The organism is Longispora urticae (assembly GCF_053902585.1).
The window spans coordinates 1-228,394 of sequence record NZ_JAQZSH010000011.1; the positions used below are offsets into that span (position 1 = coordinate 1).

Consider the following 228,394-nt stretch of genomic DNA (forward strand, 5'->3'; position numbering starts at 1 on the left):
GGGCGCGCCTGGCGCCCCCCCCCCCCCGGCCGCACCTCACCGAGCACCCGGGCACGGGCTCCGGCCTAGATCGGCGCACCTCGGAGGGCCACAGCGGGCCCGGCCGCCCTCAGGACTGAACCGCGCCCCCATCCACATTCAACGCCTGCCCGGTAACGGCCCCGTTCCCCACGCAGTACAGCACCGCGGCCGCCACCTCCTCCACCGTGATCAACTTCCCGGTGGGCTGCTTGCGCGCCAGCACCTGCCGGGCCTCCTCGGTCGAGCGCCCCGTCTTCGCCACGATCGCGGCCACCGACTGGTCGGTCATCGGGGTGTCCACGTACCCGGGGCACACGGCGTTCACCGTCACCCCGGTCCGGGCCAGTTCGGCGGCTGCCGACCGGACGAGCCCGAGCACCCCGTGCTTCGCCGCCGTGTACGCCGCGATGTACGGCTCCCCGACCTTGCTCGCGACGGAGGCGATGACGACGATCCGGCCGTATCCCCCGTCGACCATGGCCGGGACGGCGCGCCGGACGCACCGGAACGGCGCGGTGAGGTTCAGGTCGAGCATCGCCTGCCAGTCGGCGTCGGTGATCTTCGCGAGCGGCGAGGTGTTGGCCCCGCCGGCGTTCGCGACCAGGATCTCGACCGGCCCGAACCCCTTCTCGACCTGCTCGAACACGTCCTCGATGTCGGTCGTGATGTCGGCCGGGACGACGAGGGTCGGCCCGGTGCAGAGCGCGGCTGTCTCGGTCAACTCGCCCATGTTGCGCGCCGTGAGCGCCACGCTGTGGCCAGCGGCGGACAACGCGACGGCGACGGCCCGTCCGATGCCACGCCCAGCCCCGGTAACCAGACAGGTCGACATGGCCTCACCCTAGTGCGCCATTCGCCACCATCGCACTGGAGCACTTAGCGAGACAGAGTTGAGTCGGGTACGCTCAACCTCATGAACGCTGAGCGCCTGACCACGAAGAGCCGTGAGGTCATCTCCGCCGCCGTCTCCGACGCCACGCAGCGGGGCCACGCGATCGTCGAGCCCTGGCACCTGCTGCTGGCCCTCCTCGACACCGGCGGCTCCACCGCGCCGGCCCTGCTCCGGGCGGTCGGCGCCAACGGTGCGGATGTCCGGCGGGCCGCCGCCCGAGCGCTGGAGCGGATGCCCTCCGCGCACGGCACGACGGTCGCCGAGCCCAGCCTGTCCCGCGAGGTCGTCAACGCGCTCAACGCGGCCGAGCACGTGGCCCAGCCCCTGGGCGATGAGTACATCTCGACGGAGCACCTGCTGGCCGGCCTGGCCCAGCTCGGCGGCGACGTGTCGGCCGCGCTCAAGGGCGCCGGGGCCAACGCCGAGCAGCTGATCGCCGCGTTCCCGCAGATCAGGGGCGGGGACCGGCGGGTGACGAGCAGTGACCCGGAGCAGACGTTCCAGGCCCTGGAGAAGTACGGGCTGGATCTGACCGCCAAGGCCCGCGACGGCAAGGTGGACCCGGTCATCGGGCGCGACGCCGAGATCAGGCGCGTGATCCAGGTGCTCTCGCGGCGTACCAAGAACAATCCGGTCCTGATCGGTGAGCCCGGGGTCGGCAAGACCGCGATCGTGGAGGGCCTGGCGCAGCGGATCGTGGCCGGGGACGTGCCCGACAGCCTCAAGGACAAGCGGCTCGTCTCGCTGGACCTGGGCGCGATGGTCGCCGGCGCCTCCTACCGGGGGCAGTTCGAGGAGCGGCTGAAGTCCGTGCTGGAGGAGATCAAGTCCAGCGACGGGCAGGTCATCACCTTCCTGGACGAGCTGCACACCGTCGTCGGCGCGGGCAAGGCCGAGGGCTCGATGGACGCGGGCAACATGCTCAAGCCGATGCTCGCCCGGGGTGAGCTGCGGATGGTCGGCGCGACCACCCTGGACGAGTACCGGGAGCACATTGAGAAGGACCCCGCCCTGGAGCGCCGGTTCCAGCCCGTCGTGGTCGGCGAGCCCAGCCCGGAGGACACGATCGGCATCCTGCGCGGCCTCAAGGAGCGCTACGAGGTGCACCACGGGGTGCGGATCACCGACGCGGCCCTGGTCGCGGCGGCCACCCTGTCGGACCGGTACATCGCGGACCGGTTCCTGCCCGACAAGGCCATCGACCTGGTGGACGAGGCGGCGTCCCGGCTCCGGATGGAGATCGACTCCCTGCCCGTCGAGGTCGACGAGATCGAGCGGATCGTCCGCCGGCTGGAGATCGAGGAGATGGCGCTGGCCAAGGAGCCCGACGTGGCCTCCGCCGAGCGCCTCGAACGGCTGCGCGGCGAGCTGGCCGACCGGCGCGAACAGCTCGCGGTGCTCAGCGACCGGTGGCGCAACGAGAAGGCGCACATCACGGCCATCTCCGAGGCCAAGCAGGAGCTGGAGGATCTGCGGGCCACCGCCGACCGGGCCGAGCGCGACGCCGACCTGGGCCGCGCCGCCGAGCTGCGGTACGGGCGGATCCCGGCCCTGGAGGCCGAGCTGGTCGAGGCGGAGCGCCAGCTGGCCACCCTCCAGAGCGACGGCGCGATGCTGAAGGAGGAGGTGTCCGCCGACGACATCGCCGAGGTGATCGAGGCGTGGACGGGCATCCCGGCCGGCCGGATGCTGGAGGGCGAGACCGCGAAGCTGCTTCGGATGGAGGAGTCCCTCACCGAACGGGTCGTCGGCCAGCCGGAGGCGATCCGCGCGGTCAGCGACGCGGTGCGCCGGGCGCGCGCCGGGATCGCCGACCCCGACCGGCCGACGGGCAGCTTCCTGTTCCTCGGCCCGACCGGTGTCGGCAAGACGGAGCTGGCCAAGGCACTCGCGGGCTTCCTGTTCGACGACGAGCGGGCGATGATCCGCATCGACATGAGCGAGTACGCGGAGAAGCACTCCGTCGCCCGCCTCGTCGGCGCGCCCCCCGGCTACGTCGGGTACGAGTCGGGTGGCCAGCTCACCGAGGCCGTCCGCCGCCGGCCGTACTCCGTGGTGCTCCTCGACGAGGTGGAGAAGGCGCACCCGGACGTGTTCGACGTGCTGCTCCAGGTGCTCGACGACGGCCGGCTCACCGACGGCCAGGGCCGCACCGTGGACTTCCGCAACACGATCCTGGTCCTGACCTCCAACCTGGGCTCGCACGCCATCGCCGACCCGCTGCTCACCGAGGACCAGCGGCGCGACGAGGTGATGGCCGCCGTCCGGACGAGCTTCAAGCCGGAGTTCGTCAACCGGCTCGACGACATCGTGGTGTTCCACGCGCTGAGCCTGGCCGAGCTGAAGTCGATCGTGGACATCCAGCTGGACGTGCTGGCCCGGCGACTCGCGGACCGCCGGCTCACCCTGGAGGTGTCGGAGGGGGCCAGGACCTGGCTGGCCGAGCACGGCTTCGACCCGCTGTACGGGGCGCGCCCGCTGCGCCGGCTCGTGCAGTCCTCGATCGGCGACCAGTTGGCCCGGGCGCTCCTGGGCGGCGAGCTGCGCGACGGCGACCGGGTGCTGGTCGACGCGACGGGTACGGGGCTGCGGGTCACCCGGGGCTGACCCGGCGGCGACCGGACCGGCGCCGTGGTCCACCCGACGACGCCGGTCCCGCCCGCGTGGCGCCACCGGCCCCGGCCTGGTCGGGCCTAGTGCTGGGGAAGGAGGAGCTCTCCTTCTCCAGCGTGACCCATCCGTCTCACACTTCCTTTACGGTTCACGTATGACTCAGTTTCCTTCGCCGCCGCCGGCTCAGCCCGCGCGTCAGCGGCCCAGCCTCGTCACGGCCGCGTCCGGACTGCTGGCGGTCGTGGCCGTCCTGATCCTGATCTACGCAGTGGTGGGTCTTCTCGGCCAGACCGACGAGGTGAAGGCCGCCACCGACGCGTACTACAAGACCATCCCCGGCGGGGGTGGCGGCATGGAGAACTTCAGCAAGCTCACCGGCGGTGTCGGCGTCGCGATCAACGCCGTCATCGCGCTCGGCTTCCTGGCCCTGGCGTTCTACACCGCCCAGGGCAAGCAGGTCGCACGCATCCTGACCTGGGTGTTCGCCGGTATCGCCTCGCTGTGCTGCATCTGTGGCGCCGGTTCGATCGGCCTGCAGAGCTCGCTGAAGAACTCGATCCCCGAGGGCGACCAGCGTGAGGCGTACACCAAGATGCTCGACGCCCAGCCCGGTTGGCTGGTCCCGGTGAGCGTCACCGTCCAGGCCCTGGTGGCGATCGCCCTGCTCGCCGCGATCATCATGCTGGCCCTGCCGGCCGCGAACGCGTACTTCCGCAAGCCGGTCGAGGAGTGGACCCCGCCGGCACAGTTCTAGGACACGACGCGGTGGGCACGCTACGTTGAGCAGCGTGCCCACTGCCCTCATCACCGGCGCGACCGCCGGCATCGGCGCGGAGTTCGCGCGCCAGCTCGCCCATGACGGCTACGACCTGGTGCTGGTGGCCCGGGACGCCGGCCGGCTGGAGTCGTTCGCCGACGAGCTCCGGAGCCGGCACGGGCGCACGGTCGAGGTGCTGCCCGCCGACCTGGCGGAGGAGGCCGGTTGCTCCACGGTGGCCGACCGGCTGGTCGAGGGCGTGGACCTGCTGGTCAACAATGCCGGCATCGGCCTGAACACGTCCTTCGTCAAGGTGGACTACGCCGACGAGCGCCGGATGCTCCGGCTGAACGTCGAGGCCGTGCTCCGCCTGACCCACGCGGCCCTGCCGCACATGGTCGCCCAGGGCTCGGGCGGCGTGATCAACGTGTCGTCGGTGGCGGGCTTCGGCGTGCTGGCCCCCGGCTCGACGTACTCGTCCTCGAAGGCCTGGGTCACCAACTTCAGCCAGTCGATCGCCCTGTCGGTCCGTAAGCGCGGGGTCACCGTGATGTCACTGTGTCCGGGGTTCACGCACACGGAATTCCATGACAGGGCGGGCATTTCGAAGAAGGGCCAGCCGTCGTGGTCGTGGCTCTCGGCGGAGCAGGTGGTCCGCGACGGGCTGCGCGACTTCCGGCGCGGCAAGCTGGTATCGATACCCAGCGTGAAGTACAAGGTGTCGGTGTTCCTGTTGCGCCACCTGCCGTCGACCCTCATGTATCGCCTGGCAGGGGACACCCGGGGAAAGTCGCGCGACGCAGGTACGTAAGCTCATCACTATGACCGACCGTGACGACCTGCTTCAGCTGATCAAGGAATTGGCCGTCGTGCACGGCAAGGTGGTGCTCTCCTCCGGGCTGGAGGCCGACTACTACCTGGACCTGCGCCGTATCTCCCTGCACCACGCCGCCGCCCCGCTCGTGGGCCGCGTGTTGCGCGAACTCACCTCCGACTGGAACTACGCCGCGGTCGGTGGACTCACCCTGGGCGCCGACCCGGTGGCCGGCGCGGTCATGCACGCGCCCGGCCGGCCGATCGACGCGTTCGTGGTGCGCAAGGCCGCCAAGGCGCACGGTATGCAGCAGCGGATCGAGGGCCCGAGCGTCGCCGGTAAGCGGGTGCTGGTGGTCGAGGATGTCTCGACGACCGGTGGCAGCCCGTTGACGGCGGTGGAGGGTGTCCGCGAGGCCGGTGGCGAGGTCGCAGGGGTGGCCTTGATTGTGGACCGAGGCGCCGGGGACACCATCCGGGCGGCCGGCCTGGACTGTCGCGCCGCGTACACCCTGAAAGATCTAGGCTTGTCCTGATCCGGCTGGGGTTGACCCAGATCGGTGGTTTACGATGTTTCCTGTGAGTAGGCCGTCAACCTATCGGCCGACAGTCGTTAGCTCTCTAGGTGAGCGTGAGGCGACACACAGGGTCGATGACCGCTCCGCGTGGCATTCTCTTACGAGAAGCCGCTGATCCGGATTTGTAAATATCTATTCGAATCGATAGTAGTGTTGGAAGGATGAAGCACGTGGGTGCCGCCGTGGCCGAGAAAATGATGCCCAACCTGTCGCCGCTCACTGGCGAGCCTCTGGAGCGTGCGGATGCCGAGCGCCTTGCTGGCGTGCTGAAGGCGCTCGCCGACCCGGCTCGGCTTCGCCTGCTGAGCCTGATCCAGTCGTCCCCGGACGGTGAGGCGTGCGTGTGCGACCTGACCGCGCCGCTGGGCCTGAGCCAGCCGACCGTCTCCCACCACCTGCGCATCCTCACGGAGGCCCAGCTCCTCGAGCGCGAGAAGCGCGGCGTGTGGGCCTTCTACCGCCTGGTGCCGTCGGCGATCGGCGCTGTCGCCGAGCTGCTGACCCCGCCGCGCAAGCGTGGTGGCCGCAAGACCCGCTAGTCCGAATACACGAATGAGGGCCACCCGATCGGGTGGCCCTCATTCGTTTGTTTGTTCAGCCGATATTCGTCTTGGCGCGCTTGCGCTCACGCAGGTTCCGGAAGATCTCGATAAAGATCGGCAGCATCGAGATCAGCACGATCAGCATGACGACCGGCAGGATGTACTTGTCGATGTTCTCGACACCGATGCTGTCGAGGATCTGCTTGGCCAGGAAGTGGCCCACGAGGATGATGCCGTCGGTCCACAGGATGCCGCCGATGATGTTCCACAGCAGGAACGTCTTCGCGGGCATGCCGAGCATCCCGGCGACCGGGTTCAGCACGGTGCGCACGATGGGGATGAACCGGGCCAGCACCACGGCCTTCGCCGGGCCGAACTTGGTGAAGTAGTGCTCGGCCTTGTCGATGTACTCCGGCTTGAACAGCTTCTGGAACAGCCGGGACTTCTGGTTCTCGAACAGCCGCTTGCCGTACTTCGCGCCGAGGTGGTGACCGAGCTGGGCGCCCACGATCGCGCAGATGGGCGCGCCGATCAGCAGCCCGACCAGCGAGATCTTGGTGCCGACGATCTCCATGGCGACCTCGGAGGAGGCCACGCCGGCGAGGAACAGCAGCGAGTCGCCGGGCAGGAAGAAGCCGACCAGAAGACCGGTTTCGGCGAACATGATGAACCAGACACCGATCATGGCGAATGGGCCCATGGCCTGCAGCCAGTCTTTCGCGTTGAGCGGGTTGAAGCCGAGGCCGTCGAGCGCGGCCTGAGTCTTGTCTGCGAGGTTCACGCCCCCGAGGTTACCCGGAGCGCTCCGGGCCTCCTCGGGGGCGTGCGACAGCCGTCACAGTGTGAGCCCGGCACGCCAGGGCCCGGGAAACCCTCCAAGGGCTTCGACGGGTACGCGAAAGGCGCCGGTCTACCGACCGGCGCCCGTTGCGATCAGGTGCTACTTCGAGGACGTCGTACCCGTCGAGCGCAGGTGCTCGCATGCCTCGACGACCCGGGCGGCCATGCCACCCTCGGCGGCCTTGCCCCAGGCCCGCGGGTCGTACTGCTTCTTGTTGCCGACCTCGCCGTCGACCTTCAGCACGCCGTCGTAGTTCTGGAACATGTGCGCGGCGACGGGCCGGCTGAACGCGTACTGGGTGTCGGTGTCGATGTTCATCTTCACCACACCGTGGTCCACCGCGTCCCGGATCTCCGAGAGCAGCGAGCCGGAGCCGCCGTGGAACACCAGGTCGAACGGCTTGTCCTTGCCGTACTTGGCGCCGACCGCGTCCTGGATCTCCTTCAGGATCTCCGGCCGCAGCACGACCCCGCCCGGCTTGTACACGCCGTGCACGTTGCCGAAGGTCAGCGCGGCCATGTAGCGGCCCTTCTCGCCGACCCCGAGCGCGGCGGCGGTGGCCAGGCCGTCCTCGATCGTGGTGTACAGCTTGTCGTCGATCGCGCCGACGACCCCGTCCTCCTCGCCGCCCACGACGCCGATCTCGACCTCGAGGATGATCTTCGCGGCGGCGGACAGGGCCAGCAGCTCCTGCGCGATCTCCAGGTTCTCGTCCAGCGGCACGGCCGAGCCGTCCCACATGTGCGACTGGAACAGCGGGTTCTCGCCCCGGGCCACGCGCTCGGCGGAGATCGCCAGCAGCGGGCGGACGAAGCCGGCCAGCTTGTCCTTCGGGCAGTGGTCGGTGTGCAGCGCGATGTTGACGCCGAAGTTCTTGGCGACCTCGTGCGCGTACGCGGCGAAGGCGACGCTGCCGGTGACCATGTCCTTGACCGTCGGGCCGGACAGGTACTCCGCGCCGCCCGTGGAGACCTGGATGATCCCGTCGGACTCGGCCTCGGCGAAGCCCCGGAGCGCGGCGTTGAGGGTCTGCGAGGAGCTCACGTTGATCGCGGGGTACGCGAACGCGCCGGCCTTGGCGCGGTCGAGCATGTCGGCGTACACCTCGGGAGAAGCGATGGGCATTACTGCTCCTTTTGTCTAGATCGAAACGCGAGACCGCGCTGTCCCTCCACCCGGAGTATTCCGCAGTGCCACCCCGCCGTCGCGGTCGGCCCGTACTGTGGGCATATGGCCCGTGACGAAATCCCGGAGCTCGAGGCACTGGAAGAGATCATCGAGGCGGAGACCCTGCCCGAGGAGGAACCGGTGATCGGGATCGAGACCCCGGAGGCCGACGCCATCGAACAGGCCCGGGTCGTCCCGGATGAGGACTACGACGGATAGGTCCGCATCCGTGCAATCACCGGCCTCCGCTCTTCGTGTACCAGGTGTTGACCGCGCCCGGAGGTGGCGTGGCGGGACACGAGGGGAGCGGCGGTGCCGGATCAGGCCGCGTCGGCCACGGGGGAGCACCAGCCCGACGGACCACCCGGACGCGACAGCTTCGCCGAGTTCTACACCTCCTGCTACGGGCGGCTGGCCGCCCAACTGAGCGCCTACCTGGGTGACGCCGCCGAGGCGGAGGACGTCGTCCAGGAGGCCCTGCTGCGCGCGTGGCAACGCTGGCGCACCGTCAGCGCCTACGAGGAACCCTTCGCATGGGTACGCCGGGTCGCCTGGAACCTCGCCACCAGCCGCTGGCGCCGGATCGTGCTGGAGAACAAGTTCCGCAGCCGGCAGCGCGCCGAGTCGACCGCCGCGCTCGGACCCGAGAACGTCGCCCTGGTCGCCGCGCTGCGCCAACTCCCCGACCGGCAACGCCGCGCCATCGTCCTGCACTACATCGCCGACCTGTCGGTGGCCGACATCTCGGCGGAACTGTCCGCGCCCCGGGGCACGGTGCTGTCCTGGCTGCACCGCGGCCGCGCCCAACTCTCCGGCCTGCTCGCCGAGAACGACACCGAGACCTCGAAGGGCGGGTACGACCGTGGCTGACCTGAACCCCCACGACGAGCTGGACATCCCGGCCCCGTCCGCGCTGCTCGGCTTCCGGGACACCGCGCCCGGTGCGTTCGTCGCGCCGCCGGTGGCCAGTGTCGTGGCGGCCGGGGCGCGTCGTCGCCAGCGCCGGACCGTGCTGGCGTCGGCGGCCCTGTCCCTGGTCGTACTCGGCGGGGTCGGCGGGGTGGTCAACGCGGCCCGGAGCGGCCCGGACCAGCTGCCGACGGGCGTGACGCCCAGCCCGGTGGCCCCGACGCCGTTCCCGACGCCGAGCCGTGGGCCCTCCGTCCCCCCGACGCTCACGCCGACGGTCACCCCGACGACGAAGCCCTCCTCCGTCTCGCCCAGCACGTCGACGAGGCCGCCCCTCACCGTGGTACCGCCGGCGGCGATGCTCACGCTCACCGACCTGGAGACCGGCTACCGGGTCGCTCCGGACGACGCCCCGGGCACCGGCGACTGGATGATGTCCTACTGGACGCAGTACTGCGCCGCTGCCTCGGCACTGCCGGCGACGGCGGGCATCAGCAGGAGGGACCGGTCCTTCCTCAAGGGCGAGGGCGAGACGGCCGACGCGGTCTACCAGCGGGTCGAGCTGGAGCCGCTCGCCAGCCAGCAGCTGGAGCACTGGCGGCAGTGGGCCACGCGGTGCGCCAAGCGCGGCACCCTGACCGTGACGATCCTCGACTCGGGGTTCGCCGGCGACGGATCACTGATGATCAAGGTCTCGAACCTGGACGGCGGCGTGGAGTACGGCGGGACGTACGTCCTGGTCAGGGTCGGGGATCTGATCACCGAGATCGCCGGCCGGCACTCCGGGGAGCGCGACGTCGCGGTCAAGGCCGCCCAGCGGTTGTGCGCGGCCGCCGGCAGCTGCTGAACGGGTCGGACGGGCGGGAATTCCCGCCCCGTCCGGCCCCTCCCGCCACGCGGAAGCTGTGCTCTCATTGTCCACATGGCCTACAGCCCCGATGAGATCGAGACCCTCGCCGAGCTCGCCCCGCACGTCCGGCGCGGGAGCCTCGCCGGCCTGACCCTGCAGGGCCTGGACCTGACCGGGGTCGACCTGTCCGCCGTGGCCCTGGCGGACACCCTGTTCGTCGGCTGCCATCTCGCGGACCGTCAGGTCGCCGCCGAGCTGGTGCTGCGCGGCGCGGCCGTCATCCCGCCGTTCCCGGACGCGCCGTTCACCACCCACCCCTCCCGGTTGTACTCGGCCGACGACCTCGCCGCCGGGTTCGCCCAGGACGGCTTCGAGGGGATGTACGACACGGTCGTCTACCGGCACTTCGTCAAGCAGGGCGGCGCGACCCCGGACGTGCGGACCGCGATCGCCCAGCGGCTGCACGACTCCGGCATCGACGACGCGCTGGAGGAGGAGATGGCCGAGTGGCGCGGGCTGCACCCCGGCGCGCCGGTGGTCGGCATCATGGGCGGACACGCCGAACCCCGCGGCTCCCACGGGTACCGGCAGGCGGCCGACATCAGCAACCGGCTCACCGGGAGCGGTGCGCTCGTCGTCACGGGTGGCGGCCCCGGGGTGATGGAGGCGGCGAACCTGGGCGCGTACCTGCCCGGGGACGCATTGACCGAGGCCGTGGACGAGTTGGCGACCGCCCCGGATTTCCGCGACCACGACCGGTACACCAGAAAAGCCCTGGATCTTCGCGCGAAATTTCCTTCCACCGGGGGCGGTCTCGCCATTCCCACGTGGTTGTACGGCCACGAACCGGCAAATCTCTTCGCGGCCAAGATCGCCAAGTATTTCAGCAACGCGTTGCGCGAGGACATCATTCTCCGGCTGGCCCGGGGCGGGATCGTGTTCGCCGAGGGCCGCGCGGGCACCGTGCAGGAGGTGTTCCAGGCCGCGACGAAGACCTTCTATGCGACCGACGGCCCCAGTGGCCCGTTCGTGTTCCTCGGCGCGCGGTACTGGACCGAGGACGTCCCGGCCCCCGCGCTGCTCCGCACCCTGCTCACGGGTGCTCCGGGCGGGGACGAGTCGCACCTGGTGCACGTCACCGACGACATCGACGAGGCTCTGGCCGTCCTGACCGGAGGCTGACCCGCCCGGGGCCCGGCCTGGCGTGATCCCGAGGTCACGGGGCCGGGACAGGCAACAGCCCGGCGTCACTGTCGGAACGCCGGGCTGCCTTACCGGTCCTGGGGAGGCTCCGGAGTTATATTTGTATCGCCTAGAGCCCGTTGGGCGTTACCGGCCGGACGCTCACCTTTTACTGGCCGTCCGCGTGATGCAGGTCTCAACCGTTCGGTTAAGAGTCCGAAGTTTCCTACCAGACAATGGTGCGATGAAGAATCTGATGCCCGGAGTGCCGGAGACCCTGCTCGACATCGAAACCGGTCCGGCCACAGCGCTGGCCAACGGCGAGGACCCGGCGACCGTCGCCGCGCAGTACCCGACGTCGAGTGCCGCGTGGGCCGCGCTCGCCGACCGGGCGTACCAGGCCGGCGAGGTCGTGACCTCCTACGCGTTCGCCCGCACCGGCTACCACCGCGGTCTGGACCAGCTCCGCCGCGCCGGCTGGAAGGGCCACGGCCCCGTGCCGTGGAACCACGAGCCCAACCAGGGCTTCCTGCGCGCCCTGCACGCCCTGGGCCGCGCGGCCGACGCGATCGGCGAGTCGGACGAGGCGGCCCGCTGCGCCCAGTTCCTCCGCGACTGCGACCCGGCCGCTGGGGACGCCCTTACGGGCTGACCTGCACGTACACGGCCCAGGCGTCGCGCTCGATCCACCAGTTGCGGCGCTTGGGCACCGTGCCCTCCACCCCGTCGTCCAGGTACGGCAGCGAGTCGACCTTCGGGGTGATGCCGACGGCACGGCCGCGCGCGCGGCGTACCTCGATCCGGGTCTTCGCCTTGAAGACCCCCTTGGTGACCACCGGCACCGCGACGGCCACGTCGACCAGCCCGTCGTCGGGGACCGCGCCCGGGGCGAGCGGCAGGCCGTCGAAGGTGGCGTAGCCCGAGCCGTTGGCGACCGCGATGGCCAGGATCGGCTCCTCGCCGTCGCTGAGCACGATGTCGTCCACCTCCACGCCCGCCTGCCACGTCTGGGCCCGGCCCGAGTCGTCGGTGGTGCCGAGCAGGGCCCCGTTGAGGGTGACCGAGCCGGCGTCGGTGCGCAGCAGGTCGAGCCGGCGGATCGTGCCCGCGATCACGGCCGCGGCGACCTCGGCCGGGTCCTTGGGCAACCCGAGGAGCGTCACCAGGGGTGAGGCGTCCAGCGGCAGGATCCCGATCGGGGGCAGGTCCGGGACCGTCCGGTCGGCGGGCAGGTCGTCGGTGCGCTTGCCCGGCGCGGGGGCGTAGCGCTTCACGAGCCGGCGGAGCACCGCCCGGAGTTCCCCGTCGGTGCTCGCGGCGACGACCAGCCGTTTGTTCGACTCGAGTACGGCGTCGATCTCCGCGTCGGAGTTCGCCGTGACAAGCGTCACCTCGGCACCCGCCGCGCGCAGCGCGTCACGGCAGTGCAGCACGGGAGTACGAGTCCCGCACCCGCCGTCATCGCAGCACCCACCGGCGCCGTCACCCAACGTGAGGATGATGACCTCGCTCACCGGGACCCCCTTCGTCAGTTCGTGGGTTAGCCTTTCATCCGCATCGGTTAGGCTGCGGCGCGGGTTAGGGGCGGACATATGTCAGCGATTGTTCTTATTGGCGCGCAGTGGGGCGATGAAGGCAAGGGAAAGATCACCGACATGCTCGGCGGTCAGACCGACTACGTCGTGCGCTACTCGGGCGGCAACAACGCCGGACACACCGTCGTGACCCCGGACGGCCAGAAGTACGCACTGCACCTCTTGCCCTCCGGCGCGCTGTCCCCCACCGCGATCATCGTCATCGGCAACGGCGTCGTCATCGACCCGAAGGTCCTCCTGGGTGAGATCGACGGCCTCGCCGAGCGCGGCATGGACGTCACCCCCCGGCTGCGGATCTCCGGCGACGCGCACCTCGTCATGCCCCACCACCGGGCGCTGGACCGGGTCGTCGAGCGCTACCTCGGCTCCGCGAAGATCGGCACCACCGGTCGGGGCATCGGCCCGTCCTACGGCGACAAGGTCGCCCGGATGGGCATCCGCGCCCAGGACCTGCTCGACCCGGGCATCCTGCGCAAGAAGCTCGAGCTGGCGCTGCGCGAGAAGAACCAGATCCTCACCAAGGTCTACAACCGCAAGGCGATCGACCTGGAGACCGTCCTCGAGGAGTACCTGGGGTACGCCGAGCGGATCTCCCCCTTCATCGTCGACACCCGCACCCTGATCTGGGACGCGCTCGACCGCGGCGAGGTCGTGCTGTTCGAGGGCGCGCAGGCCACCATGCTCGACATGGACCACGGCACCTACCCGTTCGTGACCTCCTCGAACCCGATCTCCGCCGGGGCCTGCGTCGGGGCCGGGGTGCCGCCGACCCGGATCACCCAGGTGATCGGCGTGACGAAGGCGTACACGACCCGGGTCGGTTCGGGGCCGTTCCCGACCGAGCTGCACGACGAGATGGGCGAGCACATCCGCAAGACCGGTGGCGAGTACGGCACGACGACCGGTCGCGAGCGGCGCACCGGCTGGTTCGACGCCGTCATCGGCCGGTACGCGACCCGGCTCAACGGGATCACCGACCTCGTCGTCACGAAGCTCGACATCCTCTCCGGCCTGGAGCAGGTCCCGATCTGCGTGGCGTACGACGTGGACGGGGTGCGCCACCACGACATCCCGATGACCCAGACGGACTTCCACCACGCGAAGCCGGTGTACGAGTACCTGCCCGGCTGGTGGGAGGACATCTCCAAGGCGCGGGTGTTCGAGGACCTGCCGGTCAACGCGCAGAACTACGTCAAGCGCATCGAGGAGCTGTGCGGGACGAAGGTCAGCATCGTGGGTGTGGGACCGGGGCGCGACGAGAACGTGGTCATCCACGAGCTGATCCCGCGCCGCTAGGCACACCGGACACGGGTCGGGGCCGCGAGCGCCTCGACCCGAGTCCTGAGGCCGCGCTCGGCAGGGCCGGTGCCGGCCCGGGGCTGGACCGGTGCCGCGGTTGGGCTGGTGCCAGGGCTGGGCTGTTGCCGGTGCCAGGGCTGGGCGGCCGGCCCGAGGCCCGACCGGGTCTCACTGCCGGACGAACGCCCCCAGCGCCGCCGCGATCTCCTCGACCTCGCCGACCCGCCCCGACGCCACATCCGTCACCAGCGCGTACGCCTCGTCGTCGGTCGGATCCAGCTCGACCCCGTTCTTGGCGCAGAACACGTACGTCGCGAGCCACGCCAGGCGCTTGTTGCCGTCGACCAGGGGATGGCTCGTCGTGATCGAGTGCAGCAGGGCCGCCGCCTTGCCCAACAGCGTCGGATAGGCGTCCTGCCCGAAGACCGTCGCCTGGGGCCGGTGCACGGCGGCGTCGAGCAGTCCCAGGTCACGCAGCCCCACCGGGCCGCCGACGGCCGCGCGGGCGATCCGCAGGGCCTGCTCCAGCGTCAGGTACCGGATCATTCGCCGAGGCGGCGGAGCAGCTCGGAGAACCGGTGCGCGCCCCTGGCGGCCAGCTCGTCGGTGGTGGCGTCGTCGGCGGCGCGGAGCAGATACTCCTCGATGGCGTCGAGCGCGACCTGTTGCATGCTGCGGCCCTCGATTTCGGCGCGCTGCCGGAGCGCGGCGCTCTGGGTCTCGCTGAGGCGGAGAGTCATGGCCATGCCCTCGATGGTATCGCCGTGATACCGCATAGGCTACCGAGTTGTGCGCGTACTTGTGATCGGCACCGGGGGGCGCGAGCACGCCCTGGTCACCGCCCTGTCCCTCGATCCCGCCGTCAGCCACGTCCTGGCCGCCCCCGGTAACCCCGGGATGGCAGCCGTGGCCGAGCTGCGTGCCGTCAACCCCATGGACCCGGCCGCCGTCGCGGCCCTGGCCGTGGAGACCGCCGCCGACCTCGTGATCGTCGGCCCCGAGGCACCCCTGGTCGCCGGCGTCGCCGACGCGGTCCGGTCCGCCGGGATCGCCTGCTTCGGCCCGTCGTTCGAGGCCGCCCGGCTGGAGGGGTCGAAGGACTTCTCCAAGGCCGTGATGGCCGCCGCCGGCATTCCGACCGCGAAGTCGTACACGTGTGACACGCCCGAGCAGGCCGCCGCCGCGCTGGACGAGTTCGGCGCGCCGTACGTGGTGAAGGACGACGCGCTGGCCGCCGGGAAGGGTGTCGCGGTCACCGACGACCGGGAGGTGGCCCTCGCGCACGCCGCCGCGTGTGGCCGGGTGGTGATCGAGGAGTACCTCGACGGGCCCGAGGTGTCGCTGTTCGTGGTGTGCGAGGGGCTGACCGGCGTGCCGCTGCTGCCCGCCCAGGACTTCAAGCGGATCGGGGACGGGGACACGGGGCTCAACACCGGTGGCATGGGTGCGTACGCGCCGCTGTCGTGGGCGCCCGCCGACCTCGTACCCGTCGTGATGTCCGAGGTCGTGGGGCCGCTGCTGGCGGAGATGGACTCCCGGGGTACCCCCTTCAGTGGTCTGTTGTTCGTGGGTCTGGCCCTGACGGCCAAGGGCCCGAAGGTGATCGAGTTCAACGTGCGGTTCGGCGACCCGGAGACCCAGGTCGTGCTGCCGCTGCTGGAGTCGGGGCTCGGGGAGCTGCTGCACGCCGCGGCGACCGGGAAGCTGGCCGGGCACCCGCCGCTGGAGTGGCGGGACGGCGCTGCGGTGGCCGTGGTCATGGCCTCCGCCGGCTACCCGGTCACGTCCCGGTCGGGCGATGTCATCACCGGCGCGGACGACCCGGGCGTGCTGCACGCCGGCACGGCGCTCGACGAGGCCGGCGAGCTCGTCACCGCCGGTGGTCGGGTGCTGTGCTGCACGGCGGTCGCGGACTCGGTGCCCGAGGCGCGGGCGGCGGCCTACCGGCTCGTGGAGAAGGTGCGGTTCGACGGCGCGCAGCACCGGACGGACATCGCCGCCGGGCGGTGACTCGGTCCGGGCGGTGACGTGGCAACACGGAATCGCCGCCGGGCGGTGACGGCACGCCGGATTCGTGGCGGGGAATGGCGCACTCGTGGGGCCAGGTTCTAGTTCCGAGACTCGAAGGACAGCACAAATCCGCCGTCGGGTACCGGCCGATAGGTGATCGCGCCGGTCGAGTGCGTGAGTACCTCGGCCCGGCAATGCGTCGGTACCGCGCCCGCGAGCCATTCGTGGTCCCGCTCGAACTGGTGCCACGCGTGTTCGTCGACGGCCTCGGCGTCCACGATGAGGCACGAGCAGTGGTAGATGGCCGTGCCGTCCAGCACGGCCGGGAACATCGGCTTGTGACAGACGGCCCCGCACCAGAGGAGTTCTCGGAGCAGGTGTCCGCCGACTGGCACTTTTGTGGTGCTGTCCATGTGGTTTCCTCTCTGCTCTCCATTCCACTCTGGTGCACGCCGCCCGGAATAGTGGTCGGTTGTTGAGTGAATGTTGGTCGCTAGACGCGTACCCCCGAGAAGAAGGTGTTTGTCGCACCATCTGAAATGGCCTCGCCAGGGCGGTTGTAGTAGTTGATGAGAGAGCCGCCCCACCGCATGTCCATGTAGTCCGCTGTGAGCTTCAGGGAGTCCACCAGTGGGGCCACCGCCTCGGGGGACTCGTTGCTCAGCGCGGTGACCGACCACATCGTCTTGCCCTGCATCCGGTCGCGGAAGCGCACGCCGGGGACGCGCAGCCAGGCGGACCAGTGGTCGAGGTACAACTTGGCGGGCGCGGCGATGCTGTACCAGTAGACCGGGGACGCGATGACGATGTCCGTGGCCTCCACTGTGGCCTCCAGCAACAGTTTCGCGTTCCCCTCGGGGGCGGGGTAGACGCCGTCGCCGGAGTGCCGGATGTCCTGGAACGGGTCCAGCGGCAGGTCGGACAGCCGCAGCCACTGCTGGGTGGCGCCTTCGGGCAGGTGTTCGGCCGCGAAGCGGGCCATGGCTTCCGTGTTGCCGCCGTGGCGTGCGCTGGCGAGCAGGAAGAGGAAGTGCCGCATGGCCAACTCCTATGCATGTGCATTATTTGTATGTGCAGAGGAATCTTGCCGGCGGCATTCTGGGGGGTCAATGTCGCCTGGGTCACAATGGCGGGCGCCGGATGGCCGGCGCCCGCCCCGGTTGTGGGTGGCGGCCTGGTCATGGGCCGCGTGCCGGGCCTCGGCCCCGGCTCGGGCCGTGCGGCCCTAGCGGACCACCGACACGTGCACGTGGTCGTAGTGGCACGCCGTGATCTTGCTGGAGCTGCAGTTCGGCTGCGAGTGGCCCTTCCAGTTGCCGTTGGGCGAGTAGATGACGCCCCGCCAGATGATGTGGTCGATCTTGTACTTGGTGTGGTTCTTCACCAGCCAGTTCTTCATCGCCGTACCGTCCGACAGGTTGTCCCCGGCGGCCTTCTTGCCGATCGAGCCGTACACGAGGTCACACGCCCGGCCCTCCGGGTGGTACGGCAGGCTGTCCTTCCGGTAACACCCGATGCTGTCCCACTTGTACTTACCGGCCGACGACGCGGTCAGCGCCGCCCGGTACAGGGTGCACATCTTCGCCGTGGTCCTCGACGGGCACGCCGCCGGCTTCTGCGCCGCCACCGCCTCCGTCGCGAGCCGGTCGGCCTCCGCGTCGGCGGTCAGCTCCGCGGCGCTCTCACTGTGGCTGGCGGCGACCCCGGCGGCGTCCCCCTGGGCGAACGACGTACCGGCGACCCCGGCGATCAGGCCGCCGACGAGCACGACCCCGAGGGCCAGCGGGAGGAATCTCCTGGTGAGGGTGGACATGCCAAACTCCGTTTCGGTGTGGGGACGACCCCTCGACGTGAGGTGGTCGACTCCCAGAGAACGGGGCCCGGCGACGTTCCGGAAGGCGGTCGGGCGTCCGGGACTGGCTCGGACGACTCCCGGAGTGGTTCAGGGACAGGTAACTCGCACATGGAAAACTGTCCCGCTGCTGTCCCACAATGGGATTGTCCGTACAGGACGGTCCGGTTCCGAATGGCTTTCGGAATAAGGCGTCCCGGGTAGTCCGGTGCTCCTGTCCGGGTTGGCGGAACGCCTTCAACGACTGTTTTCCGAGAGGATCCTCGCGGAAACGGAATTCCCATGACAGCGGAATGGTGAAGTGCCCGCAACCGGCTCCCCGGGGGCGCCCATCGACACGGTGGGCGCCCCTTCTTGGCTGGTGGGCAGGGTCACAGCCATAGGATGGGGGCGTGCAGATCCCGAATGTCCTCGCCGACCGCTACGCCTCCGCCGAGCTCACCGAGCTGTGGTCGCCGGCGTACAAGATCGTTCTGGAGCGTCAGCTCTGGCTGGCCGTCCTGCGGGCCCAGAAGGAGCTCGGGGTCGCGATCCCCGACGGTGTGATCGAGGCCTACGAGGCCGTCGTCGCGCATGTCGACCTGGAGTCGATCGCCGCCCGGGAGCGGATCACCCGCCACGACGTGAAGGCGCGGATCGAGGAGTTCTCGGCGCTCGCCGGGCACGAGCACATTCACAAGGGCATGACGTCGCGGGACCTCACCGAGAACGTCGAGCAGCTCCAGATCCTGTCCTCGCTGAAGCTGATCCAGGGCCGGATCGCGGCGACGCTGGCCCGGTTGGGCGAGCGGGCGGGGGAGTACACGGCGCTGACCATGGTCGGCCGGTCGCACAACGTGGCGGCGCAGGCGACGACGCTGGGCAAGCGGTTCGCGAGTGCCGCCGAGGAGCTCCTGATCGCGTACGAGCGGATCGAGGACCTGGTCAACCGGTACCCGTTGCGGGGCATCAAGGGTCCGGTCGGCACGGCCGCCGACCAGCTGGACCTGCTGGGCGATCCGGACAAGCTCGACCAGTTGGAGCAGAAGGTCGCCGAGCACCTCGGCTTCAAGCGGGTGCTGACCAGCGTCGGCCAGGTCTACCCGCGCTCGCTGGACTTCGACGTGCTCTCGGCGCTGGCCCAGTCCGCGGCCGCCCCGTCGAGCCTGGCGACCACGATCCGGCTGATGGCGGGCCAGGAGCTGGTGACCGAGGGCTTCAAGGCCGGTCAGGTCGGCTCCTCGGCGATGCCGCACAAGATGAACACCCGGTCCTGCGAGCGGGTCAACGGCCTGTCCGTGATCGTGCGCGGCTACCTGGGCATGGTCGGCGAGCTGGCCGGTGACCAGTGGAACGAGGGCGACGTGTCCTGTTCCGTGGTCCGCCGGGTCGCGTTGCCCGACGCGTTCTTCGCCCTGGACGGCCTGTTCCAGACGTTCCTGACGGTGCTCCAGGAGTTCGGCGCGTACCCGGCGGTCGTCGAGCGCGAGCTGGACCGGTACCTGCCGTTCCTGGCCACCACGAAGATCCTGGTCGCGGCCGTGCAGCGGGGCGTGGGCCGCGAGCAGGTGCACGAGGCGATCAAGGAGCACGCGGTGGCCGTCGCGCTGGGCATGCGCGAGAAGGGCGCGGCGGACAACGACCTGTACGACCGGCTCGCCGCCGACCCCCGGCTCAAGCTGACCCGCGCGGAGATCGACGCCCTGGTGGCCGACCCGGGCACGTTCACGGGCGCGGCCGGCGCGCAGGTGGCCCAGGTGCTCGCCCGGATCGAGAAGGTCCTCGCGGCGCACCCGGAGGCCACGTCCTACGCCCCGGGCGCGATCCTCTAAGCCCCGGCGACAACCCCGACAGAGTCCCGCAGACCGGGCCGGCCACCGCACAGGGGCCGGCCCGGTCCATGTGCGCAACCCGCCCGGCCAACGCACCTGGCCGGCCCCGCCCGCCCGCGCCCTCCCGACCGGCCGCCCACCCGCCGGTTGGGAACATGCGCGTTCACGAGCGTTCACGTACCGGAAAGTTGCTGCTAATCGAGCAGAAATAGCGGCAACTTTCCGAAAGAAGCCAGTGGTGGCCGTCACTGTGCTGGTCACGGGCGTGGTGGTTCAGGTCGACCGGTAAGCTCTGAGGCGCTAATGGCTGTGAATTAACGTCAGGAGTGACCCGTGGCGCGCGTCGTAGTCGACGTCATGCTCAAGCCCGAGATCCTCGACCCGCAGGGGCAGGCGGTGGCCAATGCGCTGCCCCGGCTCGGCGTGACCGAGGTGTCGTCGGTGCGGATCGGTAAGCGGATCGAGCTCGAGTTCGTCGGCGAGCCAGACCTGGACAAGGCCCGTGAGATCGCGGACAAGCTCCTGGCCAACACGGTCATCGAGAGTTTCACGATCTCTGTCGCGGACGACAAGGGCCAGGTCGAGAAGTGAAGATCGGGGTAGTCACCTTCCCCGGCTCACTCGACGACGGGGACGCCCGCCGGGCCGCCCGCCTGGCGGGTGCCGAGGCCGTGCAGCTCTGGCACGCCGACGCGGACCTGAAGGGCGTGGACGCGGTCGTCCTGCCCGGCGGCTTCTCGTACGGCGACTACCTGCGCTGCGGCGCCATCGCCCGGTTCTCGCCGGTGATGGAGAAGATCATCGACGCGGCCAACGGTGGCCTGCCGGTGCTCGGCATCTGCAACGGTTTCCAGGTGCTCTGCGAGGCGCACCTGCTGCCGGGCGCCCTGCTGCGCAACTCCCACCTGCACTTCCGCAACCGGGACCAGAAACTGAAGGTCGAGAACACCTCGACCGCGTGGACCAGCGGTTACACCGAGGGCCAGGAGATCGTCATCCCGGTCAAGAACGGTGAGGGCTGCTACCAGGCCGACGAGCACACGCTCGACGCGTTGGAGGCCGAGGGCCGGGTCGTCTTCCGTTACCTGGAGGGCAACCCCAACGGCTCGCAGCGCGACATCGCGGGCATCCGCAACGAGGCCGGCAACGTCGTCGGCCTGATGCCGCACCCGGAGCACGCCATCGAGGCGCTGACCGGCCCGTTCGGCGGCGGAGTCGACGGCCTCGGCATGTTCACGTCCGTCCTCGCGTCCCTGGGAGTCAAGGCATGACCGCGGATACCGTCGACCTGGCGGAGAAGACGCCCGACGAGGAGCAGCCGTACGCGGCGCTGGGTCTCCAGCCCGACGAGTACGAGCGGATCCGCGAGATCCTCGGCCGGCGCCCCACCCAGTCCGAGCTCGCGATGTACTCGATCATGTGGAGCGAGCACTGCTCGTACAAGTCGAGCAAGGTGCACCTCAAGCAGTTCGGTGAGAAGACCCCGAAGAACAACCGGATGCTCGCGGGCATCGGGGAGAACGCCGGTGTCGTCTCGCTGAACGACAAGATCGCGGTCACCTTCAAGGTCGAGTCGCACAACCACCCGAGCTTCGTCGAGCCGTACCAGGGCGCGGCGACCGGCGTGGGCGGCATCGTCCGCGACATCCTCGCGATGGGCGCGCGCCCGATCGCGGTCATGGACCAGCTCCGGTTCGGCGCGGTCGACCACCCGGACACCCCGCGCCTCGTGCACGGCATCGTCCAGGGCGTCGGCGGCTACGGCAACTGCCTGGGCCTGCCGAACATCGGCGGCGAGACCGTGTTCGACCCGTGCTACCAGGGCAATCCGCTGGTCAACGCGCTGAGCATCGGCGTGCTGCCGATCAGCCGGATGCAGAACAAGACGGCGTCCGGCGTCGGCAACGCGGTGATCCTGATGGGCGCCAAGACGGGCCGGGACGGCATCGGCGGCGTGTCGGTGCTGGCCAGTGCCACGTTCGAGGAGGGCTCCGAGGACTCGCGGCCGGCCGTGCAGGTCGGCGACCCGTTCATGGAGAAGCTGCTCATCGAGTCCTGCCTGGAGATCTACGACGCGGGCCTGGTCGTCGGCATCCAGGACCTCGGCGGCGCGGGCCTGACCTGCGCGCTGTCCGAGACGAGCGCGGCCGGTGGGCTGGGCATGCGCGCCTACCTGGAGCGGGTGCCGCTCCGCGAGGCCTCGATGGAGCCGCACGAGATTCTGGCCAGCGAGTCCCAGGAGCGGATGCTGCTGATCGTCGCCCCGGAGAACGTGGACGCCGTCCTGGCGATCTGCGACAAGTGGGGCGTGCTCGGCACCAACATCGGTGAGATCACCGAGGGCGACCGGCTCGTCATCTCCTGGAACGACCAGATCGTCGTGGACTGCCCCCCGGGCAGCCTCGCCGACGACGGCCCGGTCTACGCGCGTCCGCTGCGGGAGCCGGCCGACCTGATCCTGCTCCAGGCCGACCGGGCCGAGACCCTGCCCCGGCCGACCGACCTGCGGGCCGAGCTGCTGACCCTGGTCGCCAGCCCGAACCTGTGCGACAAGAGCTGGATCACGGAGCAGTACGACCGGTACGTGCTGGGCAACACCGTGCTCGCCCAGCCCGAGGACGCCGGCGTGATCCGGATCGACGAGGAGTCCAACCTCGGCGTCGCGCTCGCCACGGACGGCAACGGCCGCTACACCCGGCTGAACCCGTACGAGGGCGCGAAGCTGGCGCTTGCCGAGGCGTACCGGAACGTCTCCGTCACCGGCGCCGTGCCCATCGGGGTCTCCAACTGCCTGAACTTCGGCTCGCCCGAGGACCCGGCGGTCATGTGGCAGTTCGCGGAGGCCGTCCGCGGCCTGGCCGACGGTTGCCTGGAGATGGACATCCCGGTCACGGGCGGCAACGTCAGCTTCTACAACCAGACCGGCACCGTCGCGATCAACCCGACCCCCGTGGTCGCGGTCCTCGGCGTGCTGGACGACGTCACGAAGCGCACCCCGATGGGCTTCGCGGAGGCGGGCGACACGATCGTCCTGCTCGGCGCGACCCGGGAGGAGCTGTCCGGCTCCGAGTGGGCGTGGGTGCGGCACGGTCACCTGGGCGGTCAGCCGCCTAAGGTCGACCTGCTCGGGGAGATCAAGCTGGCCGACGCCCTGCGCGCCGCCGACCTGGTGTCCGCGCACGACCTGTCCGACGGCGGTCTGGCCCAGGCCCTGACCGAGTCCGCGCTCCGGCGCGGCGTCGGCGCGACCGTCACGCTGGAGGGCGACGCCTTCGTGGCGCTGTTCAGCGAGTCGGCCGGCCGGGTGCTCGTCACGGTCAAGGACGTCGAGGCGCTGCGCGCGGTCGTCGGGGACATCCCGCTGACGGTGCTCGGCACGACCGGTGGCGACACCCTCAAGATCGAGGGTCAGTTCGAGATCCCGCTGACCGAGCTGGCGGAGGCCCACCAGGGCACTCTGGCCCGATTGTTCGGCTGAGTGTCCGAGGCGCCGGTCACGCAACCCGGGAGCGGGGTCCGCTTCGACTGGGGGCTGACCGGCGCCGCCGAACTCGGCAGGATTTGTTCTGTTCTGGTCGTGGTGGACGTTCTGTCGTTCACCACGTCCGTGAGCATCGCGGTCAGCCGCGGCACCCGGGTGTACCCGTTCCCGTGGGACTCCCAGGCCGCCGAGTACGCGCGCCGGATCGGGGCCACCGTCGCCGCCGCCCGGCGCGGGGCCACCCCGAAGCACCCGTGGTCGTTGTCGCCGGCCGCGCTGGCCGGGGCCCCGTTCGTGTCCGACCTGGTGCTGCCCTCGCCGAACGGCTCGGCGATCTGTTCCGCCGCCGGTTCCACCGGGGTGCCGGTGGTCGCGGGCTGCCTGCGCAACGCGCGCGCCGTCTCCCGCTGGCTCCTCTCCCAGGGGTACGGCACGGCGGACCGCCCGATCGGCGTCATCGCGGCGGGCGAACGCTGGCCGAACGCGACGCTCCGCCCGTCCGTGGAGGACCTGCTCGGCGCCGCCGCGATCCTGGACGGCCTGGTGACCGCCGAGGGTGGCCTGTCCGTGGAGGGGGCCGTGGCCCTGGCCTCGTACTCCGGAGTCCCGGACATCAGCGCGGCCGTCCGGGGCAGTGTCTCCGCCGGTGAGCTGCGGGACATGGGCTTCGCGGCCGACGTGGACATCGCCACCCAGCGCAACGTGTCCGACGTCGTCCCGATCCTGCGCAACGACTCGTTCATCCCCGCCGTCTAGGCCCCTCCGCGCCGCCCGGCAAAGGGCCCCGCGCTGCCCGGCAAGGGCCCGCGCCGCCCACCCGGCCCACCTCGTCCGAGCCTGTCCCGGCCACCTTTTGCCCTGTTCAGCCCGGTTCCCCGGGCGCTTTTCTGATTCCGGTGCGGATCCGCCGTGCCGGAACAGAAAAGGACACCGCGATGTCGGTACTCAAGAAGAAGGTTCTGCCTCTGCTCGTCGTCGGGGTCGCCATGGCCGGCCTGATGGTCGGTCTGAGCAGCGCCGCGAGCGCCTCGACGGACACGATGACGGCCGAGGCCACCTCGATCGCGACGGCCGCCGGCAAGAACCCGGACCAGAAGGCGGCCGACTGCCGGGCCAGCAAGACCCTCACCCTGCGGCAGAAGGTGGCCTGCGTCGCCACCAGCCAGCTGGGCGTCAAGGAGGACGGCACCCGGACCCGCAAGCCCACGAACTGCCAGAAGTACTTCAAGGACTTCGGTTCCAGCCTGAACTGCAACGACGACGTCAACGGCCAGTGGTGCGCGGCGTTCACCCGCTGGGTGTGGACCAAGGCCGGCGTGAAGCCGGTGCCCGCGTCGTTCGGGGTCGACAGCTGGCGTGCGTCGCTGACCGGCACGAAGTCCCCGCAGGTCGGTGACGTGGTGCTCAAGCCGCAGCACATCATGATCGTGGTGAAGGTCGAGAAGGTCGGCAAGAAGACCGTCGTGCACACCATCGACGGCAACGGCGGCAACGACGACGTGCGGAAGAAGAGCCACACGCTGGGCGCGTTCAAGTACGCCAAGATGGGCTCCTAGAACAGCGTCAGGGCCGCCCCGGATGACCGGGGCGGCCCTGAAAAACGCGTGACTAGTCGTCCAGCCAGTCCAGCGGGCGGCGGTTCTCCGGCTGGCGGGCGCCCGGCTGCTGGCCCTGAGGGGGCTGCTCCGGCCGGTACTGCTGGGTCCGCTCCTCGTGCTGCGCCGGCTGCGCGCCGTACTGCCGGGTCTGGTCCGCGTACGGATCCGCCGCCGGCCGGCCACCGTACTGCTGGGTGGGCGGCGCCGCGTACGGGTCCGACGGGCGGCCGTACTGCTGGGTCGGCGGAGCGGCCGCCGGCGGGGCCGCGTACGGGTCGGCGGGCGCACCGTACTGGTCCGTCCGGCCGCTGTAGCCGCCGCCGTAGGGCGCGGGGTCCCCGTACGGGTCGTCGACGACGAGCGGGCCCTGGTGCATCATCGTCGGCGAGTCGTCAGCGGCGGGCCTGCGGCTCGGGGTGCCGCCCGGGCCGCCGTACACGGTCGGGGTGGGCGGGGCGACGCCGCCGTCGTCCTCGTCCTTGCCCTTGCGGAGCAGGAAGTAGATCGCCGCGCCACCGCCGCCGATCAGCAGGATGCCGAAGGCGATGATCAGCCAGGTCAGCAGGCTGGTGCCGCCGTCGCCCTTGCCGGTCTTCGCGTCGGCCTGCGGGGAGGAGGAGGTCTCCGCGGACGGGGCGGTGGACGGGGAGGCCGCGGCGGACGGGCTGGCCGAGGCGGTGGGCGAGGCCGACAGCGCGAGCTTGAGGTCGGCGTTGGTGATCGGCTGGTCGGCCACGCCGGTCCGGGTCAGCTTGCCGATCGCGAAACCGGACTTGCTGGCCTGGATGGAGATCGTCCCGACCTTGAACGGGTCGCTGCGCACGTCGATGACGTACGCGCCCTGCTCGTTGGTCGTGGTGCCGCGCACCTTGCCGGTCGAGTCGGTGGCCTTCACGTCGGCGCCGGGGACGGCCGCGCCGGCGGCGTCGGTGACCGTGCCGGTGACGCCGAGGATGCCGCCCGCGGGGGCGCCTGCCGCGACGTTGACGTTGAAGCCCCGGTCACCGGTCACGGGCAGCGCGCCGGCGTTGGCCGAGACGTTGGCCTGGAGGTTGCTCGCCGGGGTGCCCTGCTGGGCGCCGATCTGGAAGGCGACGGAACCCTTGCGGTTCTTGTCGATGTCGAAGGAGCAGCTCGCCGCACGGCCCTGGTTGGCGAGCGTGCAGTTGATGCCTGCCGACGACTGGATCTGGTCGGAGAACGTCACGCTGGACGGGAGGGACACGTTCAGCGTGCCCTTGGCGTCCACGGCGTTGCTCTTGTTCTCGAGCTCGATCGTCACTGACCCGGTGCTGCCGGCCTTGACCGAGACCGTTCCCGGTGACACGTTGACTTCTACGCCATCCGCTGCCAGGGCTGGTGCCGCCGTCAATGCCACACTGCCGACGATGAGTGCGCCGACGACGCCGATTCGCGTCACCCATGCCGCTCGGTGCGTGCCCACGTTTCCCGCCTCCTGGTCAGCCTTCCCCCCGCATTACCACCGTCGTGCACTATACGGCGGACCGGGGAGGTGTTGCCGCTCGCGCCCGGAGCTATGGTCGGTTCATGCCCGTTCATGACGCGAATTCAGTCGGCGATGAGAAGAGCGCCACTCGTTTGTATCTCCAGGAGCTGGCGAAACGGGCACCCGGAAGATCGGTGGAGGTGCGCGTCCCGCCGTACGGGGCGGTGCAGTGCATCGGCGGTCCCCGGCACACCCGGGGCACCCCGCCGAACGTGATCGAGACCGATGTCCCGACGTGGCTGGCGCTCGCGCGGGGCGAGCTGGACTGGGCGGCGGCCGTGGCGGCGGGGCGGGTCCGGGCGAGCGGGTCGCGGGCGGATCTCTCCGAGTACCTGCCGTTGGTCTGACGTTAATCTTGTCACAGGCAAACAGTACAAATAGAATGAAAAGGATTGTCGTGATTATCTCCGCCAAATTGGGGTACGGCAAAAAGTCCTAATTATGGCACTCAATCACTGGCGTGAGCCCCTTGTCACCCGCTATGGTCAGTGACGAAAAGCGGCTCAGCGGTGGCTCTCTGGCCAGCACAGGGGCTCGCGTAGACTCACGGACGACGGCTATTCCCCCTCTCTGCGAGGAGCGGCACGTGCGCCGAGGCGACGGGCAGTTGACCCATGACCTCGACCCCCAGGACCAGGGACCACAGGACGCCTGTGGGGTCTTCGGCGTCTGGGCCCCCGGCGAAGAGGTCGCCAAACTGAGTTACTTCGGGCTGTACGCACTGCAGCACCGTGGCCAGGAGGCTGCGGGCATCGCGGTGAGCGACGGCACCGGCGTGACCGTGTACAAGGACGTGGGTCTCGTTTCCCAGGTCTTCGACGAGTCCACCCTCGGAAGTCTGCACGGGTACCTGGCGATCGGCCACGCCCGCTACTCGACCTCCGGCGACTCCACCTGGGAGAACGCGCAGCCGACTCTCCGGTCCACCAGCGCGGGCACCACGATCGCGCTGGCCCACAACGGCAACCTGGTGAACAAGGCCGAACTCGCAGCGCAGGCCGCCGAGATCAGCCCCGGTGAGCTGGGTACGAGCGACACCGGCAGCCTGGCCACCCTGCTCGCGGGGTACCCGGACCTGTCGGTCGAGGCCGCCGCGATGAAGGTGCTGCCCACCGTCAAGGGCGCGTTCAGCCTCGTCTTCATGGACGAGAACACGCTGTACGCGGCCCGTGACCCCCAGGGCGTCCGCCCGCTGGTCCTCGGCCGGCTGGAGCGCGGCTGGGTCGTGGCCAGCGAGAAGTCGGCCCTCGACATCGTCGGCGCGAGCGTCGTCCGGGAGATCGAGCCCGGCGAGCTGATCGCGATCGACGAGGCGGGGCTGCGGTCCGAGCGGTTCGCCGCCGCGGACCCGAAGGGCTGCGTCTTCGAGTACGTGTACCTGGCCCGCCCGGACGCCACGATCTCCGGCCGCAACGTGTACGCGGCCCGGGTCGACATCGGCCGCCAGCTCGCCCGCGAGTTCCCGGTCGACGCGGACCTGGTCATCCCCACCCCGGAGTCGGGCACGCCGGCCGCGATCGGCTACGCCCAGGAGTCCGGCATCCCGTACGGCGTCGGCCTCGTCAAGAACGCCTACGTCGGCCGGACCTTCATCCAGCCGTCCCAGACGCTCCGCCAGCTGGGCATCCGGCTCAAGCTGAACCCGCTGCGCGACATCGTGCGCGGCAAGCGCCTGGTCGTCGTCGACGACTCGATCGTGCGGGGCAACACCCAGCGGGCGATCGTCCGGATGCTCCGTGAGGCGGGCGCCCTGGAGGTGCACGTCCGGATCTCCTCCCCGCCGGTGAAGTGGCCGTGCTTCTACGGCATCGACTTCGCCACCCGCGCGGAACTCCTGGCCAACGGCCTGGACAACGACGGCATCCGCCGCTCGATCGGCGCCGACTCGCTCGGCTACGTGTCGATCGACGGCCTGGTCGCGGCCACCGAGCAGCCGAAGAACCGGCTGTGCAGGGCCTGCTTCGACGGGGAGTACCCGATCGAGCTGCCGCAGGACAACCTGCTCGGCAAGCACCTGCTGGAAACCCTCAGCAAGCGTCGCGAGGACTCCTCGCTGACCACCGGCCCTCATAGGGGAGAGTCATGACCCACGCCACCGAGGACGTGAAGAAGATCCGGGAGCCGTGGAACGGGGGCAAGCGCCGCGGCGGGCCCTCGTACGCGGACGCGGGTGTCTCGATCACCGCTGGTGAAGAGGCCGTCGAGCTGCTGAAGAGCAAGGTCCGCAAGACCTACCGGCCCGAGGTGGTCGGCGGGATCGGCGGCTTCGCCGGGCTGTTCAAGCTCGACGTGCAGAAGTACAAGCAGCCTCTCCTGGCCTCCTCCACGGACGGCGTGGGCACCAAGCTCGTCATCGCCCAGCAGATGGGCATCCACGACACGGTCGGCATCGACCTCGTCGCGATGATCGTGGACGACCTGGTCGCCTGCGGGGCCGAGCCGCTGTTCATGCAGGACTACATCGCCTGTGGCGAGGTCGTGCCGGCCCGGATCGCGGAGATCGCGGGCGGGATGGCCGACGGCTGCCGGTACGCGGGCTGCTCCCTGGTCGGCGGCGAGATCGCCGAGCACCCGGGCGTGATGCGCGCCGACGAGTACGACATCTCCGGCACCGCCGTGGGCGTCGTCGAGGCCGACCTCGTGCTCGGCCCGGAGCGGGTCCAGCTCGGCGACACCGTGATCGCGATGCGCTCCAGCGGCCTGCACTCCAACGGATACTCCCTGGTCCGGCACGTCCTCCAGGGCGTGGGCCGGATGCGCCTGGAGTCCGTCGTCGAGGAGCTGGGCACCCAGCGCACCCTCGGCGAGGAGCTGCTCACCCCGACCCGGATCTACGCCAAGGACTGCCTCGAGCTGATCGCCGAGTGCGACGTCCGCGCGTTCGCGCACATCACCGGCGGCGGCATCCCCGGCAACCTGGACCGGGTCCTCCCGCACACCATGGACGCCGTCGTGGACCGTTCGACCTGGCGCCCGCAGCCGATCTTCGAGCTCGTGCACGCCAAGGGCAAGATCGAACTGGCCGAGATGGAGCGGACCTTCAACATGGGTACCGGGATGATGGCGGTCGTCTCGGCGGCCGACACGGACCGGGCGCTCGCCCTGCTCACGGCCCGGGGCGTCGAGTCCTGGGTCGTCGGCGAGGTCGTCGAGGGCACCGGCGTCGTCCAGATGATGGGCGACTACACCCGGGGCTAGTCAGCACGGACAAGGCCCCCGCACACCGTGTGGGGGCCTTTCCAGACCCTTTTCCGGGTACGCGGCGCGCCGGAGCCCTGCGCCCGGCCCAGCCCTGCTCAGAGCAGCTTCAGCATCCGGGTGTTGCCCAGGGTGTTCGGCTTGACCCGCTGCAGGTCGAGGAACTCCGCCACGCCCTCGTCGTGCGACCGGAGCAGCTCGGCGTACACGGAGGAGTCGATGGGGCTGTCCTCGATCGGGGCGAACCCCTGCCGGGCGAAGAAGTCCACCTCGAAGGTGAGGACGAAGACCCGCCGGATGCCCAGGTCGCGGGCGGTGTCCAGCAGCTCGGCGACGAGGCGGCGCCCGATGCCGGCCCCGGCCAGGGTCGGGTCCACGGCGACGGTGCGGATCTCGGCCAGGTCCCGCCAGAAGACGTGCACGGCGCCGCAGCCGACGACGCTGTCGGCCCGGGTGGCGACGCGGAACTCCTGCACGGTCTCGTACAGGGTGACCGCCGGTTTGGTGAGGAGTCGGCGGTCCGGCGCGTACATGTCGATGAGGCGTTTGATGCCGGGCACGTCCGAAGTACGCGCCCGGCGGATTGCTATACGGTTAGCCGCATCATCATGCACGGGTCGATGCTACTCCGCGCCGACGACGGAGCGCACCGCCCTGGTCGGACGGCGCGCTCTCGCAATGACTGGTGAAGCTGACGTGCGGTGCTCAGCGCTGGGTGGGTGCCCAGGGGTCGTCGTCGTCCTCGTCGAGGTCGTCGCGCTCCCCGGCTGGCTGCGAGTCTCCGCCTGCCAGCTCGCGTTGCAGCTTGTCGAAGTCCGTAGTGGGGGAGGAGTACTTCAGCTCCCGGGCCACCTTCGCTTGCTTGGCCTTAGCACGGCCGCGCCCCATGGCCGACCCCCTCGCACAGAAGAACGGGGCGGCCCCAAAGAGGCGGGCCCCGAAGACGTCAGGTTATCTCGTGCAGACAACACTACAGCGCCCAGGCGACTTGCAAAATCTCGCCCCACCGGCGCGCCCGGGGGATCACGGGCAGTTCAGTTACTTTTGTCCGAACTGCCCAGCAATCCCACCGGGTTAACGACGTCACACCTGGCCGACGGTCAGGGCAGCAGGATGGTGCGCAGCCGACCGCAGTCAGCCATCCGACGCTCTGCCAGGTGGTCGGCGGCGGCGGCCGGCGAGATGTTCTCGGTGTCGGCCAGGGCCAGGATCTGCTTCGTGGTGTCGAAGATCCGGGTCGCCCGCGCCTTGGCCCGCTCGAAGTTGAAACCCGCGATCTCGTCGGCGACCTGGATGACGCCGCCGGAGTTGACCAGGTAGTCGGGGGCGTACAGCACGCCGTTGTCCGAGAGCAGCTTCTCGACGCCCGGGTGCGCGAGCTGGTTGTTCGCGGCGCCCACGACGACCTTGGCGGTCAGGACCGGCACGGTGTCGTCGTTGAGGGCCCCGCCGAGGGCGCAGGGCGCGTACACGTCGAGGGGGGTGGTGATCAGCGACAGCGTGTCGGCGACGACCTCGACCTGGGGGTAGGTCGCGCGGACCCAGTCGAGGGCGGGCTCGTACGGGTCGGTGGCGACCACGGAGGCGCCGTCCTCGATCAGGTGCCGGACCAGGTACTTGCCGACCTTGCCCAGGCCCGCCACGCCCACCGTACGGCCGGCGAGGGACGGGGTGCCCCACTTGTGCTCGGCGGCGGCGCGCATGCCCTGGTAGACGCCCCAGGCGGTCAGGATGGAGGAGTCGCCGGCGCCGCCGTTCTCCACGGAGCGCCCGGTGACGTACTTCGTCTCCTTGGCGATGATGTCCATGTCCTGGACGTACGTGCCGACATCGCAGGCCGTGTAGTACCGGCCGTTGAGGGACTCGACGAACCGGCCGTAGGCGCGCAGCAGCGCCTCGGACTTGTCGGCGACCGGGTCGCCCCAGATGATGGCCTTGCCGCCGCCGAGGTCGAGCCCGGCGAGGGCGTTCTTGTAGGCCATGCCCCGGCTCAGCTCCAGCACGTCGTGCAGGGCCTCTTCCTCGGTGGCATAGGGGTAGAACCGGGTCCCGCCCAGTCCCGGGCCGAGCGCGGTCGAGTAGATCGCGATTACGGCCTTGAGTCCGGACTGCTTGTCCTGGCAGAACACGACCTGCTCGTGTCCCGTGTCGGCGGTGAATACGCCCATCGCAAACTCCTGTGTTTGGCCGGCCCTTCTGGGGCCTTCCGACGGGCCCGGCGGGGTGGTGCCGGGGTATTCGCACGATAGACCGCCCGATCGAACGGGTGGCTTGCCACCCGTGCGGTCCCACAACGTGCGACGATCGGGCGCGTGTCGTCTCCGTTTGCCAGCTTTCTTCGGGTCTACGAGCCGCTCGCCGCGTTCGACCGCGAGCGGCAACGCTACTGGCGTGGCTACGCCAAGTCCGGCAGGGCGGTGTCCACCAGCACCGGCCCCGGGCTGCAGCGCACCCTGATCCTCGAGTCCCTGGGCGCCGGCTGGTCGCGCCTGCCCGACGAGGACGAGGCCTATCTGCTGTGGAAGACGGAGCCGGACCTCAGTCCGCCGCTCGTCTGTCCGTGGAACCTGCGGGTCCGGGTCGCCGAGTCGGCGCTGGAGGTCCGCGACGGGGTGCCCCCGGTGCTGGCCGACGCGTTCGTCCCGTCCCGGCTGGCGGAGGCGGCGGAGGCCGCCCTGGCCGGCTGGCGGGCGTCCGTCTCCGAGCCGGGCAACGCGCCCCGGCTGCACGAGCAGTCCTCGAACTGGATGGTGCCGATCCGCTGGTTCGTGTTCGTGGAGCCGTCGGAACGGGAGGTAAACCTCCTTCCCGAGCGTTCTGTCGTATTCCGGACGCCGATCTCCCTGGCCCGCCGCCGCGGTCACCGTGCGTTGGCGATCCTCCGCCGGGCGCTGCCGGACGGCCCGGTGACCTCCGAGCTGGCCGACACCGTCCGCTGGCTGGAGGAGTTCCACCCCGGTTCGATCCTCGAGTTGGACTACGGCGGCCTCGCCGGACTGATGTCCGAGACCAAGCTGATGGCGGACAGGTCGGCCGAATTGGCGGCCAACGGGGTCGCCGCGATGGCCGAAGGGGACCTGAATGGGGCCGGAGCGGCCTATGAAGAACTGGTTGAGTTCTGGCGTGAGACCCAACTGTTAGAACGCTGTAACTGATTCGTGACCATCGAAGAGCGACATATCCACATAAATTAGCCAATGATCCGCCGTCCGGCTACATGGCTTCAACCGTTCGGGCCATGTCCGACATCGCGGACAGGCCGGACGATGGAACGGCGTTGGTCGGCGGGACCCCGGCCACGTTTGAGAGCACTTGTGGAGGAGTGACCGATGGCATCTCGTACTCACGAGCCCGAGCCGCTGCTCACCCCGGCTGAGGTTGCGTCGATGTTCCGCGTCGACCCGAAGACCGTCACCCGGTGGGCAAAGGCTGGCAAGCTGAGCGCAATTCGCACGCTCGGCGGGCACCGCCGTTACCGTGAGTCAGAGGTTCGCGCTCTGCTGCAGGGGCAGATCCCGCAGCAGCGTACGGGCGAGTAGCGCAGTTGCTCCAGGACCCCTGATAACCCTGGAGCCGCTGGTGAGGGGCGTGGCCGTGAACTACGGCGCGCCCCTCCGGCATGTCCGCCCTCACCCACTGGGATGCCCGTGCGCCGTACCCGTGTCGTCGTCGCTCTTGTTCTCGCCCTCGTTCTGGGCGCGGGCGGGGCGGTGCTCGGCGCGCGTGCCGCACCCGGCACCGGCTTCCTGCCGGCGACGGATCCCGCGACCCGGGACGCCGCGTTCACGGCGCTCCTGGATCGCAGGGCGAAGGCGGTGCGCGACCACGACCTCGACGGCTACCTCGCCGACGTCGCGGCCCGGCCCGCACTCGTCGCGGCGGAGACCCGCACCTTCCGGAATCTGACCGCGCTGCCGCTGACGGTGTTCACCTACACCCTGGCGAAGGCCCGGTACGAGCCGAAGGGGCAGCTCGCGGCGGCGTACCAGGGCAGGGTCGTCCTGCCCGGCGTCACGGTCCGGCACCGGATCGCCGGCGTCGACACGGCGGACGTCGCCACCCCCTACGTGCCGATCCTGGCGTGGACGGGCGGGCGGTGGGCGCTGGCCGGCGAGGCGACCGGGGCGGACGTCGACACACCGCTGCCGTTCGGGACGGGCGCCCAGCCCTGGCAGGGCGAGGCGATCGCGGTGCGCGGCACGGCCCGCGGCGTCCTGGTGCACTCCCCGCAGGACGAGGGGCAGGCCGACACGTGGGCCGGACGGATCGAGTCCGCTCTCGACACGGTGCTGAAATTCCGACCGAACGGCTGGTCGGGACGGGTGTTCGTTGTCGCTGTGCGGGACAGAAAGATCATCGACGGGTACCTGGGGGCCGAGGCCGCCAGGGTCGGTGCCGTCGCCGCCGCCCAGTTTGACCGGGTTCCGGAGTGGACCCCGGGCGAGAGCGCGGGGTACGCAGGCACCGTCATCCTCGTCAACCCGGATGAACTCGACCACCCGGACGACCAGCTCATGACCACCATCACGCACGAGTTCACCCACGCGGCCATGAACCCGGTCACCGCCGACGCGACCCCGCGCTGGCTGGTGGAGGGGACAGCGGTGTACGTCGAGTTCGGCGATGATGTGCTGGGCGCGACGTACGCGAAGCAGCACCTCTCCACAGCGGACCTGTCCCGCCTGCCCGCTGATGACACCTTCTACGAGACCGTCGAGAACTACGACCTGTCCCTGTTGGCCTGCAAGCTGATCGCGACGAGGTACGGCGAACGCGGCCTCCTCGCACTGTACGAATGGTTCGCGAAGAACACCGGAACGGCCGACCAGGGCTTCAGGGAGGTGCTGGGAATCTCCCTGGCAGACTTCACGGCCCAGTGGCACAACGTGGTCCAGGACACCGTCGCGGCAGGCTGACCTGCCACCCCTCACACCGATAGGCCCCAGCATGAGTGACTCCCCCGCGCCCGGTCTCGGACCGGTCAACGGCCCCTACCGGGCCGGGCAGGGCCAGGACGTGCCCACCGCACCGCAGGACCAGGGATGGCAGCGGCCGCAGGAGGGGCAGGACCAGGCCGCCTGGCAGGTACAGCCCGAGCAGCAGCCCGGGCAGCCCGGCGTGCAGCCGGCGCCCGTGTGGCAGCCGCAGCCCGGCGGGCAGCCCCTGTCCGGGTCGCCGAACCACCCGGTCTGGCAGGCCCAGCCCGGAGCGGGGCCCGGTTGGCAGCCCCAGCCAGGAGCAGGGTCCGGTTGGCAGCCCCAGCCGGGGATCCCGGCCGCGCCCGGCGACCCGGCTCAGCCCGGCTCGCAGGCACCGTTCGGCTGGCAGCCGCAGCCCGGTTGGCAGCCGACTCCGCCGAGGCCGAGCCGCGCGCCGCTGGTGCTGACGGTCATCGGCCTGGTCCTCGCGCTGCTGTTCGCCGGGTCCGGCGTCGCGGCTGCGGGCGTCAAGGTCGCCACGGACCGGAGGAACGCCCCCGCCGGCAGCCTGTACCTGTCCGGGGTCGTCAAGGCGGAACGGGACAAGGCCGTCACCGAACTGCTCGCCCGCCGCGCGAAGGCCGTCAAGGACAAGAACAAGGACGCGTTCCTCGCCGACATCGACAAGTCCCAGCCGGGGCTGCTCGAGGCGCAGACGAAGCAGTACGAGAACCTGGTCAAGATGCCGTTCTCGTCCTTCAGCTACTCGATGGAGACAGCCAGGTACTACCTGTCGGCGAAGCCGGAGCTCACGGCGAAGTACCGCAAGATCGTGTACCTGCCGGCGGTGTCCACGAAGTTCAAGATCGAGGGCGTGGACTCGGTCGAGACGGCCACCCCGTACGTGCCGATCTTCGGGCGGGTCGGCGAGCAGTGGATGCTCGTCGGCGAGGCCAAGCCGGGCGACCTGGACATGGCCATGCCGCCGGGCTTCGGCACCCAGCCCTGGCAGCAGGACCCGATCTCGGTGCGGGTCACCGCCAACGCCGTGCTCATCTACTCCCCGGCCGACGAGGACCGGGCCGGCGGCTGGTCGAACCTGATCGAGGACTCGATCCGCGAGGTGAAGAAGTTCCGCCCGGACGGCTGGCCCGGCAAGGTCTACGCGATCGCGGTGCGGGACAAGAAGCTCTACGACGAGTACTGGGGCAAGGGCAAGGGCGACAAGTTCTCCGCCTTCGCCACCACCCGGCAGGACCGGATCCCCGCGTGGAGCGCGAACCCCGGCACCCCGGCGGAGGACTCCGGTCCGCTGGTCATGATGAACCCCGGGTCGCTGGAGAAGGGCGACGGCCGGATCGAGGCGATCATGGTGCACGAGGTCACCCACGTGGCCATGCAGCCGGTCGACAAGGGCTTCACCCCGAGCTGGATCGTGGAGGGCACGGCCGAGTTCGTCGAGAGCGGCATGAAGACGAACATGCAGATCAGGCCGGAGTGGGCCAAGGAGCACCTGGTCGGCAAGAACCTCGACGAGCTGCCGTGGGCCCGCACGTTCTACGACGACGACGGGGAGAACTACACCCTCGCGTGGCTGGCCTGCATGATGATCGCGGACCGGTACGGCAAGGACAAGCTGCTCAAGCTCAACGTCGTGTTCGCCGACGTGAAGGACACCAGCTACGAGACCCGGGACAAGGCCATGCGGGACACGCTCGGGGTGTCGCTGGCCGAGTTCACCGGGCTGTGGCGCACCGAGGTGAAACGCTCCATCAACGGGGGCTGAGGCTGACGCCGGGCGGGTCGGTGTGGCCCGGGCCCGCCGGGTGGTCGGCGTGGTTCGAGCCCGCCGGGGGTCCGGCGTGGTTCAGGCCCGCCGGGCGGGTCAGCGTGGTTCGAGGCCCGAGATCAGGGTCTCGAAGCTCTCCCGGCACAGGTCGTCCAGCGTCTGGCCCGCCGCGCCCCGCCCGGCGTGCCAGACGCTGAGTGCCGCCTGGACCGAACCCATGGCCGCCACGGCCACCAGCTGCGGGTACAGGTCGTTGACGTCCTGCCCGCCGTGCCGGGCCGCGTACTCGGCCACCACGTCCGTCAGCTCCGCGAACACGGCGTAGTAGGAGCCCAGCAGGGCCGGCTGGCGGGCCATCAGGTCCAGGCGCGCCCCGATCTGGCGCTGCCGCTCCTCGTCGTTGAGCCTGAGGGCCTCCAGGGCGTGCCGGACCGCCTCGATCGCCGGTTCGTCGGCCGGGCGGGCCTCGAAGCCGGCCCGGAGCCGCCCCGCGATGTCGTGCGCGACGTCGCCGAAGAGGACGTGCTGCTTGGACGAGAAGTACCGGAAGAAGGTCCGCACGGCCACGTCGGCCGCCTCGGCGATGTCCTCGACCGTGGTCTGCTCGTAGCCGCGCTCGGCGAACAGCCGCAGTGCCGCGTTCTCCAGGGCGACCCTGGTCTCCCGTTTCCTGCGCTCCCGGCGTCCCGGTTCGGTCGGCATGGGGGGCTCTAGGCCTGGACCGGGGTCGCCGGGTTCCGTGTCCGGCCCGGGGCGGGCGGCGTCTGGCCGGCGTCGGGCGGAGTCTCGCCCGGGTCCCGCGGTGGGGCCGTCAGCGCGGTCACGGCCTCGTGCAGTGTGGCCCGGATCTGTTCGGCGTCGTCGAGGTAGCCGCCGACGAGGGCGCCGTCGCGGAGCAGCATCAGCGCGCCGGCCGTGGCCTCCGGGGCCGGGTGGCCCGCGCTCTCCAGCCGGGTGGCCAGGGCGTCGCGGAACCAGGTCCGGTGCGCGTCGATGGCGGCGCGGACCGGGTGCTCCGGATCCGGGTACTCGGCGGCGGCGTTGATGAACGGGCAGCCCCGGAACTGCGGCCCACACGTCATGGCACCCAGGCCGGCGAAGATCGCGTCGAGCGCCGCGTCGGGGGCCAGCGCGCCCGTGCCGTCCACAGCGGACCGGATCGCGAGGTCCTCGCCCCGCACGTACGCCAGAACCAGGTCGTCCTTGGTGGGGAAGTGCCGGTAGAACGTGGCCTTGGTGACCGAGGCCTCGGAGGTCAGGCGGTCGACCCCGACGGCGTGGATGCCCTCGGCGTAGAAGAGCCGGGCTGCGGTGGCCACGAGCCGGTCGCGTGGCTGCGCCGGCTGTTCGGCGGCCGGGTTCGCTGTGTCCACGGCCACACGTTAACAGCCCGTTCATGCACCGTGTTGACGCTGGGCGCCCCCGGAGCTATCTTGATCAACCAGAGAGACAGAACGTTCTGTCTCTCACGAGAATGGAGTGGCCCGATGACGGACACCAACGTCGTGAACCTCTCCCGCCGGCGGGTCCTGGTCGGGTCCGGCCTGGCCGCCACGGCCCTGACCCTGGGAGCGACCATGAACCCCACCGAAGCCTCCGCCGAGACCGCCGCCACCGGGGGCCACCGCCCCAAGCCGACCGTCGTGCTCGTGCACGGCGCGTTCGCCGACGCCAGCGGCTGGAAGGGCGTGATCGGCGAGCTGACCCGTGCCGGACACGACGTCATCGCCCCCGCCAACCCGCTGCGGAGCCTGGCCGGCGACGCGGCGTACATCGCCAGCGTGGTCAACGCCGTCCCCGGCCCGGTCATCCTCGTCGGGCACTCCTACGGCGGCGCGGTCATCACCAACGCCGCCCGCAGCACGCCCAACGTGAAGGCCCTCGTCTACGTCGCCGCCTTCGGGCTCGCCAAGGACGAGAGCCTGGCCGGGATCAGCGGGAGCTACCCGGAGACGCCGCTGGCCAAGGCCGTCCGGCCGCAGCCGTACGTGGGGGCCGACGGGAGCGCCGGGACGGACCTGTACATCGACCGGGCGTCGTTCAAGAGCGTGTTCGCCCAGGACGTCCCCGCCAAGGACAACGCGATCTACGCGGCCACCCAGCGCCCGCTGTCGGCCGCCGCGTTCACCGAGGCGTCCGGCGAGCCCGCGTGGAAGACGGTGCCCAGCTTCTACCAGGTGTCCCGCAACGACCGCTGCATCCACCCGGACGCGCAGCGCTTCTTCGCCCAGCGGATGGGCGCCAGGAAGACCATCGAACTGGACAGCTCGCACGCCTCGCTCGTCTCGCACCCCGACGAGATCGCCGACCTGATCCGCCTCGCGGCCCGGACCACGGCCTGACCGTCACCTCCGACGGGGCGCGGGCGCGATCGTCACGCCCACGGGGGCTGCCTGACCGTCACTCTCCGGCAGGGGCCGGCCCCGGCGGGAACGCCGCTGGGGCCGGAGCGGCTCCCTTCCGTACCCCGAAAGGAGGTTTGGGGTCTCGAAGGTGGATTGTGTCGGGCCCCCAAACTGGGCGACCGGCCCTGTAGGCTCACCCTCAGCGATTACGCCGCTACCGGTGGGGGAGGCCGATATGCGTGCGAACCTGCTGGGGACGCTTGCGGTTCTCGCCGTGCTCGCGTCCCTCGCCTTCGGACTACCCGCCATCAACCGGGCACTGCCCGCCGACCGGCCGCTACCCGCCGGGCAGGAACTCGCCATCGGCCAGGGGGTCGCCATCACCCCGCCCGTCGGCGCCCGGGTCGACGTGACCCGGACCCTGCCCAACCGGGGCGTGCTCGCCCTCGTCCTGCACGGGCTCGACTTCCGCGCCGAGGTCAAGGCCACCACCAGCGACCTCGACGAACTCGCCAACCGGCTCCGGACCCGGGTGCAGAACCAGCGCGGAGTCCAGGTCACCGGCGACCTGCGCGAGGTGCGCACCGACGCGGGGGTGCGCGGCCTGCGCGGCACCTTCTCCTCCACCGGCAGGGACGGCATCTACGCCGCCTACGTCGCCAACGGGGTCGGCGTGCAGATCACCGTCAGCGGCACGGCCCTCGCCGAACAGGTCGACGCCGTGGAACAGAGCCTCGCCGGGCTGAGGTTCGGGTGACCGCCGCCGTCCGGCCCATGCAGAGCGGGCAACGACGCCTCACCTGGCACAGCCCGGCGCTCTGGGTGACCGTGGCCGTCATCGGGTACGGGGCCTGGCAGATCGGCCGGTTCGGCTACCCCAACTTCGTCAACTACCCGCGCGCCGCCGCCCTGGCCGTGGTGCTCTTCGGGCTGTACGCCATCCCGTACACCCTGCTGGTCACCGGCCTCGACTACCTCGAACCCGAACCCGTCTCCCTGATCGGCACCGCCCTGGCCTGGGGCGGTCTGGTCGCCACCGCCGTCGGGGTCAGCGGCGGGCAGGCGTTGCAGGGCATCCTGGCCAAGGTCATCTCGCCCGCGTTCTCCGACCAGTGGTCCCCGGCCATCGTCGGCCCCACCATCGAGGAACCCGCGAAGCTACTCGGCGTGCTCATGATCGTGCTGCTCGCCAAGGGCCAGCTCAACAGCGTCGTCGACGGCGTCGTGTACGGCGCGTTCGTCGGCCTCGGCTTCCAGCTCGTCGAGAACTTCATGTACGCCATGTACGCCGTCGCCATCTCCGGCAACGGGGACACCGTGTCCCCCGTGATCGCGACGTTCCTGGTCCGGGGCTTCCTGTCCGGCCTGTGGAGCCACACCATGTTCACCGCCCTCGCCGGCGCGGGCGTCGGCTACGCGCTCGTCGCAGTCCGCCGGCCCTGGTGGCGCCGGCTCGGCATCGCAGCCCTCGCCTTCCTCGGCGCGTGGGGCCTGCACTTCATCTGGAACTCGCCGCTGCTGATCAACGGCTTCGGCGGCGGCCTCGGCGGCATCGCGGCCATCCTGCTCATCAAGGGACTGCCCGGGCTGCTGCTCGTCCTGCTCCTGGTCGGCGCGGCCAAACGCAGCGAGGCCAGGTACTACTCCGAGACCCTCACCAAGCTCGACGACCCCGGGCTCGCCACCACCGGCGAGATCGACACGCTGTGCCACGCGCGGAAGCGGCACGCGGCCCGGCGGCACGCGAAGGCGCGGGCCGGGCTCAAGGCGGGGCTGCTGGTGCGGCGGTTGCAGATGTCCCAGGCCAAGCTGGCGGTGGCGATCAGCCGGGCGCAGGGAAACCCGGCCGGGACCGTTTACGACGTCGCCGGGCGGTTCCGGGACCCCGTGGCGGTGGTGGAGCGCCGCGAGCAGGAGGTGCGGATGCTGCGGGGGAGGCTGCTCGGGCTCGGGATCTCCGACGCGGCGGCGCCCACCGAGGTGCGGCACCGGGTGCACTGGAACGGGTTGTTGTTCCGGGTGGCGTTGGTGGTGGCGGGGGCGATTCTGTTGGCTGTGGTGATCCGGAGGCTGGGCGGGGGCTGAGCCGGACGGGGCGCCGTGGCGGGGCTCATGGCGCGACCCGGTGCCGGGCGGGCAGAATCGGCCCCATGCTGGAACGCTTCGTGGTGATCGGGGCCGGGACGATGGGCGCGGGAATCGCGTACGTCGCCGCCGGGGCCGGGTACGTCGTCTCACTGGTCGAACCCGACCCCGACCGGGGGCCCGCCGCGGTCGCCGGACTGCGGGACCTGTGGGCCAAGGCGGTGGCCCGGGGCAAACTGTCCCAGTCCGCGGCCGACGGCGCCGCCGAACGGTTGCACCTGGTCCGGTCCCTGGACGAGGTCGCCGCCAACCCGGACGTGATCGTCGAGGCCGTCCCCGAGCGCCTGGAGCTCAAGCGGTCCGTGCTGGCCGCCGCCGCCGCGCTCGAGCCCGGACTGCTCGGCACCAACACGTCCTCCATCGCGATCTCCACGCTCGCCGAGGGCCTGCCCGACCCGGCCGTACTGTGCGGCCTGCACTTCTTCAACCCGGTGTTCGCGATGCCGCTGCTGGAGATCGTGATCGCCGACGAGACGTCCGACGACGCCCGGTCCCGCGCGCTGATCGTGGCCGAGCGGCTCGGCAAGGACCCGGTCGTCGTCCGCGACATGCCCGGCTTCGCCACCTCCCGGCTCGGGGTCACGCTCGGGCTGGAGGCGATCCGGATGCTGGAGGACGGCGTGGCCAGCGCCGCCGACATCGACAAGGCCATGAAGCTCGGCTACAAGCACCCGATGGGGCCGCTGGAGCTGACCGACGTCGTCGGGCTCGACGTCCGCCTCGACATCGCGCGCACGTTGCAGGCCGCGTACGGCGACCGGTTCGCGCCGCCGCAGCTGCTCATCGACATGGTCGCGGCCGGCAAGCTCGGCAAGAAGACCGGCGAGGGGTTCCACACGTGGCCAGCCTCCTGATCGACGAGCGCGAGGACCGGCTGGTCGTCACGCTCGACCGCCCCGAGAAGCGCAACGCCATCGACGCCGAACTCGTCGAGGAACTGCACGCGGTCTGTACCCGGCTGGAGCGCGACCCCAAGCTGCTCCTCCTCACCGGCGGCGCGGACGGCATCTTCGCGGGCGGCGCGGACATCGCCCAGCTCCGCGAGCGCACCAAGCTCGACGCGCTCGCCGCCATCAACCAGGGCCTGTTCGCGCGGATCCTCAAGTTGCCGCTGCCGACGATCGCCGCCGTGGACGGGCCGGCGCTCGGCGGGGGCGCGGAACTCGCGTACGCGTGCGACCTGCGGATCTGCACCGACCGGGCGTTCTTCGGCCAGCCCGAGGCCCGGCTCGGCATCCTGGCCGGCGCCGGCGCGACCTACCGGCTGCCGAGGCTGATCGGCGAGGGGCTCGCCAAGGAGCTGCTGTTCACGGGCCGGCGGATGCCCGCCGAGGAGGCACTGCGCGCGGGCCTCGTGTCCCGGGTGGTCACGCCCGACGAGCTGCTCGCCACCGCGCACGGCATCCTCGACGACATCGCCAAGGCCTCGCCCCTCGCGCTGCGGCTCACCAAACTCGCGGTCGACGCCCCCGAGGGCGCGCACCCGCACATCGAACTCGCCAGCCAGGCCGTGCTGTTCGAGGACGCCGAGAAGTACGCCCGGATGACTGCCTTTCTGGAGAAGAAGAAATGACCGAGTCGTTCGAGATCAGCCCCGGCGGGGACCTCGCCAAGAAGATGGGCATCGAGATCACCGAGGCCAGCCCCGAGCGGGTCGTGGCCACGATGCCGGTCGAGGGCAACACCCAGCCCTACGGGGTACTGCACGGCGGAGCCTCCGCCGTGCTCGCCGAGACCGTCGGCTCGATCGGCTCCGCGCTGTACGCCGGCCAGACCGGGGGCATCGCCCTGGGTACCGAGCTGAGCTGCACCCACCACCGGTCCGCCCGCACCGGACTGGTCACCGGCGTCGCCACGCCGATCCACCTCGGGCGCACCCTGGCCACGTACGAGATCGTCATCTCCGACAGCGGCGGCCGGCGGCTGTGCACCGCGCGACTCACCTGTGCGATTCGACCCAATCCGGCCCTCTGACTTGACCGGTCGCAGTAACCTGCGGCTGATGACATCGATCCCGGCCAGCGCGTCTGACGAGATCGGCGATCACGTGCACGCGGTCCTCGCGGCGGGGGTGGTCGGCGATCTCGACGGTGCCATGCGCTCGGTCGACGAGATCGTCGCGGAGCACGGCGCCTGGGCGGTGTATGACCTGGCCGGGGCCATCGTGACCGAGATGCTGGGTGACTTCCAGCCGCCCGGGGAGGCCGAGTTCTGGACCCTGGATTTTCCCGGGATCGAGAGCGCGAGTTACGACCTGCGGTGGGTGGCGCGGTTCATCAGCGCCTATGCCAACGGGGAAGAGGACACGGCTCGGGCGTTGTACCGGGCCGCTGTGCAGGACGGGGAGATCCGGGCCTGTCTGGGGGCGCTGGTGACCTCGGCTATCGCTACCTTGCGGAAGTAGCGGGGGGAGCCGGGGCGCGGAGCGTCCCGGCGGGCGAGCTGTGCGGTGGGCGGGGCTGCGGGATGGCCCGCTGGGTGTGACCGTTCCGGTGGGATGGGCTCCGGGTTGCCCCGCTGGGCGTCACCGTCAGGCTTGTTGAGAACTCCGGGGCCGGGCGCCGGGCTCCGGCCGTCGAGCTGGCGGGGCTGCGCCGGAGGTGCTGGGCTCCAGCCTTCAGGTGCCGGGCCGGGTCCCCACTCGTAACCCTCTGATGTTTGAGGTTTCTGGGTCAGGCCGAGGCGAGGGCTACGACGCCGCCCAGGACGACGGCCGCGCCCAGGAGGCGGCGCACCGGGTCGGGCTCGCGCAGCAGGAGCCAGCCGAAGACGCTGCCGACGACGATCGAGAGCTCGCGGGCCGGGGCGACCAGGCTCACCGGGGCCATCCGGTAGGCGAACAGCACGAGGATGTAGGCGAGCGGCGACAGGGCCCCGACGATCAGGACCTCTTTCCGGTACCGCCGCCACACGTCCTTCACCTTGCCCGGGTTCCGCGCGGCGTACGGGCTGAGGAACAGCAGCCGGAACACGTTGCTGCCCCACTCGTAGAACAGCGGCGCGACCGCCAACGGCCCCACGGCGTGCGCGTCGAACAGCGTGTAGCCGGCGATGAACACGCCCACCAGCAGCCCGTACGCGAACCCGGTGCGCCGCTTCGCCCGGTCCCCGGTACCGGGCCCGCTGCTCAGGATCAGGATGCCGCCCACCACCGCGACCGCCCCGCCCAGCGCCAGCCACCCCGGCCGCTCGTGCAGCACGAGCACCGCGACGCCGACGGAGAGCAGCGGACCGGTACCCCGGGCCAGCGGGTACACCACGGACAGGTCGCCGACCCGGTAACCGCGCTGGAGCAGCAGAAAGTACCCCAGGTGCAGCACCGCGCTGCAGAAGATCACCCCGACGGCGGCCAGCGTGAAACTGGGCCGGACGAAGAAGAGCGCCGGGGCGTACAGGAGTGCCGAGACGACCGTCGACAGCCAGAGGAGCGCGGGGCCACCGTCACCGGCACGTTTTGCGGCGAGGTTCCAGCCCGCGTGGCAGAAGGCGGCGGCAACGACGAGGGCGATCGCGGCGGGCGGCACCGCCCGAGCCTACTGGGTGTCGATCATGCTCGTGGCCTGTGTCGTGAGCACCTGGACCGGTCGGGTTGCCGAGCGGCTGGGAAAGTCGGCCCACTCGGCAGGCTCGGCCCACTCGGCCCACTGGGCCGGTTCGGCTCGTTCGGCTCGTTCGGCCAGCTTGGCCGGCTCGGGTCAGTCGAAGATGTTGGTCCAGTGCACGAACGCCCCGAGGAGCGGCTGTATCCCGGCGAACGCGGCCAGCACCCCCAGCACGATCTGAGTCGTCTGCACCAGGGGCCGCTTGGCGGAGAGCCCTCGAACACAGAGCAGCACCCCGACCGCGACGAGTGGCACACCCCACAAGAGCCCAAATTCCATGATCCACATAGTACTGCGGGGCGCCCGCACCGGGCCGCAGCCGCTGAGCCGTCTGGCCGCTCTCCCCGGTAGCTCCTGTGGAGGCGTCAGTGGTTCTCCGGCTTCTGCTCGACCGGACCGGACGGGTTGTGCCAGGTCACCTTCGACCGCTCGCGGCGGTCATGCTGGGGATGCTTCGGGTTCAACCGGTCCACGGCCAGAGCGATGACGAGCACGATCCCGACCAGGAAACCGAGCGCCATCAACAGTGGGCACATGAACATGAGGAACTCCGGCTCCGGCATCCGGCGATCATGTCAGCATCCGGCACCACCCGAAAGCCAAGAACATGCCCTCGCCGCCGGCCCGGGTCGCCTGGAGGGGGAAAGCAAAACGCCGACCTGCGTTGCCGCGGTCGGCGTAGAGCTTTAGCCCGGCGAAGAGCTAAGTGGCCAGGGGCGGGGTCGAACCGCCGACCTTCCGATTTTCAGTCGGACGCTCGTACCAACTGAGCTACCTGGCCGTGCGCTGCAAAGCTTAACGCTATAACTTGCGGTCCTGACGGGACTTGAACCCGCGACCTCCGCCTTGACAGGGCGGCGAGCACTCCAACTGCTCCACAGGACCTTGCTGGTATTACTGATCTTACCTGTGCCCCCAACGGGATTCGAACCCGTGCTACCGCCTTGAAAGGGCGACGTCCTGGGCCGCTAGACGATGGGGGCGGCTCGAAAATCATCGCACATGGTGCGTGACTCTCGCGTTTGCCTTCCATCTAGGCCCTCGCTGGAGGCTTCGAAAGCATACGTGATGCCCCGCGGAACCTCCAACTCAGGGCATGGCTGCCAGGGGCATCTGGTTCTTGAGCTGCGGAAACAGGCGTCGGCAGGCGTTCAGGGTGCCGGAGCGGTTACCCCCGGCGTCGTGCATCAGGACTATGGAACCGGGGTGGGCCTGGGCGGTGACTGTGGCGTAGATCGCATCGGCTCCGGGCTGGGTCCAGTCCTTGGTGTCGACGGACCAGTGCAGGGAGCGCATGCCGAGGGTCCGGGCGACGTCGATCAGGGTGGGGCTCCAGGCGCCGCCGGGTTGGCGGTAGTAGCGGATCTGGGCTCCGGGGGCGGCGCGGCGGATCGCGTCGTTGGTTCTGGACAGGTTGGCGCGGATGGCGTCCGGGGACCAGGAGCCGAGGCCGAGTTCGTGGTGCCAGCTGTGGTTGCACAGGGTGTGGCCGTCGCGGACGATCGCCTGGACGAGGCCCGGGTTCTCCTGGACCTCGGTGCCGACGACGCAGAAGGTGGCTTTGATGCCGTACTGCTTGAGCAGGGCCAGGATCTGCGGCGTGTAGGTCGGGTCGGGGCCGTCGTCGAAGGTCAGCGCGGCGGCCGGGCCCCCGGTGGTCTTGATCGTCTCGTACGGGTTGAGTGGCGAGGGGGAGGGCGCGGGCGGCGGCGTCGTCTTGACCGGGGGCGGCGGTGGCGGCGGTTTCGGGTCGCGCCAGGCAGCGGAGGTCCGGTCGCAGGCGACGAGGAGGGGCAGGAACAGGAGCGCGGCGAGTACCCGGCGCAACAGCATGATCAGCCCGTGATCCTTTCCGCCGCCAACCGCCCGGAGATCAACACCATCGGGACGCCCACTCCTGGCTGGGTACCGGCACCGACGAACACGACATTCGCTAGCCCAGATGCCAGGTTAGCTGGCCTAAACGGTCCAGTCTGCCCAAAGGTATGCGCAAGCGAAAATGGGGTACCAGCTTCGCAACCCTCACGTGCCCAGTCGGTCGGGGTCACCACGTGCGAAACCTCGATCTCGGCGCCGAAGTCCAGATATCCCCGGGCCTCCAGGGTCGCCACCAGCTCGGCGGCGTACCGGCGGCCGGCCAGTCCGTCCCACGCCGGGCCGACCCGCAGGTTGGGGACCGGGGCGAGGACGTAGTACGACTGGCGGCCGGTGGGGGCCAGGGTCGGGTCCGTGCGGCTCGGGTTGCTGACCAGGAGGGACGGGTCGCTCATCACCTCCCCGCGCTTGATGATCTGGTCGAACGTCTCGTCCCAGGCCCTGCCGAAGTGCAGGTTGTGGTGCGCGATGCCGGAGTAGCTGGCCCGGGAGCCGACGTGCAGGACCACGCAGGAGGGCGAGTAGCGGAGCTGGCGGGTGGCCCGGCGGCCCAGGAGCTGGTAGGACGAGGCCAGGTCCGGGTTGAGGACCACGACGTCGGCCGGGATCCGGGTGCCGTCCGAGGTGATGACGGCGCGGGCCCGGTCGCCGGCGAGTTCGACCTTGCTGACGGTCTGGCCGTAGACGAACTGGACGCCGTGCTTCTCGGCCGCGCCGGCGAGCGCGCGGGGGAGGGCGTGGATGCCGCCGCGGGGGAAGTACACGCCGGAGACGCAGTCGAGGTAGGAGATCACGCTGTAGATGGCCAGGGCGTCGGCGGGGGCCAGGCCGGCGTACAGGGACTGGAAGGAGAACAGGCGGCGCATCCTGGGGTCGCGCAGGTAGTCGCCGACGACCGGGCCGAGCTTGCGGAAGCCGCCCATGCCGATCAGCTTCAGCAGCTGGAGGGACACCAGGTCGCGGGGGCCGTCGAGGTTGCGGTCGATGAAGTGCCGCAGCTCCAGCTCGTACATCCGCTGGGTGTGTTCCGCGAAGCGCAGGTAGCCGTCGGCCTCCCGCGGCCCGCACACCCGGGAGACCTCGGCGGCCATGGTCGCGGTGTCCGTGTGCACGTCCAGGGTCGAGCCGTCGGGGAAGTGGCCCCGGTAGGCGGGGCCGAGCGGGATCAGGTCCAGCCAGTCCTCCAGCTTCTCGCCGACCGCGCCGAGGGTCTCGGCGATCAGTTCGGGGGCGGTCAGCACGGTGGGGCCGGTGTCGAACTCGTAGCCACCCAGGCTCAGCCGGCCGGCCTTGCCGCCCGGGATCTCGGACTTCTCGATGACGGTGACCTGTCGCCCCGCGCCGGCGAGGCGCAGCGCACACGCCAGGCCCCCCAGCCCGGCACCGACAACGACGACATGCTCGGCTGGTCCGGTTACTCTGCGCACACGAATACCGTAGGTCCCCGGGGGTGACGATGGGCATCAGGCTGGCCGAGGCGTATGAACGCTGCCGGTTGCTGCACCGTCACCACGGTCGCAGCTACTACCTGGCGACCCGGCTGCTCCCGGCGTGGAAACGGCGGCACGTGCACGCGCTGTACGGGTTCACCCGGTTCGCGGACGAGCTCGTGGACGCGCCCGGGGTCTCCGGGCGTGCTGAGCGCCTGGAAGCGTGGGGGGAGCGGCTCGCGGCGGGGCTGCGTGGGGAGCCGATCGACGATCCACTGCTGCCGGCTGTGATCCACACCATCCGGGTTTTCGACCTGCCGCCGGAGGACTTCGCGGTCTTCCTCAAGAGCATGGCCATGGATCTGACGATCGTCGATTATCAGACATTTGACAGTTTGTTGGACTACATGGCCGGGTCGGCGGCGGCCATCGGGACCCTGATGCTGCCGCTGCTCGGCTCGGTGGACGACGCCGCCGCCCGCGAGCCGGCCCGGCAGTTGGGCATCGCGTTCCAGCTGACCAACTTCATCCGGGACGTCGCGGAGGACCTCGACCGGGACCGGCTGTACCTGCCGCTGGAGGATCTCGAGCGGTTCGGGGTCAGCCGGGACGACCTGCGTGCGGCGGCTGCCTCCGGCGAGATCACCCCGAAGATCCAGAGCCTCGTCGGGTACGAAGTGGAGCGCGCCCGGGATCACTACAGACTCGCCGAACCGGGTATCGACCTGCTCCAGCCCAGTTCGCGCGCCTGCATCCGCAGCGCCCAGCGGTTGTACGCGGGGATCCTCGACGAGATCGTGCGCGCGGACTTCAACGTGTTCGCCGGGCGGGCCCGGGTGCCGACGCTGCGGAAGTGGAGCCTGGCGGGGCGGGTGCTGCTCTCGGAGGCCTTGAGCCGTTGACCGGCGGTGGCCGTGAGCCGGGTCCCCGCGGCCCGGGTCGGTGTCGCGCGGCGGCGGCCCGGCCCCGCGTCCCCGCCTGACGGTTGCGCGCGCCCACGCCATAGTCGGCCACCGATGTCGGTGACACGACGGTTGGCGGGGCTTACATGGTCACGGAGTGTGCCAAGTACCGGACCGTCCTCTGTTCGTCGCGGGCTCGGCGACGCACACTTGTCGCTTGAGTATCTATCGCTTGGAGGGCCGGGCGATGACCATCTACTACGAGCGCGACGGTGTCCGCATCACGGAACGTTGCGTCGAAGTCGCAGGTGCCTGCTACCCCTTCGCCGAACTCGGCCGGATCGAGGTGGCGCCACCGACCGGGCTGGCGGCCGTCTTCCGGGTGGGCCGGCGCTGGGAGTTGTGGGCCGAGTACCGGGGCACGTGGGTGCTCCTCTTCACCACGGGCAGTGAACGGATCTTCGGACAGGTGGGGCGGGCGGTGACCCGGGCGCGGGAGGCGGGCCAGCCGGCCGCACGCCACCGCTGAGCCAACCGACAGCGGGCTCCGGCACCTGACGTCCTCAGGTCGCCGGAGCTGTCACTGCGCGCCCCGGTCGCCCGGCTTGACCGCGCCCCTCCCGAGGGTGCGCGGTCACCCCGTCGCGCGTGCGGAACCTGTCCACTCCCGATCGTCCACTCCTAGCCGGCCGGCGCCGCCGCCACCAGCTCCCGCCCAACGGCCTCCGATTCCCGCCGGGGCGACCGAGCCGCCACCAGCAACGCCACCCCGACCACAGCCCACCCGGCCAGCACCAACGCCGGCCCCACCGACCCGGCCCCGTCGAAGAACGACGTCGACCGCAGCAGGCTCGCCCCGGCTCCCGGCGGCAGTGCCTGCCCGATCGCTCCCCACGGCGTCGGCAGCAGCTCCGGCGCGGAAGCCAGCCCGGACAACGGGTTGCCGACCACGAACACGACGAGCGCGCCCACCCCGATGCCCCGGGTACCGAGCACGGAGCCGAGTCCGGTGATCGTGGCGGCCACGGCGAGGGACAGCAGGCCGAGCGCGGCGGCGTTCGCGGGGTACGAGCCGGACAGCGTGCCGGACCAGTACTGGCCCACGGCGGCGCTGAGCAGGCCGGCCCCGGCCGCGTACCCGACGACGCCGAGCAGCCGGCCGCCGCGCGACGGGACGAGCAGGATCAGCAGCGCGCTGACCGCGATCCCGGTGATCAGCAGCGGGAGGAAGCCGGACACGAACCCGGCGCCGCGCGGGTCGTCGGCCGTGGCGGGCACCACGTCCACGACGGGCGCGGGCGCCGGACCGAGCGTGGCGGCCAGCTGGGTGAACAGCTGCGCGACGGCGGGGCTGGCCGCCGTCGCGACGTGCACGCTGGGGCCGGCGGGGCCGAGGACCACGGCCGCGTACGCCTCGCGGTTGCGGATCCGGGCGTCGGCCGCTGCCCCGTCGGCCACGGTGGTGACCTCGAACGCGCCGGGTCGGGCGGCGCGGATCCGGTCGGCGAGCGCGCCGGCGGCCGGGGCCGGGCCGGCGACGACCACGGGCACGTCGTGCGGGGCGGCGGTCGCGGCCGGCCAGGCGAAGAACGCGACGAGCAGCGCCTGGGCGACCACGACCAGGGCGGCGATCCCGAGGGCCTTCCGCAGCATGGGGTACTCCTTAAAACGAACGCTCGTTCTCTGAAACCCCAGCCTCTCCCCGGGTACTCCCATTTGTCAAGAATGAACGTTCGTTTTATCGTCAGGGACATGCCCCGAGTCTCCGAAGCGCACCTCGAAGCCCGCCGTGGCCAGATCCTGGCCGCCGCCCGGGTCTGCTTCGCGCGGAACGGCTTCCACAGCACCACCATGCAGGACGTGGTGCGCGAGGCGGGGCTGTCCGTCGGCGCCGTCTACCGCTACTTCCCGAGCAAGAACGACCTGATCAGGGCCATCGCCGAGGGCGCGATCGGCAACATCACCGGCCGGCTCGACGCCGTCGTGGTCGAGCGGCCGCTACCGCCGCTCGGCACGCTGTACCGGACGATTCTCGACCTTGTCGACCGCGAGGCCGGGCCCGACGGCGCGCTCCGGATGGCCGTGCAGGTCTGGGGCGAGGCCCTGCGCGATCCGGACCTGGCCGAACACGTCGCCCAGGTCTACCGGAAGGTCCGCGAACGGTTCGTCGCCCTCGCCGCCCGGGCCCAGGCCGACGGGCTGATCGGGAGCGGGGCCGACGCGGCACAGGTCGGCGCGGTGCTGTTCGGCATGGTGCACGGCTACCTGCTCCAGCGGATCCTGATCGGCGACGTCGACCGCGACTCCTACGCGGCGGGCATCGCGGCCCTGGTCGACCGGACCGCCCTGACGCCGGGAGCCGACCCGTCGCCCTGACGCCCGGCCGCCCGGCCGCTCGTCGCCGCACGTGCCCGTGCGCCGGGCCGGATCTGGCCGGGCCGGGCCTGGCTGAGCGGCCTACCTCCCGGCCCGGGCGCGGGCTCAGCCGGCCAGGAACGTCGCCCGGAACAGCACCCTGAAATGCGCGGCGATCTGCCGCCCCGTCCACCCGCCGGTGCCGAGGAGTACCTCGAAGACGTCGTTGGAGATCAACGCCAGCATCATGTCCGTCGCGGTGTCCACGGTCCACGGGGCCGCGAGCAGCCCCTCCGTCGCCAGCCGCCCGACGACCACCCGACACGTGTTGTGCCGCATCCGCACCGCCGCCTCCCAGTGCGGCCGGGCGTCGGGATCGCTGTCCGCCACCCGCTCCACCTGCCGGGCCACGTCCAGCACCCGGGGCACGAACCGGCCCAGGTGCGCCGCCCACTCGTCCAGCGCGCTCGCCCCGTCCGACGCGTCGAGTACCGGCAGGATCGAGCCCTCCAGGTCCTCGACCTCGTTGACATGCTCGAACAGGGCGTCCACCAGCTCGGCCCGCCCCGCGAAGTTCAACCGGACCGCCCGGACGGACACCCCACCGCGTTCCGCCACGGCCGCCACCGTCAACGCGGCGACCCCCTCGCTCTCGACGAGGTCCCGGATCACCTCGCACAGGGCGTCCCGGATGTCGGGGCGCGCGGCGAGTTCGGACACATCGATGCCATTCATGGGTACCCCTCCCGTGGTGGTCTGCGCTGGAGCCTAGGGCCGATCGCGCCCGACGGGGCCACGCGTTCGCGGGGTTGCGGGGGTCAACCGTACGGTCAGAACTTCGTACGGTTTGAAGTTTTTTGTTATGGCGACAGTATTTCCCGGCCGTGAACGCCAGTGAGACGTTCGCCAATATGACTTGTGGTGATCGATGTGGGACAGCTACGTTAGCCCGCGCCTTGCGCGTTTACATCTTCTTACGGGGGAGACACTTGCGCCTACTTCGCAGTGCCATCATCGCTGCCGTCGCCCTGACCGTCACGGCGTTCATCCCGCCGAGCCTCGCCTCAGCGGCGGCACCGACGGCACCCTACGACGCGTTCACCGTCGAGCGGTGGGGCACCAACTACGTCTTCGACAAGAGCAACTCGTCGATCTCGATCTCGCCGAACCTCGAGTTCTTCAACTTCTCGGGCAGCAACGCCGAGCACAACTACTCGCTGGGCACCAGGCCGCCGGAGGGCAAGCTCTGGGAGGCCGGTAAGACCTACCCGGCCGAGCGGGCGGGGAACGACCCGGCCAAGGCGTGGCTGACCGTCAGCGGCGACGGCTTCGGCTGCAACGCGCAGGTCGGGACCATCGCGGTCAAGGAGGTCGGCCGCGACGCCGACGGCCACGTGAACAAGTTCGCCGCGAGCTACACGGCCAGCTGCGAGTCCACGGAGATCGTGTACCGGGGCGAGTTCCGCTGGCACTCCACCATCGGGTACGCGGCGGCCACGACGAGCCCCGGCAACGTCGGCTTCGGCGACCAGCAGATCAACGTCCCGGGCACGGAGACCACGGTCACCTACACCTCGGCCGGTTCCGAGCCGGCCGTCTTCGGCACCCCGGTGCTCGGCGGCACGGCCCCGGGCCAGTTCGCCATCACCGGCGGCACCTGCAAGGGCGCGACCGTCGCCTACGGCCAGACCTGCACCGTGAAGGTCCAGGCGAAGCCCACCGCGGCCGGCGCGCACTACGCGGAGCTGGTGCTCCCCGCCAACATGGCCGACGGCAAGAAGGTCACGACTCTCTCGCAGACCGGCGTGGACCCGTACGCGGGCAACAAGGGCACCTACACCACCCTGAACCCGGCCCGGATCCTCGACACCCGCTCCGGCAACGGCGCACCGGCGGCCAAGGTCGGCCGCGCCGGCATCCTGCACCTGCAGGTCGGCGGCCGCGGCGGCGTCCCGTCGCAGGGCGTCTCCGCCGTCACGCTGAACGTCACCGTCACCGACCCCAGCGCCGAGAGCTTCCTCACCCTGTTCCCGAAGGGTGTGGCCCGCCCGACGGCGTCGTCGCTCAACTTCCTGCCCGGCTGGACCGGGGCGAACTCGGTCACGGTGAAGGTCGGCCCCGACGGCGGCGTGGACATCTACAACCACGACGGCGCCACGCACGTGATCGTCGACGTGATGGGCTACTACGCCGAGAACGACCAGGCGTACTCGATGGGCGGCCTGTTCCACCCGATGACGCCGCGTCGCCTGATCGACACCCGTAACGGCGGCGGCGCGCTGCTGTCCGACTACTACCTGCGCTCCGCGCTGAACTTCGGCGCGGGCAACTCCCACATCCGGGCCTGGGCCGTCAACATCACCGCGACGGCACCCGTCGGCCAGGGCTTCCTGACCGCGTGGAACGGCGACATCTACTCGCTGCAGGAAACGTCGACGCTGAACTACCGGCAGGGCGAGACCGTGCCGAACATGGCCATCGTCCCGACGGCGGCCTGCTCGAACTGCAGCGGCGGCGCTGAGGGCTGGCCCTCGATCGGCGTGTACGCGCAGACGACCACGCACGTGATCGTCGACATCGTCGGCTTCTTCGACGACGGCTACTACTCGGGTGACGGCCTGCGGTTCGACCCCATCACCCCGACCCGGATCGTGGACACCCGCGACGGCCTCGGCGCGCCCGGCGCGCTCGGCCAGGCGACCACGACGAAGGTCACCGCCCCGGGCGCGGTCCTCAACACCGCCGGTGGCGCGACGTCCAGCCTCGCGCTGAACGTCACCGCCGTGTACCCGTCGATCCCGACCGTCGTGACCCTGTGGGGCAACGGCATCGACGGTCAGTCCAAGCCGGGCGTCAGCAACCTCAACCCGCAGCCGGGCAAGGTGACGCCCAACGCGGCGATCACCCAGATCGGCCCGTCCAACGCGTTCAACGTGTACAACCACGGCGGCAACGTGCACCTCGTCGTCGACGTCGTCGGACGGTTCTACTTCCACCCGGTCTCGGGCGGCTCGCTCCGGATGGCCCCGCCGGCCGCCGGCGCGCCGACCGCCGGTCCGTCAGCCGGTCAGAGCTACCAGTCCGCGCACACCGCGGCCTGACCGAACGAACGAACCGCGCCCCGGGGGAATCCCTCGGGGCGCGGCCTCGTTTCCGGGCCCGTTCGCGGGGGTCGCGCGGCGGGGTGGGAGCTGCGGACGGACTCATCTGACTCGCCCAGGGGGCGCCTGGGGGCGCCGGAGGTCGGGCGGCTCGGCGGAGTTCCGCCAAGGTCGAATCCGGTGGCGGGATCAGGTAGCCTGGGACGCTGAGGGCCGCTAGCTCAATGGCAGAGCAACGGACTTTTAATCCGTGGGTTCAGGGTTCGACCCCCTGGCGGCCCACCACGGCTGACCAGGAGAGATAGTCGTATGACTATCTCTCCTGGTCGTGTCTGAGTCTCGCCTGAGTCTGGGTGCGGCTCAGGCGTCGGAGCGAGTTCCTCGTGTTTCGGTTTGACCTTGGCCTGCTGTTGCGTGTGGATTAGCTCCGTGGTTCTGAGTCAGTCGTGGTCGGGCTCCTCTCGTTTAGGAGTTGCGGCAATGATTTCGAATAGGTTTTCAGAATTAGGCCAGTTTGAGCCGATACCGGGGAGCTCAGTCCGGGTTTACCGGCGGTGCGCCTGTACGAGTCCTTCGTCGGGTAGGCAGTTGGGGGCTCGCTGCCTGGGGTTGGCTGACGCGGCGCACGGTAGTTGGTACTTTTCCGTATGGGTGCTGGCTCCTGACGGGAGGGCCCGGGTGCGTCGTGGTGGATTTCCGACGGCGGCCGATGCCCGCCAGGCGGCTGCACCGTTGACCGGCGTGCGAGACCCGGAGCCGGCGGTGCGGAGCTGGACGGTGCGGGCCTGGTTGGAACGGTGGTTGGAGATCGTCGATGACGGCTTGCGGCCTACCACGTCGGCCTCGTACCGGAGGATCGTGCGCCGGTCGTTGATCCCGCAGTTGGGCAGCTTGAGGTTGTCGAAGCTGCGCACGCGTGACGTGCAGCGGGCGCTGGACCGGATCTCGCGTCGGGTGACTCCCACCGGTGGTCGGATCGCTGCGAGCACGGTGCACCGGATCAGGTCTGTGTTGCGGTCGAGTTTGAACGAGGCGTGGCGGCAGGGACTGGTCGGCAGGAATCCAGCCTGGCGGAGCAAGGTTCACAGCCCCGGTCGGCCGTCGGCGGTGTTGTGGACGGCCGAGCGTGAGCGACTGTGGCGCCAGACGGGTGTGCGGCCGTCGGTGGCTGTGTGGGACACGCCGCACGTGGTGGCGTTCCTGGAGTCGGTCGCGGACGATCCGCTGCACGCGATGTGGCGGTTGATCGTATTGCGGGGGCTTCGTCGTGGCGAGGTGTCTGGTCTTCGGTGGGGGGATCTGGACTTCGAGACGGGCAGGTTGTCGATCAGTCGGCAGATCCTGATCATCGACGGAGGACGCCATGTAGGTCCGCCGAAGTCGGCCGCGGGGGTGCGAACCATCGCCTTGGACGAGGTGACCGTGGCGGGTTTGTGGCGGGTCTGGCTGGACCAATTCGAACGTACGGGTGTCCGTCCTGACGAGGAAACCACGATGTTCCTTCGAGACGGTGGGCGGCCGGTGGGGCCGGACTGGTTGACCCGGCATCTGCAGGTTCTGATCCGCCGTGCGGGTCTGCCGCCGGTGCGGCTGCACGATCTGCGCCATGGAGCCGCCAGCCTCGCGGCGGCTGCCGGAGTGCCGCTCAAGGTGATCCAGGCCGATCTCGGGCACTCCAGCATCGTCACGACTGCCGACACCTACATCACGGTGCTGACTGAGTCGTTCATCGAGGCCGCCGCAGCCACCGCCGCGTACGTTCTGGCCAGCGCGCGGCGACGGATGCGCCTTGTAGCGGCCAGCCAGGCATGACCTTAGCCGGTGTGTGCAGGCAGGCGGTAGATCCTGGGCGGGATGAGTGTGCGGTGGGCGTTGACGAGCGCCGGTGCGATGCGGACGCGTTTGACCTGGCTATTGCCGGGGCCGTGGTGCTGGCGACGCCAGTGCCCGCGCCGGACGTGAGGGGCGACGGTCCGGCCTGTTCCGGCGGCGCTGGCAGAGCAGGTGGCGGTCTGCTTGACGTTGAGCACGTGAACGAGACCTGCCCCGGAGCGGCGGGCCGCGAGACGGTGCTGATGATCGTCACCCGCGCCGGCGTCACACCCCGGGGCTCGGGCGAACGGCCCAGGCTGTTCGACCACCTGCTGCCGGAGATGGCGGCCCGCTACCGGGCAGGAGAGTCCAAGTACGTCATCTCCCAGGCCCTGGGTATCGAACAGGGCACCGTCAACGGCCTGCTGTATCAGGCTGGACTCGCACCCATGCCACCTCAGTGACCCGATGGCACGGGTCGTGGGCGTGACCGACACGCTCACGACCCTGGCGATCGCACCTGCACCCGGTGACCCCAACGGCTTGCCGACCTCTTCCGAGGCCACTGGAAGATCGAGAACCAGCTCCTCTGGGTCCGCTGATGTCACCTACGACGAGAACGCCAGCCCTCCGCGCCGGTAGTGCTACCCGCGCGCTGGCGTACCTGCGAAAACTCGCGATCGGGGCCCCGCGCCTTGAGCTGCTCCATCGCCAGCGAACTGCCCGCACGGCCCATCAAGATCCAACAAATGGGATGATCAGGAATCTTTGGAATCTTCGTGTGATATGTCAAAATTCAGGTGGTAAGGGATGTTGACGTGATTGGAGAGGAAATCATGAGCGGGTTTCAGAACGCCAAGATCAAGCGGTACTTCGACTCTCTGGACACCACCGGTGACGGCCGGATCACTCGGGAAGACTTCGACACCATCGCCGAGCGGCATGCCGAGGCCAACGGCTATGCCGCGCAGTCCGCTGACGCGCGACGGCTCCGCGACGCGACCCACGCCTTCTGGACCAGCAACTTGCAGCAGTTGGACACCAGCGGAGCCGGAGTGGTCACCATCGACCAGTTCGCCTCCGCCATCGCGCAGCTCTCAGCGGCCGGGGTGGCGCAGTACGACGCCCTGGTACGGCCGACCGCCGACGCCTACTTCGATCTGTGCGACCAGGACGGCAGCGGGGACCTGAGCCAGGATGAGTTCGTCCGGATCTTCGGTGGCGCGGCCAGCGTTCCCGCTGAGGAGAGCATCGCCACGTTCAGGCAGATCGACTCCAACGGCTCCGGCGTTGTGTCCCGCGACGAGTACCACGCTGCCCTCAAGGACTTCTACTACAGCAGCGACCCGGCCAAGGCCGGCAATCACCTCTTCGGCCGAGTCTCTGTCTGAGGCGTCTGGCTGAGGTCCCGTGCCGGCGCTGAACCCGGAGAGGACCCCTGGATATAGCCGCGCGGGTCCGGGTCTCGGCTGGACCCGGTTCCTGCGTGGTTACCCAGTCTCTGTCCGCCGATGACGTGCGACGTGGCGGTGAACTGGGTTTCAAGCGCGCGGAGGACCAGGTCAGTGTCGCGCCGGTCGGAGGTCTTGGGCCCGCCCCTGTCGACTCGACGCGTCGCCGGTCACGACCTCCCTGGACGCTGCCACTGCCTAACCGAGTTGTCTGGGGGCGCTTCCGTGGGGCCATCGGTCCTGTGCCCTTCTCATCCCAGCCGGTCATGTCTGACTCGGGGCCGCTGCCGGCGCCTGGCCCAGTGGAGGGCAACGCCGGGTTGCGCGGTGGAGCCGCTCGACAATCTGCTGGTCTTCGCCTTGGATTCGTCTCATTGAGTGCCCGGGAGTATGCGTGCGTGACTACACAGGCGCGATAGCGATCATTGGCATCGGTTGCCGATTCCCTCGCCGGATCGATTCGCTGGACGAGTACTGGCGGCACCTGGTCGATGGCGGGGACGCGATCAGCGAGATTCCGGCGGACCGATTCGACGCCTCCTTGTTCTTCGACGCAGACCGCAGGCGCAAAGGCAAGACCTACGTCAGGCGCGGCGGCTTCCGCGACGGCCTGGCGGAGTTCGACGCGGACTACTTCGGCATCTCACCGGTCGAAGCCTCCCGTGTGGACCCGCAGCAGCGGTTGCTGCTGGAATGCGTCGCCGAGGCGTTCGACGACGCGCAGATCGACCCGAAGACTTTGGCGGGCTCGGACACGGCCGTGATGATGGGTGTGTCCTCACGTAGCTATGACGCTCTGCAACGGCGGCGGCTGCAGACGTGGAACGCCTACAACATGAGCGGGGCCGCCTCGTGCAACACGGCCAACCGACTCTCGTATGTCTACGACCTGCGGGGGCCCTCGGCGGCCATGGACAGTGCGTGTTCGTCGTCGCTGGTGGCGCTGCACCACGCGTGTGAAGCGCTGCGCAGCAACCGCAGCGCCTACGCACTGGCCGGAGGCGTGAACGCGTTGCTCGATCCGGCAGACTTCGTCGGATTCTCCAAGGCGTCCATGCTGTCGCCGACCGGGCGATGCCACCCCTTCTCAGAGAAGGCTGATGGCTATGTCCGTTCCGAGGGGGCGGCGGTGGTGTTGCTCAAACGGCTGTCGGACGCGCTGGCGGACGGTGACCGCATCCACGCGGTGATCGAGGCCAGCGGCATCAACGCCGACGGCCGCACCGCGGGGCTGTCGTTGCCCAGCGCGGACGCGCAGGCAGAACTGCTAGAACACGTATATCGATCGGCAGACATCGATGTGAACCGCCTGGTCTACGTGGAGGCTCACGGCACAGGGACGCAGGCCGGCGACCCGGTCGAGTGCGTCGCCTTGGGGCAGGCGTTGGGGCAGCGGCGTCGCGGCGACCTGCCGATCGGCTCGGTGAAGTCCACCCTTGGGCACCTTGAGGCGGCGGCGGGTATGGCGGGCCTGGTCAAGGCCGTGCTGGTCCTGCGAAACGGCGTCGCTCCCGCCACGCAGCACAGTCTCCCACTCAACCCGCTGATCAACTTTGCCGGACTCGGCCTAGTACCTGTGACCACGCAACGTTCCCTCGCGATGGGCGACGACGCTGTGGTAGGCGTGAACGCCTTCGGCTTCGGCGGCGCCAATGCCCACGTCGTGCTGGGCCCGCCCCCTGCGGCAGCCGCACCCCTGTCGCCCCCCACCCCCGCCGGAAGAGGGACGGGGCCGTTTCCCGTACTCGTCAGCGCACAGAGCGAACCCGCTGTGCGCGAGGCCGCTGGGAGACTGGCGGAGCACCTGGAAAGCACGCCGGACTCCTTCTATGACGTCGCCTATACGTCGGTGTGTCGTCGTGGGCGGCACCGGCATCGTGTGGTGGTGTTCGCCGAGGACGGCGCCCAGGCCGCAGCCCGTCTGCGCGCGGCGTCGGGGCAGTCGCCGCAGACCGCTCCCGGGTCAGCGTCGGGGACGGTCGCGCCCAGGGGACGGATCGGTTTCGTCTTCTCCGGCAACGGGTCTCAGTGGGCAGGCATGGCCCGCGACCTCATCGAAACGGATCCCGGCTTCACCGCGGCCGTAGCCGAACTGGACGACGTGTTGGCCCCGATGCTGGGCTGGTCGGCCGCGCAGCGGCTGCGTGAACTCGACAATGACGCTTTGGCGCGGACAGAAGTCGCTCAGCCACTGCTCTTCGTCGTCCAAGTCGGGCTCGTGCGGTCCCTGGCTGCCCGCGGCATACGGCCCGTGGCCGTGTGCGGGCACAGCGTCGGTGAGGTCGCCGCCGCCTACGGTGCCGGGGCGCTCGACCTCCAGACCGCGTGCCGCGTCATCGTCGAGCGCAGCCGAGCCCAGGCGGTGACCGCGGGGCTCGGGCGCATGGCGGCGGTCGGATTGAGCCTGCGGGAGGCCCGGGATGCGCTCGCCTACGCCGATGGCCGGCTGGTCGTGGCCGGCATCAACAGCGACCGCGATGTGACTGTGTCCGGCGACACGGAACTCCTGACGGCGCTGGGTGATTCGTGCGCCGCGAACGGCACCTTCTTCCGCCCGCTGGATCTGGACTATGCCTTCCACAGCCCGGCCATGGAACCTGCCCGCCGCATGCTGTGGGAGAACCTGCCAGACGTCGTGTCCACCGCGGGGGAGGTGCCCATCGTCTCGACGGTCACCGGCACCACTGTGATGCCAGGTGAGCTGGACACCGGTCACTGGTGGCGCAACATCCGCGAGACTGTCCTGTTCTCCGATGCGGTACAGGTACTCACTGAAGATCACCAGTGTGACGTACTGGTGGAGATCGGACCGAAACCGGTCCTCGGCACCTACTTGCGTCGGATCATCGGCGCCGATGGCGACCGCATCACGACTCTGCCCACCCTGCGGCGCGACATGCCAGGCCCCCTGTGCCTCGACACCACCGTGGCCGGCGTGCTTGCCGCCGGGGGGAAGGTCGAGACTCACCGACACTTCCCTGAGCGCGGAAGGACTGTGACGCTGCCGCAGTACCCGTGGCAGCGTGAGCATCATTGGACGGGCGATTCGGACTGGTGGCGCGACACCACTGAGGACGTGGTGAACAGCTCGTTTGACCTGCTGGGCTCGCGGCTGCCGACGGTGGATCCCTCCTGGCATAGGGTGCTGGATCCGGCACGCCTGGGCTGGCTGGCCGATCACCGGGTCGGCGCGGCGGCGGTCTTCCCCGCCGCGGGCTTTGTCGACCTTCTGCTGTCCGCGGGCCGCGAGATGTTCGACGCACCGATAGAGGTCGCGGAGGCCAGCATCGACCGGGCAATGGTCCTCCCGTTCGACGTCGCCGATGCGGACATCCGCGTCCAGACGACGGTCGGAAGCAGCGGACGGGCAACGGTCTGCTCACGGACCGCGACCGCCGATCCCTGGCAGGAGCACGTCACAGCCAGAGTGCGCCGGCTGGCGGCCGAGCAGCCCTCACCGCTGGACATTGCCGAACTGCGACGCCGTCTGCCCGAGACAGTAGACCTGGACCGTCACTACGCGATGTGCGAGGAAGCTGGCCTTGACTACGGCCCGGCCTTTCGTCCGCTGACGCAACTCCTCAGCGGCGACGGCCAGGTACTGGCGGGGTACACGGCGACCATGGCGGGCACGGACGCGCATCCGGCGCACCCCACCCTCCTCGACGGCGCGCTGCAGGCGGGGCTGACCCTGATCGAATCCGACGTACCAGTTCTGTACCTGCCCGTCGGTTTCGAGCGCGTGCGGTCCTGGCAGCCGCTCCCCGAGAGCGGCGTGATCCATGTCCGGACACGGTCGCGTGACGAGCACCAGATCACCTGGGACGTGACAATCGCCGACACCGAAGGCCACGTCGCCCTACAGCTAGAGGGCTGCCGGCTTCGTCGCGTTGACGCCGCGACTGACGAGATCACCCAGCTCACCACCGTGCTACACGCCACTGAGCCGTTCACAGCCGTGCCGTCGAGAACGCCGTGGCCGAACCCGGCCGCCACGCTCGCGGGCACCGACGAGATCAAGATGCTGGCCCAGGCACGCAAAGACGCGCAGTACACCAGATATCGCGATACCGCCGCAGAGGTCGCCGCCCACTTCCTCGCCGCGGCTCTCCAGGACATGGCGCCGGACCAGGACACGATCACCGACGCCGACCTGACGGCCGCAGGAGTCCGTGCGGAGCGGTTGCCGTGGCTACACGCGCTCATCGACCTGGCCGTGGACCGCGGAGTGCTCGGCAGCCTCGACACCGGTGATGCCTGGCAGGTACTGCGGGCCCCGGCCCCTGACGCCCTGCTGCGCGCCGCCCTGGAAAAGTGCCCCGGAGACGCCGTGGCACTCCAGACGGTCGCCGTCTGCGGACAGCACCTGGCCGATATCGCGCGCGGTCGGCGCGACCCGGTGGAGTTCCTCTTCTCCGAGGCAGACCCCCTCGCAGCCAGAATCTACGACCATGGCCCTTCGCTGCCCGCACAGTACCCGGTAGCACGCGCCCTGCTGCGTACCATGCTGCGTGCGCTTCCGGCCGGCCGGCTTCTGCGCGTCCTCGAGGTCGGGGCCGGCACGGGCGGATTCACCTCCTGGCTGCTGCCCGAGTTCAATCCGGCGACCACCGCCTACACCTACACCGACATATCGAGCGCCTTCTTCCCGGCTGCGCAACGCCGCTTCACGGAATTCGACTTCGTCGACTACCGCGTATTCGACATCACCGTCGACCCCACCGTGCAAGGGTTCACGCCAGGCGGCTACGACCTCATCGTGGCTGCCAACGCGCTACATGTCGCGCCTGACCTGGCATCCGCCCTCGGCAACGTGGTGGCACTGCTGTCCGACGGCGGGCAGCTGCTGGCCGCCGAATCGCACAGCGAACAGCTGCTCATGCCGATCTTCGGCATGCTCGACTCCTACTGGGCCTTTCACGACACGCAGTTGCGCACCGCCGGACCTCTCGCGAGCCGGACCCAGTGGGAATCGTTGCTGCACCAGGCGGGACTGGCCGGCACGGTCGGAGTCGGTGACCCCGCCGATGCCAGCGTCGAGGACTTCACCGTGTTCCTGTCCGAGCGGGCAACGCCCCCCGCACGGCTGCCCGCTTCGCCGGTGATGCCCCCAGAGCCGTTCGCCCACTGGGCTGTGGCGGCGACTGGCGGCGCCGACGCCACCGCGAGGACATTGTCCGCGGCTCTGGAACAGCGCACGGGCACGGCCGTCCGGATACTGCCGGACGCAGGTGACACCGAGCTGTGGTCCGACGCGGTGGGCGACGAACCGGGGCCCGTCGGTGTCGTACTCGTGGTCGGAGACGGTGCCGACGGTGTCGGTGACGACTCCGTCGAGGAGGCACTGGCCCATCTCACCGCCCTCCACGCGGTGGCGACCGCCTGCGCGGCCAGCTCCCGCGGGGTACGTCCTCAACTGTGGGTCATCACCGAGACCAGCCAGGAAGCGGCATGCCTGCCTCCGGCTGCCCCGGTGCCGGCCGCGGTATGGGGCGCGGCACGTTCGCTCAGCAACGAAATGCCGGGCAGCGCTGTCCGACGGATCTGCGTCCACCGGACCGTGGGGGCATCCGTCGACACGCTCGTCGACGAGCTGCTGGCCCAGTCCGCGGAAGACGAGGTGCTGCTGGTCGACGCGGCTCGATTCGTGCCGCGGCTCAGAACCCACAAGCCTGCCCCGGTCGTGCCGGACGGGCCCTACGCGGTGGCCCTGAGCAATGTGGGCCTGCAATACCGCCTCTCATGGGTCCCCAAACCGATGCCGACGCCCACGCCCGCAGCGGGCGAAATCGTGGTCGCCATCTCGGCCGCCGCTCTGAACTACCGCGATGTCCTGATGGCCACCGGCGCGGTGCCGTTGGCACCGGAGAGCATCGGCATCGAATACGCCGGCACGGTTCTGGCGGCCGGTTCGGGTGTCCCTTTCCAGGCCGGCGACCGCGTAGCGGGCGTCGGAGCCGGCACCTTCGCCTCGCACGTGAAGGCTCGCGCCGACCGGGCGTTTCGCATCCCTGACGCGATGACCTTCACCGAGGCCGCCACCATCCCCGCGGTCTACCTCACCGTTCAGCACGGCCTCGGGCACCTCGCGAGGCTGTCTGCGGGGGAGAGCGTTCTGATCCACAGCGCCGCCGGGGGTGTGGGTCTGGCCGCGGTGCGCTACGCCCAAGGCATCGGCGCGACCGTGATCGCTACCGCGGGGACCCCGGCGAAGCGTGACCTCCTGCGGCAGTTGGGCGTCGAGCACGTGCTGGACTCGCGCAACCTGCGATTCGCCGAGGACGTGCGGCGTGTCACCGGTGGAGCGGGCGTCGACGTGGTCTTGAACTCTCTGGCAGGCGACGCGCTCCTCCGCGGCGTCGAACTGCTCAGGCCCCACGGCCGCTTCGTAGAACTGGGCAAGCGCGACTTCCTCGCCGACACGTCGCTTCCACTCGGCCCGTTCCTGCACAACCTGACCTTCTTCGGTGTCGATGTCGCTCCGATGATGACCGAGAACTCCGCCCTGGCAGACGAGCACTTCCGCGCGCTGGGCGACGCCGTGCGCCAGCAGCGGATCCGGCCGCTGCCGCATCAGACATATCCGGCTGACCGCATACGCGAGGCGTTCGCCTGCATGCACCACTCGCGGCATATCGGCAAGGTCGTCATCGACATGACCGCTCCCGTGCTCGTGCAGCCCGTCACAGCGCCCCTGGAGCTTGATTCCCATGCCTGCTACGTGGTGACCGGAGGCCTGAGCGGGTTCGGTGCTGCGACCGCCCGCCACCTCGCGGCCCGTGGAGCACGGCACCTCGCCCTGATCGGGCGGCGGGGCTCGCAGTCCCCTGAGGCGCCCGTGCTGATCGAACAGTTGCGACGAGCTGGAACCACAGCGGCGGTGTATGCCGCCGACGTCGCCGACGCCGCGGCGATGCGCCGTGTCATCGATGAGGTCCGTGCCGCCGGCAGACGTGTCGGCGGGGTGGTGCACGCGGCGATGGTTCTGGACGACGCACCGCTGGTCGAACTCGATGACCAGCGCAGACGCGCCGTGCTGGTCCCGAAGATGGGCGGAGGGCTGATCATCGACTCCTTGACGGGCGATGCTGACTTCGTCGTCTACTACACCTCGGTCAGCGGCCAGATCGGCAACCTCCATCAGAGCGCCTACGCCGCGGCCAACCTGGCCTTGGACGCACTGGCCCAGCGCGCAAAACCCGGCAGGGCCACGCTGGCGGTGCAGTGGGGCGCCATCGCCGACATCGGCTACGTGGCCCGTAGCGGCCTCGGGTCGACGCTGGCCGGGTACGGTCTGCACGGCACCGGATCCGGCGAGATGCTGAACATTCTGGATGCCTTGATCGTGCAGGCCGCGCACCAGCGGGGTCCGCGTGTCGTCACGGTGTCGGCCACGGATTGGTCGGCCACCGCACGCGTGCTCTACTCCCTGAAAGCGCCACGATTCACCGGCCTGGTGACAGTGACCGAGCACGACGGCCAGCCGCTGGAGGCCCGATTGCGTGACGCTGAGCCCGAGGAAGCCCTCGACCTCATCCGAACCACACTCCGCCAGTTGGTCGCCGACATCATGCAGACCACCCCTGAGCGCGTCAGCGAGACCAAGCGGCTCGACGCGATGGGGCTCGACTCCCTCATGGCGACCGAACTGGCCATCACCGTCAAGCGCACCTTTGGCTGCGATCTGCCGGTATTTGAGTTGATCACAGCGGCGAGCCTGGACTCGCTTGCCCACCTCCTCGTGACTCGGATCCGGTGAGCCAGATGACCGACGACGCTGACGCCTGGGTGGCGAACTCGCTGGGCCAGGCTCTGGCCATGGCCAGCCGCCACGCCCCCCAGGCGATGACCGTGTTCCCCCACAGCAACGAGAAGATCGCTCTCGCCGAACTCGACGCCGCTTCGGCCCGACGCGCGCATGGTCTGTTGCGCCAAGGCGTCCAATCCGACCAGGTGATCGGGCTACTGATGCCTCCCGGCGTCGACCTGATAGTCACCCTGTTCGCCGTGGCGCGTGCCGGTGCCACCGCCGCCGTTCTACCAGTCTCTGCCGGAGATGTGGGTAGGCAGGCCCGAAGACTGCGCCGGCTGATCGATGTCACCGGATTACGAACACTGGTAGCCGGCGACGGCGTCTACGGCCAGATAGCCTCAGAACTGGTCGCTTTGTGCCCGACGTTGGCCGTACTCCCCGCGAACCTGGATACCCCGGGCACTTCTCTACCCACCGTGGACGTTGACCAGCCAGCGGTCGTGCAGTTCACCTCCGGCAGCACGATGACGCCCCGCGGAGTGGTGCTCACCCACCGGAACCTGCTGCACGGACTGCGTTCCCTGGTGACCTCCTCCGCCATCACCCGCAGCGACGTGCTGGTCCAGTGGGCGCCGCCGTACCACGACATGGGCCTGATCGGCATGCTCGTCAACGTCCTCAACGGCGGCGACACCTACACCATCCCGTCTCACACCTTCGTGCGGCGGCCCGAAACACTCCTGAAACTGATCGCGGAAGCCGGCGGAACCCTCACCACGGGCCCCAACTTCAGCTACGAGCTGCTCATCGACGCGGCCCGCAGCGGCCGGGTGCCAGATGACCTGGATCTGTCGTCCTGGCGGCTGGCCTTCAACGGCGGCGAGCAGGTCGCCACGAGCACCGTCGACGACTTCGCCAGCACCTTCGCCCCCCACGGTGTCGACCCGTCGGTGATGCACCCCGTGTACGGCATGGCTGAGACCCTCGTCGTCGCTGGCGGCCCTCCTCACGCACCGGCCACGAAACTGTGGATTGACCGCAACCTTCTTGCCAGGGACGGCACAGTATGCGAGGCGGACAGCTCAAGCCCGTCGGCGACCGGGCTGGTCAGCGCCGGAACCGCGATGGACGACGTGAGTCTGCGGATCGTCGCGGAGAACGCGGCCTGCGGTGAAGGCCGTCTCGGTGAGATCCAAGTTCGCGGAGCGGCCGTGACACCCGGCTACCTCGGCGACCGGCAGGGCACGGGCCACCTGTTCGACGGCCCGTGGCTGCGCACCGGCGACCTCGGCTTCTGGTATGGCGGCGAACTCTACATCGGTGGCCGGGCCAAAGAGATGATCATCGTCAACGGTCGCAACTACTTCCCCTATGACGCCGAACTCGTAGCCCGCCAGGTGCGCGACGTGCACAGAAGACACGCCGTCGCCGTCGCCGACACCGACACCGAATGCATCGCCGTCATCGCCGAGACCACGTGCGAGGACGCCCGGCGCCCGGGCCTCATCGAGGAGATCCGCACCCAGATCGCCGCGGAGATCGGCCTGACCCGTACCCGCGTCCATCTGGTCGCTCCCGGGTTCCTGACCCGCTCGACCAGCGGCAAGTGGCAACGCGTCGCCGCGGCCGAGCGGCTCACGGCGAGCCTGCCCACACACCCTCACGCCCGGGAAGCCTCGAGATGAGCGAGACCAACCCCGACATGCCACACGTAACCACCACGCCCGCAGCGTCGCCCGCCCCGCCGAACCTGCCGCATGACGACTCGAGGAAGCTGCGCGCTGCCCTCCACGCTTTGCCCGGTCCCATCGACCGCGCCACCCTCTTCGACGACCTGCCCGCCTGGATCGTCACGGACTACGAGCACGTGCGCGCGGCCCTCACCGACAAACGGCTGATCAAAGACCCCTTCGGTCTCCCGCCAGGCGTGCACCCGTTCCAGGGACGGCCGTACCCCGAAACAGGCAACTGGCAGGGTGTGCGCCAACTGTTCGGGCTGGACGGGGCCGACCATCTGCGGGTCCGCCGCGTCCTGCAACCGGCATTCTCCGCAAAGGCCCTCGCGGGTTGGAGACCAGCCCTGGAAGCCAACGTGTGCCGGCTGTTGGAAGCTGTACTGGCACGCGGCGGCGGCGACCTGGTCACCGAGTTGTTCGAGCCGGTGTCCACCGAAGCGCTGTGCCACATCCTGGACGTGCCGAGCGGGGACCGCCAGGTGGTACTCGACGGCGGCCGGGTCCTGGCGGGGCCGCTACCCCCCGGCAACCCCTACTTCCTACAGGTGGTGCGCGACACCAGAGACCTGGCCACCCGGCTACTACGCACCCACACCACCTCCCCAGCCACGCAGGGCGGCCTGCTGGACCTCATGGTCGCAGCCACCCGGGACAAGACCCTCAGCATGCGCGAGGCGGTCGGCAACATCATGGTCCTGATCGCCACCAACCTGCCCAACACCGTCGCGGTGATGGCACGAGCGACCGTCACACTGCTGGCCCGCCCCGATCTCGCCTCGGCCCTGGCGGCCAATCCAGCGTTGGCCGCGCCGCTCACCGAAGAAGCATTACGCCTGGCCTCTTCCACACCCCTGGCCACCTGGCGGTTCGCCAAATGCCCTATGAACCTGGCGGGAACCGAGCTGCAGGTCGGCGACATCGTGCTCACGGCGCTGGACAGCGCCAACCACGACCCCGCTGCCTACGAGGCGCCCGACCAGTTCCGTCCCGGGCGCGACGGTCCTCCCCACCTGGCCTTCGGGCACGGAGCCCACTTCTGCCTCGGTGCAGAACTGGCACGCATGCAGATCCACGCCGTGCTCCAGGCGCTGGCCCCCCTCGCCCCCCGTATGCGGCTGACGACCCCCGAGGACCAGCTGCCATGGACTGCCGGAAGCCTGCTGGCCGGCCTGGCGGCCGTGCCCGTCGGCACCGGCGCCCCATAACCGGATCCGGCCATCCGGGCCACCTATCAACCTACGGAGGCGACCATGACTCATCAAACGCAAAACTCGGACACGGCGGCTCTGGTATTGCAGTTCGTCGCCGATCTTCACCTGACCGACGGACCGCCCGAGGCCGATACCGCTCTGGACTCCATCGACTCCATCCAGGTTCTGCGATTGATCACGCGCATCGAGGACCACTACGGCATCCTTCTGGACAGCCCAGCCCTCTTCCAGGCCTCCACTGTCGATGAACTGATCGCCATCGTCGACGACAGCCGTCGCACCACACCATGACAACGGCCACCGGAATCGCCGGCTGTGCGGTACATCTGCCGCCACGACGACAGACCGCCCGCAGCGCCCAACTCGCCCCCCGCGACGCCGCGACATGCGAGTTCGAAGGATACGGGCAGGTCGCTGTGGGCAGCGGCTGCCCGGTCGAGACCCTCGCCGTACCCGCTGCCGCAGACGCCCTGCGTCAGGCAGGCTGCCTCGCCACGGACCTCGACTTGGTCCTGTACTCGTGGATCCACGAGCAGGGTGCCGAAAACCCCATGCCGCACGCCCGTCTCGCCCGCCTGCTGGGCGCCCACAACGCCGTCGCCCTGGGCGTCCAGCAGATGTCCAACGGAGGCGCGGCAGCCCTGGAGATCGCCGACGCCATGCTGAAGGCCGGGCGGGCACGCAGGGCACTCGTGGTCACCAGCGACATCTTCGACGATGACCCGCAGGCCCGATGGCTCAAACACGGACTCCGCGGATCGCTGCCGGGCGACGGTGCCACGGCGGTACTGATCGACACCACGCCCCGCCCGCTCGCCCTGGCCGCGATCGCCTCCGCAGGACGCCCCGGCGTCGAATTGCAGTTCTTCGCCGACTTCGCCCCCATGCACCCACTTCGGCCACGTCCCGAGAGTCGCAGTCTCAATCCCGCAGCCGTGCCCATCATGCAGGAATGCGTCCGGAACGCTGTCGACCGCGTGCTCGCCGCGGAAGCGATCGCTCCCGACGATCCCCGCATCCGCTTCGTGACGTTCTCCCGACTGGGCAGAACGCTGCTCCGCCGCATCTTCCTACCCGGCCTGCCCCCCGGGCTACCGAACCCCCTGCCACTCGCCGTCGACACTGGCCATTTGGGCGCCGGCGACCTGATCGCCGACCTCGCCCACGTCCGCAACGGGCACCTGCTCAGCGCAGGGGAGTATGCCTTGTCGGTCAGCATCGGCATGGGCTTCACCGCCACAGCGGCGCTCCTCCTTGCCAACTGACCACCTTGTTTCTGTCGATGGACCTACGACGGACGCCTCATCAAGATCACCTGACCCCCGAAGGATTAGCGCGATTGGTACAGACCGGTTTCGTGTACTTCTGGAGTCATGCCGCCAGGCGCAGCGCCGGCGCTGCGAGTGCTTCGAAAGCTGAGCGGGAAGGCCCCCGAGGATCTGGTGAGCGGAGGCTCTACATTCGCTATCGCAACAGATGCACCAATTGCTTAGCGATCTCGATTGCGACCCAGCACGCGGACGGCAACCTAAGGCTCCTGGCCAGCAGCAACGCGCCGTATCGCACGGTGGGGCCCCAACCAGCGGACGCTACCGCCACCATCGGATCCTCAACACGCCGGCTAGCGGCACGCGAGGGGCGGGGCTCTGGCAGAGCGTCGTCTGCCGCGGACTTCTTGCTCATGAATTCTCCGGTGGGCACGTCAAACCGTCCCACCGGATGAGCGGGCTAAAGGCGAGCGCCGTTGCCGGCTAGAAAGTCACCCCGTCCTCGCACAGGGAGCACCATCAAGGATGCTGGTCACTACGGTAGCAACGAGATGTCAAGCTCGCCAAGGCCAGCACGCGCGAACTCCTCGACAATCTCCCACCAGCGTTCCCTCGTGATCTGAGGCGTTCGTGTGCACAAAGGGCAAACGAACGTGTACGAATCGCGCCCGACCATGCTGTGGGGCTGGGCGTCTCTCATCGGAGGCGCGAAACGTTCCAAGGCACGGCTCATCCCCCGCTCGCCGGTGAGCATCCGTCGCGCCGTGGTCAGCCGGATCTTCTTGTGCTGGGAACGGTCTGTGCACACGATCGCCATGAAGTAGTCGACCGGCTGTCCGGCACCGTTGTAAGAGATCTTGGCTGAGCTGATCCTCGGTGGCAGAGCGGAGTTCTCGTCCATGGTCTTCCATAGTGTGCTCGGCGGGTCGATTCGAGGGGACATGGCGTTAGGCCCCCGCCGGTGTCGGCGGGGGCCTCTACGACTCAGTCCTTCTCGGGGGCTGTGGCGAACAAGACCATGCTCATGCCCAGCACGACACACCCGGCGAACGTGGCACCACCGAGCTTGGCCACCTCAAGGGAGTCCACACCCTTGATCAACGCAACGAGGGTGACGAACCCTGCCAGAACCACGGAGCCCTGCACCACGTGCAGGAGCCAAGCCGTACGAGACTTCATAAACCGGACCTCTCTGTCGACAGACTTCTCCTCACCCACGGGGGTGTGAGGATGCGACAGAACAGATTCCCGGTAAGAAGACATATACAGGTCAAGCCGCCGAGGTGGAATGCGACTGTCGTCCACTTGACACCAGGTCAAACCTGACGGGCCTGGTGTGTCCACTGCTTGCATTCTCTCCGTGGTCAGACCGGTGACCGAGTGCGACCAGGACAAGGCGTGAGGTCTTCTCGGCTGCCGTGTGGGCGGTGGCGGGTAGGACTGTTGTGTAGGTGTCGGCGGTGAAGGCGATGCTGGCGTGGCCGAGTGTGGTCTGGATGGTTTTCAGGTCGACGCCGGCGGCGAGTGCGAGGGTCGCTGCGCCGTGGCGCAGGTCGTGGAAGCGGATCGGCGGCATGTCCGTGTGGGCGATGAGGTGCCGGAATCGTCGGGATAGCCAATCGGGTTCGACATGCTGGCCCCTCGGGTTGGTGAACACCAGGCCTCCGGGCGGCCAGACCGTCCCGGCTTCCTGACGCTGGCGGCGTTGTTCGCGCTGGTGGTGGCGTAGGACGGCGATGGTGGCGGTGTCCAGGGCGATGGTGCGTTCGCTGTCGGCGGTTTTGGGTGGCCCGTATTCGACCTGGCCGAGGAGTTCGAGGAGTTGGCGGCTGATGGTCGCGGTGCCTTCTTCGAGGTCGAGGTCGCTCCAGCGCAGGGCGCACAGTTCCCCGCGACGCAGACCACGCAGGGCCGCCAGCCACCACAGGGCGAACAGCGGGTCCTCGCGGACCGCGGTGAGGAAGCTGGCTAGCAGTGCCGGGGTCCAGACCGCGATCGGCGGGTGTTGGCCGTCGGCGCGCCAGGCGGCCACCCGGGCGGCGGTCCACAGCACAGGCCGGTGACGCACCGGATGTGGGAGGGCGACGAGGCGGGCGGGGTTGGTGACGATGAGCTGGTCGCGCACGGCGATGTTCAACGCGCGCCGCAGGGTGGCGTGCACGCGCAGGACCGTGGCCGCGCCAATAGGCCGGCCGGCGCGAGACGTTTGGGTGGTGATCGCCGCGTAGGCGTCTTCGACGTCGCGGACGGTCAGGTCCGTCAGCACGATCCTGCCGAGGTGGGGGATCAGGTGGTAGTTGACGTGCCCGGTGTAGCCGATCAGCGTTGACGGGTGTACCCGCCCCGGCAGGCGGGTTAGCCAAGAGCGGAGCCAGTCGGCGACGGTCATCCGCCGGGCCGGGCCCATCAGAACTAGCGCGGCCCGCCGGGCGGCGATCGCGGCTTTGGCCGAGGCGTACCCACCTCGACGCACCCTCGCACGCCGGCCCCCGGCCGCGGGTACCTGAACCGCGAAGTACCAAGTCCCGTGATCGGCGACCGCGAGCCCTGGACAGCGCTGACCCCACTGCTTGCCGGAGGCTGGATTCTTACAGCCGCACCGGCGATAGATGCCATCAGACTCATACCTCATCACGCACCCCCTGGAAACGGGGCCGTAGCGGGCAGGTCGAAGTCGGCGATCAGGCAGGCCCGGCCATGACGCACCTGCCACGGCCAACTGCCCCAATCCTCCGCCCGCCACACGATGACGGGCGCTGCGGATGGACTCGCGAGTACCCCAGGACTGAACAGGGGAGGCGAAACGGAGGAGCACGACCGTGCCCGGCTACCGAGGTGTGGTCATCGACGGGCAATCGTACGTCGCGCTACCCACCGGAATCAGAGCCATCTCCCCGGCATCCAGGGCCTGTCTCGAGGCATGAAGTCACAGGTCACCGGGCTTTGTGCAGGTCGGAGCCACGGGGACGCCAGGCCACCTGCCCGGAATCTGAGGTTGACGAGCGGACGATTTTGAGTAGAGTGAAGCATGGATCTCCTTGCGCATGGCCATCGGACTTTTAATCCGTGGGTTCAGGGTTCGACCCCCTGGCGGCCCACCACGGTTGAACAGGAGAGACAGCCGTTGGCTGCCTCTCCTGTCGCCGTTCGGGTCTCAGGCGCGCCGCCCGGTCCGGGCTACCAGGAGTTCCCGATCTCCACGTACCAGTCCCCGGTGAGGAAGCGCGGCTCGATCCGGATCGTGACGGTCGCGCCGATCTGCGGACTCGGGGAGGGAGACGAGTAGCTCGGGCCGGTGCCGATCTTGATGTACCCGTCGTTGTAGTCCCACCACGCCATCGTGGAGTTCAGTGGCTTGCCGTCGATGGTGATCTCGATCAGGCCCGGCGTCTGCGAGTATCCGGCCAGCACCAGTTCGCGGTCCCAGACGACCGTGGTGCTCAGGGTGCCGGCCCGCAGCACCCGCGCCGGGTTCGACGGGGTCCGCAGCCGCTCCAGTTCGGCGGGGCGGGTGGGCAGCGGGAAGGCCTCGAAGGGCATCGCCTCGCCGATCGCGACGCCGATCGTGCCCGGTTCCGCCGACCGGGAGGGCACGACCGAGGGGGTGCCGACCTTCAGCGGGTAGTCGCCCTCCCCGACGGTGATCGTGGTGGGTTGTCCGGGCTGGATTCCCGCCGCGGCCAAACTCTCGGGCTTCAACCGCTGTGGTCGGTGGATGCCGGCCAGCCGGAGGTTCTCGCACCCGATCGAACCGAACTCGATTCCGTTCGCGTACACCCTGAAATAGGGCTGCTCGTCCCGGCTGAACGTGCACAGCGGATAGAGCTGGGCGTCGAGGGTCGTCGGGGTCCAGACGAACGTCAGTGGAGGCCGGCCCTTCATCGGCGCAGGCGCGGCCGCGACGCCGGTCACGATCCGGTAGCCCTGCGTGTACTCCGGGAAGCCGGGCACGTCCGTGGCCTTCACCGGTATCGGCGCGACCGACCGTTGGCTCGCGGACGGCACCGGCTGCGGCGGGGTGGGCGGCAGGGACTCGCGGGTCGTCGGCCGGACCGCGTAGGCCAGCACGAGTACCAGCACGAGTGCGACCGCCGCACCCGCCGCCGCGAGCCGGCCCCTGCGGTGACGGTTGACCCGCGCCCGGACCTCGTCCAGCCGGGCGGGCATCGGCTGTCGCGTGGCGGCGGACAGCCGGGGGCCGAGGAGGCTCGGATCCAGCCGCAGCTTGGCCAGGCCCTTGGCCGAGTAGCTCTTCACCGTGCCGGTGGACAGGGACAGTAGCCGGGCGGTCTGCTCCTCGGACATGTCCTCCAGGTAGCGCAGCACCAGCACCGCGCGCTGTTGGCGGGGAAGCCGGCCGAGCGCCCGCCAGACCTCGTCGTGGTCGTCCACGGACCGCTGCGCACCGGCCAGCGCGAGTTCGGGCAGCACCGCCACCGGTCGCTCGTTGCGCCAGGCCCGCCGCCACCAGGAGTTGTACGTGTTCACCAGGACCCGGCGCACGTACGGCTCCGGGTCGTCCACGATCCGCCGCCACGCCGACCAGGACCGGGCCAGAGCCGTCTGCAACAGGTCCTCGGCCAGGGCGTGGTCCTGGGTGAGCCCGTACGCCAGGCGGAGCAGCCGGGGCGACCGGCTCGCCACGAACTCCGCGAACGCCACTTCTCTGTCCATCACGCCTTGCCCTCCTGTTGGCTCCCACCCGTAGGTACCGGTCGGCGAGCCGGAAAGGTTCTACCACGGGGTGCTGTTAGCCACACCACACTCGACGCGGACGAGGTGCCGGGCTGGCATTGACGAGCGGCCCTCACCTCATAGACGGTTGTCGTGACGTCGTGGCTGGGAGGTGGCCGTGCGGGTCGGTCAGGAGGAGTTGGCGGCCGCGTTGCGGACCGGCCCGTTCCATCGGGCGCTGCGTGCCGCGATCGGTGCCCGGGGGCTGGGGTTGCAGCGGATCCAGGCCCGGCTGGCGGAACGCGGGGTGCGCATCGGCCTGGCGACGTTGAGTTGCTGGCAGCAGGGCACGCGCAGACCCGAGCGGGCCGAGTCGTTGCGGGCGGTCGAGGCGTTGGAGGACATTCTCTTCCTGCCGAGGTCCGCGTTGATGGCGCTCCTCGGGCCGCGTCGCCCGCGTGGCCCGCGGCCGGGCTCGCCACTCGCCGCCGGGCGGTACTCGAAGCCGTTCGCGCCGGCCGCCGTCGTGGACCGCATCGTGGCCGAGTTGGAGACCCCGGAGCTCGACCGACTGTTCACGCTCAGCCTGTTCTCGGGCCTGTACATCGCGGCGGACCGCTCCGTGACCCGGCGCCGCACCCTCCAGGTGGTGCGCGCCCTGCGGGAGGTCGACCGGTTCGTCGCCATCGTGCAGGGCGACGTCGGCTGTGACACGGACCTGATGCACGTGGTGCCGGTGGCCAACTGCCGGCTCGGTCGGGTCCGTCGGGACCGGGCCACGGGCATGGTCGCCACGGAGCTGCTCTTCGACCGGGTGCTGCGGGTGGATGAGACCCACATCCTGGAGTACGAGCACCGCAATGCCAGCGGGGTGCCCTGCCACGAGTACTGCCACGGCATTCCCGTCGCTGGCAGCCAGGTGTCGCTGGAGGTCCGGTTCGTCCCCGGCGCGGTGCCCGTCCGCTGTTACCGCTTCGTCCGGGACCGGCTCGACGGGCCCGACCTGGAGAGCACCGAGATCGCGATGGCCGGCCGGCACGCCGCGCACGTGCTCGCGACGGGCACGCCGCCGGGCATCGTGGGCCTGCGCTGGGACTGGGAGTAGGAACAACAACAAACAAAGTAGTTCATCAATTTTTAAGTATTAACACAGGCTGGCTTCACCCGTGCTCTGCCAGGGTCTGCGCACTTGCTTCCCCTCGGAAGGACCCAGCAATGCGCAGAAACCTCTTCAGGGCAGCGGCTGTCGCCGGCGCCGTCCTGTTGTCCGGGGCGGCCCTGACCACCGCGCTCCCGGCCGCCGCCGAGCCCGTCACGCCGCTCGCGGCCGGCCAGCAGGCCGTGTCGATCATCGTCGGGTACAAGACCGGTGCGGCGGAGTCCCGCTCGGACGTCGCCGCGGCCGAGGACAGCGCCAGCAAGGGCCGGCGGCTGAAGGTGAACCGGCGGCTCGCCACCGGCGGGGTCGTGGTGGACCTGCGCGGTGACGACCTGGGCAAGGCGCTGGCCGGTTTCCGGGCCGACCCGGACGTGGCCTACGCGGAGCCCGACCTGGTCATGCAGCCGCTGGCTGACCCGAACGACACCGACTTCGCCACCCAGTGGGACCTGTTCGAGGCCACGGCCGGCATGAACGTGCCCGGCGCGTGGGCCACGGCCACCGGTACCGGCGTGACCGTCGCCGTCATCGACACCGGCTACGTCGCGCACTCCGACCTGGCCGCCAACATCGTGCCCGGCTACGACTTCATCACCTCCTCGGCCGCGGCCCGCGACGGCAACGGCCGGGACAACAACCCCGCCGACCAGGGCGACTGGGTCGCGACGGCCGGCGAGTGCGGCACGGACGCGAACGGTAACCCGGTGCCGGCCAAGCCGACCGACTCGTCCTGGCACGGTACGCACGTCGCGGGCACGATCGCGGCCGTCACCGGTAACAGCAAGGGCATCGCGGGTATCGCGTACAACGCGAAGATCCAGCCGGTCCGGGTACTCGGCAAGTGTGGCGGCGCGACCTCCGACATCGCCGACGCGATCACCTGGGCCTCCGGGGGCACCGTGACCGGCGTGCCGGCCAACCCGACCCCGGCGAAGGTCATCAACATGAGCCTGGGCGGCAAGTCGGCGTGCTCGGCGACGTACCAGAACGCGATCAACGGCGCGGTCGGCCGGGGCACCACAGTGGTCGTCTCCGCCGGCAACTCCAACGACGACACCGCGAACTACAACCCGGCGAGCTGCAACAACGTCATCAACGTGGCGGCGAGCAGCCGGGAGGGCAACCGGGCGTTCTACTCCAACTACGGCGCCAAGATCGATATCGCGGCTCCGGGTGGCGAGACCCGGCGGGCCACCGACACGCCCGGTACCGTGACGACGCCCGAGAACGCGATCTACTCCACCCTCAACACGGGCCTGACCACGTCGGGCGCGGAGACCTACAAGCCCTACCAGGGCACCAGCATGGCCGCCCCGCACATCGCCGGCCTGGCCGCGCTCATCGCCTCGAAGACGACGCTGACCCCGGCGCAGATCGAGACCGCGATCAAGAACAACGCAAGGCCCTTGGCGGGTACGTGCACCGGAGGCTGCGGAGCCGGTCTCGCCGACGCCACGGCGACCCTGACCGCGGTGACCGCGACCCCGGCCGGGTACTTCGAGAACGCCGCCGACGTCACCATCCCCGACGCGGGCGCCGCGATCACCTCCTCGATCCCGGTCACCGGCCGCGCCGGCAACGCCCCGACCACCCTCAAGGTCGGCGTGAACATCCAGCACTCGTTCCGCGGTGACCTCGTCATCGACCTGGTCGCCCCGGACGGCACCACCTACCGGCTGAAGAACAGCTCGACGAGCGACTCGGCCGCCAACGTGGTGACCACGTACACCGTGAACGCCTCCTCCGAGGTGGCCAACGGCACGTGGAAGCTGAAGGTGCAGGACACCTACAGCGCCGACACCGGGTACATCAACTCCTGGAACCTGACCTTCTAGGTTCCACCCACCAGCCCGGGGCCCTCGCCGGTCCCGGGCTGGTCCGTGTCCGCGGGTCGCGGATTCAGGGGGCGGCGGGGACCCGGGCGCGGTCGAGCGCGAGCAGGCAGGCGGCGGCGAGCAGGCAGGCGACGGCTGTGCCGACCATGACCGGCGTGTAGCTGGTGCTGGCGGTCAGTACGGCGGCCGCCGCGAGCGGTGCGGTGGCCTTGGCGAGGACGACGGGGAGATTCTGCGCGCCGGAGATGCTGGCGTAGGCGCCGGTGGGGAAGCGGTCGGCGTTGAGCGCGGGCCGGGTGATGCTGGCGATCCCGAAGCCCAGCCCGAACGCCACGACGCAGCCGACCGCGCCCGCCGGGCTGCCGCCGAGGACGGGCAGGGCGGCCACCGCCACGGCTTGGAGCACGAACACGGCGGCGGCGATGGCGGCCGTCGAGGCGTACCCGCGTAGTCCGGTGGTGACGATCCGGCCGGTGACGGACAGGACGCCGAGGAGCCCGGCGGTGGTGGTGGCGAACACGACGGAGTGTCCGAGGCCGGTGAGGTACGCGACCAGGTGCACGGCGACGGTCGCCATCGCGGCGCCCTGCAACGAGAAGCCGGCGACGAGGAGCCAGAACCCGCGATCGCGCAGGGCCCGCCGGACCGCGCCGGGTGCCGCCCGGGCACGCTGGGCGGTGTGGCCGGCGGCGGGGACGACGAGGGCGTGGATCGGCACGGTGAGCAGGCCGTGGACGCCGGCGAGGACCAGGATCGCGGTACGCCAGTGCAGGTGGGTGGTGAGCACGCCGGTCAGGGGCAGGAAGATGCTGGAGGCGAAGCCCGCGACGACGGTGACCGCCAGCATGGACGACGCCCGGCGGGTGGCACGCACGGTCTGGATGATGACGGCGAACGCGGCCTCGTACTGCACCATCGCCGCCGCGACACCCAGGACGGCGAACACCGCGTACAACTCGATGACGTTCTGGACCTGTGACCAGGCGGCGACGGCCACGGTGCCGAGCACGGAGCCGGTGGTCATGAGCCAGCGCCCGCCGTGCCGGTCGAGCCATCTCCCGACCGGGATCGCCGTGGCTGCCGAGACCAGGACGGCGAGGGTGAGCGCGCCGGTGACCTGCGTGACGGAGGCGCCGAGGCCGGTACTCATCGGGGCGAGGAGCACGGCGAAGGCGTAGTACAGCACGCCGTAGCCGGCGGTCTGGGTGATCGCCAACCCACCGATCAGGGCCCGGTGGCCCGGGCGGGGCCGGCCGCCACCCGGCTGCGGGGCGGCGGCCAGCGTGTCCTTTGTGCTCATCAGCCGCAGCAGCCGCCACCGGTGGTTTCGACGAGTGGCAGGGAGCCGGCCAGGAGCCCGCCGGAGACTCCGGTGGCCAGACCACGCCGGACGTCCACCGTGGCCGGGGTGCCGCAGCCGCCGGTGCCGCAGGACTCCGCGGGGGCCGCCTCGTCGGGGACCCGGTTCGTGGAACACACCCCGGTCTCGGGCAGTTCGAGCCGGACGTCGCGGGCCGCGTCCCAGTCGCCCGCGAGCGCGGCGACGACGGAGCGGGCCTGCTCGTAGCCGGTGGCCAGCAGGAACGTGGGCGCGCGGCCGTAGGACTTCACGCCGATCGCGTAGTACCCCGGCTCGGGGTGCGAGAGTTCGGCCACGCCGTGCGGGGGGACGGTGCCGCAGGAGTGCTCGTTCGGGTCGATCAGCGGCGCGAGGTCGCGGGTCGAGCCGAGAACGGGGTCCAGGTCCAGGCGCAGCTCGGACGCGATGGTGTGGTCCGGGCGGTATCCGGTCGCCGCGACGATCCGGTCGACGGTGACCGTCCGCCCGTCGGCGCTGGTCACCGCCACGCTCGCGCCCGAGGCGCGGACGGTGTGGGTGGAGAATCCGGTCAGCAGCTGGACCTGGCCGCCTGTGACGAGGTTGCGCAGTCGGGTGCCCAGCGCTCCCCGGGCGGGCAGGGCGTCGGCGTCCCCGCCGCCGTAGGAGCGGGCTGCCGAGCGGGCGCGGATCGCCCACGTCACCGTGGTGCCAGGTTCCTCGGCTGCGAGCTGGCCCAGCGCGAGGAGGGTGTTGGCGGCGGAGTGCCCGGCACCGACGACGAGGGTGTGTCTGCCTGCGAACGTCTCGCGGTCGGCCCCGGAGATGTCCGGGAGCGCGTGGTCGATGAGGTGGGCGACCTCGTGCTCGCCGTGCGCAGGCAGTCCGGTCGCGCCGAGCACGTTCGGGGTGCGCCAGGTACCGGAGGCGTCGATGACCGCCCGCGCGGTGATCTCGGTGCCGTCGGCGAGGCGGATCAGGAACGGCGCCTGGTCCCGGCCCCGGCTGCGGACCCGGTCGATGCCCACCCGGCTGATCCCGGTGACCCGCGCCCCGTACCGGATGTTGCCGGCGAGGGCGGGCAGCTTGGCGAGGGGTTCGAGGTAGTCGGCGACGAGCTCGCCCCCGGTCGGCAGGCCCCCGGGTTCCGGGGCGGTCCAGCCGTCGGCTTCCAGGAGCCTGCGGGCGGCGGGGTCGACGTCGTACCGCCAGGGGGAGAACAGTCGCACGTGTCCCCACTCGCTGATCGCCGCGCCGGCCGCGGGGCCCGATTCCAGGACGAGGAAGTCCTGACCGCGTTCGGCGAGGTGGGCGGCGGCGGCCAGGCCCACCGGGCCGGCGCCGATGACGGCGACCGGAAGCCCGGCGGGGGTGGGGGCGGTGCTGCTCATCGGGGACTGCCTCTCGCTGGCTGTTGCGGGACCTGGTTAGAAGTGGAATCCGGTGGTCAGGGCCTTGTCGTGCGCCCGCTGGAACCGGGCCTCCGCGCGCTGGGCGGCGGTGCTGACCGCGTCGGTGCACTCCTCGCAGAACCGGACTCCGGCGGCCACGGTGGCGGTGCGGGCCTCGGTGAGCTTGCGGATGATCGCGAACATGACCACTCCTTGTTTCGACGTTCCTCTAACTTCATTGCTTAGGCTGCCATCTAATTTGAAGTTCGTCAAGTCAGCATGATCAGTGATCTCCGTCGCGGGGTCAGGCGCCGACCGTGCGGCTACGGCGTTCCAGGAGGAGCACGTCCCGCCACACCCCGCGCTGCTGTCCGACCCGCTCGCGGATGCCGATGGTCCGGAACCCGGCGCGGTGGTGCAGGGCCAGGCTCGCGGTGTTGTCGGGGAAGATCCCCGCCTGGACCGTCCAGATCCCCGCCGCTTCTGTCGAGGTGACGAGCGCGGCCAGGAGCGCCGAGCCGACGCCCAGGCCGCGCGCTGCGGGGTGGACGTAGACCCCGTGCTCGACGACCCCCGCGTAGACCGGCCGGGTGGACACCGCCGACGCGGCCACCCAGCCGAGCAGCACGCCGGCGCCGTCGACCGCGACGTGACGGTGCCCGGGTAGCCGGGTGGCGTCGAACTGTTCCCAGCTGGGCGCGGTGGTCTCGAAGGTGGCGTCGCCGCCGTCGATCCCGGCCTGGTAGATGGCCAGGACGGCCTTGGCGTCGGCGGGCGTCATCGCTCGGACAGCTCTCATGGGCGGGAGTCCTCGGTATCGGGGGCGGGGCGGCCCGTGACGGCGACGGCGGCCGGGTTTTCGTTCCCCCGAATATCGCCGACCGGCTCGGCCGACGCGAACAGGTTGCGCACGGTCGCCACGACCAGCGCGGTCGCGGCGAGAAGCGTGCCGGGGTCGACGCGGTCGGGGGTCTCCGCTGGCGTCTGGTACCCCGGCATGCCCATCCCGATCCCGACGGCGGGTAGGCCGGCGGCGGCGTAACGGCGGTTGTCCGACGGCATGGGCGCCGCGCGCAGAGCCACCCCGGTGTCCCGGCCCGCGCGGTCGAGGGCGGTGAGCAGCTCCTCTGCGGGTCCACCGGCCTCCACCGCGGCGGCGCCCGACAGTGCGGCGGCGCCGTCCACGTTGATGACGAACGTGCAGGCCCGGACCTGGGGCGCGTGCCGGGCGGAGCCGAGCGCGCCCGCCTCCTCGGCGTCCAGGTACGCCACGGCGAGGCCCACCCCTTCGGGCAGCCGCGGCGCGAGTTGCCGGGCGGCCTCCAGGATCACCGCGCACCCGGAGGCGTTGTCCGCCGCCGCCGGTAGCCGCTGCCCCGGGTCGTCCCCCACGCCGTCGTGGTGCGCGGTCAACAACACCGACACCCCGCCGGGTACGGGCGGCGCGAACACGCCGTGCACGTTGACCCCGTCGGCGGCCACGGTCCGCAGCGGCACCGAGGCGGCCACGACACCACGCCCGGCGACCATCTGTTCGTGCACCTCGGTGCGCAGGCCGATCACCGCGACCGTGGCCGGGGCGGGCCCGGCGATCATCTTCGGCATCCAGCCGCCGTCGTCCACCCCGCGCGCCACCAGCAGCCCGACGGCCCCCTCGGAGGCGGCCCGGCGCAGGACCTCAGCCCCGACGACGGGTACGAGGACCCAGCGCCCCGACCAGTCGGCGTCCCCGGCGCGGGCCAGCGGACCGGTACGCGGTGCGGGCACGTCGGCGGAGACCAGGTGCTCGGCGAAGTCGCGCCGGTGTACGAGCTGCCGCGACCTGCCCTCCCCGTCGGTCCAGTCCACGGTCGGGGTCGCGTACAGGTCGCGGACGGCGGCGACCGGGAATCCGTCGGTGGTGACCGTGGCGCCGAGTTCGCGCAGCCGGTCGGCGAGGTAGCCGGCCGCGGCCCGCCCGCCCGGGGTGCCGACCCGGCGGCCGGTGTACCCGGGCGAGGCGAGGGCCCGGACGACGGCGGTGAGCCGGTCGGTGGGGGTGGTGCCGGGGTCGACGGCGCGCGTCGCCCCCGGCGTGGCCCTCGTCATCCGCAGCACCCGGCTCCGGCGGCCACCGCCTCGGCCTTGGCGTCCGGGGCACAGCAGGTCCCCGCGTCCTGCGCGGCCGCGGTGGTGCCGCAGCACGTGCCGGCCTGAGCCTCGGCAGCGGGGGAAGCCGTGACCGTGGCCGCCGATGCGCTGCCGCAACAGCCCCCCGACGCGGCCGGCGGATTCAGCGCCTCGGCCGGGTCCCCGGAGAACCCGCCCACCGTGATGTTCTCGATCGTCATGTCCAGCTCCTGTCTCGAATGTTGTCGAAGTAACACGAGCTTGCAGTCTGATTTGACATCTGTCAACCTAGAGATATGTCGAAGCAGCCTGCGGTCCTCACGCTCACCCCTGTCGTCGCCGAGGCATGCTGCACACCCCTGACCAGCGCGGCCGTCACGCCGGCGGCGGCGGAGGAGCTCGCGCCCGCCTTCAAGGCCCTGGGCGATCCGGTCCGGCTCCGGTTGATCTCGATGATCGCCTCCGCCGAGGGCGGCGAGGCGTGCGTGTGCGACATCTCCGACTCCATCGACCTGTCCGGCCCGACGATCTCCCACCACCTGAAGGTCCTGCGCGAGGCCGGCCTGATCGACGGCGAACGCCGGGGCACCTGGATCTACTACCGGGTCCTCCCGGAGAAGGTCACCGCCCTGTCGCGGCTGCTCAACCTCGCCACCGGGTAGGCCGGCGGGCGTCGCATGCGGCACACCTCCACAAACAGGGTCGTGGCCGCTACGTCATCTGATGTTCATGATCGAGAATTTGACGGCCCGCGACGCGACCCTGTGAGATCAGGGCATGCTGATATCAGCTCCCCCTGATGTACTCCGCCTGCTCGGCGACCCGCTGCGTGCCCGGATCGCCGAGTTCCTGGCCGAGGGTCCCGCCTGCACGTGTCACCTCGTCGAGGAGCTCGACGCGACGCAGTCCAACATCTCCAACCATCTCCGGGTGCTCCGCGAAGCCGGCCTCGTCGCCGCCGAGCCCAGGGGCAGGTTCACCTACTACCGGCTGCTGCCGGAGCCCCTCGAAGCCGCCGCCGGACACCTGACCGCGCTGGCCGCCCGCGCCCGGGACACCGCCGCGATCCGCCAGGAATGCTGATGACCCCGCCCCTGCCCCGCCGCCTCCTCGCGGAGTTCCTGGGTACCGCGCTCCTCGTCGCCGTGGTCGTCGGCTCCGGGATCATGGCCGCCACCCTGTCCCCGAACGACACTGGCCTCCAGCTCCTGGAGAACTCCACCGCCACGGTCCTCGGGCTGACCGTGCTGATCCTGGTGTTCGGCCCGGTCTCCGGCGCGCACTTCAACCCCGTCGTCTCCCTCGCCGACTGGTGGCTGCACCGGTCGACCGGCGGCGGACTCGCCGGCCGCGACCTCGGCCCGTACGCCCTCGCCCAGGTGGCCGGCGCGATCGGCGGCGCGATCCTCGCGAACCTGACGTTCGCGCTGCCCGCGGTGACGCTGTCGACGAAGCACCGCGACGCCGGGCACCTGTGGCTGGGCGAGACGGTGGCCACCGCCGGGCTGGTCCTGCTCATCTTCGCCCTCGTCCGGTCCGGGCGTGCGGCCCTGGCGGCCCCGGCCGTGGGCGCGTACATCGGGGCGGCGTACTGGTTCACCAGCTCCACGTCCTTCGCCAACCCCGCGGTCACCGTCGGGCGGGCGTTCACGGACACCTTCGCCGGCATCCACCCCGGCTCCGTACCCGCGTTCGTCGGTTTCCAGGTCCTCGGCCTGCTGATCGGCACCGCCGCCGTCGTGGCCCTCTACCCGAACCCGGCCACCCAGGAGCCGTCATGAGTACCAGGCCGTCCGTCCTGTTCGTCTGCGTCCACAACGCCGGCCGTTCCCAGATGGCCGCCGGCTGGCTCCGCCACCTCGCGGGCGACGCGGTCGAGGTCCGGTCCGCCGGGTCCGCGCCCGCCGACGCCATCAACCCCGTGGCCGTCGCGGCGATGGCCGAGGTCGGGATCGACATCACCGCCAACCGGCCCAGGATCCTCGACTACGAGACCGCCGAGGCCTCCGACGTCATGGTCACCATGGGCTGCGGCGACGTGTGCCCGGTGTTCCCCGGCAAGCGGTACGAGGACTGGGTCCTGGCCGACCCCGCCGGCCAGGGCATCGACGCCGTCCGGCCGATCCGCGACGAGATCAGGGCCCGCGTCACGGGGCTCATCGCGTCCCTCGGGATCTCCCCGGCGGGGGACTAGGCGCGGAGGGCATCCGGGTTCCACCACCGAGGTCGGATATCCACATCGGACATATTCGGGCGCCCGGTTAAGTTAATAGGAAACTATAGTAACTGTTTATTCAGCTAAGTCTTTCTTAAGGTGAATTACAGGTTACGTTACGTGACTCGAAGTGATGCTTCCCACCTCCGCAGTTGCGGAGCGTGCCCGGTGGTCCCTCCCCCACACCGCCGTGCGCGTGAGACTGGGAAGGACACCCCCTCACATGACTCACGGAAGAAACTGGCCCCGGCGGGCGGCGCTAGTGACCACCGCCGTCGTCGCCGGTGGCGCACTGGCTACCGCCGGGTTCGCCACCTCCGGCAGCTTCGGGCTCGCCACCACCCCGGACACCGTCACCGTCAGTGCTGACCCGGACACCGCTGTCCGTGACGCTCTGGAATCCCTCACCGGCGTCAGCGCGGGTGGCCAGAGCGCGGCCGACGAGGCGGACAAGTACACCGCGCGGGACGTGAACGTCGCCGCCGACGGTTCGCGGCACGTGCGCTTCGACCGGACGTACAAGGGGCTGCCCGTGCTGGGCGGCAGCGTCGTCGTGAACAGCGGGCGCGACGGGCAGTTCGGCAAGGCGCAGGGTACGGCCATCTCGGTCGACACCACCCCGAAGATCGACGCCGCCCAGGCCGCCAGCGCCGTGGCCGCCAAGTGGAGCAAGCTCACCGTCGGCGCCGCCCCGGTGCTGGCCGTGGACGTGCTCGACGGCGCCCCCGCGCTCGTCTGGGAGGTCAAGGCCGACGGCACGGCCGCCGACGGCACCCCGAGCAAGGGCAAGATCCGGGTCAGCGCCACGACCGGCGCGGTACTCGGCGCCTCCAGCAGCGTGCGCACGCTGACGGCCCCCGGTACGAAGACCGCTGCGGGTGCCGCCCAGGCCGCCGCCGCTGGTCCGGTCGCCGGCAACGGCAAGGGCCTGCTCGTCGGCAACGTCGCCATCGACGTGAACCAGAAGGCCGACGGCACCTACGAGCTCCTCGACCCGACCCGGGGCGGCCAGGAGACGCGGGACGCCAACGGCAAGGGCGACGGCAGGGGCGCGCTCCCGAAGACGCAGACCACCGCGTTCTCCAGCGCCACCTCCACGTTCGGCAACAACGCGCTCACCAACCGGGCCACGGCCGCCGTGGACGCGCACTACGGCGTCGCGCAGACCTGGGACTACTTCAAGAACGTCCACAACCGCAGCGGCATCAACAACCAGGGCACCGGCGCCCTGTCCGTGGTGCACTACGGCAACGCGTACCAGAACGCCTTCTGGGACGACGACTGCTACTGCATGTCCTACGGTGACGGCGCGAGCAACACCCACCCGCTGACCGAGCTGGACGTGGCCGGCCACGAGATGGCGCACGGCGTCACCTTCGCCACCGCGAACCTGGACTACGGCAACCCGGACCTGGGGATCTTCAAGGAGTCCGGCGGGCTCAACGAGGCCACCAGCGACATCTTCGGCACCCTCGTGGAGTTCCGGGCCAACATGGCCGTCGACACCCCGGACTACCTGATCGGCGAGGAGATCGACTACTTCGGCAACGGCAAGCCGCTGCGCTACCTGGACGACCCGGCGAAGGACGGCCGCTCGTTCAACTGCTGGAACGCGCAGATGGGTACCACCCAGGACCCGCACCTGACCTCGGGTGTCGGCAACCACCTGTTCTTCATCGCGGCGGTCGGTTCCGGCGCGCGCACCGTCAACGGTGTGAACTACAACAGCCCGGTCTGCAACAACGCCCCGGCGGTGAACGGCCTCGGCAACGACAAGTTCGGCAAGATCTGGTACCGCGCGCTGACCAACTACATGGTCAGCACGGAGACGTACCCGAAGGCCCGGATCTCGACCCTGAAGGCCACCAACGACCTCTACGGTGCCGCCGAGTGCACCACGATGAAGGCCGCATGGACCGCTGTCGGCGTCGCAGCCCAGGCCGGCGAGCCGGCGTGTGCCGCCAACCCGACCCCGACCGCCACGGCGACCCCGACCGCCACGCCGACGGTGCAGCCCACCGTGCAGCCGACGGTCCAGCCGACCGGTGGCACGTGCACCGCGGCCCAGAAGGTCACCAACGGCACCTTCGAGACGGGTACCGCCCCGTGGACCGGTGACACCGGCGTCATCCAGGCCGGCACCTCGGCCCAGCCCGCGCACGGCGGCACCCGGATGGCGTGGCTCGGTGGCAACGGCCGCGCGGTGACCGAGTCGCTGTCGCAGCAGATCTCCATCCCGGCCGGTTGCAAGGCCAGCCTGAAGTTCTACCTGCACATCGACACCGCCGAGTCCGGCACCACGGTCTACGACAAGTTCACCGTGTTCGCCGGCAGCACCGCGCTGGGGAGCTACTCCAACGTGAACAAGGCGGCCGGGTACACCCTGCGGACGTTCGACCTGTCGAACTTCGCCGGGCAGACCATCACCCTGAAGTTCACCGAGACCGAGGACTCGTACCTGAAGACCAGCTTCGTCGTCGACGACGTGACGGTCACGATCTCGTAGCGGCTTCTGGAGGGAAGAGTGGCCGGTCACCTACTGGTGGCCGGCCCACTCCCATTCCATGGCGTGCAGGCCCTGGCGCACGTCCTGGACGGCCATCGTGGCGGTCAGCGACTCGCCGAGGGGTACGTCCCGCAGCACCTGGATCTCGGCGTCGACCGACGCCTGCGAGTACTCGTGGATGTTGACCGGTACGGCCTCCGGGTCGAAGACCACCTCCGCGACGTACAGCCCCGCCGGTACGCCGAAGATCCGGCCGAACCGGTGCTCGGGCTGCCCGCCGGGCTCGAACCGCATCTCGTACTCGAAGACCACGATCTCCCCGGGGTTCAGCATCCGGTCGAACAGCAGCTCGGTCACCATCAGCCCGGACTCCGGGTCGGCGCGCACCCGGCCGCGCCGGCAGCCGCGCAGGGGCCGCAGGGTACCGGCCGGGCTGATCGGGTCGTCCGCCTGGAAGGTCACCCGGCACACGTCCACGGGGCCGATCGCGCGCCCGACGTGGTGCACCCACAGTTTGGCCTCCGCGCCGTGCCGGTCCAGCTCGTACCGGTCGTGCATGCTCAGCCAGGTCAGGTCGGGGTTGAGGACCTCCGGATCGGTGGCGACCCCGAGTTCGTCCAGGGTGTGCCGCAGGGAGATGTGCTCGTCGTAGAGTTGGTCGAAGCCCACCCACGGCTGCGTCTCGCCCTTGCCCCGGTGCCGGGGCGGGCCCAGGAGCGCGGTCAGGGAGCCGCCGGGGAGGCCGAGCAGTTCCTCCAGGGCCGTGACGGCCCGCAGGGACTGGGCGCGTTCCGGGCGGCTGCGTCCGCGCCGCCAGAAGCTCAGTGTCATCACGCTGACCGAGATGCCCTCCGCCGCCAGCTTCGCCTGGACCCGCTCCAGGCTGAGGCCGCGGACCTCGATCGCCCGGTTCAGGGCGGCGGCGAAGGTGTTGGGGCCGGCGTGGTCTGGAGCATGTGTCACCCCACGAGTGTGCGGGCTGAGCTGGGAAAGTACAGGGAAATCGGGTCAGGATTTCGGCTGAGACCCGAGGGGCCCGATCCGACGCGTCGGCCCGGACGGGGGTGCGACCGTCGACAGTGGGCGGCTACCGTGGGGGCATGGCTGAGCAGGTGACGGAGACGCGACTGGTGTTGGTGACCGACCCGGAGCTCGGGGTCGGGCCGGAGGCGCTGCTGGCGGAGCTGACCGCCGACGGGGAGGCCGCCGCCTGGGGCCCGGCCGCGCTGGAGTCCCCGCGGAGCGTCGGGTTCCCGATCGGCCCGATGGAGGTCGTGGTCATCCCGCTGGCGGTGAACCTGGTCAGTTCGGTGCTCTACGACGTGCTGCGCCGCCTCGTGACCCGGGCCCGCCGGGACCAGCCGGTGCTCGACCTCGAGGTGACCGAGGTGACCACGGCGGCGGGCGACCGGGTGGTGGTCACCCGGCTGCGGAACTACCGGCCCTGAGCGCCCGGTGAGGTGAACTCCTCCCGCCCCACCACCCGCAGCAGCTCCAGTAGCGCCCCGTTCCCCGTCCCCGGTGGCGCGGTGAACACCAGCAGCTGCTGGTCCTCGCTGGGCGTGAGCAGCGCCTCGAAGTCCAGTTCGATCAGGCCCACGGTCGGGTGCAGCACCCGCATCCGGCTGCTCCGCCGCACCCCGACCTCGTGCAGCTCCCACAGGTCGGCGAACTCGGGGCTGGCCGCCCGCAGTTGTCGGACCAGGGCCGTCGACGCCGCGTCGTTGCCCCGGCGGCCGGCCGCCGCGCGCAGGTCGGCCACGTGCAGCCGGCTGTAGTGGTCGTGCTCCTCCGCCGGGTACGCGGCGCGCACCAGCGGGTCGGTGAACCACCGCCAGACGATGTTGCGCCCGTGCGGGGAGACGGTGCACACGGTGCCGAAGAGGGCCTCGGCCATCGGGTTCTGCGCGAGCAGGTCGCCGAGGTCGCCGAGGATCTGGGCGGGGGTCCCGGTGAGCTGGTCGAGCAGGTGCAGCAGCCCGGGCCGGACGTGTTCCCCGGCGGGCCGGCCGGCGGGCGGCCGGTGCCCGGTGAGCAGGTAGAGGTGGTCGCGTTCGTCGTCGTCGAGCCGCAGGGCGCGGGCCAGCGCGGCGACCAGCTGGGTCGAGGGCTGGGTGCTGCGGGCCTGTTCGAGGCGCACGTAGTAGTCGGCGGACATGCCGGCGAGCAGGGACACCTCCTCGCGGCGCAGCCCGGGGGTGCGTCGGCGCGGACCGGCCGACAGCCCGACCTCCTGGGGGCGCAACCGTTCCCGGGAGCGGCGGAGGAAGTCGGCGAGTTCGGGGCGGTTCATGTTCCCGAGTATCGCTCCCACCCGCGGGCGTAGCCAGGGAGCGGCGGTCCTGGTCACAACTCTCCGCTCCTCACGGCGGCGGATCGGTGGAACGGTCACGGCAACCGAAAAACCGATCTTCCGGGGGTACGAGATGTCGAAGGCAGTCAGGTTCACCGAGTACGGCGGGCTCGCGGCCCTGCGGGTCGAGGAGGTGACCCGCCCGGTCCCCGGCGCCGGTCAGGTGCTCGTCCGGGTGCGCGCCGCCGGGATCAACCCGGTCGAGGCGGCCATCCTCACCGGCTTCTTCGCGGAGCACTGGCCGGCGACGCTGCCGGCCGGGCTGGGCAGCGACCTGGCCGGCGTCGTCGAGGAGGTCGGCGCGGACGTGACCGGCTTCGGGGTGGGCGAGGAGGTGCTGGGGTTCACGCACACGTTCGAGCTGGGCCGGGGGAGTTTCGCGGAGTACGTGGTGGTCGAGGCCGCCGAGCTGGTCCGCAAGCCGGCCGGCGTGTCCTGGGCGGCGGCGGGTGCCCTGTTCGTGGCGGGCACGGCGGCGTACGCGGCGGTCCGGGCGGTGGCGCCCGCCGAGGGGGACACGGTCGTGGTGGCCGGGGCGGCCGGCGGGGTGGGTTCGCTGGCGGTGCAGCTGGCCCGGGAGGCGGGCGCGACGGTGCTGGGCCTGGCGAGTGGGCGGCACCACGCCTGGCTGAAGGACCACGGGATCATCCCTGTCGAGTACGGCCCCGGGGTGGCCGACCGGATCCGCGCCGCGGCGGGCGGAAAGGTCGACGCGTTCGTGGACACGGTTGGCGAGGGTTACGTGGAACTCGCGCTCGAACTCGGTGTCGTCCCCGACCGGATCGACACGGTCATCGACTTCGCGGCGGCGGCCCGGCACGGCGCGCGGACCGAGGGGAATCTCCAGGCGGCCACGGCGGAGGTGGTGGCGGAGCTCGTCGGGCTTGTCGACAAGGGACTGGTGGAGGTGCCGATCGAGGCCTCGTACCCCCTGGACCGGGTTGTGGAAGCCTTCGAGCACCTCGCGCGGGGGCACAACCGGGGCAAGATCGTTCTCGTTCCTTAAGGCTTTGCCACAGTGTTCGGTTTGTGTTGGCGAGTCGGGAACATCGATCTAAGATTCCCCATCGGCGTTTCGGTGTGATGGGGGTACCGGTGCGAAAACGTTCTCTGGCACGATTTTCCGTCCTGTGCGTGGTGCTCGCCGCCGCCGGCGCGTGCACCTCGCCGACGGAGAACAAGGCGAATCCGGACCTGGCCCCGCGGGGCACCACGATGACGACGGCCAAGCCCGTCCGGCAGAACCTGGACAACAAGGTCAGCCTGTCGGGCAAGGTCACCGTCAACCCGGTGTTCGGCCTGGTCGCCCCGGTGGCCGGCCAGGTGCGCTACCTCGACGTGACCGCGCCGACGAGCACCCCGACGAAGCCGACCCGGGTGGGCACGGTCTGGGCGAACGGCAAGGCCAGCAACATCGAGGTCCCGGCGGGATCCACGTTCGCGGGGCGGTTGGCCGAGGACCGGGCCACCGTCCCGGCGGGCATGCCGGTCGCCTCGGCCCGGTACGCGGGCTACGGCATCGTGGCCGACATCGACGGCGCCCAGGCGTACCGGATCTCCGACGCCCTGGGCTCCGTGCAGGCGCAGATCAAGAACGGTCCCGGGCCGTTCCCCTGCACCGTGCTCGGCACGATCGCGGCCCTGCCCGCCGGGACCATCCCGGAGCCGCCCACCCCGACGGCGAAGCCCTCCGCCGGCCAGTCCCCGGGCCAGCAGCAGATGCCGGAACGCAAGCAGGAGACCGAGCCGTCCACGCCGACCGGGCTGCGCCTGGTGTGCACGGCGCCGCCCGGCGTGAAACTGATCAACGGCGTGGACGCCACCCTCCAGGTGGTGACCGAGAAGGCGGCGAACGTGCTCACCGTGCCGGTCGAGGCGGTCGCCGGCACGCAGGGCAAGGGCAAGGTCGACATCGTGAAGGCCGACGGCACCCGGGAGACCCGCGACGTCGAACTCGGCCTGACCGACGGCAAGGTCGTGGAGATCCGTTCGGGGCTGACCGGCGACGAGACGATCGCCGTGCCCGGTCCGAACCTGCCACCCGCCCCCGGCGGCGACCCGAACGGCAACGGCGGCAAGGGCCAGTGAACACCCCGCTGCTGCAGCTCACCGGGATCACCAAGACGCTCAAGGGCCAGACGGCGCCGCGCGACATCCTCACCGGCGTGGACCTGGCCGTCCACAGTGGGGAGAGTGTCGCGATCCTCGGCCGGTCCGGCTCGGGGAAGAGCACGCTGCTCAGCCTGATCGGGCTGTTCGACCGGCCGGACGGCGGCGAGTACCTGCTGGGTGGCCGCGACATCACCCGGCTCCCCGAACGCAAGGCCGCCGCACTGCGCAGCGCCGAGTTCGGGTTCGTCTTCCAGCGGTTCTTCCTGCTCAAACACCTCACGGCCGCGCAGAACGTGGCCATGGCCCTCGTCAACGGCCAGGGCTGGCTGGGCGGGCGCAGACGCCGCGCGACCGTGATGGCCGCACTCGACCAGGTCGGCATCGCGCACCTCGCCAAGCACCGCCCGCCCCGGCTGTCCGGCGGCGAGCAGCAGCGGGTGGCCATCGCGCGCGCCCTGGTCCGCGAGCCGCGGATCCTGCTGGCCGACGAGCCCACCGGGGCACTGGACACCGAGACGGGGCAACTGGTGATCGAGGCGTTGCGTTCGGCGACCGACCGGGGCTGCGGCCTGATCCTGGTCACCCACGACCGGGACCACGCCGACCGGATGGGCCGGGTGCTGCAACTCGTCGACGGCGTGCTCGCCCCGGCCGGTGCGCGGGTGGGTGCCTGATGGCGCTGTCCGGCCGGTTCCGGTCCTCGCTGGTCATCGGGGTACAGGGCATCCGGGCCCGCAAGATGCGTACCCTGCTGTCGATGGTCAGCCTCTTCCTCGGGGTGCTCGCCGTCGTGGTCGTGCAGGCCGGCGCGGAACTGGCCGCCGCCGCCGCGCTCGCCGACATCGAGCTGCGCGAGGGCAAGGACGGCACCGTGCAGATGTTCATGCCCTCGGAGGGCGCGGCCGGTCCGATCGCGCTCGACGCTCTCAAGGGGCGCAAGGACGCGGTCGGGGTCATCAGTACCGGCGCGATCATCGGCGAGCCCGGGGTCACGCCGATCAACCCGCACGGGGCGCCGTTCGACAGCCGGGGCCGGGGTCCTGGCGGCGACTACTACTGCGACAGCTCCGGCCGGTGCTACCCGGGCTCCGACCCCAAACTGGCGGCCACGGCGCCCGGCCAGGCGATCGAGCTGAGCCTGTCGGCGATGACCGGGGACGTCCGGCAGTTCCGGCCCTACCGGCCGGTGTCCGGCCAGTGGCTCGACTTCGACTCGGCCCCGTCGTTGTCGCCCCGGCTGGTGCTCAACAAGGAGGCCGCCAAGGGCTTCGGACGCTATCGGGTACCGGCGGAGATGCGTGTCGAGGGCGCGCCCGTCAACCCGACGCCCCGGATCATCGGGGTGGTGGACGACGGGGACGAGCAGCCCAGGGCGTACGTCCGCGCCGACGAACTCCTCACCTGGATGCCCACGGCGGCGGCCAACCCGCGCAACGGCGGCCTCCAGGTGCTCCTCGCGCCCACGGCCACCGACATCGAGCAGATCCTGAAGTCCCGGCTCCTGGCCAACGGGGTGGCCGCCGACCGCCTGGAGTCGCGCGTCATCAACTCGAAGGAGCAGATCGCCTCCCAGTTGGCGCTGATGCGCTGGGTGTTCCTGGGCATGGCGGCGCTCGTCCTGCTGATCGGCGTCGCGGGCATCCTCAACGTCGGCCTGGCCACGGTCGGCGAACGTGTGGAGGAGTTCGCGCTCCGGCGCGCGGTCGGCACGCCGCGGTCGTTGCTGGCCGGCATCGTGCTCGCCGAGACCCTGCTCACCGGGCTGTTGACGTCCGCCGCCGCGATCGGGGTGGGCGTGCTCGGCCTGAAGGTCCTCGGCTCGGTCCTCGCGGGCCGGGGCCCGTTCCCGCAGCAGCTCGACTTCCCCTGGCAGGCCGGGGTCGCCGGGGTCGTCGCGGGGCTGATCGCCGGCCTGTTGGGCGGGCTGATCCCGGCGATCAGGGCCGCACGGGTGCCGATCGCGACGGTGATGCGCGCGTAGCGGCGCGTGCCTCGGTGCGCGTCGTGCGCGGAGCCCGGCACGGCGCTGTGCCCGGCGGCGCGGAGTTGGCTACAGCGGTTCCTCGTGGGCGTGGGTGACCGGCCGCACGGTCGGTCGCCAGCCCTCCGGCAGCGTCGCCGGGGAGGTCATGGTCTCGCCGTTCGGGCCGAGGCACAGGTACCCGCCCGAGGCGTGCACCGGCCCCCAGATCGGATCCGGTGTCAACGGCTCCTGGCAGTGCCGGCAGGGTGGTGCGTCGGAACGGGCGGCGACGGCGCGGCCGTTGAGCCCGGTGGGCGGTAAGACGGTCGGATGTCCGCCGGTGTTCTCGATGGTGCTGGTCACAGTGCCCCCCTTGAATCCCAAGGTGAACAACGACCGGGGACCCCAGCCCGTTGCGCCCGACACGCCGACGAGTACGTCAGAACCAGAGCGCCACGCGGTGGTCGTCGTCCGTGACGTACACGGGACGGCCGTCGAGCTCGGCCACGCCCTCGACATTGTGGAACCCGTTGATCGGCCCCACCACCTCGGGCGTGATCACGAACGTGTCGCTGTCGGGCAGCCGGAACCGCAGATGCCGGCAGGGCACCCCGCCGCCGTGCGGGTGGTCGTCGAGCAGCACGGACTCCTTGCCGACGGCGTCGATCGAGCCGACCACCGCGTCGAACGAGCCGTCCGGCCGGGCCGACAGCGCCCGGATCCCGGTCAGCACGCCCTCCTCGGCGGCGGCGAGCACGTGCACGGCCGCCACCTTGGGTTCGCCGCCGTCGAACAGGTGCCCCGCGTCGGCGAGTTCGACCACGAGCGGGGCGCCGTCGGCGGTCACCGGGAACCGCAGCCCGAGCAGCAGGCTGCCGGACGGGGTGAACGCCGCGCCCTCGATGTTGACCGGCAGGTCGCCCGCGACGATCCGGGTGATCCACTTCTTGCCGCGTTCCGTACCCCGGGCGAGGGTCTCCACGATGAACCTCTGGTGCACCGTGCCACCCGGGGCGAGCGGAGCGATCCCCGCGCCGGTCAGGGCGTCGTTGATCGCCCGGTGCAGCCGGAACTGGTTGCGGGCCACCTCCAGCCGCACGGGGCCGGGGCGCGCCGCGTCGGACTCCCGGAACCGGGCCGCGAACGCCCGGCGGGGCTGCAACGGCCCGCGCTTGCTGCCGAAGTGCGAACCGAGGACGTAGACGTACCCGTCCCGGTAGGCGAGGGCCTCGGAGTCCTCGGTCCGGCCGGCCTCGGCCCCGGCGTCGGTGGCCAGCAGGTGCGTCGACCAGGTGCCGTCCGGGGCGCGGCCGAGCAGGGCGATCGACTCCTCGACCGGGCCCTCGTCGAGCACGGTCCACAGTGCGGCCGTCCAGCCGCGCGCGGCGAGCAGCTCGGGGGAGCGGACGGTCAACAGGTCGGAGGCCTCGTTGACGCCCACGGACAGTTCGACGGTGGCATGCGTGGTCACACAGCGAGAGTACGTCCCGGGCGGGGGCCGGCAGGCCGGTCTGTGGCGCACGGTACCCGTCGAAGGTTCTAGACCTCGATCTCCTCCTCGATCCTGCGCAGCTGGTGGCGGGCCATCGCCAGGTTCGACCGGTTCTTGTGCAGTGCCAGGTAGATGAACAGGCCGCGTCCCGAGTGCCCCGTGATGGGCCGGATCATGTGGTACTGGCTACCCAACGTGATCAGGATGTCCTCGATGCTGTCCTGGAGGTTGAGCATCTCCATCGCCCGCATCTTGGCCCGCACCACGTCGGTGTTCCCGGCGGCGGCCACCGACAGGTCCAGTTCCTTGCCGCCGCCCAGGATGCCCAGCGCCATCCCGCTGGAGTAGTCGACGATCGCCACCCCCAGGGCGCCCTCGATCGACATCGCGTCCTTCAGCGCCGTGTCCATGTTCATGCTGTTTCCCTTCTTGGCGTTCACGGGTTTCTCCTTCACGAGGGGTCCTATGACAGTCGGGTGAGTGCGGCGTCCACCAGCGCGCCGATCCGGTCCGCGGATCCGCGCGCCTCCAGGTGCAGCCGGCCGATGTTGGTGTCCGGGCCGGTCAGGACGGTGAGCAGGGCGGACTGGCCGGCGGCGTACACGCCGACGTGGCCGTGGGCGGCCCGGGTGACGGTGTCGCGGAACGTGCCCCGGTCCAGCGCGCCGGCCAGTTGCTGCCCGAGGGCGAGGTACGCGGCCGACAGCGCCGCCAGCATGTCGGGTTCCACGCCCGACACGTCGTGGGCGATCAGCAGCCCGTCGGTACTCGCCACGGAGCTGCCCATGGCGCCCCGGAGCCGGCCCCGGAGGTCCTTCAGCTCCCCCAGTACCTCGACCTGAACGTCCATCCGCAGTCTCCTCCCGGGATTGGCCCGCCATCGAAAGAACCTCACAGCTTCCCCAGGGCGGCGCGCACCCGCAGCAGCACATCCGTACTGGGAGCTTCGGCGGGCCGGACGTCGCGCCGCGCCCACGGCGAGCCCGGCATCGGCCCCCGGCGGGGCAGCTCGTCGGCGAGCAGGGCCGCGACGGGCGCGGCCGGCGGGTACGCGCGCGGCGGGGCCGACAGCAGCCCGGCCGCGACGAGCCGGCGCGCGTCGAGGGTGACGGCGAACGCGGACCGGCCCAGCCGGCAGGCCAGGTCCAGCGGCGAGCGGCGCCCGTCGGCGTTGGCGACGAGTTCCCACTGCACGTCGGTGAGCGTGACCCGGCGGTGCGGGATCCGGGACACGGGGACGAGCGGTGCGGAGTCCACGGCAGGGTCGGGCCAGGCCTCGGCGAGCAGGCTGGACCGCCGGGCGAGTTCGCGTTCGAGGACGGGGAACGGGGTGCCGAGGACGTTGTCCAGGGGGTGGCGGGACTCGGGGACGAAGCCGAGCGGGCCCGCGCCGGGGCCGAGGACGAAGTAGGCCGCGTCGATGGTGGCCGACCGGACGCACAGTTGCAGCTCGCCCGGGGTGAGGTGCCCGCCGCCGGTCAGCTCCTCGGCGGCGCCGGGGCCGGAGACGGCGTCCCAGGTCTCCGAGCTGATCCGTCCCGAGGCGGTGAGCAGTCTGCCCACGCCGGGAACGGCCGGGCAGGTCGCGTAGCCGAGCAGGCCCGCCACCAGGTACAACGTTCCGCCGGGGCGGCCGGACAGGTGCGCCGCGCCGGTCGCGCCCGACATACACAGCCGGGCCAGTTCCTCCAGGAGCCCCACTCAGCCCACCAGCTCCTCGATCAGCAGGCGCAGCCGCCGCCGGGTGAGGGCGATGTTGCCGGTCTCCCGGTCGAGCCACAGGTGCAGGACGAGCCTGCTGTCGAACCGGACCGGCAGGCAGTGGAACACGTGGTATCCGGACGCGGCCGTGACGACGATGTCCTCCAGGTCGTCCCCGCCGGGGGCGGAGGCGAACGCGGCGGTGTCGAGCATGGCGTGCATCAGCTCGGCGGTACCGGCGGCGGTGGCCTCCGGACTGCTCCCCGGGACCGCGCCGACCGTGTCGACCGGCAGGCCCGTGGTGTAGTCGATGAGGCTCGCGCCGCGGGCTCCGTTGATCGTCATCGCCTGACGGAGGAGGCCGTCGATGTCGTGCACTCCAGCAAGCTACCCCGTGGAAACTCTCCAAATTGGAGATGTGACTGTCCGGTATTCGATGCGTCCGGCAGGTATAGAACGCGATTTATCGGAGGGTAAGAAGGGCGACTTATGGTAAAAAAACTCATTGGCACACCCAGACCTAGACATCGATAATCGCGTATGTCACTGTGGGCTGGAATTTCGGCCCCTGGAGGATCCATGCGTCGTCTGTTCGTCGTCGGACTGGCCCTGGTCGCCGCCATCGCGGGGACCCCGCCGGCGCACGCCGCCCCACGCGCGACCCAGAGTGAGCCGATCTACTCGTACACCGACGCGATCCGCGAGGCGGTGTATGTCGACACGCCGCTGGACAACGACGGCAACGGCGTGCCGGACAAGGTGGCCGTCGACATCGTCCGGCCCCGCGAGCCCGCCCAGGCCGGCGCCAGGGTCCCCGTGATCATGGACGCCTCGCCGTACTACCAGTGCTGCGGCCGGGGCAACGAGAGCGAGAAGAAGGTCTACGCCAACGGCGTGGTCACCAAGTTCCCGCTGTACTACGACAACTACTTCGTCCCGCGCGGCTACGCCTTCCTCGCCGTGGACCTCGCCGGCACCTCCCGCTCGACGGGCTGCATGGACGTCGGCGGCCCCGAGGAGGTCCTCGGCGCGAAGGCCGTGATCGACTGGCTGAACGGCACGGCCACCGCCCGCACCGCGACGGGCACCCCGGTCGTCGCCACCTGGGCCACCGGCAAGGTCGGCATGATCGGCAAGTCCTGGGACGGCAGCGTCGCCAACGGGGTCGCCGCCACCGGGGTGAAGGGCCTGGCCACGATCGTGCCCATCGCCGCGATCTCCAGCTGGTACGACTACAACCGGGTCAACGGGGCCGTCAACCCCCGGGTCAGCTCCGTGCCGAGCCTGCACAGCCTCGTCAACGGCCGCCCGGCCGGCACCTGCACCGCCGTCGCCAACGCCCTGAGCACCGGCTCGGACCCGGCGACCGGCAACTACAACGCCTTCTGGAACGCGCGCGACTACAAGGCCAAGGCTAGCCAGGTGAAGGCTTCCGTGTTCGTCGTACACGGCATGAACGATCTGAATGTCGCCGGTGTCAACTATGGACAGTGGTGGGACGCGCTGGCCGCCAACAACGTGCCGCGCAAGATCTGGCTGTCCCAGGAGGGGCACGTCGACCCGTTCGACTTCCGCCGGCAGGCGTGGGTGGACACCCTGCACCGCTGGTTCGACTACTGGCTGCTCGGCCTGGACAGCGGGATCATGTCCGAGCCGATGGCCTCCGTCGAGCGCGGCGCGGACGTCTGGGCCGACTCCACCAACTGGCCGCCGGCCGGCACGGTCGACGGCGTCTACTCCCTGAAGGCCGGCACCCCGGGCGACCTCAGCCTCGCAGCTCCGACGGCCGGCACCACCTCGATCTCCGACTCGCCGAACGCCAGCGAGACCACCACCGTCAGCAACCCGACCCAGAACAAGAACGGCCGCAAGGTGTACTGGACCGCGCCGCTCACCGCGCCCCTGCACCTGGCCGGCACCCCGACGATCACGCTGCGGGTGAAGTCGAGCAAGCCGACGACGATCCTGTCCGCGCGGCTCGTCGACTACGGCACCGCGACCCGGGTCAACTACCGCAGCGCCGGCGAGGGGATCACCACGCTCGCGGGGGAGTCCTGCTGGGGACCGGCCACGCCCGCCGACGACGCCTGTTACAAGAACACGGCGAAGACGGTGGCGACCGCGGACCTGGCCGTACTCAGCCGGGGCTGGATCGACGGCGCGCACCGGGACTCGCTGAGCAGCCCGACGAACATGGCGGCGGGCACCTGGTACACGGTGACCTGGAAGCTCCGGCCCCTCGACCAGGTGCTGGCCCCCGGCCACCGGCTCGGCCTCGTACTCAGCCTCAGCGACCAGGAGTTCGTGTCCCCGAAGTCCACCGGCGCGACCGTCGACATCGACCTGGCCCGGAGCCTGCTGCGCCTGCCGACCGCCCCGGACGCCGTGGCCGGGCTGACCGCCGGAGAGTCCGCGATCACGGTCGAGGCCCCGGACGCGCCCTCGGTGGTGGACTTCCGGTAGCCCTCTGACCTGCGGTGCGACGCTTCCCGGTCCCACGAGTTGGGAGCCGGGAAGCGTCCGCCGGCTAGGATGACCGGGTCCTGGCGTCGATGAAGGGAACTCGCTCGTGCGGACCCGAGTGCACAACGCAGCCGTGTTCGTGGCGGCCGGAGCCCTCGCGGTGCTCGCCGGTTGCGGCACGTCCGCGCCGAGGGCGACCCCGGTCGCCGCGCAGGTGAGCCCGTCGGAGGCCGCGCCGAGCCCGTCCGCCGCGCCCACCACGGCCGCGCCCTCGCCCTCCGCGACGCCGTCGCCGTCCGGCTCGAAGGCCCCCGGGATGGTGACCAAGGGCCTGGCCGGCAAGACGATCGTCATCGACCCCGGGCACAACCGGAACAACTACCAGCACGTCTCCGAGATCAACAAGCAGGTCGACGCGGGCAACGGCATGAAGGCCTGCGACACCACGGGCACCCAGACCAACGACGGGTACTCGGAGGCGGCGTTCACCTGGGACGTCTCGACCCGGCTGGCGACCCTGCTCCGGGCGGCCGGCGCCAAGGTCGTCATGACGGTGGACGCCGGCACGCCGTGGGGCCCCTGCATCACCGACCGGGCCAGGATCGGCAACCAGTCGGGCGCGGACGTGGTGATCTCCGTGCACGCGGACGGCGGGCCGGCCGGTGGTTCCGGGTTCCACGTGATGGAGCCCGGGTTGGCGAGCCCGACGAAGGCGGACTCGCACCGGCTGGCGATCGCCGTGCGCGACGCGTACCGCGCGGGGACCGGCCTGCGGACCGCCAGCTACATCGGACAGGACGGCCTCAACCCGCGTACCGACATGGGCGGTTTGAATCTGAGCACTGTGCCGAAGGTGATGTTGGAGGCCGGCAACATGCGGAACGCCACTGATGCGGGCCTGATGAAAAGTCCGGACTTTCGCCAGAAAGCAGCACAATCGCTGGTCACCGCCTTGAGCCGGTATCTCAGCTAATTGGACATATGGGGTAAGATCCGCTAATCATGCCTAATGGCTGGTGGTTCTCTCCCAAGGATGGTGCTGTGCGAGTACATTCCCGGCTTGCTGCGGCGGTTGCCGCCGGCTGGATAATCATTGGTTCCCTGTCCCTCCCCGGCGCGGCCCAGGCCACGCCCGCCGCTCCGGCGGCCCCTGCCGCTCCTGCCGCTCCTGCTGCTCCCGCCGCGCCGGCCGCGCCCGCCGCGGTCGCTGAGGACGGCAAAGGCACTGACTGGGCCGACGCCCCGGACAGCTACCTGACCAGCCTCGCCGTCAACGGCCCCCGGCACACGTTCTCCGAGGCCACGAAGGGGCAGACCTTCGCCCTCGGCAAGACGGTCGACTTCGAGAACGACGGCCACCCGAGCATCAAGGCCCAGGGGGACGACAAGCTCGGCACGGACGACGAGGACGCCTTCCCGAACCCGCTGGTCCTGGACCGCAGCGGCGCCACGATCGACCTGCCGGTGCCCGTCACCAACACCGGGCACATCGCCGGCACCCTGGCCGGCTGGCTGGACTTCAACAACAACGGCAAGTTCGAGGCCAGCGAGCGGGCCGTGTCCCCGTTCGCCGGGAACGCCACCTCGGTGGTCCTGACGTTCAACGTCCCCGCCGCGACCGAGGGTGACACCTACGGCTACGTCAACGACACCCCGTTCATCCGGGTCCGGATGTACCCGGGCGCGAACTCCGCCCCGACCGTCTTCGGCGCCACCCCCGGTGGTGAGGTCGAGGACCACCCGGTGGTGTGGGGCACGACCCCGAAGCCGTCGGCCACCCCGTCCGTCAAGGGGCAGCTCCCGGTCACCGGCCAGAGCAACGGCAACGTCTGGTCGACGCTGATCCCGGTGGGTGCCGGGCTCCTCCTGCTGGGCGGGGTCCTGGTCGGCTGGGCGTACCGGCGGCGGCTGATCGTCCGCGCCTAGCGTTCACTTCCCGGGGCGTCCCGGTGGCAGGCCCGTGAGGGCGGCCACCGGGACGCTTCCGTTTCCCGGGCCGTCGGCCCCCAACCGGACACCACGGACGCGAGGCTCTAGCCTCACGGCATGGAGATCACTCGCGAGGTGGCCGTCATCGTCCTCACCGATCCCGCCGGTCGGGTGCTCATGCAGCACCGCACCGAGGACGCGCCGGTGTCTCCGGGCCAGTGGACACCCCCCGGTGGTCGGCTCGAGCCGGGCGAGACCCCGCTGCTCGCCGCCCAGCGCGAGCTGTACGAGGAGACCGGGCTCGTCGCGTACCTCAAGGCCGTCCGGGTCGTCGAACTGGGCGCGACCGACGGGGTCGGGGTGCGGTTCCACATCTTCTCCGGCACCACCGAGGCGACCCAGGACGAGGTGGTGGTCGGGGAGGGGCAGGCGATGCTGTTCCTCACCCGGGAGGAGATCGCGGCCAAGGAGCTGACCGGCATCGCCCGGGTGATCTTCCCCTAGTTGTCCACAGGCCGCCGTGGCCGGTTGTCCACAGGTCGGGGAGCCCCGCCGCGCGTTGTCCACAGGCTGGTGGTTGTCCACAGGACGTAGCCGGCTTGTGCACAGAGCCTGTGGATAACCCTGTGCACAACCTGTGGATAAGTTGTGGACAACCCTGTGGGTAACCTCTCTTCCTTGTGGATAACCTGTGGATAACCGCAGGTCGAACGTAGGCTCGGGCGCATGGCGAACAAGAGCAAGCTGCCGCTCGCGCTGGGCATCGCCGCGCTACTCCTCGTGATCGGCGTCGGTGTCCTGGTGTTGTCCACAGGCGGCAAGGACGAGGACAAGAAGGTCGCCCAGCCGACCCCGTCGGCCACGGGCCCGGTCCGGGACGCCGGCTTCGAGTTCACCGCGGACAAGGTCGAGTGCGGGGTCGAGAAGGTCGGGGCCGACGCGCTGACCAAGACCCCCCAGGGGCAGTTCTGCCTGGTCACGCTCGGGGTGCGGAACACCGCCACCCAGGGCCAGCTGTTCACCGACTCGTTGCAGCGCGCGTTCACCGACGCCGGGGTCGAGGTCCGTAGCGACCCGGTGGCCGGGGTCTACGCCAACGGCGCGAACCAGGCACTCGTCAAGGAGATCCCGGCGGGTACGACGGCCACCGGCGTCGTCGTGTTCGACATCCCCAAGGGCGCGAAGCTGACCCGGCTGGAGCTGCACGGCGGCGTCACCGGTTCCGGCACTGTGCTGCCGGTCGGCTAACCCGCCGCGCCGGGCGGGTCGGTCAGCGCGCTGAGCGCCCGGATCAGGAACTCCCGGAACTTCTCCTGCTCCTCCGGCGTGAACCCCGAGATCAACCGCGCCTCGACCGCCAGATTCCCCGGCTCGACCCGTTCCAGCAGCTCCAGCCCGGCCGGCGTCGCCTTCAGCACCAGCACCTGGGCGTGCACGTCCGTCCGGTGCTTCTCGATCAGGCCCTTGGCCAGCAGGTTCGCGGTGATCGTGGACATGGTCTGCGGGGTCACCAGGCACACCCGGGCGAGCTGGGCGGCAGAGAAGTTGTTGGGCGAGGCCGCGAGCACCAGTAACGCCAGGTGCTGCGGCACGGTCAGCCCGGACTCCCGGAACGCGTCGGCCTTGGCGGCGGTCAGCGTCTGCTCCAGCCTGCGTACGAACATCCCGAGTTGCATGGTTGGCACACTATCAGTGCTCTGATAGTCTCGGCCCCAGAACAATCAGAACACTGATAGCTGGGAGAGTACTGATGCAGCAGCGCACCCTGGGCACCACCGACCTGACCGTGGGCGCGGTCGGCCTCGGCTGCATGGGCATGACCTGGGCGTACTCGACGGGGACCCAGTCGCCCGACGAGCACATCAAGGTCATCCACCGGGCCATCGACCTCGGCGTGACCCTGATCGACACGGCCGACATCTACGGGCCGTACGACAACGAGGAGCTCGTCGGCCGCGCGCTCGCCGGCCGCCGCGACGAGGTCGTGCTCGCCACCAAGGCCGGGCTGGTCCCCGCCCCGTTCCCGGCCGCGATGAAGCCCGACGGCCGCCCCGAGCACATCCGGGCGGCGGTCGACGCGTCCCTGAAGCGGCTCGGCGTCGACCACATCGACCTGTACCAGATGCACCGCGTCGACCCGGCCGTGCCGATCGAGGAGTCGTGGGGCGCGTTCGCCGAGCAGGTCGAGGCCGGCAAGGTCCGGTACCTCGGGCTGTCCGAGGTGACCGCCGAGGAGGCCGCCCGCGCGCACGCCGTGCACCCGGTCGCCAGCATCCAGTCCGAGCTGTCGCTGTGGGCCCGGGACTACCTCGACGAGGTCCTGCCCTGGACGAAGGCCAACGGGGCGGCGTTCATCCCGTTCTCGCCGCTCGGCCGGGGCTACCTGACCGGCGCGCTCGCGAGCATCGACGACCTGGAGGAGGGCGACCGGCGCCGCCTGATGCCCCGGTTCTCCGCCGAGCTGATGCTCGCCAACCAGAAGCTGGTCGACGCGGTCCGGGTCATCGCCGACCGGCACGGCGCCCGGCCCGGTCAGGTGGCGCTCGCGTGGACCCTGGCGCAGGGGGAGCACGTGGTGCCGATCCCGGGCACCAAGCGGATCTCCTACCTGGAGGAGAACGCGGCGGCGGCGGACCTCGTCCTCACCGCCGAGGACCTCGCGGATCTCGACACGCTGCCGACCCCCGAGGGCACCCGCTACTAGCTAGTCCCCGGACACACGAACGGCCCGTCCTCCTCGTGGAGGGCGGGCCGTTCGCAGGGGGGTGTCAGCGCGCGTACTTGGGGCGGGCGTAGGCGGTCGGGGTGTCCCCGCCCATGTCCACGCCCTCGACCTTGACGTTCTGACCGGGCTGCGGGGCGTGCACGACCAGGTTGTTGCCGATGTACAGGGCCACGTGCCGGTCGCCGCCGTAGAAGATCAGGTCACCGGGCTGGAGCTGCGACCGGGTGATCGGGGTCGACGCGTCGCGCTGCCAGCCGGTGTAGTGCCCCATGGACACGCCACCCGCGGCCCACGCGGCCATTGTCAGGCCGGAGCAGTCGTAGGCGTCCGGACCGCCGGCGGCCCACACGTACGGCTTGCCGATCTGGGCCATCGCGAAGGTCACCGCCTTGCCGGGCGGGCCGGGGATGAACGGCGGCACGTAGTCGATCCGGGTGCCGTTCCGACTCGCCCGGTCCTTGTACGCCGCGGTCCGCTGGGCCTGCAGGGCGTCCATCTCGCCGGTGATCGAGACCTTCTTGGCGGAGAGCTCGGACTCCATCTTCTGCTGCGAGTCGAGCAGGGTCTGGATCTTCTTCTTCTCGGCGTCGAGGGGTGCCTTGAGTCTGTTCAGCTCGTCGATCTGCTTCTGCTCCGACGCGCTGATGGCGTCGAGGAGGGTCAGCTGTTCGAGCATCGAGTCCGCCGAGCCGCCCCCGAGGAGGGCGTTGGCGGTGCTGGCCTTGCCGCCCTTGTACGCGGCGGCGGACATCAGGCCGATCTGCGCGTACGCGACGTCGACCTTGTCCTGGAGGGGCTTGACCTTGAGGGAGGCGGCCTCGACCTCGGCCTTGGTGGTCTTCAGCGTCGCGGCAGTCTTGTTGTACTGCTCGATCGTGCCTTCCAGCGCACTCCACTTGGAATCCAACTGGCGCTCGATCTCGTCGACATCGTCGGCGTGCGCGCTGCCCGCGAAGGACATCACGACGGAGGCGGTGACGGCGACGACGGCTAAATAGGCTCCGCGGACGGATTTCACCTGGGCTGCTGACTCCTTCTTCCCTCAGCCGCCTACCGGGTTAGCTGACGGGTTCGGGCGGGAAGATCGCCCTACCGCCACTACGAACAGTGACGGATTCACCCCAACTAGCTCTGTGGGTCCCCGATTCGCCACAGGGCGACTCGGCGGCATTCGACCGGTGCTCCCCCCGTCGGGTCGCTGTACCCGGACGAACGGTCCCAAGGCTAGACGCTGGACTGGGGGGTAACAAGTTATCTGCTTGTGCCACTTCGTGCGGTAGCTACCCAACTACCTAACGATGAATTCCGCGTGTGGTTACCTTGACGACTATGAGGCTCGTGACCTTGGGTGACATCCAGAAAGCCGCCACAACCATTGCGGGTACCGCGCTGCGGACCCAGCTCGTGCCGTGCGCGTGGGCCGACGCCGACCGGCCACTCTGGCTGAAGCCGGAGAACCTGCAGCCCATCGGCGCTTTCAAGATCCGTGGCGCGCGCAACGCGATCCGCCCGGACATGCCCGGAGTCATCGCGTACTCGTCGGGCAACCACGGCCAGGCGGTCGCGTACGTGGCCCGGCAACTGGGCATGCCCGCCATCATCGTCGTCCCCGACACCACCCCCGAGGTGAAGATCGCGGGCATGCAGAACCTCGGCGCGGATGTGATCGTCGTCTCACCCGGCGAGCGGGAGGCCCGGGCCCTCGAACTGGTCGCGAAGCACGGCTACCCGCTCATCCCGCCGTTCGACCACGTCGACATCATCGCCGGACAGGGCACCGTCGGGCTGGAGATCGCCGAGGACCTGCCGGACGTGGAGGTCGTGCTCGTACCCGTCAGCGGGGGTGGCCTGCTCTCCGGGGTCGGCACCGCCATCCGCGCGCTCGCCCCGAACGCGAAGGTGATCGGCGTCGAACCCGCGCTGGCCGCCGACGCCCGGGAGAGCCTCGCCGCCGGCCGGGTCGTGTCCTGGCCGCTGGAACAGACCGAGAAGACCATCGCCGACGGTCTGCGCAGCCCGCGGCTGTCCGAGCTGACGTTCGCGCACATCCGCGAGGTGGCCGACGCGATCGTCACCGTCACCGAGGAGGAGATCGGCGCGGCCGTGGGCGTGCTCGCCCGGTCCTCGCGGCTGGTGGCGGAGCCGAGCGGGGCGGTGTCCACGGCGGCGTACCTCTACCACCGGGAGGAGCTGCCGCTCGGGCGGACCGTCGCGATCATCTCCGGCGGGAACATCAACCCGGCGCTGCTGGCGGCTCTGGTCTGACCAGCCCGGCGCCGGCCCCGACGTGGGCCGGCGCCGGGTCTGCCTAGCCCGCCAGCCCCACCACGTCCAACAGCCACGCGTTCACGTACGACTCCTCTTTCCACACGTCGTACCGGCCCGACGGGCCCATGTGCCCCGCGCCCATCTCCGTCTTGAGCAGCACCGGACCGCCCCGCCCGACGACCCGCAACCGGGCGACCCACTTCGCGGCCTCGTGCACGCCGACCCGGGGATCGTTCAGCCCGGCCATCACGAGCAGCGCCGGGTACTCCTGCGCGGTGACGTTCTCGTACGGGGAGTAGGACTTCATGTACGCGTACACCTCGGGGTCGGCCAGCGGGTTGCCCCACTCGTCCCACTCGACGACGGTGAGCGGCATCGTCGGGTCGAGGATCGTGTTCAGCGCGTCCACGAACGGCACCTGCGCGACGATCCCGCCGAACGCCTCCGGCGCGATGTTGGCGATCGCGCCCATCAGCAGGCCGCCGGCCGACGCGCCCCGGGCGACGGTGCGCTCCGGGCTGGTCCAGCCGGCCGCCGCCAGGTGCCGCGCGCAGGCCACGAAGTCGGTGAAGGTGTTCTTCTTGTGCAGCAGCTTGCCGTCGTCGTACCAGTGCCGGCCCATCTCGCCGCCGCCGCGGACGTGCGCGATGGCGAACGTGACGCCCCGGTCCACCAGGGACAGCCGGGCGATGGAGAACCACGGGTCGATGCTGGTCTCGTAGCTGCCGTAGCCGTACAGCGACAGGGGGGCCGAGCCGTCCCGGGGCGTACCCTTCAAGGTCATGATCGAGATGGGTACCCGGGTGCCGTCGGGGGCCGTCGCCCACTCGCGGAACTGCTCGTAGCGCTCCGGGTCGAAGTCGCCCAGCACCGGGCGGCGCTTCAGCAGGGTCAGCTCGCCGGTGGCGATGGTGTAGTCGTACACCGAGTCGGGGGTGGCCAGCGAGGTGTACGCCAGCCGGAACGTCGACGCCGGGTAGTGCGCGTTGCCGGTGGGGGACACGTCGTACACCGGCTCGGGGAACGTCAGCTCGCGCGGTTCGCCGTCGTTGGGCAGCACCCGCAGCCCGGTCAGGCCGTCGCGGCGGAAGTGCACGACCGCGTGGTCGGCGAACGCCTGCACGTCCAGCAGCCGGGTGTCCTCGCGGTGCCCGATCACCTCGTGGAACTGGTTCGTGTCGTCGACCGGGGTCCAGCCGAGGACGAAGTTCTCCGCGTCGTGGTTGTGCAGTACCCAGAAGCGGTCGCCCTGGTGGTCGATCTGCACCTCGACGCCCTCGACCCGGCCCGCGCCGAAGACGGCGAACCCGCCGGTCGGATCGTCCGAGGACACGAACCGCAGCTCGCTGGTGATCTTGCTGCCGATGTCGATGACCAGGTAGTCGGCGGACCGGGTCAGGCCCACGCTCACCCAGAACTTCTCGTCGGTCTCGTGGTGGACCAGCACGTCTGGCTCGGTGGAGCCCAGGGTGTGCCGCCACACCTGGTGCGGGCGCCAGGCCTCGTCGACGGTCAGGTAGAACAGCACGTCCCCGGCCCGCGACCAGGCGGAACCGTGGAAGGTGTTCGGGATCTCGTCGGGGAGCACCTCGCCGGTGACCAGGTTCTTCACCCGCATCGTGTACCGCTCGTCGCCCGAGTAGTCCGTCGAGAACGCGAGCAGGGTGCCGTCGGGGCTCGGGTCGTACGTACCCAGGGAGAAGAAGTCCTTGTCGCCGGCCAGCTCGTTCTCGTCGAGCACGACCTGCTCGCCCGGGAGCGGCGCGCCGTCCGGGGACACCTGCGGGACCGCGTCACCGGTGACGGGCACCCGGCAGTGGATGCCGTACTGCTTGCCTTCGACGGTGCGGCTGTAGTACCAGAAATCGCCCTGCCGGGTCGGGACCGACAGGTCCGTCTCCTGGGTGCGCGTCTTCAACTCGGTGAACAGCGTCTCCCGGAGCCCGGCGAGGTGCGCGGTCGCCTGCTCGGCGAAGGCGTTCTCCGCCTCCAGGTAGCCGATGGTGTCCGGGTCGGTCTTGTCCTGGAGCCACGCGTACTCGTCGACCGTGGAGTCGCCGTGCTGCACACGGGTCGTGGGAACCTGCTTGGCGAGCGGGGGAACTGCGTTCATAGCGGGCAACGCTACCCGAGGTCAGCCCGGGTTGCGCAGCACCAACAAGGCGATGTCGTCGCGCGGCTGCTCGGGCGAGAAGGCCAGGGCCGCGGCGCGCAACCGGCTCGCGACCGCCTGCGCCGGCAACCCGGTCAGACCGGCCAGTTCCTGGCGGAGCCGGTCCTGGCCGTACAGCTCGTCGCCGCGCCGGCGCTCCGTCACCCCGTCGGTGTAGAACACCAGCGCGTCGCCCGGCGCGAGCCGGACCGTGGCCAGCGGGGTACGCACCGTGTCCAGCAGGCCGACCGCCGTGCCGCCCTCGCCGACCAGCGTCGTACCGCCGTCCTCGTGCAGCAGCACCGGCTTGTCGTGCCCGGCGAGGCACAGTTCCAGCTCCACCACGCCGTTCGTCGACCGGGTCACGATCGCCGCCGCCAGGGTGCAGTGCTTGCCGTCGCCGCGTTCCAACATCGTCGTGTTGAGCAGCTCCATCGTCCGGGGCAGCGAACGGCCGTCGCGGACCAGCACCCTGACCACGTCGCGGACCAGGCCGGTGAGCGCCGCGGCCTGCGCGCCCTTGCCGCACACGTCCCCGATGGAGACCAGCCAGGTGTACGCCTCGCCGCCGTCCCCGGCCGGGTCACCCAGGGGCAGCACGTCGTAGAAGTCGCCGCCGACATCGGTGCCGGTGCTCGCGGGCACGTACTCCGCGCCGAACTCCAGCCCCGTGGACAACGGCAGTGCGGCCGGCAGCAGGGCCCGCTGGAACGCCTGGGCGATGTTCTCCCGCTCGGCGTGGATCCGCGCGTTGTCCAGGGCGAGCGCGACCCGCCGGGCCAGGTCGGCGACCACGGCGACCTCGTCCACGCTGTGCAGCCGGTCCAGGTGCCGGCCCACGGACAGCGTGCCGAGCAGCTGGTCCCGGGCGATCAGCGGCACGGCCACGCCCTCGAACGGCCGGGGCAGGGTGACCGGGGCCCGGGAGGTGACCACGTCGCGGAGCCGGGGGGCGACCTCGTCGAGTTCCTGGCGGAGGACGGGCAGCGCGCTCTCGTCCCGGTGCAGCCAGGTCGCCAGGGTCAGGTTGCCCCACTCGTCGGCGCTGTGCACCGCGCACCAGTCACCCAGCCGGGGCACGACGAGCTGCGGGATCAGGGCCAGGGTCAGTTCGGGGTCCAGGGACTGGGCGAGCAGCTCGCTCGTCTCGGACAGGAACGACAGCCAGTCCCGGCGCTGCGGGGAGGCCGGGGGCTCGGTGTGCGACGGCGGCGTACGGTCCAACCGGAACCACACCCCCTTGCGGTCCTCGCCGTGCGTGGTGCCCCACGCGCTCGCGAACTGGTCGACCAGCAACAGCCCTCGCCCACCCTCGCTGAAGTGGTCCGGCCGGGTGGCCGGTCCGATGTCGCCGCCCACGAAGTCGGTGACCGTGACCGTGACCCCCGCGTCGTCCACCTGGACGTCGACATCGATGTCAGTACCGGCGTGCACGACACCGTTGGTCGAGAGCTCCGTGGTCAGCAGCAGAGCCTCGTCCAGCAACTCCGCCAGGCCCGCCTCCGCGAGAACCTCGCGGACGGCGGCACGGGCGTGCGCCGGTGACTGGTGGTCGGCTGGCAGTCGAAGCCGTCGCCGGGCGTGCGTAGGCACGGGTGAAGTCTCTCCTGACCGGGTACTTTTCCGCTAGTTCATGGCCGAGATAGTGATCAGGGTGCCGGGTTCTCGCCATTTGCGCCATCGCAGGGGAGGATGGGGCGATGGACTCCGCGCTGCTCACTCAGCTCGTTGACGCGTTGGGGCGTGTCCAGCAGGGTGACTTTCAGGTACGTCTGCCCCAAAACTCCTCCTCCGAGGGTGCCGACGAGGTCGCTGACCGGTTCAACAAGGTTGTCGAACAGCTCGAGCGCCGAAATCAGGACCTGATCAGGATCGCGCAGATCGTCGGCCGGGAGGGTGAACTCACCGAACGCCTCGACGTGACAGATCATCCCGGCGAGTGGGGTGGCGGCGTGCGCGCCGTCAACGCGCTCATCGACGACCTCGGCCGGCCGACCACGGAGATCGCCCGCGTGATCGTCGCCGTCGCGGACGGCGACCTGTCGCAGAAGATGGCCCTCCAGATCGACGGCCAGCCGATGCGGGGCGAGTTCGCCCGGATCGGCCGCACGGTGAACACCATGGTCGACCAGCTGTCGTCCTTCGCCGACGAGGTGACCCGGGTCGCCCGCGAGGTCGGTACCGAGGGCAAGCTCGGCGGGCAGGCGAAGGTCACCGGCGTGTCGGGTACCTGGCGGGACCTCACGTACAACGTGAACTTCATGGCGTCGAACCTGACCGCCCAGGTCCGTAACATCGCCTCCGTCGCCACCGCCGTGGCCAAGGGTGACCTGTCGCAGAAGATCACGATCGACGCGCAGGGCGAGATCCTCGAGCTCAAGAGCACGATGAACACCATGGTGGACCAGCTGTCCTCCTTCGGTGACGAGGTCACGCGCGTGGCCCGCGAGGTCGGTTCCGAGGGCAAGCTGGGCGGCCAGGCGCAGGTGCGCGGCGTGTCCGGTACCTGGAAGGACCTCACCGAGAACGTCAACCAGCTCGCGTCCACCCTGACCACCCAGCTGCGGGCCATCGCGCGGGTGTCCACGGCCGTGACCCGGGGCGACCTGACCCAGCGGATCACGGTCGCCGCGCAGGGCGAGGTCGCGGAGCTGAAGGACAACATCAACCAGATGATCGTCACGCTCCGCGAGACGACGAAGAAGAACGCCGAGCAGGACTGGCTGAACTCCAACATGGCCCGGGTGTCCGGCCTGTTGCAGGGGCAGCGCGACCTCGGCGAGGTCTGCCGCATGATCATGGACGAGGTGACCCCGCTGATCGAGGCGCAGGTCGGCGCGTTCTTCCTCCAGCAGGAGGGCCAGGACGGTACGACCAGGCTGCGGCTCACCGGCTCCTACGGGTACGTGCCCGAGGGCCACGCCGTCGTGTTCGCGCCCGGCGAGGGGCTCGTCGGCCAGGCGGTCGCCGCCCGGCGCACGATCCGGGTCACGTCCACCCCGCCCGGCTACCTGACCGTGCGCAGCGGGCTCGGCAGCGCGCCGCCCGCCGACGTGGTCGTGCTCCCGGTGCTGTTCGAGGGCCAGCCGCTCGGCGTCATCGAGTTCGGCTCGCTGTCCACGTTCTCCGAGCTGCACCTGACGTTCCTCGACCGGCTCGTCGCCACGATCGGCGTCGCGCTGAACACGATCCGGGCCAACCAGCGCACCGAGGAGCTGCTCGCCCAGTCGCAGCGCCTGGCCCTGGAGCTGCAGGACCAGTCCGGGGAGATGTCGCGGACCAACCTCGAACTGGAGGAGAAGGCCGCGCTGCTGTCCGAGCAGAACCGCAACATCGAGATCAAGAACCAGGAGATCGAGATGGCCCGGCTCGGGCTGGAGGAGAAGGCGCAGCAGTTGGCGCTGGCTTCCCAGTACAAGTCGGAGTTCCTGGCGAACATGTCGCACGAGCTGCGTACCCCGCTGAACTCCCTGCTGCTCCTCGCCCGGTTGCTCGCCGACAACACCGAGCGCAACCTGTCCGAGAAGCAGATCGAGTTCGCGCGCACGATCCACAACGCGGGCTCCGACCTGCTGTCCCTCATCGACGACATCCTCGACCTGTCGAAGATCGAGGCCGGTCGGATGGACGTCGAGGCCAGCAACGTCGAACTGAGCGAGATCTCCGAGTACGTGGAGCGGGCGTTCCGCCCCCAGGCCGAGGAGAAGGGGCTCAAGCTCCGCGTCGACAGCACGGCCGACCTGCCCGCCACCGTCCTCACCGACGCGCAGCGGCTCCAGCAGATCCTGCGCAACCTGCTGTCCAACGCGGTCAAGTTCACCGACGCGGGTTCCGTGGTGCTCACCATCGGGGTCGCGCCCCGGGGGACCAGGTTCGGGGTGCCGACGCTCGACGGGGCCGAGCACGTGGTGTCGTTCGCGGTGCAGGACACCGGCATCGGCGTACCCGAGGAGAAGCTGTCCCTGATCTTCGACGAGTTCCAGCAGGCCGACGGCACGACGAGCCGCAAGTACGGGGGCACGGGCCTCGGGCTGTCCATCAGCCGCAAGCTCGCCCAGCTGCTCGGCGGCACGATCACGGTCGAGTCCGCGCCCGGCACGGGGTCCACGTTCACCCTGTTCCTGCCGGACGTGCTGCCCGGCCTGGCCCCGATCCGGCCGATCCAGCTGCCGTCCCGCCCCGCGCCCAGCAGCCAGCCGACGATGCGGGCCGCCAACGCGCCGGCGATCCTCCGCCAGCCGGCCGGCCCCGAGCAGCGGGTCACCAGCACCACCCAGCGGCTCGACGGCGCGTGCGTGCTGATCGTCGACGACGACGTCCGTAACGTGTTCGCCCTGACCAGCGCGTTGGAGCTGCACGGCATGACCGTCCTGTACGCCGACAACGGCGCCGAGGGCGTCCGCCTGATCACGGAACACCCGGAGGTCGACATCGTTCTGATGGACGCGATGATGCCCGACATGGACGGCAACGAGACGACCCAGGCGATCCGGCGGATCCCCGAGTTCGTGGACCTGCCCATCGTGTTCCTCACCGCCAAGGCGATGCCCGGCGACCGGGAGAAGGCGCTCGCGGCCGGGGCCAGCGACTACATCACCAAGCCCGTCGACCTCGACGACCTGCTGGAGCTCATGGGCGGGTGGGTTCAGTGACCGCCTCTCCCAAGGTCCTCATGGTCGACGACCGTCGGGAGAATCTCGTCGCGCTCGCCGCGATCCTGCAGGGGCTGGCCGTCGAGCCGGTGACCGCGTCCAGCGGGGAGGAGGCGCTCAAACGCCTGCTCACCGACGACTTCGCGGTCATCCTGCTCGACGCGCAGATGCCCGGTATGGATGGTTTCGAGACGGCCAGCCACATCAAGCAGCGCGAACGCACCCGGTACGTGCCGATCATCTTCCTCACCGCCGTGGACCGGGACTCGCACCTGGCCTTCCGGGGGTACGCGGCCGGGGCCGTCGACTACCTGACGAAGCCGTTCGACCCGTGGGCGCTGCGGGCGAAGGTGTCGGTGTTCGTGGACCTGTGGTCGAAGAACAAGCTGCTGATGGAGCAGGCCTCGACCGCCGCGAAGTACGCGTCTTTGGCGGCGGCCGTGGATGAGGCGTTGGTGCTGCTGGAGCGCGGGGACGCCGATGAGGCGGCGAAGTTGCTGGGGCAGGCGCGGCCTTCGGGCTGAGGCCCTGGCTTCCGCTGACGCGGGGCTGGCCGGTTCCCGGTCAGTCCCGGATGTAGAACGCCTGCTTCAGCCCCGTGACATCCAGCAACCGGTGCAGGAAATCGCCCACATTGACCAGGATCATGGCCCGCTGCGCCCGGGCCGCGGCCCGGTTGAGCACCACCAGCGTGCCCAGCCCCTGCGAGTCGCAGAAGGTGACCTTCTCCATGTCCAGGATCACGCGGGAGGCGGGCGTCTCCACCAGCGCGGCCTCGACGGCGGCGCTGAGCTGGGACACGGTGCTGATATCGATCTCACCAATGAGCGCCACGACCGTCTCGCTGGTGTCGTGACGAACGGAGATGTCTAGCTCCGGCGGCAGCACAACTAGAACCTACCCCATCCACCGCTGGTCCACTCCTGGGAAAAGAGCGGACCAGCAGCGGATTTACAGGGCGTTGAGGGCTTCGAGCTCCTCCGGGGCCGGCGTCCAGGCGCCGGCGGCCACGTTCGCGACGACCTGGGCGGGGCTGGTGGCCCCGGCGATGACCGAGGAGACGGCCGGCTGGGCGGCGAGCCCGCCGATCGCGACGTCCAGCAGCCCGACCCCGCGCTCGGCGGCGAAGGTCGCGATCTTGTCGATCAGGTCCCAGTTCGCGCCGGCGTGCACGTGCAGGCGGTTGGCCAGCCGGCCGGCGGTCGGGGTCTCGTCCCGGGTGTACTTGCCCGTGAGCAGGCCCGACTTGAGCGGGAAATAGGGCAGGATGCCGACCCCGAACTCCACGCACGCGGGTACGAGCTCGGCCTCGGGCGCCCGGTGCAGCAGCGAGTACTCGTTCTGGGCGCTGATGAACCGCGCACCCTTGGAGCCCCGTGCCACGTACTCCGCCTGGGCCACCTGCCAGCCCGAGAAGTTCGAGTTGCCGATGTAGCGGACCTTGCCCTCGTCCACGAGCTCGTTCAGCGCGGCCAGGGTCTCCTCGATCGGGGTCACCCCGTCCGGCTCGTGGTACTGGTACAGGTCGATCCAGTCCGTGCGCAGCCGGCGCAGCGAGGCCTCGACCGCGAGCCGCACGTACCGCCGGGAGCCGCGCGCGCCCCAGTCCGGCCCGTTGAGGCCCTGCATGTCCATGCCGAACTTGGTGGCCAGCACGATCCGGTCCCGCCGGTTGCCGAGCACCTCGCCCATCAGGGACTCGGAGCGGCCGGGGGTGCCGTAGATGTCCGCGGTGTCGAAGAGGGTGATGCCCGCGTCGATCGCGGAGTCGATCACCGCGCGGGTGCCCTCGACGCCCTCGGTCACGGAACCGGGGCGCCCGAAGTTGTTGCAGCCGAGGCCCACGACGGAGACCATCAGGCCGGAGTCGCCCAGTGGGCGGTAGGTCATATCAGTCACGCGATCGACCGTACCGCGCTGATCAACCTGTCCACCTGCTCGATGGTGCTGCCCAGGCCCAGGCTGGCCCGCACGGCCGTGACGTCTGGCGCGCTCCGGTCCGCGGCACAATCGGCCTGTGGCCGTCGCGCGGTCACGTCGGGGACACTGCCGTCCACGACGCGCTGGCTGGTACAGGCGCCGACTGCTGAGCGCCCCGCCCGGGCGCCCAGCAGTCGGCGGGTCAGTGGGTGCGCGCAGAACAGTCCGTCGCGCACGCCGATTCCGAACTCGGTGGCCAGCCGGGTCGCCACCTCCGACGACGGCACACCGTCGACCACGAACGCGACCACCCCGATCCGGGGGTGGTCCGGGCCGAACAGGCTCAGGTCGTGCACGCCCTCGATCGCGGCCAGGCCGGTCCGCAGCCGGAGGGTCAGCGCCTCCTCCTCGGCCTCGACCTCGGCCCGGTCGGCCCGGGAGAGCTCCGTGCACACGGCCGCGAGGGACACCGCGCCCAGCAGGTTCGGGGTGCCGGCCTCGTGCCGGGCCGCGCCGGCCGCCCACCGGATGTCGTGGGTGGCGTCCCCGACGTGCGCGGACGCGCCGCCGCCGGCCAGGTACGGCTCCGCCGCGTCCAGCCAGTCGGCCCGGCCGGCGAGCACCCCGGCACCGAACGGCGCGTAGAGCTTGTGGCCGCTGAGCACCAGGTAGTCGACGCCCAGTTCGGAGATGTCCACGGTCCGGTGCGGGGCGAGCTGGGCGGCGTCGACGCAGATCCGGGCCCCGTACAGGTGCGCGGCGGCGGCGAGTTCCCGGATCGGCCACAGCTCCCCGGTCACGTTGGACGCGCCGGTGACGGTCAGCAGCAGCGGGCTGTCCTTGTCGGTCCGGCGCAGTTCGCGCAGCGCCGCGTGCACGGCGGTCACGGCCCCGGCGGGCGAGGACGGCGCGGGCAGCCGGACGGTGCGCTTCCAGGGCAGCAGGTTCGCGTGGTGCTCGGCGGCGAACGCGAGCACCGTGGTGTCGGCCGGGACCGCGTGCGCGAGCAGGTTCAGCGCGTCGGTGGTGTTCCGGGTGAAGATCAGGTTGTCGTCGGACCGGCAGCCGACGAACTCGCGGAGCGTCTCCCGCGCCTCCTCGTACCGCTTCGTACACAGCTGGGAGAGCTGGCCGGCGCCCCGGTGCACGCTCGCGTAGTGCGGGAGGATCTCGTTGACCGCCCGGGCGGCCGCCGAGGAGCAGGGCGCGGTGGCGGCGTAGTCGAAGTTGGCGTAGGGCACGTGCGTGCCGTCGGCGAGCTTGACCTCGACGTCGGCGCCGAGAACGGACAGATCGGCGCGGGTGGCGGTGAGGGTGGGCATGGAGGTGCCTCCGAGGTCTCAGGGACCTCGGGGTCTGTGCCGGGGTCCGCGCTTGACCAGCACGAACGAATGCTGGACCTGGTCCTCACCCGGGGCACCCCACCGCGGTGGAGGGTTGCCGGCCAGCGAGCCGGGGCTTGTCGCTGGCGCTCATGACCTGTCAGGAGGTTACCGCATAAGCTGGCGGCATGGCAGAGCCCGCATGGAGTGACGTGGACTACGGTCCCCCGCCCGCGCCGCCGAAGCGCTTCGACTGGAAGCGGCTGATCGTCATGATCATCGCGGTGGTGGTGATCGCGATCGGCGGCATCGCGATGCTGCTCTTCGTGGGCTTCGCCTACGGGGTCGGCCCCACGCTCGTCGGGCTGGCCGGCGCCATCCTGCCCGTTCCGCTGCTGGTCTCGGCGTTCCTCTGGCTGGACCGGTACGAGCCGGAGCCGTGGAAGCGCCTCGCCTTCTGCTTCGCGTGGGGCGCGTGCGTGGCCACCACGCTCTCGCTGATCGTCAACTCGGCGATGTCCGACCTGGTGCTGCCGGCCCTCGGGGTGTCGCAGAGCCACGTGGCGACCCTCGTCGCGCCGTTCATCGAGGAGCTGACGAAGGCGGTCGGCCCGCTGATCCTGTACATCTTCGTGAAGCGGTCCTTCTCCGGCCCCACCGACGGAATCGTCTACTTCGGACTGTCGGCGGTCGGCTTCGCCATGATGGAGAACATCCTCTACATGGGCGGCATCTACGTGCGGACCTCCGCCGAGACCGGCCTCGCCTCCACCGGTGTGATGAGCGTCGTGCTGCTGTTCGTGGTCCGGGTGGTCATGTCCGGCTTCGCGCACCCGCTGTTCACGTCGATGACGGGCATCGCGGTGGGCTACGCCGCGCGCAGCTCCAGCAAGGTCACCCGGGTGCTCCTGCCGGCCTGCGGCCTGATGCTCGCGATGATGCTGCACGGCACGTGGAACCTGATGGCCACGCTCAGCTCCCACAACCAACTGATCTTCCTCTACGGGTACTTCGGCCTGATGGTCCCGATCTTCTTCGGCGTCGTCGGGTTCGCGCTGTGGACCCGCGCGCAGGACGGCCGGATCGCCGGCCGGGTGCTGCCCGCGTACGTGCGGGCCGCGTGGATGACCCCGCCGGAGGTGGCGTCGCTGATCACGGTCGGGCGGCGGCTGACCGCGCGGTACTGGGCCCGCCGGGTCGCCGGCCCCGACGGCGCGCGCGCCATGCGCGGCTACCAGGACACGGCCACCAAGCTGGCGCTGCTCCGCGACGGGGCCGAGCGCGGGCTGGCCGGTCCGGACTTCCCGGTCGAGGAGCTGCGGCTGCTGCACGACCTCGCCGCGTACCGCAACGTGTTCACCAACCGCGACCCGGTCACCCCGCGTGGGCACTGGGACGGCACGGCGTACCACCTGGTGTTCCCGGACCGGTCCGTCCGCAAGGTGCTCCCGTCGTCCAGCCCGGTCGTGCCGATCCCGGTCGCGCCCCCGCCACCCCCGCCGCCGCCGATGTACGGCTACCAGCCCTACCCCTACGGCTACCGGGGCTGATGTCCGCCTCCCAGGTCCTGGCGTTCCTCGAACTCCTCCAGGGTCAGCCGGGGCTGGGCGGCACGGCGCTCGCGGCCCGGCTGGAGGTCGACCCCAGAACCATCCGCCGGTACGCCGACCAGCTGCGCGACCTCGGCATCCCCGTCGAGGCGGCCCGCGGCCGGTACGGCGGCTACCGGCTGCGCCCCGGCTACAAGCTGCCGCCGCTGATGTTCACCGACGCGGAGGCCACCGCCGTGGTCGTCGGGCTGATCGCCAGCCGGCAGTTGGGGCTCGCCGTGGGCGACGCGGAGTCCGCGCTGGGCAAGGTGCAGCGGGTGCTGCCCGTCGCGTTGCGGGACCGGACCCGGGCGGTCGCCGACACGCTCGCGTTCACGCTGCCGGCGTCGGCGGGCGCCCCGCCGGACGCGACGGTGCTGCTGACCGTGGCGTCCGGGGCCAGGGAGCACCGCCGGGTCCTGCTGCGGTACGTGTCCTGGCGGGGCGAGGAGACCGACCGCGAGCTGGACCCGTACGGCATGGTCTTCCACTCCGGCCGCTGGTACGTGGCCGGCTTCGACCACCGCCGCTCCGAGGTGCGCACGTTCCGGATCGACCGGGTGGTCTCGGCCCGCCTGGCAGCCCAGTCCTTCGCCGCTCCGGATGACTTCGACCCCGTCGCGCACGTGACCGCGTCCCTGGCCGGCGTCCCGTACCGGCACGAGGTCGAGGTGGTGCTGGAGACGGACCTGGACAGCGCCCGGCGCCGGATCGGACCAACGCTCGGCACGCTGGAGGAGACGCCCGACGGGGTGCTGTTCACGACCCGGGCCGAGCGGCTGGACGGGATGGCCGTGATGCTCGCCGGGCTCGGGTGGGGCTTCGTGATCCGGACCCCGGACGAGCTGCGGACGGCCGTGATCGAGCTGGCGGCCCGGCTCGGCGGGGACGCGCGCCGGTAGCGCCCGCCCCGCCGGGGCCTCGCCACGGAAGTGCCGATGCCTACGGCACAGAAACGTGGCGTAACCGTCGAATTAGCTCGTGATCTCGATGAGCAGTGCCGCCAGGTCCTTCGGGCGGCTGAACATCGGCCAGTGGCCCGTGGGCAGCTCGAACAGCCGCCACTGCGGCCCGCCCAGCGCCGCGAAGAACGGGTGCCCCGCCGCGATCATCTCCCGCACGACCGGCAGCGGGAACGAGCACGCCACCAGGTCGCACGGCAGGTCGCCGATCCCCGGCCCGGTGAGTCGGATCGCCTGGGTGGCCGTGCCCAGCGGCTGGTCGGCCGCCATCGCCCGGAACCGGGCCAGCGCCGCGTCGTCCAGGCCCTCCAGGCTGGCCTGCATCGTGTTCGCCACGTCGTCCCAGCTCGGCAGCGGCATCCGCCAGCCGTCCACGGCCAGGCTCTCCAGGTACGCCCGGCCCTCGGGGCCGCCCATGTCGCCCTGGGCCACGCCGTCGGGCAGCGGGCCGCTGTCCACGAAGACCACTCGGGCCAGCCGGTCCGGGATCCGGTCGGCCACGCCGGTGGCGGGCGAGCCGCCGTAGCTGTGCGCGACGAGCACGACGTCGGTCAGGTCGTTGTCCTCGATCACCCGGACGATGTCCGCGATGTGGGTGTCGAGATCCGTGTCGGGGCCCGCCTCGGACGCCCGCTCCGCCATGCCGGTGAGCGTCACCGGGTGCACGTCGTGCCCCTCGGCGCGGAGTGCGTCCGTGACGTCCTGCCATGCCGCAGCGCCGAGCCAGTAACCGGGGACCAGTACGAAGTTTGTCATGTGGATCAGCGTAGAACTGAATCCGGACAGATTCCGCCCGGATTAACTGGTGTCTTCTTCGGCCTCCGTGAGCACGATATTTCGCCCCACTATGTACCTGATACCCGTGTTCAGGGTCGCCACCAGCGGCACCGCCACCAGCGCGCCCACGATCCCGGCGAGCACCAGACCCGCGCCGATCGCCACGATCACGGCCAGCGGGTGGATCGCCACCGCCCGACCCATGATCAACGGCTGCAGGATGTGGCCCTCCAGCTGCTGCACGGCGATCACCGCGATGAACACCAGCAACGCCGTGAACGGGCCCTTGATCACGAACGCGACGAGTACCGCCACCGCGCCCGTCAGCGTCGCCCCGATGATCGGGATGAAGGCGCCCAGGAACACCAGCGCACCGAGCGGCAACGCGAACTGCGGCACACCCAGCAGCCACACGGCCATCCCGATGCCGAGCCCGTCGATGAACGCCACCAGCACGGTCGCCCGCACGTACGCCACCAGGGTGCGCCAGGCCGCCTGGCCCGCGCCGCCCAGCGACTCCCGCGCCCGGATCGGGAAGAGGCTCACCAGGAACGTCCAGATCCGCTGGCCGTCGCGCAGGAAGAAGAACGTGACGAAGAGCACCAGCAGCATCCCGGTCAGGACGTGCGCCGTCGTGACGAACGTGGAGACCGCGTTCTCCGTCAGGGTGTCCTTGTTGCCGACCAGCCACGTCTTGACCGTGTCCAGCATCTGGTTCAGCTGGTGGTCGGTCATGTGCAGCGGGCCGGTCTTCAGGTACTCCTGGATCTGCTCGATGCCCTCGGCGGCCTTCTTCGACAGCAGCGGGAAGCCGGTCACGAACTGCCGGATCACGGCCGTCAGCACCCCGGCGATCGCTGCGATCCCCGCGATCAGCGCGATGGCCGTCGCCAGCGACCCGGGCAGCCGGGCCTTCCGCAACCAGCCGACCAGCGGCGTGAGCAGGGCGGACAGCAGCATGGCCACGATGATCGGGATGATGATCGCCGACAACCGGCCCACCAGGATCAGCACGAAATAGGCCGCCGCGCCGATCAGGAGCAGCCGCCAGCTCCAGGCCGCGGCCACCCGGATCCCCCGGGGCACGTCCTGGTCGGGCGAAGTCTCGCCCTCGGGCACGACCTCCACCACCGTCGGTAGGGGCGGCGGAGTGAACTCCTGGTCCCGCCGCTCGGCGGCCGCGCGCACCGGCGCGCGCATCGAATCCCAGGCCCGTAGGGCCCGTGAGCCCCAGCCCCTCAACCTGGCCAGCGTGTACCTCCCCGTTGGTTCAGCTTGAACACCACCATAGTCGCGCGTTCGAGCGTGCCGGTAGCGTCAACACATGTGACCGATACCCAGACCAGCGATGGTCTACCCATCCGCCTGCTGCACGACCGGGTGCTCGTCCAGCTGGAGGGCAACGAGGGCGAACGCCGTTCCGCCGCCGGCATCGTGATCCCCGCGACCGCGTCGATCGCCCAGCGGCTGTCCTGGGCCACCGCCGTGGCCGTCGGGCCCAACGTCCGGGCCGTCGCGACCGGCGACCGGGTGCTGTTCGACCCGGACGAGCGGTCGGAGGTGGAACTGCACGGCCGGGAGTACATCATGCTGCGGGAACGTGACGTGCACGCCGTGGCCGCCAAACGGATCGAGGACGACTCGACGGGCCTGTACCTCTAGCCCAGCCCTCAAGATCGAGACCATCATCGGGGTACCGGGGCGCCCGGCGGTCCGGCCGATCGGACCGCCTTTCGGGCAGCACTCCGGGCCCTAGCTCGTCCCCAGCCGCTTGAGTGCCTGGCGCACCACGGCCGGGTCCGTCGTGTACCAGAACGGCGGCAGCGACTTCCGCAGGAACGGCCCGTACGACCGCTGGGTGTGCAGCCGCTGGTCCAGCACCGCCACCACGCCCTTGTCGCCGAGCGTCCGGATCAGCCGACCCGCGCCCTGGGCCAGCCGGACCGCCGCGTGCGGGACGCTGACCGCCGAGAACCCGGAACCGCCCTCCGCGTCGATCGCCGCAGACCGGGCCGCCGACAACGGCTCGTCGGGGCGGGGGAACGGCAGCCGGTCGATGACCACCAGCTGGCAGGCGTCACCCGGCACGTCCACGCCCTGCCACAGGGACATGACCCCGAACAGGCACGTCTCCGGCTCGGCCTTGAACCGCTTCACCAGCAGCGGCAACGACTCCTCGCCCTGGACCAGGACCGGCAGGTCCGTCCGGGCCCGGACGACCTCCGCCGCGCGCTCCGCCGCCTTGCGGGACGAGAACAGCCCCAGGGTCCGGCCGCCGATCGCGGTCACCAGCTCCACCAGCTCGTCGGCCGCCGCGTCCGACAGGCCCGACATGGTCGGCCGGGGGACGTGCGCCGCCACGTACAGAATGCCCTGCTTCGGGTAGTCGAACGGCGAACCCACGTCCAGCGACGTCCACTTCAGGCCCTTCTCCGGCTTCGCGTCCGCCGGGGGCAGGCCCAGGGAGCGGGCCACCGCCTTGAACTCCCCGCCCAGGGCCAGCGTCGCCGAGGACGCGATGACGACCCGCTCCGGGTACAGCGTCTCGGTCAGCGTCCCGGCCACCGACAACGGGGCCACCACCAGGGCGCGCCGGTTGCCCCGGTCGTCCTTCTCCACCCACGCCACATCGTGCGCGGCCTCCTCGAGGAGCCGCTGGGCCACCTCGGTGATCGCGGCCAGGTTGACCTTCGCCGGCTGCTTGTCCACCGCCGACGGGTCGTCGTTCTTGATGTCGCCGATGCCCTCGATCGCGTGCCGGCACGCCGCGTCGACAATGGTCAGCGCCTCGCGGAGCTGGCCGTGCAGGGACTCCAGCCGGCCCGGGCGGGCGTCGGCGAGGGCCACGGCCAGCGCGTCGGAGGCCTCGACCAGGCGCTCGTACGCCCCCGCGTCGATGTGCTGGCGGGCCCGGCGGTTGGCGATGTCCATGCCGCCCGTGGTCAGCTCCGCCTGGGTGGCCGACGTCACCCGGTCGGCCAGCTCGTGCGCCTCGTCGATGATCAGGACGGAGTGCTCGGGCAGGATGTGCCGCCCCGCGAACGAGTCGAACGCCAGCAGGCTGTGGTTCGTCACCACGATGTCGGACGCGCGGGCCCGCTCCCGGGACGCCTCCGCGAAGCACTCGTGCCCGAACTGGCACTTCTGCGCGCCGATGCACTCCCGCGCCGGCATGCTCACGCTGCGCCAGGCCGTGTCGTCCACGCCCGGCTCCAGCTCGTCGCGGTCGCCCTCGACGGTGGTCTCCGCCCACTCCCGGATCCGGGTCACCTGCTGGCCCAGCTTGCCGGCCTGGCCCAGCCACTTCGGCGCGTCGTCCTGCTGGAACAGGTCCGGCTCGTCGGCGTTGGAGGACTCCAGCTTCGCCTTGCACAGATAGTGCGCGCGGCCCTTGACCAGCGCGAACGTCGGCCGGCGACCGAGGACCGGCTCCACGGCGTCCGCGAGCCGGGGCAGGTCGCCCGTCACCAGCTGGGACTGGAGCGCCAGGGTCGCGGTGGACACCACGACCGGGCCGTCCACGAGGAGGGCGGGGACGAGGTACGCGAGGGACTTTCCGGTGCCGGTGCCGGCCTGGACCAGCAGGTGCTCACCCGTGCGGATGGCGTTGTCGACGGCCTTGGCCATCTCCAACTGGCCGGGGCGCTCGGCCCCACCGGGGACCGCTCCGACGGCGGCGGCCAGCAGCTTTTCGACGTCGACGGTCACGGTCGATAACCGTACTCCCGGGGTGCGACACGATCCCCGCGCGGGCCACCTCGGGGTCAGGCCGAGGCTCGCACCCAGGCCACGGCGCGGCGCTCCGCGTAGAACGACACGAACGGGACCGTGCCGGCGAGCATCATCAGCACGATCCGGCCGAGCTTCCAGCCCGCGCGCCGGCCCAGGTCGAACGTGAGCACGACGTAGACCATGTAGAGGAAGCCGTGGACCGGGCTGACGATGGCCACGCCCGCCGGCTCGTCCGCCAGGTACTTCAGCGGCATCGCGACCAGGGTCAACGCGAGCAGGGCCACGCCGACGACGTAGGACGAGATCCGGTAGCGGGCGAGCGCCCCGGCCACTCCGGTGTCCGCGACGGGGGGCGTGGCGAGTTCGGTGCGCTCGGTCATGTCGGTACTCCCGGGTAGTCACTGGGCGGCCGGTGCGGGTGGGACTTGAGCCACCCGAGGTAGTGGTTGTACGCGGCGGTCTCGGGGTCGTCCGCGCGCGCCGAGGCCCGGGCGGCGGCCCGCTCCTCGGCGAGGCGGCGGATGAGGTCGGCGCCGGTGGGTTCGGGGGGCACTGCCGGGGCGTTCGGGTCGGCTGCGGGGCCGGTCGCGTCGGCCGCTAGGCCGGTCGGCTGGCCCGCGGAGCCTGACGCCGGGTCGGCTGAGCCGGAGGCCGCAGCGGCGGCGCCGGACGCGGTGGCCTCGGACCCCTCGCGCAGCTCCCGACGCACCGACTTGACCCAGACAAAGACCACGAAAGCGGCGAATACCGGCCACTCCAGGGTGTACCCGATGCTGAGCGCGTTGCCGTCCCGCGCCCGGCCGAGCTGCCACCAGCCCAGCGCGAGCATCGCGGCGACGGCGGCCACCGCGAGCAGGTGGACGAGCAGCCACCGGGGGGTGAGGAGCCGGCGCATAGCTCAGCAGGCTACCCGCGCCGCGCCGTGGCCCCGCCCCGAGGAGGAACCATTGTGAGCTTCCCGCTGCTCCCGACGGCCCTGCGCGCGCGGTCCCACCGGTTCGGGCGGCCACGTCGACCGTGCCGCGCGCCGGCCCGGAGCGGGTGCGGGGTGAGCGGGCCGACCCGAAGGGCCGCTGGTCGAGGGCGGGGCCGGCCGGGTGAAGTAATGTGATCCCGTGACAGCCCTGTACCGCAAGTACCGGCCGAGGACGTTCGACGAGATCATCGGGCAGGACCACGTCACCCAGCCCCTGATCCAGGCGCTGAAGAACGGCCGGCTGAACCACGCGTACCTCTTCTCGGGCCCCCGGGGCTGCGGGAAGACGTCGAGCGCGCGGATCCTGGCCCGTTCGCTGAACTGTGAGCAGGGCCCCACGCCCAACCCGTGCGGCGAGTGCCGGTCGTGCCGCGACCTGGCCCCCGACGGCGCGGGCTCCATCGACGTCATCGAGATCGACGCCGCCAGCCACGGTGGCGTGGACGACGCGCGCGAGCTGCGGGAGAAGGCGTTCTTCGCGCCGGTCTCGTCCCGCTTCAAGGTGTACGTGATCGACGAGGCCCACATGGTGTCCTCCGCCGGCTTCAACGCGCTGCTCAAGCTGGTCGAGGAGCCGCCGGACTACGTCCGGTTCGTGTTCGCGACCACCGAGCCGGAGAAGGTCCTCGGCACGATCAAGTCCCGGACGCACCACTACCCGTTCCGGCTGATCCCGCCGAGCATCCTCCGGCCGTACTGCGAGCAGCTGGCCGCCGCCGAGGGCGTACCCATCGAGCCCGCTGTCTTCCCGTTGGTCGTCAAGGCCGGTACCGGGTCGGCCCGGGACACCCTGTCGATCCTCGACCAGCTCATCGCGGGCGCGGGCGAGGAGGGCGTCACCTACCAGCGCGCCGTCGCCCTGCTCGGGGTCACCGACGCCGCCCTGATCGACGAAACGGTCGACGCGCTCGCCGACGCCGACGGGGCCGCCCTGTTCGCCACGATCGACCGGGTGGTGGAGGCCGGGCACGACCCGCGCCGGTTCGCCACGGACCTCCTGGAGCGGTTCCGGGACCTGATCGTGTTGCAGCAGGTCCCCGACGCGATCAGCAAGGGCCTGCTCGACGTGCCGACCGACGAGGTCGAACGGATGACCGCCCAGGCGCTGCGCCTCGGCACCGCCGAACTGTCCCGGCTCGCCGAGCTCGTGCACGACGGGCTGGCCACGATGCGCGGCACGACCGCCCCCCGGCTCACCCTGGAGCTGATCTGCGCCCGGATGCTGCTGCCCGGGGCCGAGCAGACGACGGCGGCGCTCCTGCAGCGCCTCGAAAGACTCGAATCCAGGACCCAGCATGTGGTACCGGGTGCCCCGGCGCCCCAGGCCGCCCCGCCGCGCTCCCCGGCGCCGTCCGACGTCGCCCAGCCGGTCCAGGCCAGCTCCGCGCCCCAGGTGGCCCCGGCGGCCCCGCAGCCCGGTGCCTCCACGCCGGCCGCCCAGCCGGGGCAGGCCGCCGCTGCCGGGCAGGCGTCCGGTCCGCAGGGTGCCGGTCCCGGCGCACCCGCAGGCCGGCCCCTCTCCGCCGCACCGCAGGGCGGGCACGCCGCGCCGCAGCCCGCCGTGTCCACGCCGCCAGCCGCGCCCCAGGCCGACTGGCAGGCCCCGGCCGCGCCCCAGCCCACCCCGCACGCCACCCCCACCCCGCCCGCGCAGCCTGCCCCGTCCGTCGCTCCGGCCCAGCCCGGAGTCGTCGACGTGGCCGCCGTGCGGCGGGTCTGGGAAGAGGTGCTCAACCAGGTCCGCAACCGCAGCAAGCCGTCGGGGGCTCTGGTCCGGGAGGCCGCTGTCCACGATCTGGAGGGCGACACCCTCGTCCTGCTGTTCAAGCACGGTTTCCATGCGGCAGCCGTCGCCAAGGCGCCCGGTCTGCTGGAGGAGGCGCTCCAGCAGCTCCTCGGCGTTCGGCTGAAGGTGCGTTGTGATCTCGGCGGTGGCGGTGGTGGTTCCGCGCCGCGCGGCAACGCGCCCGCCCCCACCCCGGCACCGGCTCCACAGCCGCGCCCCGCACCCCAGCCCGCTGCCCCCGCCCGACCGCAGCCGGCGGCACCCCAGCCCGTCGCACCTCAGGCCGGCGCCGCCCAGGCCGGACCGCCCCAGGCCGGATCGTCCCGGCCGGCGCAGGCCCGGCCCGGCGCGGCGCAGGGCGCGCCGCCGCCCGTGGACGACGAGGAACCCTGGCCGGACCTGCCGCCCTCCTTCGACGAGGAGGAGCCGCCGCCCGCGCCGATGGTCCAGGTCCCGGTGACCCCGGAGCCGCCGCCGCTGCCCGCCTCGACCGTCGTCTACGAGGGCTTCGAGCCCGGCGACGAGCCCGGCGACGAGGTGGTCGACAAGGACGCGCCCCGCAGTTCCGAGGAGCAGGCGATGAAGCTGCTGTCCGAGGTACTCGGCGCGGAGAAGATCTCCTGACGACCTATTGACGGCCATCGGGGTCCGGTTCAGACTTCGGATTCATGGCGAAGAATGCCCGGGGTAGTCGGATCCCCGCCCACAAGAGGCCGAAGTACGCGCACTGGGTGCTCCGCGCGGCGGCGTACCTCATCGATGTCGGGATCGTGGCTCTGGTGCTCCTCGGCGTCGCCGCACTGGACCGGGCGCTGATCGGCGGGATCGTGGCGTTCGTCCTGGTCGCCGCCAACCGGTGGTACCTCAGCGGGCGCACCGGGCAGACCGTGGGGCGCAGGCTGCTGCGGATCCGGCTGGCGTCCGTCGACTCCGGCGAGCCGATCGGCCTGTGGCGGGCGCTGCTCCGCGACGTCGCGCACCTCTTCGACACGGTCTCGCTGCTCGCCGGCTGGTTCTTCCCGATCTGGGACACCCAGCGCCAGACCTTCGCCGACAAGCTCCTCCGCACCCACGTGGTCACCACCCACCGCTGAACCGGGCGCCCACCGAGCGTGCGACGGCCGGCGGGTAGCCGAAAGCGGGTCCGGACCGCCGGGGTGCGAACGCGCGGCCGGCCGGGGCGCACGACCGCCCGGCTGTCCGGTACCCCGAAAAGGTCTCGGGGTTGGAGGGTTGCCCGCCCGGCCAGGGGGTCGGTGGTGGGGCGATAGGCTGGGTGGCGAAACCGACAGAGGGGGAGCCGCCGTGGCGAACATGCAGAAGATCATGCAGCAGGCTGCCCAGATGCAGCAGCAGGTGGCGGCGGCCCAGCAGCAGCTCGCCGAGACCGAGGTCAGCGGCAGTTCCGGCGGGGGCCTCGTGACGGCCGTCGTGTCCGGCTCCGGCGAACTCCGCAGCATCAAGATCGACCCGAAGGTCGTGGACGCCGAGGACGTCGAGACCCTCGAGGACCTCGTCGTGGCGGCCGTGCACGCGGCCAACGGCGAGGCGCAGAAGCTCACCGAGAAGATCATGGGACCGATCACCGGCGCGCTCGGTGGCCTCGGCCTCCCGGGGTTCTAGACCGTGTACGAGGGCGCGATCCAGGACCTGATCGACGAGTTGGGACAGCTGCCGGGCATCGGCCCGAAGAGCGCCCAGCGGCTCGCGTTCCACATCCTCGCCGCCGACAACGCCGACGTGGCCCGGCTGTCCGCCGCCCTGAACAGGGTGAAGGAGCTCGTCCGGTTCTGCGACGTGTGCTTCAACGTCTCGGAGAACGACAGCTGCCGGATCTGCCGCGACCCCCGCCGGGGCACCGAGGTGATCTGCGTGGTCGAGGAGCCCAAGGACGTCGTCGCGATCGAGCGGACCGGCGAGTTCCGGGGCAAGTACCACGTGCTGGGCGGCGCCATCAACCCGCTCGAGGGCATCGGGCCCGACCAGTTGCGCATCCGCGAGCTGCTCACCCGGTTGCGGGGCGGCGAGGTGAAGGAGCTGATCCTGGCCACCGACCCGAACACCGAGGGCGAGGCGACGGCGACGTACCTGGCGCTGCTGGTCAAGCCGATGGGGCTGAACGTGACCCGGCTGGCGAGCGGGCTGCCGGTGGGCGGCGACCTGGAGTACGCGGACGAGATCACCCTCGGCCGGGCCTTCGAGGGCCGCCGGACCGTCTAGCGGGTCACCGGGCGCTCCCGGCGAGGAAGGCCGACACGGTGGTCGCGAACGCCGCCGGGTCGTCCACCCACGGGAAGTGCCCGGCTCCGGGCAGTACCACCACATCCGCCTTGCCGAACATGTTCGCCAGTTCGCGAACGGCCGTCCGGGTCGGCCAGATGTCGTGCTCGCCGACCACGAGCAGCACCGGCGTGGACAGGTCCGCGAGCCGCGCCGGCAGGGTCGGGTCGGGCTCGAAGCCCGCGTAGAACCCGTCCGTCGCGGGCGCCGCGAACTGCCCCGGCTCGGCGGTGGCCTGGGCCCGCGCGGCCGCGTTCCACGCGCCGTAGAGCAGCGGCGCCGACAGCCAGCGGTACCGTTCCAACTCCTGAGGGGTACCGGCCTCCGCGGTCAGCGCCGCCACCGCCTCGGCGAACCACGGCTCGTCGGCCCGCTCGGCGAGCACCTCCTCCACGCCCAGGTCGGACGGGATGCCGGTCACCCGCAACGACGGGTCGACGAGGACCAGCCGGTCGAGCCGGTCGGGGTGCCGGGCCGCGTACACCATGCACGTCCCGCCACTGGCCGAGTGCCCGAACAGGTCCATCCGCCCGAGGCCGAGGTGCGCGCGGAGTGCCTCGATGTCCTCGGCGAGCCGGTCGACCCGGTAGGTGGCGGGGTCGGTGGGCACGTCGGACGCCCCGGTACCCCGGTTGTCGAGCAGCACCAGCGTCCGGTGCGCGGACAGTCCACCGAGGTCCGCCAGGTACTCGACGGCCTGGCCCGGGCCGCCCGGCACGCACACCAGCGGCGGGCCCGATCCGACCAGCCGGTAGGCGAGCTCGGTGCCGTCCCACGTCCGAAAGCGCTGCACGATCCCGATCCTGCCACGCGAACCACGCGACGGCCCGACCGAAGCCGGGCCGGCACCCGTTGCCGCCCTGCCGCCGGCGACCAGCCAGACCCGACCCGGCCAGGCCGGCCCCGGCCGGGTTCAGGAACCCGGGGTGCGCTCGCCGAAGGGGAGTCCCTCCAGGCCCCACGCCGGGTCCACCTCCACACCGAGGGCCGCGAACACGCTCGGCGCGACATCGGCGTGCTCCGTCGTCACCTCACCCCGGGGCACCAGCGGCCCGCAGGCCGCGATCCAGGCCTGCGCCTCCCACGGATCCCGCCCCCCGTGCCCGCCGGTGTCGATGTGCCCGTGGTCGGTGACCACGATGAAGGTCCACTCCTCGTCGGCGAACCCGGGACGGGCCCGGATCGCGTCCAGCACCTGCCCGATCCGCGCGTCGGCCCGCTCCACGGCCGCCAGGTAGTTCGGCGTGACCCCCTCGTGGTGGGCGATCTCGTCCGGCTCGCCGAAGTAGACGAACGCGGCGTGGTAGTCGCCCGAGCCGAGCGTGCGGGCCGCGTCGAGGGCGATGTCGGCCCCGGTCGTGTCGTAGTCGTGCTCGTGGGCTTCGAGACGCAGTACCCGACAAGGGGTGGCGAACACGGGGCCCTCGCAGTCGGGGCCGACCAGCGGCGGCCAGTCGGCGGCGGCGTAGGTCCTGATCCCGGGCCGGGCGGTGCGCAGCCGGGTGAGGAAGTCGGGGTAGTCGGCGAGCCGGTGGTCGGCGAAGATGTTGCCGTCGATGTTGTGCTTGTCGGCCCACACGCCCGTGGCGATGTTCGACCAGCCCGGGCCGGACACGGTGGGCGCCAGGTCGTTGAGCGCGAAGGTCGCGAGGAAGCCCTCGGCGGCGATCGCGTCGATCCGCGGGGTGCGCGCGGCGGCGAGGGTGTCGGTCCGGACGCCGTCGACTCCGAACACGACGATTCTGCGGCGGGTTGAGAAGGCCATGACCCACCCTCGCACGCCCCTCGGTCCACTACCGAGAGTGACACAGGGCACAATTTGACCACGACCTATCTCCATCTATTCCTCCTGCGCCCTTCGGGCCACTAAGGTGCGTTCCAGAGAGTGACCCCAGTCACAGCCGAGGTGGAATCATGCAACGAAGCAGGTTCAGGACCGCTTGTGCGGTCGCAGCGATAGCGGCGCTGACCGTCGGCGTCGCCGGTTGCGCCGAAAGCAAGCGCGATAGCAGCTCGAACAGCAAGGACAAGACGCTCGTTTTCGGTACCGCGGGGGAGCCCAAGGTGCTCGACCCCGCGCTCGCCACGGACGGCGAGACGTACCGGCCGCCGCGTCAGGTCCTCGAGACCTTGATCGGTAACGAACTCGGTTCCGCGAAGCTCGTGCCCCGCCTCGCCGAGAAGTGGGACGTGTCGGCGGACGGCACCGCGTGGACGTTCAACCTGCGCAAGGGTGTCAAGTTCCACGACGGTACGGACTTCAACGCCGAGGCTGTGTGCGCGAACTTCAACCGGTGGTACAACTTCACCGGCCTGTACCAGAACGTCGCGGAGTACTGGCTGGACACGTTCGGCGGGTTCGCCAAGAGCGAGAGCCCGACCGCGCCGCCGTCGAACTTCAAGAGCTGCGCGGCCAGTGACGCCAACACCGCGGTGATCACGCTGAACAAGCCGACGAGCCGGCTGCCGGGGGCGTTCACGCTGCCCGCCATGTCGATCCAGAGCCCGAAGGCCCTCGCGGAGTACGCGGGCGAGTCGATGAGCGGGGACGCGCAGAACCTGACGTACCCGAAGTACGCGCTCGAGAAGATGGTCGGCACGGGTCCGTTCAAGTTCACCAGCTGGGACCGGGCGAACAAGAAGGTCACGATGGACCGGTTCGACGGGTACTGGGGCGACAAGGCGAAGATCGCCAAGTTGATCTTCCGCGCCATCCCGGACGAGAACGCCCGCCGCCAGGCCCTCGAAGCCGGTGAGATCCAGGGCTACGACCTGGTCGCCCCGGCCGACGTGGCCTCGCTGACCGGCAAGGGCTTCAACGTCCCGGCCCGCCCGCCGTTCAACGTGCTCTACCTGGGCATGGGTCAGGACAACCCGAAGCTCGCCGACATCCGGGTCCGGCAGGCCATCGCGTACGCGGTGGACCGCGAGGCGCTCGTCAAGTCGAAGCTCCCGAACGGCGCGAAGGTCGCCGACCAGTTCATGCCGGACTCGGTCGAGGGCTACGCGACGGACGTGAAGAAGTACCCGCGGGACGTCAACAAGGCCAAGGCGCTGCTCGCCGAGGCCGGCGCGACCGGGGTGGAGCTCAAGTTCTACTACCCGACCGAGGTCACCCGGCCGTACATGCCGAACCCGAAGGACATCTTCGAGATCGTCAAGTCCGGGCTGGAAGAGGCCGGGATCAAGGTCACCCCGGTGCCCGAGAAGTGGTCGCCGACCTACCTGGACGACGTCCGCGCCGGCAAGCCGGACCTGTGGATCGTCGGCTGGACCGGTGACTACAACGAGGGCTACAACTTCGCTGGCACGTTCTTCGGCCGGCAGAAGCCCGAGTGGAGCTTCGACAACGCCGCCCTGCGCGACGCCCTGGCGAAGGTCGACCTGGAGCCCAACCGCGAGAAGCGGATCGAGATGTACAAGGCCATCAACAAGCAGATCATGGAGTTCCTCCCGGGCCTGCCGCTGTCGTCCTCGCCGCCCTCGATCGCCTTCGCGAAGAACGTCACCGGGGTCAAGCCGAGCCCGTTGACCGACGAGAAGTTCTACACGGCCGAGTTCACGTCATAACGGCCACGGTTGCGGCACCCCTGATCGCTCAGGGGTGCCGCGCCCGTCCTGGAGGTCCTTCTTGATTCGCTTCATCGTCCGGCGGCTGCTGCAACTGGTACCGACCATGTTCGGGCTGTCCCTGCTCCTGTTCATCTGGCTGCACCGGCTGCCCGGCGGCCCCGAGACGTCGATCCTGGGCGAGCGGGCCACCGAGGAGCGCCGGGCGCAGATCCGCCAGTCCCTCGGGCTCGACGAGCCGCTGGTGGTGCAGTACGGCCGGTTCATGCGCCGGCTGCTGTCGTTCGACTTCGGCACCTCGATCCAGACCGGCCGGCCGGTGATGACCGAGTTCGGTCAGCGGTTCCCGGCGACCCTGGAGCTGACGGTCACGGCCCTGGTCATCGCGATCGGGATCGGCATTCCGCTCGGGTACATGGCCGCGCGCCGCCGGGGCACCTGGCTCGACAGCGGCACCGTGATGGGCTCGCTGCTCGGCGTGTGCGTCCCGGTGTTCTTCCTCGCCTACGTACTCAAGGCGGTCTTCTCCGAGTACCTGCACATCTTCCCGTCCTCGGGCCGGCAGAGCGACCTGCTCGAGGCCACCCACGTGACCGGGATGTTCGTCCTCGACGGGATCATCACCCGCGAGTGGGACGCGGCGGGCGACGCCCTGCTGCACCTGATCCTGCCCGGGATCGCGCTGGCCAGCATTCCGTTCGCGATCATCGTGCGGATGACCAGGGCGAGCGTCCTGGAGGTGATCAGCGAGGACTACGTCCGGACCGCCGAGGCCAAGGGCCTGACCGAGCGGACCGTGCGCGGCCGGCACATCCTGCGCAACGCGCTGCTCCCGGTGGCCACGGTCATCGGCCTGGCGGTCGGCGGCCTGCTGTCCGGCGCGGTGCTGACCGAGACGGTGTTCGCGTTCGGCGGGATCGGCTCGTTCCTGAGGGACGCCATCGAGTTCCGGGACTACCCGGTGCTGATGGGCTTCATCATGCTGATCGCGCTGCTGTATGTCCTGGTGAACCTCGCAGTGGACGTGTCCTATGGATTGATCGACCCACGGGTGAGGGTGCGATGAGCCGGAAGAAGGACCGGATCGACCGGCTCGCCGTACTGGCGGCCAGCCGGGCGGAGACCGGTGAGAGCCTGTGGCGGGTCGCGTTCAAGCGGGTCCGCCGGAGCCCCCCGGCCGTCGTCGGCGCCGTGATCATCGTGGTGTTCCTGCTGATCGCGCTGCTCGGCCCGTTGTTCGCGCCGTACGACCCGGTGGCGCAGACCTGGCGGGGTGACATCAGCGAGGCGAACGGCATCTTTCCCGGGCCGCGGTCGGGCAACCTGCTCGGCGTGGACAACCTGGGGCGGGACGAGTTCAGCCGGCTGCTGATCGGCGCGCGGATCTCGCTGCTCGTCGGCGTGCTGGCCACCCTGTTCGGCCTGGTGATCGGCTCGGCGCTGGGCATCGCCTCGGGCACCGCCGCCGGGCTGGGCGGCCGGGTCGGCAGCTGGATCGACTCCGTGATCATGCGGTTCATCGACATCCTGCTGTCCGTACCGGGGCTGCTGCTCGCGATCAGCCTCGCGGCGATGATCGGCAACGGGCTGCCCACGGTCATGATCGCGGTCGGCACGATCAACGTACCGATCTTCGCCCGCCTGCTGCGCGGTTCGATGCTCGCCCAGGCGCACTCGGACTACGTACTCGCCTCCACGGCGTTGGGGGTCCGCAAACCGAAGATCGTGTTCGGCCACATCGTGCCCAACTCCATCGCACCCGTGATCGTGCAGGCCACCCTGACCCTGGCGGTGGCGATCATCGAGGCGGCCGGGCTGTCGTTCCTGGGGTTGGGCAACGCCAACTCCTCGTACCCGGAATGGGGGGTCATGCTGGCCGACGCGCAACGCTACCTGTCCGTCGCGCCCCGGATGTCGATCTTCCCGGCGGTCGCGATCATCATCACGGCGCTCGGCTTCACCCTGCTGGGTGAGTCGATGCGCGAGGCCCTCGACCCGAAGCTCCGGCGGTGACCATGAGCCTGCTCGATGTGCAGGACCTGACGGTGGCGTTCACCCGACGCGGCGAACCCGACGTGCGCGCCGTCGACGGGGTGAGCTTCACCGTCGACGAGGGCAAGATCGTCGGACTGGTGGGCGAGTCCGGCTGCGGCAAGAGCGTGACGTCCCTGGCCCTCATGGGGCTACTGCCCAAGCGCGGCGTCCGGCTGGGCGGCAAGGCCCTGTTCGAGGGCACGGACCTGCTCCAGCTCGACCCCGGGGCCATGCGGGACGTCCGGGGCCGCGACGTGGCCATGATCTTCCAGGACCCGTTGTCCTCGTTGAACCCGGTGATCTCGATCGGTCTCCAGGTCACCGAGGTGCTCCGCCGGCACCGGGGCCTCAAGGGGGACGCCGCGAAGAAGGAGGCCGCCGACCTGCTCGACCGGGTCGGCATCCCCGACCCGACCCGGCGGCTGCGGGAGTACCCGCACCAGCTGTCGGGCGGCATGCGGCAGCGCGCGCTGATCGCGATGGCCGTCGCGTGCCGGCCCCGGCTCCTGATCGCCGACGAGCCGACCACCGCGTTGGACGTGACGATCCAGGCCCAGATCCTCGAACTGCTCAAGGACCTGGTGCGCGAGTTCGGCACCTCCATGATCATGATCACCCACGATCTCGGGGTGGTCGCGGGGCTGTGCGACACGGTGAACGTCCTCTACTCGGGGCGCGTCATCGAGGCCGCCGGGCGCCGGCCGTTGTTCGCGGCGCCCCGGCACCCGTACACCCACGGGCTGCTCGGGTCGATTCCCCGGCTCGACGCGGACGTCGACGAGGCGCTCCGCCCGATCCGCGGCTCGGTCCGCGACGCCCTGCCGTGGGCCGAGGGGTGCGCGTTCCAGCCCCGGTGCGACCGGGCGGTGGACGCCTGTGTGGGCGGGCCGCCCGCGTTGGAGGACACGTTCACGGGGCACCTGTGCCGGTGCGTGAACCCGGTGACCCACGAGGAGCGGGTATGACCCCGTTGAGCACCGGGTCGATGGCCCGGGCATGCGCGGATGCTGCCGGCACGCGGCGTGGCACGGATGGGGCCCGCACGCGGCCTGGCACGGATGCGGCCGGCACGCGGCCTCGCGCGGATGCGGCCGGCGCCTGGCCCGGCGTGGATGCGGCCGGCACCCGGGGCGGCACCCGGGTGCGTGCGGAACTGGCGACCTCTGAGGAGCGGGTATGACACTGTTGTCCGTCCAGGGGCTCAAGGTGCACTTCCCGATCCGGCGGGGCGTCCTCTTCGACCGCACCGTCGGCCACGTGTACGCCGTCGACGGCGTCGACCTCGAAGTCCCCCGGGGTGGCACGTACGGCCTGGTCGGCGAGTCCGGCTGCGGCAAGTCGACCCTCGGCCGGGCGCTGCTGCGGCTCAGCCCGGTCACCGCCGGCCGGGTCGTGTTCGACGGCGTGGACGTCGCCGCCCTCCACGGGGAGGCGCTCCGCAAGAGCCGCCGCCGGATGCAGATGATCTTCCAGGACCCGATGTCCAGCCTGGACCCGCGGCAGAACGTCGAGTCCATCCTCACCGAGGGCCTCGTCGCGCACGGGATCGGCGCGAACTCCGCCGAGCGCCGGGCCAAGGTCATGGAGACCCTCGACGCGGTGGGGCTGCCCCGGTGGGCGATGTCGCGGTACCCGCACGAGTTCTCCGGGGGGCAGCGCCAGCGGATCGGCATCGCCCGCGCCCTCGTCCTCGGGCCGGACCTGATCGTCGCCGACGAGCCCGTGTCCGCCCTCGACGTGTCCATCCAGGCCCAGGTCATCAACCTGCTGGAGGAGCTCCAGGGCGAACTCGGCCTCACCTATCTCGTGATCGCGCACGACCTGGCCGTGGTGAAGCACATCTCCGACATCGTCGGCGTGATGTACCTCGGCGGCCTGGTCGAGGAGGCGTCGTCCCGGGAGCTGTACGCGACGCCGCTGCACCCGTACACCCGGGCGCTGATGTCGGCCGTGCCCGTGCCCGACCCCGAGGTGGAGGACCGCCGCGAGCGGATCCTGCTCCGGGGTGACCTGCCCTCGCCGGCGAACCCGCCGACCGGCTGCCGGTTCAACACCCGGTGCCCGTGGAAGCAGGACACGTTGTGCGCGACGGACCGGCCGCCGCTGATCGAGGTCCGGCCGGGGCACAAGGTCGCGTGCCACTACACGGCGGAGATCGACGCGGGCGTGATCAGGCCACGCGACGGCGCCGTCGTGCGCTGAGAACGACGATCCGACGGGTACTGCGAACCGCAGGCCACGACGAGTGCGGGGAACGCGCCCGCTGCCTGAGGGCGGCGGTCACGTTCCCCGTATTCGTGTGCCGGTCAGCCCGAGGGGCGGTTGAGCAGGCCCACCGCGAGGGCGTGGATCGCCTCCGCGTCGGCCGCGTCCCGCAGGCTCACCTTGGACCCGGTGACCGTGTACCACTCGTCCGCGTCCTTGTACTGCACCTTCACCGTCGCGCTGCCGTGCTCGGCCGTCGTCGACAGGGTCAGATCCCCGGTCACGACCCCGGCCTCGTCGGTCATCACCCCGCCCGGACCAGCCACGATGTCGGTCCGCAACGGCTTGGCGGGCGCGGGAGCAGCCGCGGGAGCCGGCACCGGCGCGGCGGCAGGCGCGGCCGGCACGGAGCCCCCGGCGGGCGGCGCGGGCACCGGAGCCCCGGGCACGGGCGCGGCCGGAGCCGGCGCGGCAGGCGCGGCGGGAGGGGTCCCCGGAGCCGCCGGAACAGGAGCGGCGGGTGCGGCGGTCCGCCCCGGAGGGGGGCCAGGCTTGGGTGAGGTCATGTGCACGTCCCCAGCATGTCGGTGAGCGCGGTGCGCTCCGCTTCGGTAACGGTGAGCTGCCAATGTGACTTGACGTTAATCCAGCTCTCCGCGTAACTGCACCAGTATGACCGGCTCGGGGGCTTCCACGTGGAAGGATCCTGGTCGCCCTTGGCGCGGTTCACCGAGGCGGTGACTGCGAAGAGTTGCGGGCGGTCCAGATCGTTGGCGAAGTCGCCGCGCTTCTCGTTCGTCCAGTCGTTGGCCCCGGAGCGCCACGCGTTGGCGAGCGGGACCATGTGGTCGATGTCCATCTCGATGGCGACGGTGTGCTTCGCGTCGTCGTACGGGCTGGTCCAGGAGCCGCCGGTCACCTTGCAGGCGCTGTCGGTCTTCACGGACGTGCCCTCGCGTTTGAGGACGAACTCGCGGGTGTCGCAGCCGCCGCCCTGGGCGCGCCAGTGCGGGAACTTCTCCCGGCTGTACCCGGCCATGGAGCGGGACGCCGCGGTCTTCAGGGCCGCCAACTGGGTCTTCGCCGTGGCACCCTTCCCGGGCGTGTTGCTGCTGGGTTTGTCGGAGGACGTGCCGGTGGCCGGCTGGACGCATGCGCCGAGCAGAGCGGCGGTGACGAGGAGTGCGATACCACGCGTGAGGGGAGACACCCCTCAAGCGTGCTCGCGGGTCGGGAACGAAGCAAGGAACTGAATACCTGCGATCCGTGCCAGTTTGGGGGACAATTCGGCCATGTTGCTGAAGGATCCGGCCGGGCGCGGGACACTCGCCGCGACCGTGCTCGCGTCCGGCATGGCACTGCTCGACTCGACCGTCGTGAACGTCGCCCTTCCCCACCTGGGCCGCGACCTCGGCGCGGGGCTGGACGGGCTCCAGTGGACGGTCAACGGGTACACGCTGACGCTCGCCGCGTTCGTGCTGCTCGGCGGGGCGCTGGGGGACCGGTACGGCAGAAGGCTCGTGTTTCTGATCGGGGTCTTCTGGTTCACCGGCGCGTCGATCCTGTGCGGGGCGTCGCAGAGCATCGGCTGGCTGATCGCGGCCCGGGTGCTCCAGGGCGTCGGGGCGGCACTGCTCACGCCCGGCTCGCTGGCGATCATCCAGTCGGCGTTCGACCCGCGCGACCGGGCCCGGGCGATCGGCGCGTGGTCGGGGTTCGGCGGGATCGCGGCGGCGGCGGGCCCGTTGGTCGGCGGCTGGCTGGTCGACGCGTTCAGCTGGCGGTGGGTGTTCTTCCTCAACATGCCGCTGGCGGTGCTGGTCGTGGTGCTGACCTGGAAGTTCGTGCCGGAGAGCCGGTCGCCCGAGACGCGGGCCCGGTTCGACTTCCCCGGCGCGGTGCTCGGCGCGCTGAGCCTCGCGGGGATCACGTTCGCCCTGATCAACGGGGACCTGATCTCCGGGGTCGCCGGGCTCGTCGCCGGGGTGGCGTTCGTGTGGATCGAGCGGCGCAGCCACGCGCCGATGGTGCCGCCGGCCATGTTCACGGTCCGGGCGTTCAGCGTGATCAACCTGGTGACGTTCTTCGTGTACGCGGCCCTGTCCGGCTGCCTCTTCTTCCTCGTCATCTTCCTCCAGGTGTCGCACGGCTACTCGGCGCTCGGCGCGGGCCTCACCCTGGTCCCGTTGACGCTGGTCATGCTCGTGTTCTCGCCCCGGGCCGGCGCGCTCGGCCAGCGGATCGGCCCGCGCATCCCCCTGATCATGGGGCCGCTGACCGGCGCGGTCGGCATTCTCCTGCTGCTCCGGGCCGGCGCCGGGTATTTCACCACGGTCCTGCCCGGCGTGCTCGTCCTCAGCGTCGGGCTGACGATCGTCGTCGCGCCGCTGACCTCGGCGGTGCTCGCGGCGGCCCCGGACCGGTACGCGGGGGTCGCCAGCGGGGTGAACAACGCCGTGGCCAGGGCTGCCGGGCTCCTCGCGGTGGCCGCGCTGCCGGCGCTCGCCGGGCTGTCCGCCGGGTCGTACACCAGCCCGGTCGCGTTCGCCGACGGCTACCGGATCGCGATGCTGTTCTGCGCGGGCCTGATGGCGTGCGGCGCCCTGACCGCGGCGGTGCTCCTCCGACCCGGCGACTGCGAACCAACCCCGAAGAACATCATCTAGCTACGAGTCGGGAGCCGACCCGGTTCCTGAAGGCCGGAGCCCAGGGAGTCACCCCCGACCGTGACACGGGCGACCGGAGTCACCAGCGGCGGGCACGCGGTGCCGTCTGGTCCTCGGCGCTCGCCATCCACGGGGAGTGAGGCGGGCTGTGACGGCCGTCCATGGCGGCTGAGGCGGGGCGGCGGGCGCGGCCCGGTTCCGCTAACGTGTCCGCCGTTGCTACGGGGAGGCACAGATGTCGGAACACGACGAGAAGGCGGCAACCGCCAGCGGGACGAACACGGGAGCGGCCGGGCCACGCGGCCCGCTCCTGGAGCAGGAAATCAGGGACCAGGGACCGGAGAACGGCCCCGGCTCGGCGGCCGACGCGCGACCGGCCGGCGACACGGCCGGCCAGCGGCCGCAGACCCGCGGCCCGGTCCCGGCGCAGCCCGACCGGGCACTGGGGCGCGACTGGGCCAACGACCACAAGCTCGACCAGGCATGGGACTGGGCCCGGGCAGGCCAGGACGTCGCGCCGGCCGTCGATCAGGTGGACGGCCGCGACCTCGACAAGGCCTGGGACTGGGCCCGCGAACCCGCCAGGCCCACCGACGCCAACTGGGGCACGGACTCCTGGGACCCGGCCGCCGACGGGTACCGCAACGGCCCGCTACGGCCGCCCGTCATCGAGGACGACACCCCGCACTGGACCGCGCCGCCGGTCGGCTTCAGCGGGCACGCCATCGCGTCGTTCGTGTTCGGGGCGCTGGGGATCTGGCTCCTCGGGATCCTGTTCGGCATCGGCGCGCTGGTCAGGATCCAGCGGACCGGGCAGGACGGTCGGTGGATGGCCATCGCGGGAATCGGCGCGTCGGTCGCGTGGTTGGGCGTGATGATCGTGGTGCTCCGGGTCGCGCCCCTCATGCTCGGACGCTAGGCCCGCCCCGGGGAGCTGAACATCAGCCCAGGGGTCAAACGCGCCCGGGTGTGCCGAACACCCGCCCCGGGGTGCCGAACGGTGGCCTCCGGAGACCCGGTCCGGGCCGCAGTGACTGCCCGGGCTGGGTCAGGTTCGGTGTGGGCCGGCCCCGGAAGACCGGCCCACACCGCTGGCTACTCCGCCCGGTTCACCGCCGACGTGACCGCCCGCAGCGAGGCCGTGACGATGTTGTCCGACACGCCGACGCCCCAGTACGTCTCGCCGCCGATTGCGCACTCCACGTACGCGGCGGCCTTGGCGTCCCCGCCCGAGGCGAGCGCGTGCTCCGCGTAGTCCAGGACGGTCACGTCGATGTCCACGGCGGACAACGCCGAGACCAGGGCGGCGATCGGGCCGTTGCCGACGCCGGTCAGCTCGCCCAGGGTGGTCTGCGCCGTGACCTCGGCCTTGCCGGCGGCCGTGGAGGTCGAGTACGTGTCGATCCGCAGCCGGCCCGGGGTCAGGTACTCCGTCTCGAAGATCTGCCACATCGCGGCCGGGGACACCTCGCCGCCCTCGCCGTCGGTGTGCCGCTGGACGACGCCCGAGAACTCGATCTGCAACCTGCGGGGCAGGACGAGATGATGCTCGGACTCCATGATGTACGCGACGCCGCCCTTGCCGGACTGCGAGTTGACCCGGATGACCGCCTCGTACGAGCGCCCGACGTCGGCGGGGTCGATCGGCAGGTACGGGACCTCCCACAGCCGGGGGTCCACGGCCGCGAGCCCCTTCTTGATGGCGTCCTGGTGCGAGCCGGAGAAGGCCGTGTAGACGAGGTCGCCCGCGTACGGGTGGCGCTCGTGCACGGGCAGCTGGTTGCAGTACTCGACGGTGCGTTTGATCTCGTCGATCTGGTCGAAATTGATCATCGGATCGATGCCCAGGGCGAACAGGTTCAGCCCGAGCGTCACCAGGTCCACGTTGCCGGTGCGCTCGCCGTTGCCGAACAGGCAGCCCTCGACCCGGTCGGCCCCGGCGGCGATCCCCAGCTCGGCGGCCGCCACGCCGGTGCCCCGGTCGTTGTGCGGGTGCAGGCTCAGGATCAGCGACTCGCGCCGGGGCAGGTTGCGGTGCATCCACTCGATGGAGTCGGCGTACACGTTCGGGGTGGCCATCTCCACCGTCGCCGGCAGGTTGATGATCAGCGGGCGGTCCGGGGTGGGCGCGATGACGTCGATGACCGCGGAGCACACCTCCAGCGCGTACTCCAGCTCCGTGCCCGTGTAGGACTCCGGCGAGTACTCGTAGTAGATCTCGGTGTCCGGGGTCAGCATCTCCGCGTACTTCTGGCACATCCGCGCGCCGGACGTCGCGATGTCCTTGATTCCGTCGCGGTCCAGGCCGAACACGACCCGGCGTTGCAGCGCGGACGTCGAGTTGTAGAAGTGCACGATCGCCTGCTTGGCGCCCCGCAGCGACTCGAAGGTCCGCTCGATCAGCGGCTCCCGGCACTGGGTCAGCACCTGGATGATCACGTCGTCGGGGATCAGCCCGTCCTCGATCAGCATCCGGACGAAGTCGAAGTCGGTCTGGCTGGCCGACGGGAAGCCGACCTCGATCTGCTTGTACCCCATGCTCACCAGCAGCAGGAACATCCTGCGCTTCCGCTCGGGGGACATCGGGTCGATCAGCGCCTGGTTGCCGTCGCGCAGATCTACGGCGCACCACTGCGGGGCCTGCTCGATCCGCCGGCCCGGCCACTGTCGATCGGGCAGATCCACACCGAAGGGGTACGCCTGATAGCGGCCGAACGGCATGTTACTGGGCTTCTGGGTGTCAAAGGGCGACATGTCACGCCTTCCGGGAGGTCATCTCTGGGGAGTTTCTTCGCGAGAGCGACCGGGCGGACGAGCCCTAGAGGCGCGTCGGAACCCGCGGCGAGGTGCCGGCCTGAGAGGCCTCGCCGCGGCAGCGAAGGAGAAGATGCGCGCGCCACATGACACGACCACGTTACGTGATCAACCAACCCTCAGACAATTCGTCCCGCTACGTGAGATGTGCCTCCCTGTTTCCCCAGCTCAACGGACATTCGGCGAACGGTGACCGTTTTCACCCGCCGCCGCTCTGCACAGTGGCGTGCTTGCTGGGGTCAACGGAAACGGCACCCGCCCCGCAGGGAAGGTGCCGTCGTCCGTTCGAGCAGGTGTCTAGTGCCACTCCGCCGCGATCAGCTCCGCGATCTGCGCCGTGTTCAGCGCGGCGCCCTTGCGCAGGTTGTCCCCCACGACGAAGAAGTCCAGCGCCCGGGGATCGTCCAGCGACCGCCGGATCCGCCCCACCCACGTCGGATCGGTCCCCACCGCGTCGGCAGGGGTCGGGAACTCCGCCTCGGCCGGGTTGTCCGACACGACCACGCCCGGCGCGGCCTCCAGCACCTCGCGGGCCCGGTCGGCGTCCACCTCGGAGCCGAAGATGGCGTGCAGCGACGCCGAGTGCCCGGTCACGACCGGCACCCGGACACACGTCGCCGACACCTTGAGGTCCGGCAGCCCCAGGATCTTGCGGGACTCGTTGCGGATCTTCAGCTCCTCGCTGGACCAGCCGCCGTCCTTGACGGAACCGGCCCACGGCACCACGTTCAGCGCCAGCGGGGCCGGGAACGGGCCCAGGTCGTCGCCCACGACCCGGCGCACGTCACCGGTCCGGGTGCCGGCGGACCGGTCGCCCGACAGCTTCGAGAGCTGGTCGTGCAGCGTGTCCACGCCGATCTGCCCGGCACCGGACGCCGCCTGGTACGAGGACACCATCAGCTCGCGCAGCCCGTACTCCCGGTGCAGCGGGGCCAGCGACAGGATCATGGCGAGGGTCGTGCAGTTCGCGTTGGCGATGATGCCGCGCGGCCGGTTCCGGACATGCTCCGGGTTGACCTCGGGCACGACCAGCGGCACGTCCTTGTCCATCCGGAACGCGCCGGAGTTGTCCACGGCGATCGCGCCCTTGGACACCGCGATCGGCGCCCACTCGGCCGACACCTCGTCGGGGACGTCGAACATCGCCACGTCGACCCCGTCGAACGCCTCCGGGGTGAGCGCGAGAACCTCGACCTGCTCGCCGCGGACCGACAACTTGCGGCCGGCCGAGCGGGCCGAGGCGATCAGCCGGATCTCGCCCCAGACGTTCTTGCGGCTACTCAACAGTTCGAGCATGACGGTGCCGACCGCGCCGGTCGCGCCGACCACGGCCAGCGTGGGGAGACGGGTCACGGCTATCGGCCGGTGCCGGCGTAGACCACGGCCTCTTCGTCGCCGCCGAGCTCGAAGGCGTCGTGGATCGCGCGGACCGCCGCGTCGAGGTCGGTGTCGCGGCACACGACCGAGATCCGGATCTCCGAGGTGGAGATGATCTCGATGTTGACGCCCGCGCTGGCCAGCGCCTCGCAGAAGATCGCGGTCACGCCCGGGTGCGAGCGCATCCCGGCCCCGACCAGGGACACCTTGCCGACGTGGTCGTCGAACAGCAGGCCCTTGAAGCCGACCTTCTCCTGGATCCGCTGGAGGGCGGTCATCGCGGCGGCGCCGTCCTCCTTCGGCAGGGTGAAGGAGATGTCCGTGCGGCCCGTACCCTCCGTGGAGTTGTTCTGCACGATCATGTCGATGTTCATCTCGGCGTCGGCGACGGCGCGGAAGATGGCAGCGGACGTGCCCGGCTCGTCGGGGGCGCCGACGATCGTGATCTTCGCTTCGCTCCGGTCGTGCGCGACGCCGGTGATGAGTGCCTGCTCCACGGGAAGATCCTCCATCGAACCGGAGACCATGGTCCCGGGCTTGTTGGTGTAAGACGAACGGACGTGGATCGGCATGTTGAACCGCCGCGCGTACTCCACGCACCGCAGCATGAGCACCTTCGCGCCCGTAGCCGCCATCTCCAGCATTTCCTCGTACGTGATCGTGTCGAGCTTCTTGGCGTCCGGCACGATCCGCGGGTCCGCGCTGAACACGCCGTCCACGTCGGTGTAGATCTCGCACACGTCGGCGTGCAGGGCGGCGGCCAGGGCCACGGCCGTGGTGTCCGAGCCGCCCCGGCCGAGGGTGGTGATGTCCTTGGTGTCCTGGGACACGCCCTGGAAGCCGGCGACGATCGCGACCGCGCCCTCGTCCAGGGCCGTTTTCAGCCGGCCGGGCGTCACGTCGATGATCCGCGCCTTGCCGTGCACGGACGTGGTGATCACGCCGGCCTGGGAACCGGTGTAGGACCGCGCCTCGTACCCCAGGTTGTGGATCGCCATGGCCAGCAGGGCCATCGAGATCCGCTCCCCCGAGGTGAGCAGCATGTCCAGCTCGCGGCCAGGCGGCAGCGGGCTCACCTGGTTGGCGAGGTCGAGAAGCTCGTCGGTCGTGTCGCCCATCGCGGAGACCACAACGACGACGTCGTTGCCGGCCTTGCGCGTGGCGACGATGCGCTCGGCCACGCGCTTGATGCGCTCGGCGTCACCGACCGAGGAGCCACCATATTTCTGCACGACGAGTGCCACGATGCTCCTAACGCTGGCGGTAACTTCCTGCACCTTACCGGTGGATGGGACGTGCGCCCGAGAGCGTCCCAGAGTGTGGCTGTGGGATCGGGCACAATCATCGAATGCGTCCCGTCCGTGCCCTACTGGCCCTGAGCGTCCTCACCGTGCCCCTGTCCGGCTGTTCGGACGGTCCGCCCCCGAAGCAGGGCGACCCGGCGCCCACGAGATCCGTGGCGCCCCAGGAGCCCCGGGCGCAGCTCGCGGGGCTGGTCGCGGCGGCGCTGGACCGCCGGTACGTGACCTCGTACACGTACACGCCGAAGGGTGGGCCGGCGCGGAAGATCGACGTGACGCTCGGCGTGGACGGCACGTGGAAGATCGACATCCCGAACGGGGCGCTCGGCAACACGGCCAACATCTCGGTGGTGGGCACCAAGGACGGCACGTTCCAGTGCGGGGTCGCCCTCGTCACCGCCCCCGCGACCCCCGGCCCGGCGACCTGCGTGAAGCTGGCCGCCCCGGTGCCGGCGAAGTACGACGTCCGGATCCAGCACCTGTTCACCGACTGGCTGCCGCCCCTGACCAGCCGGTCGGCGGCGCTGTCCGTGGCGGCGGCGAAGTTCGAGGCGCCGGGGTCGTGCTTCTCGGTGGAGTCGACGTCGGCGTCGATCGCGGCACCGGTCGACCCGGGGACCTACTGTTTCCAGGCCGACGGGGTGCTGACCGGGGCCCGGATCGGGGCGGGGACGCTGGTGCAGACGGGGGCGGTGGCGTCGCCGCCGGTGTCGGTGGCGTTGCCGGGGCCGGTGTCGGCTGGGCCGCCGTTGCAGCTCGCCGCCCTGCCGCCCGCGCCGTCGCCGACACCCACGAAGAAGCCCTAGTCAGGCGGGGGACACCCGGGGGCGCAACGTCAGGGTGTACGCGCCGATCGCCAACGCCGCCAACGAGGCCACCACGATCGCCATCGGCACCGCGGTGTGATCCCCGGCCAGTCCCACCAGCGGCACCACGGCCGAGCCGACGATGTACTGCACCGTGCCGAGCACCGCCGAGGCCGTACCCGCCGTCTCGCCGTGGTCGGCCATCGCGAGGGCCGTCAGGTTCGGGAAGATGACGCCCATGCTGCCCACGACGAGGGCCAGCGCGGGCAGGACGGCCGCGAGACCGAGCCCGCCGAGTACCGCGCCGAGCAGGAGCAGGCCGCCGAGCAGGGTGAGGCCGAGCCCGGCCCGGAGGAGTACCACGGGGCGGATCCGCTTGACCAGCATGCCGTTGAGCTGCCCGAACACGACGAGCGTCAGGGCGTTGCCGGCGAAGGCGTAGCTGAACTGCTGGGCGCTGAGGCCGTACACGTTCTGGAGCACGAACGGCGACGCCGAGATGTACCCGAACAGCGCGGCGAACGCGAGCGCGCACGCCAGGGTGTAACCGAGGAAGACCCGGTCCCGGAGGACGAGGCCGAAGTTGGCGAACGCGCTGGCCCGGCGGCGCTGCACGGGCAGGCTCTCCGGGAACTTCCAGGTGGCGGCGAGCAGCCCGATCCCGATCGCGGAGAGCACGAAGAACGCGAGCCGCCAGGTACCGAACCGCAGCAGTTCGCCGCCGATCAGCGGGGCGAGGATCGGGGCCAGCCCGTTGATCATCATGAGCGTGGTGAGCACCCGGACGGCGGTGACGCCCTCATAGAGGTCCCGGACGATGGCGCGGGCGATCACGATCCCGGCCGCCCCGGCGAGGCCCTGGAGGAGCCGCATGCCGATCAGTACCTCGACGCTGGTGGTGAAGGCGCACGCGAGCGACGCCAGCGCGTAGACGGCGAGGCCCGTCAGTAGGGGGATCTTCCGCCCGAGCCGGTCGCTGAGCGGCCCGGCGACGAGCTGCCCGACGGCGAGCCCGATCAGACACGCGGTGAGCGTCAGCTGCACGTCCGCGGCGGACGCGCCGAACTCCCGGCCGAGCGCGGGCAGGGCAGGGAGGTACATGTCCATGGACAGCGGCGCGAAGGCGGACAGCCATCCGAGCAGCACGAAGTAGCGGCGGGGCACCTGGTCAAGCTATCTCTCAAGACTAGGAATCTGACCCGTCAGACAGTGTTGGCTGGCCCACACCGCGTTTGGCGACCGGAGCCCCCGGGTAACTCATGGTCACGCTGCGAAGGGAGCAAGTCATGGGTTTCGAGGGCAAGAAGGACGAGCTGGTCGGCAAGGCCAAGGAGAAGCTCGGTGAGGCCACCGGCAACAAGGAGCTCGAGGCCGAGGGTCTCGCTGACCAGGGCAAGGGCAAGCTCGAGCAGGCCGGGGACGCGATCAAGGACAAGGTCGAGGACCTCAAGGCCAAGTTCAAGTAGACGTGACGGGCCGCCGTGCCTCCTGCTGACGCGGGGGGTGCGGCGGCCTCAGCGCGCGATGCGGGGGGTACGGCGGCCCCGGCTCGCCACGGAGGGTGTGTGCGTCTCCGCGCGCCACGGCAGCAACAGCCCGCTCCCCAGCAGCACGACGGCCCCCACCGCGATGGCCGTCCGGACGCTGGTGGCCGCCGCGAGCACCCCGCCGGCCACCATGAACGCGGGCTGCACCGACTTCGAACTGATCGACCAGGCGGTACCGACCCGGGACATGTGCCCGTCGGGGGTGGCCGCCATCCGGTACGTGACGAAGGTCGGGTTGAACACGCCCGCGCAGAACAGCAGCCCCGTCTCGGCGACCACGATCAGGACCAGCCCCGCCGTGCCGGTGGGCGCCCACGGCAGCAGCCCCAGCCACAGGGTCCGGCCCACCCCGAAGGCCAGCAGCACCGCCCGGGCCCCGAACCTGCCGGTCAACGGCCTGGCCAGCAGCGAACCGAGAATCCCGCCCAGCCCCGGCAACCCGAGCGCCAGCCCGTACTGCCACGGCGCGAACCCCAGCTCCCGGAGCATCAGGACGGCCAGCAACGGCGCCGCGAGCATGAGCGAACCACCGAACAGCATCGCGTTCCAGAACAGGGCCCGCAGCCCGGCGTGCCCGAGGATGTACCGCCACCCGCCGACCAGGTCCACCCGGCCCTGCCCCGGCGCGCGCACCGGCGGCGGCGGCTCGGGCGCGCGCAACGCCCGGATCCCCAGCGCGGAGAGCAGGAAACTGACCGCGTCGACGGCCACCGTGGCGGCAGCGCCCCACCAGGAGATCAGCAGCCCGCCCAGCGGGGGCCCTGCGCTGGTCATGGTCCAGAACGTCGTCTCGAACCGGCTGTTCGCCCCGACCCGGCCCTCCGCCGGGACCAGCGCCTTCAGGTGCGCGCCGCTGGCCGCGGTGAAGACGATGTTGCCGGCGGTCTGCACCACCCCGACCAGGCACAGCTGCCAGTACGTCAGCCCGCCGAGGGCCATGGCCACCGGGATACTGCCCAGCGCCGCGCACCGCACCAGGTCCGCGCCGATCATCACGGGCCGCTTGCGGCGGTACTCGATCCACGAGCCCAGCGGCAGTGCGATCGCCGCGCTCGCGACCCCGGACAGGGCCGCCAGCAGGGAGACCTGGAGGTTCGACGAGTCCAGGACCAGGAGCGCGATCAGGGGGAGCGCGCCCGAGCCGAGGGCGCTGCCGAGTTCGCTGACCGAGTAGGCGCCCCAGAGGCGGTGGAAGTCGCGGCTCAGCCTCACCGGCGGAACCCTAGCCGACGGTCACCGCCGAGGCTCTACAGCGCTTCCGGATGCAGTACCCGTTGCAGGAAGGCTCTGGTCCTGGGCTCTCGGGGATCGCCGAACACCTGAGCCGGCGGCCCGTCCTCGACCACGACCCCACCATCCATGAACACCACCCGCGAGGCCACCTCCCGGGCGAAACTCATCTCGTGCGTCACCACGAGCATCGTCATCCCCTCGGCGGCCAGCGACCGCATCACCGCCAGCACCTCGCCCACCAGCTCCGGGTCCAACGCGCTGGTCGGCTCGTCGAACAGCATCAGCTCCGGGTCCATCGCCAACGCCCGCGCGATCGCGACCCGCTGCTGCTGCCCACCGGACAACTCCGTCGGCCGCGCGTCCGCCCGGTCCGCGAGCCCCACCCGGGCCAGGTTCGCCCGCGCGATCCGCTCCGCCTCGGGCCGGCTCCGGCCGAGCACCCGGCGCTGGGCGATCACGCAGTTCTCCAGCACGGTCAGGTGCCCGAACAGGTTGAACTGCTGGAACACCATGCCGATCCGCCGCCGGATCGCGTCCAGGTCGGCGTCCGGGTCGGTGACCTCGGCGTCCCCGACGTGCACGGTGCCCGAGGTGGGGGTCTCCAGCAGGTTCACGCAGCGCAGCAGGGTCGACTTGCCCGAACCCGAGGGGCCGATCACGCAGACCAGCTCGCCCGCGCCGACCTCCAGGTCGATGCCCTTGAGCACCTCGTGGTCGCCGTAGGCCTTGTGCAGGCCCGAAATCCTGATCATGACTTCTTCTCCAGCCGGCGGGCCAGGTACGACAGCGGCAGGGTGATCACCAGGTACAGTACGCCGCCGACGATCAGCGGGGTCGCGTTGGCCGTCGAGTTCAGCCCGTCCCGCGCGAACTTCGCCAGCTCCTCCTGCGCCTCCTGCGTCCCCAGCACGAACACCAGCGAACTGTCCTTGGTCAACATGACGATCTCGTTGGTCAACGGCGGCACCACCAGCCGGAACGCCTGCGGCAACACGATGGAGACCATCGCCCGCGCGTGCGACATGCCCAGGGTCCGCGCCGCCTCGTACTGCCCCTTCGGCACCGCCTGGATCCCCGCCCGCAACGTCTCCGCGATATACGCCGCCGACACGATGCTCAGCCCGACCGCCACCTGCCCGAACACGCCACCCGGGATCTCGTAGCCGGGGAACGCGATCGGGAAGCCGTAGCCGACGCCGAACAGCACGAGCATCGCCGGCAGGCCGCGGAACAGTTCGATGTAGCAGGCGGCGAACCAGCGGTACGGCCCCACGGCCGACAGCCGCATCAACGCCAGCACCACGCCCAGCGCCATGCCGCCGGCGAACGCCAGCACCGTGTACAACACCGTGTTGCGCAGCGCGACCGTCACCATCTCGGGGAACAGGCTCCGCGCGATGTCCGCGTTGAGGAAGTTCTCGCTGATCGTGGCCCAGTCGGCGAGAGCCACAACCCCGACGACCACCAACCCCGTCATCGTGTACTGGGCGCGCAGGGTCAGCTTGCGCTTGGCGGTCCGCGACAGCCCGGAGGGCCGGGTGGACGGGCGGGGTTGGGAGGTGGGGACGCGGGTCGAGGTTCCCGGCGTGGGGCCCGCGGGCCGGGCGGGGTCGGGGGTCACGGCTTCCGGCCCAGCCACTTCTCGTACACCGTGGCGTAGGTGCCGTCGGCGCGGCTGGCGGTCAGTACCCCGTTGATGGCCTCCAGCAGTTTCGGATCCGCGCCCTTCTTCACCGCGTACGCGTACTGCTCCCCGGTGTCGTACTGCTCCGCGATGCTGACCTGCCCGGCGTTGGCCCTGATGAACTCCGTCCACACCGGCAGGTCCGCGATCGACGCGTCCACCTGCTTCGTGGCGAGCGCCTGCTGCTGCAACCCGAACTCGGCGTACTCCACGACCGTGAAGCCCGTGTACGCCGCACGCACCCGCGCATAGGCCGCCCCGGTGGTGCCGCCCTGCACGGACACCTTCTTCCCCTTGAGCCAGTTCCCGGTCGCGTCCACCCCGGCGGGCACGGCCAGCGCCTGGGTGTTGTCGAAGTACCCCTCGGAGAAGTCCATCGCCTTGCGCCGCTCGTCGTCCACGGTCAGCCCGGCGGCGGCCACGTCACACTTGCCGGTCTTCAGGTCGAGCCCCGACTTGATCCCCTCGAACGGCGTGTCCACCACGGCGACGCCCACGCCCAGCTTCTTCGCGACGAGCCCCATCATGTCGACGTCGAACCCGACAACCTCCCCGTTCGCCCCCTTGGCCTGGAACGGCGCGTACGGAGTGTTCACGCAGACGGTCAGCTTGCCCTTCGCCACCAGCGGCACCCCGTCCGCGCTGGTACCGCCGCCGGTCTTGGCGCACCCGGCCAGAACGGTGACGCCGAGCACGGCCGCCGCACCCACCGAGATCCACCTGCTAAACATTCAGTCCTCCGTATTTTATGCAACCTCACTCATGGTGACGGAGAGTGGGAGCTTCTCGCCAGCCGGCGAGGCAGACGTCACACAGGGTGACCCTCTGGCATCTCGGCGCGGGGCACGGGATGCGGTTCCGGCGCCCCGGCGCGGGGTTCTGGGTGACGTCGTGGCGCGGGGCGTGGGGTGACGATTTGGTGCCCCGGCACGGGGCAGCGGGGGCGTCCCCGCTCTGGCAGGCTGGCTGTGGAGACACGACACGGGGGAGCGGCGCGCATGGTCGAGGGCAACTGGTCCGGCTTCCGCTGGCAACGCCCCACGGACGTCGAGGAGATCCGCGCCCGTCTCGACGCGGGCGCCGACCCACACGCCGGCCCCCACTTCCGCCCCCTGCACACCGCCGCCGCGCACGGCTCGCCGGAGGTGGTGTCGCTGCTGGCCGGCAGGGTCGACGACGTGGACGCCTACCAGGACGGCCGCACCGCCCTCTGGGAGGCCGTGTACGGGCGCCGCCCCGACAACGCCCACGCCCTGGTCGCCGCCGGGGCCGACCCGTGGCGGCCGATGATGTCGGGCTGGTCGCCGGCCCGCCTCAGCCTGGCCGGCCCGACCCCCGATCTGTTCGAACGCCCACCCGGCACCACCGGCCTCACCCCCGCCGAGTCCGCCGCCGTCCAGGAGCGCCACCGACTGACCGGGCTGCTGGGCGACGTGCACTTCGAGGGCAACAGCCTGGCCTGCGTCGCGGACGTGGACGCGGCGGAGGCTGCCCGACGCCTCGACGGCACACCCGTGGAACAGCCGGAGATGGACGCGCTCTGGGAGGCCTGGTCCGTGGCCGACTGGAACGACGTCGAGGACGAGATCATGAGCTACGTGGGCGTCACAGACGTGCCCGGTGGTTGTGTCGTCCTCCAGCACGAGGGCTACATGGTGTCCACTCCGGGCATTCTCGGCCGGCTGTCGGTCGGCACCATCGGCTACGGCATGTACGCCAACCCGAAGAGCGGCGACCAGGGCAGCATCAGCCTGAACGGGAAGTCCGACCGGTGGGACCTGTCCCCGGGCGGCTACCCGGGAGCCGAGGACTCCGCGGAGGAGATCCTTGCCTCCTACCTCTACGCGCACCACGCCCTGGCCTACTGCGCCGCCCACGTGGGGATCCGCCCCACCGACGCGCGCCCGTTCCTCGGCCCGCCCGACCGCTGGCTCCGCCTCCCGAACCGCGACTACTGGACGGCCCCCTGAGAAGCTCACCGACCGGCAGTCGTCGTACCCACGTTCCGGTTACTCTGCGTCTATGGCGAATCTGGATGAGGCGGCAGACGCGGCGAAAGTCGCGCTCCTGAACAAGATCGCGGACATGGCCGCCGGGACGCGCGACCCTTCGACCATCCACCACCTGGCCGACGCCTACGCGTCCGTCATCGGCTTCGACCGCGGCCCGACGCCGGCGGCCAACCAGCCGGCGAGGCAGACCCACTGAGCCGAGCCCGGCACGGGACCGCTGAGTGGATAGTGGCGACTGTCGTTGGGCCGCCGAAACGGCTAGCTGGGGCTCCAGGCGTAGACGGCGTCACCGGCGATCCGTAGTGCCATGGGCTCCTGGCCGCAGGTGTAGTCGGTACCGTCGGGCAGTTGTGCCGGCCACCACGACGCGCTCAGAGCCGCCCCGCCGGGCGCGGTGGTCGCCGTGCACGTCGTCGGCGGTTGCCAGGCACCGGTGTGGCGGAACCGCAGGATCGAGTCGTTGGAGTCCAGGCCCCACCGCACCCGGATGTCCGCCGCGCCGTCGGGCACCCAGTCCGGGACCCACGACGCCGGCCCGCCGCCCGCTGCCCGCGCCGCCGCCAGGTCAGCGAACTGTGCTTCGCCTCCCGTGCCGCAACCGGCGAGCATCGCGCACGCCAACACGCCCACACCCGCAAGACCCACCACTCCGCTTACCCGCACCTGCGCCTCCTGTCCGTCCGCTGGTCGACGACATTGACGACCACCTGTGCCGAGGCTAGGCAAATGATGAGCGGCGCCGGTGGGGGTGGCGCGGAGGTTTTGTGAAGAACCCACCACCACGCCCCGGTTGCGCCCGGAACGGTGGCTGGGAACGACGTCAGGGTCGGAACCCGCCTGGACAGGCGGGCGGAAGGGTGAGCGCACAGGGCATCTGGATGGCTCGGTGCGGGCTCGCTAGTCGCACGTCACGGCCGCTATGCGAGATCGGCTCATGGACGGTCTGCCGGACCTGTGGTTTGCCGTGTTGGCGGAGCGTCGGGTGCTGAGTCCGAGGTCCCCAGTGGGCGTGCTGGACCGGCTGTTACGAGGGGGACAACCAGCCGATTCTCAAGATCTTCTCCCAGGGCAGATCCCGAGACGAGTCAGGGCCGGTCTCCCGTGAGGGAAGACCGACCCTGACCTGCTGTTTCGTCTGTCGGGGTAGCCGGATTTGAACCGACGGCCTCTACGTCCCGAACGTAGCGCGCTACCAAACTGCGCCATACCCCGATCGTGCCGCCAAATAGTAGCGCAGCCCCCGCCCCCCAAGCCAACTGGGTATCGCCGACCCGCCGACACCCCCGAAGGCCCCTCAGCGCAGCCCCGCCCGAACCCCCGGCCAGGCCGACCACCGACCATCCGTCCGACCCCGAACCCGCCCGGACAACCCCGACACGACCGCCCGAGGAGGCCAGACCACGACCCGCCCGGACCCCGGCCAGGCCGACGAAGCACCCCGCCCGGACCCCGGCCAGGCCGACGAAGCACCCCGACCGGACCCCGCCAGCCCCTACCCCAGCCCCTACCGAGGGATCAACGTCAGCACCGTAGCCTCCGGCGGACAAGCGAACCGGAACGGCGTATAGGGATTGGTCCCCAACCCGGCCGAAACATGCAGCCAGGCAGCATGATCCCCCCGCGAGTACCAGTGCAGCCCCTTCGCCATCGACCGCGGCAGGTCACAGTTCGTCACGAGCGCCCCGATCCCCGGGATACACACCTGCCCACCGTGCGTGTGCCCGGCCACCATCAGGTCGTACCCGTCGGCGACCATCCGGTTCAGCACCCGCGAGGCCGGCGAGTGCGTCACCCCGATCCGGATGTCCGCGGCAGGGTCGACGGGCCCGGCGACCGAGTCGTAGTCGTCGCGGTCCACGTGCGGGTCGTCGACGCCCGCGAAGTCGATCCGCTGGCCGCCGGCCTTCACGGTCGCCTTGGCGTTGTTCAGGTCGGCCCAGCCCGCCGAGGTGAGCGCGGCGCGCAGTTCCTCGCTGGGCAGGGGGACGCCCTGCTTGTACACCCGGTTGGGGTTGAAGTACATGAAAGGATTTTTGGGTACCGGGCCCAGATAGTCGTTCGAGCCGAACACGAACGCGCCCGGGAACGCCAGGAGCGGTTCGACGGCGCGCAGCACGCCCGGCAGTGACTCGGGGTGCGCCATGTTGTCGCCGGTGAGCAGCACGAGGTCGGGGTCGAGCGCCGCGAGGGCCGCCACCCACTCCTGCTTGCCGCGCTGGTTCGGGGTCATGTGCAGGTCGGTGACGTGCAGCACCCGGAGGGGTTCGGCGTCCGCCGCGAGGACGGGGACGTCGACGCGTCTGAGCGTGTACCGGGTCCTCTCCACGAACGTGCCGTACGCGACGCAAGCCGCCCCGAGCACACCCACCGCGCCGGCCAACCGTATTACATTGCGTGTCCGCATGCCCCCTAGCGTAGTTTTCCCGGTATGGCGACTCTCAAGGACCGGCTCGAAACCGATATGCGTACCGCGATGAAGGCCCGTAACGAGCTCACGACCTCCACGCTCAAGATGGTGCTGACCGCCGTCAAGAGTGCCGAGGTGGCGGGCAAGGAGGCCCGTGAGCTGAGCGATGACGAGGTGCTCGCCGTCGTGACGAAGGAGGCCAAGAAGCGGCGGGAGTCCGCGGTGGCCTTCGCCGACGCGGGGCGGACCGAGCTGGCGGCCAAGGAGCGGGCCGAGGAGGAGATCCTCGGGGCGTACCTGCCGAAGCAGCTCTCCGACGCCGAGCTCACCGAGCTGGTGGCCGGGGCGCTGGCCGCGGGTGGTTTCGAGGGGCCGAAGGCGCTCGGCCAGGCGATGAAGGCGGCTCAGGCCGCGGTCGCGGGGCGCGCCGAGGGTGGTCGGGTCGCGGCGGAGGTCCGCAAGCAGCTCGCCTGACCCACGCCAGGCCGGGCGGCCGCCTGGCCCATCGCGGCGCTGCCCGGCCCGGCTGCACGCATGAAAATGGGGCACCCCGATCACGGGGTGCCCCATTTCGCTTATCGCCTCGGTGGTGGCCAGTTCGGCAGCGGCGGGAACGGGTTCGTGCCGCCACCTCCGCCGCCACCTCCGCCGCCGCCACGGTTACCGCCCCCGCCGTTCGCGATCGGGGTGGTGCTCGCCGCGCCCTTGCCGCTGCTCAGCGTCAGGGTGATGGTGGAGCCCTTCGGCGCCTGGCCCTCGGGGCTGGTCTCGGCGACCGTGCCCTCGGGGCAGGTGGACGCGACCTTGCCGCTGCTGACCTCGACCTCGAACCCGGCCCGCTTGATGGCGGACTGGGCGGCGCCGACGGTCTGGCACTTCACGGACGGGACGGGCTTCTGGTCCCCGAACGACATCAGCTGGGTCGGTGGGGTGAAGTTCTTGACCTCTTTGCCCTTCAGGCCGTCGCGCAGGGCCCGGGAGACCAGGTTGTTGACCTCGTTGTGCTTGTTCGTCGCGCCGCGCTGCGGGTTGTCCGGGTCGGCGGCGATGGCGGCCATGCTCAGCTGGGGGGTGGTGGCGACGACCGTGGAGGACGTCTCGTCCGAGGTACCGGTCTTGCCCGCCACCGGCCGGCCCACGGTGTTCTTGAAGCCGTTGGCCGTCGCCCCGTCGCACTTGCGGGCCGCGGACTGGTCGTCGAGCGGGCAGCGCGCGGCGTCGATGGCCGCGTTGGCGACCTCGGCCCGGATGGTCTGGCTGCACTTCGGGGCGGCGCCGTCGACCTTGTTGCCGGCCAGGTCCTTGATCTCCAGCACGGGGATGGGCTCGCACCGGTTGCCGCCCGCTGCCAGGGTGGCGTAGGCGTTGGCCAGGTCGAGCGGGGTGGTCGCGGTGACGCCGAGGGTGAAGGCGCCCCAGGTGTCGGCGTCCTTCGGGTCGGCGGCCTTGGCGGCCTCGCTCTTGGCCCGGAACTTGATCCCGGCGTCCTGGGCGGCCTTGACCACCTTGGAGGCGCCGACCCGTTCCTCGAGCGGGATGAAGAACGTGTTGACGGAACGGCCGAAACCGGTCCACATCGAACGATTACCGTTCATCCAGCCGGGAGCGTCGTTCTTCGGGCAGTAGCGGTAGGCGCCGGCGGCGGTGTCGAAGTCGCACTGCGGGGCGCCGGCCTCCCGGGTCGAACCCGCGTAGTACTTCGTCGAGGTGTACGGGCTCTTCGCGTTGATCGTGTACGCCAGCGGGTAGCCCGCGTCCAGCGCCGCGATCAGGGTGAAGATCTTGAAGGTCGAGCCGGCCTGGTACCCGGTGATGTCCCCGCCCCCGCTGACCAGCGGGTTCGTGGTGTTCGGCCAGGTGCCCTTCTTGCCCTGCTTCAACGGGTCCGTACTCGCCCCGTTGCCGGACTGGTCCAGGCTGTAGTTGCGGTTCGCGGCCATCGCCTGCACCCGGCCGGTGCCGGGCTCGACGGCGGCCGTGGTGATCGCGACCGAGTTGTTGTTGGAGATCTGGCTGTTGAGGTGGCCGACGGTGGCGTTCTGCACGGTCAGGTCGAGGGTGCTCGTGATCGTGTAACCGCCGCGCTTGAGCCGGTCCTCGCGCTCTCCGGCGCTGCCGCCGAACGCCGGCTGCTCCTTCCACCAGGCGATCAGGAAGTCGCAGAAGAACCCGGCGTTGTTCGGCTGGACGTTGACGCAGCCGTTGGGCAGGTCGTGGGCGGTGATGTTCATCGGGGCCTTCGCGGCCTCGTCGGCCTCGGACCTGCTGACCATCTTGAGCTTGACCATCTGCTCCAGCACGTAGGTGCGCCGGTCGAGGGCGAGCTGCTTGCCGTCCTTGAGCGTCGGGTCGTACTCGCTCGGGGACTTCACCAGGCCCGCGATCAGCGACGCCTCGGCGAGGGTCAGCTTGTCGGGGGTCTTGTTGAAGTAGACCTGGGCGGCGGCGTGGATCCCGTACGCCTGGTGGCCGAAGTAGGAGATGTTCAGGTACCGCTCGAGGATCTGGTCCTTGGTGAGCTTCTTCTCCAGGGCCAGCGCGTACCGCATCTCCTTGAGCTTGCGGGCCGGGGTCTGCGCGGTCGCCGCGAGCACCTCCTGCGGCGTGGTCGCGTTGTACTGCAACGACTGCCGCACGTACTGCATCGTCAGCGTGGACGCGCCCTGCTGGGTGTCGCCCCCGTCGCTGCCGTTGTTCGCGACGAACGCCCGGACGACGCCCTTGGGGTCCACGCCCTTGTGCTCGTAGAACCGGGTGTCCTCGGCCGCGATCATGGCCTTCTGCATGATGTCGGCGACGCCGGTCAGCGGGACGTCCCGCCGGTTCTCGTCGTAGAGCATCGCCAGCAGGGTCTTGCCGTCGCTGGCGTTGACGTAGGTGATCTGCGGGGCGGGCGGGGTCTTCAGCTCGCTCGGCAGATTCTCGAACGCCTCAGCGCCCGACTTCGCCGCAAGGCCCGAGACCGCTACCGCCGGGAAGGCCGCGGCGGCGACGACTACGCCGGCAAGGATGCCGCAGACCAGCAGCGAAGCGGCGTTGGAGAGCAGGGTCCGGTCACGGTCTCGCATCCAGTGCACCGCCTCAGAGTACGTGACGCGCCGATATGGCCGGCACCCGTGCGGGCCCGACCTGACATGTCAAGAGACGTCTTGTGTGCATAGGAGGTTGCGTCTACCGCAAAGGTTGACACTGGCGGACCCACTTTGGGGCTCAGGCACTCCGATGTGTCAGGAGAAAATTACTGTCCGAATTTCTTGCCCAACACATTGCGTAATCGGGCAATCACGGAGGATGATGATCGCGCAGGGCAGACTTGTTCACACGGCTTGGAAAAGTGCGTCGGCGAGGGGGTTCGCGGACCACGGTCGGGCCGGGTGGGGGTTGGGTGGTCCGGGCACGGGGTATCGGGCCATGAGGGGGGACCATACAAGGGGGGACCGGGAAATATGGGCCTTGTCGTTGATTGGGCGAGCGCAGCCGCGTGTCGATCCGGGGATCCGGACGCATTGTTCGTTCAGGGGGCTGAACAGAACGTGGCGAAACGAGTGTGCCGGACGTGTCCGGTCCGCTACGAATGCCTCGCCGACGCATTGGACAACAAGATCGAGTTCGGGGTCTGGGGCGGTATGACCGAACGGGAGCGCCGCGCCCTGATCCGCCGACACCCACAGGTCACCAGCTGGCGGCGTCTCTTCGAGGCCGCCCTCAAGGATCGCGAACTCGCGAAGATCTGTTAACCCACCACCCGCCGGAGGCCGTCCAGATCGTGGACATCCTCCGGTTGGGCTGGTACTTCGAAGACGGGCACGCCCGGCCGGGCGGCGGTGAACTGGTCAGCCAGCCGCCGCTCCCGGGCCACCCGCCGACTGAGGTCCGCGTGCAGCCGCAGGACCTCCTCCGTCACCCAGCTGTCGACCTTCTCCGCACCGGCCAGCGCCCGTTCGACCGACAGGTCCGGGACCGCCAGCCGGTGCATTCTGTTGAGTACCAGGCCGGCGAGCGGCATCTTCTCCTCGGCGAGCCGGCCGGCGAAGTACGCGGCCTCGCGCAGGGCGTCCGGTTCCGGGGCGGCCACCACGAGGAACGCCGTCTCCCGGGCCTGGAGCACCTTGTAGGTCTGCTCCGCGCGCTCCCGGAACCCGCCGAACATCGAGTCCAGCGCGGTCACGAACCCGGACACATCGGTGAGCAGCTGGCCGCCGAGGATCTTCGTGAACGCCTTCGTCATCACGCCGAACGAGGCCGTGACCAGGTTGAACACGCTCCGGCCTCCGGCGCGGGCCGGGGCGAGCAGCATCCGGAGCATCCGGCCGTCGAGGAACCGGGCCAGCCGCTGCGGCGCGTCGAGGAAGTCCAGCGCCGACCGGGACGGCGGGGTGTCCACCACGATCAGGTCCCACTCGTCGGTGGCGCGGAGCTGGCCGAGCTTCTCCATAGCCATGTACTCCTGCGTCCCGGCGAACGTCGAGCTCATGGCCTGGTAGAACGGGTTGGCGAAGATCTCCTTCGCGCGCTTCGGGTCGGTGTGGGCGAGCACGACCTCGTCGAAGGTCCGCTTCATGTCGAGCATCATCGCGAACAGGTCGCCGTCGGCGCTCTCCACCTTGCGCGGGGTGTTGTCCAGCTCGGTCAGGCCCATCGACTGGGCCAGCCGGCGGGCCGGGTCGATGGTCAGCACCACGGTCCGGCGGCCGTGCTTCTCGGCGGCGCGCAGGGCCAGGGCGGCGGCGGTGGTGGTCTTGCCGACCCCGCCCGAGCCGCAGCACACCACGATCCGGGTCCGGCCGTCGGCGAGCAGCGCGTCCATGTCGAGGTTCACAGGGCACCCCGCAGGGTCGCGGCCAGCCCGTAGAGGCCGGCCAGGTCCACGCCGTCGGGCAACAAGGGCAACTCCACCAGGGGGTACTCGAGTGCGGCCAGTTCCGTGCGCAGTTCCCGCTCCAGTCTGAGGCGTACCTGATGGAGTTTCGCCTCTTCGAGCAGACCGGTGACCGTGGCCTTGTCGGCGGGCAGCCCGGCGGACGTCAGCCCGCGCTTCAGCTCCGCCTGGGTGATCTTGACCCCGTCCAGCGCCGAGGGCCGGGTCGCGTTGACGATCACCGAGCCGATCGGCATGTCCAGGGCCGTGAGCTCGGTGATCGCGTCCCGGCACTCCTGCACCGGCATCTCCTCGAGCAGGGTCACCACGTGCACGGTGGCCATGGGCGATCGGAGCACCGCCGCGACGCCCTCGCTCTGGGTCTTGATCGGGCCCACCTTGGCCAGCTTGGCCGCCTCGGCCGTCACGTTGAGGAACCGGCCGATCCGACCCGTGGGCGGCGCGTCGACGACGATCGCGTCGTACACCCGCTTGTTGTGTTCGGTCCTGGTCGTGGCTTCCTTGATCTTGCCGGTGAGCAGGATGTCGCGCAGCCCGGGGGCTATGGTCGTCGCGAAGTCGAACGCGCCGAACTTCTGCAGCGCCCGGCCGGCCCGGCCCAGCCGGTAGAACATGTCCAGGTATTCGAGGAGGGCCTCCTCGACGTCCACCGCGAGCGCGCGGACCTCGCCGCCGTCCGGCCCGGTGGCGATCTTGCGCTCCTCGTAGGGCAGCGGCGCGGTGTCGAAGAGCTGCGCGATGCCCTGGCGGCCCTCGACCTCCACCAGCAGGACGCGGCGGCCCTCACCGGCGAGGGCGAGCGCCAGGGCGGCGGCGACCGTGGTCTTGCCGGTCCCGCCCTTGCCCGTGACTATGTGCAGCCGGGGGGCCGTCACGAGGGCAGACGCCGTACGCCGCAGACCCGCCAGCCGCCGTCGTCGACGACCGCGATCTCCAGGTGCTGTTTGGCGATCGCCTCGCCCTTGTCGATGGCCCTGACCATCACGTCGAGCACCGCCCTGTGGTCCTCGTTCGACTTCTCCGTCTTCGTCCAGTCGAAGGAGACGAACGGGTGTTCGCGGCCGAGCGCGTTCACCTCGTTGATCTTCTGCGCGACGGCGTCCGGCTCGAGTTCCGAGCACACGTACTTGCTGGCCATGTCCAGGTCGCGGGCGTTGAACACGCCGTTGAGGAAGCTCTCCGAGGCGGCGGCGGGCGTCAGCGCCCCGGGGCCCTCCAGGTGTCTGACGAGTACGAAAGCCCCGGTGCCCCCGCCGATACAGAGGAGGAGAAGCACACCGAAGACCAGGCTGGTGATCATTCCGCTACGAGCCCGCATGTACCCCTCCGCGTGGTGGCGCTGCAGACTCAGCGTAGTGCCACCTGGCGACTGATAGGTTTTCGGACCATGACGAAGTGGGAATACGTGACTGTGCCCCTGCTGGTACACGCCACGAAGCAGATCCTCGACAACTGGGGCCAGGACGGCTGGGAGCTCGTGACGGTCATCCCCGGACCGAACGGCCCGGAGCAGCCCGTCGCCTACCTGAAGCGCCCTCTGGAGAAGTGATGTCTGACCCCTACGCCAAGATCATCGAGCTCGGGCACACCATGCCGGTCGTGGCCGCGCCCGTAGCGTCGTACGTGCCCGCCGTCCGCACCGGCAACCTCGTCTACGTGTCGGGTCAGATCCCGTTCGTGGACGGCAAGCTCGCCGACACCGGCAAGGTCGGCGCGGACATCACCGCCGAGCGCGCGAAGGAGCTGGCCGCGATCTGCGCGCTCAACGCCCTCGCCGCCGTCGACTCGCTCGTCGGGCTCAACGAGGTCGTCAAGATCGTCAAGGTGGGCGGCTTCGTGGCCTCCGCCGAGGGCTTCACCGGCCAGCCGGGCGTCATCAACGGCGCGTCGGACCTGTTCCTCGCGGTGTTCGGCGAGGCCGGCCGGCACGCCCGCGCCGCGGTGGGTGTGTCGGAGCTCCCGCTGGGCGCCCCGGTCGAGGTCGACCTGATCGTCGAGGTCCGGTAGTTTCTAGCAGTTTTGGGGGGAGTTGTCGTTCTCTGTGACTGGATGACGACAACTCTCCCCGACTTCTCTGAGTGCTTGACCCGATATGCGTAGATCGATTGACGCGGAGTAACCACGGGCCGGGCAACGTGAGCTTCGTCGCCGTACCATCTCTGTCATGACGGATGCTGGGGGGCGGATGTCCGGGTCGGCGGGCGCCCTGTTGGAGGAGCTGCCGGCGTGGGCGCGGTTGGTCCGTGCACCCAACCCGGGGCCGATGACCCTCACCGGAACGAACACCTGGGTCCTCCGCGACCCGGAGGCCTACGCCGGCCTCGTGGTCGACCCCGGCCCGCTCGACGAGGCGCACCTCGCGGCGATCGTCGCGCACGGTCCCGTCGCCATGATCCTCGTGACCCACGGCCACCACGACCACGTCGAGGGCGCGGCCCGGCTCCGCGAGCTGACCGGCGCCCCGATCCTGGCCGTCGACCCCACGCACGGCGCGCACCCCGTTGGTCACGAGGAGCCCGACGGCAGCGCGCCCGAGGAGCTCCGCGACGGCGACGAGGTGCCGCTCACCGGGATCACCGTCGAGGTCCTGACCACCCCCGGGCACACGTCCGACTCCGCGTCCTTCCTGGTCAACGGCGAGGCCGTGCTCACCGGGGACACCATTCTGGGCATGGGCAGCACGATCGTGGCGCACCCGGACGGCAACCTCGGGCAGTACCTGGAAAGTCTCGAAAGGCTCGAAGGTCTGGGGTCGATCCCCGCGCTGACCGGGCACGGCCCGGCCCTCGCCGACGTCTCCGCCGCCGCCGGGCACTACCTCGCGCACCGCCGGTCCCGGCTCGACCAGGTCCGCGCCGCCCTCGACGCCGGGGCGACCACCCCCGCCGAGGTCGTCGCCGTCGTCTACTCCGACGTCGACCCCGCGCTGTGGTGGGCCGCCGAGCTGACCGTGCGGGCCCAGCTCGACTACCTGCGGGTGACACGGTGACCTGCGCGGTCTGCGGCACCACCGCCGTCGCAGGGGCCCGTTTCTGCCACAACTGCGGCACCGCGCTCCCGGCCGCCGAGGCCGTCCTGCCCGTCACCGAACGCCGGATCGTCACCGTGCTGTTCGGTGACCTGTCCGACTTCACCGCCTGGTCCGAGGACCGCGACCCCGAACGGGTGGGGGCGGTCACCGACCGGGTGCTCGCGGCGCTGGCCGGTGCCGTCAAGACGTTCGGCGGGCACGTGGACAAGCTCACCGGCGACGGCATCATGGCCGTGTTCGGCGCGCCCGTCGCGCACGAGGACGACACCGAGCGCGCCGTCCGGGCCGCCCTGGCCATGCAGCGGGCCGTCCGGCGGGTGCTGGACGACGAGCAGGGCGGCGGCGTCCCGATGGGGCTGCGGATCGGCCTGAACACCGGCGAGGTGGTGGCCGGGGTCCAGGCCGGCGTGGAGTACACGGTCATCGGCGACACCGTGAACACGGCCGCCCGGATCGGCGACGCGGCGGCGATCGGCACCGCCTACGCGGGCGAGTACACGGCCGCGGACACCCGGCGGATCGCCGCGTGGCGGAAACTGCACCCGCTGAAGCTGAAGGGCAAACGCGAGCCCGTCGAAACCTACGAACTGCTCGGCCTCCTCGACGCCCCCATGGACCGCGAACGGCTCGGCTTCAGCGACGAGGCCGCGTTCCTCGGCCGGGAGACCGACCTGGGCCGGGTCACCGACCGGCTGTCCGAGGTCATCGACCGGGGCGAGCCCCGCATCCTCGTGGTCACCGCCGAGGCCGGGGTCGGCAAGAGCCGGTTCGCGGCCGAGGCGGCCCGCAAGGCGGCCAAGCGCGGCACCCGGACCCTGTCGGTGCGCTGCGCGGCCTACGGCGAGCGTCGCCGACTGGCACCGCTGGCCGACCTGGTCCGGGTCGCCATCGGGCTCAACCCGGAGGACAGCAACACCCACCCCGGGCTGACCAAGGGCGTCGCCGAGGAACGGCTCCGCCGGGTCGCCGAACGGCTCGCGAAGAGCGGCAAGGCCAAGGACCCGATCAGCATCGACCTGCTGCTCGCCCTCCTCGGCTTCGGCGAACTGCCCGTCATGCAGCCCGAACGGCTCGGCCGGGAGCAGTCCGAGGAGGAGGCGGTGCCCGCCGCCGTCGCCACCCTGCTGTCCGCGCTGGCCACCGAGACCCCGCTGCTCGTCGAGGTGGACGACGCCCACGACGCGACCCCGCAGAGCATCGACGCGCTCGGGGCCATGCTGTCCCGGCTCAGCGGACCGGTGCTCGTGCTGCTGCTCGGCCGCCCCGAGCTGGTCCGGACCGCCGGCGTGCTCGGCCGGATCTCCGACGCCGAGGTGCACGCGCTGTCCCCGCTGCGGGGGGCCGACGCGGCCCGGCTGCTGTCGGCGTACCTGTCCGGGGGCCGGCTCGCCCAGGCCGACGAGGACAAGCTGCTCGCCACCGCGCTGGGCAACCCGTTCTACCTCGCCGAGCTGGTCACCCTGCTCCAGGAGCGCGGGCTGCTGACCTCCGTGGACAACCAGTGGACGCTGGAACCGGGGTCGCTGGACGGGCGGCTGTTGTCGCGGGACCTGGCGGCGGTGCTCGCGGCCCGGATCGACGCGCTGCCTTCGGAGTCGAGGTCGGTGCTCCGGGCCGCGGCGGTTGTCGGGGACACCGTGCCGTCCGGGGCGCTGGAGACGCTGCTCGGCACCCCCGAGGCCGAACTCGAACCGGTGCTGGAGGAGCTGCTCAGCCGACGGATGCTGCGCCGCCTGCGGTACGGCTTCTCGTTCACCACCCCCCTGATGCGCCAGGCGGCGTACGCGGGCGTGGGAATGGCCGACAAGGCCGAACGGCACGCGGAGCTGGCCCGCTGGGTGTCGGCCTCCCCGCCGGCCGGCATGTCCGCCGTGGACGTCGACCTGTTCATCGCCGAGCACGCCGAGCAGGCCGTGCACTTCGGCCGGGCCATGGGCCTGCGCGAGGACGACGACGCGCCCAACCGGCCCAGCGTCACCCGGCTCGGGGTCGCCGCGCTCGGCCGGCTCGCCCGCCGTTCGGTGTCCGGCGGGGACCCGACCCAGGCCGCCCGGTACGCCGAGCGCGCCGCCACCCTGTCCGGCGGCGACCTGTCGGCCTCCGACCAGGTCACCTACGCCCGGGCCCTGCTCCAGCTCGCCCGGCCGCACGACGCGCTCGACCACGTCGGCCCCGTGCTGACCGACCCCGACCCGCTGGTCCGGGTGCAGGCCCAGCTCCTCGCCGGCCGCGCCCACCGGGTGCTCGGCGCGGCGGACGAGGCCGTCCGGCTGTGGACGGCCGCGCTCGCCGGGGCGGAGGCCGCGAACATCCCCACCCAGCGCGCGGAGGCGCTGCTGCGGCTGGGGATGGCCGACTACCTCGCCGGCCAGTTGACCGAGGCCGCCGCCCGGTTCGAGGCCGCGCACAAGGTCTCCGTGGACTCCGGCGACCGCCGCAACCAGGCCTGGGCGCTGCAACACCTCGGCTGGGTCACCACCACCCGGGGCGACTTCGACGCGGCCGACACCGTGCTCGGCCGGGCCGCCCGACTGTTCGCCGAGCTCGACGACCCGGTCGGCAGAGCCTGGATCAGGGGTACGACGGCCTTCGCGCGCCTCCTCGGCGGCAAGCTCGCCGAGGCCCGCCGGCTCGCCACCGCCTTCCTGCCGTTCGGTGAGCGGGTCGGGGAGCACTGGGCCGTGGGCACCCTGCGCAGTGTCGAGGCGTTCGCCGCGGCCGAGCTGGGCGAGCTGGCCGAGGCCGACCGCGAGGCCCGGCGCGCGTACCGGGACTTCGCCGCCACCGACGACGACTGGGGCCGGGGCCTCGCCATGATCGTGCGCGGGGTCGTCGCCCGGGGCCTCGCCGAGCCCGCCCAGGCCGTGGACCTGCTCAACGAGGCCGAGGCGTACTCGACCCGCGCCGGCCACCCCCTCCTGATCGGCATGGCCCGCACCATCCGGGGCTACGTGCGCCTCGAACTCGGGGACGTGGCCGCCGCCGAGGAGGAGGCGCTCCAGACCCTCAAACTCGTCTCGACGTACGACGCCCAGGACGCCGCCCGGGTCGGCCCGCTCGTCCTCCTCGCCGAGGCCCGGCGCGCCCAGGGCGACGTCGGCCGGGCGCTGGAGCTCCTGGAGGAGGTGTCGGCGTGCGCCGCCTGCCCGTCGCTGCTCCTGCCGCGCACCCAGGCCGTCGCGCACTACTCCGAGGCCCTGCTCCAGGCCGGCAGGATCGACGAGGCGGTCGCGCACGCGCGCTGGGCGGCCGAGTCGCCCGTGGAGGAGCTGCGGAGCCGGATCGTGGCCCAGAGGGCTCTGGCGGCGGCTCTGGCGGCAGCCGGGGAGCTGGCGGAGGCCCGCGAGGCGGCGACCCGGGCCGTGGAGCTGGCGTACTCGACGCAGCAGTTGGCCGAGCGGCCCGCGAGCGACGCGTTGCTGGCTTCGCTGACGGATGCGTCGACGGCGGGTCCGGGGCTCGTGTCACCGGGGGCGACCAGCCCGGCCCAGTGACGGGGCACGGCCGGGCGGGAGGTGGGAACCGCCCCGATCGTCCCCGGTGGAGCCCGGAGCGGCGGCTTCCCCCGGCACCGTGGACCGGTGCAGCCTGGAGCGTCCGCCCAGCATGGTCGATCGGCGGAGCCGGAAGAGGCCCCCGCACGGTGGACGCTGGAGCGGCGGCTCTGCCCGGCACCGTGGACCGGTGCAGCCCGAAGCCCGGCACCGTGGACCGACGGGTCAGCGGTGGAAGTGGTTCCAGGTGTAGGTGACCACCGCGATGACCGCGAGAACGATCAGACCGCCGATCGCGCGGCGCAGGACGACCTCGCCGAAGACGCGGAACTTGGAGGCCGGTGGAGCCGGCGCAGGGGTCCGGACAGGTGCCGGGGTCACGGCCGAGCGCTGGGCCGGGACGGCCGCGAGGACCGGATCCTGGTAGCCGGGGGGCCGAGGGACGGTGGCGAGGCCGATGGCCCGGCCGGACCCGGATCCCGGGGAGGCGGCGGGCTGCGGGGTTCCCTCGACGGGGTCGGACACGTCACTGCTCCTGGATGTTGGCGCGGGGCGGCGCGTTCCGACCTTAAATGATCTGCCCGCGCGGCTTCCACGTAGTTGACCAGGAAGGACGCGATTCTGCCTGAAAGGGGGAGGCGCGCCGGAACCCGGGGAGTCGCACGGCGTAACAGGGGATGAACCTGCTCTTGATCGTGGACTTCCGGCGGGAGCCGCCGGCCAGGCACGGCGAGGAGCCGCCAGGGTCACCCCTGCGGCTCCTCGTGTTGCCGTGCGGTCAGACGCGGGCCCGGCGAGCGAGACGCTCGGGGTCCAGAATGATCACGCTCTTGCCGTCGAGCCGCAGCCACCCCCGGGACGCGAAGTCCGCGAGAGCCTTGTTCACGGTCTCCCGGGAGGCGCCGACCAGCTGGGCCAACTCCTCCTGGGTGAGGTCGTGCGTGACCCGCAGGACGCCGCCGTCGCGGGTGCCGAACCGGCTGGCCATCTGCAGCAGGTTCTTGGCGACCCGGCCGGGCACGTCCGTGAAGATCAGGTCGGCCAGCGCGTCGTTGGTGCGGCGGAGCCGGCGGGCGAGAACGCGGAGCAGCTGCTCGGCGATCTCCGGCCGGTTGGTCAGCCACGGACGCAGGGCCTGCTTGCGCAGCCGGGACAGACGAGTGTCGGTCACCGCTGTCGCGGTCGCCGTCCTCGGCCCGGGGTCGAACAGTGAGAGCTCGCCGATCATGTCACTAGGGCCCATGACCGCGATCAGGTTCTGTCGCCCGTCCACAGCCCGGCGACCGATCTTCACCTTGCCGGACAGCACGATGTACAGGCTGTCCCCAGGCTCACCTTCGCTGAACACGACGTCACCCTTGCGGACGTCGATGTACTCCATGTCCTTCGCGAGCGCCTCGGCGGCCTCCGGATCTACCCCCTGGAAGATCCCGCTGCGACCCAGTACCTCATCCATCGTCTGCAACCTCCACTCGCGCAGGTGTGCCCGCGCGAGTCGAGTCTAGGCCCATCGTTGTCGGAAACGGGCCAGCACCCACGATCAAGGTCGTTTTCCCCGTACGCCACTATGTGGCCGTGGACGGCGAACTCACCTCCCGGCCCGAGTCCGGGTCCCAGATACCCATTTTGTACTGGCGGCTCCCCGCTCCCATGACGGCCGTCTCCAGCGGCGTGCACGGTGGCGGTCTGGGGGTCCGGGACTGGGTGCTCAACGCGACGGTCCCCATGTCCTACAGCCGTTCCGACCCCGCCGCGCACGTCGGCGAGCTCGCGGCCGGCCTCGGGTTGACCGGCCCCGGGGTGGGGCTGCTGACCGGGGTGGACGTGCGCGACGTGGTCTCGGCCGTCGACGGCGGGGTCTCGGCGCACGTGACGGTCGGGCTGGGGGCTCCCGCGTGGGCCGCCGCGCCGGACGGGCACCTCCGGCGGCTGACGCCCGGGACGGTCAACATCGTGTGCTTCCTGCCGGTGCGGCTGTCGGACGCGGCGCTGGTCAACGCGGTGGCCACGGTCGCGGAGGCCAAGGCGCAGGCCATCTGGGAGCTGGGGATCGCGGCGACGGGTACCGCCAGTGACGCCTCGTGTCTGCTTTGTCCGGTGGCGGGTGATCCGGAGCCGTACGGTGGGCCGCGGTCGGAGTGGGGTGCGCGGGTGGCGCGGGCGGTGCACTCGGCGGTGCTGGCCGGGGGCAAGGACTGGCTGGCCCGGCCGCGCGCCTGGGGCTAGGCGGCTACTCCGTCGGCCGGTGGTGCTGCGGGATGTCGAAGAGGTCGTAGACCCGGGACTCGATGTCGTCCCAGTGCCAGCCCTCCTTCGCCCACTGGCCGAGCTGGGCGAGCTGGCTGTCGTACGTCGAGGAGGACAGATCCACTCCCGCTGCTCCCGTCTCCATGGCTGAGGGGTTCGCCGCGAACGACTCCACGGCCCCCGGGCGCTCGCGGTCCTCGGGCCTCATGCCGGCCGGCCCGCGCTCGACAGCAGCGACTCGCAGGTGCCCCGCCACTGGCCCAGCTGGTCGGCCAGCGCGGTGAAGGCCCGCTCCACGCCGGCGAGGGCCGTGCCGATCTCGGCGAGCAGGGCCAGGCCCCGGCGCAGTTCCGTGTAGATCTCCTGGGTCTGGGCCGGGACGAGCCAGATCTGCAGGCTGCGGTCCGGGTACACCAGGGCGCGCAGCCGGGGCAGCGGGCCGTCGAGCAGGTCGTCCGCGAGGTCGAGGACGACCTCGGCGGACCTGGTCGCCTCGGCGGACACCCGGCCCAGTTCGGCGGCGATCGCGCGGTCCAGCTCGACGAGGCCCGCGAGGCCCGTCCGCCAGCGGTGCAGGTGGCTCTCGAACTCCGCGCCCGCCGGGGTACGCCACCCGGGCAGGCCCGGGCCGACGGTGTCGAGGACGGCGGTGGTGCCCGCGCCGAGGGTGGCGTAGGCGGTCGCCAGCCAGCCGAGGCGCTCGATCCGGCCGGCCAGCGGGGCGGTGACCAGGGCGGGGAGGTGGTCGTTCGTCAGCCTGTACCACAGCTCGGTGTGCTCGGCGAGGCGCTGCTCCGTGCGGGCGAGCCGCTCGTGCCGGTGGAACTCGGGCACCGGCAGCGCCAGGGTGCCGTCGTACCGGAGCAGACGGTCCCGGGCCGGCGCGGAGCGTGGCCCCGGCACGGTGAACGACGCGGACCCCCGGAGTCTGTCCAGGCTGGCCGCCGCCTCGGAGTCCCGCGCCCGGTACTCCCGGGCGGCGCGGGTCAGCCAGTGCGCGGTGCGGCCCAGCCCGGACTGGCTGTCCTGGAGCACCCGGGCGTGTGCCTCGCCGAGCCCGTCGAGGGGCGCGCGGAGGTCACCCATGTCGGGGAGGGCCCGGCAGGTCACGTCCGCGTACCTGCTGAGGGCGTCGAGGTTGGTGTCCTGCCCGTCGAGCAGCGCGGCGAACCCGTCGAGCTCGTCCGGACTGAACTCGACCTGCGCCATGGCCGGCACCCTACCATTTGCCCGCCACAGCCATCGATGAAACTGGTCCCTATCGGATGGTCTCGACGGTCCCCTGGAGACGGGCCCGCTCGGCGGCGAACACCGCCAGGTGCGAGTTCAGGGAGGCCTCGCCGCCGCTGCGGATGTGGGTCGGGTCGCCGGTGCGCAGCGCCGTGGTGAAGGCGGCCATGATGCCGTCGTCGCCGCCGCCGTGGCCGCCGGACGCGCTGGCGTCGCCGACGGCCCCCGCGTCGACCGTCTCCCAGGTGCGGGTCGCGAACTCGAAGACCCGGACGGTCTCGCCGTCGCCGTCGAGCTCGCCGTGCGTACCGAAGATGCGGGTCTTCCGGTGGGCCTGCTCGTTGAACGCGGTCATCGTGAACACGCCGCTCGCGCCGCCCTCGAACTCCAACGCGACCACCTGGTGGTCGACCACGTCGTTGTCGCAGGCGTAGACGCACCGGCCGTAGGGGCCCTCGCGGAGCGCCTCGTCGAGGGATTCGCGGGTCGGCTCCGGGGTGAGGATCGTGAGCGGCCAGGCGCGTTTGCCCTCGTCGTAGAACCGGTGGTAGATCTTCCGCGCGTCGTAGGAGCAGTCGGTGAGGGCGCAGTCGGTGCACCGGTCGGCCGCGCCCGCGGGCTGGTTCTCCCGGGTGAACTGCGCGAGCCCGCCGAAGCTGGACACCCGGCTGATCGACGCGCCGACGACGTACTGCAGCCAGTCGATGTCGTGGCAGGACTTCTGGAGCAGCATGAACGTCGACTCGGCGGTGTTGCGCCAGTTGCCCCGGACGAACGAGTGCGCCTGGTGCCAGAAGCCGACGGGTTCGAGGTGCTGGACGCTGACGATCTTCCCGATCCGGGGCAGGGCGTGCTTCACCAGGGCGGTGTAGGGCGTGTAGCGCAGCACGTGGCAGACGGCGAGCATGACGCCGGCCTCGGCGCAGGCCGCGACGATCTGCCGGCACTCGTCCTCGGTCGGGGCGAGGGGCTTCTCGAGCAGGATGTGGTACCCGGCGGCGGCGAAGGCCAGGGCCGGCTCCAGGTGGTCGGCGTCCTGGGTGCAGATGGCCACGGCGTCGGCGATCCGCTCGCCCCGGGCGATGATCTCGCGCCAGTCGGCGTACGGCTCGGCGTCGTGCTCGGTGACCAGCTTGTCCCGGTACTCCACGCGGGGCTCGGCGACGGCGACCACCCGGGCGTGCTCGGGATGGCGGGCGACCCAGTTCGCGTACGAGCCGCCGCGGCTGCCGGCCCCGACGATGGCGATGGTTATCTGCGACACCAGCCGAGTATTGCTGAACTCTTTCTAAAAGACCAGAGGTTAGAGTGCGCCGCCTGAGAGAGGAGTGCCCGATGGCGGCAGGTCAGAAGAAATGGCTGGTCACAGGCTTGGTGACCGTGATGCTGATCGGCGTCGGCGTGGTCGTCGCCGGGTTCGCCATCGACACAGATGAGCCGAAGAAGCCGGTTTCGGCCGGTGTGCCATCGAGGGAGTCCGCTACCGTTTCGGTAACACCTTCCGCCGAGCCGCCCACGGTCACCATCACCGGCACCGGCGACGTGATCATGGGCGCGGCCCCGGGCCTGCTGCCCCCGAACGCCGGCAGGGACTTCTTCCAGCGGGCCCCGCTCGCCGGGGACCTGATCATGGGCAACCTGGAGAGCCCGCTCACCGAGGACACCGGGCACAAGAAGTGCAAGGTCGTCGACGGCAAGCCCGAGGAGGGCTGCTTCGCGTTCCGGCTGCCGCCGAGCTACGCCACCCACCTCAAGGCGGCCGGCTTCCAGGTGCTCAACCTGGCCAACAACCACACCCTGGACATGGGCCCGGCCGGGCTGGCCAACACCCGGACCACGCTCACCGGCCAGGGGCTCCGGCCCACCGGCGGGCCCGGGGAGATCACCCTGGTCGAGGCCAAGGGCCTGAAGATCGCGGTGCTGGGCTTCTCGCCGTACTCCTGGGGCGCCTCGCTCCTCGACGTCCCCAAGGCCGCCGAGCTGGTCCGCAAGGCCGCCACCCAGGCCGACCTGGTCGTCGTACAGATGCAGATCGGGGCCGAGGGGGCCGCGTACGCGCACGTCAAGCCGGGTACCGAGAACTTCCTCGGCGAGAACCGGGGCGACCCGATCAAGTTCGCCCGGGGCATGGTCGACGCGGGAGCCGACCTGATCATCGGGCACGGGCCGCACGTGCTGCGCGGGATGGAGTTCTACAAGGGCAGGCTGATCGCGTACTCGCTGGGCAACTTCTCCGGGTACCGCGTGCTGTCCAGCGCCGGACCGGCCGGGATCGGCGGCGTGGTGTCCGCGACCCTGCGCGCCGACGGCACCTGGGTGTCCGGGACGGTGCTGCCGACCGTGATGGTCGAGGGCGGGTACCCGTCGATCGACCCGAAGAAGCAGGCCCTCACCCTGATCCGGGACCTGTCGAAGGCCGACCTGAAGGCCAGCGCGCCGACGATCGGCGACGACGGGGCACTGACGCCCCAGTAGGCTCGGGGGGTGACTGACTCACCCGTCCGGCCCGCCCGGCGGCGTCGACCCTCGCACGTGCCCGCTTCGGCCCCGGTGGAGACCCCGCTCGCGTTGAAGCGCCGCGCGCGCCGGATCACCCGGGAACTCGCCGAACTGCACCCCGACGCGCACTGCGAACTCGACTTCACCAACGTGCTGGAGCTGACCGTCGCGGTGATCCTGTCCGCGCAGTGCACCGACGTGCGGGTCAACCTGACCACCCCGGCCCTGTTCGCGAAGTACAGGACTGCCGAGGACTACGCGGCCGCCGACCGCGCCGAGCTGGAGGCCATCATCCGGCCGACCGGTTTCTACCGGAACAAGGCCACCTCGATCATCGGGCTCGGCCAGGGGCTGGTCGACCGGTTCGCCGGCGAGGTGCCCGGCACCATGGCCGAGTTGGTCTCCCTGCCCGGCGTCGGCCGCAAGACCGCGAACGTGGTGCTCGGCGACGGCTTCGGCGTGCCCGGGCTGACCATCGACACCCACTTCCAGCGGCTGGCGACCCGGTTCGGGTGGACCACCTCCACCGACCCGGTGAAGATCGAGCACGAGATCGGCGCGCTGATCGAGCGTCGGGACTGGACGATGCTCTCGCACCGGATCATCTTCCACGGCCGGCGGGTGTGCATCGCGCGCAAGCCGGCGTGCGGGGCGTGCTCGCTGGCGCCCATGTGCCCGTCGTTCGGGGTGGGGCCGACGGATCCGGAGGTGGCCGTGCGGCTGTTGAAGGGGGAGCGGGTCAAGGAGATCGCCGAGCGGGCGGGTATCGAGCTGTGAGAGCCGCCCGGGTCGTCGGGGCGGCGCTGATGACACTCGTCGCGGCCGCCGCCTGCTCCTCGCCCGCCGGGCCCGGCGAGCCCGCAGCCCAGGAGGAGACCTGGTTCGCCGCCTGCGCGCCGGCCACGGGCGCCGGCATGGAGCTGCCCTGCTTCACCGGCGGCGCGGCCAGCACCGTCACCGGCCCGGCCGTCGTCAACCTGTGGGCCTCGTGGTGCGCGCCGTGCCGCCAGGAGCTGCCCGCGTTCCAGCGGCTGGCCGACAAGGACCAGGTGCGGGTGCTGGGCGTCGTGACCCTCGACGACCGGGCCCGCGCGCTCGACACCGCCAAGGACCTGAAGATCACATTCCCCATGTTGTACGACTCCGCCGGCAGGTTGCAGAAGTCCGTCGGCAGATCACTGTTGCCGATCACCCTGTTCGTGGCCGCCGACGGCCGGGTCACGCACACCTACACCGGGCCCGCGTTGGACGACGCGGCCCTCGGCGCACTGGTCGAGGAGCACCTGTGACCGACCTGCCCGACTGGCTGCCGCCCCTCGTGGAGCGGATCAACGGTTCCACCACGGCGGACTTCACGCGGTACGGGCCGCCGGAGACGGGTGGGCGGCGGAGCGCGGTCCTCGTCCTGCTCGGCCCCGCGGTGGGTCCGACTCCCGACACCAAGGCTGTCCCCTCTCCGACGGAACCGGACCGGCCGGACGTCCCCGGGACGCGGGCGCTGACCTCCGCGGGGCTCCCCACGGGCGCCCCTTGGGCCGACGTGCTGCTGCTGGAACGGGCCGCGACCCTGCGCAACCACGCCGGCCAGCCCGCCTTCCCCGGCGGCGCCGCGGACGAGGGCGAGACCGACCCCGCCGTCACCGCGCTCCGCGAGGCCCAGGAGGAGGTGGGGCTGGACCCGGCGAGCGTCGAGGTGCTCACCCACCTGCCTGACCTGTGGATCCCGGTCAGCGACTACGTCGTCACCCCGGTGCTCGCCTGGTGGCACGCGCCGCACCCGGTCGGCCCGGTGGACGCGGGCGAGGTGGCCCGCGTGGTGCGGGTACCCATCCATGATCTGGTCGACCCCGCGCACCGGACCCGGGTCCGGCACTCCAGCGGCTACGTCTCCGCCGCGTTCGAGGTGGCCGGTATGCAGGTCTGGGGGTTCACGGCCAATGTGTTGTCAGTGCTCCTGGATATCGCGCAATGGTCCGTTCCCTGGGATCAGGACCGGATTGCCGAGCTGAGATAGCCTGGCGTCATGCCCGGCCACCTTGTCGACATCATCCTCGTCGTCCTCGCGCTGCTCTTCGCGATCAACGGCTACCGGCAGGGTTTCGTGATCGGGATCCTGTCCTTCGTCGGCTTCTTCGGCGGCGCGCTGCTGGGCCTGCAGGTGGCCCCGTCCATCGCGGTCTACTTCGACAGCCCCACCGTCCGGGTCCTGGCCGCGCTCGGGGTCATCTTCGCGATCGCGCTGCTGCTCCAGGCGCTGTGCGCGTGGCTGGGCTCCCGGCTGCGGCAGGGCATCCGGGACAGCGGCGTCCAGGTGCTCGACGACATCGGCGGCGCGCTGGTGTCCATCGTCGCCGTGCTGCTCGTCGCGTGGATGGTGACCGCCCCGCTGGCCTCGTCCTCGGTGCCGGGGCTGTCGAGCGCCATCCGGAACAGCAGCATCGTCAGTACGGTGAACGCGGTCATGCCCGACCCGATCAAGGGCATCTACAAGGAACTGCGCGACACCGTCAACACCAACGGCTTCCCCGAGGTCTTCGGCGGGCTGACCCCGACCGTGGTGCCCGAGGTCAGCGAGCCGAACGGGTCGCTGGCCGGTTCGGAGGTGGTGCGCCGGGTGCGCAGCTCCGTCGTCAAGGTGCTGGGTGACGCGCCGAGCTGTTCGCGGCGGATCGAGGGCTCCGGCTTCGTGTACGCGCCGGAGCACGTCATGACGAACGCGCACGTGGTCGCCGGCACCAAGAAGATCACCATCGACGCGGGCGGCGGCGTGAAGAAGTCGGGCACCGTCGTGGCGTACGACCCGCTGAAGGACCTCGCCGTCATCTACGTGCCCGGCCTGACCGCCCCGGTGCTGCCCTGGGCCACCGCGCCCGCCGCGGGCAACCAGGACGCCATCGTGCTCGGCTACCCGCTCGACGGGCCGTACACGGCGAAGCCCGCCCGGGTCCGCGACTCCCGGAGCATCAAGGGCCCGGACATCTACAACTCGGGCACGGTCGTCCGCGAGGTCTACACGATCCGCTCCGAGGTGCGCAGCGGCAACTCCGGCGGCCCGCTGATCTCGCCCACCGGCGCGGTCTACGGGGTCATCTTCGCCGCCGCCGCCGACGACGAGACCACCGGATTCGCGGTCACCGCGACCGAGGCGGCCAGCGTCGCCAACGAGGGCCGGACCCGGACGGCGGCGACCAGCACGGGGAATTGCGCCTAGTCAGTACCATCGGCCATGGCCGAACCACAGGTGACAGTGGACACTCAGGCATTGAGGAGCGTCGGGGTGGCCGTCGCGGCGACCGGGCGCAGGATCAAGACGCACTTCGATGGCACCCGGGCCGCCCTGTGCCCGGCGGACCAGCCCGGCTGGGCCACGGTCGGCACCCTGCGCGCCGTGGTCGACGCCTGGGCCGACTACGCCGAGGTGCTCTCGCACCGGGCGGTCGACGCGGGCGCGCGGCTGACCACCGCCGCCGAGGAGTACGACCGGACCGACGCCGGGGTGTCCTCCCGGTTCGGGCGGCCGTAGTGGTCACGTTCGCGCAGCTCCGGGACGCCGACCCGGCGCTGTACTCGACCGCGGCCGCCGCCTGGACGGGCCTGGCGGCGGCGATGGAGACCCAGGCCGACGACCTGATCCGGGACACCAGACCGCTCCAGGGCTGGGAAGGCACGGCCGGGGTCGCCGCCCGCGCGCACCTGGACCGGATCCGGGTGGACGTCGAGGACAACCAGGTGCCGCTGCGCCAGGTGGCCACCCTGCTCGACGCGCACCACGAGCAGGTCCTCAAGGCCAAGGGCATGCTGCACTCCGCGCTGACCCGGGCCCTCGCCCTGCCCGCCACGGTCGCCGACGACGGCACGATCACCCCCGCCGGGGCCGTGGAGCCCGGCCGGGTCGAGGGGCTGGTCCGGGAGTTCGAGGCGGCGCTGCGGGTCGCGGCCGAGTCCGACAACCACACCGCGCAGGGCCTGATCCAGCTGGTACCGGGGAACGGCACCGCCCTGACCGCGGTGCCCCTGGCGTCGGTGCCCGCGCGCGGTACCAGCCCGGCGGCCGTCCGGGAGTGGTGGCGCGGCCTGTCGGACACCGAGCGCCGGTTCCTGATCACCCGGCACCCGGAGCTGGTCGGCTGGCTCGACGGCATACCGGCCGCCGACCGGGATCTGGCCAACCGGCTCGTCCTGGAGCAGCGCCGCGAGACCCTGGGCGCCCGCCGGGCCGAGCTGGAGGCGCGCGGCGACCTGTCCGGGGCGGAGAAGAAGGAACTCGACGGCATCCGGCGCACCCTGAAGGGCCTCGACGCGCTCGACGACCGGCTCGTCAACTCCCCGCGCGGCGCCGACGGGTCGGAACAACGGGCCTACCTGCTCGGCGTCGACACCGCGCACGACGGCCGGGCCGTCATCGCGGTCGGCAATCCGGACGAGGCGGACAACGTCGTCACGTACCTGCCCGGGACCGGGGCGGACCTGTCCAAGGTGGGCGGCGACATCGCGCGCGCCGACCGGATGGCGTTCGACGCGAACAAGCTCGACCCGACCCGCCGGACGGCCGCCGTCATGTGGCTCGGGTACGACGCGCCGGACAACCTGCTCGCCGCGACCAGCGACAAGTACGCGAAGGGGGCGGAGACGGACCTGAGCCGGTTCCAGAACGGGCTGCGGGTCACCCACGACGGAGTCCCCTCGCACGCCTCGATCATCGGCCACAGCTACGGCTCCACCACGGTCGGGTACGCGGCCCGCGAGCACTGCGGGTTCGTCGACGACCTGATCTTCGTGGGCAGCCCCGGGGTCGGCGTGGACCGCGCCCCGGACCTCGGGGTCGGCGGGGACCATGTCTGGTCGTCGACGGCGAAGAACGACCCGATCCAGTACGCGTCGAATCCGTTCACGCCGAAGGCGGACCTGGTGTTCGGCACCAACCCCAGTACCGAGAGATTCGGGGGTCAGGTCTTCACCAGCGACCCCGGCGACCCCCTGATCAAGAAGAAGAACTTCTCCATCGACATCTTCGGCCACCATGTCGGCACCGTGAGCGTGCCGTCCGGCATCGACACCAACGCGCACTCGCAATACTGGGACGAGCACAACCGGTCCCGGGAGAACATCGCCAGGATCGTGACCGGGCACTATGCGGACGTCCGCTAGCGCCTGGCTGCTCCTGGCGGCGTTCCTGACCGCCGCCTGCTCGACCGGAGAGGGTTCGACGATGAACGAGGGACAGGCCGCCGAGCGGATCGAGCACTACATCGCCGACGCGGTGGGCCAGTTGAGCCCGCGCCCCACGATGCGCCAGGCGCTGTTCAACTCCGTGCCCTGCGACGGGCTGGTCAAGGGGGACGGGACCGGGGTGAACGTCGAACACAACTACGCGCTGCTGGAGGTGCCCCGGGCCGGGCACGCCGCCGTGTTCGACACCCTCGCCGGGTACTGGGCCGGGCTGCGGTACACCGTGCTGCGGGACGACCGGGGGAGCGGGGCGCCCGGGGTGGTCGTCCAGACGCCGGACGGGTTCGTGGTGAAGGTCGACGCCGGGTACAGCGGGGACGGGTTGTTCATCGCCGGGTCCTCGCCCTGTGTGAGCGCGGGGGAGTAGGCGCCCGGGTTTGGCGCCCGGTCGCGGCGGTGTGAGGATCTGCGCATGTCAGTAGCCCGCCGCTCGGTCCTCGGGGCCGGTCTCGCCTCGCTGGCCGTGGCCGGTTGCGGCGGCCCGCCCCGGAAGGCCCCGGCCGCCGGGCCCGCCACCCCGACGCCCGCGCCGTCCCCGTCGGCCGCGCCGTCCGCCGCCCCCACCAGCGCGGCCCCGGCCCCGGTCGCGGCCACCGGCCTGGGCCCGAAACTGACCGCCGCCCTCACCCGGCACCTGTCACCCACCAGGGAGAACCCGCAGCACCCCGCCTTCGCCGGAGCCGTCGCCCTGGTCCGGCGCGACGGCGCGGTCACCGGGCACGTGGCCCTCGGCGACGCGGTCCGCTACGACGCCGGCCCCGTCGAACTGCCCCCGGCCCGCCGCGTCCCCATGCGCCCGGACGCCATCTTCGACCTCGCCTCCGTCACCAAGGTCTTCACCGCCCTGCTCGCCCTCCAACTCGTCGACCGGGGCGCCCTCGACCTCGGCGCGCCCGTGGTCGACCACCTGCCCGAGTTCGACGGACCCGGCAAGCGGCCCGTGACCGTGGCGATGCTGCTGACCCACACCAGCGGCCTGGTCGAGGGCGCGAACGTCACCGGGCTGTCCGGGCCGGCCGCGCGCCGGGCCGCCGTCCTGGGTTCCGCACTCGCCGGGACGCCCGGGCAGGCCTTCCGGTACTCGAGTGTCGGCGTGCAGGTCCTCGGGTACCTCGTCGAGAAGGTCGGCGGACAGCCCCTCGACCAGGCATTACGTTCCGGGGTGACCGGCCCGTTGGGGCTGCGGGACACCGGGTTCCGGCCCCTGGAGTGGGCCGACCGGTCGCGGATCGTGGCCACCGACGCCCGGTCCTCGCGGGGGCTGCTGCGCGGTGTGGTGCACGACGATGTCGCGAACATCCTGGGCGGGGTGGCCGGGCACGCCGGGGTGTTCAGTACCGCCGCCGACCTGGGGGTGGTGGGGCAACTGTTGCTGGACGGCGGGCAGTACCAGGGAAAACGGTTGTTGTCTGAAGGGGTTGTGCGCCGGATGCTGGGCAACGCCAATGCGGGGCTGCCGGCCGTGGACACCGTGCATCCGGGGCGGTTGTCCTCGCACGGGTTGGGCGTGGTGCTCGACCAGGGGTGGTTCATGGGGAAGCTGAGTTCGCCGCGGACGTTCGGGCACACCGGGTTCACGGGGACCTCGTTGGTGGTGGAGCCCGGGCGGCGGTTGGTGCTGGTGCTGCTGACGAATCGGGCGCATCCGAACTGGAGCTGGGCGGATCCGGATCCGGCACGGTTGGATGCGGCTGCCGCCGTGGCCTGAAAACCATCATTGGGTACTGGCGGGGCACGGCCGGCCCGGGGTCAGTTCGGGCGGTGGAGGACGTCCGGGGGTGGGCCGGTCGGTGGGCCCGGGGGGATCGGGCGGCGACGGCGGCGCAGGATGAGGACGACCAGTACGCCCCAGGCCGCCAGCACCACGCCGATGCCGGCCAGGACGAACGTCGGCGCGTTCGACGATCCGGTGGGCGGGGCCGCAGGGGCCGGGGTGAACGCGGGGCCGGTCGGGGTGGCGGCCGTCGGGCCCTTGCGGAGGGCGGCGAGCAGGTCGAGAGCGCCGAAGCCGTACTGGGCGTCGCGGCCCGGGGCGCCCCGGTCCGTGGCCGTCGAGGTGAGCAGGGCGATGGTGTCCCTGGCGGAGAGCTGCGGATACTTCGCGCGCAGGACCGCCACCGCGCCGGCCGTGACCCCGGTCGCGAGGCTCGTACCGGAAGTGTGCCGGTAGCCGCCCGTCGAGCTGGCCACGTTGAGGTCGGCACCGGGGGCTGCGAGGACGACGCCCGTGCCGGTGACCGAGATCGGGTCCAGGGTGCCGTCGCGGCCGGTGGCGGTGACGGCGACGACGCCCGGGTACTTCGCCGGGTAGTTGATGCCGCCGATGCCCTCCGTGCCGGGGTCGCCGACGTTGCCGGTGCCGGCGACTATGACCACGTCGGCGGCCTGGGCGCGCTGGATGGCCGCCTCCAGCTCCCCGAACGCGCCGCCGACGAACGCGAAGGTGATCACCTTGGCCCCATGCTGGACGGCGTAGTCGATGGCGGCCGGAATGCGTGCGCTCGGCATACCCCGGTCCAGCGCGGAGGTGCTCCGGCCGACCGGAAGGATCCGGGCGTCCGGTGCGATGCCGAGGACGCCGTCGGAGCCGCCGTGGCCGTGGCCCGCCACCAGGGAGGCGACGCCCGTGCCGTGGTCTCCACCGTCCGTCCAGCCCTCGCCGGACAGGTCCGCGTCCGCTCCCTTGAGGACGGTCCCGGAAAGATCCGGGTGCCTGCCGTTGACCCCGCTGTCGATCACGGCGACAGTCACACCCGCCCCCCGGCTGACGGCGTGCACCTCGGGAAGGTGGAGCGCCGAGATGTACCACTGGGCGTCGCGGATCGGATCGGCTGACGCCGCGCCGGGGATGGCCGTGGCGGCGAGGATGCCGATGAGCAGGGCCGCGCACCACGGGCGGATGCTCCGACCTGGCGCAGCTCGACGAGTGGCGGCGAGGACGCGGACTCTCGCGCTGCGAGCTGCGGTCAGGACGCCGACGAGTAGGGCCGCGCACCCTGGGTGGGCGCCACGACCTGGCGCAGCGCTACGAGTGGCGGCGAGGATGTCGACCCTGACGCTTCGAGCGATGGTCAGGGCGTCGAGGAACAGGGCTGCATATTGGCGGCGCGCGCTCGAACGGCAGCGGCTGCCGTCGCCCTGTCGGGAGTCCGGGGTTGAAATGGGGCGGACACTGGCATTGCGGGGGGCTGCTCGGAGAAGGTCGTGATCGCCGAAAGGGGCGCTTCGTTCGCCTGGCACATGTTCAGGTGCGGGCGGCGTGTCAGGTTTCATCGACCGCGGTCCACTACCGGGTAGATGTTGCCTGCCGCCTGCGGGTGGGCTTCCCGATAGGCATCAGCGGGCCGTCTGTCAGTCCTCTTGACCCGGAGCGGCGTGAACACGTTCTCCCGCCGGCCGGCGACGACTCGCACCGCGTGCCACCGAGTAGGCTCGGAATCCCCGCGAAGTGTCATCCCGCGTCGCCGTGCACGGGGTTACCTCGCGACCGGCCGATCGTCGGGCCGGGATCCGTCGCACCCGGGGACTCCGGCAAGCGGCCGGCGGCGTTGAACGGAGTCAGAGGTAGGTCGGACCTGGGCCTCTCGCGGACCGACCCCGTGTCCGTGGAACCAGCCGCGCCGACCGTCGAATCCAGGGCCGGAGCACCTTCGAGACTGGAAGCGCCGACCAGGCCCGGCGCGGTGGTGCCGCTCGGGATGGACCCGTCGCCCAGGCCCGAGTTGGAGCCGCCCTGGATCGAAGCGCCGATCACGGGGCCTGAGACAACGGGGCGGTCAGCCCCGGGCGAGCCGATGACCGGGCTCACCCCGACCGGCCGCTCGACTGGGGGCATCGGCCTCGTCGGCCCCGGCTCGACCGGGCGCGGGTCGCCCGGCCCGGTGATCACGGCGGGTGCCGACTGCCGGCTGCCCCAGAAGTCGTCCTCGTAGACGTCGCTGTAGCGGTGGTCCTCATCGCCCTCGATCCCCCGGTGCGGACCCCGGCCGGTCGGCGGAATCCCGGCCCCGGACGGTTGGCCGATGACGCCGCCCCGGTTCGGCCGTGCGCTGAGGCCACGCTCGCCGGGGGCTACGGACTGGGCGGGGGCCGCCGGGCGGGTGGTCTCACCCAGCATCGACGGCACTGTGCCCGGAGGACGGGACCGCAGAGGCTGCCGGGCGGGGGTGGCATCCCCGGTGCCTCCGACCACAGGGGAGACACTGCGCCGGCTGGGCAGGTTGTCGAGCAGGCCGGGACGTCGCGACCCGCCAGGGGGCCCACCGGGCGGCGAGTGGGGGCCGACCGGGAGCCCGGTGGTCGGCGGCAGCCCGGGAAGGCCCGGAAGTCCGGGGCCCGTCGGGCCGGGGCCGGTGGGCAGATGTGGCCCCGGGGTGACAGGGGCCGGAGTGATCGGAACCGGGCCGCCACCCTGGATGATCGGGCCGCCACCGGCGACGATGGGGCCGCCGCCGGGGCCTGGAAACCCTGGAGCCGGCTGGCCCGGCCACGGCTGGGTGACCGGACTGGCGATCGGCCCGGGATGGCTCGGCACCGGGGTCACGAGCGGAGCGATCGGGCTCAACGGCTGCCAGCTGCCGTCCGTGCCGGGTTCGTTCGGATCGATGCCCAGGACCGGGGGGATGTACTCCGGGGGCAGCTGCATGCGCATGTACGTGTCGAAGCTCGCCTGGTCGAACTTCTCCAGCGCCTCGCGGGCGTGCGTGTTGTCCTTGGGGGCCTGGTCGTCGTACCACGGATTGAGGTTGTTGATCAGTTCCTTGTCCTCGGACTTGTGGTGCCCGTAGTCCTTCGCGATCTTGGTGACCTGCTTCTGGGTGGTGGTGATGTGCCCGGCGAGGTCGGTGAGCGCGTTCGAGTTGGTCATGGTGACCTGGGCGGAGGCGTCGAGGGCGGCGCGGAGTTCCTCGATGTGGGAGAGGAAGGCGGCGGCGGCGACGTTGGTGGCCGGGTCCCAGTGGGCGGCGAGGCGCTCGGTGTAGACCCTGAGGTTGTCGCGGTGCTGGTCGAGGATCTGGGTCAGGCGGTGCCAGGCGAGGGAGTGCGCGGTGTTCGGCGGGGCGTGCTCGTACGACATGATCTGCTGGATGTCGTCGGCGTCGAGGTTGTCGTAACGACCCACGGTCAGGCCACCTCGGGGGTCGGGCGCACGGGGGCGGACGCGGGCGGCGGCGGGGGCAGCGCGGTGTCGATGTCGCGCTTGACCCGGTCCTGCAGCTCGGCGGAGAACACGTCACTGCCCTGGTAGCGCTGGGCGACCAGGTCGGCGGCGGAGGCCATCGCGGCGGTGCCCCGGTAGAAGTTGGCCATCGACTCGTCGATCTTCTTCAGGCACCGCTCGTAGTAGGAGCGGACCTTGAGGAGGTCCTGGATGTAGCAGGAGTTGCCCATCTGGGCGCCCTGTTCGAAGTAGGGGCGGATGTCGGCGTTCCACGCCTGCTTGAAGTTCTCTTCGAGGTCGCGTCTGACCACCTCTGCGAAGTCGTGCAGGGAGGTGATGTCGACGTCGATGGCCTGGTAGCTACCGATCCAGTCCGGGCTCTCGTTGGGAATCATCGCGTGCCCTCCTCCCGCCGCCCCTTCGAGGTTAGTGGATGCCGTCAACCCGTGCGGGCAGCACTATGCCCTGAACGTGTCGAAAGCCGAGTATGCCAAGATCGCCGGCTAGGAACGCTTCGGGCGGTACGTGCACCACCTCGCCGGACGGGTTGAAGAAGGTCAACTCCGGGCCGATGAGCAGGACATAGTGTCGCGGGTACCCGTCGCCGATCAGCACCGGCACCGGGTGACCTGCCTCGACGGCCGCCACCGCGTCGCGGAGGGCCGCGCCGATGCTCGCCGGGTCGGTGTCGTCGACGAGCCGCCAGTCGTACGCGCGGCCCAGGGCGCCGGCCACGCCCCACGGGGAGGTGCCGAGGCGCTGGGGCCAGAGCCGGTTGGTCGCGTCGTGGATCCGACGTTCCTCCTGGGCCAGTCGGTCGGCGAAGGGCAGGTCCGAGTCGGTGAGAGACAGCGCGTACACCGGGTCGAGGAGGGCGCGGGTCATCAGGATCGACACGGAGCCGCACGTGGTGGGCGTGGACTGGGCGATCGGCACGGTGCCCGGGATGGCCGGGTCGACCAGGCGCAGGTGGCCGTCGAGCCAGTGGTCGGAGCGGCCCCGGATCCGGTCGGCGAAGGCGGTGATCTCCTCGGCGGTGCGGCCCGCGGCGGCGGCCAGCAGCAGGTAGCGGCGTTCCAGGTCGCTCTCCGCGCGGGCCAGCACCGGCTCGATCGCGGACCGGGCCGGGGACAGGTCGGCGAGGGCCAGCCACGGGGTGAGGCGGGCGGCGAGCGCGGCCCGGCGGAAGAAGGCGCGGAGCACCCAGGACCGGCGGAGAAAGGTCGTGAGCTGCGACATCAGGTCACCTGCGAGAGCTGGACGAGTTGGGTGCCGCCGCGGCGGGTGACGAGCCAGCCCCGCCCGGGCGGCAGCGGACCGGGCCGGACGTTGCCGAGCAGCACGCCCTCGTCCCGGTTGCCGGACATCACGATCCCCGGGGACGCCAGCTCGCGGAGGCGCTGGATGACCGGGTCGTACAGCGCGCGGCTCGCACCGCCGATCTGCCGGGTCAGGATCAGGTGCAGCCCGACGTCGCGGGCCTGCGGCAGGTAGTCGAGGAGCGGGGCGAGCGCGCCGGAGCCGACCAGGTCGTAGTCGTCGACGAGGACGAAGCACTCCGGGCCCGTCCACCAGCTGCGGTCGCGGAGCTGGGCGGCGGTCACGTCGGTGCCGGGCAGCCGCTTGGACATGTAGCCGGCGACCGACTGGGTGAACTCCATGGTGGTGGTCGTGTTCGTCCCGTACCCGATGAGGTGGTCGGTCGTGATCGCGCCCAGCAGGGACCGGCGGTAGTCGACCAGGATGATCCGGGCCTGCTCCGGGGTGTAGCGCTCCACGATGGACCGGGCGATCGAGCGCAGGAACGTGGACTTGCCGCTCTCCGAGTCGCCGAACAGCAGCAGGTGCGGCTCGGACGCGAAGTCGATCGTGACCGGGCGCAGGTCGGCCTCCGCGATGCCGATCGGCAGCCGCAGCCCGTCGGCCTTCCCGGAGACGAACGGGACCGAGGACGGCAGCAGCCGGACGGGCGGCGCGGCCGGCCCCTGCCAGGAGGCCTTGACCGCCGCGACCAGCGCCTGGCAGCCGGCGGCCAGGTCGGCCGCGTCCTGCCGGCCGTCGAGCCGGGGCAGCGCGCCCAGGAAGTGCAGGCCACCGGGGGTGATGCCCCGGCCGGGGGCCTTGGCGGGCACGTTCGCGGCGATCCGGCGGTTCAGGTACGAGTCGGTGGGGTCGCCGAGGCGCAGTTCCAGTTTCGTGCCGAGCAGGTCGCGGATCGCCGGCCGCAGGTCCATCCACCGGCTGGCGCTGATCACGACGTGCACCCCGTAGGACAGGCCACGGGTGGCGATGTCGGTGATCGTCGCCTCCAGGTCCTCGAAGTCGCTGCGGACCGTGCCCCAGCCGTCGACCACCAGGAACACGTCCGCGCCACCGGTCCGGCGGAACGCCGCGATCGAGTCCAGGCCGCGCTCCGCGAAGATCCGCTCCCGGTCCGTCAGGGTCGTGTACACCTCGGCGACGCTGCGCCGGACCACGTCGACCTCGCGCCGGGTCGCCACCCCGCCCACGTGCGGCAGGTCGCGGAGCGAGGCCAGCCCGCCGCCGCCGAAGTCGAGGCAGTAGAACTGGGCCTCCTTCGGGGTGTGGCTGAGCGCGGCCGCCGCGACGAGCGTGCGGAGCATCGTGGACTTGCCCGACTGCGGGCCGCCGATCACCGCCACGTGCCCGGTCAGGTCGGCCCGGAGCAGGTCGCGGCGCTGCTCGTACGGCTTGTCGACCACGCCGATCGGGACCTGGAGCGAACCGCGCAGCTCCGGGTTCGTCACGGTCAGGCCGCGCTCCGGGTCGCCGGTCAGCGGGGCGAGCAGCTGGTCGAGGGTCGGCGGCTCCTGGAGCGGGGGCAGCCACACCTGGTGCGCGGGCGCGCCCCGGCCCTCCATCTTGCGGACCAGGATGTCCAGCAGGCTGTCGCCCACCGCCGGCTCCTCGACCGGGGCCTGGGCCACGACGCCGGGGGCCACGAACCGGCTGGTGTAGTCGAGGACCTGGGAACCGCCCCGGGCCACCCCGGGGCCGGAGGCGCGGCGGTGCACGCCGGACACGTACGCGGCCTTGAAGCGGACCAGCGGCTCCGTACCGTTGCGCAGGTAGCCGTGGCCGGGCTGGCGGGGCAGCTCGAACGCGGCGGCGTCCCCGATCGCGACCCGGGACTCGGTGGCGGAGAAGGTGCGCAGGCCGATCCGGTACGACAGGTGGGTGTCCAGGCCGCGCAGCTTGCCCTCCTCCAGCCGCTGGGACGCCAGCAGCAGGTGCACGCCCAGGGAGCGGCCGACCCGCCCGATCTGGATGAACATCTCGATGAAGTCGGGCTTCGCGGTCAGCAGCTCGGCGAACTCGTCACAGATGATCAGGAGGCTGGGCAGCGGCGCGAACGGCGCCCCGGCCGCCCGGGCCTTCTCGTAGTCGCGCTGCGAGGCGTAGTTGCCCGAGTCACGGAGCAGCTCCTGGCGGCGGACCAGCTCGCCGTTGATCGCGTCGGTCATCCGGTCGACGAGCGCCATCTCGTCCACCAGGTTCGTGATGACGGCGCTGGTGTGCGGCAGCTTGTCCATGCTCGCGAACGTCGCGCCGCCCTTGAAGTCGACCAGGACGAAGTTCAGCGTCTGGGACGGGTGGTTGATCGCCAGGGCCAGGACCAGGGTGCGGAGCAGCTCGGACTTGCCGGAGCCGGTCGCGCCGATCAGCAGGCCGTGCGGGCCCATGCCGTCCTGGGCGGACTCCTTGAGGTCCAACTCGATCGGCTGACCCTCGGGGCCGACGCCGATCGGGACCCGGAGCCGGTCCCGGTTGGGCCGCGGGCCCCAGGCGAACGCGGGGTCGAACTCGTAGGGGTCGCCGAGTTCCAGCAGTTCCGACAGGCCCAGCTCGGCTGCCAGAGGCTGGTCGTCGCCGCTGGTCAGCAGGGAGAGCCGGAGCGGGGACAGCTGCCGGCAGAGCGCCTCGTGCTCCAGCTCGCCGAGCGCGTCGGGCCGGCCGATCCAGGAGCTCTCCTCCATCGTCGTGCTGATCAGCTTCTCGGTGGTCACGTCGAACACGATCGAGCCCCGGTCGAGTGAGCGGGGCGGCTGGCCGGACAGGTCCACGATCGTGACCCCGGCGACCCCGCCGTCGGTCATCAGGTGGTCGGAGCCCGCCCGGTCGCCGCCGTCGATCACCACGACCAGGTGCGGGCCGTCGGCGGGCGCGCCACCCGGGGCGAACCGGGGACGGCTGGACACCACGTCGTCCAGCAGGGACTCCAGGGCCGTGACGCCCGGTGCGATCAGGCGGAGCTGGCCGAGGGCGTCGAACCGGTGCGGGTGCAGCGCGTGCGGGAGCCACTTGAGGTGCTCCCACTCGGGGCGGCGGTCGTTGGCCGCGCACACCGCGATCCGGATGTCCTCCGGGGCGTGCAGGACCGCGAGCTGGGCGAGCATCGCGCGGACCCAGTCCATGCTGGCGGCGCGCTCGCCGCGCACGTACAACGTGGAGAAGCTGCGCAGCGAAAGGGCGACCGGAAGATCCGGAATGATGTGGTACGTACTCACGAAGCGGCGCAGGGACAGCGCCGTCATCGGCTCCAGGTCCTCCAGGGCCTTCGACGGGCCGGTGCGCAGCGGGGTGGCCAGCTCCTGGGGGCCGAGGCCCATCCGGACGGTCAGGTAGTCGCCGTCGCCCGGGCGGCGCTCCCACAGCCGGTGGCTGGCGGCCGTCGACCACAGGGCGCCCGGCTCCGGATGCCGGTGGTGCATGGCCGTGCGCTGGGCCTCGATGTTGCGGCGGACCTTGCGGCGCATCTGGCCCAGGTAGCGCATGTAGTCGCGGCGCTGGGCCATCAGCTCGGCCTTCTTCGGGCCCGTCTGGCCGGCGAAGCTGGTGGCGAGCATGCCGACCGAGGACAACCCGAACAGGCCGCCCATGATCCACTGCATGGTGCCGCCGCCCCGGCTGCCCATGAACATCAGCGCCATGGAGCCGCTGCCCGCGAGCATCGGCAGCATCATCAGCAGCTGGGACCACGCGCGGCCCGTGACCTGCGGCAACTCCGGGGGCGGGTTGAGCACGATGTCACCGGACGGCAGTTCGGGGCCGGGTCTGCGCGGGGGGCGCTTGACGATGACGGTGCTCACCCGACCACCCTAGGGCGCGGATCGACCGGTACGCCTCCCCGGATTCGGTTCTGGCCCACACTTTCTGAAAGCGGGCCCACACTTTGTGCGAGCGGGGTCGGTCGGCTGGTGCAACGTCCGTCGCCTCGCCTGCCGGGTGGGCCGGGGCCGGCTGGGGCCGGCTGGGGCCGGCTGGACCGGCCGGGGCTGGGGCGCGGGCGGGTGGCTCCCGCAGGGGGCGGCCGGAGGCGCGGCTTCACAGGGGGCCGGGCCGGTGCCGATGCCTACGGGTCGGGCGCGCGGCGTAACCATCTGAGGATCTTCGGGGTGTTGGTGGCTGCCGAGCGGCCCGCCAGTCCCCGGGCACGCCCGTCGCAGCCCGGTCCGGGTCCCCTTCGTGACAGGGGATCGCCCGGGGATCGACCGGTATGGTCATGGGTCATGAGCACCAGTGGGTTGGGCCTGGCGCGGGTCACCATCGCGACCCCGCGCCGCAGGATCGACGTCGCCCTGCCCGAGCAGTCCGCGCTCACCGAGCTCCTGCCGCGCATCCTCGCGCACGCGGGCGAGGCGATCGCCGACGACGGCGAGGCGCACGGCGGCTGGATTCTCCGCAGGTCCGACGGCACGCCGCTGACCGCTGGCCGCACGCTGACCGCCAACGGGGTACGCGACGGCGAGATCCTGCACCTCCTGCCCCGGCGCGCGGACTGGCCGGAGCTCGACTACGACGACGTGGTGGACGCGATCGCGACGGGCGCGAAGGCGTACGGGCCGGCCTGGTCGGGCGCCGCCACCCGCCGCGCGGGCCTGGTCGCGTCGGGGGTGGCGCTGGCGCTGGGCTGGTTCGCGGTGCTCGCCTCGGGGCCGGGCTGGCTCGGGCCGGGCCTGTTCGCGCTGGGTGTGGGCCTGGTGCTGGTCCTGACGGGTACGGTGCTGTCCCGCGCGCTGTCCGACGGCCTCGCGGGGGCGGTCCTCGCCGCGTACGGCCTGCCCTACGGCTTCCTCGGCGGCTTCCTCGTCCTGGCCCAGGGCCGCGAACTGACGGCCGGCGACCTGCTGCTCGGTTCCTCGGTGCTGCTGGTCCTGGCCGTGGCCGGCTATGTCGGGGTGGCCGACGCGCCCCGGATCTTCGCGGCCGGGATCCTGACGGCGCTCCTCGGTCTGCTGGGCGCGCTGCTCGGCCTGTGGCTCGGCGCCGCCGGGTCGGCCGCGCTGGTGGCGAGCCTGCTGTTGGCGGTGACGAGCGCGTTCCCGCTGTTGTCGATGCGGCTGGGCAAGCTGCCCGTACCGGTCGTGCCGGCCAACGCGGCGGCCCTCGACGCGTCGGTGCCCCTGCCGCCCCGGGTGACGGTGTTCGCGGCGGTGGCCCGGGCGGACGAGCTGCTCACGGGGCTGTTGCTGGGCGCCGCGGTGGTGTCGGCGGCGTGCGCGGTGGTACTCGTCCTCAAGGGCGGGGTCGCGGGCCTGATCCTGGCCGGGGTGGTGTCGTCGGCGTACCTGCTGCGGGCCCGGTTGTTCCCGGCCGTCCGGCACCGGTTGCCGCTGCTCGGGGCGGGGATCGCGGGGCTTGCGGTGCTGGGCGTCGGGCTGCTCGCGGCGGCTCCGCCCCTGGCCCGGCTGCTCGTCGTCGCGGTGGTGCTGCTGGTCGTCGCGGGGCTGGTCGCCACGGCGGGCCTGGTCTACGGCCGGCGGACTCCGTCGCCCTATCTCGGCCGGACCGCCGACATCCTCGACGTGGCCCTGGTGATCTCGGTGATCCCGGTCGCCTGCCAGGTCCTGGGCCTCTACGCCCTGGTCAGGGGCCTCGCCGGCTGACCGAGCCAGGGCCGGAGGCGAGCCCGCCCCCGGCCCCACGAACCTCAACTCCCCACTGAAACCAGCTCCTCCTCGACCACAGGCTCAACCTTCTTCTCCCGCATCAAGACCAACGCCAGCACGGCGGCCACCACGACCCCACAGGCCCCGGCGATGAACGTCGTCGACATCGCACTGGTGAACGCCTCCCGGGCGGCGTCGGCGAGCCCGGCATCCCCGTTGCCCGCGGCAACCCCCAACGCCTCAGCCACGGACCTCCGCGCCGCCCCGGGCGCATCCCCCGGCATCGCGTCCGTGTACGCGCCGGACAGCACCGACCCGAGGATCGCCACCCCGAGCGCCGCACCGGTCTGCTGCACGGTGTCGTTGAGCGCCGACCCGACCCCGGCGTGCTCGGCGGGTACGGCCCCCATCAGGGCGCCGATCGCGGCGGGCATCGCCAGCCCGCAACCGGCCCCGAGGAGCAGCATCGCCCCGGACACGTGCCAGAAGCTGGCCCCGACGGGCAGGGAGGCGAGGCCGAGGAAGCCGGCGGCGATGACCAGCAGGCCGATGGCCGCCAGGTACCGGTTGCCGAGCTTCTTCACCAGCGCCGCCCCGAGCCCGTTGAACGCGAGGGTCGCGACGGCCAGCGGGGTGAGCGCGAGCCCGGTCTCGGTGGGGGTGTAGCCGAGTACGAACTGGAGGTACTGCGTCAGGACCAGCATCAGCCCGCCGTTGGCGAAGGTGACGAGGACCAGGGAGAAGCTGGAGCCGGTGAACATCCGGTTGCGGAACAGGTCGAGCGGGACCATCGGGGAGGCGGTGCGCAGTTCCCAGACGACGAAGCCGGCGAGGCTCAGGACGGTGGTGACGAGCGCGGCCAGGGTGGTGGGGTCGGAGATGCCCTTCTGGGGCAGTTCGATGATGGTCCAGACCAGGGCGGTCATGCCGACCATGGACAGGATCATGCCGAGCGGGTCGGCCTTGCGCGACGGGCCGCGGGACTCGGGCATCAGGACGAGGGCGGCGACGATCGCGAGGGCCGCGATGGGCAGGTTCATCACGAAGACCGCGCCCCACCAGAACTGGGCGATCAGCAGGCCGCCGAGGGTCGGGCCGCCGACCAGGCCGAGCATGGCCACGGAGCTCCAGGCGGCGATGGCCTTGGGGCGTTCCTTCTCGTCGAACACGGTGATCAGGATCGACAGGGTGCTGGGCATGATCAGCGCGCCGCCGATGCCCATCAGGGTCCGGCCGGCGATGAGCTGGCCCGGGTCGGTCGCGTAGGCCGCCAGCAGGGAGGCCGCTCCGAAGATCACCAATCCGATGATCATGACTTTCCGGCGGCCGTACCGGTCGGACAGGCTGCCGGACGTCAGGAGCAGCCCGGCGAAGACCAGGATGTACGAGTCGATGATCCACTGGATGTCCTGGGCGCTGGCCCCGAGGTCGCGCACCATCGGCGGGATCGACACGGTCAGCACCATGTTGTCGATGACCAGCACCAACGTGCTGAGGCACAACACGATCAGGATCAACCAGCGTTTGGGGTTCCGCTCTTCCGTCACAACCGCTCCCTAGGTCCGCACAGTGTTCGTCGCTCCGCACACTGTACGGCGACCGCACACTGTTCGCAATACCGCACAGTGTGCGGCGGACGGTATGCTGGGGCCCCGAGACGGGTACCGGCTGGCCGGCACCGTTGCAGTGAGGAGTGCGAGATGCCCGTGGACAACCAGCGCACGTCGGTCTGGTCCCGGCCCGAGAAGCGGCGGCGCGAACACCCCGCGCTGAGCCGCGAGCAGATCGTCGCCGAGGCCATCCGGCTGCTGGACGAACAGGGGCTCGACGCGCTGAGCATGCGCAACCTGGGCACCCGGCTGGGCGCCGGCGCGACCTCGCTCTACACCCACGTGGCCAACAAGGACGAGCTGCTGGAACTGGTCGTCGACGAGGTCTACGGCGAGATCACCGTGGCGCGGCCCGAGGACCCGGCGGACTGGACCGGCCCCGCCCGCCAACTGGCCGTCGACCTGCGGGCGGCCATCCTCCGGCATCCCTGGATCGTCGCCGTGCTCGGCCACGCCGGTCTGCAACACCTCGGACCGAACCTGATGCGCCTGGTGGAGGACATCCTCACCCGGTTCGAGCGGGCGGGATTCACCCTGCGGGCCGGCAACCAGGCCATCAGCATGCTGTCCGCCTACGTCGTCGGGATCACCACGACCGAGGCCGCCTGGCTGACCATGCTCGCCCGGGGCGGCCACGACGAGGTGGAGCTGGTCCAGCAGTTCCTCCTGGCCGGCCGCGAGGCGGTGCAGCCCTATCCGCGCCTCCGCGAGCTGCACGAGTCCTACGACGAGCTCGACCCGGCCGACACCCGGGAGGACAGCTTCACCGTGGGCCTCGACTGCCTCCTCGACGGCATGGCCAACCGCCTCAAACCCTGAAACCCACAATCAGACGGTTACGAGTAGGCCACCGACCCGCCGCGCATCAGCTCGACCCCGGGACGAAGTCCCCTGCCCCACAGTCCGGGGTCGGCCCGATGCCGAGCACCTGTCACCAGCCGCTAGGCGATCTCGCCGAACATTCGAGCCCCGCGCACGACCCGGTCGTAGGTGTGCTGGCACGCTTCCTCTTCGGAGTCGAAGTACTCGTCGGGACGGAACACGCCTCGCTCGTGGATGCCCTGCACCCACCGGCCGTCCTCGCCGCGCTTGAGGCACAGCGAAGCATCGCTGGCCCCCACATGCAGGGCCCCGCCGACGATCCAGTACCCCGATTCCGGAAGCCCGGCTTCTCCGAGGGCGACCGCCAGTTCACCTAGGTCCATGATCCATTGATAGCACGACCGTGTTCATCGGGAGCCCCTTCGAGGACCATCCAGGTACCCCGGCGCGGCGGTTCAGGCGTGGTGGCGCGGTGGCGTCTGCCCGGGGACGGGTGTCCAGGGGCGGGTCTTCCAGGTGACATCCGTGAGCCAGACGAGTTCCGTCGCGCCACTGTGGCAGTGGATCGCGGTGACCGCCTCCAGGGAGTCGTAGACCCCGACCGACAGGTGCCCGGTGCTCTCGCCGAGCCAGCTGATCGTGACGGCCTCGGTGACCGGGTACCACGTCCCGAACGCCACCACCCCCGTCCCCGACACGCCGGACACGTCGATGTGCCGGTCGAGGGCGAACACCCGGGGCAGATCCTCGGCGGTCATGCGGTACTCCCATCGTCCGTGTTTCTGGAAGGGGCGGGCGGCGGCCATGATCGGGGAAATCCGCCGCCCGCCCCGCTCAACCCGGCCCGACGGACTCGGGGATCCGCGCCGCACCGGGGAGTTCGGCCCGACCAGCATCTCCCGACCCGAAGACCCAGACAATCCAGAAATTTCAGCGGGTACCTTGCAGATTTGCAGCCCTGCGTGCCTATCGGTGCACTAAGCGTCCTCAGCGGACAATGCACCTATGGTCAGCGATGGGCGCCGCACCCCACATCCCCGCCGAGCCCGGCTCGCCCGACACCTGAGGCTCCTCCGCGAGGACGCGGAACTGACGATCAAGTCGGTGGGGCGCCGCATGGGCTGGTCGGGCTCGAAGGTGAGCCGCATCGAAACCGGCCTGTCGGGCATCACGCCCGGTGACGCGGCCCGCCTGCTCGATATCTACAACGTCACCGGCCCGCGCCGTGACTGGATGCTTGGGCTGGCATCGAGCGGAAATCCCCGGCATGTCCCAGGTGCATTTCGCGAGCTGGAGGCTGAGTCGGCTGCGGTGCTCGGCTATGAGTCGATCCTGGTGCCAGGAATTCTTCAAGTCCCGGAATACACCCGAGCCATCATCCAGTCACATCGGCCTGAAATCTCGGTCGAGGAGACCGAGAGGCTGATCGAGTTGCGGGTGGCGCGGCAGGCACTCCTGACCAGGGCGGATGGTCCGCAGTTTCACCTCGTCGTCGATGAGATAGCACTGCGCCGCCCAGTAGGCGGTGAGCCCGTGATCCGGGCACAAATTCGCAGACTGATGGAACTGGGAGAGCTGGACAGCGTCATGCTCCAGGTGCTTCCGCTGGAATGTGTAGCGCACCCGGCACCGAACGGAGCGTTCACGGTATTGCAGTTTCGGGATGACCTTGATCCGGGCATCGTCGCGCTGTCACATCACCTGGGCACGATCTACTTTGACGCTCCGACGGATGTCGAGGGCTACGTCGACCTCTTTCGCCGCCTCAGTCGACACGCCCTTGATCCGGGCGATTCGGCTAAGCTCGTGACACGGCTAGCCTCGGGCTAGTGGCTCGTCGTCTGCGGGCCAATGTGGACGAGGAGGCGCGGGATGGACCTGACGAATGCGCGCTACGTTAAGGCTCGCCGGAGCGATGGAAGCTCCGACAACTGTGTCGAGTGCACCTTCGACCACGTCTCCGCCGGCGTCGTCGGCATCCGCGACAGCAAGGACCCGAGCGGCCCCGTGCTCATCTTCCCCGTCGCCGAGTGGCGCGCATTCCTCGCTGCCCAGCACGGGTAGGACCGCGCCCCGGCGTACCCGGATGAAGGTTGTCAGGGTTTGATCGCGGCCAGCGCGCGGGCCGCCTCCGCCACTGTTGACAGATAGGCGGCGACCGCAGAGCGGAAATAGCCGTCGCCGGTCAGCACGTAGTTGAGGTTGTCCGGGGCGCGCTTGTGGTTCATCGCCAGTCTCGGTAGTCCGTCGGCCCGGTGCAGGGACAGCACGGCGACCATCGAGTGCGGGTCCGCCACGTGCTGGGAAGCCAGCCGCATGAGCCGGTCGACCTCAGCGACCGGAACACAGTCCAGCGGGCCACGGCTACGGGAGCCGGCCGTCAGCCGGGGCAGCTCGAAAGCCAGGGCGCTGATCAGTTCCTCGGAGGCGGCTTTCAGAATCGGCTCCACGCCGGGTGCCCGGATGCGGTCCGAAAGCCAGGTGATGGCCTCCGACGTGGCCTGGTACGCGCTCGCGGGCGGGGGGTGGCTCGCCGGTCCTGAGGTGTTCTCCGCCGTCGGAGCCAACGTGAACCGCCGTGCCGCAGCACCGTCGGCGTCCGAATTCCCGGGTAGGTTCCGAACAAAGTCCCCGGGGGACAGCGCTCCACGGAACCTGATGGACCACAGCTTGACCTCGCCGACGTCGCCGCCGCTGACCAGGTAGTGCCCGCTGGGGTGGAAGGCCACGGTGTACACCGGTCCGGGGTGACCCTTGTAAGACCTGCGGAGTTGCTGACCCGTGTGGAGGTCCCACAGGCGCACGGTCCGGTCCGCGCCGGCGCTCGCCATCACGTCGCCGCCGGGATGGAATGCGATCGAGTGCACGGTACCGGTGTGGCCGGTGAGCGGCCGGCCCACGAGGCGGCCGGTGTGCACATCCCACAGGCGCACCGACTCGTCACTGCCGGCGGTCGCCAGGAGTCGCCCGCCCGGATGGAACGCGACCGTGCGCACGGCGCCGTCGTGGCCTGTGAGCGGCGCCCCGACCGTCCGTTTCATGGACGGGTCCCACAGCTGGACCTGATGGTCCTGGCCGCCGGTAGCCATCAGATGGCCCTGGGGGTGGAACGCCACGGCGGCGACGGGCCCACCGTGCCCGGTGAGGGCACTGCCGACCTGCTCGCCCGTCCGTGGGTCCCACAGCCTCACGGTGCCGTCCAGGCTCGCGGAGGCCAGTAGATCGCCTTCGGGATGAAACGCCACCGCGGACACTGCGGCGTCGTGCCCGCCCAGTTCGGTGAGGCAACCACTGGTTTCGGGTCTCCACAGTCGGACCTTGTGGTCGAAACCACCCGTGGCGAACAGGTGGCCGCTCGGACTGACCGCCACCGCGTAGACCGCGGCCGGGTGGCCGAGACTTCTCTCCAGCGAACCCGTGTAGGAGCTCCACATCAGGACGACGTTGTCCTCGCCAGCGGTGGCGAACACGTGGCCCTGCGGGTGGAACGTGGCGGAGTAGACGGCCTTGGTGTGGCTGGTCAACGACCTATCGGTGAGCATGGTGATGCGGTCCGCTTGATGGGCCTCGGCGGCCTCCACCTCCGCGGGGGCCGCCCCTCGGCGTTCCTCGACAGCCGCAGCGGCGGCCAGTGCCGTGTCGCGGACGGCCTCGGCGCCCTTCGCGTCGGCGAGGGCCGCGTCCCGGCGCCGCTCGGCGTCGGCGAGTTCGCGGCGCAGCTGCTCGACCTCGGCCCGCACCGTGCCGCGGAGGGCTTCGACGTCCCGGCGGGAGGCCTCCAGGAACGCCCTCGCGTCGGTGGCCGCGCCGGCCAGGATGTCATCCACCTGCGATTTCGCCCTGTCCAGGATGTCCTGGGCTTCGGCCTGGGCGTGGCGCACGAGCTCGGCGGCCCGGCCCCGGCCGGCGGCCTCGGCCCGCTCGGCCGCCCGGGTGTCGTCGGCGAACGGGTCCTGCCCGGTAACCGTCGGGCCCGCTGGCGGCCGGTGGGTCGGTGCGGCAGGGGAGCCGTCCAGCGCCCGGAGCCGTGGCAGGCTGCTGGCCGCCGCGTCCGAGACCATCCGGCTGTCGTCGTCCGCCAGCCGGAGCAACTCGGTCAGCACCCGGGCGCGGACCAGCTCGTTGCCGCCACTGTTCAGCTGGTCGAGCAGCCGCAGCCCGTCCAACCGCGCTGACGGGAGCGGGCTCGTGATCAGGTTGGCCACGTGCCGGGGGAGCTGCCAGTGCACATTGCGGGCCAGTACCGTGCGGCCCTCCGTGTCGTCCTTCTTCTTCGGGCGCTGGTGCGGCGTCTCGGCGACCACTCGGTCGTACACGTAGTCGTACAGCTCGCCGAGGGTGATGTCCCCGTCGCCGTCCAGGTCCGCGCCGCCGTCCCGGATGCCCGCCACCATGTGCCCGGTGAACACCGAGGGTGCCGCCTCGCCGTGCACCTTGTCGCCCTCGAAGGAGTACTGCATCGCGTCCGACGCGGTCAGCACCGTCAGGCCCCGGCCCCGGAACCGGTCCATCGTGTGCACCCCGGCGTCGGACTTCGCCAGGTCGAGCCGGTACGCCCCGCTGTAACAGCAGTCGAGGATCAGCACCTTCTGCCGGGACGCGCACCGCGACAGGACCCGGCCGATCCGTTCCGTGGACAGGCCGGTGAAGTCCAGGTTGTCGCGCCGGGTGTCGGCCATCGCCAGGTACAGCTGGCCGTCGTCGTCCTTGAGGCCGTGTCCCGTGTAGTACAACAGGGTCAGGTCGTCGCCGAGCCGGTCGCGGTACAGGTCCGAGATCGCCCTACCCACCGTGCCGTGCGACTCGTTGATCAGGGTCGTGACCTCGAAGCCGGCGATCTCCGGGTCGCTGAGCACCGCCGCGAACGCCTCCGCGTCGTGCGGCGGGGAGACGAGTTTCCGCAGCCCCGCGTCCTCGTACTCGTAGGTGGCGATCAGCAGCGCCAGGCGTCGCCCCATCCGCTAGCCGGAGGAGTGCCGGCGCACGAACGCGTCGACCAGCGTCCTCTGCTGATCCGTGGTCGCGCGGTCCAGCTCGATCGTGTCGCCGTCGATCGTCACCACGATCCGGTGCCGCCGGGACTGCCTGCCCAGCCAGTCCTGCACGATCCCCAGGCACGCCGGGAGCAGGCCGCCGGCGCCGCTCAACGCCACCACCACCGCGCCCAGGGTCACCGGGTCGGCACCCTTGGCGCCCTCGGGCAGCTCGCCGAGGGGCTCGGGCACGAACTCCACGTCGAGGGTGCGCAGGTCGGCGCGCAGGCCCCGGGTCAGGCGGTCGGTCGCCTCGTCGTCGCGGTCGGGGTCCGGCGCGAAACGCAGGTGCAGGGTCCTGCTCGCGGCCCCTGCCCTAGCCGCGGCGTCGGCGCTGCTCAAAACCTGGTTGTCACCGTTGCTCATCAACTGTCCGCCCGTCGTCTCCGGCCCACACAGCCGGATGGGTTCCATCGTTCCCGCGCCCCGTCGGAGAAGACAAGCGCCGCCAACTGTCCATCAGCCGACTCTTCGCCGATCAGCCGGCCGGCCTGGCCTCGGGGCGACCGGCACCCACCCGACCGAGTCCGCAGGCCGGGGCCCGTCGACCGGCGCCCGGTCCTGCGGCCCGACCAGGTCAGCCGATGGCCCTGGCGTTCAGGGACGTCTCCGTCGCGGTACCCGTCGCCGGGTCCACCTCGACCCGGTACGCGTCCGCCTCCGGCAGCGCCGACACCGCCTCGACCAGCTCCGTGCCCACATAGTGCAGCCCGGCCCCGTCATCGGTCGCGTACCCGGCCGAGAGCCCGCCCGAACCCACCAGCTCCAGGTACCGCTCCTGACGCGGCTGCTCATCGAGATCGTGGTGCACCCCGTTGCTGTACGGCAGGAACGCGAGCCCGTCGGTCACCGGATCGAGCTGGTCGGAGAACGAGTCCGTCGTACCCCCCTCGTGCCAGCAGATGCTCCCGGCGCTCCCGCCGCCGAGCACCACGCCGGCCTCCCAGCACTCGCGGAGGATCTCGCCCAGGCCGTGCGCCCGCCACACGGCCAACAGGTTGACCACGCTGCCGCCGCCCACCCAGATCAGGTCGCGGGACAGCAGGAACGACCGGACGTCGGCGTGGTTGGGCTGCGGGAACAGCTGTAGGTGGCTGGCCTCGGCGTGCTCGGCACCGGCCAGTGCCGCGTACAGGCTGTCGATCGCGGCCTGGCTGTCGCCGACCGCGGTCGGGACGAAGCAGACCTTCGCGCGGGGGACGCCCGTCAGCGAGATCGCGTGCTCCAGCAGGGCGCTGCGTTTCCGGGGCGGGGCGTCCGGCGCGGGCTTGAGAATCGGGGAGACGGCGAAGATCTGGGGCGGCCGAGGCATATCCGATCTTCTCACCCTTCGGGGACACTCCGCTGCCCCGGGCCCGACGGGTATCCGGGGCGCCAGCTCCCCGTACCCCTCAGAATCTGTTCGGTGGGCCGATGACCTGCTGCTCGATCGGGGTCGTGCCGAGCAGCGCCCAGCGCACAGCCCCCTGGCTCACCACGGTCACCATGTCCGCCCGGATCCGGTGCAGCCAGTCCTGCACATCGGACAGGCCGAGTGCCGAGGACGCGAGCGCCGCCTCGATCTCGGTCAGCGGCTGGAGGATCACGAGGTGCGCCCGGACCAGGGTGTCGATGTCCCACGCGGTCAGCTCCTCGCGGATCGCGAGGGTGGTGCGCCAGTTGGCCGCCGAGGACTCCGACAGCTCGCCGACGCCGGCCCCGACGTCGAGGATGAGCAGCTGCGGACGGGTCGGGCTCGCGGGCGGCATGGCGCTGCCGGGGGTCGCGTAGACCACGGCGTCGCCCGGTGCGCCGACGCCGTGCGTGAACGGTTGCCACGCGGCCGGGCGGGCGCTCTGGATGATGAGCTGCGCGCCGAGGGCCAGGGCCCGGAAGGCGACGAGCTGGGCGCAGCGCAGGCCGCCGACCAGCACGCCCCGGGTCGGTTCGGGGCGGAAGATCCGGGCGATGACGGGCTGGCGCTGCCGGTTGGTGCCGAGCATCAGGCCCGCGCCGCCCGCGTGCAGCTCCAGGGCGTCGAGGGAGGTGGCGCTGGCCAGTTGCGGGCCGAGCGTGCTGAACAGGGTCACTGCAGGAAGCCTCCGAGCGGGAGGGTGGCGGCGAGGCCGGCGGCCTGTTCGCCGCCGAGCCGGTCGACGGTGGCGCCGATGGCGCGCAGGTTCGCGGCGAGGGCCGTCGAGCCGGCGTCGAGGAGCGCGGTGCTGGGGGCGGCCAGGCGCACGCCCAGCTCGACCGCGATCAGTTCCGCGTCGGAGCCGGCGGGCAGGTCGGCCGGGCGGACGTCGACCCGGCGGGCCGCGAGCGAGACCGTGGTGGCGAGCCCGGGGGAGGCGAGGGCGACGCTGAGCAGGCGGCTGCCGCCGTCGGTGCGCGGGTCGGCCCAGCGGCGCAGCTTGATCGTCGTCTGGGCGGTCTCGCCGCTCCACCAGGCGTTCCAGGTCTCCTGGCCGATCGGGCCGGGGCTGGCGGCGCCCACGCTGGCGACCCCGACGGAGCCGACCGTGGCCGAGCCGCGCACCGGCGCGTTGGTCGCGGGCAGGTGGGCCAGGACGCCCACGGCGGTGAGCGCCTCGTCGCGGTCGAGCGCGCGGGCCAGCACGTCGTCCTGCCGGAGCCTGCGGACCAGCCGGCGCGCGGCGCTGCCCAGGGCCTGGCGCAGGTCGGCGTCGGAGTGGGTCGCGCCCTCACGGCCGAGCCGGATGGCCAGCCAGGCGCGCCGGACGGCCGGGATCCGGCCCTCGGTCAGTTGTCGGTACGAGCTCGCCACGGGGCTGTTGCCCACCGTCAGCGCGGGCGCGGGCGCGGCCTGGATCAGCAGTTGCAGGGTGAGCGGCGGCGCGTTCGGGTCGGTCGGCGGGAGCAGCGCGGCCGGCGAGGGCAGCTTCACGGGGCTCTCGGCGACCAGGCCGGCGTCGATCGGGCCCAGCTCCAGCAGCGCGGTCACCCCGGCGGCGTGCTCGATGATGCCGACGCCCTGCCCGTCGATCTCGACACTCGTGACCAGCGTGGCCGGCGACAGGTGTTCGAGGAGGGCGGCGCGGGGGTCCACGTACGGCGCGGGCTGGGCGACCCGGTCCCGCAGCACGTAGCGCAGCCAGGTGCCCAGCCACCGGTACAACCAGCGGCGTTGGACCCGGACCACGGTGAGCAGCAGGGTCAGCGCGGCGGCCGTGCCGGCGACGGCGATCAGGACGATGTTGCGGGAGGCCACGGCGGCGAGCACGGCGGCGGCGGCGAGCTGCCAGGCCAGCAGGTGCACGGCGGGCACCCCGAAGATCATTCCAGGGGTACGCGGCGGGCGGGGCGCGACGGCCGCCGCACCGGGCGGGCCGGACGGCCGGGGGCCGCCGTAGACGGTGGGCGCGCCCGAGATGGGACCGCGGCCAGGGGCGCCGTAGACCCCGCCGGTGCTCGTCGGATAGCCCCCGGTGCTGGTCGGATAACCCGGCGGCGCCGACACGGACACGGATGCGCGGGCATGTGTCACTACGGCCTCCCCTCGTGTTTGCCTCATGCTATTCGAGGCGTGCCAACTGCCGATAGCCTGACGGGATGTCTGAGAGGCGCGACCAGTTGCAGTCGTACCAGTTTGTCCTGCAGCGTGTCGTGTCCGCCCTGGTCATGCGGGAGACTGATCCCGTTAGGTCCCCGTTTCGGCGGGCCGCCGGGGCGATGCTGGCGAGCCTGATGGTAGCCGTTATCGCACTTGCCGGGATTGGCCTCTTCGGACTGGTTTCGCCCGGTGGCAAGACCAGTTGGAAGACCGAGGGCGCGATCGTGATCGAGAAGGAGACCGGCGCGCGGTACGTCTACCTCGCCGGCCTGCTGCACCCCGTCGCCAACTACGCGTCCGCGCTGCTGCTGGCGAAGACGGCCGGCGCGAAGCCGGTGTCCGTGGCCGCCGCGTCGATCAGCGGCGTCCCGCGCGGCAAGCCCCTCGGCATCCCCGGCGCGCCCGACACCCTGCCCGCCGGCAAGAACCTCCTGACCAGGGCCTGGACCCTGTGTTCCCGCCCGGTGAAGGACCAGACCGGAAACCCCACCCCGCAGTCCATCCTGTACGTCGGCGCGGAGCTCCCCGCCGGCCGCCCGCTCGCCGACGGCGCCCTGTTCGTCCGCGGCTACCTGATCTGGCACGGCCACCGCTACGCCGTCCGCGACCCCCGGATCGTCCTGCCGGCCCTGGGCTTCAACGACGCCCCGGTCGAGGCGGCCCCCGCCTGGCTGAACGCGCTGCCGGCCGGCCAGGACCTCGCCCGGATCGCGGTGCCCGGCCGGGGCGGCGCGTCGAAGGCGGGCAACCTCAAGGTCGGGCAGGTCGCGGTGGTGGAGACCCAGGGCGGCGGGAAGCAGTACCACGTGGCGGTCGCCGACGGGCTCGCCGCGATCACCCAGGTGCAGGCCGACATCCTGCTCGGCGACCCGGAGACGCCGTTCGCGTCCGGGGGCGCCGTGCGGATCGCGCCCGCCGACTACGCCCTCACGCCCCGGGTCGCGCCGCTCACCCCGGAGGCGGGGCCGGCCGCGCCGCCCGTGGAGACCCCGAAGCCGGTCCGGCCGGGGCTGGTCGACGGGGCGCTGTGCGCGGCGTACCGGGACGCGTCCGGGGTGCCGGAGCTGAGCGTGGACGTGACCGCGACCAGGGGCGACGACGCGCCGGGTACGGGCGGCAAGTCCAAGGACGGCACCGTCCTCGCGGACCGGGTGGTCGTCGAGCCCGGCCGGGGCGCGCTCGTGTCGGCCCTGTCCGCGCCGGGCGCCCCGAACGGCGGGTTGTCCCTGGTCACGGACCTGGGCGTCCGGTACGCGATCCCGAGCGCGGAGGTACAGGGGATGCTCGGGTTCGGCCCGGCGACCCCGGTACGGCTGCCGGCGGGGCTGGTGGCGCTGCTGCCGGCCGGGCGGGCGTTGGATCCGGCCGCCGCGCTGACGCCCGTCGTCGGCACCGACTGACCTGTCCGGATTCCTTGACAGGGGTCGCTAAGTTCTTCGATGTATCAGTCCCGGCGAGGGGAGTGTCATGGCGAAGACTGAGGCCGAGCTCCAGATCATGGAGAAGACGGCCCGTGAGTTCGAGACCGTCAACGGGGAGCTGCAGCAGATGCTGACCCGGTTGATGGACGAGCTCCAACCGCTCCGACAGAAGTGGCAGGGTGCGGGCGGCCACTCGTTCGAGCAGGTCAAGCGCGCGTTCCAGGACGACCAGATCGCCATCAACACGGCGCTGCGGGAGACCGCCGCCGCGATCCGCACCTCCGGCCAGAGCTACGCGACGACGGACGAGACGTCGGCGGCCGACCTCACCCGCTCGTACACGAGCAAGCAACTTCCGCTGTAGTAGAGGAGTGGCAGTGACGGACAACCAACTGGTCGTCGACTTCGCGGCGTTGCAGGCCGGCAGCGCGGACATCGCCGCCGCCGTCTCGAAGCTCACCGCGAGCCTGGATCTGCTCAACCAGCACGCCGCCCCGCTCGTCGCGACGTGGGACGGCGACGCGAAGGTGGCCTACGCGGCCCGGCAGCAGAAGTGGACCACGGCGGCCGACGACATCAAGACCATGCTGAACGCGATCAAGACGGCGGTGGACACCTCGGTGGGCGAGTACCTGCGCACCGAGAAGGCCAACACCGGCCTGTTCTCGTAACGGCCGGCCCGGCCGGGCGGTGGGGCGGCCGGGCTCCGGTGAGCCGGGCGGCGTGGGCGCCGGGCCGCCGGGTGCGGAGGGCCCAACCGGGCCGCACCAAAACGGTCAGCGCCGGCCGGGGCGCCAGGCGCGTCGGCGGGCGCGGGGGAGCACGGCGGCGGCGGCGGCCAGCACGCCCGCCGCGAGGACACCGCCGGCGGCCAGCGCGACCCCCAGGCGCTGCCGGCGGTCCCGCTCGGGGTGGTCGGGCGGGTAGGACACCGGGGGCACGGCCGCGTCGGCGCGAGGGGTGCCGACGGCGGTCAGGTCCGTCACCGCGCGGTAGGGGGACACGACCCCGTAGCCGTACGCGTCGCTGCGCCGCCCGCCCGGGGCCGGGTCCGCGGTGGCGATCAGCCGCTGGGCGACCTGCGCGGCACTCAACCCGGGGTGGTACTGGCGCACCAGCGCCGCCGCCCCCGCCACGAACGGCGTCGCGAAGCTCGTCCCGTTCACCGTGGCCTGCCCGCTCTGCCGCGCCGCCACGGTCACGGCGACCCCGGGCGCGACCAGGTCGACGTACGGGCCGATCTGGGACTCCGGGTAGCGCTGGCCCGCGCTGTCCACGGCCCCGACGCCGAGTACCCCGTCGTACGCGGCCGGGTACGGCACCCGCTTGTCGCCGTTCTGCCGGTTGCCCACGGCGGCCACGAGCAGCACGTCCTTGCCGGTCGCGTAGTCCACGGCGGCGCGCAGCTCGGGACTGTCGTCCGTGGTCAGCGAGAGGTTGATCACCTTGGCGCCGTTGTCGGCCGCGTACCGGATGGCGTTGATGAGCCCCGCCGCGCTCGACTTGCCCTGGGTCTCCCCGTTGACCAGCTCCTGCTCGCTGACCCGCAGCGGCAGCACCCGCGCGCCGGGCGCGAGCCCGCGGAAGCCGGTCCGGGGGTCGCGCTGGGCGGCGATGACGCTGGCCACCCCGGTGCCGTGCCCGACACAGTCGTCGGCGGCGTTGGCCCCGCCGTAGAGGTAGTCGCGGCCCGGGTCGACCCGGCCGGCGAGTTGCGGGGCGGTCGCGTCCACACCGGAGTCGATGACGGCGACGGTGACCCCGGCGCCGGTGGCCAGCGGCCAGACCCGTTCGGGGGCGAGGAGTCGTTGCGCCCAGGGCACGTCCGCAATGCTTTGCCCGGGTTGCGCGCATTGCTGCCCGGGAACGGCAAACGCGGGCGCTGGCAGCAGTAGTAACCAGGAAAGGACGAGTTCGGCCAATACCAGACGGGCCGAAAATCGCATGTGATGAGAGTAGCGGCGGGACGGTAAGTTGGTGGGGTGGTGACGCCGGCGAACGACCTCGAGGCCGCGCTGCTCGACGCCGCCGGAGGGGCCAGCACGGATGGCTTTCTGTCGGCGTTGCTGCTGGCCCGGGTGCTTCTGCCTGCCCCGAGTGGGCTCCGGTTCGACGTGCGTCCCACCGACCCCGACTTCCCCTGGGCGCCCGAGCTGGTCGACGGCGTCCCGCACCAGGCGGTCTACACGTCCGAGGCGCGGCTCGGCGACCGGCCGGCCGCGCGGGTCAAGTTCGCCCGGCTGATCGGCGCGTGGCCGAGTGCCGGCTGGTCGCTGGCGCTCAACCCCGGCACCCCCTACAGCGCGACCCTCCCGGGCGAGCAGGTCGTGCAGCTCGCCGGCTGGGCCGCCGAGGTCGGGCTGACCGGCGAGGGCGAGACCGGGGTGATGCCGGTGCCCACGCCGCCCGCGCCGGGCCCCACGATGCTGTGCAAGCCGCTGACCCCCCGCGAGGTCGCGTTCTACCTGGAGCGGGGCTACGACCGGGTCGCCGGCTTCGTCTACCGCGCGCCGGACATCGCCCACCTGGGCACCCTGGCGGGCCTGGAGGCCGCGCTGGGCAGGTCGTTCTCGGAGTTCCTGCTCACCTGGGCGGCGCACCGCGAGGACCTCTACCGGATCCCCTACGGCGGCCGCGACGAACCCGCGATGGCCGCCATCGAGGGCTGGGTCATCGAGCGGGCCCCGTTCCGGGGCAGCGGGTTCGCGCCGGGCGAGACGGGCGACGTGATCCCCGAGTTCAAGGTGGACAGTGTCCGGCTGCCGCACGGGGCGACGATCACCCGGATGGACGGCGAGCTGGTGGCGACCTTCGACGCCGACGTGGACGGGTGGCGCAGATGAGCCGCGACGGATACTTCGCCCGTTATCAGGGCGTTGAGTACAAGGCGAGCCCCGACGGCCCTTCCGTCCGGTTGTACACACCGGAGCTGCTGGTCGTCCCCGCCGCCGACGTCGAGCTGTACTACATCAGGACGATGTGCCGGTGGAAGGGCGAACCGTTCATCGTGGTCGGTGAGCACGGCCAGTGGCTGCGGCTGGAGTACACGGGCGGCCGGGCGCCGGTGGCCGAGAAGCTCGGCCTCGAGGAGTTCGACTTCGGCGTCTACCAGGGCTGGGCGTCCCGGGCCGAGGTCATCGGCCTGCAGGAGCAGCGCATCTAGGGCCGCCGGCAGCGCGTCCAGCCTGTGGGAGGCGGCGCATCCGACCGGGTCCGGACAAGGATTTAGGGCGGAGCGCCCGACCCCCGTCTGACCCGGCGTTCCGCCCTACTGGATACAGCTTGCTGTACACCGCTTGCCGGAAGCTTGCCGTTCGCTTGCCGCCACGATCCGCCCGCCCGTTAGGGTCATGTAATGGAGTTTCGTGTTCTGGGGTCCGTCCAGGCTCTCGTGGCCGGACAACCCGTTGAGCTGGGACAACGCCTGGAGCGTTGCCTGCTCGGACTCCTGCTGCTCGAGCTGGGCAATCCCGTGTCCACCGATCGGCTGATCGACCTCCTCTGGGACGGCGACGAGCCCAGCCGCCCGCGCAGCGCCCTGCAGGTGCACGTCTCCCGGCTGCGCAAGCGGCTCGCGGAGGCCGACGCGGAACGGTACGGCTTCCGGCTCGTCACCCGGGGCTCGGCGTACGTGCTGGAGGGCGACCCCGAACTCGTCGACGTGCACCGCTTCCGGGGCGAGTACCAGCGGGCCAAGGAGTCGGCGGACCCGGCGACCCGGGCGAAGCTCCTCGGCGCCGCCCTGGCGCTGTGGCGGGGCCCGGCGCTCGGCGAGGAGGCCCCCGAGCGCACCCGGTCCCGGGTCGGCGCGGGGCTGGACGAGCTGCTGCTGGCGGCCACGGACCTGCGGATCGAGGCGGAGCTCGCCCAGGGCCGGCACGCCGAGGTCCTCACCGAGCTGGCGGAGCTGACCGGCCGGTACCCGCTGCGGGAGCGCCTCGCGGAACTCCAGGTCCTCGCGCTCTACCGCGCCGGCCGCCGCAGCGACGCCCTGGAGGTCTGCCAGCGGATCCGGGCGGCGCTCAGCGACGAGCTGGGCCTCGACCCCGGCCCGGAGCTCCAGCGGCTCCAGACCGCGGTGCTGCGCGGCGACCCGTCGCTGGACCTGCCGGCGCCCCGGGCGCACCAGCAGGACGCCGCGCCGGCGGAGCTGCCGCCCGACATCCTCGACTTCACCGGCCGCAGCGCCCAGCTCGGGCACCTCGACAGCCTGCTCGGCCAGAGCGGGGCCGTGGTGATCAGCACGATCGCCGGTACGGGCGGCGTCGGCAAGACCGCCCTCGCGGTGTACTGGGCCCGCCGCGCCCGGGACCGCTTCCCCGACGGCCAGCTCTACATCAACCTGCACGGCTACTCGCCGACGTCGCCGGTCCGGCCGCTCGACGCGCTGGCCCGGTTCCTGCGCGTCCTCGGCGTGCCCGGGGAGCGGATCCCGGTGGACCTCGACGAGGCGACCGGCATGTACCGGACCCTGCTCGCCGACCGCCGGGTCCTCGTCGTCCTCGACAACGCCAACCACCCCGACCAGGTCCGCCCGCTGCTGCCGTCCAGCCCCGGCAGCCTCGCGCTGATCACGAGCCGGGACCGGCTGTCCGGCCTGATCGCCCGGGACGGCGCGCGCCGCCTCGACCTGGACATCCTCACCCCCAACGAGGCGTTCGCGCTGCTCACCCGGGTGGTCGGCCACACCCGGACGACCGCCGAGCCGGAGGCGACCGCCGAGCTGGCCCGGCTGTGCGGCCACCTGCCGCTGGCGCTGCGGATCGTCGCCGCGCACCTGACCGACCACCCCGACCTGGACATCGCCGGGTACGTGTCCGAGATGGACTCGGGGGACCGGCTGTCCGCGTTGCAGGTCGGCGGGGACGAGCAGGCGTCCGTGCGGGCGGCGATCGGCCACTCCTACGCCACGCTGCCCGCCGGGGCGGCCCGGCTGTTCCGGCTGCTCAGCCTCGTGCCGGGCGCGGACTTCACCGAGGAGGCGGCGATGGCCCTGCTCGGTGCGCCCGCGCGCGTCCCGCTGGACAAGCTGGTGTCGGCGCACCTGGTGGAGGTGGGCGAGTCCGGGCGGTACGCGATGCACGACCTGCTCCGGCTCTACGCCCACGAGCAGGTCCACCAGGAGCCGGCGGGGGAGGCCGCCGCCCGGCTCTACGACTGGTACCTGCGCAGCCTGGACGCGGCCATGTCGGTGTTCGTCCCCGGTACGGCCCGGCTGGCGGTGCCCGAGGGCCGGCCCGGCGTCGTACCCGTCGAATGTGGTTCCATGGCCGACGCCCTCGCGTGGATGGACGCCGAGCGGGCCAACCTCCTCGCCGCGATCAGCGCCACCGCGCAGGACGGTCCACGGGAGATCGCCTGGCTGCTGATGGACAACATGCGCAGCTACCTCTACCGGCGCCGGTACCCGGTGGAGTGGTTGTCGGCGGCCAGCGCCGCGCTGTCGGCCGCCGAGGCCACGGGCGACCCCACCGGCCGGGCCGCCGCCCTGCTCAACCTCGGCATGGCCCGGGTCAGCGTGAACGACTTCGGGCGCGCCCTGGACATGCTCCAGCAGGCCGCCGTCCTGGCCCGCGAACACTGGCCCGCCGGGGTGACGACGGTGCTGAACAACCTCGGCATCCTGTACCGGCAGACGGGCCGCCCCGACCTGGCCGTCGACGCCTACACCGAGGCGATGCAGCGCTCGGGCCCCGCCGGCCCGCCGGTGACCAGCCTGGCGAACCTGGGCACCGTGTCGATGCAGCTCGGACGGCTGCGCGACGCGTGGACGCACTTCTCGGCGGCCGTCGCCCGGTTCGCCGACAAGCCGCACATGGCCGGTTCGGTGCTGAACAACATGGGGATGATCGAGCACCTGGTCGGCGAGTTCGACGCGGCGGCGGACAACCTCACCCGGGCCCTGGAGCTGCACCGGGAGTCCGGCAACCAGCTCGGGGAGGCGAGCACCCTGTTGGCCCTCGCCGGGCTGCACCGCGACCTGGGCCGGCTCGCGCAGGCCCACGAGCTGGTCCTGGAGTCGGCCGTCATCGTGCGCGCCAACGGCGACCGGATCACCGAGATCGACGGCCAGAACGTCCTCGGCACCCTGCATCGCGCGAGCGGTGCCAGGGTGGAGGCGAGGCGGGACCACGAACGGGCGCTGGGCCTGGCGGAGGAGTCCGGCTACCAGTTCGGCGAGGCGGAGGCGCGGATCGGGCTGGCGTACGTCGCCGAGCGTCCCGACGAGGCCGTCCGGTACGCGGAGCGGGCGCTGGCCGTCACCCGCGAGATCGGGTACCGGATCCACGAGGGCCTGGCCCTGACCGCGCTCGCCGACGCGCTCGGCAGGTCCGGCGCCCGCGCGGAGGCGGAACGACAGGCCCGCGCGGGTCTCGACGTGATGCGCGAGACCGGGTGCCGGCCGGGCGAGGCGCACGCCCTCGCGGTGCTCTCCCAGGTCACGGGCGATCCGGAGCCCCGCGCGGCGGCGGCCCGGATCCGGGAGGAGATCGGCGCTACTCCTGCTTCGCCCAGCGGATGATCTCCCCGGTGATCAGCTCGGGGACCTCCATCTGCGGGTAGTGTCCGACGCCCTCGAGCTGCCGCCACTCGTACGGCGCGATGACGTAGCGGCCCGAGCCCTGGGCGGTGCGGGGCAGCACGCACGCGTCGTACTCCCCGTGGAGTTGGAGGGTCGGGGTCACGATCGGCTGCTTGAGCAGGCTCACGAACCGGTAGCCGGAGAGGCGTAGGACGCTGCGCATCGCCCACCGGTACGCCTCCAGGGCGCAGAACGCGGCCTGCGGGATCTGCATCGCGGCCCGGCACACCGCCGCGTACTCCTCGAAGTCGGCGGTGCGCACCCAGTCCAGGCCGGCCCACCGGTGCAGGTAGGACCCGACGAGCGCGGCGTTGTCCCGGGTGATCACGTGCTCGTACCGGGGCCGCTGGAACCGGATCAGGTCCGTACTCGCGGCGAGCTGGCCCCGGGGGTCGGCCACCAGCGCGCTGCGCATCCGCAACGGGTGCGCGGCGCCCAGGATCACGAGCCGGCGGATCAGCTTCGGGTGGAACGTGGCGGCCGTCCAGGCGAGCATCCCGCCCATGTCGTGGCCCACCAGGGTCGCCGAGCGCTCGCCCAGTGCCCGGATCAGGCCGGCGACGTCCCCGGCGAGGGTGTAGCCGTCGTAGCCGCGCGGGGGCTTGTCGGACGCGCCGTAGCCCCGGACGTCGACGGCCACGGCCCGGTACCCCGCCTCGGCGAGGCCGACGAGCTGGTGCCGCCACGTGTACCAGAACTCGGGGAAGCCGTGCAGTAGGAGCACCAGCGGCCCCTCCCCGGCCTCCACGACGTGGAACCGGATGCCGTTGGCGCTGACGAACCGGTGGGTCCACGGCCCGTCCAACAGGACGGAGGACTCGTCGGTGGCCACTGGGTTCATGTCGTCAAGAATAGGCTCACGTTCACGCGGCGGACACGAAGCGCTTGGTCCGCAGCCTCAGGAGCAGCGCGGCGACGGTCGCGGACACCAGGGAACCGAGCAGTACGGCCGCTTTCATCCGTTCCGCCTGCGGGTCGCCGACGAAGGCCAGCTCGGCGATGAGCAGGCTCACAGTGAAGCCGCAGCCGGCGAGCACCGCCACGGCCGACAGGTCCCACCAGCTCAGTTCGGAGGGGAGTTTCGCCAGCCGGAGGCGCACGGCGAGGGCCGCGCCGCCGAGTACCCCGATCGTCTTGCCGAGCACGAGGCCCGCCACCACCGCCCAGGCGACCCGGTCCCCGACGAACGCCCGGATCGCCGACCCGTCGAGGGCCACGCCCGCGGCGAAGAACGCGAAGACGGGTACGCAGAACCCGGCACTGAACGGCTGGAGTTTGTGCTCCAGGCTCTCGGCCGGCGTGTGCGCCTCCCCCTTGTCGGGCTTGACCCGGGTGAGCAGGCCGACGGCCACGCCCGCGATGGTCGCGTGCACACCGCTGGCGTGGATGAAGGCCCAGGCGGCCACGCCGAGCGCCACGTACAGGTAGACGCCCTTGAACCGGAGCTGCTGGAGCGTGCCGTAGACGGCGAGGACGGCGACCCCGGCGAGCAGCCAGACCCAGGACAGCGACGCGGTGTAGACCACGGCGATGATCAGGATCGCGCCCAGGTCGTCGACGACGGCCAGGGACAGCAGGAACACCCGCAGGCTCGCGGGCAGCCGCGACGCGGTGACGGCCAGCACGGCCAGCGCGAACGCGATGTCCGTGGCGACCGGGATCGCCCACGCGTCGGTCGCGCCGTCCGCGCCCCAGCCGACGGCCAGCGCGACCGCCGCGGGGGTGAGCATGCCGCCGAGCGCGGCGAACACCGGGAACAGGGCCCGGCGGGGTTCGCGCAGCTCGCCGACGACCAGTTCGCGTTTGAGCTCCAGGCCGGCGACGACGAAGAACAGGGTCAGCAGCCCGTCCTTGGCCCAGGACTCCAGGGGCAGTTTGAGGTGGAACAGGTCCAGCCCGAACTGGGCCTCGCGGAGCCGCTCGTAGAAGTCCGCGAGCGGCGAGTTGGCCATGACGAGCGCGAGGACGGTGGCACCGAGGAGCAGCATGCCGCCGATGGTTTCGACCCTCAGGTACCGCACGACGGTGCCGGCGGCGCTCCGGGCCCGTTTGTGCAGCCTGCGCCGGGCGCGTTTGACTTTCGGGTTTCGGGTCTCACGCGCCGGTCGGGACATCCCATGATCTTATCGGCCACGAAAAAGCGGGTGTTCCGGAATTAACCGGAACACCCGCTTTCACGAACTACGTACTTACTTGCGGGTCACCTTGATGATCGAGGGGATCAGGGAACCGTTGCCGTCGAGCAGGATCTCGATCCGGACCCCGGTACCGGAGACCTTCACCGAGTTCCAGCCGTTCTGCGGGTTGGTCGCGTCGCCGGCGATCCAGTACTTGTCGACGTTGGAGTCGTCGAAGACCGCGATGCCCGGACGGGCCGGCATCGTGACGGCCGAGCCGTTCCGGTGGAACGTGACGGCCGGGATGCCGCGACGGCTGAACGAGCCGTCGTAGGCGCCCTTGCTGTTGGCCAGCGGGGCCTGTCCGGGCGGGGTGATCAGACCCGGACGGGCGTCCACGGGGAGCGCCTGGCCGAAGCCGGGGTGCACCGTGGTGTTGTTGTCGCCGTAGGCACCGTTGACGTACCAGACCACGATGCCCGGGTTGAAGGCGTAGCGCTCGACCCAGTCCGGCTTCGTGTTGCGGAAGCCGAAGTTGTACGGGCCGGTCTTCAGCACGTTGTCGTAGCCGACGTACTGGCGGTTCTCCACCAGGTAGAAGTGCTCGCGGTCGTAGCGCAGGGTGCCGTCGAAGCGGGTGAAGTCCTTCGCGACCCAGCCGGCGTCGGTGGTCTCGGCGGTGTCGGAGAAGATGACCGCGCCGTCCTTGACGACCGAGATGTTGTCGAGGAAGACACCCGTGTTGTGGGTACCCGCGTCGGTGAAGTGGTTGAACTGGAACTTGATCTTCTTGCCGACGTAGGGCTTCAGGTCGTAGTTCACGTCGATCCAGCCACCGGACGCCCCGTCACGCGGCGCGCCGACCTCGATCCAGTTCGCGCCACCGTCGGTGGAGACCCGACCCTTGAAGTAGTCGTAGCCCGCCTCGGTGTCGTACCAGGCCTTCGTGGTGACCGAGGCCGTGGTGGCGCCGGTCAGGTCGATGTCCCGGGTCAGGGTGGCGTCGAGGTTGTCCTTGTCGCCGGCCCACCACTCGCCCTGGCCCGCGAACGGCTTGGTGTACTCCTTGACCAGGTGCTGGGTCGGCAGCTTGACCATCGTCGCCTGCTTGTAGCCCAGGATGCTGCCACCGGCCGCCGCGCCGAGCACGCTGACCGCGCTCTTGTCGTTGACCTCGACGGTGTCGTAGTCCAGCCAGCCGAGGAACAGCTTCTCGTTCGGCCCCATGTAGCCCGGGGTCGAGCCGATGTCCTGCTTGCCGTGGTTGAGCCACGAACCCGCCGACATCAGCGTCCAGAAGCTGGTGCCGTTGTCGCCACCGAGGGTGTCGTAGTAGTCCGGCAGGCCGATGTCGTGGCCGTACTCGTGGCAGAACACGCCGAGCCCGCCGTTCTCCGGCTCGGTGGTGTAGCGGCCGGCCCAGATCCCGGTGTTACCGAACTGGACGCCACCCTTCTTGTTGCCCACGGGGCCGAGCCCGTTCTGGCTCAGCGCGGACCAGGAGTGCGACCAGATCGCGTCGCCGCCCTGAGCACCGCCGCCGGCCTCCTCGCCCTCACCCGCGTGGATGATCTGGACGTGGTCCAGGTAGCCGTCGGGCTCGTTGAAGACGCCGTCGCCGTCGAAGTCGTCCCGGTCCCACACGTCGAACTTCGCGAGGTAGGCCTTGATCTGCGCGTCGGTGCGGCCGGCGGCCTGCTGCTGCGAGTACCACGCGGTGACCGAGTCCTGCACGAACGCGCCGTAGCGGTTGTACTCGTTCAGCTGGTCCGCGGGGTTGTTCTTGCCGTACCGCGCCGCGTTCGCCGGGAGCTGCACCCACGGGGTGACCTCACCGGTGACGGTGTAGCGGCCGGAGGACTGCCGCAGGTAGAAGTCGGACATCGACTCGCTGCCGGACTTCGAGAACAACAGGTTCTGGAAGTAGGCCTGGCTGGCGTCCTTCGTCCACAGCGTCGAGTTGTCGACGGTGCGGTCGGGCTCGGGAATCTGGTTGTGCAGCGGGCCGGGGCCGCCGCCGTCGGGCTCCTGGGCGCCGAACTCGGCGAGCAGCGTGAAGACCTGGGCGGTCTCGGGCGTGCCCCACTGCACCCACTTACCGTTGGGCAGCTGGACACCGGAGGAGCCCTTGTCGCGCTTGACCAGCTTCGACGGGTCCTTGACCAGAGCGTTGAGCGCCTCGATCTTGTTGGCACGCTCCCGGGCCATGTCCGGCGTGGTGAGCTCGTCGGGCCGGTTGACCCGCTCCTCGGACGACGGCGGTTGAACGGCCGGGCGGGTCGGGCTCGCCTGGACCGCGGCACTGGCCATACCGGCGAAAAGCATGCCGGACGCGACCCCGGCCACGAGAACTCTTGTGCGTCGTCGCACGGTTCCTCCCCTTCAGTCTGGGACCCCGCCGGCCGGATGCATGAGGGATCTCACATCGGACGGCTCGGGTAGTCCAGACACTGGCAGAAGACGCCTGAAGGGCGGATTAAGGAAGCGCGACCATTGCATAACGCTTGTGTTACGTGACGATGCCCCGGAAACGATCTTCCGGGGCATCGACGAAAAGGGTTTATTGGAACGTGATCCGGTTCGCGGCCGGAACCGGGTAGGGAATCGACGGCGTCGAGTGCGCGGCCAGGTAGTCGGCGAACGAGTCGATGTCCAGCTGGCCCACGAGCTTGTCGGTGCCCTTGGCCAGCTCGGGGAAGCCGTCACCGCCGTCTGCGAGGAAGGAGTTGATCGTCACCCGGTAGGTGGCGGCCGGGTCCAGCGGCACCCCGTGCAGGCGTACGTCGGACACCGTCGACAGGCCCGTCACGGTGTAGGTGAAACCGGCCGAGACCTGCAGAACCTTTTTCGCGGTACCGGCGTTGGCGCCCGTGAACTGCTGGTTGAGCACGGTGACGATCTGCGCCCCGGTCAGGCTCACGGTGTCCACGTTGTTGTTGAACGGCTGCACCGCGAACGCCTCGCCGTAGGTCACGACGCCATTGCCCTCGGCCCCGGACGGCAGGAAGACCAGGTCGGTCCGAATGCCGCCGGGATTCATCAATGCGATCTGCGCGCCGCCCTTGTCCGGTGCGGAAGTCGAGGCCAGTTGTGCGTCGGCGATCAGGTCACCGAGAGGGGACTCCACGGTGGAGGTACCCGCCCGCTTGATATCGCCGGCAATGTAGCCGAGATTCCGATTCGCGATCGGCGCGACCAGCACCTTGTACTTGTCCACCAGGGCCTTGGCCGTGGCGTCCTTCGCGACGTCGCGGGTCACGACCTTGTTCTGCGCGGCCACCTGGACGATGTCGTTCTTGTCCAGATCGAACTTCAGCCGCACGTCGGTGTACTCGCGCCCGAACGAACCCGCGCTCGTCACCATGCGCGGCCGGCCCATCGGGTCGGGGATCGAGCAGGCGTAGGAGGAGTGGGTGTGCCCGGTGACGACCAGGTCGACCGAGGGGCTCAGCCGCTTGGAGATGTCCACGATCGGACCGCTCAGGCCGAGGTTGCCGCCCGCGTTGCAGTCGTAGTTGTACACGTTGCTGGCCGGTACGCCGCCCTCGTGCAGCAGTACCACGATGGCCATGACGCCCTTGAGTCGCAGCTCGCTGACGTAGTGGTTGGCGGTGACGACCTCGTCGGTGAACGAGAGGCCCGCGACGCCGGACTTGGTGACGATGTCCGGGGTGCCGCGCAGGGTCATGCCGATGAAGCCGACCTTGGCGCCGTTGCCGAAGTCCTTGACCCAGTAGGGCGGCAGGACGGTCTTCTTGGCCTTGGTGTCGACGACATTCGCCGCCAGGTACTGGAACGCCGCGCCCTGGAACGGGGCGGCCGGGTCGGCACAGCCGTCGACGGCGTGACAGCCGCCGTTCTGGAGCCGGACCAGCTCGGCCGCGCCCTCGTCGAACTCGTGGTTGCCGACGGCCGTGGCCTCCAGGCCGAGGTCGCCGAGCGCGTCCACCGTGGGCTCGTCGTGGAACGCGGCCGACAGCAGCGGGGTCGCGCCGACCATGTCGCCGGCCCCGACCGTGGTGGTGTTGGGGTTGCCCACCCGGGCGTTCTTCAGGTGCGTGGCCAGGTACTCCACACCACCGGCGTCGACCGTGATGTCCTTACCGGCGGCGTCCTTGCCGGTCACCACCCGGCCGGAGGAGCCGGCGGGCGGCTCGAGGTTGCCGTGAAAGTCGTTGATCGCGAGGATCTGCAGGTCAGCGAGGTCGTGGGGCCGACCCGCGGTGGCGGGCTGCGCCGCGAGCATGCCGGCGGCGAGGGCCACCGCTGTCGTCGCGAGGAGTAGTCGCTTCATGTCCGGCAGCATAGGACGTGCGGCCTACCGACGGGTAAACATCGGTAGGCCGCCGAACTGACTTACGCCCCGGGCGGCTTCAGCGCCTTGACACGGCCCGCGCCGCCCGGACCGTCAGTCCTCGTCCTTGCTGGACTGCATCCCCGACGAGATCAGGGACATGATGGACGAATCCTGCAAAGTGGTGACATCACCGAGAGTGCGGTTCTCCGCGACGTCCCGCAGCAGCCGGCGCATGATCTTCCCGGACCGGGTCTTCGGCAGCTCCGGCACGATCATGATCTGGCGCGGCTTGCAGATCGGGCCGAGCGTCTTGGCCACGTGGTTGCGCAGGACGGTCACGTCGCCCTCGACGCCGCCGCGCAGGATCACGAACGCCACGATGGCCTGACCGGTCGTCGGGTCGGTCGCGCCCACGACCGCCGCCTCGGCGACGTCCGGGTGGCTGACCAGCGCGGACTCCACCTCGGTCGTCGAGATGTTGTGCCCGGACACGAGCATCACGTCGTCCACCCGGCCGAGCAGCCAGATGTTGCCGTCCTCGTCCTTCTTGGCCCCGTCACCCGCGAAGTACATATTCTGGAACCGGGACCAGTACGTGTCCAGGAAGCGCGCGTCGTCGCCCCAGATCGTGCGGAGCATCGACGGCCACGGCTCGCGGAGCACCAGGTAGCCACCGCCGCCGTTCGGCACGGACTCGCCCTGGTCGTCCACGACGTCGGCCGCGATCCCCGGCAGCGGGGACATGGCCGAACCCGGCTTGGTGTGCGTCACGCCCGGCAGCGGGGAGAGCATGATCGCGCCGGTCTCCGTCTGCCACCAGGTGTCGACGATCGGACAGTTGTTCGCGCCGATGTGTTCCCGGTACCACATCCAGGCCTCGGGGTTGATCGGCTCGCCCACGCTGCCGAGCAGCCGCAGCGAGGACAGGTCGAAACCGGCCGGGATGTCGTCGCCCCACTTCATGAACGTCCGGATCGCGGTGGGCGCGGTGTAGAGGATGGTGACCTTGTACTTCTGCACCAGTTCCCAGAACCGGCCCCGGTGCGGGGTGTCCGGGGTGCCCTCGTACATCACCTGGGTCGCGCCGTTGGAGAGCGGGCCGTACACGATGTAGGAGTGCCCGGTGACCCAGCCGATGTCCGCCGTGCACCAGAAGACGTCGGTCTCCGGCTTCAGGTCGAAAACAGCGTGATGGGTGTACGACGCCTGGGTGAGGTAGCCGCCCGTGGTGTGCAGGATGCCCTTCGGCTTGGCCGTGGTCCCCGACGTGTACAGGATGAACAGCGGGTTCTCCGAGTCGAACGCCCGCGCGGTGTGCTCCGCGGACGCCTTGCCGACCGTCTCGTGCCACCAGAGGTCCTTGTCCGTCCAGGCGACCTCCTGCCCGGTCCGGCGCACGACCAGCACGTTCTCCACCCCGGGGCACAGCGCGACGGCCTCGTCCACGGTCGGCTTCAGCGCGCTGGCCGCACCCCGGCGGTAGCCGCCGTCGGCCGTGATCACGAGCTTGGCGTCCTGGTCGGAGATCCGGCCCGACAGCGCGTCGACCGAGAACCCGCCGAACACCACGCTGTGCGTCGCGCCGATCCGGGCCGTGGCCAGCATCGCGACGGCGGCCTCGGGGATCATCGGCATGTAGATCGCGACCCGGTCGCCCTGGACGACGCCCAGGTCGGTCAGCGCGTTGGCGGCCTGCTTGACCTCGGCGAGCAGGTCGGCGTAGGTGATGGTGCGGGTGTCGCCCGGCTCGCCCTCCCAGTGGATGGCGACCCGGTCACCGAGGCCGGCCTCGACGTGCCGGTCCAGACAGTTGTAGGCCACGTTGAGTTCGCCGCCGACGAACCACTTGGCGAACGGCGGGTTCGACCAGTCCAGGGTCTGGTCCCAGTCCTTCGCCCACGACAGGCGGCGCGCCTGGGTCTCCCAGAACGCCAACCGGTCCTCGGGCTGCGCGTCGCTCGTGACATTGGCGTTCGCCGCCAGCTCGGCCGGCGGGGCGAAACGCCGCGTTTCGGACAGCAGGTTCTCGAGTGCGTCGCTCATCTTCTTGGCCGCTCCTTGTGTGATCCCGGGCTCAGCTTCAACATAGCGTGCTCGGCCTGCTCGATAAATGTTCGGTCAGGCCAGTTTTCGAAACCAATCGAGCAGGAGAGTGGGGACTTGTGCCTGTATTGGCGGTCCCCGCACCGATACGGACTGCCCGCCAGTCTCGAACGCCGACCGGCCCTCCGGGGAGAACGGCGCGCCCGGTGAGCCGAAAGGCCGGCCCGGCGCGGTGAGTGGCGGGAGAACCGGTGGGTAACCTCGGCGGCATGACGCTCGCCCCACTGCTCGACCTCGCCGACATCGCCGACGCGCTGGGCGGGGCACGTGCCTCCTTCGACACCGCGCTCCGGCACCGGGCCATGCGCAAACAGGGCGGCCAGGTGGCCGTCGAGGCCGGGCTGCGGACGGCGCGGGCGAGCGCGGCGCTCCAGGGGCACGCGTACGACCTGGACGAACTGCGGGCCGGGACCGCCGTCGACCCCGTGGTGCAGGGCGCGTTGCGGGTGTCGCAGGCGCTGGAGGGGCTGGTGCCGAGCTGGACCCGGGCGCCGCGTCAGGTGCTGGCCAAGCTGCACGTGCTCGCCGGGCGGGGGATCGTGCCGGACGGGGAGCTGGGGCGGCCCGGTGGTGCTCTCCCGGGCGGGGCTCCCGGTGTCGTGGAGGCCGGGGTGCAGGCGCGGCTCGACGGGCTCGTGCGGCTGGTCACCGGCAAGGAGGACACCCTGCTGCTCGCGGCCGTCGTGCACGGGGAGCTGCTGGCGCTGGGGGCCTTCGGGCAGGTCAACGGGGTGGTGGCCCGGGCGGCGGCGCGGCTGACGCTGATCGCGGGCGGGTTCGACCTGCGCGGGCTGCTGCCGGTGGACGTGGGGCACCTGGACCGCGAGCCGGAGTACCTGGGGGCGCAGGCGACCTTCGCGACCGGCACCCCCGACGGGTTGCGGTCCTGGTTGAAGCACTACGCGGCGGCGGTGACCCGGGCCGCCGAGGAGACGACGGCGATCTGCGACGGGCTGGTCTGAGGGGGGACCAGCCCGACGCGGAGCGCCGCTACTGCTGCGGGGTGACCGGCGGCGGGTATGCGGCCGGCTGGGCCGGGGGCTGCGGGGGGACGTAGCCCGCCTGGGACGGGACGAAGCCCGGCTGCTGGGGCGGGACGGCTCCGGGCTGGGCCGGCGGGGCGTAACCCTGCTGGGCCGGGTAGGCCTGCTGGGGCTGCGGCGCGTGACCGGGCTGGCCCTGCGGCGCGTAACCCTGCTGGGGCTGCGGCGCGTAGCCGGGCTGACCCTGGGGCGCCTGCGGGGCGTAACCGGGCTGCGGCTGTGCCGGGTACCCCGGCTGGGCCTGACCTGGCTGGCCGTAGCCCTGCTGGGGCGCGTAGCCGGCCGGGGCTCCGGGCTGCGGCGCGTAGCCCGCGGGAGCCCCCGGCTGGCCCTGGCCCGGCGGGAGGTAGCCCGGGGCCGGGTAGCCCTGGGGTGCGGCGGGCGGCGGCAGGAGGTGCAGGTTCTGGTTCACCTTCCGCTGGGCGAACTTCGCCTTGATCGCGCTGCCGGCCAGCAGGAACGGCAGGATCGCCACGTAGAAGCTGATGATGATCCAGCCGCCGAACAGGAAGACGAACGCGGCCCAGAGCAGGACCACGAGCCCGGCGAGCGAGCCGCCGATCTGCCAGCCGCGCGACTGCGTGTTCAGCAGCGAGGTGATGATCAGCGCGAGGCCGCCCACCATGTACAGGATCAGGACGAAGTTACCGAACCCGTTGTCGAGGTCGATAGTGGCAAGGGGCATGGGGGTGTGCTTTCGCTGGAGGGTGAGGGAAGAGCCAGCGGAACACTAGAGGACCAGGTCAACGTCCGGGCAACAACCCGGCGACGATCTCGGACGCGGGCATCGTGGTGTCGACCGTCTCCGGGTCGCCCTGGGCCAGCGGGCCGGCGGCGATGTCCCGCCAGATCGCGGCGATCGCGGCGAACAGGGCGGGGGACAGCCCGGCGCCGGACTGGGTGGCGGCGATCTCGTGCATCTCCCCGACGTACCGGTGGGCCTTCGTCGCGGCCCGGGCCACGTCCGCCGGCTTCTTCGGGACGTTGCGCCCGACATCGGTCAGGAACGCGTCCAGCACCCCGTGGTGCTCGGCGGTGACCATCGCCTGGGCCCACAACGCGGCCGTTCCCTTGTAGACGCTGGCGGTGCACATCTTCAGCGCGCTCGCCGTGCCGATCTCGTCACCGAGCGCGAGCGGCACCACGCCGGTCCACGGCAGGGCGGTGACCTCGCCGACCCGGGGGCCGGAGAAGTACAGGTGGGTACCGTCGACCACGCTCGGCGGGCCGCCCGAGATCGAGCCGTCGACCAGGTCGAGGCCGCCGAGCTCGGACTGCACGGCGGTGAGGGTCGCCGGGGAGACGGCGTTCATGTCCACGACCAGCGGCCGGGCCCCGGTGCGCTGGGCGGCGGCGGCGATCTCGGCCGCGGCGGCGACCGCCTCGGCCGGCGGGGTGACGACGAGCAGCACGTCGGAGGCGGCCACGACGGCGTCGAGGTCGGGGAGGAGTTCGAGGTCGCGGGCGAGCCGGGCGGTGCGGGCCGAGCGGCCGGCGACGGTGGCGACCACGCGCTCGCCGCCGCGCGCGAGGGAGAATCCGAGCCCGGAGCCCATGTGGCCGGGGCTGACGATACCGACAGTCATGCCGACAAGCCTATGCCGGCGGTGCCACCTGCCCCTCGTACCCGTCGAAGGGGTCGTGAACGGCGGGACGGCGCCCCAACAAACTGGAGCGCCGTCTCAAAACCGCACGTCCGGCCAGGTGATCATGCGTGCACCTTGTCTCGTCGAACCAGGACCCGTGCTGCTGTCCTGGGCGACGCGCCTTCCCGCGGCTGGTCGCGCGTGGGTGCCCGGTGGCCGTGCGGCGGAGCTCATATCTTGCTGGTGAAACGGGGTTCATCACATGAGATCCGCTATAACCTTTGTACCCCGGTTCTCCCCGGCCCGCCAGGTATTCGCGGCAACCTGTGACGGCTGGGGTTCATGGGACCGGCTTCTGGGACCGGCTGGCACCTCACCCCGACATCGGGTAGGAACTTGCGTATGTCGTTCGTCGTCACGCCCCAGGGTTTCGAGCTGCGCGGGGAGCCCTTCCGGGTGCTCTCCGGTGCCATGCACTACTTCCGCAGCCTGCCCGAACAGTGGCCGGCCCGGCTGCGGATGCTGCGCGCCATGGGCCTCAACACCGTCGAGACGTACGTGGCGTGGAACTACCACGAGCCCGTCGCCGGTGTCGTGGAGCGGCTCGACCACCTGGCGAGGTTCCTCGACGACGCGGCCGAGGCCGGGCTGTACGCGATCGTCCGCCCGGGGCCGTACATCTGCGCGGAGTGGGAGAACGGCGGGCTGCCGGCCTGGCTGACCGGTTCGGGCGTGCCCCTGCGGTGCCATGACGAGCGGTTCCTCGCGCCGGTGGACCGGTTCTTCGACGCGCTGCTGCCCCTCGTGGTGGAGCGGCAGGTCACCCGCGGCGGCAACGTGCTGATGGTGCAGGTCGAGAACGAGTACGGCTCGTACGGCTCGGACCAGGAGTACCTGCGGTACCTGGCGGACGGGCTGCTCGCCCGCGGCGTGGACGTACCCCTCTTCACCTCGGACGGTCCCGAGGACCACATGCTCACCGGTGGCTCCGTGCCGGGCATCCTGGCCACGGTCAACTTCGGCTCGGACCCCAAGGCCGCGTTCGAGACGCTGAAGAGGCACCGGCCCGACGACCCGCCGATGTGCATGGAGTTCTGGAACGGCTGGTTCGACCACTGGGGCGACGAGCACGTCACCCGGTCGGCGGCGGACGCGGCGGCCACGTTGGAGGAGATGCTCGCGCTCGGCGGGTCGGTCAACTTCTACATGGCGCACGGCGGCACGAACTTCGGCACCTGGGCCGGGGCGAACCGGGGCGGGACCTACCACGACGGGGACTACCAGCCGACCGTCACGTCCTACGACTACGACGCGCCGATCGACGAGCGGGGCGCGCCGACGGAGAAGTTCTGGGCGTTCCGGGCGGTGCTCGCGAAGTACACCCCGGACATCCCGGAGCCGGAGCCGCTGCCGCCGGTGCTGGCCCCCCGGACCGTGGCGCTGGGCGAGGCGACCTCGTGGCGGAGTCTGATTCGCGACGGTGTCAGAAGTCCGATGCCGGCGAGCTACGAGGACCTCGGACTCGTGCACGGCCTCGTGCTGTACCGCGCGGAACTGCCCGGCCCGCGCCAGCCCTATCCGCTGATCATCGACGGGATCGCCGACCGCGCGCACGTGTTTGTGGACGGTCAATTCCGGGCAACCGTGGAACGTGGCGGGACTAACACCATCGATGACGTTCCCGGTCCGGCGACCGTGGAGGTGCTCGTCGAGTCGCTCGGCCGGGTCAACTACGGGCCGCACGTCGGGGAGACCAAGGGCATCCGGGCGCTGCGGCACGAGCGGCAGTACGTGCACGGGGTGACGGCGTACCCGTTGAACTGGGAAGATGTGCCCTGGGGCTCGGGTGTCGAGGGCGCGGGGCCGACGTTCACCCGAGGCGTGTTGAAGATCGACGAGCCTCTCGACGGGTACCTCTCCGTCCCCGGTGGACTGCGTGGGTATGTATGGGTAAACGGCTTCTGTCTGGGTAGGTACAACGCGGTGGGGCCGCAGCGCACGCTGTACCTTCCCGCACCGGTCCTGCGTTCTGGGACGAATGACGTCGTTGTGTTGGAGCTTGATGGTGTGGCACAGTCCGCTGTGTCCATCGATGGGGAGGCAGGTCTGGGGTGAAGGCGAGCGCTCGGGGTCTGCAGTGGTTTCAGGATGCCCGTTTTGGGCTATTCGTCCACTGGGGTCTGTATGCGCTCGTGGGGCGCGGCGAATGGCACATGTTCAACGACAGGGTGCCCGCCGACCGGTACCGCGGCCTGGCCGACCACTTCTACGGCGGCGAGTGGGACGCGAACCGCCTGGCCGACCTCGCCCTCGACGCGGGCCAGCGCTACATCACCGTGACCGCCCGGCACCACGACGGCTTCTCGCTCTTCGACACCCAGGTGTCCGACTTCAAGATCACGAAGACGCCGTTCGGCCGGGACCTGCTCGCCGAGCTCGCCGACGCGTGCCGCGACCGGGGCCTCGGCCTCGGCGTCTACCTGTCCCTGGTCGACTGGTCGCACCCCGGCTACCGCGACTGGCAGAACAACGGCTCCTGGCACTCCTTCCGGGAGTACCTGTTCGGCCAGGTCAAAGAGGTCTGCACCCAGTACGGGCCCCTCGTGCAGCTCTGGCTCGACGGCGACTGGCCCGGCGCGCGACTCTCCCGGGACCACCCCGACTGGTTCGCCGGCCGCGCCGACTACCACTACCCCGAGCTGTACGCGGCCGTGCACAACGCGCAGCCCGACGCCGTCATCGTCAACAACCGGCACTCCACCCTGCTGCCCGGCGAGGACATCCAGTGCTTCGAGCAGGAGGTCAACCCGGCGCTCGCCAGCGACGCCCCCGCCGAGACCTGCATGTCCATGGACGCCAGCTGGGGCTTCATGCCGCACGACCCGCTGCGCCGCAGTGCCGGCCAGCTCACCGCGCGCCTGGCCCGCGCCGCCGGCTACGGCTCGAACCTGCTGCTCAACGTCGGGCCCACCCAGTCCGGCAACATCCCCGACCACCAGATCAGCCGGCTGCGCGGGGTCGGCGAATGGCTCGTCACCCACGGCGAGGCCATCTACGGCACCCGGGTCGGCTTCAGCTCCGGACAGGGCTGGACCTCGACCCGGCGCGACGGCGCGGACTACATCATCGTGACGTCCTCGGCGACCGAGCTGACCGTGCCGCTGCCCGACCCGGACCGGTTCCCGTGGACCGAGGCGATCGGCACCCGGGTCCGGGGCTCCGAGGTACGCGACGGGCAGTTGCGGATCAGCATGAATCCGGGGGACTTCCCGGCCGTGGTGAAGCTGACGTAGGTCGGCCCTGGGCGGTGGGCCCGGTCGGTCGACGTGGTGGCCGGGGAGCGTGCCGATCCGTCAGCCTGTCGGGTCCGTGCTGCCCCGGACGACCAGCTCCGCCGGTACCCCTATCGTCTGGGGTTGGTCTTCGGTCAGGGCCAGGGTGAGCGCCCGGGCACCCATCTCCACCAGTGGCAACCGCACCGTCGTCAACGGCGGCGACAGGTCCCGCACCGACGGCACGTCCCCGAACCCGGCCACCCACACGTCCTCCGGGATCCGCAGCCCCCGCTCGCGCAGCCCGGTGCAGAACCCGGTCGCCATCACGTCCGACATCACGAACGCCGCCGTCGTACCGGCCGGGATCGCCCGCGCCGCGCGGTAACCGCCGTCCCGGCTGAAGTCGGCCTCCACCAGGAACTCCTCGCGCCGGCCCAGCCCGGCCCGGAAGCCGTGCAGCCGGTCGCGCACCGTCTGCAACCGCGCGGGGCCCGCCACGACCGCCACCGACGTGCGACCCCGGAAGTGCCGGCCCACCGCCGCGCCGCCACCCGTGTTGTCCGGGCAGAGCGTGTGCGCCGGCAGCCCCGGCTGGCCCACGCACGCCGCCCGGCCGCCGACCGCCGTGAACTGCTCGATCTCGTCGGCCAGCCGCGCCTCGCCGGCCTCCGCCGTGGTCCGGCTGCCGACCAGGATCGCCGCCCGGGCCCGCTGGCCGCGCAGTGCCGCGAGGTGCGTCGTCGCCACGTCCGGGTCCGTGCCGGTGCTGGCGATGACGACCCGCATCTGGTACTCGGCGGCGGCGGTCAGCACCCCCGCCGCGATCAGGGAGAAGTACGGATCGGCGATGTCGTGCAGCAGCAGGCCGACCAGCGGGTTGCCGCCCCTGGCCAGCGCCTGGGCCTGGGCGTTCGCGGTGTAGTGCAGGCGGCGGGCCGCGTCGAGCACCCGGGCGCGCAGCTCGGGGCCGACCCGGCGGGCGGAGCCGTTGAGGACGCGGGAGGCGGTGGCGATCGAGACTCCGGCCGCCTGCGCGACGTCCTGCAAGGTGGGCTGACGGGTCACCGGGCCACCGTAGCTCGCCCGAGGGGGCCGTGGGTGAGCTGTTGTGGACGGTGGGGTGGGGACTGGCCGGATGGCTCGGGTGACCGGGGCCCGGGCCTGGTCAGGCGGCGGTGGCGAGTCTCCGGCGCCGCCGTCCATACCAGAGCGCCGCCGCGCCGCCGATGGCCACGGCGGTGACGGCCATCGCGGCCACCGGGACAGCCGGCTTCTCGCCCAGAACCCTGCGGCGCAACGGGATCGGGTGCCGGAAGGTCAACACTGGCCAGTCGCGTTCGAGGGCTGTTCGGCGCAGGGCGCGGTCCGGGTTCACCGCTGTCGGATGTCCGACACAGGTCAGGAGGGCGGCGTCGCTGATCGAGTCGGAGTAGGCGTAACACTCGGTGAGGTCGTACCCCCGCTGGGCGGCCAGGGCGATCACCGCCGTCGCTTTGTTGGGGCCGGCGGCGTAGAAGTCGACCTCGCCCGTGTAGTGACCGTCCGCGACGACCATCCGGGTCGCGATCACGTCCGTCACGCCCAACAGCTCGCCGATCGGCCGCACCATCTCGTCGCCCGAGGCGGAGACGAGCACGATGTCGCGACCCGCCGCGCGATGCTCGGAGATGAGCGTCGCGGCCTCGGCGTAGATGTAAGGGTGAATGAGCTGGTCGAGAGTCTCGGTGACGATCTGTCGGACCTGGTCGGCCCGCCACCCCTTACACAATTGGGCGAGATAATCGCGCATTCGATCCATTTGTTGATCGTCGGCGCCGGCACGCTGATAAACGAGCTGCGTGTACGCAGCCCGGAGGACGTCACTCCGGGTAATCAAGCCGTCGCGGTAGAACGGCCGCCCGAAGGCCAAGGCGCTCGACTTGGCAATGACGGTCTTATCGAGATCGAAGAACGCGGCGCTGCGACCCACGGCCGGAGTTTAGATCGTCCACGCCAACGACGCGATGACCGGGCCGGAATCGGAGGAAGAACAAGGGGCCTCGACTATGTAGGCCAAGTCAGGCATGCTGGTGCATAGTCATAGCCCCCAAACCTTGGCCCCTCGGCGGTCGCACCCCCCGTGACCGCTGAGTCGGTCCGGCTCACCCCCCGGAGCCGGGCCGCACGACGACCCCCGCCACCCCCCGGCGGGGGTCGTCCATTTTGTGGCCTGTCGGGTCCGGCGCTGGCGTTTCGCGGCCGTGGTGGGGGTCTTTGCGGTTGTTCTGGTGGCCGCCTCGGATGGGCTGGCCGTTCCCCCTGGTCAGGGTGTGGTCGCTCTGTGTCGTCGTTCTGATTGTGCCCATGAGTGGCCGGGAAATGTCAGCGGGAACTCGGTCGGGAATCCATCGAACGAATGGCCAAGTCGAGGGGTACCGAATCGCGGATGAATTCCATTGCCGGAAAGTCGGTGGCGGAAATTTTTGGTGCTGTTCTCGGGGGTTAGTGGGTGGTTCGGGGGTGTTGGTGGGGCTGGGTGGGTGGTGGCTTGGTAACGGGTGGTCAGGGTGGTTGTGTGCGGCGGCCGTCCCACCAGGGCTGATGTTCCGGGAGTTATCCACAGGGTGGGTGGTTATCCACAGGCTGTGCACAACCTGCCGGGTCCGGCGCGAACGTGGAGCGGTCGTACCCGTCGAGCAGGGAGTCCGCCGTGCAGCATCCCCGATCGCTGATCGTCACCGCCGACCCCCACCTCCTGGACGAACTGCTCCGCCTCACCGCCCAGGCCGGCATCGTGCCGGTGGTCGCGCCCGACCCCGCCGCCGCCCGACCGCTGTGGGGCGGCGCGCCCCTGGTCATCGTGGGGCCGGACCAGGCGGCGGGCTGTGCCGGGCTGCCGAGTAGACCCCGGGTCGTCCTGGTCGTGGACGCCGAGCCCGACGATCCCCTGTGGGAGCTCGCCCAGCTCCTCGGCGCCGAGCACGTCGCCGCCCTGCCGGCGGCCGAGCCGTGGCTGATCGAGAAGCTCGGCGCGGCCGAGCAGGGCGCCCCGGACGCGCCCGTGATCGGGGTGCTCGGCGGCCGGGGTGGCGCCGGGGCCTCGGTTCTCGCGGCCGGCCTCGCCGTGACCGCCGCCCGCCAGGGCTCCGACGTCCTCCTGGTCGACGCCGACCCACTGGGTGGCGGCGTGGACCTCGTCCTCGGCTGGGAGGAGGTCGGCGGCCTGCGCTGGCCGGAGCTCACGTCGGGAGAGCTTGGGCCGTTCCTGGAGAAGGGTCGGCTCAGCGTGCTGTCCCAGGACCGGCACACCGCCGTGGAGGTGTCTCCCGAGCTGATGGCGACGGCGTTGCGCTCGGGGCGTTCGGGCTCCGATCTCGTCGTGCTGGACCTGCCGCGCACCCTCGACGACGCCGCCCGGCACGCGCTGGGGCACGCCGACCGGCTGCTGCTGGTCGTGCCCGCCGAGTTGAGGGCCTGTGCCGCCGCCGCGAAGGTGGTGTCGCACCTCGGCGAGCTCGACGTGCCGGTGGAGCTGATCGTCCGGGGTCCGTCGCCGGGGAGGTTGCGGGCCACCGAGATCGCCCGCGCCCTCGGCCTGCCCCTGGCCGGCAGCCTGCGGTCGGAGCCCGGCCTGGTCACCGCCCTCGAACGCGGGTCGGCCCCGGCCCACACCGGAAAGGGTCCACTCGCCGACCTGTGTCGCCGGCTGCTGGCCGATCCGCGGTTCCGCACGGCTGGACCGTCGGCGTGAGGCGGCCCATCGGACGGGACGGCGCTTCCCGGCAGCAGGGAGACCCGGCGGTCGGGGCCGGGGTTCCCGGCTGGGGGCGGGCAGCGGGAGCGTCGAGCCTCGTCGGCCCCCTGGAGGCGTTGCAGCACGACGACCGGATCACCGACATCCTGGTCAACGGGCCGGACGAGGTGTGGGTCGACCGGGGCGCGGGGTTGCTGCGTACCCGGCTGCGGTTCGGGGGGCACGCGGAACTGCGGGCGGTCGCCCAGCGGCTCGCGGCGGCGTGCGGTCGACGGCTCGATGACGCCAGCCCGTACGTGGACGCCAGGTTGCCCGACGGGACCCGGGTGCACGCGGTGCTGCCGCCGATCGCCCGGCGCGGTCCGTACCTGTCGCTGAGGCTCTTTCGCCGACAGGTCTGGGCGCTGCCCGAACTCGTTCCGGCGGACGAGGCGGCCCTGCTGTCCGCGATCGTGGCGGCGCGGCTGGCGTTCGTGGTCACCGGGAGTACCGGTTCGGGGAAGACCACCGTCCTCAACGCACTGCTCGGCGAGGTGCCGCCGACCGAGCGGATCGTCGTCGTGGAGGACTCGGCGGAGCTGCGTCCCGCGCACCCGCACGTGCTGGTCATGGAGGCCCGGACCCCGAACGTCGAGGGCACCGGGGCGGTGACGCTGCGGGACCTGGTCCGTCAGGCGCTCCGGATGCGCCCCGACCGGATCGTCGTCGGCGAGTGTCGCGGACCGGAGGTGGTGGAACTCCTCACCGCCCTGAACACGGGGCACGAGGGCGGCGCGGGGACGCTGCACGCGAACACGCCGGCGGACGTGCCGGCCCGGTTCGAGGCGCTCGCCCTGAGCGGTGGGCTGGACCGGGCCGCTCTGCATGCGCAGCTCGGTGCCGCGGCGCTGGTCGTGGTCCATCTGCGCAGGTCGGGGTCCCATCGGGTTCTCGACGAGGTGTGTCTGCTGCGGCCGGCTGGTGAGGGGCTGGTCGTCGCCCGGCGGGTGTGGGGGCGGACTACCGGGCTCGGGCCGGGGGCGCGGTCGTTGGCCGAGGACCTGGAGGGCAGGGGCGTTCCGGTCCCGGGACTGCTGCTCGGGGACTACCTGACGAGGCCGCTCTCACTGGTCCCGGATCCCGGGCCGAGCCAACACGTCGGGCCGGACCTGCCCTCGGATCCCGAGGAGCTTCGCGAACCCGGCCGGAACGTCGAGCCGAACCCGCCTCTCACGCCCGTGGGGCATCGCGGGTCGGAGTGGTCCGAGTCGAGCCTGCGTCACGGAGTCGGCGGGCACCGGGAGTCCGGTCGGTGGCATGACGGGCGGCTGGACCGGTGACCGGCGGGGTGGGGGCGCGGACCGTGCGGCCCGTGGACAGGGGAGAGCGGGGCGGGATGCGTGGGCGGGTGCGTCGGGTGGAGGCCCGGCTGCGGGCGTGGACGCGCCCCGCGGGGACCGTTCGGCGACGCCTCGGACAGGCGCTCGGGGTGGGGATGCTCGCCGCGACCGCGGGGGCGCTGCTCGCGGGGCCGGTGGCGGCGCTGCTGCTCGGCGGGTACACGGCGGTGGGGGCTCGGGCCGTGTTGCACCGGGCGGTCGGGCGGGCGGAGGCGCGGTACCGGGGCCGGGCGCTCGACGTGGTGGTGAGCCTGGCGGCGGATCTCCGGGCCGGCCTGCCCCTGAACGGAGCGCTGGAGACGGCCCGGGAGCGGCTCGGTGTGCCCTTGAGCGGGGCGTTGGTGGCGGGCCGGGAGCGGCTCGGTGTGCCCCTGGGCGGGGTGTCGGAAACGGTCCCGGAGCGGCTCGGTCCTCCCCGTCAGGTGGCTGAGGCGGGCGGGCCGTTGCCGGCGCTCGGTTCGGTGACGGCGGACGACAGGGTGCGGGCCGCGTGGCGGCTCGCGGAGCGTACGGGCGCGCCGCTCGCCGACATTCTCGATCTGGTGGTGCTGGACCTGCGCGAGGAGCAGTCCCGGCGCGCGCAGACCAACGCCCAACTGGCCGGGGCCCGCGCCACGATGGGCATCCTCACGGTGCTGCCCGCCGTCGGCCTCGGCCTCGGGTACGCGATCGGGGGCGACCCCCTGGCGGTGCTCCTGCACACCCCGTTCGGCGCGGTGTGCGCCGCGCTCACCCTGCTGTTCCAGTCGCTCGGACTGGTCTGGGTCGGTCGGCTGGTGCGCCATGCCTCGGCGTGACTCCTCCCGTGACCGGCTGCGCAGGATCGGCCTGCCGGGGACGGAGACCTCGAAGCTGCCGGTGACCGCCCGGTTGGTCGCGGCACTCGGAGCAGGTGCGACGACGGCGCTCTTCGTAGGCGGCTGGCCCGGCCTGGCCCTGGGCGCGGTCGCCGGGGTGGTGGCCGCGCGGGTGGTGTCCCGGCTCGAACCGGGCGCGCGGCGGCGGGTCCGGCTCCGGGTCCTGGCCGACGCGCCGTTCGCGGCCGACCTGCTGAGCGCGGTGCTCCGATCGGGCGCGCCGCCGTCCAGTGCCGCCGGCGCGGTCGGGGCCGTCCTCGGTGGACCCCTGGGCGAACGGCTCACCCGGACCGCGGCGGACCTGCGGGCCGGGCGGGTACCCGCCGACGCCTGGGCGCGGGTCGGGGACACGGCACCCGGTGCGCGGATCGCGGCGGCGGCGGTCCGGAGCAGCGAGAGCGGCGGGGCGTTCGCGGTCGGCCTCGAACGGCTGGCGCTGGAACTCCGCGCGGAGCAGAACGCGGCCGCCACGGCGGCGGTCCAGCGGGTCGGAGTGTTCATTGTGCTGCCGCTCGGTCTGTGCTTCCTGCCCGCATTCGTACTCGCCGGACTCGCCCCTGTTGTTTTCACGATTTTTGGTCAGTTTCTCCGATGAAAGGAAAAGACATGCGCACAGCTTTTCTCCGGGTACTCCGTCGATTTCGTGGCGATGCGGGAATGACCACGGCGGAATACGCCGTCGGTACGATCGCGGCCGTCGCGCTCGCCGGGATGCTGCTGAAGGCCGTGACGTCGGACGGCGTACTCGCGGCGCTGAATGCCCTGATCCACAAGGCGCTCCAGTGAGGGGCCCCGCGTTCCTCGCGCGCGGCCGTACCCGGCTGAGCGGCGATGCCGGGTCCGCGACCGTCGAGCTCGCGGCGTGCCTGCCCGCGATGGTCCTGTTGCTGCTCGCCGGCATGACGGCCGTGATGGCGGTCGTTGGCCAGGTGCGGTGTGTGGATGCCGCGCGGGAGGCCGCGCGCGCCCAGGCCCGGGGAGCGGACGGGGTCCTCGCCGGGCGGCGGGCCGCGCCCGAGGCGGCGGTATCCGTCACGCAGAGTGGGGAATCGGTAAGGGCCAGGGTGGTTCTTG

General features: G+C 71.1%; 216 protein-coding genes, 5 tRNA genes, 1 pseudogene and 2 riboswitches (1 of these 224 cut by a window edge). Of the genes and pseudogenes, 119 read left to right on the plus strand and 103 right to left on the minus strand.

The window, feature by feature from the left end; genetic code table 11:
- Positions 1-109: 109 nt before the first annotated feature.
- On the minus strand, positions 110-853 hold the full coding sequence (locus tag PT931_RS04935) for an SDR family NAD(P)-dependent oxidoreductase (RefSeq protein ID WP_456244502.1): 744 nt from the start codon (positions 851-853) through the stop codon (positions 110-112).
- 81 nt (positions 854-934) lie between these two features.
- Between PT931_RS04935 and clpB the strand changes: the two genes are divergently transcribed.
- The 5 genes from clpB (at position 935) to PT931_RS04960 (ending at position 6,213) form a co-directional block, all read left to right on the plus strand.
- Entirely contained in the window at positions 935-3,520 is a 2,586-nt protein-coding gene (gene clpB, locus PT931_RS04940) for an ATP-dependent chaperone ClpB (protein WP_456244503.1), read from the plus strand.
- Positions 3,521-3,680: 160 nt separating this feature from the next.
- Entirely contained in the window at positions 3,681-4,280 is a 600-nt protein-coding gene (locus tag PT931_RS04945) for a hypothetical protein (RefSeq protein ID WP_456244504.1), read from the plus strand.
- Between the two features lie 34 nt (positions 4,281-4,314).
- On the plus strand, positions 4,315-5,094 hold the full coding sequence (locus PT931_RS04950; RefSeq protein ID WP_456244505.1) for an SDR family NAD(P)-dependent oxidoreductase: 780 nt from the start codon (positions 4,315-4,317) through the stop codon (positions 5,092-5,094).
- Positions 5,095-5,104: 10 nt separating this feature from the next.
- Positions 5,105-5,632, plus strand: coding sequence for an orotate phosphoribosyltransferase (pyrE, locus tag PT931_RS04955; RefSeq protein ID WP_363729225.1), 528 nt, complete (start codon positions 5,105-5,107; stop codon positions 5,630-5,632).
- Between the two features lie 203 nt (positions 5,633-5,835).
- A complete protein-coding gene (locus PT931_RS04960; protein WP_197006164.1) occupies positions 5,836-6,213 on the plus strand; it encodes an ArsR/SmtB family transcription factor in 378 nt (125 codons plus the stop codon).
- 55 nt (positions 6,214-6,268) lie between these two features.
- On the opposite strand, the gene PT931_RS04965 is transcribed toward PT931_RS04960, so the two are convergent.
- Both PT931_RS04965 and fbaA read right to left on the minus strand, forming a co-directional pair.
- On the minus strand, positions 6,269-6,997 hold the full coding sequence (locus PT931_RS04965) for a DedA family protein (protein ID WP_456244506.1): 729 nt from the start codon (positions 6,995-6,997) through the stop codon (positions 6,269-6,271).
- A gap of 159 nt (positions 6,998-7,156) precedes the next feature.
- Positions 7,157-8,182, minus strand: a complete 1,026-nt coding sequence (gene fbaA, locus PT931_RS04970; RefSeq protein ID WP_456244507.1) for a class II fructose-bisphosphate aldolase — start codon at positions 8,180-8,182, stop codon at positions 7,157-7,159.
- 105 nt (positions 8,183-8,287) lie between these two features.
- Between fbaA and PT931_RS04975 the strand changes: the two genes are divergently transcribed.
- The 5 genes from PT931_RS04975 (at position 8,288) to PT931_RS04995 (ending at position 11,817) form a co-directional block, all read left to right on the plus strand.
- Positions 8,288-8,443, plus strand: coding sequence for a hypothetical protein (locus PT931_RS04975; protein ID WP_456244508.1), 156 nt, complete (start codon positions 8,288-8,290; stop codon positions 8,441-8,443).
- 93 nt (positions 8,444-8,536) lie between these two features.
- Positions 8,537-9,094, plus strand: a complete 558-nt coding sequence (locus PT931_RS04980) for a SigE family RNA polymerase sigma factor (protein ID WP_456244509.1) — start codon at positions 8,537-8,539, stop codon at positions 9,092-9,094.
- The gene (locus PT931_RS04985) at positions 9,087-9,980 is read left to right on the plus strand and encodes a hypothetical protein (protein ID WP_456244510.1); all 894 of its coding nucleotides are present in this window, start codon (positions 9,087-9,089) and stop codon (positions 9,978-9,980) included. The genes PT931_RS04980 and PT931_RS04985 overlap by 8 nt, the downstream gene beginning before the upstream one ends.
- A gap of 75 nt (positions 9,981-10,055) precedes the next feature.
- A complete protein-coding gene (locus PT931_RS04990) occupies positions 10,056-11,165 on the plus strand; it encodes an LOG family protein (protein ID WP_456244511.1) in 1,110 nt (369 codons plus the stop codon).
- Positions 11,166-11,409: 244 nt separating this feature from the next.
- On the plus strand, positions 11,410-11,817 hold the full coding sequence (locus PT931_RS04995) for a DUF3151 domain-containing protein (RefSeq protein WP_363729232.1): 408 nt from the start codon (positions 11,410-11,412) through the stop codon (positions 11,815-11,817).
- Here PT931_RS04995 and PT931_RS05000 read toward each other — a convergent pair.
- Positions 11,807-12,679 (minus strand): diacylglycerol kinase family protein, encoded by an 873-nt coding sequence (locus tag PT931_RS05000; RefSeq protein WP_456244512.1) that lies wholly within the window; start codon positions 12,677-12,679, stop codon positions 11,807-11,809. The two genes, PT931_RS04995 and PT931_RS05000, sit on opposite strands and share 11 nt — an antisense overlap.
- 78 nt (positions 12,680-12,757) lie before the next feature.
- On the opposite strand from PT931_RS05000, the gene PT931_RS05005 reads away from it, so the two are divergent.
- On the plus strand, positions 12,758-14,056 hold the full coding sequence (locus PT931_RS05005; protein ID WP_456244513.1) for an adenylosuccinate synthase: 1,299 nt from the start codon (positions 12,758-12,760) through the stop codon (positions 14,054-14,056).
- Between the two features lie 171 nt (positions 14,057-14,227).
- On the opposite strand, the gene PT931_RS05010 is transcribed toward PT931_RS05005, so the two are convergent.
- Both PT931_RS05010 and PT931_RS05015 read right to left on the minus strand, forming a co-directional pair.
- Entirely contained in the window at positions 14,228-14,605 is a 378-nt protein-coding gene (locus PT931_RS05010) for a type II toxin-antitoxin system death-on-curing family toxin (RefSeq protein WP_456244514.1), read from the minus strand.
- Positions 14,602-14,805 (minus strand): ribbon-helix-helix domain-containing protein, encoded by a 204-nt coding sequence (locus PT931_RS05015; protein ID WP_456244515.1) that lies wholly within the window; start codon positions 14,803-14,805, stop codon positions 14,602-14,604. Before PT931_RS05015 ends, PT931_RS05010 begins: the two co-directional genes overlap by 4 nt.
- Before the next feature lie 43 nt (positions 14,806-14,848).
- On the opposite strand from PT931_RS05015, the gene purD reads away from it, so the two are divergent.
- A complete protein-coding gene (purD, locus tag PT931_RS05020; protein WP_456244516.1) occupies positions 14,849-16,069 on the plus strand; it encodes a phosphoribosylamine--glycine ligase in 1,221 nt (406 codons plus the stop codon).
- Between the two features lie 98 nt (positions 16,070-16,167).
- Here the strand turns inward: purD and PT931_RS05025 are convergent, their stop codons facing one another.
- The 3 genes from PT931_RS05025 to PT931_RS05035 form a co-directional block, all read right to left on the minus strand.
- Complete coding sequence (locus PT931_RS05025; protein WP_363729236.1) at positions 16,168-16,482, minus strand: hypothetical protein; 315 nt, start codon at positions 16,480-16,482, stop codon at positions 16,168-16,170.
- 80 nt (positions 16,483-16,562) lie between these two features.
- On the minus strand, positions 16,563-17,108 hold the full coding sequence (locus PT931_RS05030; RefSeq protein ID WP_456244517.1) for a flavodoxin family protein: 546 nt from the start codon (positions 17,106-17,108) through the stop codon (positions 16,563-16,565).
- 186 nt (positions 17,109-17,294) lie between these two features.
- Positions 17,295-17,882, minus strand: a complete 588-nt coding sequence (locus tag PT931_RS05035; protein WP_456244518.1) for a hypothetical protein — start codon at positions 17,880-17,882, stop codon at positions 17,295-17,297.
- A 431-nt stretch (positions 17,883-18,313) separates the two neighbouring features.
- Here PT931_RS05035 and purB point away from each other — a divergent pair, with 431 nt between their 5' ends.
- From purB to PT931_RS05065, 6 genes are all read left to right on the plus strand, one after another.
- Positions 18,314-19,732, plus strand: coding sequence for an adenylosuccinate lyase (purB, locus tag PT931_RS05040; RefSeq protein ID WP_456244519.1), 1,419 nt, complete (start codon positions 18,314-18,316; stop codon positions 19,730-19,732).
- Positions 19,733-20,065: 333 nt separating this feature from the next.
- Positions 20,066-20,323, plus strand: a complete 258-nt coding sequence (purS, locus tag PT931_RS05045; RefSeq protein WP_363729239.1) for a phosphoribosylformylglycinamidine synthase subunit PurS — start codon at positions 20,066-20,068, stop codon at positions 20,321-20,323.
- Complete coding sequence (gene purQ / locus PT931_RS05050) at positions 20,320-21,003, plus strand: phosphoribosylformylglycinamidine synthase subunit PurQ (protein ID WP_456244520.1); 684 nt, start codon at positions 20,320-20,322, stop codon at positions 21,001-21,003. The genes purS and purQ overlap by 4 nt, the downstream gene beginning before the upstream one ends.
- Complete coding sequence (gene purL / locus PT931_RS05055; RefSeq protein WP_456244521.1) at positions 21,000-23,210, plus strand: phosphoribosylformylglycinamidine synthase subunit PurL; 2,211 nt, start codon at positions 21,000-21,002, stop codon at positions 23,208-23,210. The genes purQ and purL overlap by 4 nt, the downstream gene beginning before the upstream one ends.
- Positions 23,211-23,969: a 2-phosphosulfolactate phosphatase gene (locus tag PT931_RS05060; RefSeq protein WP_456244522.1), complete on the plus strand. Its 759-nt coding sequence runs from the start codon at positions 23,211-23,213 to the stop codon at positions 23,967-23,969. It abuts the gene before it with no gap.
- A 179-nt stretch (positions 23,970-24,148) separates the two neighbouring features.
- Positions 24,149-24,769: a hypothetical protein gene (locus tag PT931_RS05065; RefSeq protein ID WP_456244523.1), complete on the plus strand. Its 621-nt coding sequence runs from the start codon at positions 24,149-24,151 to the stop codon at positions 24,767-24,769.
- Positions 24,770-24,821: 52 nt separating this feature from the next.
- Here PT931_RS05065 and PT931_RS05070 read toward each other — a convergent pair whose 3' ends face one another.
- Positions 24,822-26,093, minus strand: coding sequence for a carboxypeptidase-like regulatory domain-containing protein (locus tag PT931_RS05070; RefSeq protein ID WP_456244524.1), 1,272 nt, complete (start codon positions 26,091-26,093; stop codon positions 24,822-24,824).
- 266 nt (positions 26,094-26,359) lie between these two features.
- Between PT931_RS05070 and PT931_RS05075 the strand changes: the two genes are divergently transcribed.
- From PT931_RS05075 to purM, 3 genes are all read left to right on the plus strand, one after another.
- Positions 26,360-26,665 (plus strand): sterol carrier family protein, encoded by a 306-nt coding sequence (locus PT931_RS05075; protein ID WP_456244525.1) that lies wholly within the window; start codon positions 26,360-26,362, stop codon positions 26,663-26,665.
- 239 nt (positions 26,666-26,904) lie between these two features.
- On the plus strand, positions 26,905-28,404 hold the full coding sequence (purF, locus tag PT931_RS05080; RefSeq protein ID WP_363729246.1) for an amidophosphoribosyltransferase: 1,500 nt from the start codon (positions 26,905-26,907) through the stop codon (positions 28,402-28,404).
- Positions 28,401-29,516: a phosphoribosylformylglycinamidine cyclo-ligase gene (purM, locus tag PT931_RS05085; protein WP_363729247.1), complete on the plus strand. Its 1,116-nt coding sequence runs from the start codon at positions 28,401-28,403 to the stop codon at positions 29,514-29,516. The genes purF and purM overlap by 4 nt, the downstream gene beginning before the upstream one ends.
- A gap of 98 nt (positions 29,517-29,614) precedes the next feature.
- On the opposite strand, the gene PT931_RS05090 is transcribed toward purM, so the two are convergent.
- From PT931_RS05090 to PT931_RS05100, 3 genes are all read right to left on the minus strand, one after another.
- Positions 29,615-30,130 (minus strand): amino-acid N-acetyltransferase, encoded by a 516-nt coding sequence (locus tag PT931_RS05090; RefSeq protein ID WP_456244526.1) that lies wholly within the window; start codon positions 30,128-30,130, stop codon positions 29,615-29,617.
- A 91-nt stretch (positions 30,131-30,221) separates the two neighbouring features.
- Positions 30,222-30,404: a DUF3073 domain-containing protein gene (locus tag PT931_RS05095; RefSeq protein ID WP_363729249.1), complete on the minus strand. Its 183-nt coding sequence runs from the start codon at positions 30,402-30,404 to the stop codon at positions 30,222-30,224.
- 212 nt (positions 30,405-30,616) lie between these two features.
- On the minus strand, positions 30,617-31,684 hold the full coding sequence (locus PT931_RS05100) for a Glu/Leu/Phe/Val family dehydrogenase (RefSeq protein ID WP_456244527.1): 1,068 nt from the start codon (positions 31,682-31,684) through the stop codon (positions 30,617-30,619).
- 144 nt (positions 31,685-31,828) lie between these two features.
- Between PT931_RS05100 and PT931_RS05105 the strand changes: the two genes are divergently transcribed.
- The 4 genes from PT931_RS05105 to PT931_RS05120 all read left to right on the plus strand — a co-directional run bounded on the left by PT931_RS05105 (position 31,829) and on the right by PT931_RS05120 (position 36,221).
- Positions 31,829-32,671, plus strand: a complete 843-nt coding sequence (locus tag PT931_RS05105; RefSeq protein ID WP_456244528.1) for a hypothetical protein — start codon at positions 31,829-31,831, stop codon at positions 32,669-32,671.
- 174 nt (positions 32,672-32,845) lie between these two features.
- Complete coding sequence (locus tag PT931_RS05110; RefSeq protein ID WP_197006137.1) at positions 32,846-33,055, plus strand: BldC family transcriptional regulator; 210 nt, start codon at positions 32,846-32,848, stop codon at positions 33,053-33,055.
- Between the two features lie 108 nt (positions 33,056-33,163).
- Positions 33,164-34,432, plus strand: a complete 1,269-nt coding sequence (locus PT931_RS05115) for a peptidase MA family metallohydrolase (RefSeq protein ID WP_456244529.1) — start codon at positions 33,164-33,166, stop codon at positions 34,430-34,432.
- A 31-nt stretch (positions 34,433-34,463) separates the two neighbouring features.
- Positions 34,464-36,221: a hypothetical protein gene (locus tag PT931_RS05120; RefSeq protein WP_456244530.1), complete on the plus strand. Its 1,758-nt coding sequence runs from the start codon at positions 34,464-34,466 to the stop codon at positions 36,219-36,221.
- Between the two features lie 99 nt (positions 36,222-36,320).
- Here PT931_RS05120 and PT931_RS05125 read toward each other — a convergent pair whose 3' ends face one another.
- Both PT931_RS05125 and PT931_RS05130 read right to left on the minus strand, forming a co-directional pair.
- Positions 36,321-36,926 carry an acyl-CoA-like ligand-binding transcription factor gene (locus tag PT931_RS05125; protein ID WP_456244531.1) on the minus strand — a complete coding sequence of 202 codons (606 nt, stop codon included), beginning with the start codon at positions 36,924-36,926 and terminating at the stop codon, positions 36,321-36,323.
- An 8-nt stretch (positions 36,927-36,934) separates the two neighbouring features.
- On the minus strand, positions 36,935-37,597 hold the full coding sequence (locus PT931_RS05130) for a TetR/AcrR family transcriptional regulator (RefSeq protein ID WP_456244532.1): 663 nt from the start codon (positions 37,595-37,597) through the stop codon (positions 36,935-36,937).
- Positions 37,598-37,711: 114 nt separating this feature from the next.
- Here PT931_RS05130 and PT931_RS05135 point away from each other — a divergent pair, with 114 nt between their 5' ends.
- The 7 genes from PT931_RS05135 to PT931_RS05165 all read left to right on the plus strand — a co-directional run bounded on the left by PT931_RS05135 (position 37,712) and on the right by PT931_RS05165 (position 43,118).
- Positions 37,712-38,566, plus strand: coding sequence for an alpha/beta fold hydrolase (locus PT931_RS05135; protein WP_456244533.1), 855 nt, complete (start codon positions 37,712-37,714; stop codon positions 38,564-38,566).
- A 238-nt stretch (positions 38,567-38,804) separates the two neighbouring features.
- Positions 38,805-39,326, plus strand: coding sequence for a hypothetical protein (locus PT931_RS05140; RefSeq protein WP_456244534.1), 522 nt, complete (start codon positions 38,805-38,807; stop codon positions 39,324-39,326).
- A complete protein-coding gene (locus PT931_RS05145) occupies positions 39,323-40,654 on the plus strand; it encodes a PrsW family intramembrane metalloprotease (RefSeq protein WP_456244535.1) in 1,332 nt (443 codons plus the stop codon). The genes PT931_RS05140 and PT931_RS05145 overlap by 4 nt, the downstream gene beginning before the upstream one ends.
- Before the next feature lie 65 nt (positions 40,655-40,719).
- Complete coding sequence (locus PT931_RS05150; protein ID WP_456244536.1) at positions 40,720-41,568, plus strand: 3-hydroxyacyl-CoA dehydrogenase family protein; 849 nt, start codon at positions 40,720-40,722, stop codon at positions 41,566-41,568.
- Positions 41,553-42,287: an enoyl-CoA hydratase/isomerase family protein gene (locus tag PT931_RS05155; protein ID WP_456244537.1), complete on the plus strand. Its 735-nt coding sequence runs from the start codon at positions 41,553-41,555 to the stop codon at positions 42,285-42,287. The genes PT931_RS05150 and PT931_RS05155 overlap by 16 nt, the downstream gene beginning before the upstream one ends.
- On the plus strand, positions 42,284-42,688 hold the full coding sequence (locus tag PT931_RS05160) for a hotdog fold thioesterase (RefSeq protein ID WP_363729261.1): 405 nt from the start codon (positions 42,284-42,286) through the stop codon (positions 42,686-42,688). The genes PT931_RS05155 and PT931_RS05160 overlap by 4 nt, the downstream gene beginning before the upstream one ends.
- A gap of 28 nt (positions 42,689-42,716) precedes the next feature.
- Entirely contained in the window at positions 42,717-43,118 is a 402-nt protein-coding gene (locus PT931_RS05165; protein ID WP_456244538.1) for a hypothetical protein, read from the plus strand.
- A gap of 268 nt (positions 43,119-43,386) precedes the next feature.
- Here the strand turns inward: PT931_RS05165 and PT931_RS05170 are convergent, their stop codons facing one another.
- The 8 genes from PT931_RS05170 to crtI form a co-directional block, all read right to left on the minus strand.
- Positions 43,387-44,238, minus strand: a complete 852-nt coding sequence (locus PT931_RS05170) for an EamA family transporter (RefSeq protein ID WP_456244539.1) — start codon at positions 44,236-44,238, stop codon at positions 43,387-43,389.
- Between the two features lie 171 nt (positions 44,239-44,409).
- A complete protein-coding gene (locus PT931_RS05175; protein WP_456244540.1) occupies positions 44,410-44,595 on the minus strand; it encodes a hypothetical protein in 186 nt (61 codons plus the stop codon).
- A gap of 86 nt (positions 44,596-44,681) precedes the next feature.
- Complete coding sequence (locus PT931_RS05180) at positions 44,682-44,879, minus strand: hypothetical protein (RefSeq protein WP_456244541.1); 198 nt, start codon at positions 44,877-44,879, stop codon at positions 44,682-44,684.
- Positions 44,880-45,023: 144 nt separating this feature from the next.
- Positions 45,024-45,097, minus strand: a tRNA-Phe gene (locus tag PT931_RS05185).
- 30 nt (positions 45,098-45,127) lie between these two features.
- Positions 45,128-45,201: transfer RNA gene (locus PT931_RS05190), tRNA-Asp, on the minus strand.
- Positions 45,202-45,226: 25 nt separating this feature from the next.
- Positions 45,227-45,299 (minus strand) — tRNA-Glu (locus PT931_RS05195).
- Between the two features lie 106 nt (positions 45,300-45,405).
- A complete protein-coding gene (locus PT931_RS05200) occupies positions 45,406-46,149 on the minus strand; it encodes a polysaccharide deacetylase family protein (RefSeq protein WP_456244542.1) in 744 nt (247 codons plus the stop codon).
- 2 nt (positions 46,150-46,151) lie between these two features.
- Positions 46,152-47,618: a phytoene desaturase family protein gene (gene crtI, locus PT931_RS05205; RefSeq protein ID WP_456244543.1), complete on the minus strand. Its 1,467-nt coding sequence runs from the start codon at positions 47,616-47,618 to the stop codon at positions 46,152-46,154.
- A gap of 29 nt (positions 47,619-47,647) precedes the next feature.
- Between crtI and PT931_RS05210 the strand changes: the two genes are divergently transcribed.
- Both PT931_RS05210 and PT931_RS05215 read left to right on the plus strand, forming a co-directional pair.
- Positions 47,648-48,523 carry a phytoene/squalene synthase family protein gene (locus PT931_RS05210; protein ID WP_456244544.1) on the plus strand — a complete coding sequence of 292 codons (876 nt, stop codon included), beginning with the start codon at positions 47,648-47,650 and terminating at the stop codon, positions 48,521-48,523.
- Positions 48,524-48,740: 217 nt separating this feature from the next.
- On the plus strand, positions 48,741-49,052 hold the full coding sequence (locus PT931_RS05215) for a DUF6232 family protein (protein WP_363729288.1): 312 nt from the start codon (positions 48,741-48,743) through the stop codon (positions 49,050-49,052).
- Between the two features lie 152 nt (positions 49,053-49,204).
- On the opposite strand, the gene PT931_RS05220 is transcribed toward PT931_RS05215, so the two are convergent.
- Entirely contained in the window at positions 49,205-50,176 is a 972-nt protein-coding gene (locus tag PT931_RS05220; protein WP_456244545.1) for a hypothetical protein, read from the minus strand.
- 99 nt (positions 50,177-50,275) lie between these two features.
- Here PT931_RS05220 and PT931_RS05225 point away from each other — a divergent pair, with 99 nt between their 5' ends.
- Entirely contained in the window at positions 50,276-50,899 is a 624-nt protein-coding gene (locus PT931_RS05225; RefSeq protein WP_456244546.1) for a TetR/AcrR family transcriptional regulator, read from the plus strand.
- Between the two features lie 105 nt (positions 50,900-51,004).
- On the opposite strand, the gene PT931_RS05230 is transcribed toward PT931_RS05225, so the two are convergent.
- Entirely contained in the window at positions 51,005-51,613 is a 609-nt protein-coding gene (locus PT931_RS05230) for a TetR/AcrR family transcriptional regulator (RefSeq protein WP_456244547.1), read from the minus strand.
- Between the two features lie 254 nt (positions 51,614-51,867).
- Here PT931_RS05230 and PT931_RS05235 point away from each other — a divergent pair, with 254 nt between their 5' ends.
- The 10 genes from PT931_RS05235 to PT931_RS05280 all read left to right on the plus strand — a co-directional run bounded on the left by PT931_RS05235 (position 51,868) and on the right by PT931_RS05280 (position 69,207).
- Positions 51,868-53,979 (plus strand): choice-of-anchor D domain-containing protein, encoded by a 2,112-nt coding sequence (locus tag PT931_RS05235; protein ID WP_456244548.1) that lies wholly within the window; start codon positions 51,868-51,870, stop codon positions 53,977-53,979.
- A gap of 210 nt (positions 53,980-54,189) precedes the next feature.
- A tRNA-Lys gene (locus PT931_RS05240) sits at positions 54,190-54,264 on the plus strand.
- 195 nt (positions 54,265-54,459) lie between these two features.
- Positions 54,460-55,791: a tyrosine-type recombinase/integrase gene (locus tag PT931_RS05245; protein ID WP_456244549.1), complete on the plus strand. Its 1,332-nt coding sequence runs from the start codon at positions 54,460-54,462 to the stop codon at positions 55,789-55,791.
- Between the two features lie 218 nt (positions 55,792-56,009).
- Complete coding sequence (locus PT931_RS05250; protein WP_456244550.1) at positions 56,010-56,255, plus strand: hypothetical protein; 246 nt, start codon at positions 56,010-56,012, stop codon at positions 56,253-56,255.
- Positions 56,256-56,609: 354 nt separating this feature from the next.
- Positions 56,610-57,182, plus strand: coding sequence for an EF-hand domain-containing protein (locus PT931_RS05255; RefSeq protein ID WP_456244551.1), 573 nt, complete (start codon positions 56,610-56,612; stop codon positions 57,180-57,182).
- A gap of 454 nt (positions 57,183-57,636) precedes the next feature.
- A complete protein-coding gene (locus PT931_RS05260; protein ID WP_456244552.1) occupies positions 57,637-65,001 on the plus strand; it encodes an SDR family NAD(P)-dependent oxidoreductase in 7,365 nt (2,454 codons plus the stop codon).
- A gap of 5 nt (positions 65,002-65,006) precedes the next feature.
- Positions 65,007-66,680, plus strand: coding sequence for an AMP-binding protein (locus tag PT931_RS05265; protein WP_456244553.1), 1,674 nt, complete (start codon positions 65,007-65,009; stop codon positions 66,678-66,680).
- A complete protein-coding gene (locus PT931_RS05270) occupies positions 66,677-67,936 on the plus strand; it encodes a cytochrome P450 (protein WP_456244554.1) in 1,260 nt (419 codons plus the stop codon). The genes PT931_RS05265 and PT931_RS05270 overlap by 4 nt, the downstream gene beginning before the upstream one ends.
- Before the next feature lie 45 nt (positions 67,937-67,981).
- On the plus strand, positions 67,982-68,233 hold the full coding sequence (locus tag PT931_RS05275) for an acyl carrier protein (RefSeq protein ID WP_456244555.1): 252 nt from the start codon (positions 67,982-67,984) through the stop codon (positions 68,231-68,233).
- Positions 68,230-69,207 carry a ketoacyl-ACP synthase III family protein gene (locus PT931_RS05280; protein WP_456244556.1) on the plus strand — a complete coding sequence of 326 codons (978 nt, stop codon included), beginning with the start codon at positions 68,230-68,232 and terminating at the stop codon, positions 69,205-69,207. The genes PT931_RS05275 and PT931_RS05280 overlap by 4 nt, the downstream gene beginning before the upstream one ends.
- Positions 69,208-69,745: 538 nt before the next feature.
- Here the strand turns inward: PT931_RS05280 and PT931_RS05285 are convergent.
- The 4 genes from PT931_RS05285 to PT931_RS05300 all read right to left on the minus strand — a co-directional run bounded on the left by PT931_RS05285 (position 69,746) and on the right by PT931_RS05300 (position 73,884).
- On the minus strand, positions 69,746-70,111 hold the full coding sequence (locus PT931_RS05285) for a hypothetical protein (protein WP_456244557.1): 366 nt from the start codon (positions 70,109-70,111) through the stop codon (positions 69,746-69,748).
- A gap of 83 nt (positions 70,112-70,194) precedes the next feature.
- A complete protein-coding gene (locus tag PT931_RS05290) occupies positions 70,195-70,389 on the minus strand; it encodes a hypothetical protein (protein ID WP_456244558.1) in 195 nt (64 codons plus the stop codon).
- 91 nt (positions 70,390-70,480) lie between these two features.
- Complete coding sequence (locus PT931_RS05295; RefSeq protein WP_456244559.1) at positions 70,481-71,599, minus strand: site-specific integrase; 1,119 nt, start codon at positions 71,597-71,599, stop codon at positions 70,481-70,483.
- Positions 71,600-72,387: 788 nt separating this feature from the next.
- Positions 72,388-73,884, minus strand: a complete 1,497-nt coding sequence (locus PT931_RS05300; protein WP_456244560.1) for a SigE family RNA polymerase sigma factor — start codon at positions 73,882-73,884, stop codon at positions 72,388-72,390.
- A 178-nt stretch (positions 73,885-74,062) separates the two neighbouring features.
- Here PT931_RS05300 and PT931_RS05305 point away from each other — a divergent pair, with 178 nt between their 5' ends.
- Positions 74,063-74,989 carry a hypothetical protein gene (locus tag PT931_RS05305; protein ID WP_456244561.1) on the plus strand — a complete coding sequence of 309 codons (927 nt, stop codon included), beginning with the start codon at positions 74,063-74,065 and terminating at the stop codon, positions 74,987-74,989.
- A gap of 110 nt (positions 74,990-75,099) precedes the next feature.
- Positions 75,100-76,878: a S8 family peptidase gene (locus PT931_RS05310; RefSeq protein WP_456244562.1), complete on the plus strand. Its 1,779-nt coding sequence runs from the start codon at positions 75,100-75,102 to the stop codon at positions 76,876-76,878.
- Between the two features lie 64 nt (positions 76,879-76,942).
- On the opposite strand, the gene PT931_RS05315 is transcribed toward PT931_RS05310, so the two are convergent.
- From PT931_RS05315 to PT931_RS05340, 6 genes are all read right to left on the minus strand, one after another.
- Positions 76,943-78,178 (minus strand): MFS transporter, encoded by a 1,236-nt coding sequence (locus tag PT931_RS05315; RefSeq protein ID WP_456244563.1) that lies wholly within the window; start codon positions 78,176-78,178, stop codon positions 76,943-76,945.
- Positions 78,178-79,587, minus strand: a complete 1,410-nt coding sequence (locus tag PT931_RS05320; protein ID WP_456244564.1) for an FAD-dependent oxidoreductase — start codon at positions 79,585-79,587, stop codon at positions 78,178-78,180. Before PT931_RS05320 ends, PT931_RS05315 begins: the two co-directional genes overlap by 1 nt.
- 36 nt (positions 79,588-79,623) lie before the next feature.
- The gene (locus PT931_RS05325) at positions 79,624-79,791 is read right to left on the minus strand and encodes a hypothetical protein (RefSeq protein WP_456244565.1); all 168 of its coding nucleotides are present in this window, start codon (positions 79,789-79,791) and stop codon (positions 79,624-79,626) included.
- Positions 79,792-79,891: 100 nt separating this feature from the next.
- Positions 79,892-80,386 carry an N-acetyltransferase family protein gene (locus PT931_RS05330; protein ID WP_456244566.1) on the minus strand — a complete coding sequence of 165 codons (495 nt, stop codon included), beginning with the start codon at positions 80,384-80,386 and terminating at the stop codon, positions 79,892-79,894.
- The gene (locus tag PT931_RS05335) at positions 80,383-81,675 is read right to left on the minus strand and encodes a M28 family metallopeptidase (RefSeq protein ID WP_456244567.1); all 1,293 of its coding nucleotides are present in this window, start codon (positions 81,673-81,675) and stop codon (positions 80,383-80,385) included. Before PT931_RS05335 ends, PT931_RS05330 begins: the two co-directional genes overlap by 4 nt.
- Entirely contained in the window at positions 81,672-81,917 is a 246-nt protein-coding gene (locus tag PT931_RS05340) for a hypothetical protein (RefSeq protein ID WP_456244568.1), read from the minus strand. The genes PT931_RS05335 and PT931_RS05340 overlap by 4 nt, the downstream gene beginning before the upstream one ends.
- Positions 81,918-81,992: 75 nt before the next feature.
- On the opposite strand from PT931_RS05340, the gene PT931_RS05345 reads away from it, so the two are divergent.
- The 5 genes from PT931_RS05345 (at position 81,993) to PT931_RS05365 (ending at position 86,417) form a co-directional block, all read left to right on the plus strand.
- A complete protein-coding gene (locus PT931_RS05345; RefSeq protein ID WP_363724774.1) occupies positions 81,993-82,358 on the plus strand; it encodes an ArsR/SmtB family transcription factor in 366 nt (121 codons plus the stop codon).
- A 115-nt stretch (positions 82,359-82,473) separates the two neighbouring features.
- Positions 82,474-82,779, plus strand: coding sequence for an ArsR/SmtB family transcription factor (locus tag PT931_RS05350; protein WP_456244569.1), 306 nt, complete (start codon positions 82,474-82,476; stop codon positions 82,777-82,779).
- Positions 82,779-83,477, plus strand: a complete 699-nt coding sequence (locus tag PT931_RS05355) for an aquaporin (protein WP_456244570.1) — start codon at positions 82,779-82,781, stop codon at positions 83,475-83,477. Before PT931_RS05350 ends, PT931_RS05355 begins: the two co-directional genes overlap by 1 nt.
- A complete protein-coding gene (locus PT931_RS05360; protein ID WP_456244571.1) occupies positions 83,474-83,890 on the plus strand; it encodes an arsenate reductase ArsC in 417 nt (138 codons plus the stop codon). Before PT931_RS05355 ends, PT931_RS05360 begins: the two co-directional genes overlap by 4 nt.
- A 244-nt stretch (positions 83,891-84,134) precedes the next feature.
- Entirely contained in the window at positions 84,135-86,417 is a 2,283-nt protein-coding gene (locus PT931_RS05365) for a M4 family metallopeptidase (protein WP_456244572.1), read from the plus strand.
- Between the two features lie 30 nt (positions 86,418-86,447).
- Here the strand turns inward: PT931_RS05365 and PT931_RS05370 are convergent, their stop codons facing one another.
- Positions 86,448-87,380 (minus strand): helix-turn-helix domain-containing protein, encoded by a 933-nt coding sequence (locus PT931_RS05370; RefSeq protein WP_456244573.1) that lies wholly within the window; start codon positions 87,378-87,380, stop codon positions 86,448-86,450.
- A gap of 137 nt (positions 87,381-87,517) precedes the next feature.
- On the opposite strand from PT931_RS05370, the gene PT931_RS05375 reads away from it, so the two are divergent.
- The gene (locus PT931_RS05375) at positions 87,518-87,865 is read left to right on the plus strand and encodes a hypothetical protein (RefSeq protein WP_456244574.1); all 348 of its coding nucleotides are present in this window, start codon (positions 87,518-87,520) and stop codon (positions 87,863-87,865) included.
- Here the strand turns inward: PT931_RS05375 and PT931_RS05380 are convergent.
- Entirely contained in the window at positions 87,853-88,710 is an 858-nt protein-coding gene (locus PT931_RS05380) for a helix-turn-helix transcriptional regulator (RefSeq protein ID WP_456244575.1), read from the minus strand. The genes PT931_RS05375 and PT931_RS05380 overlap by 13 nt on opposite strands.
- A 133-nt stretch (positions 88,711-88,843) precedes the next feature.
- Between PT931_RS05380 and PT931_RS05385 the strand changes: the two genes are divergently transcribed.
- The 4 genes from PT931_RS05385 to PT931_RS05400 all read left to right on the plus strand — a co-directional run bounded on the left by PT931_RS05385 (position 88,844) and on the right by PT931_RS05400 (position 92,863).
- A complete protein-coding gene (locus tag PT931_RS05385; protein ID WP_456244576.1) occupies positions 88,844-89,776 on the plus strand; it encodes an NADP-dependent oxidoreductase in 933 nt (310 codons plus the stop codon).
- Between the two features lie 89 nt (positions 89,777-89,865).
- Positions 89,866-90,858, plus strand: a complete 993-nt coding sequence (locus tag PT931_RS05390; RefSeq protein WP_456244577.1) for an efflux RND transporter periplasmic adaptor subunit — start codon at positions 89,866-89,868, stop codon at positions 90,856-90,858.
- A complete protein-coding gene (locus tag PT931_RS05395; RefSeq protein WP_456244578.1) occupies positions 90,855-91,556 on the plus strand; it encodes an ABC transporter ATP-binding protein in 702 nt (233 codons plus the stop codon). Before PT931_RS05390 ends, PT931_RS05395 begins: the two co-directional genes overlap by 4 nt.
- Positions 91,556-92,863 carry an ABC transporter permease gene (locus tag PT931_RS05400; protein ID WP_456244579.1) on the plus strand — a complete coding sequence of 436 codons (1,308 nt, stop codon included), beginning with the start codon at positions 91,556-91,558 and terminating at the stop codon, positions 92,861-92,863. Before PT931_RS05395 ends, PT931_RS05400 begins: the two co-directional genes overlap by 1 nt.
- A gap of 69 nt (positions 92,864-92,932) precedes the next feature.
- Here the strand turns inward: PT931_RS05400 and PT931_RS05405 are convergent, their stop codons facing one another.
- The 6 genes from PT931_RS05405 to PT931_RS05430 all read right to left on the minus strand — a co-directional run bounded on the left by PT931_RS05405 (position 92,933) and on the right by PT931_RS05430 (position 96,416).
- On the minus strand, positions 92,933-93,208 hold the full coding sequence (locus PT931_RS05405; RefSeq protein ID WP_363724795.1) for a hypothetical protein: 276 nt from the start codon (positions 93,206-93,208) through the stop codon (positions 92,933-92,935).
- Between the two features lie 76 nt (positions 93,209-93,284).
- On the minus strand, positions 93,285-94,316 hold the full coding sequence (locus tag PT931_RS05410; RefSeq protein ID WP_456244580.1) for a hypothetical protein: 1,032 nt from the start codon (positions 94,314-94,316) through the stop codon (positions 93,285-93,287).
- 68 nt (positions 94,317-94,384) lie between these two features.
- Positions 94,385-94,753 (minus strand): hypothetical protein, encoded by a 369-nt coding sequence (locus PT931_RS05415; RefSeq protein ID WP_456244724.1) that lies wholly within the window; start codon positions 94,751-94,753, stop codon positions 94,385-94,387.
- A 47-nt stretch (positions 94,754-94,800) separates the two neighbouring features.
- Complete coding sequence (locus PT931_RS05420; RefSeq protein ID WP_456244581.1) at positions 94,801-95,187, minus strand: roadblock/LC7 domain-containing protein; 387 nt, start codon at positions 95,185-95,187, stop codon at positions 94,801-94,803.
- 41 nt (positions 95,188-95,228) lie between these two features.
- Positions 95,229-96,038: an ADAM 12 protein gene (locus PT931_RS05425; protein WP_456244582.1), complete on the minus strand. Its 810-nt coding sequence runs from the start codon at positions 96,036-96,038 to the stop codon at positions 95,229-95,231.
- A complete protein-coding gene (locus PT931_RS05430; RefSeq protein WP_456244583.1) occupies positions 96,039-96,416 on the minus strand; it encodes a hypothetical protein in 378 nt (125 codons plus the stop codon).
- A gap of 201 nt (positions 96,417-96,617) precedes the next feature.
- Here PT931_RS05430 and PT931_RS05435 point away from each other — a divergent pair, with 201 nt between their 5' ends.
- The 5 genes from PT931_RS05435 to PT931_RS05455 all read left to right on the plus strand — a co-directional run bounded on the left by PT931_RS05435 (position 96,618) and on the right by PT931_RS05455 (position 101,678).
- A complete protein-coding gene (locus PT931_RS05435) occupies positions 96,618-98,501 on the plus strand; it encodes a Xaa-Pro dipeptidyl-peptidase (protein WP_456244584.1) in 1,884 nt (627 codons plus the stop codon).
- A 106-nt stretch (positions 98,502-98,607) separates the two neighbouring features.
- Positions 98,608-99,474, plus strand: a complete 867-nt coding sequence (locus PT931_RS05440; protein ID WP_456244585.1) for an N-acetylmuramoyl-L-alanine amidase — start codon at positions 98,608-98,610, stop codon at positions 99,472-99,474.
- 68 nt (positions 99,475-99,542) lie between these two features.
- Positions 99,543-100,427: a GEVED domain-containing protein gene (locus PT931_RS05445; RefSeq protein WP_456244586.1), complete on the plus strand. Its 885-nt coding sequence runs from the start codon at positions 99,543-99,545 to the stop codon at positions 100,425-100,427.
- Between the two features lie 120 nt (positions 100,428-100,547).
- Entirely contained in the window at positions 100,548-100,934 is a 387-nt protein-coding gene (locus PT931_RS05450; protein WP_363724811.1) for an NUDIX domain-containing protein, read from the plus strand.
- A gap of 222 nt (positions 100,935-101,156) precedes the next feature.
- On the plus strand, positions 101,157-101,678 hold the full coding sequence (locus tag PT931_RS05455; RefSeq protein ID WP_456244587.1) for a DUF4352 domain-containing protein: 522 nt from the start codon (positions 101,157-101,159) through the stop codon (positions 101,676-101,678).
- On the opposite strand, the gene PT931_RS05460 is transcribed toward PT931_RS05455, so the two are convergent.
- On the minus strand, positions 101,675-102,106 hold the full coding sequence (locus tag PT931_RS05460; protein WP_456244588.1) for a MarR family winged helix-turn-helix transcriptional regulator: 432 nt from the start codon (positions 102,104-102,106) through the stop codon (positions 101,675-101,677). The genes PT931_RS05455 and PT931_RS05460 overlap by 4 nt on opposite strands.
- Before the next feature lie 74 nt (positions 102,107-102,180).
- Between PT931_RS05460 and PT931_RS05465 the strand changes: the two genes are divergently transcribed.
- Entirely contained in the window at positions 102,181-103,134 is a 954-nt protein-coding gene (locus PT931_RS05465) for an aldo/keto reductase (protein WP_456244589.1), read from the plus strand.
- A gap of 64 nt (positions 103,135-103,198) precedes the next feature.
- On the opposite strand, the gene PT931_RS05470 is transcribed toward PT931_RS05465, so the two are convergent.
- On the minus strand, positions 103,199-104,173 hold the full coding sequence (locus PT931_RS05470; RefSeq protein WP_456244590.1) for a C40 family peptidase: 975 nt from the start codon (positions 104,171-104,173) through the stop codon (positions 103,199-103,201).
- A 14-nt stretch (positions 104,174-104,187) separates the two neighbouring features.
- A riboswitch (cyclic di-AMP (ydaO/yuaA leader) is annotated at positions 104,188-104,332 on the minus strand.
- A 152-nt stretch (positions 104,333-104,484) separates the two neighbouring features.
- Between PT931_RS05470 and PT931_RS05475 the strand changes: the two genes are divergently transcribed.
- The gene (locus PT931_RS05475) at positions 104,485-105,420 is read left to right on the plus strand and encodes a threonine ammonia-lyase (protein ID WP_456244591.1); all 936 of its coding nucleotides are present in this window, start codon (positions 104,485-104,487) and stop codon (positions 105,418-105,420) included.
- Between the two features lie 43 nt (positions 105,421-105,463).
- Here PT931_RS05475 and PT931_RS05480 read toward each other — a convergent pair whose 3' ends face one another.
- Genes PT931_RS05480 through PT931_RS05490 form a run of 3 tightly spaced genes read right to left on the minus strand, consistent with a single transcriptional unit; the run spans position 105,464 to position 109,506 of the window.
- Positions 105,464-107,536: a S9 family peptidase gene (locus PT931_RS05480; protein WP_456244592.1), complete on the minus strand. Its 2,073-nt coding sequence runs from the start codon at positions 107,534-107,536 to the stop codon at positions 105,464-105,466.
- Between the two features lie 21 nt (positions 107,537-107,557).
- Positions 107,558-109,168, minus strand: a complete 1,611-nt coding sequence (locus PT931_RS05485) for a SpoIIE family protein phosphatase (RefSeq protein WP_456244593.1) — start codon at positions 109,166-109,168, stop codon at positions 107,558-107,560.
- A 56-nt stretch (positions 109,169-109,224) separates the two neighbouring features.
- Positions 109,225-109,506 (minus strand): hypothetical protein, encoded by a 282-nt coding sequence (locus PT931_RS05490; protein ID WP_456244594.1) that lies wholly within the window; start codon positions 109,504-109,506, stop codon positions 109,225-109,227.
- Positions 109,507-109,527: 21 nt separating this feature from the next.
- Here PT931_RS05490 and PT931_RS05495 point away from each other — a divergent pair, with 21 nt between their 5' ends.
- Entirely contained in the window at positions 109,528-112,227 is a 2,700-nt protein-coding gene (locus PT931_RS05495; RefSeq protein ID WP_456244595.1) for an ATP-binding protein, read from the plus strand.
- Positions 112,224-112,751, plus strand: a complete 528-nt coding sequence (locus PT931_RS05500; RefSeq protein WP_456244596.1) for a response regulator — start codon at positions 112,224-112,226, stop codon at positions 112,749-112,751. Before PT931_RS05495 ends, PT931_RS05500 begins: the two co-directional genes overlap by 4 nt.
- A 40-nt stretch (positions 112,752-112,791) precedes the next feature.
- Here the strand turns inward: PT931_RS05500 and PT931_RS05505 are convergent, their stop codons facing one another.
- From PT931_RS05505 to PT931_RS05515, 3 genes are all read right to left on the minus strand, one after another.
- Positions 112,792-113,115, minus strand: coding sequence for an STAS domain-containing protein (locus PT931_RS05505; protein WP_363724831.1), 324 nt, complete (start codon positions 113,113-113,115; stop codon positions 112,792-112,794).
- A gap of 63 nt (positions 113,116-113,178) precedes the next feature.
- Positions 113,179-114,117, minus strand: coding sequence for an aldo/keto reductase (locus PT931_RS05510; protein WP_456244725.1), 939 nt, complete (start codon positions 114,115-114,117; stop codon positions 113,179-113,181).
- Between the two features lie 5 nt (positions 114,118-114,122).
- Positions 114,123-115,469 (minus strand): aminotransferase class V-fold PLP-dependent enzyme, encoded by a 1,347-nt coding sequence (locus PT931_RS05515; protein WP_456244597.1) that lies wholly within the window; start codon positions 115,467-115,469, stop codon positions 114,123-114,125.
- A gap of 43 nt (positions 115,470-115,512) precedes the next feature.
- A riboswitch (SAM riboswitch) is annotated at positions 115,513-115,627 on the minus strand.
- A gap of 30 nt (positions 115,628-115,657) precedes the next feature.
- Between PT931_RS05515 and PT931_RS05520 the strand changes: the two genes are divergently transcribed.
- On the plus strand, positions 115,658-117,019 hold the full coding sequence (locus tag PT931_RS05520) for a PrsW family intramembrane metalloprotease (protein WP_456244598.1): 1,362 nt from the start codon (positions 115,658-115,660) through the stop codon (positions 117,017-117,019).
- On the plus strand, positions 117,019-117,960 hold the full coding sequence (locus PT931_RS05525) for a helix-turn-helix transcriptional regulator (protein WP_456244599.1): 942 nt from the start codon (positions 117,019-117,021) through the stop codon (positions 117,958-117,960). The genes PT931_RS05520 and PT931_RS05525 overlap by 1 nt, the downstream gene beginning before the upstream one ends.
- Positions 117,961-118,032: 72 nt before the next feature.
- Here the strand turns inward: PT931_RS05525 and PT931_RS05530 are convergent, their stop codons facing one another.
- Both PT931_RS05530 and PT931_RS05535 read right to left on the minus strand, forming a co-directional pair.
- Positions 118,033-118,776, minus strand: coding sequence for an alpha/beta fold hydrolase (locus PT931_RS05530; RefSeq protein ID WP_456244600.1), 744 nt, complete (start codon positions 118,774-118,776; stop codon positions 118,033-118,035).
- Between the two features lie 42 nt (positions 118,777-118,818).
- Complete coding sequence (locus PT931_RS05535; protein WP_456244601.1) at positions 118,819-119,997, minus strand: AI-2E family transporter; 1,179 nt, start codon at positions 119,995-119,997, stop codon at positions 118,819-118,821.
- Between the two features lie 126 nt (positions 119,998-120,123).
- On the opposite strand from PT931_RS05535, the gene PT931_RS05540 reads away from it, so the two are divergent.
- Positions 120,124-120,459, plus strand: a complete 336-nt coding sequence (locus PT931_RS05540; RefSeq protein ID WP_456244602.1) for a GroES family chaperonin — start codon at positions 120,124-120,126, stop codon at positions 120,457-120,459.
- Between the two features lie 90 nt (positions 120,460-120,549).
- Here the strand turns inward: PT931_RS05540 and PT931_RS05545 are convergent, their stop codons facing one another.
- The 3 genes from PT931_RS05545 to PT931_RS05555 form a co-directional block, all read right to left on the minus strand.
- A complete protein-coding gene (locus PT931_RS05545) occupies positions 120,550-122,424 on the minus strand; it encodes an ATP-dependent DNA helicase (protein ID WP_456244726.1) in 1,875 nt (624 codons plus the stop codon).
- Positions 122,425-122,561: 137 nt separating this feature from the next.
- Entirely contained in the window at positions 122,562-122,861 is a 300-nt protein-coding gene (locus tag PT931_RS05550; RefSeq protein ID WP_456244727.1) for a DUF3817 domain-containing protein, read from the minus strand.
- A 44-nt stretch (positions 122,862-122,905) separates the two neighbouring features.
- Complete coding sequence (locus PT931_RS05555; RefSeq protein ID WP_456244603.1) at positions 122,906-123,424, minus strand: hypothetical protein; 519 nt, start codon at positions 123,422-123,424, stop codon at positions 122,906-122,908.
- Positions 123,425-123,644: 220 nt separating this feature from the next.
- Between PT931_RS05555 and PT931_RS05560 the strand changes: the two genes are divergently transcribed.
- The 4 genes from PT931_RS05560 (at position 123,645) to recR (ending at position 127,511) form a co-directional block, all read left to right on the plus strand.
- The gene (locus PT931_RS05560; RefSeq protein ID WP_456244604.1) at positions 123,645-125,915 is read left to right on the plus strand and encodes a DNA polymerase III subunit gamma and tau; all 2,271 of its coding nucleotides are present in this window, start codon (positions 123,645-123,647) and stop codon (positions 125,913-125,915) included.
- 44 nt (positions 125,916-125,959) lie between these two features.
- Positions 125,960-126,385: an RDD family protein gene (locus tag PT931_RS05565; protein ID WP_456244605.1), complete on the plus strand. Its 426-nt coding sequence runs from the start codon at positions 125,960-125,962 to the stop codon at positions 126,383-126,385.
- A 220-nt stretch (positions 126,386-126,605) separates the two neighbouring features.
- A complete protein-coding gene (locus PT931_RS05570) occupies positions 126,606-126,914 on the plus strand; it encodes a YbaB/EbfC family nucleoid-associated protein (protein ID WP_456244728.1) in 309 nt (102 codons plus the stop codon).
- A 3-nt stretch (positions 126,915-126,917) separates the two neighbouring features.
- Entirely contained in the window at positions 126,918-127,511 is a 594-nt protein-coding gene (gene recR / locus PT931_RS05575; RefSeq protein ID WP_456244606.1) for a recombination mediator RecR, read from the plus strand.
- 4 nt (positions 127,512-127,515) lie between these two features.
- Here recR and PT931_RS05580 read toward each other — a convergent pair whose 3' ends face one another.
- The gene (locus tag PT931_RS05580) at positions 127,516-128,319 is read right to left on the minus strand and encodes an alpha/beta fold hydrolase (RefSeq protein ID WP_456244729.1); all 804 of its coding nucleotides are present in this window, start codon (positions 128,317-128,319) and stop codon (positions 127,516-127,518) included.
- Between the two features lie 165 nt (positions 128,320-128,484).
- Positions 128,485-129,336, minus strand: a complete 852-nt coding sequence (locus tag PT931_RS05585; protein WP_456244607.1) for an alkaline phosphatase family protein — start codon at positions 129,334-129,336, stop codon at positions 128,485-128,487.
- A gap of 149 nt (positions 129,337-129,485) precedes the next feature.
- Between PT931_RS05585 and PT931_RS05590 the strand changes: the two genes are divergently transcribed.
- The 5 genes from PT931_RS05590 (at position 129,486) to PT931_RS05610 (ending at position 135,377) form a co-directional block, all read left to right on the plus strand.
- The gene (locus PT931_RS05590) at positions 129,486-131,141 is read left to right on the plus strand and encodes an ABC transporter substrate-binding protein (protein WP_456244608.1); all 1,656 of its coding nucleotides are present in this window, start codon (positions 129,486-129,488) and stop codon (positions 131,139-131,141) included.
- A 61-nt stretch (positions 131,142-131,202) separates the two neighbouring features.
- Positions 131,203-132,207, plus strand: coding sequence for an ABC transporter permease (locus PT931_RS05595; RefSeq protein WP_456244609.1), 1,005 nt, complete (start codon positions 131,203-131,205; stop codon positions 132,205-132,207).
- Positions 132,204-133,154, plus strand: coding sequence for an ABC transporter permease (locus PT931_RS05600; protein WP_363724857.1), 951 nt, complete (start codon positions 132,204-132,206; stop codon positions 133,152-133,154). The genes PT931_RS05595 and PT931_RS05600 overlap by 4 nt, the downstream gene beginning before the upstream one ends.
- Positions 133,155-133,156: 2 nt before the next feature.
- Positions 133,157-134,140 carry an ABC transporter ATP-binding protein gene (locus PT931_RS05605; protein ID WP_456244730.1) on the plus strand — a complete coding sequence of 328 codons (984 nt, stop codon included), beginning with the start codon at positions 133,157-133,159 and terminating at the stop codon, positions 134,138-134,140.
- Positions 134,141-134,351: 211 nt separating this feature from the next.
- The gene (locus PT931_RS05610; RefSeq protein ID WP_456244610.1) at positions 134,352-135,377 is read left to right on the plus strand and encodes an ABC transporter ATP-binding protein; all 1,026 of its coding nucleotides are present in this window, start codon (positions 134,352-134,354) and stop codon (positions 135,375-135,377) included.
- Between the two features lie 104 nt (positions 135,378-135,481).
- On the opposite strand, the gene PT931_RS05615 is transcribed toward PT931_RS05610, so the two are convergent.
- Together PT931_RS05615 and PT931_RS05620 are read right to left on the minus strand one after the other, a co-directional pair.
- Positions 135,482-135,814 carry a hypothetical protein gene (locus tag PT931_RS05615; protein WP_456244611.1) on the minus strand — a complete coding sequence of 111 codons (333 nt, stop codon included), beginning with the start codon at positions 135,812-135,814 and terminating at the stop codon, positions 135,482-135,484.
- A gap of 128 nt (positions 135,815-135,942) precedes the next feature.
- Positions 135,943-136,590 carry an HNH endonuclease family protein gene (locus tag PT931_RS05620; RefSeq protein ID WP_456244612.1) on the minus strand — a complete coding sequence of 216 codons (648 nt, stop codon included), beginning with the start codon at positions 136,588-136,590 and terminating at the stop codon, positions 135,943-135,945.
- An 82-nt stretch (positions 136,591-136,672) separates the two neighbouring features.
- Between PT931_RS05620 and PT931_RS05625 the strand changes: the two genes are divergently transcribed.
- Together PT931_RS05625 and PT931_RS05630 are read left to right on the plus strand one after the other, a co-directional pair.
- Positions 136,673-138,046 (plus strand): MFS transporter, encoded by a 1,374-nt coding sequence (locus PT931_RS05625; protein WP_456244613.1) that lies wholly within the window; start codon positions 136,673-136,675, stop codon positions 138,044-138,046.
- 235 nt (positions 138,047-138,281) lie between these two features.
- On the plus strand, positions 138,282-138,965 hold the full coding sequence (locus tag PT931_RS05630) for a DUF4190 domain-containing protein (protein ID WP_456244614.1): 684 nt from the start codon (positions 138,282-138,284) through the stop codon (positions 138,963-138,965).
- Between the two features lie 176 nt (positions 138,966-139,141).
- Here PT931_RS05630 and leuA read toward each other — a convergent pair whose 3' ends face one another.
- The 3 genes from leuA to PT931_RS05645 all read right to left on the minus strand — a co-directional run bounded on the left by leuA (position 139,142) and on the right by PT931_RS05645 (position 143,481).
- The gene (leuA, locus tag PT931_RS05635) at positions 139,142-140,800 is read right to left on the minus strand and encodes a 2-isopropylmalate synthase (RefSeq protein ID WP_456244615.1); all 1,659 of its coding nucleotides are present in this window, start codon (positions 140,798-140,800) and stop codon (positions 139,142-139,144) included.
- Positions 140,801-141,157: 357 nt separating this feature from the next.
- Entirely contained in the window at positions 141,158-142,213 is a 1,056-nt protein-coding gene (locus PT931_RS05640) for an aspartate-semialdehyde dehydrogenase (protein WP_456244616.1), read from the minus strand.
- 2 nt (positions 142,214-142,215) lie between these two features.
- On the minus strand, positions 142,216-143,481 hold the full coding sequence (locus PT931_RS05645) for an aspartate kinase (RefSeq protein WP_363724873.1): 1,266 nt from the start codon (positions 143,479-143,481) through the stop codon (positions 142,216-142,218).
- A 104-nt stretch (positions 143,482-143,585) separates the two neighbouring features.
- Here PT931_RS05645 and PT931_RS05650 point away from each other — a divergent pair, with 104 nt between their 5' ends.
- The gene (locus tag PT931_RS05650) at positions 143,586-144,344 is read left to right on the plus strand and encodes a hypothetical protein (RefSeq protein WP_456244617.1); all 759 of its coding nucleotides are present in this window, start codon (positions 143,586-143,588) and stop codon (positions 144,342-144,344) included.
- Here PT931_RS05650 and PT931_RS05655 read toward each other — a convergent pair whose 3' ends face one another.
- A complete protein-coding gene (locus tag PT931_RS05655; protein ID WP_456244618.1) occupies positions 144,345-145,508 on the minus strand; it encodes a multidrug effflux MFS transporter in 1,164 nt (387 codons plus the stop codon).
- Positions 145,509-145,630: 122 nt separating this feature from the next.
- On the opposite strand from PT931_RS05655, the gene PT931_RS05660 reads away from it, so the two are divergent.
- Complete coding sequence (locus PT931_RS05660; protein WP_456244619.1) at positions 145,631-145,810, plus strand: CsbD family protein; 180 nt, start codon at positions 145,631-145,633, stop codon at positions 145,808-145,810.
- A gap of 48 nt (positions 145,811-145,858) precedes the next feature.
- Here PT931_RS05660 and PT931_RS05665 read toward each other — a convergent pair whose 3' ends face one another.
- From PT931_RS05665 to PT931_RS05680, 4 genes are read right to left on the minus strand one after another with little or no spacing between them, the layout of a single operon-like run.
- Positions 145,859-147,103 carry an MFS transporter gene (locus PT931_RS05665; RefSeq protein ID WP_456244620.1) on the minus strand — a complete coding sequence of 415 codons (1,245 nt, stop codon included), beginning with the start codon at positions 147,101-147,103 and terminating at the stop codon, positions 145,859-145,861.
- 35 nt (positions 147,104-147,138) lie between these two features.
- Complete coding sequence (locus tag PT931_RS05670; RefSeq protein WP_456244621.1) at positions 147,139-147,876, minus strand: amino acid ABC transporter ATP-binding protein; 738 nt, start codon at positions 147,874-147,876, stop codon at positions 147,139-147,141.
- Positions 147,873-148,763 carry an amino acid ABC transporter permease gene (locus PT931_RS05675; protein WP_456244622.1) on the minus strand — a complete coding sequence of 297 codons (891 nt, stop codon included), beginning with the start codon at positions 148,761-148,763 and terminating at the stop codon, positions 147,873-147,875. The genes PT931_RS05670 and PT931_RS05675 overlap by 4 nt, the downstream gene beginning before the upstream one ends.
- Positions 148,742-149,539 carry a transporter substrate-binding domain-containing protein gene (locus PT931_RS05680; protein ID WP_456244623.1) on the minus strand — a complete coding sequence of 266 codons (798 nt, stop codon included), beginning with the start codon at positions 149,537-149,539 and terminating at the stop codon, positions 148,742-148,744. Before PT931_RS05680 ends, PT931_RS05675 begins: the two co-directional genes overlap by 22 nt.
- 267 nt (positions 149,540-149,806) lie before the next feature.
- Here PT931_RS05680 and PT931_RS05685 point away from each other — a divergent pair, with 267 nt between their 5' ends.
- Positions 149,807-150,778, plus strand: a complete 972-nt coding sequence (locus PT931_RS05685; RefSeq protein WP_456244624.1) for an ankyrin repeat domain-containing protein — start codon at positions 149,807-149,809, stop codon at positions 150,776-150,778.
- A gap of 52 nt (positions 150,779-150,830) precedes the next feature.
- Positions 150,831-151,016 (plus strand): hypothetical protein, encoded by a 186-nt coding sequence (locus PT931_RS05690; protein ID WP_456244625.1) that lies wholly within the window; start codon positions 150,831-150,833, stop codon positions 151,014-151,016.
- Positions 151,017-151,078: 62 nt separating this feature from the next.
- Here the strand turns inward: PT931_RS05690 and PT931_RS05695 are convergent, their stop codons facing one another.
- The 3 genes from PT931_RS05695 to PT931_RS05705 all read right to left on the minus strand — a co-directional run bounded on the left by PT931_RS05695 (position 151,079) and on the right by PT931_RS05705 (position 153,224).
- Positions 151,079-151,444: a hypothetical protein gene (locus PT931_RS05695; RefSeq protein ID WP_456244626.1), complete on the minus strand. Its 366-nt coding sequence runs from the start codon at positions 151,442-151,444 to the stop codon at positions 151,079-151,081.
- Positions 151,445-151,958: 514 nt separating this feature from the next.
- Positions 151,959-152,032: transfer RNA gene (locus PT931_RS05700), tRNA-Pro, on the minus strand.
- Between the two features lie 292 nt (positions 152,033-152,324).
- Positions 152,325-153,224, minus strand: a complete 900-nt coding sequence (locus tag PT931_RS05705) for a metallophosphoesterase (protein WP_456244627.1) — start codon at positions 153,222-153,224, stop codon at positions 152,325-152,327.
- 24 nt (positions 153,225-153,248) lie between these two features.
- Between PT931_RS05705 and PT931_RS05710 the strand changes: the two genes are divergently transcribed.
- The gene (locus PT931_RS05710; protein WP_363724888.1) at positions 153,249-153,701 is read left to right on the plus strand and encodes a GatB/YqeY domain-containing protein; all 453 of its coding nucleotides are present in this window, start codon (positions 153,249-153,251) and stop codon (positions 153,699-153,701) included.
- Positions 153,702-153,802: 101 nt separating this feature from the next.
- Here the strand turns inward: PT931_RS05710 and PT931_RS05715 are convergent, their stop codons facing one another.
- Complete coding sequence (locus PT931_RS05715; protein WP_456244731.1) at positions 153,803-156,295, minus strand: penicillin-binding protein; 2,493 nt, start codon at positions 156,293-156,295, stop codon at positions 153,803-153,805.
- 378 nt (positions 156,296-156,673) lie between these two features.
- On the opposite strand from PT931_RS05715, the gene PT931_RS05720 reads away from it, so the two are divergent.
- Complete coding sequence (locus PT931_RS05720; RefSeq protein ID WP_197006037.1) at positions 156,674-156,964, plus strand: WhiB family transcriptional regulator; 291 nt, start codon at positions 156,674-156,676, stop codon at positions 156,962-156,964.
- Here the strand turns inward: PT931_RS05720 and PT931_RS05725 are convergent.
- Genes PT931_RS05725 through PT931_RS05735 form a run of 3 tightly spaced genes read right to left on the minus strand, consistent with a single transcriptional unit; the run spans position 156,961 to position 159,424 of the window.
- A complete protein-coding gene (locus tag PT931_RS05725) occupies positions 156,961-158,034 on the minus strand; it encodes an ArsA family ATPase (protein WP_456244732.1) in 1,074 nt (357 codons plus the stop codon). The genes PT931_RS05720 and PT931_RS05725 overlap by 4 nt on opposite strands.
- Positions 158,035-158,042: 8 nt before the next feature.
- Positions 158,043-159,014, minus strand: a complete 972-nt coding sequence (locus tag PT931_RS05730) for an ArsA-related P-loop ATPase (RefSeq protein ID WP_456244733.1) — start codon at positions 159,012-159,014, stop codon at positions 158,043-158,045.
- A complete protein-coding gene (locus PT931_RS05735; protein ID WP_456244628.1) occupies positions 158,978-159,424 on the minus strand; it encodes a hypothetical protein in 447 nt (148 codons plus the stop codon). Before PT931_RS05735 ends, PT931_RS05730 begins: the two co-directional genes overlap by 37 nt.
- 69 nt (positions 159,425-159,493) lie before the next feature.
- Here PT931_RS05735 and PT931_RS05740 point away from each other — a divergent pair, with 69 nt between their 5' ends.
- From PT931_RS05740 to PT931_RS05755, 4 genes are all read left to right on the plus strand, one after another.
- A complete protein-coding gene (locus PT931_RS05740) occupies positions 159,494-159,655 on the plus strand; it encodes a DUF4177 domain-containing protein (RefSeq protein WP_197006034.1) in 162 nt (53 codons plus the stop codon).
- Positions 159,655-160,113 carry a RidA family protein gene (locus PT931_RS05745; protein ID WP_363724897.1) on the plus strand — a complete coding sequence of 153 codons (459 nt, stop codon included), beginning with the start codon at positions 159,655-159,657 and terminating at the stop codon, positions 160,111-160,113. The genes PT931_RS05740 and PT931_RS05745 overlap by 1 nt, the downstream gene beginning before the upstream one ends.
- Before the next feature lie 157 nt (positions 160,114-160,270).
- A complete protein-coding gene (locus PT931_RS05750; protein ID WP_456244629.1) occupies positions 160,271-161,095 on the plus strand; it encodes an MBL fold metallo-hydrolase in 825 nt (274 codons plus the stop codon).
- Positions 161,092-164,631, plus strand: a complete 3,540-nt coding sequence (locus PT931_RS05755; RefSeq protein WP_456244630.1) for an AAA family ATPase — start codon at positions 161,092-161,094, stop codon at positions 164,629-164,631. The genes PT931_RS05750 and PT931_RS05755 overlap by 4 nt, the downstream gene beginning before the upstream one ends.
- Positions 164,632-164,856: 225 nt before the next feature.
- On the opposite strand, the gene PT931_RS05760 is transcribed toward PT931_RS05755, so the two are convergent.
- Together PT931_RS05760 and PT931_RS05765 are read right to left on the minus strand one after the other, a co-directional pair.
- Positions 164,857-165,156, minus strand: a complete 300-nt coding sequence (locus tag PT931_RS05760) for a hypothetical protein (protein WP_456244631.1) — start codon at positions 165,154-165,156, stop codon at positions 164,857-164,859.
- A 253-nt stretch (positions 165,157-165,409) separates the two neighbouring features.
- A complete protein-coding gene (locus PT931_RS05765; RefSeq protein WP_197006031.1) occupies positions 165,410-166,087 on the minus strand; it encodes a Crp/Fnr family transcriptional regulator in 678 nt (225 codons plus the stop codon).
- A gap of 113 nt (positions 166,088-166,200) precedes the next feature.
- Here PT931_RS05765 and PT931_RS05770 point away from each other — a divergent pair, with 113 nt between their 5' ends.
- Positions 166,201-166,857, plus strand: coding sequence for an adenosylcobinamide amidohydrolase (locus tag PT931_RS05770; protein ID WP_456244632.1), 657 nt, complete (start codon positions 166,201-166,203; stop codon positions 166,855-166,857).
- A 4-nt stretch (positions 166,858-166,861) separates the two neighbouring features.
- Here PT931_RS05770 and PT931_RS05775 read toward each other — a convergent pair whose 3' ends face one another.
- From PT931_RS05775 to PT931_RS05785, 3 genes are read right to left on the minus strand one after another with little or no spacing between them, the layout of a single operon-like run.
- Positions 166,862-167,086, minus strand: a complete 225-nt coding sequence (locus PT931_RS05775; RefSeq protein WP_456244633.1) for a hypothetical protein — start codon at positions 167,084-167,086, stop codon at positions 166,862-166,864.
- Entirely contained in the window at positions 167,083-168,087 is a 1,005-nt protein-coding gene (locus tag PT931_RS05780; RefSeq protein WP_456244634.1) for a hypothetical protein, read from the minus strand. Before PT931_RS05780 ends, PT931_RS05775 begins: the two co-directional genes overlap by 4 nt.
- 49 nt (positions 168,088-168,136) lie before the next feature.
- Positions 168,137-169,372, minus strand: coding sequence for a Gfo/Idh/MocA family protein (locus PT931_RS05785; RefSeq protein ID WP_456244635.1), 1,236 nt, complete (start codon positions 169,370-169,372; stop codon positions 168,137-168,139).
- Positions 169,373-169,443: 71 nt separating this feature from the next.
- On the opposite strand from PT931_RS05785, the gene PT931_RS05790 reads away from it, so the two are divergent.
- From PT931_RS05790 to PT931_RS05830, 9 genes are read left to right on the plus strand one after another with little or no spacing between them, the layout of a single operon-like run.
- Positions 169,444-170,583 carry a CapA family protein gene (locus tag PT931_RS05790; RefSeq protein ID WP_456244636.1) on the plus strand — a complete coding sequence of 380 codons (1,140 nt, stop codon included), beginning with the start codon at positions 169,444-169,446 and terminating at the stop codon, positions 170,581-170,583.
- Positions 170,584-170,640: 57 nt separating this feature from the next.
- Entirely contained in the window at positions 170,641-171,384 is a 744-nt protein-coding gene (gene nth / locus PT931_RS05795; RefSeq protein ID WP_456244734.1) for an endonuclease III, read from the plus strand.
- A complete protein-coding gene (locus tag PT931_RS05800; protein ID WP_456244637.1) occupies positions 171,381-171,896 on the plus strand; it encodes a TlpA disulfide reductase family protein in 516 nt (171 codons plus the stop codon). Before nth ends, PT931_RS05800 begins: the two co-directional genes overlap by 4 nt.
- Entirely contained in the window at positions 171,893-172,621 is a 729-nt protein-coding gene (locus tag PT931_RS05805) for an NUDIX hydrolase (RefSeq protein ID WP_456244638.1), read from the plus strand. Before PT931_RS05800 ends, PT931_RS05805 begins: the two co-directional genes overlap by 4 nt.
- A 9-nt stretch (positions 172,622-172,630) precedes the next feature.
- Entirely contained in the window at positions 172,631-173,818 is a 1,188-nt protein-coding gene (locus PT931_RS05810; protein ID WP_456244639.1) for a MarP family serine protease, read from the plus strand.
- A gap of 51 nt (positions 173,819-173,869) precedes the next feature.
- Positions 173,870-174,130: a hypothetical protein gene (locus PT931_RS05815; RefSeq protein ID WP_456244640.1), complete on the plus strand. Its 261-nt coding sequence runs from the start codon at positions 173,870-173,872 to the stop codon at positions 174,128-174,130.
- A complete protein-coding gene (locus PT931_RS05820; protein ID WP_456244641.1) occupies positions 174,130-175,755 on the plus strand; it encodes an alpha/beta hydrolase in 1,626 nt (541 codons plus the stop codon). Before PT931_RS05815 ends, PT931_RS05820 begins: the two co-directional genes overlap by 1 nt.
- Positions 175,739-176,203, plus strand: a complete 465-nt coding sequence (locus tag PT931_RS05825; RefSeq protein ID WP_456244642.1) for a hypothetical protein — start codon at positions 175,739-175,741, stop codon at positions 176,201-176,203. Before PT931_RS05820 ends, PT931_RS05825 begins: the two co-directional genes overlap by 17 nt.
- A 45-nt stretch (positions 176,204-176,248) precedes the next feature.
- A complete protein-coding gene (locus PT931_RS05830; RefSeq protein ID WP_456244643.1) occupies positions 176,249-177,544 on the plus strand; it encodes a serine hydrolase domain-containing protein in 1,296 nt (431 codons plus the stop codon).
- 41 nt (positions 177,545-177,585) lie between these two features.
- Here PT931_RS05830 and PT931_RS05835 read toward each other — a convergent pair whose 3' ends face one another.
- The 5 genes from PT931_RS05835 to eccCa form a co-directional block, all read right to left on the minus strand.
- Positions 177,586-178,587, minus strand: a complete 1,002-nt coding sequence (locus PT931_RS05835; protein ID WP_456244644.1) for a S8 family serine peptidase — start codon at positions 178,585-178,587, stop codon at positions 177,586-177,588.
- A 700-nt stretch (positions 178,588-179,287) separates the two neighbouring features.
- Positions 179,288-180,958, minus strand: coding sequence for a hypothetical protein (locus tag PT931_RS05840; RefSeq protein WP_456244645.1), 1,671 nt, complete (start codon positions 180,956-180,958; stop codon positions 179,288-179,290).
- A 2-nt stretch (positions 180,959-180,960) separates the two neighbouring features.
- Positions 180,961-181,392, minus strand: coding sequence for a hypothetical protein (locus tag PT931_RS05845; RefSeq protein ID WP_456244646.1), 432 nt, complete (start codon positions 181,390-181,392; stop codon positions 180,961-180,963).
- Between the two features lie 31 nt (positions 181,393-181,423).
- Entirely contained in the window at positions 181,424-182,236 is an 813-nt protein-coding gene (locus PT931_RS05850) for a hypothetical protein (protein WP_456244647.1), read from the minus strand.
- Positions 182,236-186,108, minus strand: coding sequence for a type VII secretion protein EccCa (gene eccCa / locus PT931_RS05855; RefSeq protein ID WP_456244648.1), 3,873 nt, complete (start codon positions 186,106-186,108; stop codon positions 182,236-182,238). The genes PT931_RS05850 and eccCa overlap by 1 nt, the downstream gene beginning before the upstream one ends.
- A 420-nt stretch (positions 186,109-186,528) precedes the next feature.
- Between eccCa and eccD the strand changes: the two genes are divergently transcribed.
- A complete protein-coding gene (gene eccD, locus PT931_RS05860) occupies positions 186,529-187,905 on the plus strand; it encodes a type VII secretion integral membrane protein EccD (protein WP_456244649.1) in 1,377 nt (458 codons plus the stop codon).
- Between the two features lie 44 nt (positions 187,906-187,949).
- On the opposite strand, the gene PT931_RS05865 is transcribed toward eccD, so the two are convergent.
- Complete coding sequence (locus PT931_RS05865; protein WP_456244650.1) at positions 187,950-189,455, minus strand: MFS transporter; 1,506 nt, start codon at positions 189,453-189,455, stop codon at positions 187,950-187,952.
- Between the two features lie 153 nt (positions 189,456-189,608).
- Here PT931_RS05865 and PT931_RS05870 point away from each other — a divergent pair, with 153 nt between their 5' ends.
- Positions 189,609-190,337, plus strand: coding sequence for a TetR/AcrR family transcriptional regulator (locus PT931_RS05870; RefSeq protein WP_456244651.1), 729 nt, complete (start codon positions 189,609-189,611; stop codon positions 190,335-190,337).
- 122 nt (positions 190,338-190,459) lie between these two features.
- On the opposite strand, the gene PT931_RS05875 is transcribed toward PT931_RS05870, so the two are convergent.
- Both PT931_RS05875 and PT931_RS05880 read right to left on the minus strand, forming a co-directional pair.
- Complete coding sequence (locus PT931_RS05875; protein WP_456244652.1) at positions 190,460-190,723, minus strand: hypothetical protein; 264 nt, start codon at positions 190,721-190,723, stop codon at positions 190,460-190,462.
- A gap of 72 nt (positions 190,724-190,795) precedes the next feature.
- Entirely contained in the window at positions 190,796-191,098 is a 303-nt protein-coding gene (locus PT931_RS05880) for a hypothetical protein (RefSeq protein ID WP_456244653.1), read from the minus strand.
- A gap of 247 nt (positions 191,099-191,345) precedes the next feature.
- Between PT931_RS05880 and PT931_RS05885 the strand changes: the two genes are divergently transcribed.
- Both PT931_RS05885 and PT931_RS05890 read left to right on the plus strand, forming a co-directional pair.
- Positions 191,346-192,170 (plus strand): helix-turn-helix domain-containing protein, encoded by an 825-nt coding sequence (locus tag PT931_RS05885; protein ID WP_456244654.1) that lies wholly within the window; start codon positions 191,346-191,348, stop codon positions 192,168-192,170.
- 42 nt (positions 192,171-192,212) lie between these two features.
- A complete protein-coding gene (locus PT931_RS05890) occupies positions 192,213-192,404 on the plus strand; it encodes a DUF397 domain-containing protein (RefSeq protein ID WP_456244655.1) in 192 nt (63 codons plus the stop codon).
- A gap of 32 nt (positions 192,405-192,436) precedes the next feature.
- Here PT931_RS05890 and PT931_RS05895 read toward each other — a convergent pair whose 3' ends face one another.
- The 5 genes from PT931_RS05895 to eccE all read right to left on the minus strand — a co-directional run bounded on the left by PT931_RS05895 (position 192,437) and on the right by eccE (position 198,641).
- Entirely contained in the window at positions 192,437-195,298 is a 2,862-nt protein-coding gene (locus PT931_RS05895) for a caspase, EACC1-associated type (protein WP_456244656.1), read from the minus strand.
- 3 nt (positions 195,299-195,301) lie between these two features.
- Complete coding sequence (locus tag PT931_RS05900) at positions 195,302-195,739, minus strand: effector-associated constant component EACC1 (protein WP_456244657.1); 438 nt, start codon at positions 195,737-195,739, stop codon at positions 195,302-195,304.
- A 211-nt stretch (positions 195,740-195,950) separates the two neighbouring features.
- Complete coding sequence (locus PT931_RS05905; protein ID WP_456244658.1) at positions 195,951-196,685, minus strand: Type 1 glutamine amidotransferase-like domain-containing protein; 735 nt, start codon at positions 196,683-196,685, stop codon at positions 195,951-195,953.
- 79 nt (positions 196,686-196,764) lie between these two features.
- Positions 196,765-197,442 (minus strand): hypothetical protein, encoded by a 678-nt coding sequence (locus PT931_RS05910; RefSeq protein ID WP_363724965.1) that lies wholly within the window; start codon positions 197,440-197,442, stop codon positions 196,765-196,767.
- The gene (gene eccE, locus PT931_RS05915; protein WP_456244659.1) at positions 197,439-198,641 is read right to left on the minus strand and encodes a type VII secretion protein EccE; all 1,203 of its coding nucleotides are present in this window, start codon (positions 198,639-198,641) and stop codon (positions 197,439-197,441) included. The genes PT931_RS05910 and eccE overlap by 4 nt, the downstream gene beginning before the upstream one ends.
- A gap of 284 nt (positions 198,642-198,925) precedes the next feature.
- On the opposite strand from eccE, the gene eccB reads away from it, so the two are divergent.
- The 3 genes from eccB (at position 198,926) to PT931_RS05930 (ending at position 201,018) form a co-directional block, all read left to right on the plus strand.
- Positions 198,926-200,326, plus strand: a complete 1,401-nt coding sequence (gene eccB / locus PT931_RS05920; protein WP_456244660.1) for a type VII secretion protein EccB — start codon at positions 198,926-198,928, stop codon at positions 200,324-200,326.
- Between the two features lie 67 nt (positions 200,327-200,393).
- On the plus strand, positions 200,394-200,711 hold the full coding sequence (locus tag PT931_RS05925) for a WXG100 family type VII secretion target (RefSeq protein WP_363724971.1): 318 nt from the start codon (positions 200,394-200,396) through the stop codon (positions 200,709-200,711).
- A 13-nt stretch (positions 200,712-200,724) separates the two neighbouring features.
- Positions 200,725-201,018, plus strand: coding sequence for a WXG100 family type VII secretion target (locus PT931_RS05930; RefSeq protein ID WP_363724973.1), 294 nt, complete (start codon positions 200,725-200,727; stop codon positions 201,016-201,018).
- 105 nt (positions 201,019-201,123) lie between these two features.
- Here the strand turns inward: PT931_RS05930 and mycP are convergent, their stop codons facing one another.
- Positions 201,124-202,170: a type VII secretion-associated serine protease mycosin gene (gene mycP / locus PT931_RS05935; RefSeq protein ID WP_456244661.1), complete on the minus strand. Its 1,047-nt coding sequence runs from the start codon at positions 202,168-202,170 to the stop codon at positions 201,124-201,126.
- Positions 202,171-202,329: 159 nt separating this feature from the next.
- Between mycP and PT931_RS05940 the strand changes: the two genes are divergently transcribed.
- The 3 genes from PT931_RS05940 to PT931_RS05950 all read left to right on the plus strand — a co-directional run bounded on the left by PT931_RS05940 (position 202,330) and on the right by PT931_RS05950 (position 206,870).
- Positions 202,330-203,190 carry an SseB family protein gene (locus PT931_RS05940; protein ID WP_456244662.1) on the plus strand — a complete coding sequence of 287 codons (861 nt, stop codon included), beginning with the start codon at positions 202,330-202,332 and terminating at the stop codon, positions 203,188-203,190.
- Complete coding sequence (locus PT931_RS05945) at positions 203,187-203,510, plus strand: hypothetical protein (protein WP_456244663.1); 324 nt, start codon at positions 203,187-203,189, stop codon at positions 203,508-203,510. The genes PT931_RS05940 and PT931_RS05945 overlap by 4 nt, the downstream gene beginning before the upstream one ends.
- A 192-nt stretch (positions 203,511-203,702) precedes the next feature.
- Positions 203,703-206,870 carry a BTAD domain-containing putative transcriptional regulator gene (locus tag PT931_RS05950; RefSeq protein WP_456244664.1) on the plus strand — a complete coding sequence of 1,056 codons (3,168 nt, stop codon included), beginning with the start codon at positions 203,703-203,705 and terminating at the stop codon, positions 206,868-206,870.
- On the opposite strand, the gene PT931_RS05955 is transcribed toward PT931_RS05950, so the two are convergent.
- The 5 genes from PT931_RS05955 to acs all read right to left on the minus strand — a co-directional run bounded on the left by PT931_RS05955 (position 206,845) and on the right by acs (position 215,387).
- Complete coding sequence (locus PT931_RS05955; protein ID WP_456244665.1) at positions 206,845-207,771, minus strand: alpha/beta fold hydrolase; 927 nt, start codon at positions 207,769-207,771, stop codon at positions 206,845-206,847. The two genes, PT931_RS05950 and PT931_RS05955, sit on opposite strands and share 26 nt — an antisense overlap.
- 22 nt (positions 207,772-207,793) lie before the next feature.
- Positions 207,794-209,044 (minus strand): Na+/H+ antiporter NhaA, encoded by a 1,251-nt coding sequence (gene nhaA, locus PT931_RS05960; RefSeq protein ID WP_456244666.1) that lies wholly within the window; start codon positions 209,042-209,044, stop codon positions 207,794-207,796.
- A 75-nt stretch (positions 209,045-209,119) separates the two neighbouring features.
- Positions 209,120-211,417, minus strand: a complete 2,298-nt coding sequence (locus PT931_RS05965; RefSeq protein WP_456244667.1) for an immune inhibitor A domain-containing protein — start codon at positions 211,415-211,417, stop codon at positions 209,120-209,122.
- 190 nt (positions 211,418-211,607) lie between these two features.
- Positions 211,608-213,341, minus strand: coding sequence for a bifunctional metallophosphatase/5'-nucleotidase (locus PT931_RS05970; RefSeq protein WP_456244668.1), 1,734 nt, complete (start codon positions 213,339-213,341; stop codon positions 211,608-211,610).
- Positions 213,342-213,455: 114 nt separating this feature from the next.
- Positions 213,456-215,387, minus strand: a complete 1,932-nt coding sequence (gene acs / locus PT931_RS05975; RefSeq protein ID WP_456244669.1) for an acetate--CoA ligase — start codon at positions 215,385-215,387, stop codon at positions 213,456-213,458.
- 269 nt (positions 215,388-215,656) lie between these two features.
- On the opposite strand from acs, the gene PT931_RS05980 reads away from it, so the two are divergent.
- Positions 215,657-216,409 carry an oxidoreductase gene (locus PT931_RS05980; protein ID WP_456244670.1) on the plus strand — a complete coding sequence of 251 codons (753 nt, stop codon included), beginning with the start codon at positions 215,657-215,659 and terminating at the stop codon, positions 216,407-216,409.
- A gap of 28 nt (positions 216,410-216,437) precedes the next feature.
- On the opposite strand, the gene PT931_RS05985 is transcribed toward PT931_RS05980, so the two are convergent.
- Both PT931_RS05985 and PT931_RS05990 read right to left on the minus strand, forming a co-directional pair.
- On the minus strand, positions 216,438-217,175 hold the full coding sequence (locus PT931_RS05985; RefSeq protein WP_456244671.1) for a hypothetical protein: 738 nt from the start codon (positions 217,173-217,175) through the stop codon (positions 216,438-216,440).
- A gap of 58 nt (positions 217,176-217,233) precedes the next feature.
- Positions 217,234-218,076 (minus strand): DUF1932 domain-containing protein, encoded by an 843-nt coding sequence (locus tag PT931_RS05990; protein WP_456244672.1) that lies wholly within the window; start codon positions 218,074-218,076, stop codon positions 217,234-217,236.
- Positions 218,077-218,478: 402 nt separating this feature from the next.
- Here PT931_RS05990 and PT931_RS05995 point away from each other — a divergent pair, with 402 nt between their 5' ends.
- A complete protein-coding gene (locus PT931_RS05995; protein ID WP_456244673.1) occupies positions 218,479-220,191 on the plus strand; it encodes a glycoside hydrolase family 35 protein in 1,713 nt (570 codons plus the stop codon).
- Positions 220,188-221,369 (plus strand): alpha-L-fucosidase, encoded by a 1,182-nt coding sequence (locus tag PT931_RS06000; RefSeq protein WP_456244674.1) that lies wholly within the window; start codon positions 220,188-220,190, stop codon positions 221,367-221,369. Before PT931_RS05995 ends, PT931_RS06000 begins: the two co-directional genes overlap by 4 nt.
- Before the next feature lie 60 nt (positions 221,370-221,429).
- On the opposite strand, the gene PT931_RS06005 is transcribed toward PT931_RS06000, so the two are convergent.
- Both PT931_RS06005 and PT931_RS06010 read right to left on the minus strand, forming a co-directional pair.
- Positions 221,430-222,416 (minus strand): LacI family DNA-binding transcriptional regulator, encoded by a 987-nt coding sequence (locus tag PT931_RS06005; protein ID WP_456244675.1) that lies wholly within the window; start codon positions 222,414-222,416, stop codon positions 221,430-221,432.
- A 100-nt stretch (positions 222,417-222,516) separates the two neighbouring features.
- Positions 222,517-223,320, minus strand: coding sequence for an HAD family hydrolase (locus tag PT931_RS06010; RefSeq protein WP_456244676.1), 804 nt, complete (start codon positions 223,318-223,320; stop codon positions 222,517-222,519).
- A gap of 720 nt (positions 223,321-224,040) precedes the next feature.
- Between PT931_RS06010 and ssd the strand changes: the two genes are divergently transcribed.
- The 6 genes and pseudogenes from ssd to PT931_RS06040 form a co-directional block, all read left to right on the plus strand.
- Positions 224,041-225,081 (plus strand): septum site-determining protein Ssd, encoded by a 1,041-nt coding sequence (ssd, locus tag PT931_RS06015; protein ID WP_456244677.1) that lies wholly within the window; start codon positions 224,041-224,043, stop codon positions 225,079-225,081.
- Positions 225,027-226,160 (plus strand): annotated as a pseudogene (locus PT931_RS06020) (TadA family conjugal transfer-associated ATPase); the annotation flags it as partial. The gene ssd and the pseudogene PT931_RS06020, both read left to right, overlap by 55 nt.
- A 275-nt stretch (positions 226,161-226,435) precedes the next feature.
- Positions 226,436-227,260, plus strand: coding sequence for a type II secretion system F family protein (locus PT931_RS06025; protein WP_456244678.1), 825 nt, complete (start codon positions 226,436-226,438; stop codon positions 227,258-227,260).
- Positions 227,247-227,915 carry a type II secretion system F family protein gene (locus PT931_RS06030; RefSeq protein ID WP_456244679.1) on the plus strand — a complete coding sequence of 223 codons (669 nt, stop codon included), beginning with the start codon at positions 227,247-227,249 and terminating at the stop codon, positions 227,913-227,915. Before PT931_RS06025 ends, PT931_RS06030 begins: the two co-directional genes overlap by 14 nt.
- An 11-nt stretch (positions 227,916-227,926) precedes the next feature.
- Positions 227,927-228,106: a DUF4244 domain-containing protein gene (locus PT931_RS06035; RefSeq protein WP_456244680.1), complete on the plus strand. Its 180-nt coding sequence runs from the start codon at positions 227,927-227,929 to the stop codon at positions 228,104-228,106.
- Positions 228,103-228,394, plus strand: the 5' portion of a protein-coding gene (locus PT931_RS06040; RefSeq protein WP_456244681.1) for a TadE family type IV pilus minor pilin. It continues 86 nt past the right edge of the window; only the first 292 of its 378 coding nucleotides appear in the window; the start codon lies at positions 228,103-228,105; its stop codon lies beyond the right edge, outside the window. The genes PT931_RS06035 and PT931_RS06040 overlap by 4 nt, the downstream gene beginning before the upstream one ends.

Bases quoted from the DNA above. Each gene is read 5' to 3' on its own strand.
- PT931_RS04935 (WP_456244502.1), bottom strand. From the start codon at position 853: ATGTCGACCTGTCTGGTTACCGGGGCTGGGCGTGGCATCGGACGGGCC.
- clpB (WP_456244503.1), top strand. From the start codon at position 935: ATGAACGCTGAGCGCCTGACCACGAAGAGCCGTGAGGTCATCTCCGCC.
- PT931_RS04945 (WP_456244504.1), top strand. From the start codon at position 3,681: ATGACTCAGTTTCCTTCGCCGCCGCCGGCTCAGCCCGCGCGTCAGCGG.
- pyrE (WP_363729225.1), top strand. From the start codon at position 5,105: ATGACCGACCGTGACGACCTGCTTCAGCTGATCAAGGAATTGGCCGTC.
- PT931_RS04960 (WP_197006164.1), top strand. From the start codon at position 5,836: ATGAAGCACGTGGGTGCCGCCGTGGCCGAGAAAATGATGCCCAACCTG.
- fbaA (WP_456244507.1), bottom strand. From the start codon at position 8,182: ATGCCCATCGCTTCTCCCGAGGTGTACGCCGACATGCTCGACCGCGCC.
- PT931_RS04975 (WP_456244508.1), top strand. From the start codon at position 8,288: ATGGCCCGTGACGAAATCCCGGAGCTCGAGGCACTGGAAGAGATCATC.
- PT931_RS04990 (WP_456244511.1), top strand. From the start codon at position 10,056: ATGGCCTACAGCCCCGATGAGATCGAGACCCTCGCCGAGCTCGCCCCG.
- PT931_RS04995 (WP_363729232.1), top strand. From the start codon at position 11,410: ATGAAGAATCTGATGCCCGGAGTGCCGGAGACCCTGCTCGACATCGAA.
- PT931_RS05005 (WP_456244513.1), top strand. From the start codon at position 12,758: ATGTCAGCGATTGTTCTTATTGGCGCGCAGTGGGGCGATGAAGGCAAG.
- PT931_RS05010 (WP_456244514.1), bottom strand. From the start codon at position 14,605: ATGATCCGGTACCTGACGCTGGAGCAGGCCCTGCGGATCGCCCGCGCG.
- PT931_RS05015 (WP_456244515.1), bottom strand. From the start codon at position 14,805: ATGGCCATGACTCTCCGCCTCAGCGAGACCCAGAGCGCCGCGCTCCGG.
- PT931_RS05025 (WP_363729236.1), bottom strand. From the start codon at position 16,482: ATGGACAGCACCACAAAAGTGCCAGTCGGCGGACACCTGCTCCGAGAA.
- PT931_RS05030 (WP_456244517.1), bottom strand. From the start codon at position 17,108: ATGCGGCACTTCCTCTTCCTGCTCGCCAGCGCACGCCACGGCGGCAAC.
- PT931_RS05035 (WP_456244518.1), bottom strand. From the start codon at position 17,882: ATGTCCACCCTCACCAGGAGATTCCTCCCGCTGGCCCTCGGGGTCGTG.
- purL (WP_456244521.1), top strand. From the start codon at position 21,000: ATGACCGCGGATACCGTCGACCTGGCGGAGAAGACGCCCGACGAGGAG.
- PT931_RS05065 (WP_456244523.1), top strand. From the start codon at position 24,149: ATGTCGGTACTCAAGAAGAAGGTTCTGCCTCTGCTCGTCGTCGGGGTC.
- PT931_RS05075 (WP_456244525.1), top strand. From the start codon at position 26,360: ATGCCCGTTCATGACGCGAATTCAGTCGGCGATGAGAAGAGCGCCACT.
- purM (WP_363729247.1), top strand. From the start codon at position 28,401: ATGACCCACGCCACCGAGGACGTGAAGAAGATCCGGGAGCCGTGGAAC.
- PT931_RS05095 (WP_363729249.1), bottom strand. From the start codon at position 30,404: ATGGGGCGCGGCCGTGCTAAGGCCAAGCAAGCGAAGGTGGCCCGGGAG.
- PT931_RS05100 (WP_456244527.1), bottom strand. From the start codon at position 31,684: ATGGGCGTATTCACCGCCGACACGGGACACGAGCAGGTCGTGTTCTGC.
- PT931_RS05110 (WP_197006137.1), top strand. From the start codon at position 32,846: ATGGCATCTCGTACTCACGAGCCCGAGCCGCTGCTCACCCCGGCTGAG.
- PT931_RS05120 (WP_456244530.1), top strand. From the start codon at position 34,464: ATGAGTGACTCCCCCGCGCCCGGTCTCGGACCGGTCAACGGCCCCTAC.
- PT931_RS05125 (WP_456244531.1), bottom strand. From the start codon at position 36,926: ATGCCGACCGAACCGGGACGCCGGGAGCGCAGGAAACGGGAGACCAGG.
- PT931_RS05135 (WP_456244533.1), top strand. From the start codon at position 37,712: ATGACGGACACCAACGTCGTGAACCTCTCCCGCCGGCGGGTCCTGGTC.
- PT931_RS05140 (WP_456244534.1), top strand. From the start codon at position 38,805: ATGCGTGCGAACCTGCTGGGGACGCTTGCGGTTCTCGCCGTGCTCGCG.
- PT931_RS05150 (WP_456244536.1), top strand. From the start codon at position 40,720: ATGCTGGAACGCTTCGTGGTGATCGGGGCCGGGACGATGGGCGCGGGA.
- PT931_RS05160 (WP_363729261.1), top strand. From the start codon at position 42,284: ATGACCGAGTCGTTCGAGATCAGCCCCGGCGGGGACCTCGCCAAGAAG.
- PT931_RS05165 (WP_456244538.1), top strand. From the start codon at position 42,717: ATGACATCGATCCCGGCCAGCGCGTCTGACGAGATCGGCGATCACGTG.
- PT931_RS05175 (WP_456244540.1), bottom strand. From the start codon at position 44,595: ATGGAATTTGGGCTCTTGTGGGGTGTGCCACTCGTCGCGGTCGGGGTG.
- PT931_RS05180 (WP_456244541.1), bottom strand. From the start codon at position 44,879: ATGCCGGAGCCGGAGTTCCTCATGTTCATGTGCCCACTGTTGATGGCG.
- PT931_RS05200 (WP_456244542.1), bottom strand. From the start codon at position 46,149: ATGCTGTTGCGCCGGGTACTCGCCGCGCTCCTGTTCCTGCCCCTCCTC.
- PT931_RS05210 (WP_456244544.1), top strand. From the start codon at position 47,648: ATGGGCATCAGGCTGGCCGAGGCGTATGAACGCTGCCGGTTGCTGCAC.
- PT931_RS05220 (WP_456244545.1), bottom strand. From the start codon at position 50,176: ATGCTGCGGAAGGCCCTCGGGATCGCCGCCCTGGTCGTGGTCGCCCAG.
- PT931_RS05225 (WP_456244546.1), top strand. From the start codon at position 50,276: ATGCCCCGAGTCTCCGAAGCGCACCTCGAAGCCCGCCGTGGCCAGATC.
- PT931_RS05230 (WP_456244547.1), bottom strand. From the start codon at position 51,613: ATGAATGGCATCGATGTGTCCGAACTCGCCGCGCGCCCCGACATCCGG.
- PT931_RS05245 (WP_456244549.1), top strand. From the start codon at position 54,460: ATGATTTCGAATAGGTTTTCAGAATTAGGCCAGTTTGAGCCGATACCG.
- PT931_RS05265 (WP_456244553.1), top strand. From the start codon at position 65,007: ATGACCGACGACGCTGACGCCTGGGTGGCGAACTCGCTGGGCCAGGCT.
- PT931_RS05270 (WP_456244554.1), top strand. From the start codon at position 66,677: ATGAGCGAGACCAACCCCGACATGCCACACGTAACCACCACGCCCGCA.
- PT931_RS05275 (WP_456244555.1), top strand. From the start codon at position 67,982: ATGACTCATCAAACGCAAAACTCGGACACGGCGGCTCTGGTATTGCAG.
- PT931_RS05280 (WP_456244556.1), top strand. From the start codon at position 68,230: ATGACAACGGCCACCGGAATCGCCGGCTGTGCGGTACATCTGCCGCCA.
- PT931_RS05285 (WP_456244557.1), bottom strand. From the start codon at position 70,111: ATGGACGAGAACTCCGCTCTGCCACCGAGGATCAGCTCAGCCAAGATC.
- PT931_RS05290 (WP_456244558.1), bottom strand. From the start codon at position 70,389: ATGAAGTCTCGTACGGCTTGGCTCCTGCACGTGGTGCAGGGCTCCGTG.
- PT931_RS05295 (WP_456244559.1), bottom strand. From the start codon at position 71,599: ATGACCGTCGCCGACTGGCTCCGCTCTTGGCTAACCCGCCTGCCGGGG.
- PT931_RS05300 (WP_456244560.1), bottom strand. From the start codon at position 73,884: ATGGACAGAGAAGTGGCGTTCGCGGAGTTCGTGGCGAGCCGGTCGCCC.
- PT931_RS05310 (WP_456244562.1), top strand. From the start codon at position 75,100: ATGCGCAGAAACCTCTTCAGGGCAGCGGCTGTCGCCGGCGCCGTCCTG.
- PT931_RS05315 (WP_456244563.1), bottom strand. From the start codon at position 78,178: ATGAGCACAAAGGACACGCTGGCCGCCGCCCCGCAGCCGGGTGGCGGC.
- PT931_RS05320 (WP_456244564.1), bottom strand. From the start codon at position 79,587: ATGAGCAGCACCGCCCCCACCCCCGCCGGGCTTCCGGTCGCCGTCATC.
- PT931_RS05325 (WP_456244565.1), bottom strand. From the start codon at position 79,791: ATGTTCGCGATCATCCGCAAGCTCACCGAGGCCCGCACCGCCACCGTG.
- PT931_RS05330 (WP_456244566.1), bottom strand. From the start codon at position 80,386: ATGAGAGCTGTCCGAGCGATGACGCCCGCCGACGCCAAGGCCGTCCTG.
- PT931_RS05335 (WP_456244567.1), bottom strand. From the start codon at position 81,675: ATGACGAGGGCCACGCCGGGGGCGACGCGCGCCGTCGACCCCGGCACC.
- PT931_RS05340 (WP_456244568.1), bottom strand. From the start codon at position 81,917: ATGACGATCGAGAACATCACGGTGGGCGGGTTCTCCGGGGACCCGGCC.
- PT931_RS05345 (WP_363724774.1), top strand. From the start codon at position 81,993: ATGTCGAAGCAGCCTGCGGTCCTCACGCTCACCCCTGTCGTCGCCGAG.
- PT931_RS05350 (WP_456244569.1), top strand. From the start codon at position 82,474: ATGCTGATATCAGCTCCCCCTGATGTACTCCGCCTGCTCGGCGACCCG.
- PT931_RS05355 (WP_456244570.1), top strand. From the start codon at position 82,779: ATGACCCCGCCCCTGCCCCGCCGCCTCCTCGCGGAGTTCCTGGGTACC.
- PT931_RS05360 (WP_456244571.1), top strand. From the start codon at position 83,474: ATGAGTACCAGGCCGTCCGTCCTGTTCGTCTGCGTCCACAACGCCGGC.
- PT931_RS05365 (WP_456244572.1), top strand. From the start codon at position 84,135: ATGACTCACGGAAGAAACTGGCCCCGGCGGGCGGCGCTAGTGACCACC.
- PT931_RS05375 (WP_456244574.1), top strand. From the start codon at position 87,518: ATGGCTGAGCAGGTGACGGAGACGCGACTGGTGTTGGTGACCGACCCG.
- PT931_RS05380 (WP_456244575.1), bottom strand. From the start codon at position 88,710: ATGAACCGCCCCGAACTCGCCGACTTCCTCCGCCGCTCCCGGGAACGG.
- PT931_RS05385 (WP_456244576.1), top strand. From the start codon at position 88,844: ATGTCGAAGGCAGTCAGGTTCACCGAGTACGGCGGGCTCGCGGCCCTG.
- PT931_RS05400 (WP_456244579.1), top strand. From the start codon at position 91,556: ATGGCGCTGTCCGGCCGGTTCCGGTCCTCGCTGGTCATCGGGGTACAG.
- PT931_RS05415 (WP_456244724.1), bottom strand. From the start codon at position 94,753: ATGAACATGGACACGGCGCTGAAGGACGCGATGTCGATCGAGGGCGCC.
- PT931_RS05420 (WP_456244581.1), bottom strand. From the start codon at position 95,187: ATGGACGTTCAGGTCGAGGTACTGGGGGAGCTGAAGGACCTCCGGGGC.
- PT931_RS05435 (WP_456244584.1), top strand. From the start codon at position 96,618: ATGCGTCGTCTGTTCGTCGTCGGACTGGCCCTGGTCGCCGCCATCGCG.
- PT931_RS05450 (WP_363724811.1), top strand. From the start codon at position 100,548: ATGGAGATCACTCGCGAGGTGGCCGTCATCGTCCTCACCGATCCCGCC.
- PT931_RS05455 (WP_456244587.1), top strand. From the start codon at position 101,157: ATGGCGAACAAGAGCAAGCTGCCGCTCGCGCTGGGCATCGCCGCGCTA.
- PT931_RS05460 (WP_456244588.1), bottom strand. From the start codon at position 102,106: ATGCAACTCGGGATGTTCGTACGCAGGCTGGAGCAGACGCTGACCGCC.
- PT931_RS05465 (WP_456244589.1), top strand. From the start codon at position 102,181: ATGCAGCAGCGCACCCTGGGCACCACCGACCTGACCGTGGGCGCGGTC.
- PT931_RS05475 (WP_456244591.1), top strand. From the start codon at position 104,485: ATGAGGCTCGTGACCTTGGGTGACATCCAGAAAGCCGCCACAACCATT.
- PT931_RS05480 (WP_456244592.1), bottom strand. From the start codon at position 107,536: ATGAACGCAGTTCCCCCGCTCGCCAAGCAGGTTCCCACGACCCGTGTG.
- PT931_RS05490 (WP_456244594.1), bottom strand. From the start codon at position 109,506: ATGATCTGTCACGTCGAGGCGTTCGGTGAGTTCACCCTCCCGGCCGAC.
- PT931_RS05510 (WP_456244725.1), bottom strand. From the start codon at position 114,117: ATGACCTACCGCCCACTGGGCGACTCCGGCCTGATGGTCTCCGTCGTG.
- PT931_RS05515 (WP_456244597.1), bottom strand. From the start codon at position 115,469: ATGCCCACCCTCACCGCCACCCGCGCCGATCTGTCCGTTCTCGGCGCC.
- PT931_RS05520 (WP_456244598.1), top strand. From the start codon at position 115,658: ATGGCAGAGCCCGCATGGAGTGACGTGGACTACGGTCCCCCGCCCGCG.
- PT931_RS05525 (WP_456244599.1), top strand. From the start codon at position 117,019: ATGTCCGCCTCCCAGGTCCTGGCGTTCCTCGAACTCCTCCAGGGTCAG.
- PT931_RS05530 (WP_456244600.1), bottom strand. From the start codon at position 118,776: ATGACAAACTTCGTACTGGTCCCCGGTTACTGGCTCGGCGCTGCGGCA.
- PT931_RS05535 (WP_456244601.1), bottom strand. From the start codon at position 119,997: ATGCGCGCGCCGGTGCGCGCGGCCGCCGAGCGGCGGGACCAGGAGTTC.
- PT931_RS05545 (WP_456244726.1), bottom strand. From the start codon at position 122,424: ATGGCCAAGGCCGTCGACAACGCCATCCGCACGGGTGAGCACCTGCTG.
- PT931_RS05555 (WP_456244603.1), bottom strand. From the start codon at position 123,424: ATGCGCCGGCTCCTCACCCCCCGGTGGCTGCTCGTCCACCTGCTCGCG.
- PT931_RS05565 (WP_456244605.1), top strand. From the start codon at position 125,960: ATGGCGAAGAATGCCCGGGGTAGTCGGATCCCCGCCCACAAGAGGCCG.
- PT931_RS05570 (WP_456244728.1), top strand. From the start codon at position 126,606: ATGCAGAAGATCATGCAGCAGGCTGCCCAGATGCAGCAGCAGGTGGCG.
- PT931_RS05585 (WP_456244607.1), bottom strand. From the start codon at position 129,336: ATGGCCTTCTCAACCCGCCGCAGAATCGTCGTGTTCGGAGTCGACGGC.
- PT931_RS05590 (WP_456244608.1), top strand. From the start codon at position 129,486: ATGCAACGAAGCAGGTTCAGGACCGCTTGTGCGGTCGCAGCGATAGCG.
- PT931_RS05600 (WP_363724857.1), top strand. From the start codon at position 132,204: ATGAGCCGGAAGAAGGACCGGATCGACCGGCTCGCCGTACTGGCGGCC.
- PT931_RS05605 (WP_456244730.1), top strand. From the start codon at position 133,157: ATGAGCCTGCTCGATGTGCAGGACCTGACGGTGGCGTTCACCCGACGC.
- PT931_RS05610 (WP_456244610.1), top strand. From the start codon at position 134,352: ATGACACTGTTGTCCGTCCAGGGGCTCAAGGTGCACTTCCCGATCCGG.
- PT931_RS05625 (WP_456244613.1), top strand. From the start codon at position 136,673: ATGTTGCTGAAGGATCCGGCCGGGCGCGGGACACTCGCCGCGACCGTG.
- PT931_RS05630 (WP_456244614.1), top strand. From the start codon at position 138,282: ATGTCGGAACACGACGAGAAGGCGGCAACCGCCAGCGGGACGAACACG.
- leuA (WP_456244615.1), bottom strand. From the start codon at position 140,800: ATGTCGCCCTTTGACACCCAGAAGCCCAGTAACATGCCGTTCGGCCGC.
- PT931_RS05650 (WP_456244617.1), top strand. From the start codon at position 143,586: ATGCGTCCCGTCCGTGCCCTACTGGCCCTGAGCGTCCTCACCGTGCCC.
- PT931_RS05660 (WP_456244619.1), top strand. From the start codon at position 145,631: ATGGGTTTCGAGGGCAAGAAGGACGAGCTGGTCGGCAAGGCCAAGGAG.
- PT931_RS05670 (WP_456244621.1), bottom strand. From the start codon at position 147,876: ATGATCAGGATTTCGGGCCTGCACAAGGCCTACGGCGACCACGAGGTG.
- PT931_RS05680 (WP_456244623.1), bottom strand. From the start codon at position 149,539: ATGTTTAGCAGGTGGATCTCGGTGGGTGCGGCGGCCGTGCTCGGCGTC.
- PT931_RS05685 (WP_456244624.1), top strand. From the start codon at position 149,807: ATGGTCGAGGGCAACTGGTCCGGCTTCCGCTGGCAACGCCCCACGGAC.
- PT931_RS05690 (WP_456244625.1), top strand. From the start codon at position 150,831: ATGGCGAATCTGGATGAGGCGGCAGACGCGGCGAAAGTCGCGCTCCTG.
- PT931_RS05705 (WP_456244627.1), bottom strand. From the start codon at position 153,224: ATGCGGACACGCAATGTAATACGGTTGGCCGGCGCGGTGGGTGTGCTC.
- PT931_RS05710 (WP_363724888.1), top strand. From the start codon at position 153,249: ATGGCGACTCTCAAGGACCGGCTCGAAACCGATATGCGTACCGCGATG.
- PT931_RS05715 (WP_456244731.1), bottom strand. From the start codon at position 156,295: ATGCGAGACCGTGACCGGACCCTGCTCTCCAACGCCGCTTCGCTGCTG.
- PT931_RS05720 (WP_197006037.1), top strand. From the start codon at position 156,674: ATGGGCCTTGTCGTTGATTGGGCGAGCGCAGCCGCGTGTCGATCCGGG.
- PT931_RS05725 (WP_456244732.1), bottom strand. From the start codon at position 158,034: ATGGACGCGCTGCTCGCCGACGGCCGGACCCGGATCGTGGTGTGCTGC.
- PT931_RS05735 (WP_456244628.1), bottom strand. From the start codon at position 159,424: ATGCGGGCTCGTAGCGGAATGATCACCAGCCTGGTCTTCGGTGTGCTT.
- PT931_RS05740 (WP_197006034.1), top strand. From the start codon at position 159,494: ATGACGAAGTGGGAATACGTGACTGTGCCCCTGCTGGTACACGCCACG.
- PT931_RS05745 (WP_363724897.1), top strand. From the start codon at position 159,655: ATGTCTGACCCCTACGCCAAGATCATCGAGCTCGGGCACACCATGCCG.
- PT931_RS05750 (WP_456244629.1), top strand. From the start codon at position 160,271: ATGACGGATGCTGGGGGGCGGATGTCCGGGTCGGCGGGCGCCCTGTTG.
- PT931_RS05765 (WP_197006031.1), bottom strand. From the start codon at position 166,087: ATGGATGAGGTACTGGGTCGCAGCGGGATCTTCCAGGGGGTAGATCCG.
- PT931_RS05775 (WP_456244633.1), bottom strand. From the start codon at position 167,086: ATGAGGCCCGAGGACCGCGAGCGCCCGGGGGCCGTGGAGTCGTTCGCG.
- PT931_RS05780 (WP_456244634.1), bottom strand. From the start codon at position 168,087: ATGGCGCAGGTCGAGTTCAGTCCGGACGAGCTCGACGGGTTCGCCGCG.
- PT931_RS05790 (WP_456244636.1), top strand. From the start codon at position 169,444: ATGGCGGCAGGTCAGAAGAAATGGCTGGTCACAGGCTTGGTGACCGTG.
- PT931_RS05810 (WP_456244639.1), top strand. From the start codon at position 172,631: ATGCCCGGCCACCTTGTCGACATCATCCTCGTCGTCCTCGCGCTGCTC.
- PT931_RS05825 (WP_456244642.1), top strand. From the start codon at position 175,739: ATGCGGACGTCCGCTAGCGCCTGGCTGCTCCTGGCGGCGTTCCTGACC.
- PT931_RS05830 (WP_456244643.1), top strand. From the start codon at position 176,249: ATGTCAGTAGCCCGCCGCTCGGTCCTCGGGGCCGGTCTCGCCTCGCTG.
- PT931_RS05845 (WP_456244646.1), bottom strand. From the start codon at position 181,392: ATGATTCCCAACGAGAGCCCGGACTGGATCGGTAGCTACCAGGCCATC.
- PT931_RS05850 (WP_456244647.1), bottom strand. From the start codon at position 182,236: ATGTCGCAGCTCACGACCTTTCTCCGCCGGTCCTGGGTGCTCCGCGCC.
- eccD (WP_456244649.1), top strand. From the start codon at position 186,529: ATGAGCACCAGTGGGTTGGGCCTGGCGCGGGTCACCATCGCGACCCCG.
- PT931_RS05870 (WP_456244651.1), top strand. From the start codon at position 189,609: ATGCCCGTGGACAACCAGCGCACGTCGGTCTGGTCCCGGCCCGAGAAG.
- PT931_RS05875 (WP_456244652.1), bottom strand. From the start codon at position 190,723: ATGGACCTAGGTGAACTGGCGGTCGCCCTCGGAGAAGCCGGGCTTCCG.
- PT931_RS05880 (WP_456244653.1), bottom strand. From the start codon at position 191,098: ATGACCGCCGAGGATCTGCCCCGGGTGTTCGCCCTCGACCGGCACATC.
- PT931_RS05885 (WP_456244654.1), top strand. From the start codon at position 191,346: ATGGTCAGCGATGGGCGCCGCACCCCACATCCCCGCCGAGCCCGGCTC.
- PT931_RS05890 (WP_456244655.1), top strand. From the start codon at position 192,213: ATGGACCTGACGAATGCGCGCTACGTTAAGGCTCGCCGGAGCGATGGA.
- PT931_RS05895 (WP_456244656.1), bottom strand. From the start codon at position 195,298: ATGGGGCGACGCCTGGCGCTGCTGATCGCCACCTACGAGTACGAGGAC.
- PT931_RS05900 (WP_456244657.1), bottom strand. From the start codon at position 195,739: ATGAGCAACGGTGACAACCAGGTTTTGAGCAGCGCCGACGCCGCGGCT.
- PT931_RS05905 (WP_456244658.1), bottom strand. From the start codon at position 196,685: ATGCCTCGGCCGCCCCAGATCTTCGCCGTCTCCCCGATTCTCAAGCCC.
- eccB (WP_456244660.1), top strand. From the start codon at position 198,926: ATGTCTGAGAGGCGCGACCAGTTGCAGTCGTACCAGTTTGTCCTGCAG.
- PT931_RS05925 (WP_363724971.1), top strand. From the start codon at position 200,394: ATGGCGAAGACTGAGGCCGAGCTCCAGATCATGGAGAAGACGGCCCGT.
- PT931_RS05945 (WP_456244663.1), top strand. From the start codon at position 203,187: ATGAGCCGCGACGGATACTTCGCCCGTTATCAGGGCGTTGAGTACAAG.
- PT931_RS05950 (WP_456244664.1), top strand. From the start codon at position 203,703: ATGGAGTTTCGTGTTCTGGGGTCCGTCCAGGCTCTCGTGGCCGGACAA.
- PT931_RS05955 (WP_456244665.1), bottom strand. From the start codon at position 207,771: ATGAACCCAGTGGCCACCGACGAGTCCTCCGTCCTGTTGGACGGGCCG.
- nhaA (WP_456244666.1), bottom strand. From the start codon at position 209,044: ATGTCCCGACCGGCGCGTGAGACCCGAAACCCGAAAGTCAAACGCGCC.
- PT931_RS05970 (WP_456244668.1), bottom strand. From the start codon at position 213,341: ATGAAGCGACTACTCCTCGCGACGACAGCGGTGGCCCTCGCCGCCGGC.
- acs (WP_456244669.1), bottom strand. From the start codon at position 215,387: ATGAGCGACGCACTCGAGAACCTGCTGTCCGAAACGCGGCGTTTCGCC.
- PT931_RS05980 (WP_456244670.1), top strand. From the start codon at position 215,657: ATGACGCTCGCCCCACTGCTCGACCTCGCCGACATCGCCGACGCGCTG.
- PT931_RS05985 (WP_456244671.1), bottom strand. From the start codon at position 217,175: ATGCCCCTTGCCACTATCGACCTCGACAACGGGTTCGGTAACTTCGTC.
- PT931_RS05990 (WP_456244672.1), bottom strand. From the start codon at position 218,076: ATGACTGTCGGTATCGTCAGCCCCGGCCACATGGGCTCCGGGCTCGGA.
- PT931_RS05995 (WP_456244673.1), top strand. From the start codon at position 218,479: ATGTCGTTCGTCGTCACGCCCCAGGGTTTCGAGCTGCGCGGGGAGCCC.
- PT931_RS06030 (WP_456244679.1), top strand. From the start codon at position 227,247: ATGCCTCGGCGTGACTCCTCCCGTGACCGGCTGCGCAGGATCGGCCTG.
- PT931_RS06035 (WP_456244680.1), top strand. From the start codon at position 227,927: ATGCGCACAGCTTTTCTCCGGGTACTCCGTCGATTTCGTGGCGATGCG.